General features: G+C 69.4%; 167 protein-coding genes, 1 tRNA gene, 8 pseudogenes and 1 riboswitch (1 of these 177 only partly in view). Of the genes and pseudogenes, 82 read left to right on the top strand and 94 right to left on the bottom strand.

All coding sequences use genetic code 11. The features are described from left to right. Window positions 1–4 precede the first annotated feature (4 nt). Entirely contained in the window at window positions 5–457 is a 453-nt protein-coding gene (locus AC6JA9_RS26460; protein WP_223751994.1) for a hypothetical protein, read from the top strand. A gap of 7 nt (window positions 458–464) precedes the next feature. Here the strand turns inward: AC6JA9_RS26460 and AC6JA9_RS26465 are convergent, their stop codons facing one another. From AC6JA9_RS26465 to AC6JA9_RS26475, 3 genes are read right to left on the bottom strand one after another with little or no spacing between them, the layout of a single operon-like run. Further along, a complete protein-coding gene (locus AC6JA9_RS26465) occupies window positions 465–1,529 on the bottom strand; it encodes a lysylphosphatidylglycerol synthase transmembrane domain-containing protein (RefSeq protein ID WP_223751995.1) in 1,065 nt (354 codons plus the stop codon). Between the two features lie 17 nt (window positions 1,530–1,546). Continuing rightward, window positions 1,547–2,278: a tyrosine-protein phosphatase gene (locus AC6JA9_RS26470; protein ID WP_223751996.1), complete on the bottom strand. Its 732-nt coding sequence runs from the start codon at window positions 2,276–2,278 to the stop codon at window positions 1,547–1,549. Further along, window positions 2,275–2,484, bottom strand: coding sequence for a DNA gyrase inhibitor YacG (locus AC6JA9_RS26475; RefSeq protein WP_141333120.1), 210 nt, complete (start codon window positions 2,482–2,484; stop codon window positions 2,275–2,277). The genes AC6JA9_RS26470 and AC6JA9_RS26475 overlap by 4 nt, the downstream gene beginning before the upstream one ends. Window positions 2,485–2,569: 85 nt before the next feature. Here AC6JA9_RS26475 and AC6JA9_RS26480 point away from each other — a divergent pair, with 85 nt between their 5' ends. Next, complete coding sequence (locus AC6JA9_RS26480; protein WP_223752024.1) at window positions 2,570–3,559, top strand: NAD(P)H-quinone oxidoreductase; 990 nt, start codon at window positions 2,570–2,572, stop codon at window positions 3,557–3,559. Here AC6JA9_RS26480 and AC6JA9_RS26485 read toward each other — a convergent pair. Continuing rightward, entirely contained in the window at window positions 3,556–4,089 is a 534-nt protein-coding gene (locus AC6JA9_RS26485) for a hypothetical protein (protein ID WP_223751997.1), read from the bottom strand. The two genes, AC6JA9_RS26480 and AC6JA9_RS26485, sit on opposite strands and share 4 nt — an antisense overlap. A gap of 453 nt (window positions 4,090–4,542) precedes the next feature. Between AC6JA9_RS26485 and AC6JA9_RS26490 the strand changes: the two genes are divergently transcribed. The 5 genes and pseudogenes from AC6JA9_RS26490 to speB all read left to right on the top strand — a co-directional run bounded on the left by AC6JA9_RS26490 (window position 4,543) and on the right by speB (window position 11,003). Then, the gene (locus AC6JA9_RS26490; RefSeq protein WP_473569038.1) at window positions 4,543–7,374 is read left to right on the top strand and encodes a serine/threonine protein kinase; all 2,832 of its coding nucleotides are present in this window, start codon (window positions 4,543–4,545) and stop codon (window positions 7,372–7,374) included. 13 nt (window positions 7,375–7,387) lie between these two features. Continuing rightward, window positions 7,388–8,410, top strand: a complete 1,023-nt coding sequence (locus AC6JA9_RS26495) for a tetratricopeptide repeat protein (protein ID WP_223785635.1) — start codon at window positions 7,388–7,390, stop codon at window positions 8,408–8,410. 141 nt (window positions 8,411–8,551) lie between these two features. Then, window positions 8,552–9,352 (top strand): annotated as a pseudogene (locus tag AC6JA9_RS26500) (DUF4215 domain-containing protein); the annotation flags it as partial. Between the two features lie 45 nt (window positions 9,353–9,397). Beyond that, the gene (locus tag AC6JA9_RS26505) at window positions 9,398–9,922 is read left to right on the top strand and encodes a hypothetical protein (RefSeq protein WP_223752029.1); all 525 of its coding nucleotides are present in this window, start codon (window positions 9,398–9,400) and stop codon (window positions 9,920–9,922) included. 43 nt (window positions 9,923–9,965) lie between these two features. Next, window positions 9,966–11,003: an agmatinase gene (speB, locus tag AC6JA9_RS26510; protein WP_223752000.1), complete on the top strand. Its 1,038-nt coding sequence runs from the start codon at window positions 9,966–9,968 to the stop codon at window positions 11,001–11,003. A gap of 3 nt (window positions 11,004–11,006) precedes the next feature. On the opposite strand, the gene AC6JA9_RS26515 is transcribed toward speB, so the two are convergent. Then, window positions 11,007–11,621 (bottom strand): response regulator, encoded by a 615-nt coding sequence (locus AC6JA9_RS26515; RefSeq protein ID WP_223752001.1) that lies wholly within the window; start codon window positions 11,619–11,621, stop codon window positions 11,007–11,009. 243 nt (window positions 11,622–11,864) lie between these two features. On the opposite strand from AC6JA9_RS26515, the gene AC6JA9_RS26520 reads away from it, so the two are divergent. Together AC6JA9_RS26520 and AC6JA9_RS26525 are read left to right on the top strand one after the other, a co-directional pair. Next, on the top strand, window positions 11,865–13,217 hold the full coding sequence (locus AC6JA9_RS26520) for a trypsin-like peptidase domain-containing protein (protein ID WP_141323822.1): 1,353 nt from the start codon (window positions 11,865–11,867) through the stop codon (window positions 13,215–13,217). Window positions 13,218–13,295: 78 nt separating this feature from the next. Next, window positions 13,296–15,401 (top strand): protein kinase domain-containing protein, encoded by a 2,106-nt coding sequence (locus AC6JA9_RS26525; RefSeq protein ID WP_497958019.1) that lies wholly within the window; start codon window positions 13,296–13,298, stop codon window positions 15,399–15,401. An 87-nt stretch (window positions 15,402–15,488) separates the two neighbouring features. Here the strand turns inward: AC6JA9_RS26525 and AC6JA9_RS26530 are convergent, their stop codons facing one another. The 3 genes from AC6JA9_RS26530 to AC6JA9_RS26540 all read right to left on the bottom strand — a co-directional run bounded on the left by AC6JA9_RS26530 (window position 15,489) and on the right by AC6JA9_RS26540 (window position 19,315). Then, the gene (locus AC6JA9_RS26530) at window positions 15,489–17,381 is read right to left on the bottom strand and encodes an ATP-binding response regulator (protein ID WP_497958020.1); all 1,893 of its coding nucleotides are present in this window, start codon (window positions 17,379–17,381) and stop codon (window positions 15,489–15,491) included. A 113-nt stretch (window positions 17,382–17,494) separates the two neighbouring features. Beyond that, on the bottom strand, window positions 17,495–18,874 hold the full coding sequence (locus tag AC6JA9_RS26535) for a GspE/PulE/PilB domain-containing protein (protein ID WP_223785632.1): 1,380 nt from the start codon (window positions 18,872–18,874) through the stop codon (window positions 17,495–17,497). A gap of 54 nt (window positions 18,875–18,928) precedes the next feature. Continuing rightward, the gene (locus AC6JA9_RS26540; RefSeq protein WP_141323825.1) at window positions 18,929–19,315 is read right to left on the bottom strand and encodes a VOC family protein; all 387 of its coding nucleotides are present in this window, start codon (window positions 19,313–19,315) and stop codon (window positions 18,929–18,931) included. Between the two features lie 13 nt (window positions 19,316–19,328). Here AC6JA9_RS26540 and AC6JA9_RS26545 point away from each other — a divergent pair, with 13 nt between their 5' ends. Further along, window positions 19,329–20,732: a DUF4388 domain-containing protein gene (locus tag AC6JA9_RS26545; RefSeq protein WP_473569145.1), complete on the top strand. Its 1,404-nt coding sequence runs from the start codon at window positions 19,329–19,331 to the stop codon at window positions 20,730–20,732. Between the two features lie 9 nt (window positions 20,733–20,741). Here AC6JA9_RS26545 and AC6JA9_RS26550 read toward each other — a convergent pair whose 3' ends face one another. The 7 genes from AC6JA9_RS26550 to AC6JA9_RS26580 all read right to left on the bottom strand — a co-directional run bounded on the left by AC6JA9_RS26550 (window position 20,742) and on the right by AC6JA9_RS26580 (window position 37,471). Beyond that, window positions 20,742–23,804: a hypothetical protein gene (locus tag AC6JA9_RS26550; RefSeq protein ID WP_497958021.1), complete on the bottom strand. Its 3,063-nt coding sequence runs from the start codon at window positions 23,802–23,804 to the stop codon at window positions 20,742–20,744. A 9-nt stretch (window positions 23,805–23,813) separates the two neighbouring features. Next, window positions 23,814–27,353, bottom strand: coding sequence for a flagellar motor protein (locus AC6JA9_RS26555; RefSeq protein ID WP_497960761.1), 3,540 nt, complete (start codon window positions 27,351–27,353; stop codon window positions 23,814–23,816). A gap of 68 nt (window positions 27,354–27,421) precedes the next feature. Further along, window positions 27,422–29,320 (bottom strand): hypothetical protein, encoded by a 1,899-nt coding sequence (locus AC6JA9_RS26560; protein WP_497958022.1) that lies wholly within the window; start codon window positions 29,318–29,320, stop codon window positions 27,422–27,424. Between the two features lie 52 nt (window positions 29,321–29,372). Beyond that, the gene (locus AC6JA9_RS26565; protein ID WP_497958023.1) at window positions 29,373–31,046 is read right to left on the bottom strand and encodes a TolB family protein; all 1,674 of its coding nucleotides are present in this window, start codon (window positions 31,044–31,046) and stop codon (window positions 29,373–29,375) included. Between the two features lie 93 nt (window positions 31,047–31,139). Next, window positions 31,140–31,220: riboswitch (cyclic di-GMP riboswitch) on the bottom strand. A 75-nt stretch (window positions 31,221–31,295) separates the two neighbouring features. Next, entirely contained in the window at window positions 31,296–32,264 is a 969-nt protein-coding gene (locus AC6JA9_RS26570) for a FecR domain-containing protein (RefSeq protein WP_223752009.1), read from the bottom strand. Window positions 32,265–32,300: 36 nt separating this feature from the next. Further along, window positions 32,301–34,148, bottom strand: coding sequence for a sensor histidine kinase (locus AC6JA9_RS26575; protein WP_223752010.1), 1,848 nt, complete (start codon window positions 34,146–34,148; stop codon window positions 32,301–32,303). After that, window positions 34,145–37,471: a response regulator gene (locus AC6JA9_RS26580; protein WP_223752011.1), complete on the bottom strand. Its 3,327-nt coding sequence runs from the start codon at window positions 37,469–37,471 to the stop codon at window positions 34,145–34,147. Before AC6JA9_RS26580 ends, AC6JA9_RS26575 begins: the two co-directional genes overlap by 4 nt. Window positions 37,472–37,669: 198 nt before the next feature. Here AC6JA9_RS26580 and lexA point away from each other — a divergent pair, with 198 nt between their 5' ends. Then, complete coding sequence (lexA, locus tag AC6JA9_RS26585) at window positions 37,670–38,335, top strand: transcriptional repressor LexA (protein WP_046714584.1); 666 nt, start codon at window positions 37,670–37,672, stop codon at window positions 38,333–38,335. Between the two features lie 33 nt (window positions 38,336–38,368). Here lexA and AC6JA9_RS26590 read toward each other — a convergent pair whose 3' ends face one another. The 4 genes from AC6JA9_RS26590 to surE all read right to left on the bottom strand — a co-directional run bounded on the left by AC6JA9_RS26590 (window position 38,369) and on the right by surE (window position 42,514). Further along, window positions 38,369–39,508: a tetratricopeptide repeat protein gene (locus AC6JA9_RS26590; protein ID WP_223785626.1), complete on the bottom strand. Its 1,140-nt coding sequence runs from the start codon at window positions 39,506–39,508 to the stop codon at window positions 38,369–38,371. Between the two features lie 15 nt (window positions 39,509–39,523). Continuing rightward, window positions 39,524–40,648 carry a hypothetical protein gene (locus AC6JA9_RS26595; protein ID WP_223785625.1) on the bottom strand — a complete coding sequence of 375 codons (1,125 nt, stop codon included), beginning with the start codon at window positions 40,646–40,648 and terminating at the stop codon, window positions 39,524–39,526. A 124-nt stretch (window positions 40,649–40,772) separates the two neighbouring features. Further along, on the bottom strand, window positions 40,773–41,729 hold the full coding sequence (locus tag AC6JA9_RS26600; protein WP_223752014.1) for a peptidoglycan DD-metalloendopeptidase family protein: 957 nt from the start codon (window positions 41,727–41,729) through the stop codon (window positions 40,773–40,775). A gap of 2 nt (window positions 41,730–41,731) precedes the next feature. Beyond that, a complete protein-coding gene (gene surE / locus AC6JA9_RS26605) occupies window positions 41,732–42,514 on the bottom strand; it encodes a 5'/3'-nucleotidase SurE (protein ID WP_223752015.1) in 783 nt (260 codons plus the stop codon). Between the two features lie 79 nt (window positions 42,515–42,593). Between surE and AC6JA9_RS26610 the strand changes: the two genes are divergently transcribed. Next, on the top strand, window positions 42,594–43,661 hold the full coding sequence (locus AC6JA9_RS26610) for an ADP-ribosylglycohydrolase family protein (protein ID WP_223752016.1): 1,068 nt from the start codon (window positions 42,594–42,596) through the stop codon (window positions 43,659–43,661). Window positions 43,662–43,780: 119 nt separating this feature from the next. Here AC6JA9_RS26610 and AC6JA9_RS26615 read toward each other — a convergent pair whose 3' ends face one another. The 4 genes from AC6JA9_RS26615 to AC6JA9_RS26630 all read right to left on the bottom strand — a co-directional run bounded on the left by AC6JA9_RS26615 (window position 43,781) and on the right by AC6JA9_RS26630 (window position 46,193). Continuing rightward, window positions 43,781–43,957, bottom strand: coding sequence for a hypothetical protein (locus AC6JA9_RS26615; RefSeq protein ID WP_194869062.1), 177 nt, complete (start codon window positions 43,955–43,957; stop codon window positions 43,781–43,783). 384 nt (window positions 43,958–44,341) lie between these two features. After that, complete coding sequence (locus AC6JA9_RS26620; protein ID WP_223752017.1) at window positions 44,342–44,767, bottom strand: type II toxin-antitoxin system RatA family toxin; 426 nt, start codon at window positions 44,765–44,767, stop codon at window positions 44,342–44,344. A gap of 33 nt (window positions 44,768–44,800) precedes the next feature. Next, entirely contained in the window at window positions 44,801–45,769 is a 969-nt protein-coding gene (gene glpX / locus AC6JA9_RS26625; RefSeq protein WP_223785624.1) for a class II fructose-bisphosphatase, read from the bottom strand. A 13-nt stretch (window positions 45,770–45,782) separates the two neighbouring features. Further along, complete coding sequence (locus AC6JA9_RS26630; RefSeq protein WP_223752019.1) at window positions 45,783–46,193, bottom strand: acyl-CoA thioesterase; 411 nt, start codon at window positions 46,191–46,193, stop codon at window positions 45,783–45,785. A gap of 100 nt (window positions 46,194–46,293) precedes the next feature. Between AC6JA9_RS26630 and AC6JA9_RS26635 the strand changes: the two genes are divergently transcribed. Beyond that, window positions 46,294–47,910 carry an alkaline phosphatase family protein gene (locus tag AC6JA9_RS26635; protein WP_497958024.1) on the top strand — a complete coding sequence of 539 codons (1,617 nt, stop codon included), beginning with the start codon at window positions 46,294–46,296 and terminating at the stop codon, window positions 47,908–47,910. 15 nt (window positions 47,911–47,925) lie between these two features. Here AC6JA9_RS26635 and AC6JA9_RS26640 read toward each other — a convergent pair whose 3' ends face one another. Next, window positions 47,926–48,396, bottom strand: coding sequence for a hypothetical protein (locus AC6JA9_RS26640; RefSeq protein ID WP_497958025.1), 471 nt, complete (start codon window positions 48,394–48,396; stop codon window positions 47,926–47,928). A gap of 151 nt (window positions 48,397–48,547) precedes the next feature. Further along, window positions 48,548–49,309, bottom strand: coding sequence for an alpha/beta fold hydrolase (locus AC6JA9_RS26645; RefSeq protein WP_223752022.1), 762 nt, complete (start codon window positions 49,307–49,309; stop codon window positions 48,548–48,550). A gap of 104 nt (window positions 49,310–49,413) precedes the next feature. On the opposite strand from AC6JA9_RS26645, the gene AC6JA9_RS26650 reads away from it, so the two are divergent. Then, complete coding sequence (locus tag AC6JA9_RS26650) at window positions 49,414–50,118, top strand: helix-turn-helix transcriptional regulator (protein WP_497960763.1); 705 nt, start codon at window positions 49,414–49,416, stop codon at window positions 50,116–50,118. A 3-nt stretch (window positions 50,119–50,121) separates the two neighbouring features. Here the strand turns inward: AC6JA9_RS26650 and nadC are convergent, their stop codons facing one another. The 4 genes from nadC to AC6JA9_RS26670 all read right to left on the bottom strand — a co-directional run bounded on the left by nadC (window position 50,122) and on the right by AC6JA9_RS26670 (window position 57,080). Then, window positions 50,122–51,003: a carboxylating nicotinate-nucleotide diphosphorylase gene (nadC, locus tag AC6JA9_RS26655; RefSeq protein WP_174816738.1), complete on the bottom strand. Its 882-nt coding sequence runs from the start codon at window positions 51,001–51,003 to the stop codon at window positions 50,122–50,124. An 11-nt stretch (window positions 51,004–51,014) separates the two neighbouring features. Continuing rightward, window positions 51,015–54,800 carry a valine--tRNA ligase gene (locus AC6JA9_RS26660; RefSeq protein WP_497958026.1) on the bottom strand — a complete coding sequence of 1,262 codons (3,786 nt, stop codon included), beginning with the start codon at window positions 54,798–54,800 and terminating at the stop codon, window positions 51,015–51,017. A 63-nt stretch (window positions 54,801–54,863) separates the two neighbouring features. Beyond that, entirely contained in the window at window positions 54,864–56,147 is a 1,284-nt protein-coding gene (locus AC6JA9_RS26665; RefSeq protein WP_223752111.1) for a response regulator, read from the bottom strand. 117 nt (window positions 56,148–56,264) lie between these two features. Next, on the bottom strand, window positions 56,265–57,080 hold the full coding sequence (locus AC6JA9_RS26670; protein ID WP_141323844.1) for a chemotaxis protein CheW: 816 nt from the start codon (window positions 57,078–57,080) through the stop codon (window positions 56,265–56,267). Between the two features lie 50 nt (window positions 57,081–57,130). On the opposite strand from AC6JA9_RS26670, the gene AC6JA9_RS26675 reads away from it, so the two are divergent. Then, a complete protein-coding gene (locus AC6JA9_RS26675) occupies window positions 57,131–58,507 on the top strand; it encodes a GGDEF domain-containing response regulator (protein WP_408889986.1) in 1,377 nt (458 codons plus the stop codon). 14 nt (window positions 58,508–58,521) lie between these two features. Here AC6JA9_RS26675 and AC6JA9_RS26680 read toward each other — a convergent pair whose 3' ends face one another. Beyond that, window positions 58,522–58,917, bottom strand: coding sequence for a demethoxyubiquinone hydroxylase family protein (locus AC6JA9_RS26680; RefSeq protein ID WP_497958027.1), 396 nt, complete (start codon window positions 58,915–58,917; stop codon window positions 58,522–58,524). 153 nt (window positions 58,918–59,070) lie between these two features. Here AC6JA9_RS26680 and sinK point away from each other — a divergent pair, with 153 nt between their 5' ends. Together sinK and sinM are read left to right on the top strand one after the other, a co-directional pair. Further along, complete coding sequence (gene sinK, locus AC6JA9_RS26685) at window positions 59,071–60,582, top strand: hybrid histidine protein kinase/response regulator SinK (RefSeq protein ID WP_497958028.1); 1,512 nt, start codon at window positions 59,071–59,073, stop codon at window positions 60,580–60,582. After that, window positions 60,579–61,757 carry a signal integration modulator SinM gene (gene sinM, locus AC6JA9_RS26690; protein WP_223785618.1) on the top strand — a complete coding sequence of 393 codons (1,179 nt, stop codon included), beginning with the start codon at window positions 60,579–60,581 and terminating at the stop codon, window positions 61,755–61,757. Before sinK ends, sinM begins: the two co-directional genes overlap by 4 nt. A gap of 224 nt (window positions 61,758–61,981) precedes the next feature. Here sinM and groL read toward each other — a convergent pair whose 3' ends face one another. Together groL and AC6JA9_RS26700 are read right to left on the bottom strand one after the other, a co-directional pair. Beyond that, complete coding sequence (groL, locus tag AC6JA9_RS26695) at window positions 61,982–63,625, bottom strand: chaperonin GroEL (RefSeq protein WP_141323848.1); 1,644 nt, start codon at window positions 63,623–63,625, stop codon at window positions 61,982–61,984. Between the two features lie 168 nt (window positions 63,626–63,793). Then, window positions 63,794–64,150: a response regulator gene (locus AC6JA9_RS26700; RefSeq protein WP_074955215.1), complete on the bottom strand. Its 357-nt coding sequence runs from the start codon at window positions 64,148–64,150 to the stop codon at window positions 63,794–63,796. A gap of 90 nt (window positions 64,151–64,240) precedes the next feature. Between AC6JA9_RS26700 and AC6JA9_RS26705 the strand changes: the two genes are divergently transcribed. Then, complete coding sequence (locus tag AC6JA9_RS26705; protein WP_497958029.1) at window positions 64,241–65,314, top strand: metallopeptidase family protein; 1,074 nt, start codon at window positions 64,241–64,243, stop codon at window positions 65,312–65,314. On the opposite strand, the gene AC6JA9_RS26710 is transcribed toward AC6JA9_RS26705, so the two are convergent. Then, window positions 65,268–66,272 carry an SDR family oxidoreductase gene (locus AC6JA9_RS26710; protein ID WP_497958030.1) on the bottom strand — a complete coding sequence of 335 codons (1,005 nt, stop codon included), beginning with the start codon at window positions 66,270–66,272 and terminating at the stop codon, window positions 65,268–65,270. The genes AC6JA9_RS26705 and AC6JA9_RS26710 overlap by 47 nt on opposite strands. Window positions 66,273–66,377: 105 nt before the next feature. Between AC6JA9_RS26710 and AC6JA9_RS26715 the strand changes: the two genes are divergently transcribed. From AC6JA9_RS26715 to AC6JA9_RS26730, 4 genes are all read left to right on the top strand, one after another. Then, on the top strand, window positions 66,378–67,016 hold the full coding sequence (locus AC6JA9_RS26715; protein WP_497958031.1) for a TetR/AcrR family transcriptional regulator: 639 nt from the start codon (window positions 66,378–66,380) through the stop codon (window positions 67,014–67,016). 33 nt (window positions 67,017–67,049) lie between these two features. Then, a tRNA-Sec gene (locus tag AC6JA9_RS26720) sits at window positions 67,050–67,148 on the top strand. Window positions 67,149–67,422: 274 nt separating this feature from the next. Beyond that, a complete protein-coding gene (locus tag AC6JA9_RS26725) occupies window positions 67,423–68,133 on the top strand; it encodes a hypothetical protein (protein WP_497958032.1) in 711 nt (236 codons plus the stop codon). A gap of 702 nt (window positions 68,134–68,835) precedes the next feature. Beyond that, entirely contained in the window at window positions 68,836–69,906 is a 1,071-nt protein-coding gene (locus tag AC6JA9_RS26730) for a hypothetical protein (RefSeq protein ID WP_497958033.1), read from the top strand. A 403-nt stretch (window positions 69,907–70,309) separates the two neighbouring features. Here the strand turns inward: AC6JA9_RS26730 and AC6JA9_RS26735 are convergent. After that, window positions 70,310–71,224 (bottom strand): annotated as a pseudogene (locus tag AC6JA9_RS26735) (IS3 family transposase); the annotation flags it as partial. A 59-nt stretch (window positions 71,225–71,283) separates the two neighbouring features. Here AC6JA9_RS26735 and AC6JA9_RS26740 point away from each other — a divergent pair. Beyond that, a protein-coding gene (locus tag AC6JA9_RS26740; protein WP_497958034.1) for an ISNCY family transposase occupies window positions 71,284–72,890 on the top strand; the annotation gives its coding sequence in 2 pieces (ribosomal slippage) (window positions 71,284–72,256 and window positions 72,256–72,890; 1,608 coding nt in all). Here AC6JA9_RS26740 and AC6JA9_RS26745 read toward each other — a convergent pair. Continuing rightward, window positions 72,891–73,169, bottom strand: a pseudogene (locus AC6JA9_RS26745) (transposase); the annotation flags it as partial. 225 nt (window positions 73,170–73,394) lie between these two features. Here AC6JA9_RS26745 and AC6JA9_RS26750 point away from each other — a divergent pair. The 4 genes and pseudogenes from AC6JA9_RS26750 (at window position 73,395) to AC6JA9_RS26765 (ending at window position 81,326) form a co-directional block, all read left to right on the top strand. Next, the gene (locus AC6JA9_RS26750) at window positions 73,395–73,829 is read left to right on the top strand and encodes a hypothetical protein (protein WP_497958035.1); all 435 of its coding nucleotides are present in this window, start codon (window positions 73,395–73,397) and stop codon (window positions 73,827–73,829) included. A 147-nt stretch (window positions 73,830–73,976) separates the two neighbouring features. Next, a pseudogene (locus tag AC6JA9_RS26755) lies at window positions 73,977–74,138 on the top strand (transposase domain-containing protein); the annotation flags it as partial. A gap of 877 nt (window positions 74,139–75,015) precedes the next feature. Continuing rightward, on the top strand, window positions 75,016–76,302 hold the full coding sequence (locus tag AC6JA9_RS26760; RefSeq protein ID WP_497958036.1) for a metallophosphoesterase family protein: 1,287 nt from the start codon (window positions 75,016–75,018) through the stop codon (window positions 76,300–76,302). Further along, a complete protein-coding gene (locus tag AC6JA9_RS26765; RefSeq protein ID WP_497958037.1) occupies window positions 76,299–81,326 on the top strand; it encodes a serine protease in 5,028 nt (1,675 codons plus the stop codon). Before AC6JA9_RS26760 ends, AC6JA9_RS26765 begins: the two co-directional genes overlap by 4 nt. Window positions 81,327–81,494: 168 nt before the next feature. Here the strand turns inward: AC6JA9_RS26765 and AC6JA9_RS26770 are convergent. From AC6JA9_RS26770 to AC6JA9_RS26785, 4 genes and pseudogenes are all read right to left on the bottom strand, one after another. Beyond that, window positions 81,495–81,737: pseudogene (locus tag AC6JA9_RS26770) on the bottom strand (transposase domain-containing protein); the annotation flags it as partial. Between the two features lie 10 nt (window positions 81,738–81,747). Beyond that, complete coding sequence (locus AC6JA9_RS26775) at window positions 81,748–83,850, bottom strand: recombinase family protein (protein ID WP_267697236.1); 2,103 nt, start codon at window positions 83,848–83,850, stop codon at window positions 81,748–81,750. Then, entirely contained in the window at window positions 83,837–84,025 is a 189-nt protein-coding gene (locus tag AC6JA9_RS26780) for a hypothetical protein (protein WP_267697237.1), read from the bottom strand. The genes AC6JA9_RS26775 and AC6JA9_RS26780 overlap by 14 nt, the downstream gene beginning before the upstream one ends. 118 nt (window positions 84,026–84,143) lie before the next feature. Continuing rightward, a pseudogene (locus AC6JA9_RS26785) lies at window positions 84,144–84,275 on the bottom strand (hypothetical protein); the annotation flags it as partial. Between AC6JA9_RS26785 and AC6JA9_RS26790 the strand changes: the two are divergent. From AC6JA9_RS26790 to AC6JA9_RS26805, 4 genes and pseudogenes are all read left to right on the top strand, one after another. Further along, a pseudogene (locus AC6JA9_RS26790) lies at window positions 84,263–84,586 on the top strand (transposase domain-containing protein); the annotation flags it as partial. The pseudogenes AC6JA9_RS26785 and AC6JA9_RS26790 overlap by 13 nt on opposite strands. Window positions 84,587–84,714: 128 nt before the next feature. Beyond that, on the top strand, window positions 84,715–85,053 hold the full coding sequence (locus AC6JA9_RS26795; protein ID WP_497958038.1) for a hypothetical protein: 339 nt from the start codon (window positions 84,715–84,717) through the stop codon (window positions 85,051–85,053). Beyond that, entirely contained in the window at window positions 85,041–85,805 is a 765-nt protein-coding gene (locus tag AC6JA9_RS26800) for a hypothetical protein (protein WP_497958039.1), read from the top strand. Before AC6JA9_RS26795 ends, AC6JA9_RS26800 begins: the two co-directional genes overlap by 13 nt. 267 nt (window positions 85,806–86,072) lie before the next feature. Beyond that, window positions 86,073–86,414, top strand: coding sequence for a 3'-5' exonuclease (locus tag AC6JA9_RS26805; protein WP_497958040.1), 342 nt, complete (start codon window positions 86,073–86,075; stop codon window positions 86,412–86,414). 112 nt (window positions 86,415–86,526) lie between these two features. Here AC6JA9_RS26805 and AC6JA9_RS26810 read toward each other — a convergent pair whose 3' ends face one another. Together AC6JA9_RS26810 and AC6JA9_RS26815 are read right to left on the bottom strand one after the other, a co-directional pair. Continuing rightward, entirely contained in the window at window positions 86,527–86,835 is a 309-nt protein-coding gene (locus AC6JA9_RS26810; protein WP_267700444.1) for a DUF3892 domain-containing protein, read from the bottom strand. 231 nt (window positions 86,836–87,066) lie between these two features. Continuing rightward, window positions 87,067–87,873 (bottom strand): GNAT family N-acyltransferase, encoded by an 807-nt coding sequence (locus AC6JA9_RS26815; protein WP_267700442.1) that lies wholly within the window; start codon window positions 87,871–87,873, stop codon window positions 87,067–87,069. A 262-nt stretch (window positions 87,874–88,135) separates the two neighbouring features. Here AC6JA9_RS26815 and AC6JA9_RS26820 point away from each other — a divergent pair, with 262 nt between their 5' ends. The 7 genes from AC6JA9_RS26820 to AC6JA9_RS26850 all read left to right on the top strand — a co-directional run bounded on the left by AC6JA9_RS26820 (window position 88,136) and on the right by AC6JA9_RS26850 (window position 95,784). Beyond that, complete coding sequence (locus AC6JA9_RS26820; RefSeq protein WP_497958041.1) at window positions 88,136–88,738, top strand: RNA polymerase sigma factor; 603 nt, start codon at window positions 88,136–88,138, stop codon at window positions 88,736–88,738. Window positions 88,739–88,784: 46 nt separating this feature from the next. Further along, window positions 88,785–89,093: a hypothetical protein gene (locus tag AC6JA9_RS26825; RefSeq protein ID WP_267700440.1), complete on the top strand. Its 309-nt coding sequence runs from the start codon at window positions 88,785–88,787 to the stop codon at window positions 89,091–89,093. After that, complete coding sequence (locus AC6JA9_RS26830; protein WP_426730661.1) at window positions 89,093–89,818, top strand: ImmA/IrrE family metallo-endopeptidase; 726 nt, start codon at window positions 89,093–89,095, stop codon at window positions 89,816–89,818. Before AC6JA9_RS26825 ends, AC6JA9_RS26830 begins: the two co-directional genes overlap by 1 nt. A gap of 3 nt (window positions 89,819–89,821) precedes the next feature. After that, the gene (locus tag AC6JA9_RS26835; protein ID WP_223752149.1) at window positions 89,822–91,015 is read left to right on the top strand and encodes a hypothetical protein; all 1,194 of its coding nucleotides are present in this window, start codon (window positions 89,822–89,824) and stop codon (window positions 91,013–91,015) included. A gap of 13 nt (window positions 91,016–91,028) precedes the next feature. Continuing rightward, on the top strand, window positions 91,029–93,623 hold the full coding sequence (locus AC6JA9_RS26840) for an ATP-binding protein (protein WP_473569000.1): 2,595 nt from the start codon (window positions 91,029–91,031) through the stop codon (window positions 93,621–93,623). 32 nt (window positions 93,624–93,655) lie between these two features. Continuing rightward, window positions 93,656–94,495, top strand: a complete 840-nt coding sequence (locus tag AC6JA9_RS26845) for a methyltransferase domain-containing protein (RefSeq protein ID WP_223785600.1) — start codon at window positions 93,656–93,658, stop codon at window positions 94,493–94,495. Window positions 94,496–94,620: 125 nt separating this feature from the next. Beyond that, window positions 94,621–95,784 (top strand): alkaline phosphatase PhoX, encoded by a 1,164-nt coding sequence (locus AC6JA9_RS26850; protein WP_223785599.1) that lies wholly within the window; start codon window positions 94,621–94,623, stop codon window positions 95,782–95,784. 53 nt (window positions 95,785–95,837) lie between these two features. On the opposite strand, the gene AC6JA9_RS26855 is transcribed toward AC6JA9_RS26850, so the two are convergent. Further along, window positions 95,838–96,506 carry a hypothetical protein gene (locus AC6JA9_RS26855; RefSeq protein ID WP_267700436.1) on the bottom strand — a complete coding sequence of 223 codons (669 nt, stop codon included), beginning with the start codon at window positions 96,504–96,506 and terminating at the stop codon, window positions 95,838–95,840. Between the two features lie 566 nt (window positions 96,507–97,072). Here AC6JA9_RS26855 and AC6JA9_RS26860 point away from each other — a divergent pair. Further along, complete coding sequence (locus AC6JA9_RS26860; protein ID WP_248546069.1) at window positions 97,073–97,960, top strand: bifunctional 5,10-methylenetetrahydrofolate dehydrogenase/5,10-methenyltetrahydrofolate cyclohydrolase; 888 nt, start codon at window positions 97,073–97,075, stop codon at window positions 97,958–97,960. A gap of 142 nt (window positions 97,961–98,102) precedes the next feature. Next, window positions 98,103–98,693, top strand: a complete 591-nt coding sequence (locus AC6JA9_RS26865) for a hypothetical protein (protein WP_223785596.1) — start codon at window positions 98,103–98,105, stop codon at window positions 98,691–98,693. A gap of 71 nt (window positions 98,694–98,764) precedes the next feature. Here the strand turns inward: AC6JA9_RS26865 and AC6JA9_RS26870 are convergent, their stop codons facing one another. Beyond that, complete coding sequence (locus AC6JA9_RS26870) at window positions 98,765–99,577, bottom strand: M57 family metalloprotease (RefSeq protein ID WP_497958042.1); 813 nt, start codon at window positions 99,575–99,577, stop codon at window positions 98,765–98,767. 195 nt (window positions 99,578–99,772) lie between these two features. Between AC6JA9_RS26870 and AC6JA9_RS26875 the strand changes: the two genes are divergently transcribed. Continuing rightward, the gene (locus AC6JA9_RS26875) at window positions 99,773–100,177 is read left to right on the top strand and encodes a peptidase inhibitor family I36 protein (protein WP_223785594.1); all 405 of its coding nucleotides are present in this window, start codon (window positions 99,773–99,775) and stop codon (window positions 100,175–100,177) included. Window positions 100,178–100,237: 60 nt separating this feature from the next. On the opposite strand, the gene AC6JA9_RS26880 is transcribed toward AC6JA9_RS26875, so the two are convergent. Together AC6JA9_RS26880 and AC6JA9_RS26885 are read right to left on the bottom strand one after the other, a co-directional pair. Beyond that, window positions 100,238–100,555 carry a hypothetical protein gene (locus AC6JA9_RS26880; protein ID WP_267700432.1) on the bottom strand — a complete coding sequence of 106 codons (318 nt, stop codon included), beginning with the start codon at window positions 100,553–100,555 and terminating at the stop codon, window positions 100,238–100,240. 62 nt (window positions 100,556–100,617) lie between these two features. Next, on the bottom strand, window positions 100,618–100,923 hold the full coding sequence (locus AC6JA9_RS26885) for a hypothetical protein (protein ID WP_267700431.1): 306 nt from the start codon (window positions 100,921–100,923) through the stop codon (window positions 100,618–100,620). Between the two features lie 339 nt (window positions 100,924–101,262). Between AC6JA9_RS26885 and AC6JA9_RS26890 the strand changes: the two genes are divergently transcribed. The 9 genes from AC6JA9_RS26890 to AC6JA9_RS26930 are packed head-to-tail and all read left to right on the top strand — an operon-like array spanning window position 101,263 to window position 112,748. Then, window positions 101,263–102,105 carry an enoyl-CoA hydratase-related protein gene (locus AC6JA9_RS26890; RefSeq protein ID WP_223752163.1) on the top strand — a complete coding sequence of 281 codons (843 nt, stop codon included), beginning with the start codon at window positions 101,263–101,265 and terminating at the stop codon, window positions 102,103–102,105. Continuing rightward, complete coding sequence (locus tag AC6JA9_RS26895; protein ID WP_223785590.1) at window positions 102,102–102,785, top strand: TetR/AcrR family transcriptional regulator; 684 nt, start codon at window positions 102,102–102,104, stop codon at window positions 102,783–102,785. The genes AC6JA9_RS26890 and AC6JA9_RS26895 overlap by 4 nt, the downstream gene beginning before the upstream one ends. Further along, entirely contained in the window at window positions 102,785–103,612 is an 828-nt protein-coding gene (locus tag AC6JA9_RS26900; protein ID WP_223752165.1) for an SDR family oxidoreductase, read from the top strand. Before AC6JA9_RS26895 ends, AC6JA9_RS26900 begins: the two co-directional genes overlap by 1 nt. A 57-nt stretch (window positions 103,613–103,669) precedes the next feature. Further along, window positions 103,670–105,508 carry an AMP-dependent synthetase/ligase gene (locus tag AC6JA9_RS26905; protein WP_497958043.1) on the top strand — a complete coding sequence of 613 codons (1,839 nt, stop codon included), beginning with the start codon at window positions 103,670–103,672 and terminating at the stop codon, window positions 105,506–105,508. An 11-nt stretch (window positions 105,509–105,519) separates the two neighbouring features. Then, window positions 105,520–106,665, top strand: a complete 1,146-nt coding sequence (locus AC6JA9_RS26910) for an acyl-CoA dehydrogenase family protein (RefSeq protein ID WP_141328614.1) — start codon at window positions 105,520–105,522, stop codon at window positions 106,663–106,665. 30 nt (window positions 106,666–106,695) lie between these two features. Further along, window positions 106,696–107,844: an acyl-CoA dehydrogenase family protein gene (locus AC6JA9_RS26915; RefSeq protein ID WP_223752168.1), complete on the top strand. Its 1,149-nt coding sequence runs from the start codon at window positions 106,696–106,698 to the stop codon at window positions 107,842–107,844. Window positions 107,845–107,878: 34 nt separating this feature from the next. Further along, window positions 107,879–109,090 (top strand): acetyl-CoA C-acetyltransferase, encoded by a 1,212-nt coding sequence (locus tag AC6JA9_RS26920; protein WP_223752169.1) that lies wholly within the window; start codon window positions 107,879–107,881, stop codon window positions 109,088–109,090. A 43-nt stretch (window positions 109,091–109,133) separates the two neighbouring features. Continuing rightward, a complete protein-coding gene (locus tag AC6JA9_RS26925) occupies window positions 109,134–111,311 on the top strand; it encodes a 3-hydroxyacyl-CoA dehydrogenase NAD-binding domain-containing protein (protein ID WP_497958044.1) in 2,178 nt (725 codons plus the stop codon). A gap of 30 nt (window positions 111,312–111,341) precedes the next feature. Continuing rightward, window positions 111,342–112,748: an aldehyde dehydrogenase family protein gene (locus tag AC6JA9_RS26930; RefSeq protein ID WP_497958045.1), complete on the top strand. Its 1,407-nt coding sequence runs from the start codon at window positions 111,342–111,344 to the stop codon at window positions 112,746–112,748. A gap of 102 nt (window positions 112,749–112,850) precedes the next feature. On the opposite strand, the gene roxA is transcribed toward AC6JA9_RS26930, so the two are convergent. Continuing rightward, entirely contained in the window at window positions 112,851–114,872 is a 2,022-nt protein-coding gene (roxA, locus tag AC6JA9_RS26935; RefSeq protein ID WP_497958046.1) for a rubber dioxygenase RoxA, read from the bottom strand. 311 nt (window positions 114,873–115,183) lie between these two features. On the opposite strand from roxA, the gene AC6JA9_RS26940 reads away from it, so the two are divergent. Next, window positions 115,184–116,152 (top strand): SAM-dependent methyltransferase, encoded by a 969-nt coding sequence (locus tag AC6JA9_RS26940; RefSeq protein WP_223752173.1) that lies wholly within the window; start codon window positions 115,184–115,186, stop codon window positions 116,150–116,152. A 50-nt stretch (window positions 116,153–116,202) separates the two neighbouring features. Here AC6JA9_RS26940 and AC6JA9_RS26945 read toward each other — a convergent pair whose 3' ends face one another. The 4 genes from AC6JA9_RS26945 to AC6JA9_RS26960 form a co-directional block, all read right to left on the bottom strand. Continuing rightward, window positions 116,203–117,066 (bottom strand): family 3 encapsulin nanocompartment shell protein, encoded by an 864-nt coding sequence (locus tag AC6JA9_RS26945; protein WP_223752174.1) that lies wholly within the window; start codon window positions 117,064–117,066, stop codon window positions 116,203–116,205. 13 nt (window positions 117,067–117,079) lie between these two features. Then, window positions 117,080–117,277, bottom strand: a complete 198-nt coding sequence (lysW, locus tag AC6JA9_RS26950; protein WP_046714639.1) for a lysine biosynthesis protein LysW — start codon at window positions 117,275–117,277, stop codon at window positions 117,080–117,082. Window positions 117,278–117,410: 133 nt separating this feature from the next. After that, entirely contained in the window at window positions 117,411–127,760 is a 10,350-nt protein-coding gene (locus tag AC6JA9_RS26955; protein WP_497958047.1) for a non-ribosomal peptide synthetase, read from the bottom strand. After that, entirely contained in the window at window positions 127,760–128,860 is a 1,101-nt protein-coding gene (locus tag AC6JA9_RS26960) for an ornithine cyclodeaminase family protein (RefSeq protein WP_223751655.1), read from the bottom strand. The genes AC6JA9_RS26955 and AC6JA9_RS26960 overlap by 1 nt, the downstream gene beginning before the upstream one ends. 185 nt (window positions 128,861–129,045) lie before the next feature. On the opposite strand from AC6JA9_RS26960, the gene AC6JA9_RS26965 reads away from it, so the two are divergent. After that, the gene (locus AC6JA9_RS26965) at window positions 129,046–130,077 is read left to right on the top strand and encodes a hypothetical protein (RefSeq protein ID WP_223751654.1); all 1,032 of its coding nucleotides are present in this window, start codon (window positions 129,046–129,048) and stop codon (window positions 130,075–130,077) included. A gap of 55 nt (window positions 130,078–130,132) precedes the next feature. Here the strand turns inward: AC6JA9_RS26965 and eno are convergent, their stop codons facing one another. Genes eno through AC6JA9_RS26985 form a run of 4 tightly spaced genes read right to left on the bottom strand, consistent with a single transcriptional unit; the run spans window position 130,133 to window position 136,904 of the window. Further along, window positions 130,133–131,416 carry a phosphopyruvate hydratase gene (gene eno, locus AC6JA9_RS26970; protein ID WP_497958048.1) on the bottom strand — a complete coding sequence of 428 codons (1,284 nt, stop codon included), beginning with the start codon at window positions 131,414–131,416 and terminating at the stop codon, window positions 130,133–130,135. A gap of 60 nt (window positions 131,417–131,476) precedes the next feature. After that, window positions 131,477–134,860 carry an ATP-binding protein gene (locus AC6JA9_RS26975; RefSeq protein WP_497958049.1) on the bottom strand — a complete coding sequence of 1,128 codons (3,384 nt, stop codon included), beginning with the start codon at window positions 134,858–134,860 and terminating at the stop codon, window positions 131,477–131,479. Beyond that, window positions 134,857–135,471 carry a DUF4194 domain-containing protein gene (locus AC6JA9_RS26980; RefSeq protein ID WP_497958050.1) on the bottom strand — a complete coding sequence of 205 codons (615 nt, stop codon included), beginning with the start codon at window positions 135,469–135,471 and terminating at the stop codon, window positions 134,857–134,859. The genes AC6JA9_RS26975 and AC6JA9_RS26980 overlap by 4 nt, the downstream gene beginning before the upstream one ends. Continuing rightward, entirely contained in the window at window positions 135,468–136,904 is a 1,437-nt protein-coding gene (locus AC6JA9_RS26985; protein ID WP_497958051.1) for a DUF3375 domain-containing protein, read from the bottom strand. Before AC6JA9_RS26985 ends, AC6JA9_RS26980 begins: the two co-directional genes overlap by 4 nt. 171 nt (window positions 136,905–137,075) lie before the next feature. Here AC6JA9_RS26985 and AC6JA9_RS26990 point away from each other — a divergent pair, with 171 nt between their 5' ends. Together AC6JA9_RS26990 and AC6JA9_RS26995 are read left to right on the top strand one after the other, a co-directional pair. Then, window positions 137,076–137,372, top strand: a complete 297-nt coding sequence (locus AC6JA9_RS26990; RefSeq protein WP_223785323.1) for a hypothetical protein — start codon at window positions 137,076–137,078, stop codon at window positions 137,370–137,372. A gap of 86 nt (window positions 137,373–137,458) precedes the next feature. Continuing rightward, a complete protein-coding gene (locus AC6JA9_RS26995; RefSeq protein ID WP_223785324.1) occupies window positions 137,459–138,352 on the top strand; it encodes a sulfotransferase domain-containing protein in 894 nt (297 codons plus the stop codon). Between the two features lie 13 nt (window positions 138,353–138,365). Here AC6JA9_RS26995 and AC6JA9_RS27000 read toward each other — a convergent pair whose 3' ends face one another. Then, entirely contained in the window at window positions 138,366–138,506 is a 141-nt protein-coding gene (locus AC6JA9_RS27000; RefSeq protein WP_223751647.1) for a hypothetical protein, read from the bottom strand. 298 nt (window positions 138,507–138,804) lie between these two features. Between AC6JA9_RS27000 and AC6JA9_RS27005 the strand changes: the two genes are divergently transcribed. Further along, window positions 138,805–139,767, top strand: coding sequence for an endonuclease/exonuclease/phosphatase family protein (locus AC6JA9_RS27005; protein ID WP_223751646.1), 963 nt, complete (start codon window positions 138,805–138,807; stop codon window positions 139,765–139,767). Between the two features lie 3 nt (window positions 139,768–139,770). Here the strand turns inward: AC6JA9_RS27005 and AC6JA9_RS27010 are convergent, their stop codons facing one another. Next, entirely contained in the window at window positions 139,771–140,307 is a 537-nt protein-coding gene (locus AC6JA9_RS27010) for a YceI family protein (RefSeq protein WP_223751645.1), read from the bottom strand. A 505-nt stretch (window positions 140,308–140,812) separates the two neighbouring features. On the opposite strand from AC6JA9_RS27010, the gene AC6JA9_RS27015 reads away from it, so the two are divergent. Next, window positions 140,813–142,228, top strand: a complete 1,416-nt coding sequence (locus tag AC6JA9_RS27015) for a B12-binding domain-containing radical SAM protein (protein WP_497958052.1) — start codon at window positions 140,813–140,815, stop codon at window positions 142,226–142,228. On the opposite strand, the gene AC6JA9_RS27020 is transcribed toward AC6JA9_RS27015, so the two are convergent. The 3 genes from AC6JA9_RS27020 to AC6JA9_RS27030 form a co-directional block, all read right to left on the bottom strand. Continuing rightward, a complete protein-coding gene (locus AC6JA9_RS27020; protein WP_408889961.1) occupies window positions 142,213–146,496 on the bottom strand; it encodes an AAA family ATPase in 4,284 nt (1,427 codons plus the stop codon). The two genes, AC6JA9_RS27015 and AC6JA9_RS27020, sit on opposite strands and share 16 nt — an antisense overlap. A gap of 10 nt (window positions 146,497–146,506) precedes the next feature. Beyond that, window positions 146,507–146,908: a hypothetical protein gene (locus AC6JA9_RS27025; RefSeq protein ID WP_046714650.1), complete on the bottom strand. Its 402-nt coding sequence runs from the start codon at window positions 146,906–146,908 to the stop codon at window positions 146,507–146,509. A 133-nt stretch (window positions 146,909–147,041) separates the two neighbouring features. Beyond that, window positions 147,042–147,593 (bottom strand): SLOG cluster 4 domain-containing protein, encoded by a 552-nt coding sequence (locus tag AC6JA9_RS27030; RefSeq protein WP_223751643.1) that lies wholly within the window; start codon window positions 147,591–147,593, stop codon window positions 147,042–147,044. A gap of 257 nt (window positions 147,594–147,850) precedes the next feature. On the opposite strand from AC6JA9_RS27030, the gene AC6JA9_RS27035 reads away from it, so the two are divergent. After that, a complete protein-coding gene (locus AC6JA9_RS27035; RefSeq protein WP_141324330.1) occupies window positions 147,851–148,156 on the top strand; it encodes a hypothetical protein in 306 nt (101 codons plus the stop codon). Between the two features lie 5 nt (window positions 148,157–148,161). Here AC6JA9_RS27035 and AC6JA9_RS27040 read toward each other — a convergent pair whose 3' ends face one another. Further along, entirely contained in the window at window positions 148,162–153,849 is a 5,688-nt protein-coding gene (locus AC6JA9_RS27040) for an AAA family ATPase (RefSeq protein WP_497958053.1), read from the bottom strand. 223 nt (window positions 153,850–154,072) lie between these two features. Between AC6JA9_RS27040 and AC6JA9_RS27045 the strand changes: the two genes are divergently transcribed. Next, window positions 154,073–155,650: a glycosyltransferase family 2 protein gene (locus AC6JA9_RS27045; protein ID WP_497958054.1), complete on the top strand. Its 1,578-nt coding sequence runs from the start codon at window positions 154,073–154,075 to the stop codon at window positions 155,648–155,650. A 9-nt stretch (window positions 155,651–155,659) separates the two neighbouring features. Here the strand turns inward: AC6JA9_RS27045 and AC6JA9_RS27050 are convergent, their stop codons facing one another. Continuing rightward, complete coding sequence (locus AC6JA9_RS27050) at window positions 155,660–156,715, bottom strand: hypothetical protein (protein ID WP_408889957.1); 1,056 nt, start codon at window positions 156,713–156,715, stop codon at window positions 155,660–155,662. A 383-nt stretch (window positions 156,716–157,098) separates the two neighbouring features. On the opposite strand from AC6JA9_RS27050, the gene AC6JA9_RS27055 reads away from it, so the two are divergent. Together AC6JA9_RS27055 and AC6JA9_RS27060 are read left to right on the top strand one after the other, a co-directional pair. Beyond that, entirely contained in the window at window positions 157,099–158,313 is a 1,215-nt protein-coding gene (locus tag AC6JA9_RS27055; RefSeq protein ID WP_497958055.1) for a benzoate/H(+) symporter BenE family transporter, read from the top strand. A 215-nt stretch (window positions 158,314–158,528) separates the two neighbouring features. Beyond that, window positions 158,529–160,325 (top strand): tetratricopeptide repeat protein, encoded by a 1,797-nt coding sequence (locus tag AC6JA9_RS27060; protein ID WP_223751638.1) that lies wholly within the window; start codon window positions 158,529–158,531, stop codon window positions 160,323–160,325. A gap of 12 nt (window positions 160,326–160,337) precedes the next feature. On the opposite strand, the gene AC6JA9_RS27065 is transcribed toward AC6JA9_RS27060, so the two are convergent. The 13 genes from AC6JA9_RS27065 to AC6JA9_RS27125 all read right to left on the bottom strand — a co-directional run bounded on the left by AC6JA9_RS27065 (window position 160,338) and on the right by AC6JA9_RS27125 (window position 181,736). Beyond that, the gene (locus tag AC6JA9_RS27065) at window positions 160,338–160,901 is read right to left on the bottom strand and encodes a hypothetical protein (protein ID WP_497958056.1); all 564 of its coding nucleotides are present in this window, start codon (window positions 160,899–160,901) and stop codon (window positions 160,338–160,340) included. A gap of 57 nt (window positions 160,902–160,958) precedes the next feature. After that, complete coding sequence (locus tag AC6JA9_RS27070; protein WP_248546893.1) at window positions 160,959–162,056, bottom strand: NAD(P)/FAD-dependent oxidoreductase; 1,098 nt, start codon at window positions 162,054–162,056, stop codon at window positions 160,959–160,961. A 114-nt stretch (window positions 162,057–162,170) separates the two neighbouring features. Next, complete coding sequence (locus tag AC6JA9_RS27075; RefSeq protein ID WP_223751635.1) at window positions 162,171–162,572, bottom strand: hypothetical protein; 402 nt, start codon at window positions 162,570–162,572, stop codon at window positions 162,171–162,173. A gap of 150 nt (window positions 162,573–162,722) precedes the next feature. After that, a complete protein-coding gene (locus tag AC6JA9_RS27080) occupies window positions 162,723–163,157 on the bottom strand; it encodes a hypothetical protein (RefSeq protein WP_223751634.1) in 435 nt (144 codons plus the stop codon). A 62-nt stretch (window positions 163,158–163,219) separates the two neighbouring features. Continuing rightward, window positions 163,220–165,520, bottom strand: coding sequence for a lantibiotic dehydratase (locus AC6JA9_RS27085; protein WP_497958057.1), 2,301 nt, complete (start codon window positions 165,518–165,520; stop codon window positions 163,220–163,222). Further along, a complete protein-coding gene (locus AC6JA9_RS27090; RefSeq protein ID WP_497958058.1) occupies window positions 165,517–167,151 on the bottom strand; it encodes a hypothetical protein in 1,635 nt (544 codons plus the stop codon). The genes AC6JA9_RS27085 and AC6JA9_RS27090 overlap by 4 nt, the downstream gene beginning before the upstream one ends. Beyond that, window positions 167,148–169,472, bottom strand: a complete 2,325-nt coding sequence (locus AC6JA9_RS27095; protein WP_497958059.1) for a lantibiotic dehydratase — start codon at window positions 169,470–169,472, stop codon at window positions 167,148–167,150. Before AC6JA9_RS27095 ends, AC6JA9_RS27090 begins: the two co-directional genes overlap by 4 nt. A gap of 72 nt (window positions 169,473–169,544) precedes the next feature. Continuing rightward, on the bottom strand, window positions 169,545–172,751 hold the full coding sequence (locus AC6JA9_RS27100; RefSeq protein ID WP_497958060.1) for a protein kinase domain-containing protein: 3,207 nt from the start codon (window positions 172,749–172,751) through the stop codon (window positions 169,545–169,547). Beyond that, window positions 172,744–173,613, bottom strand: coding sequence for a hypothetical protein (locus AC6JA9_RS27105; protein WP_267700411.1), 870 nt, complete (start codon window positions 173,611–173,613; stop codon window positions 172,744–172,746). The genes AC6JA9_RS27100 and AC6JA9_RS27105 overlap by 8 nt, the downstream gene beginning before the upstream one ends. 9 nt (window positions 173,614–173,622) lie before the next feature. Then, a complete protein-coding gene (locus AC6JA9_RS27110; protein ID WP_497958061.1) occupies window positions 173,623–176,271 on the bottom strand; it encodes a TonB-dependent receptor plug domain-containing protein in 2,649 nt (882 codons plus the stop codon). Between the two features lie 222 nt (window positions 176,272–176,493). Further along, the gene (locus AC6JA9_RS27115; protein WP_223751627.1) at window positions 176,494–177,411 is read right to left on the bottom strand and encodes a PhnD/SsuA/transferrin family substrate-binding protein; all 918 of its coding nucleotides are present in this window, start codon (window positions 177,409–177,411) and stop codon (window positions 176,494–176,496) included. Continuing rightward, entirely contained in the window at window positions 177,408–179,927 is a 2,520-nt protein-coding gene (locus AC6JA9_RS27120) for a tetratricopeptide repeat protein (RefSeq protein ID WP_223751626.1), read from the bottom strand. The genes AC6JA9_RS27115 and AC6JA9_RS27120 overlap by 4 nt, the downstream gene beginning before the upstream one ends. An 18-nt stretch (window positions 179,928–179,945) precedes the next feature. After that, window positions 179,946–181,736: a PP2C family protein-serine/threonine phosphatase gene (locus AC6JA9_RS27125; RefSeq protein ID WP_223785342.1), complete on the bottom strand. Its 1,791-nt coding sequence runs from the start codon at window positions 181,734–181,736 to the stop codon at window positions 179,946–179,948. Window positions 181,737–181,980: 244 nt separating this feature from the next. On the opposite strand from AC6JA9_RS27125, the gene AC6JA9_RS27130 reads away from it, so the two are divergent. The 4 genes from AC6JA9_RS27130 (at window position 181,981) to AC6JA9_RS27145 (ending at window position 185,902) form a co-directional block, all read left to right on the top strand. Further along, window positions 181,981–183,108, top strand: a complete 1,128-nt coding sequence (locus tag AC6JA9_RS27130; RefSeq protein WP_497958062.1) for a metalloprotease — start codon at window positions 181,981–181,983, stop codon at window positions 183,106–183,108. A 122-nt stretch (window positions 183,109–183,230) separates the two neighbouring features. After that, entirely contained in the window at window positions 183,231–184,238 is a 1,008-nt protein-coding gene (locus AC6JA9_RS27135) for a thiamine pyrophosphate-dependent dehydrogenase E1 component subunit alpha (RefSeq protein WP_141325736.1), read from the top strand. Between the two features lie 3 nt (window positions 184,239–184,241). Then, on the top strand, window positions 184,242–185,300 hold the full coding sequence (locus AC6JA9_RS27140) for an alpha-ketoacid dehydrogenase subunit beta (RefSeq protein WP_248546883.1): 1,059 nt from the start codon (window positions 184,242–184,244) through the stop codon (window positions 185,298–185,300). 200 nt (window positions 185,301–185,500) lie between these two features. Beyond that, a complete protein-coding gene (locus AC6JA9_RS27145; protein ID WP_223751623.1) occupies window positions 185,501–185,902 on the top strand; it encodes a GNAT family N-acetyltransferase in 402 nt (133 codons plus the stop codon). 57 nt (window positions 185,903–185,959) lie between these two features. Here the strand turns inward: AC6JA9_RS27145 and AC6JA9_RS27150 are convergent, their stop codons facing one another. Then, window positions 185,960–186,328: a TIGR02266 family protein gene (locus AC6JA9_RS27150; RefSeq protein WP_223751622.1), complete on the bottom strand. Its 369-nt coding sequence runs from the start codon at window positions 186,326–186,328 to the stop codon at window positions 185,960–185,962. A gap of 200 nt (window positions 186,329–186,528) precedes the next feature. Here AC6JA9_RS27150 and AC6JA9_RS27155 point away from each other — a divergent pair, with 200 nt between their 5' ends. Then, window positions 186,529–187,392: a hypothetical protein gene (locus tag AC6JA9_RS27155; RefSeq protein ID WP_497958063.1), complete on the top strand. Its 864-nt coding sequence runs from the start codon at window positions 186,529–186,531 to the stop codon at window positions 187,390–187,392. A 214-nt stretch (window positions 187,393–187,606) separates the two neighbouring features. Next, window positions 187,607–188,881 (top strand): SGNH/GDSL hydrolase family protein, encoded by a 1,275-nt coding sequence (locus AC6JA9_RS27160; RefSeq protein ID WP_473568933.1) that lies wholly within the window; start codon window positions 187,607–187,609, stop codon window positions 188,879–188,881. Window positions 188,882–188,893: 12 nt separating this feature from the next. On the opposite strand, the gene AC6JA9_RS27165 is transcribed toward AC6JA9_RS27160, so the two are convergent. The 3 genes from AC6JA9_RS27165 to AC6JA9_RS27175 are packed head-to-tail and all read right to left on the bottom strand — an operon-like array spanning window position 188,894 to window position 192,809. Beyond that, window positions 188,894–189,601, bottom strand: coding sequence for a hypothetical protein (locus AC6JA9_RS27165; RefSeq protein ID WP_223751619.1), 708 nt, complete (start codon window positions 189,599–189,601; stop codon window positions 188,894–188,896). Between the two features lie 60 nt (window positions 189,602–189,661). Beyond that, window positions 189,662–190,126 carry a macro domain-containing protein gene (locus AC6JA9_RS27170; protein ID WP_223751618.1) on the bottom strand — a complete coding sequence of 155 codons (465 nt, stop codon included), beginning with the start codon at window positions 190,124–190,126 and terminating at the stop codon, window positions 189,662–189,664. A gap of 10 nt (window positions 190,127–190,136) precedes the next feature. Next, complete coding sequence (locus AC6JA9_RS27175) at window positions 190,137–192,809, bottom strand: phosphoenolpyruvate carboxylase (protein ID WP_497958064.1); 2,673 nt, start codon at window positions 192,807–192,809, stop codon at window positions 190,137–190,139. A gap of 224 nt (window positions 192,810–193,033) precedes the next feature. Here AC6JA9_RS27175 and AC6JA9_RS27180 point away from each other — a divergent pair, with 224 nt between their 5' ends. Next, entirely contained in the window at window positions 193,034–194,359 is a 1,326-nt protein-coding gene (locus tag AC6JA9_RS27180; RefSeq protein ID WP_497958065.1) for an IS701 family transposase, read from the top strand. A 43-nt stretch (window positions 194,360–194,402) separates the two neighbouring features. Here the strand turns inward: AC6JA9_RS27180 and AC6JA9_RS27185 are convergent, their stop codons facing one another. Together AC6JA9_RS27185 and AC6JA9_RS27190 are read right to left on the bottom strand one after the other, a co-directional pair. After that, a complete protein-coding gene (locus AC6JA9_RS27185) occupies window positions 194,403–194,870 on the bottom strand; it encodes a hypothetical protein (protein ID WP_426745878.1) in 468 nt (155 codons plus the stop codon). A gap of 82 nt (window positions 194,871–194,952) precedes the next feature. Next, window positions 194,953–195,825: an SDR family NAD(P)-dependent oxidoreductase gene (locus AC6JA9_RS27190; RefSeq protein ID WP_497958066.1), complete on the bottom strand. Its 873-nt coding sequence runs from the start codon at window positions 195,823–195,825 to the stop codon at window positions 194,953–194,955. A 190-nt stretch (window positions 195,826–196,015) separates the two neighbouring features. Between AC6JA9_RS27190 and AC6JA9_RS27195 the strand changes: the two are divergent. The 4 genes and pseudogenes from AC6JA9_RS27195 to AC6JA9_RS27210 form a co-directional block, all read left to right on the top strand. Then, window positions 196,016–196,069, top strand: a pseudogene (locus AC6JA9_RS27195) (hypothetical protein); the annotation flags it as partial. 87 nt (window positions 196,070–196,156) lie between these two features. Next, window positions 196,157–196,846, top strand: a complete 690-nt coding sequence (locus AC6JA9_RS27200) for a LysR substrate-binding domain-containing protein (RefSeq protein ID WP_497960765.1) — start codon at window positions 196,157–196,159, stop codon at window positions 196,844–196,846. Between the two features lie 128 nt (window positions 196,847–196,974). Continuing rightward, on the top strand, window positions 196,975–199,326 hold the full coding sequence (locus AC6JA9_RS27205; protein WP_497958067.1) for a glycosyltransferase family 39 protein: 2,352 nt from the start codon (window positions 196,975–196,977) through the stop codon (window positions 199,324–199,326). A 472-nt stretch (window positions 199,327–199,798) separates the two neighbouring features. After that, a complete protein-coding gene (locus AC6JA9_RS27210) occupies window positions 199,799–200,206 on the top strand; it encodes a hypothetical protein (protein ID WP_497958068.1) in 408 nt (135 codons plus the stop codon). Window positions 200,207–200,209: 3 nt separating this feature from the next. On the opposite strand, the gene AC6JA9_RS27215 is transcribed toward AC6JA9_RS27210, so the two are convergent. Next, on the bottom strand, window positions 200,210–202,756 hold the full coding sequence (locus tag AC6JA9_RS27215; protein WP_223751611.1) for a DEAD/DEAH box helicase: 2,547 nt from the start codon (window positions 202,754–202,756) through the stop codon (window positions 200,210–200,212). Between the two features lie 215 nt (window positions 202,757–202,971). Here AC6JA9_RS27215 and AC6JA9_RS27220 point away from each other — a divergent pair, with 215 nt between their 5' ends. Beyond that, window positions 202,972–205,659, top strand: coding sequence for a galactose oxidase-like domain-containing protein (locus AC6JA9_RS27220; RefSeq protein WP_497958069.1), 2,688 nt, complete (start codon window positions 202,972–202,974; stop codon window positions 205,657–205,659). Between the two features lie 30 nt (window positions 205,660–205,689). On the opposite strand, the gene AC6JA9_RS27225 is transcribed toward AC6JA9_RS27220, so the two are convergent. The 3 genes from AC6JA9_RS27225 to AC6JA9_RS27235 all read right to left on the bottom strand — a co-directional run bounded on the left by AC6JA9_RS27225 (window position 205,690) and on the right by AC6JA9_RS27235 (window position 212,412). Then, the gene (locus AC6JA9_RS27225; RefSeq protein ID WP_267700398.1) at window positions 205,690–208,431 is read right to left on the bottom strand and encodes a bifunctional acetate--CoA ligase family protein/GNAT family N-acetyltransferase; all 2,742 of its coding nucleotides are present in this window, start codon (window positions 208,429–208,431) and stop codon (window positions 205,690–205,692) included. Between the two features lie 104 nt (window positions 208,432–208,535). Continuing rightward, window positions 208,536–209,258, bottom strand: coding sequence for a siderophore-interacting protein (locus tag AC6JA9_RS27230; RefSeq protein ID WP_497958070.1), 723 nt, complete (start codon window positions 209,256–209,258; stop codon window positions 208,536–208,538). Between the two features lie 1,480 nt (window positions 209,259–210,738). Then, window positions 210,739–212,412 (bottom strand): hypothetical protein, encoded by a 1,674-nt coding sequence (locus tag AC6JA9_RS27235; protein WP_497958071.1) that lies wholly within the window; start codon window positions 212,410–212,412, stop codon window positions 210,739–210,741. A gap of 352 nt (window positions 212,413–212,764) precedes the next feature. Between AC6JA9_RS27235 and AC6JA9_RS27240 the strand changes: the two genes are divergently transcribed. Next, window positions 212,765–213,478, top strand: coding sequence for an iron-containing redox enzyme family protein (locus AC6JA9_RS27240; protein ID WP_497958072.1), 714 nt, complete (start codon window positions 212,765–212,767; stop codon window positions 213,476–213,478). Window positions 213,479–213,542: 64 nt separating this feature from the next. Here the strand turns inward: AC6JA9_RS27240 and AC6JA9_RS27245 are convergent, their stop codons facing one another. Continuing rightward, the gene (locus tag AC6JA9_RS27245; RefSeq protein ID WP_497958073.1) at window positions 213,543–214,442 is read right to left on the bottom strand and encodes an NmrA family NAD(P)-binding protein; all 900 of its coding nucleotides are present in this window, start codon (window positions 214,440–214,442) and stop codon (window positions 213,543–213,545) included. A gap of 80 nt (window positions 214,443–214,522) precedes the next feature. On the opposite strand from AC6JA9_RS27245, the gene AC6JA9_RS27250 reads away from it, so the two are divergent. The 6 genes from AC6JA9_RS27250 to AC6JA9_RS27275 all read left to right on the top strand — a co-directional run bounded on the left by AC6JA9_RS27250 (window position 214,523) and on the right by AC6JA9_RS27275 (window position 221,451). Beyond that, complete coding sequence (locus AC6JA9_RS27250; RefSeq protein ID WP_497958074.1) at window positions 214,523–215,536, top strand: LysR family transcriptional regulator; 1,014 nt, start codon at window positions 214,523–214,525, stop codon at window positions 215,534–215,536. Window positions 215,537–215,661: 125 nt separating this feature from the next. Beyond that, window positions 215,662–216,282 (top strand): DUF2378 family protein, encoded by a 621-nt coding sequence (locus tag AC6JA9_RS27255; RefSeq protein WP_046714688.1) that lies wholly within the window; start codon window positions 215,662–215,664, stop codon window positions 216,280–216,282. A 195-nt stretch (window positions 216,283–216,477) separates the two neighbouring features. Next, window positions 216,478–217,275: a DUF3014 domain-containing protein gene (locus AC6JA9_RS27260; RefSeq protein ID WP_267700392.1), complete on the top strand. Its 798-nt coding sequence runs from the start codon at window positions 216,478–216,480 to the stop codon at window positions 217,273–217,275. Between the two features lie 113 nt (window positions 217,276–217,388). Then, window positions 217,389–219,494, top strand: coding sequence for a two-component system sensor histidine kinase NtrB (locus AC6JA9_RS27265; RefSeq protein ID WP_223751600.1), 2,106 nt, complete (start codon window positions 217,389–217,391; stop codon window positions 219,492–219,494). Then, window positions 219,484–220,845, top strand: a complete 1,362-nt coding sequence (locus AC6JA9_RS27270) for a sigma-54-dependent transcriptional regulator (protein ID WP_223751599.1) — start codon at window positions 219,484–219,486, stop codon at window positions 220,843–220,845. The genes AC6JA9_RS27265 and AC6JA9_RS27270 overlap by 11 nt, the downstream gene beginning before the upstream one ends. 96 nt (window positions 220,846–220,941) lie before the next feature. Beyond that, window positions 220,942–221,451, top strand: coding sequence for an OmpA family protein (locus AC6JA9_RS27275; protein ID WP_223785363.1), 510 nt, complete (start codon window positions 220,942–220,944; stop codon window positions 221,449–221,451). A gap of 107 nt (window positions 221,452–221,558) precedes the next feature. On the opposite strand, the gene AC6JA9_RS27280 is transcribed toward AC6JA9_RS27275, so the two are convergent. The 4 genes from AC6JA9_RS27280 to gspC all read right to left on the bottom strand — a co-directional run bounded on the left by AC6JA9_RS27280 (window position 221,559) and on the right by gspC (window position 224,090). Continuing rightward, a complete protein-coding gene (locus AC6JA9_RS27280) occupies window positions 221,559–222,155 on the bottom strand; it encodes a hypothetical protein (RefSeq protein WP_141332160.1) in 597 nt (198 codons plus the stop codon). A 71-nt stretch (window positions 222,156–222,226) separates the two neighbouring features. Then, complete coding sequence (locus AC6JA9_RS27285) at window positions 222,227–222,661, bottom strand: hypothetical protein (RefSeq protein WP_046714694.1); 435 nt, start codon at window positions 222,659–222,661, stop codon at window positions 222,227–222,229. Window positions 222,662–222,743: 82 nt separating this feature from the next. Further along, window positions 222,744–223,187, bottom strand: coding sequence for an acetyltransferase (locus tag AC6JA9_RS27290; protein ID WP_223751598.1), 444 nt, complete (start codon window positions 223,185–223,187; stop codon window positions 222,744–222,746). A gap of 39 nt (window positions 223,188–223,226) precedes the next feature. After that, entirely contained in the window at window positions 223,227–224,090 is an 864-nt protein-coding gene (gspC, locus tag AC6JA9_RS27295; protein WP_483578251.1) for a type II secretion system protein GspC, read from the bottom strand. A gap of 232 nt (window positions 224,091–224,322) precedes the next feature. Here gspC and AC6JA9_RS27300 point away from each other — a divergent pair, with 232 nt between their 5' ends. Continuing rightward, on the top strand, window positions 224,323–225,141 hold the full coding sequence (locus tag AC6JA9_RS27300) for a zinc ribbon domain-containing protein (protein WP_483578252.1): 819 nt from the start codon (window positions 224,323–224,325) through the stop codon (window positions 225,139–225,141). Here AC6JA9_RS27300 and AC6JA9_RS27305 read toward each other — a convergent pair. Then, window positions 225,138–226,001, bottom strand: a complete 864-nt coding sequence (locus AC6JA9_RS27305) for an alpha/beta fold hydrolase (protein WP_223752176.1) — start codon at window positions 225,999–226,001, stop codon at window positions 225,138–225,140. The two genes, AC6JA9_RS27300 and AC6JA9_RS27305, sit on opposite strands and share 4 nt — an antisense overlap. Window positions 226,002–226,176: 175 nt before the next feature. Here AC6JA9_RS27305 and AC6JA9_RS27310 point away from each other — a divergent pair, with 175 nt between their 5' ends. Next, window positions 226,177–226,632 carry a DUF1622 domain-containing protein gene (locus AC6JA9_RS27310; protein WP_223752177.1) on the top strand — a complete coding sequence of 152 codons (456 nt, stop codon included), beginning with the start codon at window positions 226,177–226,179 and terminating at the stop codon, window positions 226,630–226,632. Between the two features lie 8 nt (window positions 226,633–226,640). Here the strand turns inward: AC6JA9_RS27310 and AC6JA9_RS27315 are convergent, their stop codons facing one another. The 4 genes from AC6JA9_RS27315 to tgt all read right to left on the bottom strand — a co-directional run bounded on the left by AC6JA9_RS27315 (window position 226,641) and on the right by tgt (window position 229,879). Beyond that, complete coding sequence (locus AC6JA9_RS27315; RefSeq protein WP_223785368.1) at window positions 226,641–227,174, bottom strand: hypothetical protein; 534 nt, start codon at window positions 227,172–227,174, stop codon at window positions 226,641–226,643. A 42-nt stretch (window positions 227,175–227,216) separates the two neighbouring features. Beyond that, window positions 227,217–227,741: a hypothetical protein gene (locus AC6JA9_RS27320; RefSeq protein ID WP_223785369.1), complete on the bottom strand. Its 525-nt coding sequence runs from the start codon at window positions 227,739–227,741 to the stop codon at window positions 227,217–227,219. A 126-nt stretch (window positions 227,742–227,867) separates the two neighbouring features. Then, window positions 227,868–228,713 carry an MnmC family methyltransferase gene (locus AC6JA9_RS27325; protein ID WP_223785370.1) on the bottom strand — a complete coding sequence of 282 codons (846 nt, stop codon included), beginning with the start codon at window positions 228,711–228,713 and terminating at the stop codon, window positions 227,868–227,870. Continuing rightward, a complete protein-coding gene (tgt, locus tag AC6JA9_RS27330; RefSeq protein WP_497958075.1) occupies window positions 228,710–229,879 on the bottom strand; it encodes a tRNA guanosine(34) transglycosylase Tgt in 1,170 nt (389 codons plus the stop codon). Before tgt ends, AC6JA9_RS27325 begins: the two co-directional genes overlap by 4 nt. A 212-nt stretch (window positions 229,880–230,091) precedes the next feature. Between tgt and AC6JA9_RS27335 the strand changes: the two genes are divergently transcribed. After that, window positions 230,092–230,686, top strand: partial view of an ABC-F family ATP-binding cassette domain-containing protein gene (locus tag AC6JA9_RS27335; RefSeq protein ID WP_223752199.1) — the 5' end (the start) only. Its footprint extends 1,004 nt past the window's final position; 595 of the gene's 1,599 nt are visible here — the first part of the coding sequence; its start codon is at window positions 230,092–230,094; its stop codon lies beyond the right edge, outside the window.

The raw sequence follows: 230,686 nt of genomic DNA on the forward strand, positions 1-230,686 counted from the left end.
CGCCATGCGCACTGTCCTGCTCGTCGCCGCCCTCGCCGCCTCCGGCTGTGCCGGCCCCGGTGGCTTCCAGAAGCTCTACCCCGGCATGACGTCCCGGGAGGTCGTCGAGGCCATGGGCCAGGGCCCCACCCGCGCCCACGAGTTCCCCGACCGGTCCTCCGCCTGGTACTACGGCGACGACCAGTGCGTGCTGATGCGCGAGGACAAGCTCGTCGCCAAGTCGACCACGCGAGAGCGCACCGCCGTCGACACGCCCATCGTCTCCATCCGTGACACCGCGAAGGCCGTGTGCGCGCCGGAGGGCTACGCCATCGAGACACGCGACGAGCAGCGCATCGACACTCCCTTCGGCAGCTTCAAGAGCTCGCTCGGCTCGACGAAGGCGCCGAGGAAGTCGACGCCTCCGGCCGACAGCGCGCCGGGCGCCGACACGCAGCCCGACGACGCCCCGTACTGAGCCCGCGTCACGCGCTGGGGGCCGTAGCCTCGCCCTCCTTCTCCAGCTTGCCCGCGATGTCCTTGAAGGACATGTGGCCCAGCGACATGAGGATGAGGCCCAGGCCCACCGTCTGCGCCGTCTGCGCCATCCACAGCACGTTGGCGTACGCGAGCCCGCCGGCGTTCACCACGGTGGCCGGCAGGAAGAGGCTCAGGCCCACCTTGCACGCCGCCTGGAAGGTGCCGACCATGCCCGGCGCCGCCGGAATCATCACGCCCACCACGAGCACGCACAGCACCACGTACGCCTGGAAGAGCGACAGCTCCATGGGCTGGCACGCGGCGCCGGCCGCCACGCCCGAGCAGTCGAAGGCGTTGGCGAGCAGCATCATCCCGAAGCCGTTGAGGCCCCAGTAGCCCACGGTGAAGAGGAAGAAGAGCACCACCTGCCTGGCGTCCGGCAGCTGCCGCATGGCGCCCACGAAGGTGTCGACGATGTCGGCCACCTTGTCGGCGAGCCCCGGCGCGAAGCGGCCCACCGTCGCGCGCACCAGGCGCACGGTGCGCTCCTGCTGCCACAGGCCGAAGAGCAGGAAGAGCAGCCCGCCGCCGAACACCGCGAACATCAGCCACGAGCCCAGCTTGACGTAGCGCACCTCGGGCGTCTCGGTGGGCACGAAGAAGAGCAGCACCCGCATGGACGCGGCGACGAAGAGGCCGTCGACGATGCGCTCGAGCACCACGGACGTCATGGCGGCGCTGCGGCGGATGGAGCTGCGCTGGGCGATGAGGAAGGGCCGGGCGAACTCGCCCAGGCGGAAGGGCAGCACCAGCAGCATCATGAAGCCGATGGCGGAGGCCTCGTTGAGCTTGCGGAAGGGCACCCGCTCCAGGCCCGACAACAGGCTGCCCCAGCGCAGCGTGCGGAAGACGTGGATGCCCAGCAGGCAACCGAAGTACGGCAGCAACCAGATGTAGTTGGCCGACTTGAGGCTGTTGAGCTGCGTCCCCCAGTCCGTGTCCCGGAAGGCCCACCAGAGGAAGACGAGGGTAACGAGCAGGCTGGCTGCGAGCTTGACGGCGCGTTTCACGGCGGCCGGGTATACCGTCAGTCCTGGTCGGACTCCAGCGACTCTCCGGCCAGCAGTCGGGAGGGGTTGTCCCGCAGGAGCCGGACGGCCGTCTGTTCCCCCACCCGGCCGACGAGCTCCGCCAGGGAGCGCCCCAGCCAGTCCCGCGCCCCCACCGGCCCATGCAGGTCCGTGGCGGCGACGGCGTAGAGGCCCTCTTCCAGGAAGGCGCGCGCGAGCTTCTTCGGCGTGGGGCCGTAGCGGCCGATGAGCGCCCCCACGTCGAGCTGGAGCCGGGCGCCGGTGCGCACCGCCTCCGCGGCGCGCCCCTTGCGCTCGAACTCCACGCAGCGCTCCGGATGGGCGATGAGCGGCACCACGCCCTTGGTGCGGATGCGGAACAGGATGTCCGGCAGCGCGGGCACGGGCGCGGTGTAGGGCAGCTCCACCAGCGTCACCTTCCCCGCCCCCAGCATGCGCGCGGCGGGCGTGCCCAGGGCGCGCAGGAAGGCGTCGTCCAGCACGTTCTCCGCGTTGCGGCCGAGCGTCAGCGGGATGCGCTCGCGCGCCAGGGCGGCCGTCAGCTCGGCGAGGCGGGCCTCCACCACGTCCACGGGGGCGTACTCGGGCCGGGCGTGGGGGCTGGGGGCGACGGTGGAGAAGCCCAGGTCGACCAGCGCCCGCGCCATCTCCAGCGCGTCCTCCAGCGAGCGCGCGCCGTCATCCACTGCGGGCAGCAGGTGGCAGTGCAGGTCGACGTAGCCCTTCACGCATCCTCGCGCTGGCGGTCGGGATGGCTTCCGGGCGGCAGCTCGTCCTCCGTCTCATCGGACTGGCGGTCGGGCATGCGGTACTCCTCCCCCAACCACTTGCCCAGGTCCACCGCGCGGCAGCGGCGCGAGCAGAACGGGAACGAGGTGTTCTCGGGACGGGGAGGAACCGGCTTCTTGCAGATGGGACAGGAGGGCGTGCTCATGTGGGACCTGCCTTCTTAGATAAGCCTTGACGCTCTCGTGGGCCAGGACGTTTCGTGCCCGCCCGCCAGCAGGAGGAGGCCCGCCATAAAGGTCATCCGCATCACCACGCCCGGAGGCCCCGAGGTCCTCGCCGAGGACGAGCGCCCCGAGCCCATCCCCGGCCCTGGAGAGCTGCGCGTGCGCGTGCGCGCCACCGCCCTCAATCGCGCGGACCTGCTCCAGATTCGCGGGCTCTACCCCGCCCCGCCGGACGTGGCGCCGGACGTCCCCGGCCTGGAGTACGCGGGCGAGGTGGTGGCGGTGGGCCCGCGCACGCACCGCTTCAAGGTGGGAGACCGCGTGATGGGGCTGGTGGGCGGCGGCGCGTGGTCCGACCAGCTGCTGGCCCACGAGCGGGAGACGCTGCCGATGCCGGAGGGCCTGGACTTCACGGACGCCGCGGCGCTGCCGGAGGCGTACCTCACCGCGTACGACGCGCTGGTGCTCCAGGGAGGCCTGAAGCCGGGCGAGACGGTGCTCGTGCACGCGGTGGCCAGCGGCGTGGGCTCGGCGGCGGCGCTCTTGTGTCAGGCCACGGGCGCGCGCGTGGTGGGCACCGGGCGCAGCGCGGCGAAGCTGTCCCGCGCCTCCGAGTGGGGCGTGAAGCACACGCTCGTGTGCGAGTCCTCGCCGCCGCGCTTCGCGGACCCGGTCCGTGAGCTCACACAAGGTCGGGGCGCGGACCTGTGCCTGGACCTGGTGGGCGGGGACTACGTGCCCGAGTCCATGCAGGCCCTGGCGCCCAGGGGCCGGATGCTGCTCGTGGGCCTGGTGGCCGGCGCGAGCACGGAGGTCAACCTGGGGCTGTGGCTCACCCGGCGCCTGAGCATCACCGGCACCGTGCTGCGCAGCCGGCCGCTCGAGGAGAAGATGGCCCTGGTCCAGAGCGCGGAGCGACACCTGCTGCCGCTGTTCCGCTCGGGCGCGCTGCGCCCCGTGGTGGACGCGGTGCTGCCCCGGGCCGAGCTCGCGCGGGGCCTGGAGCGCATGGCGCGCAACGACTCGGTGGGCAAGCTGGTGGTGCGCTGGGACTAATCCCAGCCATACCAGAGCTTCTGGCGTGAGTCGTACGAGTACTTCCAGAAGACGATGGTGTAGCAGGTGATGCCGAACGAGCCGTCCTCCCGACGCTGATAGCCGATGTCCATGGCGAACGTGGCGGCCGGGCCCTCGGGCTCGACCCCATCACACGTGGGCACCTGGGCGATCCACTCGGGCACCAGCTCCTTCGCGGACTCGGGATAGGCGCCCTTGCTCGCGTGATAGGACTCCAGCGCCGCGATGAGCGGAGCGAAGCGGACCTCCAGCTGGTCGAAGCGCCAGGAGGTGCCGCGCGTCAGCCCCAGGTAGGACAGCACGAGGCCCGCGAGCATCCAGGCCAGGGACAGGAAGTTCACCCTCCTGCGCACCGGGAGCACCGCCAGCACCAGCGCGACGAGCACCAACCCGGCCCCCGCCAGCATCAGGAGCGGCACCGCCAGCGCCGCCGTGAACGACAGATATCCCAATCCTGTCATCAACGCCGCTCCCAGCAGCGTCAGCAGGGGCACGAGCCATTTCGCCATGTCGTGACGATAGCAGACGGATGGCCCCCGAGCGTCCTCGAACCGACAGAGCCCCTGGACTCCTGACGCGGGGCGCGCTGACGGATTGCCGACTTCGCACGCGCTGAGCAGCGCCGGGGTGGTCCAGGACCGCACGCGCAAGTGTCTGCATGGTTCCGGCCCGGCGCCCATCAAATGACAGACGCCTGCCCTCGCGTTCACATAGGCAAGCAGACGCGTCCGCTCAAGATTGGCAACGAGAGCTTTCTCCGGAAAGTCCGACTCCCGAGTCCCCCCCACGCTCTCGCCCAGGCTGGCGTCAGTCACCCCCGCGACCAGGGACGGGCCCGAGGCCCCATCCCTGGCGCGCCAGCGCTCATTTCCGCGTCCCCGATGAACGGCCCGCACCCTTCGCGGTGGCGCGGGCCGCGCGTGCTTTCCAGAGGTGTCCCCTCGCCTCGTCGAGTGCAGACCATGAAGCCAGAACCCTCGCTGTCCGCCCGCAGTGCGCCCCACCCCAGCGCTCCGCTTCCGATGGGTCTTGGAGCCTTCGGCCCCGGAGCCCGCATCCAGCATTACGAGCTCATCCGGCAGCTCGGCAGCGGAGGCATGGGCACCGTCTTCCTGGCGCGGGACACGCGCCTGGGCCGCCGGGTGGCCATCAAGCTGCTGCACTCGAAGGACGCGCAGTTCAGCCAGCGCTTCATCCTGGAGGCCCGCACCACGGCGCGGTGCAGCCACGAGAACATCGTCATCATCTACGAGGTGGGCGAGGCCCATGGCAGCCCATACATGGTGCTGGAGTACCTGCAGGGGCAGCCGATGGACCGGCTGCTCAAGAGCAGTCCGCGCCTGCCGCCGTCGCGCGCCGTGGAGCTGATGTCCCCGGTGCTGCGGGCGCTGTCGTGCGCGCACGCGCACAAAATCGTCCACCGCGACTTGAAGCCGGAGAACATCATCGTGACGGACGCGGGCACCATCAAGGTGCTCGACTTCGGCATCGCGAAGGTGCTGCAGGGGGACGAGCACGGCGCGGAGACGGACCCGCGCGTCCTGCTGGAGGGCCTGCGGCTGCTCCCCCCGCCGGGCCGGATGGACCAGTCGGTCCACCTGACGCGCCAGGGGGCGCTCTTGGGGACGCTGGCGTACATGTCCCCGGAGCAGTGGGGCAACGGCGTGGGCGTGGACCACCGCACGGACATCTGGGCGGTGGGCATCATGTTGTTCCGGATGCTCTCGGGCAGACACCCGCTGGAGCCGCTGCGGGGTCCGCAGTTGATGGTGACGGCGATGATGGACGAGCCGATGCCGCAGCTGCGCGCGGTGCTGCCGGACATCCCGGGGGAGCTGGCCTCGGTGGTGGACCGCTGCCTGCTCAAGCCCAAGGAGCAGCGCTTCCCGGATGCGCTCGCGGTGCTGCGCGCGCTGGAGCCGTTCCTGCCCGGCCGGTTCATCCCCGACGTCGGCGTGGACGAGAGCCCCTATGCGGGGCTCGGCTCGTTCCAGGAGGAGGACTCGCCGCGGTTCTTCGGGCGGGCGCGGGAGACGGCGGCGCTGGTCAACCGGCTGCAGGACCGACCGCTGCTCGCGGTCGTCGGGCCCTCGGGCGCGGGCAAGTCGTCCTTCGTGCGCGCCGGGCTGGTGCCGGTGCTCAAGCGCTCGGGCATCCCCTGGGAGTCGCTCATCATCCGCCCGGGGAGGGACCCGCTGGCCGCGCTGGCCAGCATGGTGGCGCCGCTCGTCACGTCGTCCCCCACGCTGGAGGAGGACCTGCGCAAGCAGCAGCAGATCTCCGCCCATCTGCGCCGGGAGCCCGGCTACGTGGGCGCCGTGCTGCGGGCCCGCGCGCGGCGGGAGCGCCGGCGCATCGTGCTCTTCATCGACCAGTTCGAGGAGCTGTACACGCTGGTGCCGGACGCGGCCGAGCGCCGCGCCTTCACCGCCTGCCTGTCGGGCATCGCGGACGACGCGACGTCGCCCATCCGGGTGGTGCTCTCCTTGCGCTCGGACTTCCTGGACCGGGTGTCGGAGGACGAGCGGTTCATGGCGGAGCTGTCGCCGGGGCTGTTCTTCCTCACGGCGCCGCAGCAGGACGGGCTGAGGGATGCGCTCGTGCAGCCCGCGGAGCTGGCGGGCTATCGGTTCGAGTCCCCGGAGATGGTGGACCAGATGCTCCAGCACCTGGAGACGACGCCGGGCGCGCTGCCGTTGCTCCAGTTCGCGGCCACGCGGCTGTGGGAGGCGAGAGACCCGGGCCGGCGGCTGCTGACGGAGGGCGCGTACCAGCGGATGGGGGGAATCTCGGGTGCGCTGGCGACGCATGCGGACAGCGTGCTGGCGGGGTTGTCGTCCCAGGAGCGGGCGCTGGCGCGCGCGGTGTGCCTGAGGCTGGTCACCGCGGAGCGCACGCGGGCGATCGTGTCGATGGAGGAGCTGCGGGAGCTGACGCGGGACACCGACGCGCTCCAGCGGCTCATCGATGGGTGGGTGCAGGCGCGGCTGCTGGTCATCCAGACGGGCGGGAGCTCGGGCTCGTCGGTGGAGCTGGTGCACGAGTCGCTCATCGGGAGCTGGCCCACGCTGAAGCGGTGGTTGGACGAGGGGCAGGAGGATGCGGCGTTCCTGGAGCAGTTGCGCGCGGCGGCGCGGCAGTGGCAGGCGAAGGGGCGGGACGGCGGGTTGTTGTGGCGGGGGGAGATGGCGGACGAGGCGCGGCGCTTCCAGCGTCGTTACCGGGGGGAGCTGCCGCAGTCGCAGCGGGCGTTCCTGGACGCGGTGGGGGCGCAGGCGAAGCGGCTGGCGCGGGTGAAGCGGGCGTTCATCGTGGGGGCGGTGGCGCTGGTGTCGATGCTGTTCGCGGCGGCGGCGGTGGCGCTGGTGTTCATCCGGGAGGCGCAGCAGGAGGCCGAGCACCAGGCCATCATCGCGCTGCGCGCGGAGGCGACGGCGCGCAACGCGGAGTTCCTGGCGAAGCGCTCGGAGGCGGAGGCGCAGGAGCGGCTCGCGGAGGTGCGCGCCAAGGAGGAGGACCGACGGGCGGCGCAGTCTCGCGCGGAGGAGGCCAATGAGCGGGTCGAGGCGACCAACGAGACGCTGGTGCTGCGCAACGCCGAGCTCGTCACGGCGCTGAGGCGGGCGAAGTGGGCGCGCTTCCATGCGAACGTGGCGATGCGGCGGGCCGAGCAGAGCGCGTTGAATGCGCGGCAGGCGCGCGCCGAGGCGGAGCGGCTGTTGCAGCGCGAGCAGGAGCGGACGCTGCGGATCCAGTCGACGCTCGGAAGTCCTTTCATCGAAACGTTGAAGTGACGTGAGGCACGCCATGTCGGTGATGCGAAGCTGGGGCTCGCGTGGGCGCGGGCTGGCCGTGGTGGTGGTGTCGTTGTGGGGGATGCTGGCGCAGGCGCAGCGGCTGGATTCGCCGCTGGAGGTCGGCGGGAATCGCCCGTGGGCGCAGGGGGTGCCTCGGGACGAGCAGCAGGCGGCACAGGCGCTCTTCCTGGAGGGGAACGAGCGGCTGCGGGAGTCGGTCTTCGTGGAGGCCAGCCGGAGCTATCGGCGGGCGCTGCGGCACTGGAACCATCCGGCGATTCATTACAACCTGGCGCTGGCGTTGATGAACCTGGACCAGCCCATCGAGGTGCACAAGCACCTGGAATCGGCGCTGAGTCATGGGGCGGACCCGCTGGATTCGAACCGGTACGAGCATGCGCGCTCGTACAAGGCGTTGCTCGAGAAGCAGTTGGCGTGGGTGGACGTCCGGTGTGACGAGCGGGGGGCCATCGTCACGCTGAATGGACAGCCGCTGTTCACGGGGCCGGGGAGATACCAGGGGCTCATCCGGCCCGGGATGCACAGCGTGATTGCCTTCAAGGACGGGTATCTGCCGACGGAGAAGCGTCAGGCCTTGATGCCCGGGGAGCGGACGAAGCTCGCGCTGGATTTGTATACGGAGGAGGAGGTCATCCGGTACCGACGACGGTGGTCCGCGTGGGTGCCGTGGACCGTGCTGGGCGCGGGACTGGCGGCGGCGGGCGGAGGTGGCTGGATGCACTGGAAGGCGAATGAGTCCTTCGGGAAGTTCGATGCACGCATCGAGCGTCCCCAGGGAAGCACGCTCACGCCCGAGTTGAAGAGCCTTCACAAGAAGGGCGCGAGCTTCAGGGCGGCTGCCTACAGCGGCTATGCACTGGGAGGAGCCACCGCCATCACGGGAACCGTGCTGCTCTACCTGAACCGGCAGCGGTCCTATCGGCTGACGGCGGAGGACCTCGCGCCCCCCGTGGTCATCGTCCCCGTCGTCGAATCCGAATCACAGAGCGTCGTGGCAACCATTCGCTTCTGAAGGAGGCGCTTCGTGTTCCCCAATGCTTCCCCGAGCTCAATCCCAAGCATCGTCGTGACATGCCTCGCAGTCCTCACGACCGCCGCATGCATCGAGTCCAAGAGCGTGACATGCAAGAACGGGCTCGTATGTCCTGCTGGGATGGTCTGCGCCGCCGAGGAAGACCGCTGCATCCAGGGTCTTTGTGGCGATGCAACCACCCAGAAAGACGAAGGAGAACAATGCGACGACGGCAACTCCGTGGCTGGAGATGGATGCAGCCCCGACTGCATGTTCGAACGCTGTGGAAACGGGCTGGTGGACCTGCATGAAGAATGTGATTACAACGCCGACGGCGGCGTCGGATGCAATCAATACTGCGCAAAGAGGCGCTGCGGCGATGGAGTCCTCGACCCCGGAGAGGCTTGCGACGATGGCAACGAAGCCTCGAGTGATGGATGCAATGCGACCTGCACCTCCACCGAGAGCTGCGGGAACCGATTCCTCGACCCTGGCGAACTCTGTGATGACGGGAACAGGGCGAACGGAGACAAGTGCAGCAGTGACTGCAGGTCCATGGAGGCGTGCGGGAACGGGATTCGAGACATCGACGAGGAATGTGACGACGGAAACGAGTCCAACAGCGATGACTGCCTCACCACGTGCGTGAGCGCCCGCTGCGGTGACGGCTTCACCAACACCCAGGGAGCTGACCACGAAGCCTGTGATGACGGTCCCCTTCTCGACGGTCCCTGTCGCTCCGATTGCCGCTCGCTCAAGAAGTGTGGAAATGCCCTGGTGGACCCAGGCGAGGAATGCGACGACGGCAATGACGTCGACACCGATGCGTGCCCTCGCACCTGCAAGAACGCAACTTGCGGAGACGGCTTCGTCCTCGACACGAATGAACTTCGCGAGGAATGCGATGACGGCAATACAAGCGCATGTGGTTCATGCAGTGCGACCTGCACCCATCAGCAGGAGCCTGCCCACGCCCGAGGCGTCATCATGCTCGACCTGGTGGACGGGGGAGTCCGGGATGGCGAAATCCTCATCGTCAGCGACGGTGTCGGCCGCTGCATCTTCGAGTTCGACACCGATGGCGAGGTCCTCGACACGCATGCGCAGGTGAGACCCTCTGCCCCGGGCAGCGGGATGGACGTGGCCGACCACCTCTTCTCCGCGCTCGGTGACGCTACGACCCACGAGACCAAGCAGGGCTGCGACACTCCGGACGCAGGCAGCTTCGCGCCTCCTCCTGCCCTCCGACTGAACGTCCGCCGACCCGATGGAGGGACACGTCTGGAGTTGGAGCATCGTCATCCAGGGCCCCAGGGCAATCAGCCCATCATCGAGTCGGTGGTGAACCCCGGCTTCACCGTGACGTCCCTGGGCGGAGGAACTGGCATGGACTGCCCGGCCGGCACGGGGTGCACCGATGACCGCGACTGTGACCCGGTCGATGGCCGCCATGAGTGCCTGAAGGACGACGACCAACCCGTCGGCCGGTGTGGCGTCCGACGCAGTCCGTAACGGACAGTTGCGCCCCGTCCCGGGGTCCGTATCCTCCGCCGCCATGGCCACCCACTTCGACCCCAGCGCCGCGGCGCAGCCGGGCTCCGGCGTCTTCGGACTCCCCCACTCTCCCGACGAGGCGCACGTCGTCCTCATCCCCGTGCCCTTCGAGGCCACCACCAGCTACGGCGGCGGCACCTCCGAGGGCCCCGCCGCCGTCCTCGACGCCAGCCGCCAGGTGGACCTCTTCGACGTGGAGACCGGCCGCCCCTACGAGCGCGGCATCGCCATGCTCCCCGAGCCCCAGCAGCTGCGCGACTGGAACACCCGCGCCAAGGAGCGCGCCCAGGTCGTCATCGAGGCCGGCGGCATCCACTCCGGTGAAGCCGAGCTCCTCGCCGCCGCCAAGGACGTCAACGCCCTCTGCGACCAGATGAACGAGTGGGTCTACCGCACCACCCAGCACTGGCTCGACCAGGGCAAGCGCGTCGCCGCCGTCGGCGGAGACCACTCCATCTCCTACGGCATCATCCGCGCCCACGCCGAGAAGTACCCCGGCCTCGGCGTGCTCCACCTGGACGCCCACGCCGACCTGCGCGTCGCCTACGAGGGCTTCACCTGGTCCCACGCCTCCATCATGTACAACGTCGCCGAGCGCATCCCCGGCGTGAAGACGCTCGTCCAGGTCGGCCTGCGCGACATGAGCCAGGAGGAGCACCGCTACATCGAGGACTCCAACGGCCGCGTCCACGGCTTCTTCGACGCCGCCCTCCAGAACAAGCGCTTCGACGGCGTGCCCTGGAACCGCCAGGTCGATGAGATGGTCGCCCTGCTCCCCCAGCAGGTCTACCTGTCCTTCGACATCGACGGCCTGGACCCCGTCCTCTGCCCCCACACCGGCACCCCCGTCCCCGGCGGCCTGTCCTTCCCGGAGGCCGTGGCCCTCATCGCCGGCGTCGTCCGCTCCGGACGCACCATCGTCGGCTTCGACCTGACCGAGGTGGCCCCCGACCCCGAGGGCAGCGAGTGGGACGGCAACGTCGGCGCCCGCCTGCTCTACAAGATGATTGGCTGGATGCTGAAGTCCCAGAAGGCCTGAGCGTCAGCTCACCCCGCCCTTCGGCAATCGCACGCCGAAGGGCACGCTCCGCACCACCGAGGGCTCCACACCCTGCTGGCGCGCCAGCTCCGTCGCCACCGAGGCCATCGACTCGAGCTGCGCGTGCAGCACCTCCAGCGCCGCGGCGTCCACCGACGCCCCCGCCTCCAGCCGCCGCAGCTGCCGCCGCGCCTCGTCCAGCGGCCCCTGCAGCGCCCGGGCCGCCCACGCCCCCAATGGCAGCCCCCCGCCCACCGCCGCCCCCTTCGGCGCGTCCACCAGCGACTTGTGGATGAGCGCCTCGAAGTCGGTGATTTCGAACGGCTTGTGGAGGAACGCGTCCGCCTCCGGCGCCCCCTGCGGCAACACCGCGCTCAGCAGGATGACGGGCACACCGTGCAGGTCCGGGTCGCGTTTGAGCCGGCGGCAGAGCTCCACCCCGCTCAGGCGCGGCATCATGTGGTCCGTCACCACCAGATGTGGGCGACGCGTCCGGGCCAGGGCCAGGGCCTCCTCGCCATCGCGAGCCTTCACCACATCGTGACCCAGGTCCTCGACCACCTGACTGAGGACCTCCAGCACCGCGGGCTCATCATCCGCGACCAGGACCAGACTCATGCTTCCGCTCCTCCGCACCAGCGTGGCCCCCAAGCCACGCCGCCAGGACTCGGCCTGCCCCTTGGATGAAGCGAGAATCCTCGGGGAACGGCCACCACCCGGAGATGCAATCGTTCACGGACGTGCGGAGTGGTTTATGAAAGGCGCAGCACCGCCTCCAGCGAATCGTGGGAATGACGCCGGCTTCCCGACAGTCCACCTGTCCTTCGCCGGACAATCCGCTGGAGGCCCACGGAGGGTGACATGAAGGGTGGAGTCATGAGGTGGGCAACCCTGCTGGCGGCGCTCATCGCCACGGGGAGCGCGAGCGCGGACCTGGCCCGGCGGCGTGACGCCGTCGTGGAGGTCGTCCAGAAGGTCTCGCCGGCCGTCGTGTACATCGGCACCGAGCAGGAGGTGGAGGCGCGCTTCCGCCGCCGCTCCCCGCTGGAGGAGTTCTTCGGCGGCTTCGGGGGTGAGCGCGGCGAGCGCGGGCGACAGAAGATCCAGGGCCTGGGCAGCGGCGTCATCATCGACCCGACGGGCATCATCGTCACCAACGACCACGTCATCCGGGGCGCGTCCACCATCCACGTGGTGCTCGCGGATGGGCGCTCGCTCGACGCGGAGGTCATCGGCAGCGACGCCAACAACGACCTGGCCGTGCTCAAGGTGACGACGAAGGAACCGCTGCCCATCGCGAAGCTGGGCATCAGCTCCGACCTCATGATTGGCGAGACGGTGGTCGCCATCGGCAGCCCGTTCGGCCTGAGCAAGACGGTGACGGCGGGCGTGGTGTCCGCGACGGGGCGCACCTTCCGCGCCGACAACCGCGTGTACAACGACTTCGTCCAGACGGACGCGGCCATCAACCCCGGCAACTCGGGCGGACCGCTGCTCAACGTGGACGGCGAAATCATCGGCATCAACACCGCCATCTTCGGCGGCGGCGCGCAGGGCATCGGCTTCGCCATCCCCGCCGACAAGGTCCGCCGCATCGTCGATGAGCTCACCCGCTTCGGGAAGCTGCGCCCGGCGTGGGTGGGAATGGATGCCGTGGACCTGACGCCGCGCGCGGCCCGACAGCTCGGGTGGGACCGCTCCTACGGCGCGCTGGTGACGGCCGTGGAGGACGGCAGCCCCGCGGCCCAGGCCGGCGTGCGGCGCGGGGACATCGTCGCGGAGCTGGGCGGCTCGCGCATCCAGGACGCCGAGGACTTCGACACCCGCGTGCGCGGCTACCCCGCCCGCTCCGCCTTCGCGCTGGTGCTGTTCCGTGAAGGCGCCTCGCGCACCGTCCAGGTCACCCCCTCCGAGTTCCCCGCGCGCATGGTGGAGGCGCTCGCCTGGGACAGGCTGGGACTGCGGGTGAAGGAGAGCCGGGGCGTGCTGATGTTGTCGGGCGTGAGAGGGGGTTCGGCGGCCGCGGAGGTGGGGCTGGAGCCCGGGGACACCATCCTCCGGGTGAACAACCAGCCGGTGACGACGGCGGACGCCTTCAAGGAGGCCCTGCTCACCGCGCGTCGCGGACGTAGCGTCCTGTTGCTCGTGAGACGGGGCCGCTACGGCTATCACATCACCCTGCCCTTCGAGCAGGACACGGGGCAGAGCCTGTAGGGCTGTCCTCCGACCGAGCGGGGGTTCGGGTTCCTCGGATTTCGAAGGGCGCGCATCTCGCACTAGCATGCGTGCCCCATGAGCACCGTGCGCTACCTGTCCCTTGGACCCTTGCTCGCCGGGGCGGGCTCCCGAGCCTTCCTGGGGCTCGCCCTGGAAGATGGATTGCCTCCTCGTCCTGTCGTCCTCATCTGGGCGCCCCAGGAGGTGGTCCAGAGCCCCGAGCTGACGGCGAAGCTGACGCGAGAGACGAGCCGCGCGCTCGTCTTCGAGCACCCGAACATCCTCCGCGTCCACAGCCTCGCGGCCCAGGACGGGGGACTGGCCCGCGTCACCGAGTTCGCCGACGGCGAGCCCCTGCGTCGCGTGCTGGAGGCGAGCCCGCGCCTGCCTCCGCCCCTGGCCGCGCTGGTGGCGGCCGACGCGGCCACGGGCCTGCACTACGCGCACATGGCCGGCAACGACGACGGCACGCCGCTGGTGCACGGCGACGTGCGGCCGGAGACGCTGATGGTCTCCTTCAGCGGCCTGACGAAGGTGACGGGCTACGGCGCGCTGAGCGTGGCCCCGCGCGAGCGCGACGGAAAGCGCGTGAAGAACCGCCGCGCGTACAGCGCTCCCGAGCAGCTGCTCGGCGGACGCGAGGCGGTGAACGTCCAGTCGGACGTGTTCCTGTTGGGGCTCGTGCTGCACGAGTGCCTCTCCGGGAAGATGCCCTTCAAGGACAACGCGGACCCGGACAAGGCCACGCTCACGCGCACGCTGCCGACGATGTCGCAGGACGTGCCGCTGAAGCTGGACGCGGTGGTGCGCAAGGCGACGGCGAAGCGCGCGTATGACCGGTACGCCTCCGCGCACGCCTTCCGCGAGGCCATCGTCGAGGCCGTGGGCACGCTGCCCGCGCACACGCTGCTCGCCGACTACCTGGCCAAGCTCTTCCCGCCGGAGAACGAGGCCCGCGCGGCGCGGCGCCGGGTCATCGACGCGGGCATCGCGGACGTGCTGCAGAAGACGGGCGTGCCGCCCCCGGCCGTGGCGGAGTTCCTCGCCACCGGCGCCCTGCCCGCCGCCATCATCCCGAAGGTCTGGCCGGCGATGCAGGGCCAGCTGTCCATCCTGGCCGCCGTGTCGGGGGGAAGCAGCGACGTGCAGATCGCCGAGCCCTCCTCCGCGCAGGGGGCGAAGGAGCCCGCGAGCACGGCTGCGACGAGCGCGGCCCAGGCCGTGAGCACGGAGGGCCCGGCCTCGGCTCCCGCGAGCAGCGCGTCCCCCGCCGCCGCCGAGGCCACTGGAAGCGCGCCCACGGTCAGCGCGGCCGCTGATGAAGTCACGGGCAGCACGGCCGTGGCCGCGAAGGCGGGCGAGCCCACGGGCAGCACGGCCGTGGCCACGAAGTCCCCCGAGCCCACGGCCGTGGTGACGAAGTCCTCCGAGGGCACGGGCAGCGCTCCCGTCGTCGGCGCACCTTCGCGGCAGCCGGTGGCGACGAGCACGCAGGGTTCGTCGACCCAGCCCGCGACCGCCACCGCGGCGGGCCCCGTGCCTCCGGGCGCGGCGGCGCCGAGGAAGTCCTCGCGCGGCTGGCTCGCCATCGTGGGTGTCGGCTCCGCGCTGGCGCTCGCGGGCGCGGCGGTCATCGTCCAGCGGCTGCCCACGCAGGTGGAGGCCTCGCTGGAGGACGCCGGCCCCGCCACCGTGGCGCAGGCGGCAGGGGACGGCGACGCGGGGACGGATGCGGGAACGGACGCGGGAGCCCAGGCCATCGCGATGGGCTACCTGGACCTCACCGTCGACCCGCGCGTGGACGTGTCCTATCCGGGCGGCTTCCTCGGGCGCACGCCGCTGAGCGTGTCGCTTCCGGCGGGACGGCACGTGTTCACGCTGACCAACGCGGTGCTCGGCATCCAGCTGTCTCGCACGTTCACCATCCCCGCGAACGGGCGCAACGCGCAGCAGCTCTACCTGAACAAGGCCTTCCTCAACGTGCGCGCGCCGAAGGACGCCATCGTCACCCTCGATGGACGGCTCATCGGCGCCGCGCCGGTCGAGGAGCAGGACGTCTACGAGGGCACCCACCAGCTCCTCGTCATCGCGAACGGCGCGCGCTGGCAGAAGACCTTCAAGGTCGAGCCCGGCCAGCGCATCTCGTTCGACGTCGACTTCGAGGCGCCGCCCGAGGAGTGATTCACCCGAGGTCCCCACCGAAGCCGCGCGCCGACAGCGCGGGCGCGCGGCGAACCGGTGGGGGCATCGCGACGCAGGCCACGCCGCTCACGACCTGCCGAGACGCGGCTCCAGCCTCAGCAACTCCATGATGCGGTGGGCATCCACGGGGCGGGCCACGTAGTCGCTCGCGCCGGCGGCGAGGCACCGTCCCCGCTCCTCGTCGGTCAGCTGCGACGCGACGACGACGATGGGCAGCGCTCCGAAGCGCGCGTCCTTCCGCATCGTCCGCAGGACGTCGTAGCCCGCGTCCGTCATGGGCACGAGCAGCACCACCCCATCCACCTCGGGCGAGTCCCACAGGACGCGCAGGGCCTCCCCCATGCTCTCGGCGTGGAAGCTCTCCAGCCCTCGCGACTCGAGGACGCTGATGAGCGAGAACACCTCGCGGATGTTGTCGTCCACGACGAGGACCCGGTGCCGCGTGGGCCGCTCGAGCAAGGCCTCCTGACGCATCAGCGCCTCACGCGAGTCCACCGGCTCCCACCCAGCCACCTCCGACTCCGCATCCTCCCGGGAGCCCCCGGCGAAGTCGGTCGCCGACAACTCCATCGCCTCCAGATGAAGCGGCGAGCCGACGCCCGCCTCGACCACCGCGTCGCGCCCCCCGACCTCCGCGCCCACGTAGACGTCCGGCAGATAGAGCGTGAACGTGCTGCCGCGCCCCAACTCACTCGCGACCTGCAGCTCTCCGCCCAACAGGCGCGCCAGCTCCCGGCTGATGGACAGGCCCAGCCCCGTGCCGCCGTACTTGCGGCTCGTGTCCGCCTCCGCCTGCTGGAAGGCCTCGAAGATGCGCTGCAGCTTGTCCTGCGGGATGCCGATTCCCGTGTCCGCCACGCTGAACGCCAGCACCGCCTCGGCGCGGTTGAGCACATCGCTCTCGAAGTGGAACAGCCCCTTCGCCACGGGCGCGACGCGAAGCTCCACCCGCCCCACGTCCGTGAACTTGAACGCGTTCGACAGCAGGTTCCTCAGCACCTGCCGCAGCCGCATCGAGTCGGTCCGCAGGGAGCGCGGCAGCCCACCCGACAACACCACGCCGAACCCCAACCGCTTCTGGTCCGCGACGTGCTCGAAGTCCCGCTCGACGAGCGACTTCACCTCCGCCAGCGAGACCTCCTCCGCGACGACCTCCAGCTTCCCCGCCTCCACCTTCGACAGGTCCAGCAGGTCGTTGATGAGGTCCAGCAGGTCCACGCCCGAGGCGTGAATGGTCCGGGCGTACTCCGCCTCGCGAGGCCCCAGCCGATGGTCCGAGTCCTCCGAGAGGACCTTCGCCAGGATGAGCAGGCTGTTGAGCGGCGTGCGCAGCTCGTGGCTGATGTTCGCCAGGAACTCGCTCTTGTGCCGTGACGCCACCGCGAGCTTCTCCGTGAAGCTCATGTTGTCCGTCAGGTCCTTCCACACGCCGGAGACGCCCGTGTCCGTGCTCGCCCCCTCCACGCCCACCTGCCGGGCCACCCGGTTCACCTCTCGCGCGAAGTCCGTGAGCCGCTCCACCATCGTGTTGACGAGGGTCTTCAGCTCCAGCGACTCGCCCCGGACATCCACCTCCAGCGTCTGCGTCAAATCGCCCCGCGCCACGGCGCCGCTGACGCGGATGAGGTCGCGCACCTGCACGGTGAAGCTGCTGGCGAGCACATTCACGCCGTCCACCAGCTGCCGCCACGCCCCCGACGCATCCGGCACGTCGACCAGGCTCCCCAGCCGACCCTCCACGCCCACCTCTCGGGAGACGCGGGTCACCTCGCGCGTGAGCAGGACGAAGCGCTCGGCCCCGGCGTTGAACGTCTCCGCGATGCGGTCCAGCAACGGATGCGTCCCCGACACGGGCACGCGCCGCGAGAAGTCACCCTGGTGGGCGGCCTCCATCGCGGCCAGGAGCGCGCGCAGCTGCGCCTGGTCGCTCCCCGTCTTGTGGTTGCCATCGTCTTCCAAGCCTTGCTCCCGAGACGCCGCACCCGTCATGCCGACGCGGCGCGCGCCCTCTCACGACGCCATCTCGCGGCCACCACGAACACGCGTCGCGGTCTCGCTCATCCCGAGCGACGCTACGCGCTCTTGCGACGACGCATCATCGCCTCGTACGAGCGGCCCACGCTCTGCGAGAGGATCATCAACTCGCCCACGTCCGGCGGCGTGAGCTGGTCCGGGCCGTTGTCCACGTAGAGCAGGTGCACGACCTTGCCCCGCACCAGCAGCGGGAGGATGACCGCCGTCGTCGGGAAGCCCCCGCCCAGCAGCTTGTAGAACACGGCCATCGCCGCGTCCCGGCGCACCGGGCCCACGTAGTGCGAGCGCGTGTCGCGCACCAGCCGGAACGTGCTCTGCTCCCGCAGCGCCACGCCGATGCGCCGCACCGCCGACTCGCGCACGCCGGAGCCCATCCCGTGCCAGCCCGTCACCAGGCTGCCCTGCACCGACAGCAGCAGGTTGCGCCGCCACTTGCCCATCGCGAAGCGCAGCACCGTGCGCGCCACGTCCTCGCGGTCCAGGCTGCGCGACAGCTCCGCCTGCGCCTCCGCGAAGGACAGCGGCGTCGGCGGCGGCGCGGGAGGGGGCGGCGTCGGCGGCGCCGCGGCCACGGGCGGCTGCGCCACCGGCGGCCTGGGAGACATCTGAGCCACCTGCATCGGAGGCTGCGCCACCGGCACGCCCACCTGAATCGGAGGCTGCGCTACCGGCACGCCCACCTGCGCCGGAGGCTGCGCCACGGGAGGCTGCACCATCTGCACGGGAGGCTGCGCCACGGGGCGCTGCGGCTGAGGCGGCGCCACGGGCATCGGCGGCGCCTCGAGCACCTCGACGCCGGTGATGACCTCCTCCTCGCCCACCTCGATGTCGACGTCGCCGTCCGCGCCGCCGCGCAGGGCCTGGGCGTAGAGGGACTGGAACTCCTCCTCGCTCATCAGGTCGGGCGGCTTCTCACGCGACTTCGCGAGCTCGACCTCCTCCCGCGAGCCGGGCTTGGGGCGCGGCCGCACCGCGTTCATGTCGATGGCCCGGAGGGGCCGGAACGCCTTGCTGTAGCGGCGCAGCAGCTGGTTCATCCGGAACTCGGGGATGACCACCGGCACCACGCGCTTGCCCGTCTTGAACGCAATCGCGTCCAGCGTCGTGAAGTCGTGCGGGTTGACGACCGCGACGCTCAGCCGCGTCGCGTCCACCCGCATGGGCAGCAGCTCCTTGTCGTCCGCCTGGTTGGGCGGCACCAGCTCCAGCGCCTTCGGGTCCGGCACCATCTCCCCGGAGGCGAACGCGGCGTTGTGCAGCGCGCCCAGCGTCTTCGCCAGGTCCTGCTCGGACAACAGGCCCAGCTCCACCAGGTTCGTCCCGAGCCGGCCGCCGTGCACCACCTGGGCCTCGAGCGCCTCCTCCAGTCCCTCGGCAGTGACGAGGCCTTCCTTCAGGAGCTGTTCACCCAGGCGCATGCCGGGCTTGTAGCCGTGCCCCATCCCCCTCCGCAAGCACGCCGCCGCCCTCGCCTAGTCCTCTGGATGATGACTGAGCGCGACGCGATTGCCCTCCGGGTCTCGCACGTACACCGTCCACTTCGTCTGGTGCTCCAGCGTCACGCCCGCCTGAGTAAGCTCGGACACCACACCCTCCCGCTCCGAGCGGGCGATGCGGAACGCCAGCAGGAGCAGGCCCGGGTGCTCGTGGCGGAAGGGGCGACCCTCGGGCTCGCCGCTCGACGCCTCGATGGCCAGGAAGCCGCCCCCGGGCACGCCCACCCAGATGCTCCTCAAGGTGCCGTCCGGCCTCGGATGCCGGGCGAGCTCGGGAAAGCCCAGCAAGTCTCTGTAAAACGCCGTCACCCGCTCGACGTCCCTCGCCTGGATTGCCACGTGGTGGAAGCCCTGAACGTTCATGGGGCCGGATGGTATGGTCCGCCCGCCCATGGCGCGACTGCTCATCGTCGAGGACAACCACGAGCTGGCCTCCCTCATCGTCTCCTCGGCCCAGGGCCGGGGCCATGACGCGCGCGCCGTGCACACGGGCGAGGCCGCCCTGGAGGCGCTCAGCCCGGGCACGCGCTGGGACGCGGCGCTGGTGGACCTGCTCTTGCCCGACATCCGGGGCAGCGAGGTGCTCGGCGCCCTGCGCGCCCATGGCATCCCCGCCATCGCGGTGAGCGGCGTCTACAAGGGGGACCGGTTCGCGCAGGAGGCCGTGCAGATTCACGGCGCCCGCGGCTTCTTCGAGAAGCCCTTCGAGCTCATCCAGGTCCTGGAGGCGCTGGAGAAGGCCGGCGGCTTCGAGCCCGTGCCCCGCGCCCCGCCCCCCGTGGAGGACGGGGCCGCGCAGGACGTGCTGCTCGACGACGCGGACCTCATCGTGCTGGAGGAGCTGATGCCCACCCCGGAGGACGCGGGGGAGGCGGGCTCGCCCATGCAGGCCATCCCCGACTCCGCGCCGCTGCCCGGCCTGGAGAGCGAGGAGCCCGCGCTCCCCCTGCCCTTCGCCCACCGGGGCAAGGTGTGGTCCGGCGAGCAGGCGTCCCCCACGCCCGCGCCCGCGAAGGCCCGGCGCGCCCTGCCCGAGTGGTCGCTGGCGGGGGACCTCAAGGACACGTCCGTCGCGCGGCTGCTCAACGCCTATTACGAGTCGCGCCACCACGGCGAGCTGAAGCTGCGCCAGGGCTCCGTGCTCAAGGTCGTCTACTTCGAGTCCGGCCGCATCGTGTACGCCGCCTCCAACCTGGCCCATGAGCGCTTCGGCCGCTTCTGCGTGCGCCGGGGTGTGCTCGACGAGGCGAGGCTCGCGGAGGTCGCCACCGTCGCGAAGGAGCAGGGGCTGCGCACGGGCGAGGCGATGATTCGCCTGGGCCTGTTGGACGCGGGCCGGCGCAAGCAGCTGCTCGAGGAGCAGGTGCGCGAGCTGCTCTGGTCCACCTTCCCCTGGACGGAGGGCGCGTACGGGTTCAGCGCGATGCGCCCCCAGCGCGCCGACCTGGTGAAGCTGTCCGTCTTCCCGGGGGACTTGATCCTGGAGGGCGTGGAGAAGACGGAGACGCTGGTCGCGCTGCGCCAGCGCATGTCCGCCGGACGTCGCCTCTTCCCCACCGCCGACCCGCCGTACGGCCTGCACGAGCTGAAGCTGCAGGGTCCACAGGCCCTGCTGCTCGCGTACGCCGACGGGAGCAAGACGGTGGAGGATCTGCTCGCGCTGGTGGACGTGTCGGAGCGACAGGCCCTCGCCACGCTGCGGGGCCTGGAGCTGCTCGGGGTGCTGGAGGAGCGGCCGGAGACGCCCAGCCGCCGTCATCGCATCTCCTTCGGGCTCTGAACCGCCCCGTCAGCCCTCGCGGCGACGGCGCAGCAGCCGAGCCACCGCGAGCAGGCCGAACAGCGCCGCGCCCGAGCCGCCCTGCGAGCAACCACAGGACGACGGCGGCTCACGGTCCAGGGTCCCCGACACCGGGACGCCCTTGAGGAACACCTCGCCGCTGAAGCGCGACGAGCCCAACAGCCGGGGCCGGGCCACGTACGTCAGCGTGCGCTGCGCGTGGGCCGGGAGCGACACGCCCTCCACCGAGAAGCCGCCCTCCGTCGCCTGCTCCGCGAGCGACTGTCCCTCCACGCGCACGCTGCCGGGCACCACGTCCATGCCCTCGACGTGCTCGACGTAGCGCAGGCCCGTCACGTCACACGCGGTGGTGTTGCGCAGCGCCACCACCACGCCCACCAGGCCCGTCTCCTGTCCCGCGGCGGCCTCCGTCTCATGGCGCACGTCGACGAAGGGGTCCGCGACAATCGGCACCGAGTGCACCCGGTCCGCCTGACCGCCGCCGCTCGCGCTGGCGGTGACGCGCAGGCTGAGGGACTCGCCCACCAGGTCCTGCAGCCCCGTCTCCCGCGTGCTCAGCGTGACGCTCGGGCCCGACAGGGAGTCCTGCGTGAGGGCCGGGCCGGACTCGCGCGACCACGACAGGCTGACCTCGCTGCAGGCGTCGGCGGGAATCTCCTGGGTGAGCCGCGCCGTCGCGCCCTCGCCACATCGGGCCACCAGCGCCTCACCGTCCAGTTCCCCCAGCGCGACCGGGCGCGCCTGCGCCGTGAAGGTCTCTCTCGCGCGCCCCGCCTCGACGGGCGTGGGCCCGTCCGAGAACAGCTCGCCGCGCACCGTGAAGGGCGTCACCGAGCAGACCGCCGGGAGCGTGAAGCGCCACACCCCGGGCACGGGGACGACGTCCGAGGCGATGGGCTCGCCGGACGCGGACTCCAGGAACATGCGCGCCTTGAGCGCGTGGACGCCCGGGCAGCGCAGCGACGTGCCCAGCCGCGCCTCCGCGTCCTGGCCACCCGACAGCTGCATCGACAGGTCCAGGCTCGCGGCGGAGACGTCCTCGGGCGCAGGCGCCGCCTCCACCTTCACCCACGCCTCCGGCCCCTCCAGCACCGTCCCGTCCTGCAGCGACAGGCGGTTGCGCACCGAGAACGTCAGCGAGGCGCTCGCGCAGCCCTCGGCCGACACCTGGAGCGCGCGCGCCGTCACGGGCGCGGACAGGTCGACGGCGGCGCCAGCGTCATCCCGCACCGTCAGCCCCGCAGGCACGGTGGTGCTCCCGTCCGCCAGCCGCCACACCGTCTGGACCCCGGGCAGCGCCTGCGTGCCGGCGCACGGATGCAGGAAATCCGGACGCACCTCCACGCTCTCGCCCGAGGTGAACCGGCGGACCGCGTCCGGCGCGAAGGGCGCCAAAGGACGGCCCCAGGGCTGCACGTCCACGCTGAACGTCGTGGGCGGCGAAGGCGTCTGGCCCCGGTCCCTCGCGCGGACCTCGTACGTGTAGCGCGCGCCGGAGGCCGCGCACAAAAACTCCGGCGGCACGAAGGTGGCGCTGCCACCGTTGCCCTCGGTCACCAGGACGGGCTGTCCCGGAGGCGAGCTCCACACGTAGTCCACCGACTCGCACAAGCCCGCGCCGGGGGACGCGGTGAAGACGCGCGAGGGGCCTCCCGCGCTCGTCGAGGCCTGGGCGGGCTGCACGCGCGGCGTGGCGGGCCCCGCCGTGTTCTCGACACGCACGTTCACCGTGGTCTGCCGGTCATGCGTGCCCAGGCCGTCGGCGGCGAAGACGATGAGCTGCGTGGTGGTCGGCTCGCAGACCTCGGGCGCGGTGAGCGTCAGCGTCACCGCGTCCGGACGAGGCGTGGCGCTGACGTTCAGCGTCGACTGCGCCGCGTCCACGGAGACGCGCACCGCGTCGCCGTCGGGGTCCGTGGCGGTGATGTCCAGCGTCCGCGTGGTGCGCTCGTCGATGAGGACCGGGTCCGGGAAGGAGCCGAACACCGGCGCCGCGGCGTTGGAGTAGTAGATGACGTTCGGCTCGATGTTGCTCAGCGTGAGCACGCAGAAGGTCGGGTCCACGCAGGACACCTGGTTGAACGGGGCCGACACGGGCAGCGACGCGCCCGCGAAGGCGGGATGGATGCGCCACGTCGTGCCCGAGTCCGCCGCGCTCGCGGTGGGCACCGCGCCCAGGACCACCGGCTCCCCATTGCTGTCGACGCCCACCGCCAGACCGAAGCCCGTCCCCCGGGCGCTGCCCTGCTCGGTGGTGAGGTCCACGGACGTGATGCTCACCGGCCCCGAGCCATGCAGGGTGACGCGCTGGAACGTGTCGTTCGGTGGCACGCCCGACGTGAGCTGCCCCCGGAAGAGCCCGTCCTGGTTGCCCAGCAGCGCGACGGGATGGGGACCGCTCGTGGCGAAGAGGTCCAGCGTCTGGAACGGGAGCGTCGTCAGCGCGGTGGGCACGCTGAACTCCGCCAGGCGCTGGTCGCCGCGCACGTAGATGAGGTTGGGCGGCCCGACGACCTGGAGGAGCGCGTGCGGCACCGCGCCCGCCGTGTCCGTCACCCCCATCACCGAGGTCGCCCTGAACTGGCTCGTCTGCAGGATGCGCGTGTTCCAGGGAAGCACACCGGTGCCGGACGGCGTCGCGCCCAGCACCAGGATTTCGTTCGTGTCCACGGTGATGGCCGCGTAGCTGCTCCCCGACTGCGTCTGCATCACCCGGCGAACATCGAACACGGTGGAGGTGGGAATCTCGGGGATGAACTTGGAGTCGGGCAGGCAGCTGTCGTACGCGTAGAGGGTTCCATTCGCGTGCACGCCGGCGAAGCAGCCCGTGGACGTCAGCAAGGTGCCCACCGCGGGAGACAGGAAGCGGAAGGCCACCTGCTCCTCGTTCTCGAAGAGCTCGGCGCCCGTGGAGTGCGCCAGGGCCACACGCTCATGGCCCCAGGCCCGCACGTCCCGGGGCTCTCCGGGCACGCCGGGCCCCACCTTCCATTCCGCGGAGGCGACCGCGGACACTCCCACGCAGAGACAGATGAGGATGCCGGCGCGCACGCGAGACTCCTAGTAGGCGAGCTCCGCCCGCAGGTAGAGCCGGTCCTGATTCTCCGACGACTCGGTGGCCAGACCCAAGCCGCTGAAGCCCAGCAGTGTGTACCCCACGGCCATCCGGAGTCGCTCATCCATCCGATAGGCCACTTCCGCCCGCACCGCCGTCAGCCGCTCTCCGTCCAGGGAGGCCGTCCTGCGCGCCGCCTCCGCCGCCACCTCCACGGCCCCCACCACCCGGACCGCCGGACGCACCGTGCCGGTCCACACCCACCGCGACGAGCCCCGCAGCTCACTGCGCCCCGCATGCACCCCGGCCGCGACGGAGAACCGGTCACCCAGGCGCACCGCGGGCATCAGCGAGAGGATCTGCAGCGCCCTGTCTCCGAACGCGGCCCGAGTCCCCGGCAACAGCTCTCGGGTGACACCGTAGCGCGCCACCACCAGCCACGGACCGGGCCTCCAGGCCAGCGCCGCGTAGCCCTCCAGCAGCCGGGCCTCCAGCGCGTCGTCGTTGACGGTGCGCGCGAAGTCCACACGGCCGGAGGCCGTCACGTCGCGCAGCAGCTCCGCCTCCGCCGCCAGCGCCACCACCGTCTGCAGCCGGTCCACGGCCTCGGTCGCGCCTCGCTCCGGCGTGCCCTTCTCGCGACGCAGCTCGAAGCGGCCCTCCAGTCGCAGCCGGCTCAGGAGCAGCTGGCCGAAGACGCCTCCCGCGTCGCGCCGCAGCGGCGGGTCCAGGTCCAGCAGGCTGCGCACGCCGCGCTCATAGCGCGCGCCCACGCTCAAGCCGTCGAGCACCGTCTTCTGGAAGCCCACCGCGCGAGACATGCGGAGGGTGGAGGCATCATGCAGGCCCACCTCCTCGACGAAGAGCGCCGTGCCGCTGTCGGGCAGCTCCGTGCGCGCGCCCGTGAGCGTCCGGCCCGCGCCGAAGTCCGGCCCGTCGACGTCCACCGAGTAGCCGCCGTAGTACACGTCGGCGCCACGACGCGACTCCACGTTCGCCCAGGCCCGGGGCCCCAGGTCCGGCCCCCAGCCGCCGCGCACGTCCACGCGCGTGTCGCGGCCCAGCGCCACGTCCACGCCCGCCGCGCTGAACGTGTCATCCACCCGACCGGGCCCCGCGCCATGCAGCGCCAGCTTCTGCCGGTGCGACGCCTGGAGCCACAGTCCCTCGAGCAACCGGTAGCGGCCCGCGACACCCACGGAGGTGCGGCCTCCCGTCAGCGCCTCGCCCTGCCCCACGACCTCGGCCGCCTTCAAGCGCGCGTCGCGCGCCTCCACGCTCACGCCCCAGTCGGCCTCCTCCCACCCCACGCTCGCGCCGACGGTGCTCGCGGAGAAGGGATGGTCGACGAAGGGCTCGCGCGGGTCCGCCGACTGACGTCCATCCGCGAGCAGCGACAGGCGCAGTCGGCCCAGGGGCTGACGCACCCGCAGCGCCAGTTGCTGGAAGCGCGCCGCGTCCAGGTGCGCGCCATCCGAGAAGCCCCGCGCGCGCCAGCGGTAGGACGCATCCACGGAGCCATCGCCGGAGAACCCCGGACCGCGCAGCCGCAGGCCCAGCGCCTCGCCGCCCGTCGCGACGGCGCCCGTCGGACGCAGATAGCTCAGCCCTCCGTCATCCGAGACGCCGAAGAGCCCCGCGTCCACCGCGGAGCCGCGACTGGAAGCCCCCTCCGCCTCCAGCGCGTAGCCACCGACACGCGCCGAGGCCCGGCCGGAGTAGAGCGTGTAGGGTCGGCCCTGGCCGCGCCCCTCCCGCACCGCGGCGAGCCCCACGCGGGCGCCCTTCCACTCGGCCCACAGCTCACCGCCGCCGGAGTCCTCGGTGTCCATGGAGCGCAGCGCCGCGTAGTCCGCGACGAGCACCGGCTCCGGCGCCTGCGTCACCATGTCCGTCCGGAAGAAGGTGTCGCTCGCGAGGAACGACAGCGGCCGGGACAGCAGGATGCGGCCCGCGAAGTAGTCGATGTCGTAGTCGCGACCTCGCACCAGGTGCCGCTCCGCCAACGGCAGGCCCGTGACACCGTCGCGCACCTCCACGCGCAGCAACTCCGAGCCCTCCGCCACCGACACCGCGCCCAGGTAGTAGAGGCTGCCGCCCGTGGCGCGGAGCTCCTCGTGCGCGGGGACCGCGGCGAGCCCTCGCGTCGGGTCGGTGAGGCTTCCACCGAACGCGTCCACGCCGGCCCGGAGCGCTCCGTCGCGCGCGTCGGCCGACGTCGCCAGCTCCGCGTAGGGACCGAAGAGCGGACGGTGATAGCGGCCCACCTCGCGGTCCTGCACCAGCGCGCGATAGGTGCCCAGGCCCGCGCGGCCATGCTCCGCGTGCCGGGCCTCGACGCGCAGGCGGGCCTCGGAGGCGTTCGGCGTCAGCGACACCGAGTCATCGCCCCACTCCGCCGGAGAGAAGTCCGGGTCCGCCACGCGCTCGAAGCGCTCGGGCACCCGGGGACGCAGCCAGTCCGGGAGCTCCTTGCCGCGCAGCGTGCGCGCGTCCGTGTCGCGCAGGTCCACCTCGCCCACCACGTCCACGGGCCCCAGGCGCAGCTCGGCGTGCGCGGAGCCTCGCCCTCGCAGCTGCCAGTCGCTGTCTCCCGGCGCGAACGACACCTCGACATCGAGCAGGGCCACCGCGAAGGGCCGCGCCTCCGCCTGGATGTCCAGCAGCAGCTCGCGCTCGCTCGCGCCCGGCGGGGCCAGCACCAGGGGCACGCGGTTGAGGCCCGGGGACAGCGTCACGGGGACCTCCACCCAGCCCTCCGGCCCCACGAACAGGGGCTCTTGCCCCACGCCGCGAACCAGCGTGCCCTCGCGGGCCTCGACCTTCATTCGCGCGACGCCGGTGGCCGCGCGCTCGTCACGCGCCGCCGGGAGGCGCACCGAGCCCAGGAGCTCCAGGGGCCTGGGCACCACCAGCCAGCCCTCGGCGCGCTGCACGACGTCGATGCGCTGGCGATACAGGCGCACCGAGCCATCCGGCGCCGTCGCGGTGATGGCCAGCTCGTTGGCGCCCGCGATGAGCGGCACCCGCGCGCTCCAACCGCCGCGCGCATCCACCTCCGCCTCCGCGGCCCCCACACGCACGTGGTCCCCCACGGACGCCTGCCCCGCCACCCGGAACAGCACCGCGCCCTCGCCCGACGCGACGCTCGCCACCGGCGGCGCGCGCTCGAAGGACAGCCCCAGCGACGACGCCGACGCGGGCCTCGTGCGCACCGCGAAGTCCTGGAGGACGACGGCGCCCCAGGGCACCTCCACCGTGGCGGCCTCCGGCGTCACCTGACTCGTCGCGGGCAATGAGCGCGCGTCCACCTTGAGCCGATGACGCCCCGGCCGCAGGTGCAGCCCTCGGGTGACCTCCGGCACGCGCGCGTCCACGCCGGTGAGGTGGAAGCGCCCGTGCGAATCGGTGAGCACCTCGCGTCCCGTCGCCAGCACCAGGCGCACCTGCGCGATGCCAGGCTCGTCCGCGCCACAGCGTCCGTCACCATCCGTGTCCTGGCACACGCGCCCGGCGATGGTCGACGCCAGCGACGGCACGTCCATCGACGCGCCCTGCGCCCGGGCAAGGCCCGCCCAGAACACCACCAGCAGGAGGCCCAGGCCCGAGCGTCTCACGGTCGTACCTCGGCCAGCGCCGTGACGCCGGTCTCCACGTCCGCCACGGAGACACTCACCGGCGTGGCCGCGCGAACCGTGAAGGACGTGCGACCCTCGCGGACCTGCTCGGCTTCCCGCGCGCCCTCCGACAGCGAGACATGCACCCGCCGACCCTCGAGCGTGTGTCCCTTCGCGTCCTCCAGCCAGTACGTCACGCGCGTGCCCTCCACGCGGAGCCGCACGTTGACGGGGACCTCGGGCGCCACGCGCACCGTCTGCGTCAGCGGCTCGGGCACCAGCGGCGGATCCAACGGATACGCCTGTCCGTCCTTCGTCAGGACATGGAGCGTGCGCACCAGCCCCGTCCACACGCCGTGCGCCACCACGTGCGCGCCCGGCGCCAACACGCCCAGGGACACGGTGCCATCCGGGCCTGTCGTCAGCGGATGCCCGTCCACGCGCAGCGGCTGTGAGGGCACCGGCTGGTCCGCCAGGTCGGACACGCCCGCGAACAGCTCGCCGCCGCGAGACCACACCGCGATGCGCGCGGGCTCACTGCCCAACGGCCCCCAGGCCCGCGCACGCAGCGCCACCGACTCCTCGCCACCCGAGGCCGGCGGAGACCATGTGCTCAAGAACTGCCCCGGCGAGGTCTCCCGCGCCACGGAGAACTCCCCCTCGGGCGCCTCCAGCGCCAGCATCACCCCGGGACGCGGCCTGCCGAGCGCATCCCGCGCTCCCACCGTCACGTCCACGTGGGAGCCGCGGTGCACGAGCGGGTCGGCCACGGACATCGTCAGCTCCGACGCGGGCCCCTGCGCGAGCTGGAGCGCGAGGCTCTCCTTCGAGCCCGCGCCACGCTGAGGCCACGCCGCCTCGATGCGCTCGTCATCCGCCAGCGTCTTGGGCGCGGTGTAGAGCCACTCCAGCATGCCGCCCGCCGCGCGCGTGCCATTCGACAGCGTTCCCCGCCGCGCCTGCGCCGTCACCTTCGCGTCCTCCACCGGCTTGCCCAAGGGGTCGCTCGTCGCGCACACCAGACGCGCTCGCGACACCCCATCCGCCGGCAGCCGCTGCGGCTGGAGCACACACGCCAGACCATCCGTGGGCGGCAGGTTCAGGTCGATGCTCTCCCGACGCACGTTGCCCGCCCGGTCCACCACGCTCCCCTTGCCGAAGCGATGTCCCGGCGGCACGACGATGGGCAGACGGAAGCGCCCGTCCGGCCCCGCAGTCACCGGGCCGAAGCTCTCACCGGCGATCTCGATGGAGATGCGCGCGTCCTTCTCCGTCGTGCCCGGCAGGTTCACCGACGCGGCCAGCGGCACCAGCACGCGCCCATAGGCACCGTGCACGGACTGCGGACTGGGCCACGCGGAGAACGCGACGAGGATGGCCACCTCCGGGTAGCGCGTGTCCGGCAGGATGTAGCGCGCGCGATACGTGCCCGGCTCCACCCGCTCCAGGTCCGCCACCCGTCCGGTGCTCACGCGCACCACGGGCGGCGCGCCGCTGTCATCGGCCGTGCCGTCCGGCCGCAGCAGCTTCACCGTGAGCCGAGCCTCCTTGTCGCGCCCCTTCACCGGCGCGGCGGGCTCCAGCGCCAGTTGCACCTCGGTGGCCGGCGGCCCCAACACGAAGCGCGCCTGCGCCTCCAGCCCATCCACCTTCGCGCGCACCACCACGTCCCGAGCCCCCGGCCGAGGCACGACGACGTACGTGCCCAGCGGCGGCCGTGCGTCACCTGGCCGAAGCTCCGCGCCCTCCACCGTCACCACCGGCTTGCCCACCCACGGCACGGGCGTACCCGAGGCATCCCTGCGCACCAGCGCCAGCGGGAAACCATCGGGAGTCACCGCCGATGACGGTCCAAGCAGCTCGAGCGTGTCGGCCCAGGCCGAGGCAGCGCACACGCATAGCAGCAGGAGAACTGGGGGATGAAAACGGTTCAGGACGCACGGAAGTCTACAGGCTGCTTCCCCTTCTCCGAAGTTCCTTCCGCGAAACCAACACCGGCTCGCGCCGAGGCCGCGCCAGCCACAACGCCAACATCACCAGCCCCACCGCCCCGGACGTGGTTCCGCTCGTACTGCACCCGAGGCCCCGCCCATCTTCACCCGGCTCGAAGGTCAGGGATGACACCCCACTCGTCCCGAGGGAAATCGGTGTGATGGCCTGCCCGAGCACCTGCTGCGAGCCCGCGGGCGACACCGTCGCGCCACACTCGGACGCGGTGCCGTACACGCGGATGCGGAACGAGCTTCCTGGATTTCCGGAGATCAGCGCGGCGAGCCACGTGTTTCCGCCCAGGGTGACGTCACGCGCCACGAGCGCCACGGTGGGCTTGAAACGGGACGGGTCGACGATTTCACGCCCATCCAGCCACACCCACCCGGACGTGGCGCGCTCGCCGCTGTAGCCATTGTCGACACACATCACCCCGGCGCCCTTGCCGTGGAAGCCCAGCGAGACGGCGTTGGGCTGTCCCGTGGTGCGCGCCACCTCCAGCGCGGCGAGCAGCGGCGTCTTGCCGGGCTGCTTGCACACCTCCTCCGCGCTCCGGGGCGGCGTGGGCGTGGCCGTGGGCGCGACGTCGCACGGTCCATCCCGGGGGAGCTGGAAGGTGAAGCTGTGCACGTCGAAGTCACCGTTCTTCGACACCGTCCACACGACGCGCACGGTGCCGTCGTCGGACACGCTCAGGTCGTTGAGGTTCTCGTTGTCCGGCGAGTCGGTGAGCAGATACAGCGTCTGCGTGTCGAGGTTGTACAGCGCGATGTCGAAGTCGCCCTTGGCCGGGTCCCTCCGCTCGAAGGCGATCAACGAGCCGCTGATGCTGGGGTTCGCATCCAGTCCCGGCAGCGCGAGCCGCTGCTCGGTGCCGCCGTTCACCGGCTTCCAGTAGATGTCCCGGTCCGAGACCCCGTCGACGGTGCGCGTGCTCGCGTAGACGACGAGCTCTCCGTTGGTGTCCGGCTGGGACTCCTCGCCCTCGCTGCCGGTGAGCGCCTGCGAGTAGAACGCGGCGCCCTCCCGCCGCGCGCGCCAGATGTCGCACTGCAGGCCCTCCGCGTTGCACTTGGCCCAGACCACCGTCCGGCCGTCCGGCGCCACCGCCGGCGTGCGGTCCAACATCCGGTCCTCGGTGAGCCGGGTGAGCGTGCCCTGGTCCAGGTCGTAGAGGGCGATCTCCGGCTCGAGCGTGCTGCCCGTGAAGCCGAAGTCCTGCCACGCCACGGTGCGCCCGCCGATGACCGCCGCCCTGCGGCTGCTGCCCGGCTGGGGCGCCAGCTCCCGCGCCGGCAGCCCCGCGCCCACCTGGTACGTGTAGATGGCGCTGGAGGCGCTGACGCGGGTGAAGACCACCGTGTCCCCGCTGATGTCCGAGACGAAGTCGAACGCGCCCTCGTTGGGGATGGCCGCGTCCTCGCCGGACACCAGGTCGTGGTAGCGAATCTCGCTGCGGCCTCCGGACTCGTTCGTGTACGCGACCAGCGCGCCGCTCACGTGCGGGTCCGTCTGGTCTCCGGGGCTGTCGTTCACCACCTTGGCGAAGCCGGACAGCGTTCCCACTTCGGGGGTGTCCGCGGAGGCCAAGGCAGGGAGCAGGCACGTCACGAGGGACAGAGCGCGCAGCATCGGAAACCACCTTCCCGGAAGGACGCTGGAACCACAGACCCATGCCCGCACAAGGCAGCAGTGGGCCCGGAGTCCTCCCCGGAGCTGGTTCCCCACGGCAACCACGGCCGGCCTTGCTTCGGGCCCCGCGGCTTTGCGCACCAAGGCTTTCGCCCTGGATTGCCCTTGAACAGGAATGACTTCGCGACGAAGTCTAGGGAGACCCCCTGCCAGGGGTCAAGCCGACCGCCTGCCAGGACGCTCGGGGTTTCAGGGGCTTGAATCGTTCGCCTGATTCCAGATGTCCGAGTCCGTCTTCAACGGCGGCGGGCGCGTGTCGACGATGACCTCGGCCTGCTCGCGTTGTTCGACACGACCGACGCCCACGGCCCGCACGTCCACGGTGTTGGCGCCCTCGCGCAGCTTCACCTTGCGCTCGAAGCGGCCCTCCGCGTCGGCGAGCACGCGCACGTCGTTGACCTGCACGCGGCTGCCCGGCGTCGTCTGCCCCCGCACGAGCAGCTCCTTCTCGCGGCGCGTGCGCTCGGAGGGCCAGTCCACCTTGAGCAGCAGGCTGGTGGGGACGGCCGCGGGCTCGGACGGCGCCTGTCCGGGGCGCACCACGGACTGCTGGCCCGCACGGACGATGACGACCTTGCCCTGCCCCAGCAGCGTCACCTCGCCCTCGCGCGTGCCCACGGCCACGGTGCCCTGGCCGTTGTTGCTCATCGTGAAGGCACCGGACTCGTGCAGGGTGGCCACCGCGTCGCTCTGCGCGGCCTTCACCTCGAAGGTGTGGCGCTTGCCGGGGCGCACCACGGCGGTGGCCATGCCGCTGGCGAGCAACAGGCGCGACGCGGACTTCGTCAGGTCCTCCACGGACACCTCGGTGCCCGGGTCCATGCGGAACTCCACCGCCTCGCCGCCGATGAGCACGGCGTACGAGCCGTCCTCCGTGCGCACCTTGTCGTGGCGCCTCAGCGCCATGCCCACGGACGCCTTGCGCCACGCGCCGCTGCCCTCCTTCACCTCCACCGTGCCGGTGACCTCGGTGAGCTCCAGCTCCATCGCCTTCTCCACCACCGGCGCCACCACGGGGACGACGGGCGGGGGCGGCGGCGTCGGCGGCGCGGGAGGCTGGCGCAGGAAGAGGAACCAGCCCAGGGGCAGGGCCGCGAGGATCAGCACGAGGCCGACGTAGAAGGGCGTCTGGCGCCGATGAGTGCGGGGCTCGGCCATGGAGTCCTCCTAGCTATCACAGGCCGCGTGGGATGCTCAGGCCCTCGGCAGCTCCACGGTGAAGCAGGCCCCCTGCCCCACTTCCGAGCGGACGCTGAGTGTTCCTCCCGCCTCCGTCACGACGCGCCACGACACGCTCAGGCCCAACCCCACGTTGGACCACACATCCTTCGTGGTGAAGAAGGGCTCGAAGATGCGCGGGCGGATGTCCGCGGGGATGCCCTTCCCCGTGTCCTCCACCTCCAGGAACGTGCGCCCGTCGCGCTCACCGGTGCGCAGCGTGAGCCTGCGCGTGGGGGACTTCATCATCGCGGTGCGCGCGTTGGACAACAGGGCCAGCACCACCTGCGACAGGTGGCCGGGGTCCGCGCGCACGCGGCCCATCCCGGGCGCGAGCTTCGTCTCGAGCGTCACGCCGTCGCTGAGGATCTGGTGCTCGGTGAGGCTGAGCGCATCGCGCACCACGGCATTGAGGTCCACGGGGCGCAGGTCCGGACGCTCGCGCTGCTGGGAGAAGCGCAGCAGGTTCTGGGTGATCTCCTTGCAGCGCTTGGCGCTCTGCTCGATTTTGCGCAGCGTATCCAGGTCGGGGTCCGCGGAGCCGCGGTCCAGCATGAGCAGCTGCACGTTGCCGAGGATGCCGGCCAGCGGGTTGTTGATTTCGTGCGCCACGCCCGCGCCCAGCTGTCCCACCGCCGCCAGCTTCTGCGCCTCGAGCAGCTGGGCCTGGGCGCTCTTGAGCTCACCCGTGGCCTCCTCCACGCGCACGCGCAGCTCGTCGTTCCATCGCAGCATCCGCGCGCGCGCCGCCTCCAGCTCCGCGCCCATGCGGTTGAAGGTGTTGGCCAGCTCGCTCAGCTCGTCCTGCCCCTCCACCTTCACGCGCTTGTCCAGCTCCCCCCGGCCGAAGGCCTCCGCGCCCTGGACCACGTCCTCCAGCCGCCGGTTGAGCCGCCGCGTGAAGAGCGCGCCCAGGCCCAACAGGACGAAGAGCGCGCCGCCGATGGAGAAGAGCACCGTGCGCCGCATGGCCCGCACGGGCGCCAGCGCCGCGGCCTCGTCCACCTCCACCACCACGTCGAAGCGCAGGCCTCGCGACACGCGCGCCACGCTCACCCGGCGCGGCGGGTCTTCCAGCCGGAAGCTGCGCACCACGTCCGGCTCCGGCGCCGTGGGCGCGAGCAGGTGCGCGGCGACCTCCGGCGAGAGCGTCACCATCCGCCGCTCGGGCTCGGAGCTGGCGAGCACCCGGCGCTCCTCGTCCACCAGGTCCACCCGACCCAGCGCGCCCGGAGGACGGCGGCGCAGCGCGGCCTCCAGCGGACCGAAGACCACCTCCGCCAGCGCGAACGGCGCGTCCTCGCCCTCGGCCAGCTTCACGGCGACGGCCACCGCCGCCCGGCCGCTCTCCGCGTGCACGTACGCGCCGCCGAGCGCCGCCTGCCCCTTGCCGCCGCCCCGCAGCTGCTGCACGGGCACCGAGCCCACCATCCGCTCGAGCCCCGTTTCACGGAAACCGGGGTGCCCCTCCGTATCCCGGGGGCGGAACACGGGCGCGCCCACCGGCTGGCCCCGCGCGTCCAGCTTGAGCACGGCGCTCACGGCCTGGGACTGGCCGTAGAGCAGCCGCAGGCCGCCCACCGTCTCCGCCTCCGTGGCGGCCTGCCAGTCGATGAGCTCCGCGGAGCGCGCCAGCGCGTCCACGACCTCCATGAGGGTGGAGCCCACGGCCTCCGCCGCCGCGGCGGCCTGCGTGCGCTGCTCCGCGTCGATGCGGGCGACGAGCTCCGCCTCCGCGCGCGACAGCAACAGGAAGCCGACGGCGGCCAGCGGCAGCACCGTCGCCGCGAGCATGAACAGGACCAGCTGCTGGTAGAGCCTCACCCGGCGACGGAGCGTACCACCTGCTCGCGGTCACTGCGCAGGTAGACGGAGCCCTGGATGGCCTTGGCGCGCTTCTTCATGTCGGCCGCCCGCCGGGCCAGCTCCGCGTGGTCCTGGGTGCCGTCGGTCATCACCGCGACGATGGACACGCTCATGATGGGGAAGCGCCGGCGCTCCCCGAAGCGGTCCTCCGCCTCGATGTGCCCCCGCTCCCGGTCCTGCCGGTCGTAGTAGAGCGGGATGATGCGGTCGAAGGTCTCGATGGCCGTCTGGCACACCCGGTCCACCGACTCCGGCGAGGCGATGAAGACGAAGTCGTCCCCGGCCACATGGCCCAGGAAGTCCCCGGCCACGCCCTCCTGCGCGAAGATCTCACGCATCAGGTCGCCCGTCTGACGCACGACGCCGTCCGCCTTCGCGAAGCCGTAGTAGTCGTTGTAGGCCTTGAGGTTGTCCAGGTCCAGGTAGCAGAAGGCGAAGGGGCGCCGGGCGATGAGCCGCCGCTGCACCTCGCGTTCAATCGCGGTGGAGCCCGGCAGCTGCGTCGTCGGCGAGGCCGACAGCTCCTGCTCCTTGCGGCGCAGCACGCTCTCCACCCGCGCGCCCAGCTCCAGCGCGTCGAAGGGCTTGGTGAGGTAGTCGTCGCCGCCCAGCTTCAGCGCGCGCACCTTCGAGGACGTCTCCGCGCGCGCGGAGATGAAGATGACGGAGATGTGACCGCTGGCGCGCTCGGCTTTTATCTCCTCGAGGAAGAGGAACCCGTCGCCATCCGGCAGCGTGACGTCCAGCAGGATGACGTCCGGCCTGCGCTCGCGCAGGGCGCGCCGGCCCTCCTCCAGCGAGCCCGCGACCGCCACGTCGAAGCCGATGTTCTCCAGCACCTCGCGACAGATGGCGGAGATCTTCGAGTCGTCGTCCACCACCAGCACGCGCCCGTGCGCCGGGCCCGCGCGGCCGCGCACCAGCGAGTCCACCGTGGCCAGCAGCTTGTCCGGCGTCAGCGGGCGCACCAGGAACGCGTCGGCGCCGGCGCGGAAGGCGCGCTGGCGCTCGTCGAACGCGGACGTGAGCAGCAAGGGCGCGCGCCGCGTCTCCGGGTCGTGCCGGAGGATCTCCGCCAGCCGCAGGCCGTCCACGTCCGGCAGGCGCACGGACACCAGCACCATGTCCGGGTGGTGCTTGCGCGCGCTGGACAGGCCCTCCTCGGCGTTGAACGCGAGCCGCACCTCGTAGCCGCGCGCGGACATCAGCGCCTTGGCGATGTAGCCCACCTCGTGCTCGCCCTCGATGACCAGCACCCGCCCCCGGCTCTCGCGCCGCTTGGGGGACTGGGCCTCGGCGGCGTCGTCCGACTGCCGCAGCTCCGCGGGAGGCTCGGTGGGCAGCACCGCCATGAAGCGCACGCCGTCCACGCACGGCTCGCACCAGATGCGCCCGCCGTGGGCCTCCACGATGTTGCGGCAGATGGCCAGGCCCAGGCCCGTGCCGCGCACGGTGCGGTTGGCCTTGGTGCGCGCCTGCTCGAAGCGGTCGAAGATGCGCTCCAGGCTGTCCTCGGCGATGGGGTCTCCGCTGTTCCAGCAGGAGAGCACCACGTAGCCGGGCAGGCTGGACGTGGCGTGCAGCTCCACGCGCACCTCGCCGCCCTCGGGCGTGAACTTCACCGCGTTGTTGAGCAGGTTGTTGAGGACCTGGTTGAGCCGGTTCGGGTCCGCGATGACGCGCAGCGGGTGGCGCGGCAGCCCCGGCGTCACCTTCACCCGCTTCTCGTCGAAGGCCGGGCCGTACTTCTCCACCACGCGCTGGACCAGCTCGTCCAGGTACGCGACCTCGAAGTTCATCCGCAGCCGACCCTTGGCGAACTTCGACAGGTCCAGCAGGTCGTCGACGATGGTGTTGAGCTTCTCGGTGGAGTCGCGCGCCAGCGACAGGTAGCGGCGCTGCCGCTCGTTGATGTCGCCGGCCATGAAGTTGAGCACCAGGTCCAGCGCGCCGGAGATGGACGTGAGCGGCGTGCGCAGCTCGTGGCTCACCATGGAGACGAACTCGTCCTTGCGCTCCTCCAGGCGCTTCTGGTCGGTGATGTCGCGCAGCACCACGCACACCCCGCGCAGCGTGCCGCGCGCGTCGCCCACCGGCGTGGTGGTGGTCTGCACGTGCCGGTCGAAGAGCTTCACCTCCTCGCGCAGCACCTGCGTGCCGCTGTACTCCCAGCCGCGCACCAGGTGGAACGGCTGGAAGCCCAGGCGCTCCTCCATCATCCGGCTGGTGTGCTCCGCGGGGTCGTCCCCCACGTGCAACAGCCTTCGCGCCGCCGGGTTCATCACCACGATGTCGTTCTTCTCGTCGGTGAGCACCACGCCGTCGGCCATGGACTCCACCATCCGCTCCATGCGGTGGCGGGCCTCCTCCTCGGCCGAGCGCAAGGACTGGATGGCGTCCGCCGTCTGGTTGGCGAGCACGTCCAGCAGCACGCCGTCGTCCTCGGTGAACGCGTCCGAGCGCTGGCTGAACAGCGACAGCATGCCCACCGGACGCCCGCCGGCCACCAGGTTCACCGTGAGCTGGCTGGGGTAGACCGCCGGCGCCGCCGCGTCCTGCGTCGTCGTGCCCGCCACGCGGGTGATGACGCGGTCCTCCGGAAGCAGCAGGCCGGAGCTCTTGCGGTACGCGCCGAGCATCGACTCCTTCACGCCCAGCAGCGCCTGCTCCCCCACCGTGCCGTGACAGCGCAGCCGCAAGGTCGCGCTGCGCGACTCGTCCGGGGCGATGAGCGCCGCGCCGCAGTCGTACGGCAGCACCCTGGCCACGGCGATGAGCACGCGGTCGATGATGTTGTCGTAGCTGGCCGGATCATTCGCGCTCGCGCGGCTGACCTCGTAGAGGACGAACAGGGCCTCCACGCGCTGGTGGAGCTGGCGGATGAGCCGCTCCTTGTCGCGCCGCAGCTGCGTGTACTCCACCGCGTTCTTCACGGTGATGAGCAGGTCGTTCACGTCCCAGGGCTTGGTGATGTAGCGGTACACCTGCCCCTGGTTGATGGCCGCGATGAGGTCATCGGGGTCCGTGAAGCCCGTGAGCAGGAGCGTGGTGACGTCGAAGCCCTCGGCGCGTGCCGTCGCCGCCAGCTCGATGCCCGTCATCTCCGGCATCCGCTGGTCCGTGACGAGCACGTCCACCGTCTCCCGGCGAAGCACTTCCAGCGCGGCCTGCCCGCTCAGGGCCGTGAGCACGCGATACCGGCGCTGGAACATCCGGGTGAGGATGTCCAGGACGTCGGCCTCATCGTCGACGAAGAGCAGCGTGTGGCGGAGTTCGGACAAAGCGGGCGGAATTGTACGTCGAGTTCGTCCACTACCCTCAAGAACTGAGAATGCCGAAAAGATGGGCACGCACTCCAGGTGCGCGGTGGGACACTGAACGAATTGACTCTACACGTCTGTTCAGGGAGAGTGGACACTGAAAGCCTGTTGCCTGGGCAACCGCCCTGTAGCAATCAGGCCCGCCGAGCGAGGGAGCGCATGGAAGAGCTGACGGACCGCCAGCGCGAGATTCTCAGCTTCATCGTGAAGGAGACGGAGACTCGCGGATTCCCGCCCACCATCCGGGAGATTGGCGAGCACATGGACATCCGCTCCACCAACGGGGTGAACGACCACCTCAAGGCGCTGGAGCGAAAGGGCTACCTGAACCGGGGCGAGCAGCAGAGCCGCTCGCTGGTGCCCACCAAGCGGGCCCGGCTGCTCTTGGGCCTGGGCGCCAAGCGCGATGCGGGCATGGTGGAGGTCCCCCTGCTGGGCAAGGTGGCCGCCGGCGCGCCGCTGCTCGCGCAGGAGCACATGGAGGACTCGGTCAAGATCGACAGCTTCCTTTTGGGAGGCGTCAACGGCCGGGAGGTCTTCGCCCTGCGGGTGAAGGGCCAGTCCATGATTGACGACGGCATCCACGACGGCGACTACCTCTTCGTGAAGAAGACGCCGGCCGCCCAGCCGGGCGACATCGTGGTGGCGCTCATCGAGGACGAGGCCACGGTGAAGCGCTACTACCCGGAGGGCGACCGCATCCGCTTCCAGCCGGCGAACGCGACCATGCAGCCCATCTACGTGAGCCGCACGGAGTTCCGCTCGACGATGATTCTGGGCCTGGTCGTCGGCGTGTACCGGAAGATGCAGGGCGGACGCGCGTAGCGGCCTTGCGTGCTCCTGGGCTCCCCGTGGAGCTCAGGGGCACTTCTTCTGGGCGGGGTCCGCGGCCAGCGCGCGGGCACACGCGGTCTGCTGGAGCGCGACGTCCTTCAAGTCTCGCGCGAGGCGCGCCGTGGTGAGGTGGAGCTCCGCGTCCTTCGCCATGTCCTTCTCGGCGCTCAGGTTGCCGAGGATGCGCAGCGCATCCGACTTGCGCTCCATGGTGACGAGCAGGTCCGCCAGCTCCCGCAGCTCACGCACGTCGTTGCCCTGCACGGACTCGAGCGCGGCGGCGAGTTCCTGCTCCGCGCCCTCCTTGCTCTTCATCGCGAGCTGGATGCGCGCCAGCGCCACGTGGACGATGGCGCGGTCCTTCACGCGCAGGGACTCCTTGTACGCGGCGATGGCGTCGCCCGGCTTGTCGAGCTGCAGGTGGATGGTGCCGACCAGCTCCCACAGCGTCGGGTCTCTCGGGGACTTGCTGGCGGCCTCCTGGTAGGCGGCGGCGGCCTCGGGCAGCTTCTTGGCGCGCACGAGTGAGTCCCCCAGGGTGGTGAGCACGCCCACGGTGCGCACCCCCTCGTTGGCGGACTTCTGCGCCAGCGCCAGGATTTCCGGCTCGCGCCCCTGCTTCGTCAGCACGTCGACGGCGCGAAGGATGAGCTCGGACTTCGCCTCCAGATGGGAGGCGACGTTGGCGGCGAGGATGAAGTGGCGGACGGCCTCCTCGTGCTCGCCCTTCTTGAAGTGGATTTCGCCCAGCTGCTCCAGCGCGTTGGCGTCGTTGGGGTACAGGCCGATGGCCTTGCGCAGCGAGCTCATGGCCTCGTCGGTGCGGCCCAGCTGGGCCTGGACGAAGCCCAGGCGGCTCCAGTTGGTGGAGCGCTTGGGCTCCAGCTTGAGGGCGGCCTCGAACTCGGTGGCGGCCTCGGAGATCTTCCCCATGGAGAGGTAGACCTCGCCTCGGGCGGCGGGCAGCCGGGGGTCATTGGGGGCCAGCTTCTGCATCTCGTCGAAGGACGCGAGCGCGGCGGTGAACTGGCCCTGGAGGTACTCGGCGGTGCCCTTGATGTAGAGGCCCTCCGCGTGGTCCTTGGGCGTCACCGTGGGGCGCTCGTCGCACGCGGCGGCGGCGAGCAGGGCAATCAGCGGGAAGGCGCGCAGGCGCTGGAACATGAGGGGCTCCGAATCCTAGAAGTGGTACGCGATGCCCAGGTTGAGGTCCAGATTGAGGCCATCGCCGAGCTGGGATTCCGCCAGGCCGAGCACCGCCTGGGCGACGTTGGTGCCCGCCTCCAGTTGGACGCCGACGTGGCCGGCGATGAGGTACTCCAGCCCGATGAAGCCCACGACGGTGGGCAGGGGGCCGGTGGACTGGAAGATGCCGAAGTCGCCGAAGGACAGCTGCACGCCCAGGCCGAAGCCCCAGTACGGGCGCAGGGACTTCTCCACGTTGTGGTAGTGGCGCGCGCCCACGACGCTGGGCAGGACGTTGAGGCCGCCCTTGGCGCCCTCGGTGGTGGACTGCACGTAGGAGAAGCCCACCTGGATGAAGCCGAGCCACTCGGGGTGGAACCAGTAGCCCACCTCCACGTCGGCGCCCGGGTTCAGGGTGGCGAGCTTGTCGACGAAGTTGTTGTTGATGCGCAGGCCCAGGGACAGGCCGCCGCCGCCCGTGCGAGGCGCGCCGCCAATCAGCGGTCGGGCACCGTGGTTCTCGCCGGGGTTGACGAGCTCGGCGACCAGCGCGTCGGCGATGGCGTAGACGGTGGGGAACAGCGTGTCGGCCTCGGGGGACTCGGCGCGCGGCTTCGCGAGCGTCAGCCCCGCCTCCGTGTCCACCAGTCGGGCGGTGAGCAGGTACGAGTCGCCGAAGCGGTCCACGCGGCCGGACACGACGTAGCGCGCGCCGGTGAGGGTGGCGAGCTGCTGGAGGCACGGGCCGACGTCGCATGTCTCGAGCTCGGCGAGCTGGCGGCGGCGCTCGGCGTCGAGGGACGCCTCGAGGTCGCGCTGGGAGATGACCCAGAGGCGGGGTGACTCGGCGAGGCGCGCGGTGATGAGCGAGGTGACGCCCGTCACCGAGTCCCGCGCGGAAGGATTGGAGTCGAACGCGAGCACCGCGACGCTCATCGGCGCTTCGTCTGGAGCGGGAGCGGACGGCGCGGTGACGGCGGGAGCTTCGGAGGCCGGAGGCGTTGGGGCCGAGCCCACCTGCGGAGCCTCGGGGGGCGGCACCGACGCCACGGGGGACTGTGCCCACGCGGAGGGAGCAAGGACGAGGAGGACCACGAGCTGGGCGAAGACGCGCGACACGGCGCGGGACTCTACCCTTCCCCGGCCCCCACCCGGAGGGCCTGCCCGGTCTCGATGGAACATTCTCACGGGAACCCGCCCCCAGCAGGCGACGAGGCGAGCCCCGCCCTCCCCGGCCAGGCGCTCACAGGCTGGGCATCGGCCCCAGGTAGTCGAGCGGGTCCACGGGCTTCCCATCCAGCCGCAGTTCGAAGTGCAGGTGCGGACCGGACGTCTTGCCGGACTCCCCCACCGTCGCGATGACCTGCGAGCGGCGGACCTTCTGCCCCGTGCGCACGCGCAAGTCGCGGTTGTGCGCGTACAGCGTGATGAGCCGGTTCTCGTGCTCGACGATGACGATGTTGCCGTAGCCGCGCTGCTCGCCGGCGTAGAGCACCGTGCCCTCCTGCGCCGTCTTCACCGGCGTCCCCGAGGGCGCCGCTAGGTCGATGCCGTCGTGCGGCTCGCGCCCCTTCTTCCCGAATCTCCCGTACAGGACGCCCTTGAGGGGCCAGTCGATCATCCCCTGCGTGGCCAGCCGGGGCCGCGCGCCCGGACGCGACACGGGTCGACGCGGCGGCTCCTCGCGCCGCGCCACCACCGGCCCACCGCGACGGGGCGGGGTCTCCACCGAGGTGCGCACCGGCTCCGGGTCCGCCTCCGCCGCGATCGTTTCCGGCGCATCCACCGGCACGCGCCGCTCCACGCCCGGAATCGTCAGCTCCTGGCCCACCGCCAGCGAGCGCACGTCCTTGATGCCGTTGGCGGACTTGAGCTCGTCCACCGTGAGCCCGTACGTCTTGGCGATGCGGTACACCGTCTCGCCCGCGGCCACGCGGTGGCGCACGGCCACCAGCTCCGGCTCGTCGTGCGAGGAGCGCAGCGCGAACGGGAACGCCCCCGACTTCGGCGGTGGCGCTTCGCCCGACGCGGCGGACGCACCGGCTCCGTCACCCGAGACGGCCTGCGACCTGGTCTCCTGCACCAGCGAGAGCTCCGTCCCGGAGGAAGACGCCCGGGGGCCCACGCAGCCCGTCACGACGACGGTCGACAGGAGGAACAGGAGCGCCCTGGCCGCTCGGATGCAGATGCCGGGCCTCAACGCTAGGCACCATCCGGCTCGTGTCGGGCGAAGCCCTGGAGGTTCCACCCTCCCAGGTCCTCGAGGCGACCATGGTCCGTCAGGTCCAGGTGCAGCGGCGTCACCGACACCCGCTTCGCCAGGTGCACGGCGTTGCAGTCGCTGCCCGGGATGTCCTCGTGCTGATAGTCGCTGCCGCCAATCCAGTAGTACTTCCGGCCGCGAGGGTCCTCCTTCTCCACCACGCCGTAGCCGTACGAGTGGCGCCCCAGCCGCGTGACGCTGTAGCCCTCCGGCTCCACCCCACCCGGGATGTTCACGTTGAGCAGCATCCGCTTGGGCAACGGACGCGACAGCGCCTCCGTCACCAGCGCGCGGGCGAACCGGGCCGCGGGCGCGAAGTCGAACGTGCCCCGCGCCACGAGGCTGAACGCGATGGCGGGCACCCCCAGGAGGGCCCCTTCCATCGCCGCCGCGACCGTCCCCGAGTAGGTGACGTCTTCGGCCAGATTCGAACCGTGGTTGATGCCGGACACCATGAGCGTGGGGCGATCATCCTTCAGGAGATGGACGATGGCCAGATAAGCGCAGTCGGTCGGCGTCCCGTCGATGGCGAACCACCGCTCGCGGACCTCCTTGATGCGCAGGGGCCGGTGCAGGGAGATGGCGTGGGACGCGGCGCTCTGCTCGCGGTCCGGCGCCACCACCCAGACCTCTCCCAGCGGCGTCACCGCCTCCACCAGCGCCTGGAGTCCCTCGGAGAAATAGCCGTCGTCGTTGGATACGAGAATCCGCGGTTTCCGCATGGCCGCGCGGTTGTAGAGGAGCCCTCCGGAGTGGGCAAGCACACTCGGGGACCGCGCTGCTACAGTGTCCACCCGCCGAATGCCGCCGCCCCGTCGCCGCAATGCCCCTCAGGGGCCTGATCCGCTCCTCGCCCAGCGACGCAGGGGCGCCCTGCTGGGGCTCGCCGTGGGCAACGCCCTCGCGGTGCCCACCGCGCACCGGCCCCTCCACGCGCCCGCCTTCCCCACCCTGGCGGACGGCATCTACACCGCGATGTCCGGTGGAGGACCCCAGCAGCTGCGCAAGGGCCAGGTGACGGAGGAGGTCCACCTGGCCTGCGCCCTGGGCCACAGCCTGCGGGACTTCAAGCGCTACGACGCCGCGGATGCCCTGCGCCGCTACCGCGCCTGGCAGCCCCACGCCTTCGACGTCAGCGAACCCCTCAAGGAAGTGTTCGAGGAGTGCCAGTCCGGCCTGCCACCGCTCGGCGCGGGCCGCCGCGTATGGCTCCGGGGCCACCGCAAGGCCGTGGGCGCCGGCAGCCTCGCGCGCGTCGCCCCCCTGGGCGTCTACCTGGCGAGCGACCCGAAGGCCCGCACCCAGGCCTCGCTCGAGGACTCCGCCCTCACCCACTACGACCCACGCTGCCAGCTTGCCTGCGCGAGCCTCACCGCCGCCATCGCCAAGGCCGTCACCAGCGGCGCGGAGCTCAAGCTCGAGGACGTGCTCACCGCGGCGGAGTCCGGCCTGCTGCTCGCCGGCGCGGCGCTCGGCCGCTCCGCGCCCGACTACGTCCAGGAGGTGGCCTTCGCCCAGCAGCTGCTGCGCGAGGACCTGGCGCGCGCCCGGGACGACGACCCGCGCCTGTACGGCCCGGAGCTGCACGTGCACCGCGCCCAGCACGCCATCCACGTCGCCTTCCGGCTGGCCTTCTGGGAGCTCCTGCACGCGCCCACCGCCCAGGCCGCCCTCATCGACGTCATCCACCGGGGCGGAGACACCGAGGTCCACGGCGCCGTCACCGGCGCGCTGGTGGGCGCCTTCCACGGCGAGGAGGCCCTGCCCGCCGAGTGGCGGAAGCACGTGCTGGAGGCCCTCTCCACCCAGAAGGGCCCCCTGTGGGACGTCTACCACCCCCGCCACCTGCTGGGGCTCGCGGCCACCTGAGGGCCGTCCCCGCCCGGGCCCAGGATGCACGAAGCCCGCGGTGGACCGTCCTCATCGGGACGTCCGCCGCGGGCTCCTGGCCACACGACGCGGCCATGGGGCCGCGTGAGGTTGTCTCTTCACGAGAGCATGTCGATGACCACCACGCCCCGCTGGGGCTTCTCTTCCTCGGTCTCCGTCCGCCGCCGAGGGCGGTCGTCCGGCATGGGCAGCGGCAGCTCCACCACGGGCCTGTCGTGGTCCTCGCGGCGGCGCTCGCGGCGCTTGATTTCCTCGATGATGAAGGCGTCGAGCATGGGTCTTCCGTCTCCCCTCAGCCTACGTACCCCGATGTACGCCCGCCGTCCCGCCCGAAAAGCGCTTCGACTTCCACGACACTCAGATGCAAATTAAGAACCCCGGTTCCGCACTGGGTACGCTGCCGCCATCTCGCACGGTTGCTCGTCCGCCATCCGACATCAGGGCCAGGGGAACCGTGGCATAGATGTCATGGACATCCGAAACTTCCGGTCGGGATGGTGTTGATTCTAATGCCCTCACGACGGCCCGCAAGCAGACCCTTCTCGGGCACACGTCGCCCTTCAGGGAGGTCAGCCTCCCTGCTGGAAGGGCTCGCCCGCCTGCCTGCCGCGTGACAGGCGGGGTCAACGTCCGGCAAGGGGTCCGGGTGGACCCCTGACTCAGGGCGACTCCGCGCGCTTCTTGAAGGCGTCCAGCATCTTGGGCAGCGAGGTGTCCACCAGGGCGTTGACGACGGCCTTGGGCACGAGCAGCCCCAGGGCCATCTCCACGTTGTAGGTCGCGCGCGTCTTGCCCTCGCCCTCGGCCTCCAGCAGCCAGCTGCCCTTGTTGTCCTTCATGACCTCGCCCTCGATGAAGGTCCAGGCCATGCGGCGCGGGCGCTCCTCCACCACGCGGATGGAGTAGCGGACGGTCTTCATCACGTCGACCTTGTAGTGGACGTCGACGGTGTCGCCCTTGCGGTTGGCGGTGCGGATCTCCTTCACCTCCGGGAGGAACTCCGGGTAGCGCTCGTACTGCGTGATGACATCGAACACCTTCTCGATGGGGGCGTTGATGACGATGGTCCGCGTGGCGCCAGGCATGGTGTCGGTCTCCGAAAGCGTCGAGGGGTCGGCCTAGATGGAAGCGTATCCCGGCTTCTTGTCGAACTTGTGCAGGGACTGGATGAAGCGCACGGTGCTCGTCTTGCTGCGCATCACCACCGAGTGCGTCTCGCAGCCGCCGCCGAAGAAGCGCACGCCCTTGAGGAAGTCGCCGCTGGTGACACCCGTGGCCGCGAACATCACCTCGCCCCGGGCCAGCTCCTCCGCCGCGTAGATCTTCGCCATGTCGGTGATGCCCATCTTCTTCGCGCGCTCGACTTCGCCCGCGTTGCGGGGCACCAGCCGGCCCTGCATGTCGCCGCCGGTGGCGCGGATGGCCGCCGCCGCGATGACGCCCTCGGGGGCGCCGCCGGTGCCCATCAGCACGTCCACGCCCGTGCCCTCGAAGCACGTGGCGATGGCGCCCGCCACGTCACCGTCCTCGATGAGCCGGATGCGCGCGCCCGCGGCGCGGATCTCCTTGATGAGGTCCTGGTGCCGCTCGCGGTCCAGCACCACCACGGTGAGGTCCGACACGTAGACCTTCATCTTCTCCGCGATGGTGCGCAGGTTCTCCGTGGCGCTCTTGCGCAGGTCGATGGCGCCCCGGGCCCTGGGGCCCACCGCCAGCTTCTCCATGTACGTGTCCGGCGCGTTGAGCAGCCCGCCCTTGCTGGCCATGGCCACCACGGTGATGGAGCCCGGACGGCCGTAGGCGCACAGGTTGGTGCCCTCGAGCGGGTCCAACGCGATGTCCACCGCGGGGTCACCGTCGGCGCGGCGGCCCACCTTCTCGCCGATGTAGAGCATGGGCGCCTCGTCGCGCTCGCCCTCGCCGATGACGATGGTGCCGTCGATGTGCAGCGCGTCGAAGGCGCGGCGCATCGCGTCCACGGCGGCCTGGTCCGACTCGTTCTTGTCCCCACGGCCCATCAGGCGGGCGGAGGCGATGGCCGCCATCTCGGTGACGCGCACCACCTCCATTGCCAGGTTGCGATCCATCTTCTGTGCTCCTTCAAGGTCCTGCGTTCGGATTTTCCAGCAGCCGGGCCACGGACTCCGGCAACCGCGTGGGCTTGCCGTCGCGCCCCACGCACGCGTGGAGGGTACGACCGGTGCACAGCAACGTGCGCGGCTCGCCCTCGCGAAAAAGCTCGTAGGTGAACACGACCGAGGCCCGCCGCAACTCGCTCACGCTCGCGCGGATGACGAGCATGTCGTCATAGCGCGCGGGCGCCTTGTACGCGCAGCTCGCCTCCGCCACGGGCAGCATCAACCCGGAGCCCTCCAGCTCCCGGTAGCTGCCACCGCGCGCGCGGAAGAACTCGCTCCGGGCGAACTCGAAGTAGCGGAAGTAGTTCGCGTAGTACACGACACCCATCTGATCGGTGTCGCCGTAGATGACGCGAAGTCGGGCCTCGACCATGAGGGCGCGGACCGTAGCAGGGGGTGGGCGCCTGCGTCCAAGCCGCGACGTACCTTCTGGATTGCATCCACGCGGCCGGGCAGTGCAGCTTCTCGGACGTATGATTCGCGCCCTCGTCCTGACCGCGGTGCTGGCGTCGCTCCCCGCCGCCGCGCGTCCTCCCCGACTCACCCTGCTCATCACCGTGGACGCGCTCGGCAGCGACGTCCTCTTGCGCAACCGGCCCCGGCTCCAGGGCGGCTTGGGTCAACTGCTCGACAGTGGCGCCTACTTCCCGTACGCGCGCTATGGCTACGCGAAGTGCCGCACGGCGCCGGGCCACACCACGCTGGCCACCGGCGCCAACCCGTGGCGCCACGGCATCGTCGACAACCGCTGGTGGGACCGGGCCTCGGGCAAACGGGTCTATTCGTTCGTGGACCCGGCGCACCCGGTGCTGGAGGCCGCGTCCAAGCCGGGCCAGGACGCGAGCCCCGTCAACCTGATGGCGGAGACGCTGGCGGACCGGCTGCGCATGGCCACGCAGCAGCGCGGCAAGGCGGTGTCGATGTCGCTCAAGTCCCGCTCGGCCATCGCCATGGCGGGCCGGCTGGGTCAGGCGTGGTGGTTCGACGAGGACAGCGGCAAGTTCGTCACCGGCACCTGGTACGCGAAGGAGTTCCCCCAGTGGCTCCAGCAGTTCAACGCGCGCAAGCTTCCGGACCGGTCCTTCGGCAAGACATGGGAGCTGTCGCGTCCGCGCGCCGAGTACGTGGGCGAGGATGACCTGCCCCACGAGGCGGACTCGTACGGCCTGGGCCGCGTGTTCCCCCACCCGCTCACGGGAGGGTTGAAGGCGCCGGGGACGGACTTCTACAAGGCGTTCGGCGTATCCCCGGACTCGCACGAGTTCCTCGTGGAGGCGGCCAAGGCGGCCATCGCCGGCGAGGGACTGGGCAAGGACGCGGTGCCGGACCTGCTCATGGTGAGCTTCAGCGGCACGGACAACGTGTTCCATGAGTACGGCCCGTACTCGTGGGAGATGCAGGACACGGTGCTGCGGTTGGACAAGGCCCTGGGGGAGCTCATCTCCGCGGCCGAGCGCGCGGCGGGCGGTCGCGCCAACCTGAGCATCGCGCTGGTGGCGGACCACGGCGGAGCGGCGGCGCCCGAGGAGTGGTCCGCGGCGGGACTGCCCGCGCAGCGGATGCACCCGAAGGCCATCAGCGAGGGAATCACGGCGATGGTGAAGGAGCGCTTCGGGCCGGACGTCACCGTGGCGATGGAGGAGCTGGACGTGTACCTGGGGGGCCCCGCGCTGACGTCGGGCAAGGTGGATGGAGCCCAGGTGCGGCGCGCGGTGGTGGACTGGCTGAAGAAGCAGCCCATCGTGGTGGCGGCGGTGACGCGCGAGGAGCTGTTCTCCGCGCCGGACCCGGCGGGCCACCTGGCCACGCTGCGCAAGGGCTACTACCCGGAGCGCAGCGGCGACGTGCTCTACATGCTGGCCCCCTTCCAGGTCGTCTATTACGACGCGCAGGGCAGCACGCACGGCTCGCCGTACTCGTACGACTCGCAGGTGCCCGTGGTGTTCGCGGGCAAGGGCGTCAAGCCGGGCACGTACATGACGGAGCTGGACCCGGTGGACGTGGCGCCCACGCTCGCGGCGCTGATGGAGATGGGCATGCCCGCGTCGACAGAGGGCAAGCCCCGAGCGGAGATCCTCACCGGCAAGTGACGCGAGTCCCCGGTCCTAGGGGGTCTTCGCGATGAGCATCTGGACGGCGTCGAGCTCCGCCTCCACCGACTGACGCTGGGTGGAGAGCTGCTGCAACTGGAGCTCGAACGCCTTGTCCACCTGCTGGATGTTCGCGATGCGCGACTCCAGCGTCCGTCCCTCGCGCGAGCCAGGCGGGTGCTTCGCCGCCAGGTTGGACAAAACGCCAATCAGGTGGCTGAGCTGGTTGCGCGACTGGAGGATGTGCTGGGCCTGGAGCTCCAGCTCGGACTTCTTCGTGGTCAGCACCGACAGTCGCGCCTGCGAGGCCGCGAAGCCGGTGCGGGGCACGCTGGCCGTGGGCTGGAACGCGTCCTTGGGAGACGCGCTGGCCCTCCCCGGTGTCGGCGCCAGGGGCTTCGGGTCAGGCGGACGTGCGGGGACGGACGCCTTCGGCGGAATGTCCGGCAGCCCTCGGGCCCCGGGCTTCTTGGGAAACTTGATCATGGTCGGCTGGGGGATGACGGCGCGACGCTGGCCCTACGCTTCGAATCTTCACATCACGACATTTCCCGGCAACGCCCGCACACCACGAATGCCCACCACGCGACACCCTCGCCGCCCTTCGGAACGAGGATGAGGCCGACGCGTCCGTGGATCAACTTGTGGTCGCGAGGAACCGATCCAGGACGCCATTCACCCACACAGGCGCATCGAGCTGGAGCCAGTGTCCGGTGACGGGTTCCACCTTCAGGCACGGCAGCTCGGACACCACGTGCTGGTACGCGTCCGGGCCCTGGTTGTGCGCCGTCACCACGGACAGCTTGGGCCCGGGGTAGGCCCGCAGCGCCGTCACCGGGTCGAACGTCAGCAGCGCGCCCAGTCCGGAGCGCACCGCGCGCCGCGGGGTTGCGCGCAGGCCCGCGAGCACCTGCGCCCGGACCTCCTCGCTGGACGGCGCGAGCATCGGCGCCCAGTACTCCTCCACGACGGCCAGCCACGCGTCCGAGCCCAGCACCGCCATCAACCCCTGGGCCTGCTCGGCGGGAATCTGGCGACCGTCGGAGGCGGGGTCCAACAGCAGCAAGCCCGCCACGCGCGAGGGGTTCGCCGCCGCGTACGCCGCACACACCGCTCCGCCCAGGCTGTGTCCCACGAGCACGAACCGCTCCAGCTTCAACCCATCCACCACCGCGGCCACATCCGAGGCGAAGTCCTCGACGGTGGCATCCGCGGCCTGCGTGAGCTCGGACTGGCCGTGGCCGCGCAGGTCCAACGCGAGCGCGCGACGCGACGTGCGCAGGTGCTCCAGCTGCGCGCGCCAGTGCTTCGTGCTCCCGGCGCTCGAGTGGACGAACACCACCGGAAGCCCACCCACGCCACCATCATCCACGTACAGCTCACCCGCCGTGCCCTTCATGACGACCTCCAGGAATCGAGAGCGCGTCCAGCCGCGCCATGAATCCTTGAGTACGCCCCATCCCTGTCAGAATCTGTCACCAAATGACACGAGTCAGCCGAGTGATGCGTCTGGTGGACTTCCTGCGGGGGCGCGAGGCCACCACCGTGGGGGAGATTGCCTCGGCCCTGGAGGTGAGCGAGCGCACCGTCCACCGGGACCTCGCGACGCTGCGTGAGCAGGGCCTGCCCATCGCCAGCGACACGGGCCCGGGAGGTGGCGTGCGCCTGGAAAGGGACAGGGGCGTCACCGCCGTCCACCTGTCCGTGGAGGAGGTCGTCTCGCTGTGGCTGATGGCGAGCCTGTCCTCGACGGGGAGCGCGCTGCCGTGGGGGGACGCGGCGCGCTCGGGGCTCGACAAGCTCTTCGCCAGCGTGCCGAAGGAGCGCGCACGCGGCATGCGCGAGCTCTGCCGGCGCGTGGTGGTGGGGAAGCCCGCGACGGAGCGGGTGCTGGCGGAGCTGGGGACTCCGCCCCGGGAGCTGCTCGCCGTGTTCGAGCAGGCCTTCCGTGAGCAGGTGTGCCTGTCCTTCGACTACGTGGACCGGCATGGGAAGAAGAGCCGCCGGTGCGTCGAGCCGCACGGGCTGCTCGTCGAGGCGCCCGTCTGGTACGTGCTCGCGCGCGACGTGGAGAAGTCCGCGGCGCGGATGTTCCGGATGGACCGCATCCAGCGGCCCCGCCGCGTGCCCGGGCGCCACTTCACACCCGACATGGAGGGGTTGCGGGCCCAGGCCCTCGCCCAGAAAGGCAAGGGCCCGGAGCAGTGACGCTCAGCCCTGAGTGGGCGTCGCGCGCGGACGACGCGGCTTCTTGGTGCTGGTGATCTCCAGCGACAGGTCCATGGCCCGCGCCGAGTGCGTCAGCGCGCCCATGGAGACGAAGTCCACGCCCATCTTCGCCAGCCGGGGCAGCCGGTCCAGCGTGACGCCGCCGGAGACCTCGAGAGGCACGCGGCCCCCCGCGAGCTTCACGGCCTCGCGAATCTGCGCGTCGTCCATGTTGTCGAGCATCACCACGTCCGCCCCACCCTCCAGGGCCTCCGCGAGCTGCTTGAGGTTGGTGACCTCGATTTCAATCTTGCACAGCCGCGGGCCATTGGCCTTGGCGCGCTTGAGCGCCTCGGAGATGGAGCCGCCCACCGCCGCGATGTGGTTGTCCTTGATGAGGACGCCATCGAAGAGGCCGAAGCGGTGGTTGGTGGCGCCGCCCATGCGGACGGCGTCCTTGGCCAGCACGCGCATGCCCGGCGGCGTCTTGCGCGTGTCCAGCACCTGCATCTTCGAGCCACGCACCGACGTCATCGCCTGCTGAGCCAGGGTGGCGATGCCGGCGGCGCGCTGCACGAGGTTGAGCGCGGTGCGCTCGGCGGCGAGCAGGGAGCGCAGCCGCCCGTGACATCGGGCGGCCACGACCTTGGGTTTGATCTCCTGGCCGTCCTGGCGGACCAGCTCCACCTCGACGTCCGGGTCGACCTTGTGAAAGACGCGCGTGAAGGCCTCCAGCCCCGCGAGGACCAACTGCTCCTTGGCGACCAGCTCAGCGCTTCCCTCCGCGTCGGGAGGGATGAGCGCTTGCGAGGTGACGTCTCCCGCCGCCCCCAGGTCTTCGTCGAGGGCGAGGTCGATGAGCCGATCCAGGTAATCCTGCTGCACGTCTCCTCCTGCTACCGCCGGGCCTTCGCCCGTGCCGAGGGCTTCGCCCGGGTGACCTTCTTGGCCGCCGCCTTCCGGGCGGAAGCCTTCTTCGCGGTGGCCTTGCCACCCGTCTTCTTGCCCGCCGACTTCGCGGAAGCCTTCTTCGTGGCGCCCTTCTTCGCGGCGGCCTTGCCCGCGGCCTTCTTCGTGGCGCCCTTCTTCGCGGCGGCCTTGCCCGCGGCCTTCTTCGTGGCGCCCTTCTTCGCGGCGGCCTTGCCCGCGGCCTTCTTCGTGGCGCCCTTCTTCGCGGCGGCCTTGCCCGTGGACTTCGCGCCAGCCTTCTTGGCCGGGGCCTTGCCCGCCGACTTCGCGCCGGCCTTCTTCGCCAGAGCCGAGTCCGCGGGCTTCGCGGGAGCCTTCTTCGTCGGGGCCTTCACCTCGAACTCCACGCCCGGAGGCGCCACGTCCGCGCCGGCCTTCTTCGCCGACACCCCACCCGGAGGCGTGGGCTTGGGCGCGGCGGGCTTCTTCGCCGGAGCCGCCTTGGCGACAGGGGTCGGAGCCTCCGTCGGAGGCGGGAACGTCGTCGCGCTGGGAGCCCCGTCGTCGGCCTGCGCCTTGGCCTTCTTGGGCTTCTTCTCGGCCTTGGGAGCATCGGCGGGAGCCTCGCGGCCATCGCCGCCCTCCTTCGCCTTGCCGAACTCACGCATCGCGTCGTCCACGAGCCCCATGCTCATGTACGCGACGCCCAGGTCGTGGTGGTCGGAGGGAGACAACCCCTCCTTCGTCCCCTCGCGCAGCTTCGCGAGCGCGTCCTGGACCTGGGGGTCCGTCTGGGGCACCTGGCCCTCGTCCCCTCCCATCTCACCCTTCAGCTCCTGGCCCAGGTCGACGCCGCCCGTCTCTTGCTTCGACGGGGCGACCTTCACCTGGGCCGGCTCGGAGGGGGAGGCACTCTCCTCGTCAGGACGCGTGGTGCTCTCGGACGGCAGGTTCTCGGGCATGGAGGGCTCCGGGGCAATCCGCTGCAGGTGATCTTCGAGCTTGGCCTTGCGCTCCTTCAACTCCTCCACGCGGGCGCGATCTTTCTCCACCACGTCCGGAGGCGCCTTGGCCACGAAGTTGGGGTTGTCGAGCTTGCGCAGGACGCTGGCCGCTTCCTGCTCGGCGCGGGCGATCTCCTTGCGCAGCCGGTCCCGCTCCGCGTCCAGGTCGATGAGCCCGGCCAGCGGAACGTAGATCTCCAGGTTCGTCGCCACGAAGGCCGCCGCCTGGGGAGGCTTGGCGCCCGGCGGGCCCACCTGGACGTCGGACAGGCCGGCCAGGGGCAGCAGGTAGCCTCGCCACCGCTCGAGCAGCTCGCGCGTGCGCGCATCCGGGCTCTGCACCACGGCCTTCAGCTTGGTGGCCGGCGACAGGTTGCTCTCACCGCGGATGGTGCGCAGACCCTCGATGGCCGCGATGACCGGCGCCATCTCCGACTCGGCCGCCTCGTCCACCAGCGCCGCGTCCGGCTCCGGGTAGGAGGCGATCATGATGCTCTCCGTCGGCCGGGACATCGGCAGCTTCTGCCAGATCTCCTCGGTGATGAAGGGCATGAACGGGTGCATCAGCCGCAGCACGCGGTCCAACGCATACACCAGCACCGCCCGCGTGGTGTCCTTCGCCGTCGCGTCGTCGCCGTACAGCGACGGCTTCGACAGCTCGATGTACCAGTCGCACAGCTCCGCCCAGAGGAACTGGTAGAGCGTGGAGGCGGCCTCCGCGAAGCCGTAGACCTCCAGCGACGCGCGGGCCTCCGTCGTCGCCCGCTGCAGGCGCGAGAGGATCCACCGGTCCGCCAGCGTCAGCGGCAGCTCCTTCGGCGAGCGGCCGTCGTACTGGTACCCGCCGCCCATGTTCATCAGGGCGAAGCGGCTGGCGTTCCACAGCTTGTTGCAGAACGCCTTGTAGCCGGCGAGCCGGTCCATCGACAGCTTGATGTCGCGGCCCTGCTGGGTGAGCGAGGCGAGCGTGAAGCGCAGCGCGTCCGCGCCGAACGCGGGCATGCCCTGCGGGAACTTGTTCTTCAGCGTCGCGTTGAGCTGCTCGGGCTTGGCGCCGAGGATGACGTCCAGGGGATCGATGACGTTCCCCTTCGTCTTGGACATCTTCTCGCCCTTCTCGTCGCGCACCATCGCGTGCAGGTACACGGTGCGGAAGGGCACATCGCCCATGAAGTGCAGGCCCATCATCATCATCCGGGCGACCCAGAAGAAGATGATGTCGTGGCCCGTCTCCATGACGGACGTCGGGTAGAAGGTCTTCAGCTCCGCCGTGTCACGCGGCCAGCCCAGCGTGGAGAAGGGCCAGAGCGCGGACGAGAACCAGGTGTCCAGCACGTCCGGGTCCTGGATGAAGCTCTTGCCGCCGCACTTGGGGCAAGCCTCGGGCGCGGTGCGCGCGACGATGGGCTCCGCGCGAGCGAAGTCCACGCCGCCCACCTTCACCGTCGGCGCATCCAGCGGGAGGTCGGTGTCGTCACCCTGACGAGGGCTGCACGACGTGCAGTAGTACGCGGGAATCTGGTGGCCCCACCACAGCTGGCGGCTGACGCACCAGTCGTGGATGTTGCGCATCCAGTGGAAGTACGTGTTCGTCCACGACTCGGGGACGAACTTCGTGCGGCCCTGCTCCACCGCCTCGATGGCCGGGCGCGCCAGCGGCTCGATCTTCACGAACCACTGCGGCGACAGGCGCGGCTCCACCACGGTGGTGCAGCGCTGGCAGGTGCCGACGTTCAGCTTGTGCGGCTCCTCCTTCTCCAGGAGCCCCTGCTCCTGCAGGTCCGCGAGCACCGCCTTGCGCGCCTCGAAGCGGTCCATGCCGGCGTACTTGCCGGTGTCCTTCGTCATCCGCGCCGACTCGTCCAGGATGGACAGCATCGGCAGCTTGTGCCGCAGGCCCGTCTGGTAGTCGTTGAAGTCATGCGCGGGCGTGACCTTCACCACGCCGGTGCCAAACTTCGGGTCCACCAGCTCCGCGTCCGCGACGATGGGAATCTCGCGGCCCGTCAACGGCAGCACCACCTGCTGGCCGGCGAGCCCCAGGTAGCGCTCGTCCTCCGGGTGGATGGCCACGGCCGTGTCGCCCAGCATCGTCTCCGGGCGCGTCGTCGCCACGGTGAGCGTGCGCTCGCTGTCCTTGATGGGATAGCGGATGTGCCAGATGGAGCCGTTCTTCTCCTCGTGCTCGACCTCCAGGTCGCTCAGCGCCGTGCGGCACGAGGGACACCAGTTGATGAGCTTCTGGGCCCGGTACATCAGGCCCTCTTCGTACAGGCGGACGAAGACCTCGCGCACCGCAGCCGACGACTGGTCGTCCATGGTGAAGCGCTCGCGGCTCCAGTCCAGCGACGCGCCCAGGAAGCGGTGCTGCTCGCCGATGCGGGCGCCGTACTTGCCCTTCCACGTCCAGACGCGCTCCAGGAACTTCTCGCGACCCAGGTCGTGGCGGCTCTTGCCCTCGGTCTTCTTGAGCTCCTTCTCCACCACCATCTGCGTGGCGATGCCGGCGTGGTCCGTGCCCGGCAGCCAGAGCGCGTTGAAGCCGCTCATCCGCTTCCAGCGCGTGAGGATGTCCTGGATGGTCGCGGTGAGCGCGTGGCCGATGTGCAGGCTGCCCGTGACGTTGGGCGGAGGCAGGACGATGGAGAAGGCGGGCTTGTCGGAGGTCGCCGCGGCGCGGAAGTAGTCGCGCTCGAGCCAGAAGGCATAGAGGCGAGCCTCGACCTCGGTGGGCTCGTAGGCCTTGGACAGTTCGGTCGTGTCGGTCATTGAAGACGGCCAGCCCCCCTGAGGAGGGCCGGCAAAGGTCAAGGGGTTACGGCGCGGGGCGCCTCAGTGCTGGGTCTCTCGGTCCTTGATGAGCCGCTCGAGCTCCTCACGGATGATGGTCTCCGCCAGCTGCGGTACGACCTCCCAGGCAATCTTCTCGATGACCTCGCGCGACGCCTTGGACAGCGCCTCGCGAAGCAGGGCCTCGCCCCCATCCGACGACGTCGGGCGCGCCGTGGCGGCCGGACGGGCCGCCGGAGCGGGCGCCGTCGGCGGGCCACCGATGTCGAGGGAGATCTCCTCGGCGCCGCTGGTGTCCGGCAGCGAGTCCTCGATGCTGATGGCCGGCTGGGCAGCCACCGGCGCCGCCGGAGCCCCCAGGCCGAATGGATCCCGGTTGCGAGCCGCCGGCTGCGTCGCCCCACCACCCGCGATGGGAGGCAGCGGCGTGGCACCCGGCGGACGGGGCAGCCCACCCGGCATGCCCGGCCCGGGAGCGCCCGGACGACCGGCCATGCCCGGAGCACCAGGCCCCGGAGGCATCCCCGGACGCGGCGGCATGCCCGGCGCGGGAGCCCCCGGCGGAGGCGGGACACCCGGACGACCCACGGCGCCCGGCGGCATGCCCGGCCCCGGAGGACGCGGAGCGCCAGGGCCCGGCGGCATCCCGGGGCCAGGAGGACGCGCCATGCCCGGCCCCGGCGGCATGCCCGGACCCGGAGGACGCGGAGCGCCAGGACCCGGCGGCATGCCAGGGCCAGGAGGACGCGCCATGCCCGGCGGCATGCCCGGACCCGGAGGACGCGGAGCGCCAGGGCCCGGCGGCATCCCGGGGCCAGGAGGACGCGCACCCGGCGCCGGCGGCACGCCCGGACGGGCGGCCACGGGAGGCGCGGCGGCGGGGGCCGGCTGCGGCGCGACGGGCGTGGCGGAGGGACGAATCACCTGCGTGGCGACGGAGGCCGGCAGGGTGTTGGACTTCTGGCCGACCAGCGCCTTCACCTTGTCGAGCAGCACCTGGCTCTCGAAGGGCTTGGTGATGTGGTCGTCAGCGCGGGCCGCGCGGGCGCGGTTCTCGTCGAAGGCCTCGAAGGTGCCCGCCAGCAGCATCACCGGGATGCCCTGCGTGGCCGGGTCGTTCTTCAGCGCCTCGCAGACCTCGTAGCCGCTCTTGCCCGGCATCATCACGTCGGCCAGGACGACGTCCGGACGCAGCTCGCGGCTGCGCGAGATGGCGTCCAGCCCGTTGTCGACCGCGGTCACCTGAAAGTCCTCGGTCGCGAAGATCATGCCGATCACCTTGCGGATGGTGAGCGAGTCATCGGCGACCAGCAGATTCTTGGGCATCGGTATCGGGCCTCGGGGGCGTCGGACCCCCTGAATTCGTTGAGGAATCCGGCCGTGAAAACCTGCTTCACGGCACGGTATCAAGCCTGGCAGCTTACGGTTCGCGCTCCGGGACGATCAAGAAAACATGCGCTGCAGGTCGAGGAACAGCACCGGCTCCGCCAACCCGGGCACCCGGAAGGTCCCCGCCGTCTCGTCCGGCTCGAAGCGCTGCAGCACTCCGAGCACCCGCGTGGCCGTCAGCCCCACGTGACGTCCCGCCAGCTCCGCCAGGAGGAAGAACGGCTCCGGCGCGGGGGGCGTGCCGAGCAGTGCCGGAACCGAACAGATGGGCCACAGGACCTGGGCATGCGGGAAGATACCGGCGACCGGCCCGCTCTGCACGGGCAGGACGCTGAAAGCCTCGCCCCGCTCCACCACCTGGGACACGAAGGCCAGGGGGACGCCGAACAGCCGCCCCTGTGACTCGAAGACCAGCGCCCGCTCGGGCACGGACTCGGCCCAGTGCACGGGGCGCGGGGGAGCAGGCGTCGCGCGGGGGCCCACCCGGTGCGGCAGCGCCTCCGCGATGAGCTCCAGGTACAGCCGGTCCTTGTGCAGCACCGCCCCCCGGCTCAACGGCGCCAGCGAGTCCGCCAGCCCCGGCGGCAACAGGAAGAACGGCGCGCGCGCCACGTCCGCCACCTCCACCACGGAGCGCACTCGCACCGCGAGCGTGGGGCTCACATCCAGCACCACCACCATGCCCGCGTCCGGCTCCGGCGCGCCGCCGAGCAGCGCCGCAAGGTCCTTCACTTCCAGCACGCCTCGCAGGTTGCTGCCATTGCCACCGGGCATCGCCACTTCCATGACGGATGTGGCTTCCACGGCATAGCGGGTCTCCCCGGCTTCGACGAGCAAGCAGAGACGGCGACCGCTTTCGAAGGGCGACACGGGGCGCGACCCTAGCAGCGTTCCATGGGGGGTGCTAAGCCATGCGGGAGATGGCGCGCATTCTCCTCGTCGACGACGAAAAGATCGCCCGCACCCTCTACGGCGACTACCTCACGGCCGTGGGCCACACCGTCACGGCGGTGGCCACGTTCCTGGAGGCCCGACAGGCGCTCGCCGCAGACCGGTTCGACGCGGTGGTGACGGACCTCATCCTCCCCGGTGGCGACGGCATGGAGGTCCTCCGGCACGTGCGGGAGCGGCATCCGGGCGTGGAGGTGGTGGTCATCACCGGTCTGGACAAGGTGGACCCCGCCGTGCGCGCCATCAAGAGCGGCGCGGCGGAGTACCTGGTCAAGCCCGTCGCGCCCGAAGCCCTCCAGCACGCGGTGCGCCGCGCGCTCACCACCCGCGAGCTGATGCAGGAGAACGCCTCGCTGCGCCGGCACGTCGCGCTGCTCGAGGCCGGTCAGCGCCTGGCCACCACGCTGGACCGCGAGAAGCTCGCCGTCGCCACCACCAGCGCGCTGGAGACCATGGCGCACGCCAACGGCATCGTCCTCTTGGAGCGCGACGCCAACCTGGGCCTGCGCGCCCAGGGCACGCGGGGGCTCCCCGAGGGCACCGAGGAGGCGCTGGTGGCGTGGCTGCGCGAGCAGCTCCTCCACGGCAAGGCGCCCAGCGACTCGGAGATGCTGGATGTCCCCTTCCAGCGCGTGAGCTCCTTCCCGGCCATCGAGTCGAACACGGTGCTGGGGCACGCGGTGCTCTTCTACTCGGACGCGCGCGCCACGGACGGCGGCGCCGAGGCCGCCAGCTACCTGGTGCGCAACTGGGCGCTGGCCCTGCGCAACCTGGACCGCTTCGCGGCGGTGGAGGACCTGGCGTACGTCGACGACCTGACGCGCCTGTTCAACACGCGCTACCTGCACCTGGTGCTGGACCGCGAGGTCCAGGCGTCCATCCAGACGCAGCGCCCCTTCAGCCTGCTGTTCCTGGACCTGGACCACTTCAAGTCCATCAACGACAACCACGGCCACCTGGTCGGCTCCAAGCTCCTGGTGGAGACCGCGCGCGTGGTGAAGGGCTGCGTGAGAGACCACGACGTGGTGGCGCGCTACGGCGGCGACGAGTACGTGGTGCTCCTGCGCAACACCGACTCGGGCGGCGCGCTCAAGGTGGCCGAGCGCATCCGGCGCACCATGGAGACGCACCAGTTCCTCGCGCGCGAGGGCCTGTCGCTCAAGCTGTCCACGTGTATCGGCGTCGCGAGCTTCCCGGAGCACGCACGGGACAAGGCCACGCTGCTGGATTTGTCGGACCGGGCGATGTACCGCGGCAAGCGCGGCACCCGGAACGTGGTCTACATGGCCGCGCAGGACCTGGAGGCCCCCCCGGCCGAGCGGCGCCAGGGGAGCAACGGCACCTGAGCGGCACCAGAGCTTCAGGGCCGCATGTTCCCCACGGTGAGGCGCTTGACGATGCTGGGCTCGGGGGCCTCGGCGCCGCCCTTGCCATCCTTGCCCACCGCCTCCACGGACTCATGCGGGGCACCGGAGATGATGAGCTTGAACTTCTCCACGGCCTCCTGGGCGTGCTGGGCCTGCTCCGGATCCAACCGGGCGATGAGCTGCCAGAAGAGGGCGGCGTGCTCGCGCTCCTCGTCCATGACGTGACGGAGGACGGCCTTGGCCTCCTCGTTGTCGGTGGCGTCGATGTGGGCGGCGTAGAGGTTGATGGCGTCCAGCTCCGCCTCGATGTTGAGCCGGATGGAGCGCGCCAGCTCGGAGTCGGTCATCTTCCGGGGCACGAGCGAATGGAACGGGTCGGTCTGCGGCATTGAGGCCCTCCGAGGCCTGGCGGCGGCGTCCAGTCCAGGGGAGGCTGGGGCCGCGAGGCGAACGCTCGGAGCATCCGCGTCCCCGGGGAGTCGGTCAACGGAATCCCTCCTGGTGCGTTGCGTGGAGCCGCCCGCCTCCGTCATGCTCCTCACATGGAGATACCCGCGCCGCTCGCCCAACTGCTCCAGGCCCTGGATGCGGGGGACCTGCCAGCCGCGCGCGCGGCCGCGGCGGCCTTCCAGCGCTCGGGACTCCACTCCACCCAGCTCGCCGCCGAGGTGCTGCACGAGCTGCGGCAGCCGCTGCTCGGCGTGAAGGCGTATGCCCAGCTGCTCGCCGAGGACCGTGGCCCCACGGGCCCCTTGCGGCTGCTCATGTCGCAGGTGGAGCGGATGGAGCAGATCGTCTCCGACTACATCCGCCTGGCGAGCGAGCGGCCCGCGCCGCAGCAGCGTCTGTCGCTGGCCGCGCCCATCTGGGCCGCCGCGAGGCTCTTCAGCGTCAACCCGGACTCGGCGCGAATCTCGCTGGAGGTCGAGGCGCCCGAGGACATCTTCGCGCAGGGCAACGCGCGGCTCATCGAGCAGCTCACGCTGAACCTGCTCAACAACGCGCGCGACGCAATGTCGGGGCGCGGGCGGGTGAAGGTGGTGCTCACGCGCGAGGGCTCGGCGCCGGTGCTGTACGTGGCGGACTGGGGTCCGGGCATCCCCGACGAGCTCAAGGAGCGCATCTTCGAGCCGTACGTCACCGCCAGCAAGCGGGGCACGGGGCTGGGGTTGTCGGTGTGTCGGCGCATCGCGCAGGAGCACCACGCGCGCATCGACCTGGCGCCGCAGGGCGCGATTCGGGACGTGCCGCCGCCAGCGACGGTGTTCCGGGTGCTCTTCCCCGCCACCGAGGCCGCGCCCGGGCGGCGAAAGCGACTGCTGGTGGTGGATGACGAGACCATCATCCGCATGGTGTTCCGCGACCTGATGAGCAAGGAGTGCGAGGTCATCGAGGCCGCGAGCGGAGAGGAGGCGCTGGACCTGCTGCGCGAGGCGCCGGTGGACCTCATCGTCACGGACAAGAACCTGCCGGGCCTGTCGGGGCTGGAGCTGGCGCAGCAGGCGCGGCGGCTGTCCGCGACGTCGCGGGTGATTTTGATGACGGGCTATCCGTCGCTGGTGACGACGCAACAGGCGCTGGAGCTGGGCGTGGTGGACTACCTGCTCAAGCCCTTCGACGACATCCGCGAGGTGCGCAACCTGCTGCGCGCGACGCTCGCGGCGCCGCCGGCCCAGCCTGGCGCGGCGACGCAGGTGAAGCGGGTGGACGTGCTCGAGGACAACCCCACCACGGCGGAGCAGATCGCCGAGGCGCTGGAGCTGGTGGGGCTGGAGGCGCGCATCCTCCCGACGTCGGAGCTCATCGCGTTGGAGCAGCCCGCGGGCGTGGTGGTGAGCTGGGACTTCTCGCCGGCGTATGGGCGCAAGGCGCTGGAGCTGGGCAAGGCGCTGGCGCAGGGCGCGCCCTTCGTGGTCCTCGCCGAGCACCTGACGATGGAGACGGCGCTGGAGTCGCTGCGCGCGGGGGCGGCGGCGTGCCTGCCGAAGTTGTTGTCCGACACCACGGCGCTCAGCCGTGAGCTGAGCCGCGCGTTCAAGAAAGGCGTCCCATGAGACTCGCGCTCCTGTCCGTCCTGTTGCTGGGTGTGGCGTGTTCCTCGGACAAGCCCCCGGTGCAGGGCGAACCGGACGCGAGCGGGCCCGTGGACTCGGGCTCGGATGCGGGAAGCGATGCGGGTTCCGACGACGATGGTGGAACGGGCGCCGATGACGGCGGCTCGACGGGAGACGGCGGCACCGGCTCGCCGGATGCGGGCTCTGGCGAGGAGGACGCGGGGAGCTGCGAGCCCCCTGCCTCGGTGCGCGAATCCCTGCTCGTCCCCGGGCTGAACAATCCGCGCAGGCTCGCGGTGGACGCGACCGACATCTACATCTCCGAGTCGCACTCGCTGCGTCCGAGCCAGACCGAGGGCAACGGGCAGATCCTCCGGGTCCCCAGGTCGGGAGGCGATGTGGCGACGGTGGCGAAGGGCTTCATTGCCCCCAACGCCATCGCCGTCAACGCGCAGTTCCTCTTCGTGTTGGACCAGACGGGACTGTGGCGCGTGGACAAGGCCACGGGCGCGCGCGGCACGGTGCCCATCGATGCCTCGGTGCCGGATGTCATCTCCAGCGGGACGGACGTCCTCCTCGGACGGTTGGCCGGGCGTGACTACGTCGTGGTGGCGACGGGAGCACGGCGGCTCGTGCGGGTGGACGCGACGGGGAGCGCCTCCTCGTCACTGGTGCTCTACGAGGGCCCCGCCGGCACCCAGGTCCGTGGTGCGCGCATCGACGGCACGGACGTGTGGTTCCTCGTGACGGGGAACACGGAGCCGGGTCTCTACCGCGTCCCGTTGGACCTGGAGACTCCAGCAGAGCGCGTGAATGCGAGCATCTCCTCGGGCACTTCGCTGGAGCTGACGCCCTCGCGCTTCCTCATCACCGAGGGAGGCGGCGGCACGGGCCGTGTCCTCGCGCTGCCGAGAGCCGGTGGCGAGGCACGCGTGCTCGCGGACGGGCTGCAGGGTCCCCTCTTCCCCGTCGAGCTGCACGGCGCCGTGTACTTCAAGGAGTCCGTGGCCGGTGACGCGGACTTCCTGCGCCGGGTGCGCGGATGCCCGGCGAACACCACGGATTCCGTGGGCCCCGTGGGCACGGGCCCCGGTGGACTCATCGTGGACGGAGACACGCTGCTCTTCACCTCACAGGAGAGCGGCACCGGGGGCGCGGTCGGCCGGGTGCCCTGACACGTCCAGGCCTCGCGTCGCTCCCAGCCGCCGCCGAGGCCCGGCGGACCACGAGCCCTGACGCGCGTCGGCCCCGCCCTCATCGTGAGCCCGTGGGCACCTGGACGCACGTCCCCTGCCCCACCCAAAGACAACGGCCCCGGTGCCTCACACGAGGCAACCGGGGCCGAGGCCGGCTCACCCACCGCCCCCCCGAGCGTGGAGCCCGGGGCGCGGAGCGTGGCTCAGTACTCCATGTCGTCGCCGCCGTAGTCCGGCATGCCGCCGCCAGCGCCGCCGCCCTTGGACTTGCCCTTCGGACGCTCGGCCACCATGGCCTCGGTGGTCAAGAGCAGCGAGGCGACGGAGGCGGCGTTCTGCAGCGCGGTGCGCTCCACCTTCGTCGGGTCGATGACGCCGGCCTTCTCCAGGTCCTCGTAGGTGTCCGTGCGGGCGTTGTAGCCGAACGCGCCCTTGCCCTCGCGCACCTTGTTGATGACCACGGCGCCCTCGACGCCCGCGTTGCTGGCGATCTTCCGCAGCGGCTCCTGGAGCGCGCGGCGGATGATCTCCACGCCGAAGTTCTGCTCACCGCCCGGCTTGAGCGCCTCCAGCGCCGCCAGCGTGCGCAGGTACGCCACGCCGCCGCCCGGGACGATGCCCTCCTCGACGGCCGCGCGGGTCGCGTGCAGCGCGTCCTCGACGCGGGCCTTCTTCTCCTTCATCTCCACTTCGGTCGCCGCGCCGACGTTGATGACGGCCACGCCGCCCACCAGCTTCGCCAGGCGCTCCTGGAGCTTCTCGCGGTCGTAGTCGCTCGTCACGGCCTCGATCTGCCCGCGGATGAGCTTGATGCGACCCTCGATCTCCTCCTTCTTGCCGTTGCCGTCGACGATGGTGGTGTTGTCCTTGTCCACCGTGATGCGCTTGGCGCGGCCCAGCTCGGCGAGCGTCAGCTTCTCGTACGTGTGACCCAGCTCCTCGCTCACCACCATGCCGCCCGTCAGCGTGGCGATGTCCTTGAGCATCTCCTTGCGACGGTCACCGAAGCCCGGCGCCTTCACCGCCGCCACGTTCAGCACGCCGCGGATCTTGTTGACGACGAGCGTGGCCAGCGCCTCGCCCTCGATGTCGTCCGCGATGATGAGCAGGGGCTTCCCGGAGCGCGCGACCTGCTCGAGGATGGGAATCATGTCCTGCATCGAGGAGATCTTCTTCTCGCTGATGAGGATGTAGGGGTCGTCGACCACGACCTCCATGCGCTCGCGGTTCGTCACGAAGTACGGCGAGACGTAGCCGCGGTCGAACTGCATGCCCTCCACGACGTCGAGCGTCGTCTCGAGGCCCTTGGCCTCCTCGACGGTGATGACGCCCTCCTTGCCCACCTTCTCCATCGCGTCCGCGATGATGGTGCCGATGGTCTCATCCCCGTTCGCGGAGATGGTGCCCACCTGGGCAATGGCCTTCTTGTCGGACGTGGGCTTGGAGATCTTCTTGAGCTCCTCCACCACCACCTCGACGGCCTTGTCGATGCCGCGCTTGAGGTCCATCGGGCTGTGGCCCGCGGCCACCAGCTTCAGGCCCTCCTCGTAGATGGCGCGCGCGAGCACCGTCGCCGTCGTCGTGCCGTCGCCCGCCTTGTCGGAGGTCTTCGACGCGACCTCCTTCACCATCTGCGCGCCCATGTTCTCGAACTTGTTCTCGAGATCGATCTCCTTGGCGACGGTGACGCCGTCCTTGGTGACCGTGGGCGAGCCGAAGCTCTTCTCGATGACCACGTTGCGGCCCTTGGGACCCAGCGTCACCGCGACCGCATCCGCCAGCGTACGAACGCCGCGCAGGATGGCCTCACGGGCGGACTGGTGGAAGAAAATCTCCTTCGCTGCCATCGCAACCTCCTGAAGTTACTTGGAATTTTTGTGGGTACAACGCAGGCCGTTAGCACTCGGCCCTGGCGAGCGCCAACATAAGGGGCGGGGCAACGATGTCAACCGAGAAGGGCGGACGTGTGGGCGAGCGGACGGCCCGCCGCGTCCTGGGGACAGGGGCGGCCGGGACTACTCGGCGAAGCGCACCAGGGTCAGGAGCTGACCCATGTCCAGGGGCTTGTTGAGGGTGAGGGCCACGCCCTTGCGCAGCCCCTTCTCGGTGACGTTGCCGTCGGTGCTGGCCGTCATCAGGAGCACCGGGATGGCCTGGAACCGGGGGTCGGCCTTGAGCATCTCCGTGAAGGCGATGCCGTCCAGGTGGGGCATGATGTAGTCCGTGATGACCATGCCCACCTCGTTGCGCTCCATGATGTCGAGCGCCTGGAGGGCGTCGGACGCCGAGTACACGGTGTACCCATGCATCTCCAGGAAGCGAGAGAGCAAGGTGCACAGCTCGAGATCGTCGTCGACGACAAGGATGTTCACAGGACGGAATGCCGCACCAACAGGGCGCTGAACCGTAACAGCCGCCCCTGTCGTTGACAACGCACAGCGGGCCTTCTTATGAGCCGGGCCATGGAGAAGCGGACCGGGAAGGCATCGGGGTCGGGGGACCCGAGGGTGCGGTTGGAGGCGGTGGCGGACGCCTTCGAGGCGGGCGATTTCGAGGGCGCCCTGGGACAGGTGGAGGGTCTGCTTTCGGACGCGCCGGAGCTGCCGGAGGCCCTGCACTACCGGGCCGCGGCCCTCACGGAGCTGGGGCGCCTGGAGGACGCCGGCCGCGCCTTCGGACTAGCGCTGAAGGCCGCCCCCGAGGACCTGGAAATCCTGCTGGGCGCCGCGGACTGCCTGGTGTGCCGGGCGGGTGAGGACCGCGAGGCGGTGGAGGAGGGCCTGGAGCTGTGCGCGCGGGGCAAGCGCCTGGCGCAGCGCGAGCAGGACGTGGAGATGCTCTACGAGTTCCTGCTCCTGGAGGGCATGGGGCTCAACCAGATGGGCGAGTGCGAGCAGGCCCTGGTGAGCCTGGACGCGGCGCTCGGGCACATGCCGCGCTCGGTGGACGCGAGGCTGGAGCGGGGCATCGCCCTGTTCGAGCTGTGCCGCTTCGACGACGCGCGCGGCGCCTTCGAGGCGGTGCTCAAGGACATGCCGGACGAGCCGTGGGCGCACCACTACCTGGGGCTGATGGCGGAGCGGCGCGGGGACGAGAAGGAGGCGAAGAGGCGCTTCGCGCGGGCGCAGGCGCTGGTGCCCGAGGAGTTCCCTCCCCCGGTGGCGCTGGGCGAGGCGGAGTTCGACCGCGCGGTGGAGGACGCGGTGAAGGCGCTGCCCCAGCACGCCAAGCAGTACCTGGACAACGTCACCATCGCGGTGGAGGACATCCCGTCGGACGAGGACCTGTTGGGGCAGGACCCTCCCCTGTCACCGAGCATCCTCGGCGTGTTCCGTGGGACGCCCGTGGGCGAGCGCAGCGTGACGAGCGCGTATGACCACCTCACCGCGTCCATCGTGCTCTACCAGAAGAACCTGGAGCGCTTCGCGAAGACGCGCGAGGAGCTCATCGAGCAGATTGGAATCACGGTGATGCACGAGGTCGGTCACCTCATGGGGTTGGACGAGGACGACCTGTGGCAACGGGGGCTGGACTGACGGTGGCCGTGCGCGGCGCCTTCATGGCGGCGAGCGTCTGGCGGATGCCCTCTGCGTAGGGCGTCTTGGGGACATCCCCGAGCAGGTGGCGCAGCTCCGAGTCGTCCATGAGCACGGGGGTGGTGAGCAGGTAGTGCATCTCCACCAGCTCGCGCATGAACGGGTCGAACAGGCCGATGAAGCGCAGCATCCCCTTCCCCATCGTGAGGACCTTGGCGGGGCGGCCGAGCTGTCGGTACGTCTCTTCGATCATCTGTCGCTGGGTGGTGGCGCCGGCGCCGGCGAGGTTCCAGGAGCGGCCGTAGGCGCGGGGCTCGTCCATGAGTTTGAGGACGATGGGGCCCACGTCGGGGACGAAGATGAACTCGTGGGGCCGGTCGATGGGGCCGATGAGCTGGGCGCGCTTGCCGGCGAGGGCGGCGACGAAGGCGCGGTGGAGGAAGCTACGCTCGACGTGGGGGCCGTAGAAGTCGGGCAGGCGGAGGATGGTGGCCTGGATGCAGCCGGCGGCGTGCTCGGCGAGGAGGAGGTCCTCCTGTTCCTTGCGCATGCGGCCCTTGAAGGAGTTGGGCTCGCGCGGGTGGTCGTCGCGCACGGGCGCGGTGCGAGGCAGGCCGTAGGGATAGACGGTGCCGATGAGGACCACGTGCTTGACGCCCTCGGCGATGGCGCCGTCGAGCGTCTTTCGCATGACCTGCGGATGCAGGTGGAACTGCCAGTAATTGACGCCCACCATGTAGATGAGGGTGTCCACGCCCCGGGCGGCGTCCCTGACGGAGACCGGGTCATCCGGGTTCCACGTGACGACCTCGGCGAGCGGGTCCGCACCGAACTCAGCTTCGAGTGAGCCCCTGGAGCGGCCGACCACCCGGTAGGGCCGTCCGGCGGCCTTCAACGCGTTGGCCACGCTCTGACCGATGACTCCGGACGCTCCGAACAACGCCACCTTGCCTGCCATGTCGGACCCCTTTGTGCGAACAGCGAAGATTTTGTGAACACCGTTCACTGAACGCCGTTCATTTAATGGTGGTCGTTCGGGAGGTCAAGTCCTAGGGTGGTGGGTATGGGGATTTCGGAGCGGAAGGAGCGCCAGCGGGCGGAGTTGCGGGAGCACATCCTGCGGATGGCGCGAGAGATGGTGGTGAAGGAGGGGTTCGCGGCGCTGTCGATGCGCAAGCTGGCGGACGCGGTGGAGTACGCGCCGGCGACGCTGTACCTGCACTTCGAGAACCGGGAGGCGATTGCCCGGGAGCTGTGCATCCGGGGGTTCGAGGAGTTCCTGGCCAGGTTGGAGCCCGCGGCGGCGGAGCCCGAGCCGTTGGCGAGGCTGAAGGTGATGGCCGCGGCCTATGTGGCGTTCGGATTGGAGCATCCGGAGACCTACCGGCTCATCTTCATGGAAGACCCCAGGCTGTCGGCGGAACTGTTCCAGGGCACGCCGGACGGAGCGGGGCCGCGCTCATTTGGCTTGTTGGCGAGTGTGTTCGTGGACCTGCAGGCCGCTGGGAGACTGGCCCCGGAGGCCCAGCCCGCGAGGCTCGCGGAGATGCTGTGGGCGGGGCTGCACGGGATTGTGAGCCTCAAGCTGACGTGCGCCGCGTTCAAGGAGACGACGGCGGAGATGCTGCGGGACACGCTGTTGGAGACGATTGTGCACGGACTGCCGGGGCTGAAGCCGGCGCGGGGCGCACGGACGCGTTGACGGGTGCGGGGGTGGCCGGCACTAATCGGAGACGGTAGGGCCTCCGGACCTGGTGGCCGGCCCGGTCTTCAAAACCGGTGAGGGGCCGTGAGAGCGGTCCCTGGTGAGTTCGATTCTCATGCCCTACCGCCACCCTTTCCCTCTGAAATCAGGCGGTTGCGGCCGGTCCTCGGTAAGGACTGAATCGTTCGGGCGGGTGCGCAGGCGTTCAGTCGGTTACGTCCCTTTTACGTCCCTATGGCGTCCCACAGCAGCGTTCGATCGTGACGTCGCCTCAATCCACCTCAATGTCGAAGCGGCAAGAACACTGATGGCGTCAGTGCGCGATGCCTGCACGTCGGTCTGCGCACTTGCCATCTTAGTGTACCCATGACACCATCTCACCTAGGCGCATGAAGGAGCTCCCATGATGACGATGCACCCAGTAGAGCCCCGCATCACTGACTTCGTACACGCGAAGCGCGCGTACCGAGGAATGAGCGACCAACGAGCGCCATGGTCACCACTCGAGCCTCTCTTCGCTTCGGTTGCCGACTGGGAGCGCCGGGCTCTATCGCTGCACAGCATCCAGCTCGTCTACGAGCACGTTCTCGCTCCCCTACTCAAGCAACCGCAAAAGCACGCCGTTTCGTTCTCCTGCTCACCGCGTGTCGCACGGTGCTACGCGCTGTCCAGCGAAGACCGGCTGTACTCGAAAGAGCAGGGTTTTGTCGGCATCTTCCCACTAGCACCAGTGCGCACGGCCCATAGGCTCAGCGGTGGGCCGGAGTTCCTGTACATCTGCGCCGACGATACCGTTTGGCTAGATCCACGCAGTCTGCCCCCTTCGACCCCGCACTACCTCGCAGCGCCCGCTGCATTCGAGTGCGCCCGCGACAGCTCGCGCGTGGACGACGAGTTACTGCTCGTGTTCGGAACCATCACGGCATCAAAACTCTCCCTGGTGAAGCGCGTGCCCGCGTCCACCAAGCAGCATACGCCATGGCAGCGCACGGTCGTCACCATGGCACCCCACCTGGGGCTATCAGTGCCGCAGCCCCCTACTTTCACAGAATTGATTCATCACAGCGACACGGAACGCGAGGCAGCAGCACTCGCATCAGTACTGGGCGGGTAGCTTTGGTTGATGCTCGATTCTCATGGTGGTGAGCTTCGCCCTCTATGAGGAACTTCCCCTTCGGTCAGTTCCCCCTGCCGTGCCAGTGCCCCTGATTACGAATCGGGGCTGGGCACAAGCTGCCTGGGGCTCTTCCCTCTGAAAATGGCCTGCGCTGGCCGCTTCTGGCACGTCCCGAGTGGGGGAAAAGTGGGGGAAGAATCTGCCGTGGGTATCCCACTCCACCACACCTTGCGTCGAAGCTCCTGAAGCTCGTCCTGCAACTCTCCATCCTGCTGATGGTCTTCGGGCTCGTCGATGTGCTCCCAGCCTTCGCGCCGCAGATGGCGGGGAGTCCCTCGTGCGCAGCGCCGTCGGCCAGTTCCTCGGGATCATGGCCGCCAGCGAACACACAGAGGGCGAGTTGCCTGCTGCACGCCGTTCGGCTCGCTCATCTACCTACTGCGGCACCCGAAGGACGACGCCGTGCTCCAAGGAACGGGTACGGGTCCACGTGGTCGAGGCCCTAAAGCGCTGGGAGCCGCGGATCCAAGGTCACCTCAGTGCGGCTCACCCACGAACGCCTCGATGGCGAGAACCTCCTCGTCATCCGCCTCCGCTACGGCGTAATCTCGGCGAACACGCCCGGGAACAACGTCGTCCTCGCTGGGGTCGAACAGCAGGTGATCGTGTAGGCTCGGTGGCAGAGGGGAAGGACCTTGCGTGGCTGAGTCGACGAAAATCGAAGAACTCGCAGCTCGAGCCATCGACGAAGGGTGGAACTGGGAAGCTGTAGGCAGGCGCATAGATCTAGCGATAGATGCGCTCCTCGCCTCGGCTCTAGAAGAGGTTGCGTCCTCGCTGTCCGCCGCTGATCGAACTAAGTTCTCGGGATTCGTTTCCATCGTCGAACGGCCAGGGGAACCAGAAGACACAGCCTTGGCCAGGGCGAAGCTCGCGCATCTGCTCGACGTGACGATGGAGCGCCTGAGCCTGACTCGCGCAATCGCGCAACGGATGGTGGACGCTCCGCCTTTCGACGCCTTCCCAGAGCTGCGTGGGCAGCTCGATAGCGATGATCTCCTGCCCGCGGCGACGTTCAAGCCCTTGCCTGACGCCTTCGAATACCGGGGCCACGCGTTCTCATTCAGCCCGTTCACGCCTTTCCTGCTTCGACGGAAGCTGACCTCGTTCGCTGCGCAACCAGGCGTAGAGCTGCGCTGGAGGCCCGCAGGAACGCCTCCGGTTCCGCAGGCCGAGTATCAGCAGCGTCTGGAAGAGGCGATTGAATTCGGGCTGTCATTCAAGGATGAGCTCGTCCTCAAGCGGCTCTGGTCGAAGCACCTCCCCACAGTCCTGCGCCGGGAGGCGCCTGTGAATGAAGTTGAGTCCGCATGGGACCGGCTCAATCCACTCGACCGCTTGGAGGTCTTGCGCACCGAGCGCGACGATCGAGTCTCTTTCCTGTTCGAGGAACTCCTCCCGCTCTCGGAGAGAGACATCGATTTGGGGTTCGTCTCGACGCGGATCTTCCATTGCGACTCGATCATCGGAACGGGCAGGTTCGAGCACGTCGATGCAAGCCACCTCGTCTATGACGTAGACACGTATGAGCAGCGTCTCGCGAGCCCGATGAAGGACAAGATCAAGGCACAGGCCCATATCAAGCTCTTCTGGCTAGGCTCCTGCTCCATCGCTGGGTGGAAGGATCTGCTCGCCACGACCTATCCCAGGAACGAACTGGTGGCCGAGTACCTGACTGGCGTGCGCTCCCTCCGTCCGATCTCCAGGTAACCAATCTCCTGACCAACCTTGCCGCCCTATACGGAGCATCCCGCAGGGCTCGGCTTGTGTCCCCAGCAGGTGCAGAGGAGGCGAGCCCTGTGCCTGAGGCAGCAGGGTGAGCGGAGCCGAAAAAGGAGCGTGCCTCATGATTGTGCCTACTTGCGCATGCAAGCGGGCCGTTGCGCACCACCGTCTCAGAGACGGTGTTCGCCCTTCCCTATTTCATGGGTCCTCAGAACGTTTCCTCCTGGGTCGACATCAGCGGCCAACGTAGCCCAGCTCGGCCCCCATTCAGCCAAGGCCTGGGCGAGCCCTCTCCGGGACTGCGCTCGATAGGCATCGAGGGAGCGCAGTGGATCGTCCTCGCTAGGCTTGCTCTCGTGAGCTTGCCCCGGCTTCGTGGACAGCGTGGTTATGCTGCCTGCGCCACCAGCAAGTCGTCCCGCTCATACTCCACCGGGCTCACGTAGCCCAGCGAGGAGTGGCGGCGCTGCCGGTTGTAGAAGACCTCAATGTACTCGAAGAGCGCGGAGCGGGCCTGCTCGCGCGTCGCGAAGTCCGCGTCGTGGACCAGTTCCATCTTCAAGGTGCTGAAGAAGCTCTCGGCCACGGCGTTGTCCCAGCAGTTCCCCTTGCGGCTCATGCTGCACTCGATGCCACGCAAAGCCAGGGCTCGCTGGTAGTCCTCGCTAGCGTACTGGCTGCCCCTGTCCGAGTGGTGCAGCAGCCCTCGCGGAGGCTGGCGGCCTTTGAGCGCCATGTCGAGCGCGCCCAATACCAGGTGGCGGTCGATGAACTCGCTCATGGCCCAGCCGACGACCCGCCGCGAGAAGAGGTCGAGCACCACGGCCAGGTAGAGCCAGCCTTGCCTCGTCCAGACGTAGGTGATGTCTGTCACCCAGGTGCAGTTGGGCTGGTCGGGGGAGAATTTTCGCGCGAGCACGTTGGGCGCAACCGGCTGGCTGTGACGTGAGTCTGTGGTTCGCACGAAGCGACGCTTCTTGCGCGCCGCCAAGCCCTGCTGGCCCATGAGGCGCGCGACGCGCTTGCGGCTGACGCGCCGGCCTCCGGCGCGCAGTTCCGCGTGCACTCGCGGGCTGCCGTAAGTGCCGCGACTCTTCTGGTGCACGGCCGCCACCTCCACGGCCAGAGCTCGGTCTGCCGTCTTCCGCGCGGACTCTGGTCGGCTCTGCCATGCGTAGTAGCCCGAGCGGGCCACGTCCAACTGCCGACACATCAGCTCGACGGGGAAGTGGGCCTTCTGCGCTTCGATGAACTCGAACTTCACTTCGAGCCCTCCTTCGCGAAGAAGGCTGCTGCTTTTTTTCTACACCGGCAAATATGGCCTGAGCCCCAGGTGTTGTCCTTCTGAAGGGGGATACCACCATGGCTCGAACGACTGCTCGCCCTGTTGCCACCCGTGAGGTGAGGGTCGACAGCGAGCGGCGGCGCTGCGAGGCGTGCGGCGCGCGGACGCGTGCGGACTGGCGCTCCCGCCGCTGCGTGACGACGCTCACCGGCTGCGTGGGATTGTCGGTGCAGGTGCGGGTGTGCCACCGAGAGGGGTGCCTGCTGGAGGGCGTGTCGTTGCGGGCCGAGGGGGAGGGGCGCTGGGTGCTGCCCGAGCACGAGTTCGGCCTGGACGTGCTGGCCTTCATCGGGGCGCAGCGCTACCGGGAGCACCGCAGCGTGCCGGAAATCCACGCCCTGTTACGACACAAGGGCGTCGCCGTCTCCGCGCGCACCTGCACCAACCTGCTCGACCGCTACGACGAGCTCATCAGCCTCACGTTGCTCGACTCCGGGCGGCTGCAAGCGGCGCTCAAACGCCAGGGGCGGGCAGTGCTTGCCATTGATGGGCTTGCTCCGGACGTGGGGCACGAGGTGCTCTGGGTGGTGCGCGAGTGCCTGTCGGGGCAGGTGCTGCTGGCGCGGCCCCTGCTGTCCGGAGGCGAGCAGGAACTGGTACCGCTCCTCGAAGAAGTGAAGCGCACGCTGGGGCGGGTGCCCATCGTCGGCGTGGTGTCCGATGGGCAGCGGAGCATCCGAAACGCCTTGGCCCACGCATTGCCACAGGTGCCGCACCAACTCTGCCACTTCCACTACCTGCGTGAAGCGGCGCGTCCCCTCTACGAGGCGGACCGGCACGCGAAGAAGGAATTGAAGAAGCGGGTGCGCGAGGTGAGGAAGGTCGAACGGACCGTGGAAGGCCGTCAGGATGCGGGCGCTCGCGCCACGCAAGCCTATGCGGCGGCCGTCCGCAGCGCCCTCACCGACGACCACCGCCCACCCCTCAAACCTTCCGGACTGCTACTGCGCCGACGTCTGGGCGCCATTGAGAAGAGCCTGGAGCGGGTGTCAAAAGGGGGGCCTGCCCACCAGAATTGAGCCGCCTGCACGCGGTGCTGCGCAACGCACTCAGGGCCACTGCCGCGAGTTGGCCCGCCCTTGCGCGGGCCTACCGGTGGGTGGAACGCACTGCAGCCATCCTCAAGAACGAGCCTGGCCTGGACGCCGCAGGAGTGCGACGCCGGCTCGCCGCGCTGCTGGCCGCCATGGTGCTCTGGACACGCCGACGTCATCAGGGCGTCCTGCGTCAGGCACTCGCCCACTTCCTGCTCGAAACGCGTCGCTACTGGAAGGGCCTCTTCCACTGCTACGACGTGCCGGAGCTGCCGCGCACCGACAATGACCTGGAACACCTCTTCGGCACTTGTCGCTACCACGAGCGGCGAGCCTCGGGCCGGGTGCGCGGGAGCGCCGGCCTCGTCGTGCGCGGTGGGGTCCGGCTGCCCGCCATCGCTGCAGCCCAACTGCTCCCAGCGCTCGACGGCACCCACCTGGCACCGGGAGACCTCGACGCCTGGCGGACGCTGCGCGCTCAGTTGGAACAGCGGCGCGTCCCTCGCGTCATGGGCCGGCGCTTCCGCGCAGACCCGGACAGCTACCTCCGAGGCATCGAAGAGGAGCTCAGGCCATATTTGCCGGTGTAGTTTTTTTAGGAAGTCGCGCTCCATCTGCAGCTGGCGGTTCTCCTTGCTCAGCCTCGCCAGTTCCTCGCGCTCGGCTGTCGTCAGTGCTCCGGGCTTGCCCTGGCCCCGGTCCGTCCGGGCCCGCTCCACCCAGGTGCGTAGAGCCGTCTCGGTGAGGTCCAGGTCTCGTGCCACCTGGCCCACTGTCTTGCCCTCCTCCAGCACCAGCCGGACAGCCTCCGCCTTGAACTCGGAGGTGAAGCTGCGGCGCTTCCTTCTCTGCTTCGTATCCGTGGACATCCCTGAACCCCTTCATCACATCTCGGGTGTCCACGGAACTGGGGCAGACTCACTACCTGCGAATGCTCTGGGCAACAGCTAAGCCCTTGGGGCTTCTTCGTCAAGGTCGGGTGCCTCGGGACGTGTGAGTGGATTGGGGATTCAGCAATGAGACGATCTGCTCCGAGGCAAATGCGGCAGAAGGGCCATGGCCCCTCGCGCCGTACCTCGATGGAGAGGCAAGCGGTGAACGTGAAGCTGGGAACAATGTTGAAGTGGGTGTTCGGTGTGGGGCTCGCGGCCTTTGGGGGCGGCGTCTACCTGGCCTGGACGAAACAGAAGGAGGCTCGGGAGCGGCTCCAGGCCGAGGTGCAGCGGCAGAACCAGCAGCGGTTGCAGGCCGAGAACCAGGCTGCGGCGGAGGCCCGTCAGGCGCAGCAGGCGCAGCGTCAGGCGGAAGCCGCTCGTCAGCAGGCAGAGGCGGCACGCGAACGTGAGCAGGCGATGCGCAAGCGTGCGGAGCAGGCGGAGGCGGAGGTGACGAAGCAGAAGAAGCAGGCCGAGCTCGCCGCCGCGGAGGCTGCCAAGTTGCAGCAGAAGCTCACGGTCGCAGAGGCTGCCCGCACGGCTTCCCCCGAGAAGCCCTCCGAGGACACCGGTAAGCCGGTGGCCTCAGCTTGATCAGGATGGCCCTTCTCCTCTTCCTGGAGGAGGGCCGTCCACTTCGCGAAGTAACATAGGCTCCACGGGTGAGAGCGCGCCCTCCTGGCGTTGCTCAAGTGCCGGGCGCCCGCGCTCGGCCCGCAACCTGCGCCGCCGCGTCCACGGGCCGGCCTCTACGCCCTGGTGACCACCTGCGAGGCCAACGGCGTCAACCCCGAGCAGTACTTGGCCGACGTGCTGCGGCGCGTGCAGACTCACCCCTACTCACGTATCGACGAACTGCTGCCCCACGAGTGGAAACACCGTCGCGCCGCCGACTCCTCCTGAACACCGCCGCTGAGGTCCATCACGCCTGCCCGCTCACGCCTGAGCTCGAGACCACCGTCGAGCACTGTACTCGTCCGTCTTCAAGCGGTCCGGCACAGCGTCCACCGGACGGATACGCCGGAGGGCGCCTCCGTCCAGCGGGGGTAGAGCCGAAGCCGGAAGAGACGAGCCCGCCGCCAATGGCAGCGGCAAGCCCGGAGCCGAAGAAGCGTATCCGCCCGACGAGCACCCAGCCCTCCCGAGAATAGGAAAGTCCCCAAGTCTCAGCGACTTGGAGGTTTCTTTGGAGTGCCCAGGGCAGGATTCGAACCCGACACGGGAGGATGGAAAACCCCAAGCAGGACGCGCCGTTACCCATCATCCCCTTGATTTTACTCGGGTTCGCCATCCCGCCCCGTCCCACCCTGTCCCACCTGGTTCCGCCTGATTCCGCGCCGGAGGGTCACATACGGGGCACATGCGACCCACCAGGGTAGATCCGCTCACGGACGCGAGCGCCCAGAGTTCCCCGGCTTCCTAGGGCTCACGAGAAACTCTTGGGAGGTGCTAACGGTAGCGTGTGCTCTGGCTAGGTGTGGCTGAGGAGAGTCAGGTGGAAGAGCGCGGGTTGGACGTACCGGCAGAAGAAGCCGGAAAGGACGGTGTTGACCGATGCAGTGAGGGATAACCTCGCCACGCTGTGGGTGGAGGCGCTAGGTGGGGCGTAGCCTGCTCTAGTACGTGGAGTGGGACTTTGCCAACTACCCGAAACCCTCTGACGGCTGTTTCGGCTGGTATATACCTGCGAGCCGAGGAGACTCCAATGCCTGTTACGAGGAAGTGTGCGACGCGAGCTATCATCATCTCAGACCTTCATCTTGGTGGCTCTCCTCCGTACATGATGTCTCGACCCGATCGGCTTGCCACCTTCCTCGGAGGTTTGCCCGCCTCGCTCCTCAATGACGAGACACTTGAGGTAGTAGTTGCTGGCGACTTTGTTGATTTCCTGGCTATTCCCGAGCAAGCAAGTTGGACACCCGATCCATACACGGCGAGAGACAAACTCGTGCGCACAATGACTGGCAGTTCTGTTTTCGCTCCAGTCTTCGCGGCGCTTGCCCACCTTGTCGACACTGGCCATCGCGTTACCATCCTCGTCGGTAATCACGATGTAGAACTGGCACTGCCGCAAGTCCAAGATGCGCTGCTAGCTCAACTGGGCGCCTCGCGCCATCAAGTGCTGTTTATTGATGACGGGCGTGCCTACCGCATCGGTCGTGCACTTATCGAGCACGGCAACCGCTACGACGGCGCCAATGTAAATGACTGGGCCAGCCTCCGTGTCATCGCTTCGGCACTCTCGCGCGGCGAAGCGTCTCCCGTTGCGCTGACGGTCTCCGCTGGGAGTCTCATCGTCGAGAAGGTCATCAATTCCATTAAGCCACGGTACCCCTTCATCGATCTTCTCCAACCCCAAGGTGAACTGGTCGCCCTGCTGCTTGTAGCGTTCGAGCCCGCGCTGATGTGGAGCATCGACAAGCTCGCGCGCATCCTCCGCGGCAGGCAGCTCCAGGCGGAGAACCGCGAAGGCATCCAACCTGGCAAGACACGCCATGTCGCGAGCACGCTGCCTAATGAACCCGACAAAGAGTTGATGGAGGCGTTCGGCACGACCTACCAGCAGCTCCGTCAGCCGCCTACACAGGTGGGATTCGGTGACGTGCTGTCGATCGCGTGGTCCGCGCGAGAGGACAGTCTCGCGACGCTTCTCGAGCGCGGAATGCCAGTACCGCCCCAACGACTGCGGCAGATCCAGCTGGTCATGCGCCGTCTGCTCCTCGACGACCGCTCTGATCGCTCGGATGGACCCACCGAGCAGTACGGAGCGGCCGCAAAGCGGCTCATCGACGACAGCAAAGGGGAAATCGAGACCGTAGTGATGGGCCACACCCACTTGGCGCGACAGATCGGTGACGCCGGGCGCGCGAGCTACATCAATACAGGCACATGGGCAGACGTTGTGCGCGTGCCGGCTCGAGCGATCGAGGACGAGGGGGCGCTCGAGATGTTCTTGCGTGACCTCCACGCGGATCGGCTTCGTGCTTCGCCTCGCACGTACGCTAACCTGCGCGTCGAGACCGATGGTCGGGTGACACACGCGACGTTGGAACAGGTTGCACCTTGAAAAGTTACCTACTCATAGTCCGCGCTCAAGGGGCGCGGGAAAAGCTGAAACAGGGCACGGGCTGGCTGGTGCGACCGGATATCGTAGTCACCGCCTTTCACGTCGTTGGCGTTGAAGGCTGTGACTGGTTTCATCGTGGGCCCTATGAAGACGTCACCTACCATCTCCGCATCGAATCGCGCGAGGTTGCGCTTAAGCCCTTGGTGTTCGACTCACATTCGGATGTAGCACTCCTACGCTTAAGCCAAGCAGTTCCGGAGTCGGTGGTAGCACTGGCGCCAAAGGAGCCTGAGCGCCATGCACGCTGGCATGGCATCGGGTATCCGGGTGGCATTGAGTATCCGGGCATTCACCATGGAGAACCATTCGCGCTCAGTGGGCTGGTGACAAATGCAAGCGTTGATGCAAGTGAACGGCTTCAGCTGACTATTGATCAGCGCACACAGGTTGTTTGGGAGGGTGTTTCTGGAAGTCCTGTGTGCGTTGACGAACGAGTGGTCGGAGTGTTGACAGACGTAACTGAGGGTGCAGATACCGCATGGGCAGCTCCAGTCGCAGTGGTAAAGAATCTTGCCCAACAATGCGGCGTCACAGCGGACCAACTTAACGGCCAGAGTGAGCACGCCCCTGATGTGCATGCGCTGACGCCATCGATTCCAGCAACAGCCGTACTGCGCGCCCCGAATCCGCTCGAGACCCGGGTTCGAACGGAGCTGCTGCAGCCAGAGTGGTTTCGTCATCGCTTTGCCGAAGTAAAGGCTGATCTCGACCAACGCTACAAACCTGAGCTTCATGTCGATGTTAACGTGCAACACGCGTTTGATGCGCTCGCGCGAAACTCTCATGCGTCGGAGCGATTCAAAGCGGGGATTGCAGCGCTCACTCAAGCTTGGCAGCGCAGCAACCATCGGATTGCTACGCGGCAACCCAAAGCATTTAGCGAAGCAGAATCTGCATTGCGCACGGCAGTACAAACTGCTCAAGTCCTCACCCTTGAGGGATTAAGCAATCTTAACCTTGACAAGCCTAAAAGCGCTGTCGAGGCAGGCCTTCGTGCCATTGCAACTCTGCGCTCGGATGTCTTGGAAAAACTCCGCAACACAGGGAGGGGGGATGAGCAAGAGCGCGATGATCTCGTACAGGACATACGAGGGCTGGACCGCGTTGCAAAATCTCTTGATGACCTAAAAAAGCAAGTCGACGGCCCACTGTATTTTGCTGTGGATCCATTCTTGGTGCTCACGGGCGAGGCAGGTATAGGCAAGAGCCACTTGCTGACTCACTTAACCTCCGCTCACTTAGAACTCGGGGCGCCCGCCTTGCTACTGCTTGGGCAATATTTCGTCCCGGGGAATCCTTGGCAACAGATAATCAATCACCTAGGACTAGACTGCGCTGGGGCAGACGAACTGCTCAGCATCTTGGATGCAACTGCCCAGGCAAGTGGTCACCGAGCTCTCTTGGTTATTGATGCCTTGAATGAGCATGGGCGGGATGTGCATCGAATGTGGCGCCAGAACTTGGCTGGTATGCGCGCCACTGTGCGTCGATACCCCAATGTATCCCTAGCAATTAGCGTCCGAACGTTCTTCGAGGAAGCAGTCCTACCAGAAGCGCTGCGTGTAGGGCCGCACTTGGTGAACCACCGAGGATTCGCTGGGCGAGAAACCGATGCTGTAACACGCTTCTTTGCAGCATTCCAGTTGCCCCCGCCACGCACGCCGCTACTGCTTCCAGAGTACAGCAACCCCTTGTTCCTTCTCCTCTACTGCGAAGCGATGCGTGCGCGCACCCTAGCCGGAGAGGCACCAGTCGTGCATGGCTTCATTGATGTCCTAGATGCCTGGCTGTCTGCCAAGGCAAAGCACGTCGATGACCGGCTAAACACAGACCCTTACGACCACGTCGTCCGCAATAGCGTAGAAGCATTGGCCTCCGAGTTAGCGAAGACAGGTGAATGGGCTATCCCTCATGCCCGCGCCAAAATAATCCTAACTGCCATCCACCCTGCGGTGAGTTACAACGACTCTCTCCTCAAAGCTCTCATTGATGAGGGGATCGTGGTGGAAACCATTGAAACGGAAAGCGATCGGCCGCTTGTCCGCTTTCAGTACGAACGTATTCGCGATCACTTAGTGGCGCGTGCGCTGATTCGCCAGCATCTAGATCAAGGAGGCTCAATTTCTTCGTTGGCCTCTCGCGACTGGTTGGTGCGTTCTTGGGAATATGAGCCAGGCCTCTTGCAGGCTCTATCGGTCATATTGCCTACAGAGCATGGGGTGGAGCTAATTGATATTGCACCACATGAGTTTCGCATTGTGGCTGCTGAAGAGACCCTGAATGCCTTACCTTGGAGGCCAGGCAAGAGCATTACGTCATCGCTGATCAATTTGGTGCTCAAGTCACTCGTTGACTCAGAACCGCTTGAGCGTTGGGATGTACTGAAAACCTTACTGCTCATTGCCGCCGAACCGGGCCATCCGCTAAACGCACGCCTTCTGCATAGTTGGCTGACGCCCATGAGCATGCCCGATCGCGATGCCGTGTGGTCTACCGCGCTTTTGACCCACCATAGCGAGGATGCAATTACAGATGGACTCATTCGCTGGGTCCAGACGCGGTCCAACTTCAACGACCTTGATGACGAAGTCCTTTATCTGTTGGGTTTGGCTCTTGGCTGGTTTCTGACAACTTCACAGCGTTCGCTGCGCGACCGATCCACCAAGGCATTGGTGCAATTGTTCAGCGACCGATTGGCGACTCTTGAGACTTGGCTTGCTGACCTGTCGGGGATCAATGATCTCTATGCGACTGAGAGGGTGCTGGCTGTAGCATATGGGGCGATCGTACGTTCGAAAGATCTAAGCGGTATTGGTCGCGTGGCTAGTGCAATATACGAGCGCTGGTTTGAGCCAGGCCCTCCGCCAGTGCACCTGCTTGCACGAGATTATGCACGCAATATTCTTGAGCATGCGATGCACTTGGGGGCGCCTACTGCAAAGGTCGACATGACCCGAGTTCGGCCTCCTTACAACAGCAAATGGGAAGACCCTTCCGCATCACTGGAGGAGTTGAAGCAACGCTTCGGCTCGGACTACTCGCAACTCGTGAGTTCAATGGTCGAGGGTGGAGATTTTGATCGATACATAGTGGGTTCGAACACTTGGAATTTTCCTTGGTGGAAGCTCAGCCGAACGCAACCGGCACCGCCTGCGGACAAAGAAGTGATTTCAACCTTTGAAACTGCGTTGAGTCCCGAGCAACTCAAGGCGTGGGCAAATTTCCGGAAACTGGTTGGCCATTTTCCATTTAGCCATTTTCCATCGCGCGATTTACTCAGGTTCGCGCTTAAACTTCGCGCTGATTTTGAAGTACAGGGTGAACCAGAGGCTGAACCATCCGCGAATACTGATGAATCGGCAAAAGCATCGTCGGACGAAGAAATTGACGCCCTGTGGGCCGAAATTGAAAATGCACAACAAAAAGCACGCCAGGAATTAGAGCGCCTCCTAAGCGTTTCCCAGCAACAAACCTTCAACACAGAAGTCTTGGAGGCATTGGCTGGCCGCTTTCAACGGAAGTGGGCGTTTCCTCTTGAACTCGTGCAACGGCAACTTCTTCAGAATGTATTGGAGCTCGGTTGGGACGAAGCGTTCTTAGGGGCGCTCGATCAATCCTTCACTCAATATACGCATGATGGCCGGACAGCGCACAAAGCAGAGCGCATTGGGAAGAAGTATCAATGGCTTGCCCTCCATAGACTGTTAGCTGTCGTCTCCGACAACTTTGTCTACCGGGGTGGGTTGAACGATCCCGACGGTGCGCGGGTTGTCTATGACGGACCGTGGCAAGTTCATCGGCGAGACATTGACCCGACTTGCCTCTTGTCACGCACACAATCCGATCAAGGAGACCGCACAACAACTTGGTGGTCCCCAAGCGCCTACGATATTGGGCGGAACTTAGAACCGGATGATCAACGATGGCTCGCGGATGCTCAGTCTCTGCCAGATCCTCGAAAATTGTTGGAGGTTCGTCGTTCACCTGCAAGTCCAACTTTCCTGGCGATGGACGCACATCGGGAGTGGAGAGAAGCGTTACCCAGCCTCGTCGGTGACGTTCCTTTACCGCAACGTACGATCTACTATTGGATCAGAGCTTACCTAGTGCGTGCAGAGCATGCTGAAACTGTATTCGCATGGGCCAAGCAGCAAGATTTCTTTGGCCGTTGGATGCCTGAGACACGCGAAGAGACACCACAACTGATGCTCCGAGAGCGAATTTGGTCTCCAGCGTGGCGCTGCTTCAACATCCCTTGGCACTGCCGTCCTGGGTGGAGCAACCCGCGAGACGCACGTGGTTTACCACATCCTGTGTTGCCTACCTGGGACTATTATCTAGCAGAGAGTACGACGCATGACTGCTCCATTGAGGAAGCCTACACACTCCATCTCCCCTGCCCAGAGTTAGTGGAGATGCTCAATTTGGAGCACAGTCCCAAGGACGGCCACTTCTGCAATTCCCATGGGGAGGTTGTGGCATTTGATCCCTCGATCACAGAAACTGGTCCGGGGGCGCTGCTTTTTCGTGCTGACCAACTTGATCTTCTTCGACGCAAAGGATTTGAGGTCTTGTGGACCCTATTCGGGGAGCAGCAGGTCTTCGAGGTTGTTCATGGCCTCCCCGACACACACATTGGCACAGTCGACTTGTCTGGCGCTTTTGTTCGAAGAGCCAACGGGTGGGAGGGATGCCTAAGTGTCAAGCCCCTCAATCGCGATGCGGATCGCGCCGAGGATGCGGCTTATGCCGAGGACAACTTCGATTTTGACGACGGCAAGGCACGTCAAGAATCTGCAGGACCATCAGATGTTGGCGCCTCTTCTTCATCAGGTGAACTTGCTTCGTCCGTGCGAACCGCGAACGACAACCACCAAGACTCTCAAGCAGTGGCTATTTTGAACTTCACGCCAAGCGCTGGTCGGCCTGTGTTAACTCAGTCCATGTACAAGGCGAAGAAATAAACAGGTCGGTTATTGCCCCCCAGCGGGGGCAGAGCGAAGCCACAAGAACGAGCCCTTCGCCTGAGGTAGCGGTGAAGGCGCAACGTATCCGTCCGGTCAGCGACGTGGCGTGAGCAGTTGAAGATGGACGAGGTCCGTGCCCGACGGATGCCGGGACCAGAGGGCTGTTCAGCGCGAGGGTTGGAGATGTGACTCGGGCGGACCGGTGGTCTGCCGACGCTTCCACTCGTGCGGCAACAGCTCCGCGATGCGCGCGTTGGGATGCGTCTGGACGCGGAGCAGGACGTCGGCCAGGTACGTCTCGGGGTTGACGCCGTTGGCCTCGCAGGTGGCCACCAGGGCGTAGAGGCCCGCGAGGTTCTCACCCGCAGCTTCGTGCCCGACGAAGAGAAAGTTCTTCCTGCCGAGGGCAATGGGAGTTTCATTGTGCGTCACCTCTTCGGGGCGTTGTCGACCGCTTCACGCGACGGCGGGGCTTGCTCGCGCCGCGAGGGCTCCTACGTCGCTTGTGGACGGCCTCAAGCACGTGTGTCGCTCGCAGGTCCTCCGCTCGAATCTGCCACGGAGCATCCGGCATCACCTGCTTGGCGGGGAGAAGCCCACACTGGATGAGTTTTCGAATGGCTTGGTTCGGCACGCCGAGGGCTGCGGCAGCATCCCGCATGGTGAGCCAGCCGCTGTCCTGCCGGCCAGAGGCGTAGGCTGGAATTCGGGCCGTCCGTCGGTACGCAGCGACGCGCCTATGGGTCCACGCAAGGCCGTGGCCAGTTCGGTGGCCCGCCTGGTTGAGACGTACCGCCATGGCCGCGTCCGACTGCTCGCCAGCCATCGCACGAATCATCGCATCGGCGTCGGCGGAGGCACGCTTGCGGTGCTCTCCCGTGGCGGGCTTGCGTGCTCGCACCTCTGAGTGCTGCCCACCCCGCCAGTGAATGATGAGCACCAGCTCTCGGCGAGCATCGTCGATGTCGACGACTACCTCCTCAATCAGGGTACGCACCAGTCGCTGCTTCAAGGCGGCATCCGCCCCTGAGGCGTCCCATGCTGTGCGCAGGTCGCCTGCCAAACGTAACAGCGCTTCGCGGTCCGGGACGGAGGCAGACGAAGGCTCCCGCTCACTGACGCGCTGCTCGCATGCACGCAGTTGCGTGAGTGCCGCATTCCATCGCGCTTCCAACTCGGCGGCGACGAGTCGATTGTCCGGGTCAACGGCTTCGTAGCGACGCTGTGCGAGACGCACCTCGTAGTTCGCCTGCTCCTTCTCGAGTTCGAGGGCGCGCCGCCGCTCGGCGTGTTGCTGCTGGGCAAGGTCCATGGCGGCTATTGCTGCTTCCACGGCGACGGGAGCGACGGCTCGCAGCACCTCGGCCGCAACGAGGTCGTCCGGCCGAGAGGAGCCGAAGGAGATGCAGGGCGCGGTGCCGTGGGCCTCCCGGCCCCGGTGACAGAGGTAGCGCGCGCGGCGCGGCGGACGCCCGGTGTACGCCACGAGGAGCATGCGCCCACAGCGGCGGCAACGCAGCAGGCCCGAGAGCAGGGCTCCTCCGCCTCTTGCCGACTTCGCGCTGCCAGCAGGGCGGCGGTGCGCGTTGCGCCGCAGGCGTTCCTGGTTGCGCTCGAACTCTTCCCAGCAAATGTAGCCTGCATGATGGTCTCTCAGCAGCACCGTCCATAGGTGCATGGGACGGGGGTGCCCGTAGCTCTTCGTAAGGCGCCCCTCGACAAGCTGGGTGCGCTGGGTCGACTTCCCATACGCATACACGCCTGCGTAGACAGGATTCTGTAACACGCTGATGATGTTGCGGTAGGTCGGTGGCGTCCAGCACCTGGGTGCCCCCCACCGCTTGCCATCGCTCGGCCGTGGGAACAGGTGGCGCTCACGGCACATGGACAGATGCACCTGCCGTGCGCTCTCCAGGCGCGCGAAGAGTCGGAATACCGTACGGATGGCTTCCTGCACGCGCCGGTCCGGGTCTATTTCCAAGGCAGGCCCCTGGGCCCACAGGTAACCGACCGGCACGGGAATATGGAGTTCCCCGCGCCGTGCCTTGGCCTGCGCTCCGTCGATGAGCCGGCGGCGCATCAGGGTCAGCTCGAATTCACTGATGGTCCCCTTCAGCCCGAGGAGTAGCCGGTCATTCGGCACGCTCGGGTCATAGGCACCGTCGCCGTCGACAACGCGAGCATCCACAAGGCCACACAACTCCAGGAGGTGGTGCCACTCACGACCGTTGCGCGCCAGCCGGGAAGCCTCCAGGCAGAAGACGGCTCCGACGCGGCCCTGGCAAAGTTGTGCTACCAGCGCCTCGAAGCCCGGACGGGCGATCGTCCCGCTGGCCGAGCGGCCAAGGTCTTCATCGATGGTGACGACGTCACGGAATCCGTAGGCGCGCGCCAGGTCAGCGAGCGCATACTGGCGGCGCTGACTCTCCACGTTGTCCTGAACCTGCGCGACGGTGGATTGACGGACGTAGACGATGGCGCGCCGCTGCAGGACCGTCTCCGGCAACTCAGTACGGTTCATCGCCGGCCTCCGTCGCGGCGCCGTCGCCGCGGCTTGGCGGAGGCACCGTGCTCAGCAGGAACTGCGCGAGCAGCAGTACCACTTGGTGGTGCTGCTCTTCGGTGACCCGGGGACTCGGCGCCCTTCCGAGCGGGAGCGAGAGCTGTTTCGGCTTCCTTTCCTGGTGGTTGGCCATGCGCGACCTCCACCCTCAAGCCTGAGGTGGTTGCCGACGCGTGCTCGGATGCCTGCGCGTCGAGCAACCGGCGCAAATCGCGAAGTGCCTCCAACGAAACCCGCGGAATGCCGAAAGTCAGCGTCGCGCAAGCCGCCCGCTCCAGCATCCAGGCGGGGACAACCGCTCGCGAGCCATCAAGCAGTTCGCAAATAGCGACTTGCTCTCCTTTGCGATGTTCTCGGTACAGGACTGGAACCTGCTGGCCCACCAAGGGGTGCCATTGGTATTGGACCTGGGCAACTTCCGCGATGCTTACGGCAGAATGAACGGGGCGTTGCCCTCGGCAGGAAGAACTTTCTCTTCGTCGGGCACGAAGCTGCGGGTGAGAACCTCGCGGGCCTCTACGCCCTGGTGGCCACCTGCGAGGCCAACGGCGTCAACCCTGAGGCATACCTGGCTGACGTCCTGCTCCGCGTCCAGACGCATCCCAACTCGCGCATCGCGGAGCTGCTGCCTCACGAGTGGAAGCGTCGGCAGACCACCGGCCCGCCCGAGTCACACCCCCAACCCGCTTCCTGAACACACCTCCGGCCCCGGCCTCTGTCGGGCACGGACCTCGTCCGTCTTCAACCCCTCACGCCACGTCGATGACCGGACGGATACCAAAGCTCTGTACGCGTCCTGGATCCCGACTTGGTGACGAGGGAATGGATAGCGACATTGGTGAGGACTTCAAAATCTACGCCGAAAGATGCCACTGTCTTTTTCTGTATTGCACTCAGTTTGATGCCCTGAGAAGAACCGTTGCGAAACGCGGAAGAACGACGGAAGCGGCATTTCATCAACCTGCCGATCCGTTTTCGCGCTTGTCTATTGCCCTGAAGGGCATGGCGCTCGGGGCAAATGGTCGCCAGAGGGCTCCGATTCAAGCCCTTGCTCGGGGAACACAAGCCCACTTGCTGAAAATTTGCCGCCGTGCAAGGTTTGTGGCTCAACAAGGAAGTCCATCCACAAGCAAGGAGCATTTACGAATATGCGCCACTTGATGTATGCCCTTCTGTTTGGCTTGGTCGCAACTACCTCTGGTTGTGTACGCTGGGCAATCCCCGCAGTGCCAACAGAGATCCACCGCTCAGACCTTTGCGGCAAGTCAACCAACTGCGGACTTGGAGGACAGGTTATTCAATGGGTGAATACCTCGCCCTATGTTGCTACGGAACCGGTCCAAGATCTTCTGGGGGCAACAGACGATCATTCTCAAAAGGGATGGCCTTGGGCGACCCCACTCTCGTGCCGACAAATTGCAGACAGCGATTACGATGCCATTCCAGTTACCACGGCATCGATGAATGTCACCCAGACCAACGCTCTGCGCCTTAAGGCAGACATTCAGGGGCGGCTCACAAAGGCTATTGGCTTGTTGGGGCAGGCATCCGCAACAGCAAAGCTTGACGCTGCGCTCAAGAGGGTGCTGACCACACAACTGGAGCTCGAAGCGCACGTCTACAGCATGAAGCGAAGCGCGTATTTGGAACTAAAGCAGGATAGAAACTGCCAAGACGCTTCCATAAACAAGTTCGTTCGAAAGCAGATGCTCGTTTTGCAAGTTTCTGGCACGGCGACGCAGAATATCCTCAGGAATATCAAGGGGGAACTGACTGCCGACGCGGAATTGCAAGCGGCAGTCGCGGCGGCGCAGGCAAAAATTGGCCCTGCCTTCGAATCAGAGCTTGAGAAGGAAATCAAGGCCGCGATCAACAAGAACCTGTACGTCTTGGGAATTTCATGGGATAAGTAAGCTCATGATGTGACCGTTTGCGCGACTCGCCTCCACCTCAAGTGGCTCCGTGAGGCTGAGGCATCCCCTCATTTCGGATTCTCCCTCTGAGCTCGCTTGGTCGGCTGCTCATGGGTTCTCCGAGGAGAAACGTCAAATGAGGGGATAGCTCAGGGCCGACATGGGCCTCCGCCGCAAGTCATTGCGTTGCCCAACTTGAGGGTCGAGCTGCAATACATCACCGGGCACCTGCAGCAACTCCGCTCGGAAGGCCTCCGCTGGAGTGACATGGCGGTGCTCTACCGCACCGTCGATGTCGGAGACGCGGCCATCCACCAGCTTCAGAAGTCAGGCATCCCGTCCCAGTGGGTGGGCACTCGCGCGCCTCAATCCGCGCTGAGACCCATGGAAGACAGCGTCAAGGTCATCACCTTCCATTCCAGCAAGGGCCTGGAATTTCCAGTCATCGCGATTCCCGGGGTCGGGCGGCCCTCTCGACATGTGAAAGACGCCAAGGAGAAGGCGCGCCTCCTATATGTCGCCATGACCCGGGCCGTTGACCGACTGGTGCTCACGGGAAGCCCGGAAGCGCTGCGTGTCACCCTGCCCTCCCAGCGGCCCTCGGCATAGGAGCCCGCTCCGCAACGAGTCGTGGAGCGACCAGGTCATCGACGGCTCTCGTGCATCCCTCCAGCCAGAAGCGTGACGACCTCGAAGAGCAGGGCATCGAGGTCGCCGTCACTCACGTGTATTCGGGCAGCGAGCCGAGGTTGTCTGCCCTCGTCGAATTGGTGTCAGTGCGAAGGTACTTCTCGTTGCCAACCGACACCGTACGGACATCCTCTCCCTTCTTGTTCTGATTGTCCTTCAAATACACCGTGACGAACGTCTTCTTCTGCTCGTCGATGGCGGAAACCACGTCTTGACGGCGCATCTTCCGTGCATCGCCAAAGCTCGTGCCCAGATCTGGGCGCACCTCGACCTCGACGATCTTGGTGTGGTCGTTGTCATACTTCACCCGGAAAACACCATAATCAGCCCACTTCGACATTCAATGCCTCCCTCGAACGAACAGAGGCCTGACATGCTTGTCTGGCCTGATGTCCACTTCGACGAGAAGCATGCGACCCCGCGGCTGGATTGTCTCTACCACTCCAGTGGTACGAAACATCACAACTCGCGGACGCCCATGGATGGACTGCCTGTATCGCAATGACGTGAGCAGGACCGCGACCGTCAGCCCCAAACTTGGCAAGCCGTGAAGGAACGAGTTCGACCGGGTCTAACCAGCTCGTCGCAGTCCACCATCCAACGCCCGGAAGCGCTCCAACGTGCTGGCGGGAATCTCATCGAGCGCCGCCACGAGCGGCAGCGTGAAACGGTGGAAGCTCGCGTCGTACAGCGGCTGACCCACGAACCGCGCGCCCATCTTCCTGGCGAACAGCGACGGCGCCCGGGGCATCCTCAATCCCGCCAACAACCCCTGCCCTGCCCGCTCGCGCTCCGCCGGCGTATAGAACGGGCTCCTGGGGATCGCGGGCGACTCATGAGGCACCGTCGACCTCACCCGCCAACGCGGGCTCACCCAACCCCGGTGCTCCGCCACACACGCAATCAGCCGCGCGTCCTCGTGTGAGTCCGTGTCCATGTTGGCCGCGGCAACCCAGTGCGTCACGCCGCGCCGCCGGCTCTCCGCGTAGATGCCCGCCTGCAGGTGCGCCACCGCCTCCGTGTGCCGCCACTGTTCGAGCACGCAGAAGCGCGCCGTCTCCGCGATGACCCGCCCCGGCCCCACCAGACTCGACAGGTCCAGCTTCTGCTCCATCTCCACCCCCAGTCGCCCTCCCGTCGCCAGCGCCACCTCCGGATTCGTCAACAACATCCGCAGCGTCGCCACCGGCGTCCGGTCCGCGTAGACCACCAGATGCACCGTCGTCTCCAGCGTGTCGAAGCAGCTCACCTCGCGCCGCGTCGGTGACGGCTTGCCCCCCAGCAAGCGCAGCTCTCCTCCGAAAACAGCCCAGCGGATCCGCAGCGCGTCATCCAACTCGCGCTGGGTGGTGGCGACTCGGCAGTGCATGGACGTCATGGGTCCCTCCTGAAACAGGCCGGCGACATACCGACCCCGTCCCCCTTCTTCGGCGCCCCCGCCCCGACTGCGCCCACCACCCCATGTCTCGTCCACCCTGAGCCATACCACCCGGGAGGTACAGACATTGCTTCGCTCCGCGACCAACCTTCCGCGGACGTGAACGAGACACAGGCCGTCGAACTCACCGAGCCGGTAACGAAAGGACACACAGTTCGATGTCAACCCGAGAGCGGGCACGTGTTCCCGGCGAGGAGTGGGGATGAGTCTTCCAACACCATCGGAGGAGCAGGAGCTTCACGAACGCATCCTGAAGAAGGATGAGTCATTGGCTACCGCGGAGGCCTTCGCGGTCTTCGTCGACCCAATCACTGCGCGTCTGTGCAGGAGCTTGAACCGATCCAAGGAGGAGGTCTGGGACGCGGTCGTCGACGTCATCCACTCCTATGTGGCGCGTCCTGAACGGTACCTCCCGCAGAAGGGTCGGCTGTCCACCTACCTGAGGGAGGCAGCCAAGAAGAAGCTCTTCGATCGCTACCGCTCCCAGGTAGCCCGCAGCCGCCGGGAACGGGAATTCGGGACTGTTTTCGAACTTCGCGCGAGGGCACCGAATGAAAGCCTGGAGGTCACCGTGGAAGCCAGGCTCGCCGTGAGACGAATCGACCAAGCCGGATTGTCGGAACAGGACCGGGATGCCATCGGGCTGATCCTCCAGGGAGAAGGCTCCACTCGAATCCTCGCCAAGGCCATGGGACTTCCCCCCATGCCGGAGCAGGACCGCCGTCGCGAGGTGAAGCGGAATCGAGACCGCCTCATCAAGACGTTGAGGCGCATCGGGAAGGAGGACCGAGATGACGAATCCTGAATGGCTCGAGCGAGCGGCCCGACGCGGCCGGAGCGAGCCCTGGTCAATGGCCTACACATTCGAGCAGTACAGACAAATCGAGGGCATCAACGAGGACACGCTGGCGGAGGAGCTGGGGTGCACCCAGGAGACGCTCCACTGGATGTCCCTGTGCCGCCGCCCCGAAGGCGACAGCTTCAGCGAGCAGTGCACCGCCATCGCCCAGAAGTTCGGTGTCGACCGGCTGACGCTGATGCAGGTGATTCGCCACGTCGACGTCATCAATGTCTTCTCCAACGGCACACGAACCGGGTCGACGACCCCCATCCGGATGGCGGCCCAAGACCACCTCCCGGATGAAGAAACGGACACGTGATGGAAAGCTGGCTGCAGGAAGCGGTGGAAGCCTGTGCACTGAAGGACTGTCATGCGTCCGTCCATGACCTGCTCGACTGCTTCTGCGGCCAGTTCCACATCCGGCCCGTTGCCCTCCCCAGATTCACTCCGCAGACAGCCCAGGACTGGCTGTCTCGCCGGAGCCCGGGGCAGTGGTTCACGACACAAGATCATGACCTCCATGGCTTCATGGCCTGGTGGCGCGGACACGGCATCCTCTTCTTTGACAATCAGCGAAAGGAAGCGGAGCAGCGCTTCACCATCGTCCACGAGGTCGCGCACTTCGTCCTGGAGGAGTGGCTCCCCCGCAGACGAGCACTGAGCATCTTCGGCCCTGAGATACTCCCAGTCCTCGATGGCGAGCGGGCCCCCTCTCCCGAGGAGGCCCTGACCCTGTTCTTCGAACAGGTCCCGCTGAATCTGCGCACGGACCTCATGGCCCGTGATGGCTCGGGGGGCTACGCCAGTCGAGACGTCGTGGTCGCCGAGCACCGCGCGGACCGGGTCGCGCTCGAGCTGCTGGCGCCCGTGGAGCGCGTCCTGCCGCTCGTGAAACAGCTCTCTCGGGAGGATGCCATCAACAGCTTGCGGTTCCAGTTCCACCTGCCCGTGGAGAAAGCCACCGAATACGTCGATGGGCTTCGTCGGCGGCTGCGCGTGTCCCGTTTTTCCATCGCGGAGTTCCTGGGAGTGGAGGAGGGGTAATCCATGTCGAGTGACTTGCCGCCCGAGGCGGATGAACTGAAGGAAGAGCTGTTTGGCGATGCGGACTACCGTTCGGCGTTCGGCGAGGACCTCGCCTCGACGTTGGACCTCGACCGGTGGTCCACGGGGCTCGACCTCGACAAGATCATGGAGCGGTTCCGCCGGGAGATCGCCAGCGCCGTCCACAAGGAGGGCGAGCTGCGCGCCATCGTCCGCAGCGAGCTCTTCCCCCGGCTGGCCACGCGCCCCGACGCCTTCCCGGACGCCGGTGTCTACAAGGTCACTCCAGAGGACCTGTCCCTCGTCCACGAGCGCCTGCTGTTTCGCAGCAAGGTCGACGCGGTGACCGGAACCCACGTCTCCCATGACAGCCTGCCCATCGGCATCTCCCAGATTGGCGTCGGCATCGTCAGCTACCAGGGCACCTCGGGCGCCTTCACCAAACGGCTGTTCCGCAAGGAGATGGCGTCCCAGAACACCAGCAACCCTCTCCAGGAGGCGATGGACTTCATCGACATGCGCCAGAACCGCTACCAGGGGAAGCAGGACACCCTGTCGCGCATGGCCCGCCGTGGCATCCAGGCCTATGCCGAGCGCGCCGCGCTCGTGGAGAAGGCCACCGCGGAGTGGCGCATGGGCTCCGGCAATCCGTGCGCCCACGAGCTGCTCTCCGGCTCGGGCTACATGTCACTCCTGGACCGCTCACTCACGGTGCTCGAGCGCCTCATCCACGAGCACAAGAAGTTCGTCTACGTCTCGGACTCCCTCACCGACCGGGGATTCCTCACGATGGGACTCGCGCTGGACGCTGGCGAGTATGCCCTCCTGGAGACGCTCAAGCGCGAGGGCACGCAGATCGTCCGCAACTGGGAGTACGGCGGACGGAGCAAGCACCGCGCCTGGAAGTTCGTGAGGGACTCGAGCCCCTGCGTCGTCAAAGGCATCTTCCGCGTATCGGACCACTCGGCGCCGCGCTTGTTCTACGCGCACAAAGACCACGCCCACGAGGCCGCCTGGGTGGCCATGGCCGACAGCATCCTGCGCCCCGAGCGCGGATTCCCGATGCTCCTCGATGTCGCGGCGGTGACCTGCCGCGGTGTCTTCGGGGTCGATGGTTTCCTGGGGCTCGTCGAGGACGCCTACACCCAGGCCGGAGCCAATCTGCAGTTCATGACCGAGCGCGGGATGCGCCGTTAAGGGGGGACCACGGATGTCCAATGATGGCAAGGAACCGAGGCCGCAGGGTGCAGGCAACATCAACGGGAAGTCTCCCTCCCTCCAGATAGTGAATGGCGCACGTGCCGTGCCTCCACGCAACGGCACGCCACCGCCTCATGGCGCCACGAGAACCCCACCGCCGAGCGCGCAGCGCGAGCCGGCTCCCAACGGCGCGGCCGGCCGCCCTCCGCCTCCGAATGGCTCGACCCACCGGCCCACCCCTCCACCCGTGTCCATCGGACGCGCTCCGTCATCCGCACAGGCATCGGACCGCGCCGAGCCTCCTGGAGCGCCTGGGCCCACGAGAGCTCCCTCCCCTGGCTCATCGCCTCCTGTTTCGACAACCACCGCGTCCGCCCTGAACGGCGCCTCCCGCGCCTCGGGCGGTCCTTCAACCCACTCGGGGGCCTCTGCCTCCGGTTCGGAGGGCCCACCCCGCACTTCGGGAGGCCCCTTGAACGTCTCCGGGCCTCCGACCTCGAGCGCGGAGGGTGCATCGCGCTCCATCGGAGTCCCTCCCGGCGCAGGGGTCACGTCTCGCGCATCAGGAGGCCCCTCCCCTGTCGCTGGAACCTCCGCCGACACAGGCGGAGCATCTCGCGCCCCGGGAGCCACCTCCCCTGCTTCGACGCGCGCTCCCGGCCCTCTCTCGGCGAGGGCCCCCTCGACGCCCCCCAACGGGTCAGAGAACGTCATCCGCGAGACGCCCGCCTCGGCCCGTGCCGCGCTCGAGGAGCTGAAGAACGATTCCTCGGCGACACGAGTCGACCCGGAGCTCGAGTCCGCCGCGGGCTTCACCCACTTCGACACCGCGTCGAGCGAGGACAACCTGCTCACCGTGCTGCTCACTCGCGCGGACCTGCACCTGCTCGCGTCCCAGACGCTGGTGCGGGTGAAGTCCCGAGAGGATGGCCGCGCCTACCTGGGCGTCGTCGTCAAGGGCCCCTTCGCCGAACCCAACGCGGTCCCCGCCAACTCGACGATGGCCGTCGGCGTCGTGACGCACGGCAAGAAGCTCACGTACACGTTCGACTACCACGGCCGCGCCGAGGTGGAGCTGCTGGGCGAAGAAGTGGAAGGCACCCTCAAGCCACCCCGCTTCCGTCCCCGCCCCCAGAGCCCCGTGTTCGTGCTGACGGACGAGGAGAGCGAGCGCGTGCTCGGGGTCGGTGGCGACATGTCCCTGGGTGTCGTCGTCGGCTACGAGCAGATGGAGGCTCGAATCAGTCCTAGCGACAAGTCCGTCCTCCCCCGGCACACCGGCATCATCGGGACCACGGGCGGCGGCAAGTCCACCACCGTGGCCACGCTCGTCCACCGCGCTCAGTCCCAAGGCATCGCCACCATCGTGTTCGACGTGGAGGGTGAGTACACCCACGTGGACGAACCCACGGACCATGAGCCCATGCTCGAGGCCCTCAAGCGCCGGGGCCAGCAGGCTGAGGGCGTCCGCGACCTGCACATCCACCACCTCATCGGACGCACCAGCCGCAACCCCCGACACCGCAACCTCCACCGCTTCTCCCTCAACTTCTCCAGCCTCTCGCCCTACGCCATCGCGGAAATTCTCGGCCTGTCGGATGCCCAGCAGGAGCGCTTCCTCAAGGCCTACGACGTCACCAAGCAGTTGCTGGAGGACTTCGAGGTCTTCCCGCAGACGGATGAAGAGAGGCGGCAGGCGCTCGAAGTCGACGAGATGTCCACGGGCTATCCCAAGATGACCATCCAGCACCTGCTGGACGTCGTGAACGCGTACATCTACAGCCTGGGCGACGAGAATCGCGGGGAGACGACTCGAAGCCGCTCACGCAGCCGCCGCAGGGAGACGACAGCAGAGACAGCCGAGGCCGAGGAAGAGACCGAAGAAGCGACGCCCACCGGTCCCTTCCTCCAGAGCGAGTTCAAGGCTAACCGTGGCACGGTCATGAGACGCGTCATGGCCCAGAGCAGCCGCAACGCGGTGAGCTGGAAGACGCTCTACGGAAAGCTCCACCGCCTGCGCCGGCTCAACATCTTCGACATGGGCTCGGTGCCCGGCCCCGCCTACAACTCGATGCTCGCTCCGGGCCGCGTGTCCGTCATCGACCTGTCGGACACGGACTCGCCGCAGCTCAACAACCTGGTCATCGCGGATGTCCTCCGCGGCCTCCAAGAAGCCCAGGAGGTCCGCTACGAAAAGGCCAACGCCCAGGACCAGGCCGTCCCTCCCGTGCTCATCATCATCGAGGAGGCCCACGAGTTCCTCTCCGCCAGCCGCATCAGCCAGATGCCCGTCCTCTTCGAACAGGTGGCTCGCATCGCAAAGCGCGGCCGCAAGCGCTGGCTCGGACTCGTCTTCGTCACCCAGCTCCCCCAACACCTCCCCAACGAGGTGCTCGGCCTGCTCAACAACTTCATCATCCACAAGATGACCGACAGCACCGTCATCTCCCGCATGCAACGCACCGTGGGCAGCATCGATGAGAGTCTCTGGAACCGCGTGACGAGACTCGCGCCAGGACAGGCGCTGGTCTCCTTCAGCAACTTCGCACGCCCGCTCATGGTGGCCGTCGACCCCGCGCCCGTGAAACGCCTGCTCGTCGACTGACCCCCAGGGGCGGCATGGTATGACCCACCCCCATGCCGCCCTCGGAGACCGAGTCCTACCTCCTCGACTACCACCGTCGCCTCGCCGGTGTGACGGCGCGGTGGTTCTCCCGAACGCCTGTGACTCGAGGCGACCACCGCTTCGACTCGACCTACGCGCTGCTCGCCGCCGAAGTCCCCTCGGACTCGCGCGAACACACCGTGCTCGACCTCGCCTGCGGTGATGGCTACCTGCTGGAGCTGCTCGCCCACCGCGAGCCTCCCCGCCCCCGACTCCTCGGCCTCGACATGAGCGCCGACGAGCTCGCCCACGCCCAGGCCCGACTCCAGGGCGCCGCCACGCTCCACCAGGGGCTCGCGCAGTCGCTCCCCTTCGAGGACGACAGCCTCGACGTCGTGCTCAGCCACCTGGCCCTCATGCTGATGGACGACTGCGAACAGGTCCTCTCCGAGGTCCGGCGCACACTCAAGCCCGACGGCAAGCTGTCCTGCGTCGTCGGCGGAGGCTTCGCCCCCACGGGCTCGCTGGCCGTGTTCCGCGAGCTGATGAAGCCCGCAATCGAATCCCAGCCGCGCCCCCTGCTGAGCCTGGGCGACAAGCGCTTCCGCTCCACCGAGGGACTCCAGCAGCTCTTCGGCCTCGCCTTCCAACACGTCGACGTCTTCGACCTCCTCGTCCAGGACGGTGGCTCCCCGGAGCACGTCTGGGACTCGCTCGCCCAGACCTATGACGCGGACCAGCTCTCCCCCTCCACCCGCGAGGACGTCCGCAAGGCCTTCCTCTCCGCCGTGGAGCCCCTGCGGGATTCCGCTGGAAACATCTCCTGCCACTGGAGCATGAGGCAGGTGACCGCACACGCCCCGCGACGCTGAAGGCTGCGATTGAGGTGACGAATGCGTGACCTTGTCACCCACGCGACAAGGTCACCGACTCGTGATGCGGTGGGCGCACCGCGCCGTGCGACTCAATCTCCTTCGCCCTCCTGGCGATTGGAGACATGCCCATGCAGCGCAGGAACTTCCTTCGACTCACCGCGATGAGCAGTGGAATCCTGGTCCTGGGACCCGGCTTCTGGCGCGCGGCCTATGCCGCCCCCGCCCGTCCGGGCCCCGGCCCCTATGGCGCCATCTCGGGCTCACCGGACGCCCACGGCCTGAGGCTGCCCGCGGGCTTCACCTCGCGCATCATCGCCCGGACCGGACAGAACGTCCCCGGGACGAACTACACCTGGCACCTCGCCCCCGACGGCGGCGCGTGCTTCGACACCGGTGACGGAGGCTGGGTCTACGTCTCCAACAGCGAGATTCCCCTCCTGGGCGGTGTGTCCTCCATCCGCTTCGACGGCGGCGGCAACGTGGTGGACGCCTACCGCATCCTCTCCAACACGAGCATCAACTGCGCCGGAGGTCCCACCCCGTGGGGCACCTGGCTGTCGTGCGAGGAATGGGACCTGGGCCATGTCTGGGAATGCGACCCGCGCTCCCCCTCCCAGGGCCAGCGCCGCTCGGCCCTCGGCGCCTTCACCCACGAGGCCGTGGCCGTGGACCCGGTGGGACAGCGCCTCTACCTCACCGAGGACCGCCCCGAGGGCCGCTTCTACCGCTTCACGCCCTCACAGTGGCCCTCGCTCGGCGCTGGGAGACTGGAGGCCGCGAAGCTCAACGGCAACGCCCTGGACGGCACCGCGAGCTTCAGCTGGGTGAAGGTCTCCGCGTCGCGCTCCGCCTCGCTCCAGCTCGAGCGCTTCCTCACCACCGCTTTCAATGGCGGAGAGGGCTGCTGGTACGACAGCGGCACCGTCTACTTCACCACCAAGGGCGACAACCGCGTGTGGGCCCACACCCCCGCCACCGGCCAGGTCGAAATCATCTACGACGACGACCTCTACCCGGACTCGCCGCTCCGAGGCGTGGACAACATCACCATGTCCCGCTCGGGTGACCTCTTCGTCGCCGAGGACGGCGGTGATTTGCAACTGTGCCTCATCACCCCGGGCCCCGAGCGCACCGTGGCCCCCTTCCTCCAACTCGACGGACACTCGGGCTCCGAGCTCACAGGCCCCGCCTTCAGCCCCGATGGTCGGCGGCTGTACTTCAGCTCGCAGCGCGGGACGGACGGCACCACCGGCGTCACCTTCGAGGTGAGCGGGCCGTTCCGCTGAACGGACACGACTCCCCGCGCGGTGGCCGACATCGCGCGGGGAGTCCTCACGCCTCAGGGCGAGTAGTAGAACGCGTTGCCCCAGATGAAGGCGGACTTCCCGGGCGGCGGCGTGCCCAGGTAGCAGTTGGCGCCGTCGAACCAGCCGTACTCACACACGTTGTTCGGGCCGCGCGTGACGTAATAGTTGTTGGCGTGGATGAACGGCGAGCCGTCCTGCGCGGGGACGGCGGCCACGTAGCAGTTGGCGCTGTCGAAGCCCGCCTTGATGGTGTTGCCCAGCCAGCTCACGTCACCCGGGCAGGCGTCACCGGGCACGCCCACGACGAAGCTCGAGCTGCACACCGTCTGGCCCGCCGTGTTGGCGACGTTCATCGTCACCGTCGAGTAACGACCCGGCAGGGCGCCGGCCGCCATGATGAAGCTCAGGTAGAGCGTCGTCGAAGAGCCGATGAAGCCCTTCTGCCCGTTGCTCCAGCTCACGCCCGGCGCCGCGCTGAAGGCCAGGTTGATGAGCCCCGCGCTGCCGGAGAACGACGCCGTGATGATGTACGTCCCGTAGGCCAGCCCCGAGACGTTGATGGTGTCCGCGTACGACGTCCCCGGCGTGACCGTGGTGTTGGTGGGCCAGCTCGTACACTGGGCCTCGGCGCGCACCGGCGCCCCCAGGACGAGCGCCACGGCGGCGACAGCCACCAACGAACCAAGACGAGACAGACCCATGCGTCCACCAGACGATGAAGCAGCGTGCATACGACCTCCAGGTGTGATGCACGCACTCTGCTGTGATTGATGGCTCAAAAACAAGACACAACATCAACATTTCACGATACGCCACTCCGAGCTGTGGCGCTCGATGCTACACTCCTGACAGCGACGCCCCGGATACATGGTGACACATTGAAACTGTAGCGCCCCACGCCACAGCCAGGTCACCTCTGTCAGTCTTCAGCTGTAACCCCATTCGCCACAACCGAGACACCACCACCCGGCCCTGTCTCCAGCCGACGCACCTGACGGTCTCGCGCCCGACGGGCAGGCATTGCGCGTCCACGGTTCAAAGACGCGGGCACGCCGCATCACCGACCGCCGTCCCGGCGCCACGGATGAGCACATGACTCGGCGCCGGAATCGTCCTCCACGTCACACGGGCGACGTCCGTTCCAGCAGGTCCTCTCGCTCCGGGTGTGTCCTGGGTGCGGCGGACCGTCGCCCCGAGCCGTCGACCAGGCGTCGCCCCTCCCAGAAAGGGCGCGGCGCGGGCGGGAAACTGGCGTATGGAGCGCTCCATGGCGCGGAACATCGATGGAACCGAGATCAGCCGGGTGATGCGGGCGGAGATGGCCCAGCAGGTCGCCGAGCTCCAGGCCCAGGGAATCACTCCGGGGCTCTCCGTGGTGTTGGTGGGCAACAACCCCGCCAGCCAGGCCTACGTGGCGAGCAAGACGCGCGCGTGCGAGGCGCTCGGCATGCGCGGGCAGACGCTCAACCTGCCCGAGGACGTCTCCCGGGAGGAGCTCTTCGCCGTCATCGACCGGCTCAACCAGGACCCCGCCGTCCACGGCATCCTCGTCCAGCTCCCCCTCCCTGCGCACCTTCCCTACAAGGCCGTCCTGGAGCACATCGACCCGGACAAGGACGTGGACGGCTTCCACCCGCGCAACGCGGGCCTGGCCTTCGTGGGAGATCCCCGCGCCTTCATCCCGTGCACCCCCGCGGGCATCCTCGAGATGCTGCGCCGGGAGAACGTCCCCACCCGGGGCCGGCACGTGGTCATCGTGGGCAGGAGCCTCATCGTCAGCAAGCCGCTGGCCTCGCTGCTCATGGCCCCCGGCCCCGACGCCACCGTCACCATCACCCACCGGCACACCCCGGACCTGGCCTCCTTCACCCGCCAGGCGGACATCCTCATCGTCGCGGTGGGCAAGCAGAACCTCATCACCCGCGACATGGTGAAGCCCGGCGTCGTGGTCATCGACGTGGGACAGAACCGCGTCGAGGACCCCGGCTCCGCGCGCGGCTTCCGCATGGTGGGCGACGTGGACTTCGACGGCGTCAGCCAGGTCGCCGAGGCCATCACCCCCGTCCCCGGCGGCGTGGGCCCCATGACCATCACCATGCTCCTGGCCAACACGCTCCAGGCCGCGCGCCAGTCCGCGCAGGCCCGCCGCACGTAGCCACACCGGGGAGTCCGGCGCGCCCCATCCCGGGGTGCGCGCCTGGGCGCGACGCAGTGTGAATACATCGACGCGGCTTGCGTCGAGTACCGCACGTTTGCCGGCCAGGCGGCCGGTCAGCGCCATTCCCGGACTCCCCACCATGACGAAGCATGTCCTCGCCCTCGCCGGGCTGTGCCTCTGGCTGTTCACGCCAGGCACCGCCCATGCCGCGCCCCGCCCGTTCGACTTCTCGCCGCGCCACCAGTCCAGGGCCCTGCGGCTGATGTCTTCACCTTCCGCGAGGGGTGTCATGGCGGAGGGCAACCGCCTGCGGGCCCTGCAGACCGACACGTACGAGGACGACGAGTTCATCCCCACGCATGTCTGGCTCGTCCCGCTGATTCTCACGGGCGGAGGGCTCGTCGCTGGAATCGCGGTCTGCGCGTCCGGCGCGGTGGGCGACGGGGACTGCGGCAAGGCCATCCTGGGTGGAATCGTGGTCGGCGCGACGCTTGGACTGGGCTACCTGGAGCTGCTCGCGGACCTGGATGAGTACGAGGACGACGAGGGCTACGGCGGATGCGTCGACAAGGCGTCCTGCCGGCAGGCCCAGCGCGGCGGTCCCCGCCCCACCCGGAAGGCGCAGCTCGCGTCCTCGCGCGGCCCGCAGCTCCGGCTCCCGCTGGGACTCATGCCCACGGTGGGTCGGGTCAACGACGCCGCGGTGCTCGGCCTCGGTCGCAGCTTCTGACGCCCACGGCACTCCGGGCCCCACCGACGACGGGTGCGGCCGGAGTGCCCCTCGCTTCCGAGCGCCCTGGGTCAGTACATGAAGTTCAGCGCCGCGATGTCCGTCGAGGTGAACTCCCCGTTCGTGCTCAGGGGCACGCAGGTGTTCATGATGGAGCCGCCCGGCGTCGCGCTGGAGGGTGTCCCGGGGATGAGGATGGCGCCTCCCGGGTTCGCGCCCTCGCGCACGGGCGTGCCGCCGCAGCTGATGGCGGTGTTGAAGAAGTCCGTGTGGCGAAAGCCAATCGTGTGGCCAAGCTCATGCGTGAGGACGTGCTCGATGACATCCAGCGGGTACGTGGACAGGCCCGTGCCGATCCAGATGGTCGGATAAGGCAACCCGCCGGAGGGATAGCCGCTCGCCCCGCTCGGACCACTGGGGAGCGTGGAGTTGACGACCACGTTGATGGTGGCGTGGCTGCCGGGCGGACACGCCGAGGGGTCGGCGAGGCACGGATTGGCGGTGTAGAACGTGAGGCGAAGCCCCAGCGCGTTGTAGTTGGCGACGGCCTCCGCCAGGCCCGCGGCAATCGTCGACGCAACGGGTGAAGGGAGCTGGACCGTGACCTTCCTCACCGCGCTGGAGACCAAGTTCGTCGTCCGGTAGTGCTCCGCCGTCGAGCCTCCCGTGTCGAGCATCTCCCGCGAGGCCTGGAGGCTCACGACCGCGTCGCCCCCCACCTGGACGACACCGTCAACCACGTGGATGTCTTCCGTCCGGAACCCCGCCTCCACCAGGTTCTCCACGGTCTCCCGCGTCTCGTCCGTGAGCACCGGCCCGACACCTCCACAGCCAGACATCCACGCGCAGCAAAGCCATGCAACAGCGGTCGCCTTCTTCGCCATCGACTTCTCCCGGCCAGCATTCGAGGTGGGCGTGCCATTTACAGAGGCACCGCATCAATCCAAGCCGACGGGCCACGGGAAGTCCACCAGCGGATGGACTCAATCGCAGACGCGCAGGTCGGGCCTTGCCCCAGGCAACGCCATGTCACCATGCGTCCGCGGCAAACGCCCATGGCGGGCAGAGGAGACACCTGTATGAACTGGCTCGATTTCCGTCGTCTCACGCGCGCGGGCTCCTGGAGACTCGGCGCCCTTCTCACGGTGGCGGGGCTCGCGACGGGCTCGCTGCTCTTGTCCCCGGCCGAGGCCTCGGCCGATGACACCAATCCCTGTCCCTTCTCGGACGTGCTCTGCCTGTTCGATGGAGAGGACTACACCGGCGCGGTGTGGAACGTCCGGGCCTGGCCTCCGGGCACGTCCACCTGCGTGGGCCTGCCCGAGCACGGCTGGGAGGGCCGCGCCGAGTCCGCCATCAACCGGGGCACCCAGAACGCGTACCTGTTCCCCAACGAGGACTGCTCGGGCTATCCCGTGACGCTCCTGCCAGGCGAGTGGCTGAGCCCGCTCGAGTTCGCGCCCAAGAGCGTCTTCGTCTTCTGATGCGAGGCGGGGTGCGCCGGGGAAGGCGTCACCTCCCAGGCGCACCCGCCCGCCACGGTCCTACTCCGCGGAGACGTCCTGCGCGGCGCGCTCCCAGGACGCGTCGACCTCCTCGGCGTCCTCAGAGGACAGCAGCGACTCCTCCTCGCTGCCCTCGGCCGCCAGCGAGGGCATGCACGCCGGGTTCGGGTGGTGGTACTCGGTCGCCCACCGCCCGCAGGTGATGATGCGCGTGGACCAGGGCACGGCGCACGTGGTGTCGCACGACTCGTACTCCACGCAGATGTCGTCACAGTCCGGCGGCAGCGCCAGCGCGGACAGGGGGGACAGCACGCACGCCACGAAACCCGCGAGCAACGTCTTCGACATGAGCTTCATTGAATTCTCCAGGTTGAAACGTCGAGTTGAACCCATCACGACACGTCCCAGCGGGACGGGACTCACTGCTCGGCGGCGCCCTGCTCTGAGCACTCCCAGGCCGCGTCGACCTCGTCCGCGTCCTCGGACGAGAACATCTGCTCCTCCTCCCCCGCCTGCGCCGCCGTGTCCGGCACGCACGACGCGCCCGGGTCGTAGTCCTCCACCCAGACGCCGCACGACACCACCTGCATGGTCCAGGGAATGGCGCAGACGATTCGACACGGGATGGGGGACACGCAGCGGGCATCACAGTCCGGCGGCAGCGCCAACGCCGACAGGGGGGCCAGCGCCAACGCCGCGAACAACGCCTTCGAGATGCGGTTCATGAAGCCTCCAGAACGACACATCGGATGAGGACAAGCCGCGTCACCTCACACGGCGGCGGAACTATCCTCCCCACGTCAGGAAACATCAAAGACAGTCGCGCCGGGTCGGACACCACTCCCCAGTCTTGATACAGGTCAACGACAGACGCGGCCCCGGAGGTCCCGTCCCGCCACAAGACTTCACCCACGCGGCAGCTCCCCACCCCACCCACCCAGAACAGTCACTCCGGGATGACGCAACACGTCGTCACTCTTTCGGAATCCGGCCGCGCAGACACTGTTGACACCCCGCCAACAAGCCTCCAATATCCCTTTCATCGAAGTGATGAGGCCCCCACCATGAGCTACCAACACATCCGGACCTCGGTCTCGGACCGGGTTGCCACTCTCGAGCTGAACCGTCCCGAGGCGCGAAACGGCTTCACCATCACCATGGCGGACGAGCTGGCGGACGCGCTGACCCAGGCGGACGCCAACGAGGACGTGCGCGTGGTCATCCTCACGGGGGCCGGCAAGGACTTCTGTGTGGGCGCGGACCTGAGCGGCCTGTCCTTCGAGGTCGCCAACGGAGGCCTGCCCGAGCCGGGGTGGGTGGAGCCCGCGACGCGGGTGACCCGCCGCCTGTTCTCCCTGCGCAAGCCCGTCATCGCCGCCGTGCGGGGCGCCGCGGTGGGCGTGGGCTCGACGATGCTCCTGCCCGCGGACTTCCGGCTGGCGGCCAAGGACAGCCGCTTCGGCTTCGTCTTCAGCCGCCGGGGCATCTACCCGGAGGGCGGCTCCAGCTGGTTCCTGCCCCGACTGGTCGGCATGGGCCGCGCGCTCGACTGGATGGTGAGCGGCCGGCTCATCCCCGCGGACGAGGCGCTCGGCGCGGGGCTGGTGCGCTCGCTCCATGAATCCGACGAGGTCCTCGGCGCCGCGCAGGCGCTGGCGCGCGAGCTGGTGGAGTCCACCGCGCCCGTGTCCGTGGCCGTCATCCGTCAGTCCCTCTACCGAATGAGCGCCCTGCCCAGCCCGGAGCAGGCCTTCTCCCTGGACAGCCAGCTCATCGCGAGCCTGGGACAGAACCCCGACGCCGTGGAGGGCGTGATGGCGTTCCTGCAGAAGCGGCCCCCCGCCTTCACGCGCACCGTGGAGCAGGACCAGCCGGCCTTCCTGCCGTGGCGGGAGCACAAGTCATGAGCCCCTCCCCCGCCCCCCGCTGGAAGCGCCTGGAGCCGGACGAGCGCCGCGAGCAGATCCTCGAGGTCGCGACGCGGCTGTTCGGTGAGCGTCCCTACGCGGACGTCTCCACCACGGACATCGCCAAGGAAGCGGGTGTCGCCCGCGGCCTGCTCAACCACTACTTCGGGCAGAAGCGCGACCTGTACCTCAAGGTCGTCAAGCGCATGCTCCTGATGCCCGGCCTGGAGGAGAAGGTCAGCAACACGGGCACGCTGCGCGAGCGCGTGGAGCGCAGCGTCCGGTGGTACCTGGACACGGTGGCCACCCACGGCAAGACGTACGTGGCCGTCACCGCGGTGGGCGGCATCGGCGCGGACCCGGAGGTCGAGCGCATCATCTCCGCCGCGGACGACGTGGCGGCGGCGAAGACGCTCGAGTTCCTGGGGCTCAAGGTGGAGGTGGGCAGCGACGCGCGCCACCGCGCGATGATGCGCTCCTACTCCGGCATGGTGAAGGCCACCATCCGCGAGTGGATTCGAGGCGGGACGCTCACGCGCGAGGAGGCGCACCTGCTCTTGAGCGAATCGCTCATCACGCTCGTTCGCGACGTCATCCCCCAACTGAAGAACATGCCGCCCCGCGCGGAGCCGGAAGCCACGCCCGCTCCGTCCGAGGGTCCGAGCGACAAGGAGCCCTGATGAGCCAGAAGCCGCTGTCGGGACGCACGTTGTTGATGTCCGGAGGAAGCCGCGGAATCGGCCTCGCCATTGGCGTCGCCGCGGGGAGGCTGGGCGCCAACGTGGTGCTCCTGGCCAAGACGGACACGCCCGACCCCAGGCTCCCGGGCACCGTCCACACGGCGGCCGCGGACATCGAGGCCGCCGGAGGCCAGGCGCTCGCGGTGGTGGGCGACGTGCGCGAGGAGGCGGACGTCCAGCGCGCGGTGGACCAGGCCGTCAAGCGCTTCGGCGGCATCGACTTCTGCGTGAACAACGCCAGCGCGCTGGCGCCGCTGAAGACAGACGAGCTGCCCCTCAAGCGGTTCGACCTGATGCAGCAGATCCAGGTGCGCGGCACCTTCCTGCTCACGCGCGCCGCGCTGCCGCACCTCAAGCGCTCTGCGCACGCGCACATCCTGTCGCTGTCGCCGCCCGTCAACCTGGCGCCGCACTGGCTGGGCAAGCACCCGGCGTACACGGTGGCGAAGTATGGGATGACGCTCTTGACGCTGGGCTGGGCCGCGGAGTTCGCCGAGGCGGGCATCGCCGCCAACGCGCTGTGGCCGCGCACGCTCATCGCCACCGCGGCGGTGAAGAACCTGCTCGGCGGGGATGACTCCATGCAGCGCGCGCGCACGCCGGACATCATGGCGGACGCGGCGGTGGCCATCCTCCAGCGCAAGCCGCGCGACTGCACCGGCCACACCTTCATCGACGAGGACGTGCTGCGCGCCGAGGGCGTCACCGACTTCAGCCGCTACGGGGGCGGCGACGACGTCATCCTCGACCTCTACGTCGACCCCTGAGGAGCACCCCACACGCCGCATCCGCAGTCGCCGCGAAACCAGACGCAGGAGGAGTCCATGGGTACGTCGCTCGCAGACCTGGAGGCGCAGTGCCAATCCCTGGCGAACAAGCTCACCCTGCCGCTCTTGCTCAAGCGCAACGCGGACGAACTGGCGGACGAGCCGGCGCTCACCGCCGGTGACACCACGCTCACCTGGGCCCAGATTCGCGCCCGCACCGCGGCGCTGAGCCGGGGCCTGGGCGCGCTCGGGCTCCAGCGCGGCGAGCGGATGATGATCATGATGTCGAGCCGGCCCGAGCACTGGCTCATCGACTACGCCGCGGCCCACCTGGGCGCCATCCCCTGTACCGCCTATCAAACGCTGAGCACGGAGCAAGTAGGCTACGTCGCCCAGCACAGCGCGGCCACGGTGGTGGTGCTCGAGGGCGCGGAGGAGGTGACCCGCTGGCGCCCCATCCTCAAGTCACTCTTCTCCCTCAAGCGCATCGTCGTCATCGACCCAGCGGCCGTGCCCGCCGGAGACGCGCTCTATGTCTCCTTCGCGCAGTTGGAGGCGGACGGCGCGGCGCTGCATGAGCAGGCGCCGCAGGTCTTCGAGGACACCTGGAAGCCCATCCGTCCCGAGGACCCCATCGCGATGATGTACACCTCCGGCACCACCGGAGACCCCAAGGGCGTGGTGCTCAGCCATCGCAACGCCTTCTACGAGGCCATCTGCGTGGACGCGGTGGTGCCCACGCCCATGCGCGCGCCGTCCATCGCCTACCTGCCGCTGGCGCACATCGCCGAGCGCGAGCTGGGCCTGTACCGGATGCTCTTCAAGGCGCTGCACGTGCACGTCTGCTCGGACCCGGCGGGCGTGGTGCCGCTGATGGCCAAGGTGCGCCCGCCCGCCTTCTTCGGCGTGCCCCGCGTCTGGGAGAAGCTGGCCGCGGGCCTGCGCGCGAAGCTGGGCACGCTGGAGGCGCCCCGCCGCGACGCCATCATGGGCGCGCACGCGCTCGCGCTGGAGGCCTTCCGCCTGGAGGGCTCCGGCCAGAAGGTGTCCGAGGAGCTGGCCGCCAAGGTCGCCGTGGCGGAGGAGAAGGTGCTCAAGCCCCTGCGCTCCACGCTGGGCCTGGACGCGCTCCAGTGGGCCAGCAGCGGCTCCGCGCCCATCCCCGTGGAGGTGCTGGAGTACCTGGGCGGCTTCGGCATCCGCGTGCTCGAGGTGTGGGGCATGAGCGAGACAACGGGCTGCGCCACCATCAACCTGCCCACCGACTTCCGCGTGGGCTCGGTGGGCCGCCCCGTCCCCGGGCTCGAGCTGAAGCTCGCCTCCGACGGTGAAATCTTCGTGCGCGGCCCCGTGCTGTTCATGGGCTACCTGGCGGGGGACGGGCGCATCGTCAGCGCCACGGACGAGGACGGGTGGCTGGCCACCGGTGACATCGGCACCATCGACGCCGAGGGCTTCCTCACCATCACCGACCGCAAGAAGGAGCTCATCATCACCTCGAGCGGGAAGAACATCGCCCCGTCCCGCATCGAGGGCTTGCTGCGCGCCCACCCGCTCGTGGGCCAGGCGCTCGCGATTGGCGATGGCTGGCCGTATGTCACCGCGCTCATCTGCCTGGACGCGGAGGTCGCGCCCGTCTGGGCCAAGGCCCGGGGCCTGCCGCCCATGTCCGTGGCGGAGCTGACGAAGGACCCCGCCATCCGCTCGGAGCTGGAGGCGCTGGTGGCCTCCGTCAACCAGCGGCTGTCGCGCGCCGAGCAGGTCAAGCGCTTCGAGGTCGTCAACGAGACGTGGTCGCCGGCGACGGGCGAGCTCACCCCCACGCTCAAGCTCAAGCGCCGCGTCATCCTCCAGCAGTACGCCGAGCGCATCGCCACCTTCTACGAGAACGCCTGAGCCCTGCCGCCATGCACGCCAGAACCCCCGAGCAAGCCTCGTTCGCCGCGTCCATCGATGCCTTCTGCCGCGCCAGGACGGGCACCCGCGCCCAGCGCGACGCCTTGACGCAGCACGGCGTGGAGGCGCACAACGTCGAGCTGTACGCGCAGATGGCCGAGCTGGGCTGGCTCGGCGTGGGCATCGACGCGGAGTACGGCGGCTCCGGCGGCGGCATGTCGGAGATCTGCCTGTTCGCGGAGCGCACCGCCTACGGGCTCGCGCCGGTGGGCGGCTACGTCACCACCGCCGTCGCGGCCGGGCCCTACGCGAGGTTCGGCACGCCCGCGCAGAAGCAGAAGGTGCTCACGGGAATCACGCAAGGGCGGGTGGAGGCCATCTCCATCTCGGAGCCCGGCGCGGGCTCGGACGCGGCGGCCATCACCTGCCGCGCCGAGCGCGCCTCGGGCGGCTTCGTCGTCAACGGCCAGAAGACGTGGTGCTCCAACGCGCACATCGCCGACCACCTGCTGCTGGTGGCGAGGACGCGCGGCGCGGGCCCGGGCTCGCGCCACGAGGGGCTCACCATGTTCTGCGTGCCCACGAGCACGCCGGGCGTGGAGATTCGCGGCATCCCCACGCTCAACGGCAAGGAGGTCAACGACGTCTACTTCACCGACTGCTTCCTGCCCGAGGACAGCGTGGTGGGCGTGGTGGACCAGGCGTGGCCGCAGCTGATGTCGGGGCTCAACAGCGAGCGGCTCATCCTGGCGGCGACGATGCTGGGCCGGGGCCGGCGCGCGTTCGACGACGCGGTGGCGTACGTGAAGGACCGCAAGCAGTTCGGCAAGTCGGTGGGCTCGTTCCAGGCCCTCAAGCACCGCATCGCGGACCTGGCGCTGGAGCTGGAGTGCAGCGAGCTGCTCCTGTACCGCGTGGCGCAGATGGCGGACGAGGCCCCGGAGAAGATGCTCCCGCGCGAGGCCTCCATGGCCAAGCTGAAGGCCACCGAGACGGCCAAGCGCGTGGCGCTGGAGGGCGTGCAGATGATGGGGGGCTACGGCTACGCCACCGAGTTCGATATGGAATCGCATCTGCGTGCCACGGTGATTTCCACCGTCTATGGTGGCACCAGCGAAATCCAGCGGGACATCATCGGCAAGACGTTCGGACTCTAGACAGCAGTCACGACAGCGCGGAGACAGACTATGACGGCACGTCCTCGGTGGAGCTCCGACGAGCTCGAGCAGGTGCGCGGCCTCGCGGCCACCTATTTCACGAAGGAGGTCCTCCCCAACGTGCCCAAGCACGTGGCCCAGGGCTTCCCGGACAAGGCGCTCTACCGCCGGGCGGGCGAGCTGGGCCTGCTGTGCATGTCCATCCCGGAGGCGTACGGCGGCGGCGGCGGCACGTTCGCCCACGAGGCCATCCTCCTGGAGGAGCAGGTGCGCGCCGGGGACCCGACGATGGGCTTCGCGGTGCACTCCACCATCGTCGCGCACTACGTGCTCGCGTACGCCTCCGAGGCCCAGAAGCTCAAGTGGCTGCCCAAGCTCGCCAGCGGCGAGTGGGTGGGCGCCATCGCCATGACGGAGCCGGGCACGGGCTCGGATCTGCAGGCCATCTCCACCCGCGCGGTGCGCGACGGCGACTTCTACAAGGTGAGCGGGTCCAAGACCTTCATCTCCAACGGCCGCGTCTGTGACTTCCTCATCATCGCGGTGCGCACCAGCGACGTGAAGGGCCATGCGGGCATCTCCCTGTTGTGTGCCGAGGTCTCCGACACCACGCCCGGCTTCGAGCGGGGCCGCATCCTGGAGAAGCTGGGCGGCCACGGTCAGGACACCACGGAGCTGTTCTTCGACGAGCTCCGGATTCCGGCCGTCAACGTGCTGGGCGGCGAGGAGGGCTCGGGCTTCATCCAGCTGATGCAGCAGCTGCCCCAGGAGCGGCTGGCCACGGCGGTGCTCGCGCAGGCGAGCATCGAGCGGGCCGTGGCGCTCACGGTCGACTACACCAAGCAGCGCCAGGTGTTCGGCAAGCCGCTTTTCGCTCTGCAGAACACGCGCTTCGAGCTGGCGGAATGCGCGACGCTGGGCCGGGTTGGACGGGCGTTCCTCGACGAGTGCGTGGAGAAGCACCTGGCGGGGGAGCTGGACGTGGCGTCCGCGGCCATGGCCAAGTACTGGCTGACGGACCAGGCGAGCAGCGTCGCGGACCGTTGCCTCCAGCTTTTCGGAGGGTATGGGTACATGAAGGAATACCCCATCGCTCACCTGTTCGCGGATACTCGCGTCATGCGCATCTTCGCCGGCGCCAACGAGGTCATGAAGGAACTCGTCGCCCGTTCGCTGTAGACCACTCCCACACCGAATCCCAAGGAGGCTCCCGGTGAGCCAGGAAGCATTCATCTTCGACGCCGTCCGTACACCTCGCGGCAAGGGCAAGAAGGGCGCGCTGCACGGCATCAAGCCCATCTCCCTGCTGGTCGGCCTGGTGGACGCCCTCAAGAAGCGCCACCCCGGCCTGGACCCCCAGCAGATCGACGACATCGTGCTGGGCATCGTGTCGCCGGTGGGCGACCAGGGCGCGGACATCGCGCGCACGCTGGTGCTGGCGGCGGGCCTGCCGGAGACGGTGGGCGGCGTGCAGCTCAACCGCTTCTGTGCCTCCGGCCTGACGGCGGTGAACATGGCCGCGCAGCAGGTGCGCTCGGGCTGGGAGCACCTGGTCATCGCGGGCGGCGTGGAGAGCATGTCGCGCGTGCCCATGGGCTCCGACGGCGGCGCGTGGGCCATGGACCCGGCCACCAACTACGACACGTACTTCGTGCCGCAGGGCATCTCCGCGGACCTCATCGCGACGATGGAGGGCTTCACCCGCGAGGACGTGGACACCTACGCCGCGCAGTCGCAGGCGCGCGCCGCGAAGTCCTGGGCGGAGGGCTACTTCAAGAACTCCGTCATCCCCGTGGTGGACCAGAACGGCCTGGTCGTCCTGGAGCGCGACGAGCACCCGCGCAAGGACACCACCGTGGCGTCGCTGGGGCAGCTGAGCCCGTCGTTCGCCGCCATGGGTGAGATGGGCGGCTTCGACGCGGTGGCGCTGCAGAAGTACCACATGGTGGAGCGCATCGAGCACGTGCACACCCCGGGCAACTCGTCGGGCATCGTGGACGGCGCGGCGCTGGTGCTCATCGGCTCGGAGAAGGTGGGCAAGTCGCTGGGGCTGACGCCGCGCGCGCGCATCGCCGCGGTGGCCACGTCCGGCTCGGACCCGACCATCATGCTGACGGGGCCCATCCCCGCCACGCGCAAGCTGCTCGACATGACGGGCCTGTCGGTGAAGGACATCGACCTGTTCGAGCTCAACGAGGCCTTCGCCTCCGTGGTGCTCAAGTACCAGAAGGACCTGGGCATCCCGAACGAGAAGATCAACGTCAACGGCGGCGCCATCGCCATGGGGCACCCGCTGGGCGCCACGGGCGCGATGATCCTGGGCACCATGGTGGACGAGCTGGAGCGGCGCAAGGCGCGCCGGGCCGTCATCACCCTGTGCGTCGGCGGTGGCATGGGCGTGGCCACCCTCATCGAGCGCGTCTGACCTTTCTGCGCATCCCCTTTCGACCAAGATTCGAGCAAACCCCATGAGCGAGCAGAGCACCATCCGCTGGGACAAGGATGCCGACGGCATCGTCACCTTGACGCTGGATGACCCCAACCAGTCCGCCAACACCATGAACGCCGCGTACATCCAGTCGATGCGCGCGACGGTGGAGCGGCTGGTCAAGGAGAAGGCGGACATCAAGGGCGTCGTCATCACCTCCGCGAAGAAGACCTTCTTCGCCGGCGGCGACCTGAATGACCTGTTGAAGATCCGCAAGGAGAACGCGAAGCAGGCGTTCGAGCTGGGCCAGGAGCTCAAGGCGCAGCTGCGCGCGCTGGAGACCCTGGGCAAGCCCGTGGTCGCCGCCATCAACGGCGCGGCGCTGGGCGGCGGCCTGGAGATTGCGCTCGCCTGTCACCGCCGCATCGTCGCGGACGTGAAGGGCGCGCAGATTGGCCTGCCGGAAGTCACCCTGGGCCTGCTGCCCGGCGCGGGCGGCGTGGTGCGCACGGTGCGGATGCTGGGCATCGTGGACGCGCTGATGAAGGTGCTCCTGCAGGGCCAGCGCTACCGTCCCCAGGAGGCCAAGGAGGTGGGCCTGGTGCACGAGGTGGTGGACTCGGTGGAGGCGCTCATCCCCGCGGCCAAGGCGTGGGTGAAGGCGAACCCGAGCTCGCAGCAGCCGTGGGACCAGAAGGGCTACAAGATTCCGGGCGGCACGCCGACGTCCCCCGGGCTCGCGGCGAACCTGCCGGCCTTCCCCGCCAACCTGCGCAAGCAGCTCAAGGGCGCGAACATGCCCGCCCCCCGCGCCATCATGGCGGTGGCGGTGGAGAGCACGCAGGTGGACGTGGACACCGCGTTCACCGTCGAGTCGCGCTACTTCACGGAGCTGGCGACGGGTCAGGTCGCGAAGAACATGATTCAAGCGTTCTTCTTCGACATGCAGCACATCAACTCCGGTGGCGGCCGGCCCAAGGGCTATCCGCAGCACACGGCGAAGAAGGTGGGCATCCTGGGCGCCGGCATGATGGGCGCGGGCATCGCCTACGTGTGCGCCAAGGCGGGCATCGAGGTGGTGCTCAAGGACGTGAGCGTCGCCGCCGCGGAGAAGGGCAAGCAGTACTCCGTGAAGCTCGTGGAGAAGGCGCTGGAGAAGGGCAAGACGACGAAGGAGAAGGGCGACGCGCTGCTCGCGCGCATCACCCCCACCCAGGACGCCGCGGCGCTCAAGGGCTGCGACCTGGTCATCGAGGCCGTGTTCGAGGGCGTGGAGCTCAAGCACAAGGTCTTCCAGGAGGTCCAGGACGTGGTGGCGCCCGACGCGGTGCTGGCGTCCAACACGTCCACGCTGCCCATCACCCTGCTCGCGGAGGGCGTGAAGCGCTCCGAGGACTTCGTGGGCATGCACTTCTTCTCCCCCGTGGACAAGATGCCGCTGTTGGAGCTCATCGCCGGCAAGAAGACGAGCGACGCGACGCTGGCGAAGGCCATCGACATCGCGGTGCAGATCGGCAAGACGCCCATCGTCGTCAACGACAGCCGCGGCTTCTTCACCAGCCGCGTCATCGGCACGTTCCTCAACGAGGCCATCGCCATGGTGGGCGAGGGCATCTCCCCGGCGTCCATCGAGCAGGCGGGCCTGCAGGCGGGCTACCCCGCGGCGCCCCTGGCGCTGATGGACGAGCTGACGCTGACCCTGCCGCGCAAGATTCGCGAGGAGACGAAGGCCGCCGCGGTGGCCGAGGGCAAGCCGTGGGCGGACCACGGCAGCTACGCCGTCGTCGACTCGCTCATCGACCAGCACGGGCGCAAGGGCCGCTCCACGGGGGCGGGCTTCTACGACTACGTGGACGGCAAGCGCGCGGGCCTGTGGTCGGGGCTGGCGAAGCACTACACCAGGCCGGGCACGACCATCCCCTTCGAGGACATGAAGGACCGGATGCTGTTCGCGGAGGCCATCGACACGGTGCGCTGCTTCGACGAGGGCGTGCTGCGCTCGGCGGCGGACGCCAACATCGGCTCCATCCTGGGCATCGGCTTCCCGGCGTGGACGGGCGGCGTGGCCCAGTTCATCAACGGCTACGAGGGGTCCACGGGCACGGGCCTGAGGGGCTTCATCGCCCGCGCGAACGAGCTGGCGAAGCGCTACGGCAAGCACTTCGAGCCGCCCGCGTCGCTCATCCAGAAAGCGGAGCGAGGTGAGCTCCTGAAGTAGCCGCGCATCGCCTTTCGCAAGGAGAAGTCCATGGTCCAGAGCTCCAGTCGCCTCGCCGCCGTACCGCCTCCGCTCGACGCGGGGGCGCTCGTCGAAAAGCAGCGCGCCTATTTCGAGTCTCGCGTGACGCTCCCGCTCGAGTGGCGGCGGGCGCGGCTGGAAGCCCTGGACCGGGTGGTGCGCAAGTACGAGGCGGAGATCCTCGCCGCCCTCAAGGCCGACCTCTCGAAGAGCGCCGAGGAGGCGTATCTGACGGAGGTCGGCAGCATCTATGGAGAGATAAAAGGTGCGCTCAAGCACCTGAAGTCGTGGATGAAGCCGCGCCGGGGCTCGGCGCCCATCGTCATCCAGCCGGCGCGGGCGTACCAATACTCGGACCCGCTGGGCGTGACGCTCATCATCGCGCCGTGGAACTACCCGTATCAGCTGTCCATCGCGCCGCTCATCGGGGCGCTCGCGGCCGGGTGCACCGCGGTGCTCAAGCCCAGCGAGCTGGCGCCGGCGACGTCGGCGGTGCTGGCGAAGCTCCTGGGTGAGGCCTTCTCCCCGGAGGTCGTCGCCGTGGTGGAGGGCGACGCGGACGCCAGCCGCGAGCTCCTGGCGCAGCGCTGGGACCTCATCTTCTTCACCGGCGGCACCCAGGTGGGCCGCGTGGTGGCCGAGGCCGCCGCCAAGCACCTGACGCCCACGGTGCTGGAATTGGGCGGCAAGAGCCCCTGCATCGTCGACCGGAGCGCGGACCTGGAGGTCACCGCCCGGCGCATCGCCTGGGGCAAGTACCTCAACGCGGGCCAGACGTGCATCGCCCCGGACTACGTGCTGATTCCCCCCGAGCTGAAGGCGCCCTTCACGGAGCTGGTGAAGAAGGCCGTCACCCAGTTCTACGGCCAGGACGCGCGCCAGAGCAGCGACTACGGCCGCATCATCAGCCCCCGGCACTTCGAGCGCGTCCGCGCGCTGGCCGGGCACGGCAAGGTGGCCTTCGGCGGCGAGCACGACGCGGCCAGCCGCTTCTTCGCCCCCACCGTCATCACCGACGCGCCCCTGTCCAGCCCGCTGATGCAGGATGAAATCTTCGGTCCCCTCCTCCCGCTGGTGGACTGCCCGAGCATCGACGAGGCCATCCGCTTCGTGCGCTCGCGCCCCAAGCCGCTCGCGCTCTACAGCTTCTCCAAGGACGCGGCCGTCAACGAGCGGGGGCTGACGGAGACATCCAGCGGCGGCGCGGTGGTCAACGACGTGTGCGTGCACTTCGCGGCGGAGGGGCTGCCCTTCGGCGGCGTGGGCGAGTCCGGCGTGGGCGGCTACCACGGCCAGGCCAGCTTCGATGCCTTCAGCCACAAGAAGAGCGTGGTGAAGCGGCCCTTCCTGCTGGACCTGGCGATGCGCTACCCGCCGTACGTGGGCAAGCTGGGCCTCTTCAAGCGCCTGATGTAGCCCGACACGACGAGGCCGCCGGGACGCTGCTCCCGACGGCCCGGTTTCCTCCAGGCCTCTCGCGGACGGGCACCCTGCCCCGCCCGCGGGAGGCCTTCGTCGTCACAGCGTCTTCAGGTACTCGATGATGGCCCAGCGCTCGCTGTCGGTGAGCGACTGGGTGAAGTCGTGGCCCTCGTTGCCGAGCCCGTACAGGTGCGAGTTGAAGATCATGCGCGAGCGGATCTGCTTCTGGGTGATGGGCGGCGGCGACTGGTAGGCCAGCGAGTTGTAGTTGGCGACGGTGTTGGCGATGTTCGCGAACAGGACGTCGAGCGTGGCCATCTCCTGGCTGCAGGGGATGAAGGGGTCATTGGCCGGGCGGTCTCCGCAGGCCAGGGCCTGCACCTTCCAGCCGAGCTTGTTGAAGTCGTACGCGGCGAAGCTCATGTCGTAGCCGGCGTTGGAGCCCAGCGCGTTGCCGGAGACCTGCTGGCGCTTCCAGACCTTGGGGCGGTCCGAGGGCTTGAGCACGTCCCAGAGGGTGGGCACGCTGGAGTTGTGGAAGTACGGCGCGGAGGCCCAGGCGCCGTAGAGCGGCGTGGCGATGTAGCCAAAGGGCTTGATCCAGATGTTCGGCCCCTCCGGCGAGTAGATGGGCCCGGTGCCCCGGTCATACGCGGCGCGCGGCACGCGGCGCAGGGCGCTGGTGATGGGGTCGTCATAGAAGGGTCCGTGGTCCGGGTGCTGGTCGTTGTAGGCCAGGAAGGACGTGTTCCAGGCGCGGCGCTTGCGCTCGTCCGCCATCAGGTCCTTGCGGGCCGGGTCCGTGCGAATGGTCTCAATCGGGGTGATGACGCCGGAGATGCCCTTGAGGCGCGGGTCCGGGAGGAAGGCGGGGTTGGCGGCGTGGCGCGGCGAGTAGACGCCGTGGCAACTCGCGCAGGAGCCGTTGCCAGCCTGCTTGGGAATGTTGGCGTTGGCGCCGTTGGCCCACAGGTCGCGCTCGTGGAAGAGGATGGCGCCCTGCTCCGCCAGGGCCGTGTTGATGGGCTTGGGATAGGTGGGCGGCGACAGGGAGACGAAGAAGTTGTCGTTGTCCTCGAACTCGGCGGTGAGGGCGCGACGTTCGGGGGCGGAGCGGGTGATGTTGGCGATGCCGAACGCCATCTCCGAGCGGACGTTGTCGGACGTGAGCGCGCCGTCCCAGAACTGGCGCGTCTTGAAGGCGCGGTACCACCAGTTGGGGGCGCGCGACATGCCACCCGCGTGGGTGGGGAAGTACTCGAGCAGGCTGGGCGCCAGCGACATGGCATCCATGTCGAAGAGCGCGGGCAGCAGGTCCACGATGCCAATGGCGTCGCTCATGCCGCGCCCGACGCTCCACGGCACCGGGACAATCTGGAAGATGTTGCCCACCACGGTGGAGCGGAACATGTCGGACTGGATGAGGCCCGCGTCGATGGCGTCACTGGAGCGGCCCCACAGGAAGGACGACTCCGAGTCGCCCCCCAGCTTCGAGTCATGGCAACCCGAGCAGGAGGAGGCGATGGCGCCCGTCCAGCGGCCGTTGGCGTCGCGCTCCTGGACCATGCCGAGGGGCAGCTGCCCGCTCCCGCCGTTGGTGAGGTTGGGGTTCTCCCAGGGGTACGGATAGGGATTGCGGAAGGGGGCCTTCGCCAGGCCGAAGCGCTTGATGATCTGCTCGTCGAAGTCCGACGGGCGCAGCGGGTAACCCCACAGCGTGTACATGAAGTAGTACGCGGACGCCGTGGTGAACGGCTGGAAGTAGGCCCGCGTCTCGATGTTCTTCTTGCCGCGGGCGACGCTGGCCCGGAACTCGCCACATGTCTTGGGGTTGGGCGGCAGGTTGGAGATGAACGGCGGCGGCGGGGTGTGCAGGTCCACCCAGAAGGCGTTGAACTGCACCGCCGCGCCCGGCTTGTTGACGCCCGGGACGACGAGCGTGCGCGGGTCCACGGGTAGCAGCGTGGAGTCCGGCTTCCCCTCACAGGCCGCCGCGAACGGCGCTCGCAAGGGGGTGCTGTCCAACAACGGCAACTCCGCGGCCGCGGCCTGGGTCACTCCCAGGGCCGCGACGAAGACACTCGACAAAGCCAACGAACCACTGCGGTGCAGTCGCATGAGCGGGCCCTCCTCCGCTTATTAGCAGGGTGACAACAAGACACTTTCTATGCCTGTCAGTGAAGCGTCTCAATACGCGTCGCGTCACCCCGTGACTGCCAATTGCCAATAAGGCCTCCTCGCCGGCCGAGCGGGTCCCGGAGGCAATCACAACCAAAACAACGACACGGCAAAGAGAGACTCCACCTGAAAGACAGCCACTTCTGTCCATCAGCCGACAGGGCCTGGGCGGACGGCTGGCGCCTCAGGACAGCTCCTCAATTCGTGCATTCCAGGTCATAATGAGAGGACCGCCACGAAGGAGGCTCGCGATGTTCGACGTCATGCAGGTCGCAAGGCAGCTCAAGAGCGCGGTGCTGGCGGACCCCGAGCGTTTCTACTCGAACGAGACGGGTGCATGGGTGGCAGGGCTGCCCAGACCACAAGAGATTCGCGTCGTCACGGGGCGGGAGCCCTTCTGGATCAACCTGGGCTACTGGCGTGACGTGGAGCGCGTGGACGAGACGAACTGCGAGCGCGTCGGGGATTTGTTCAAAGCCGCACAAGCGCAGATGGCCCATCTGCTCGCGCGCACGGCGCGGCTGGGCGAGCGGGACGTGGTGCTCGACTGCGGGTTCGGCTACGCCGACCAGGACATCCTCTGGGCGGAGGAGTACCGCCCCGCCCGAATCGTGGGCATCAATGTCACCCCCAATCAGGTCCGCGTGGGCAAGGAGCGCGTGAAGCTGACGGGATTGGAGGACCGGGTGCGGCTGGAGGTCGGCTCGGCGACGCAGATTCCCTTCGGTGATGGCGAGTTCGACGTCGTCTTCGCGCTGGAGTCCGCGATGCACTTCCGCACGCGCGGCGACTTCCTGCGTGAGGCCTTCCGGGTGCTCAAGCCCGGCGGGCGCCTGGTGATGGCGGACATGTGTCAGAAGACGGACCGCGAGTCCGGCGCGGGCCTGCGCCGACGGCTGAGGCACCGGTACTGGCGCGGACGGATTGCGTTTCCGGAGGCCAACGTCTGGACGACGCAGCGCTATCTCACGGAGCTGAACGCGGCCGGCTTCCACCAGGGGAAGCTGGAGTCCATCGCGTCGGACGTCTACCCGGCCGTCAACACCGCGCTGGCCGCGCTCCGGGGGATGACGGCCGCGGAGCGTCAGCCCGGCAGCGTCACCGTGGCGAAGGTGCGCGAGGACGTGCGGCGCGCCCGCCAGATGGAGTTCGAGCAGCTCCAGTGGCTGACGCTGTTCAACTGCGACGAGTACGCGGTGGTCAGCGCCGAGAAGCCCTGACGCCCACTCGCCCGGAAGTCGCTGGAGGACTTCCGGGCGGGCACCCCGCCTCAGGCGAGCGAGGCGACGTAGAAGTGCGTCGGCAGGTGGACGACGAGCGCCTCGTGAATCTCTCCGCAGACGGCCAGGCCGTCGCGCGGGAAGATGCCGGGAGGCGGCGTGGCGAAGCGGATGGAGGAGCGGCCGCTGTCGAAGATGGTGGCCGCCGCGGTGAAGTCCCCGACGATGACCTGCCCGGGGTCCACCATGCGCGCGCGGGCGATGCGCACGCCCATGCTCGTCAGGTCCGACAACAGCCCGCCCTTGCCCACGAAGTAGCGGTAGTAGTCCGCCGGGTTGACGAGGATGCCGTCCGCGCTGCCGCCCATCTGCTCCACCCTGTCACACGCCGCCAGCAGCGAGGACACGGGGTCCGAGCGCGCCGGCAGCCGCGTGATTCCCGGCGTCTCCAGCAGGCCCCGCACGCGGTCTCCACCCCGCCCCCTGGCGAGCGCCTGGTTCTCCGCGGTGCACAGCCGCACGAGCAGCCGGAAGTCGATGAACGTCGCCAGCGTCTCCGGGTCGTCCAGGAGCGCGGGCGGGACTTGAATCCACGCCGTGGTGGGCTTGAGCGTCGCGAGGTCCGTGTGGAACTCGAACGCGGCCTCGGGGCGCAGGCCCACGTCCTCCACCTGCACGGTGGGCGGCGACTGGGGCGGCGTCTCGTGCCAGTACTTCACCTTGCCGCCCTCCGCCTTCACCACCTTGAACAGGCCGCGCACCGCGATGCGCGGGCGCCGCTTGAAGCCCGGGAAGGCCTCCGTGATGGTGTGCGAGAACTCCACCGAGGCCTTCGCGCCCTGCGTGGCGACGGCCTGGGCGAAGACCCTTCCGGGTGAGAGGAGCGGCTGCTCCGGGGATTCGTTCGTGCTCATGGCGCTCCCGGGCCTACTCGCCCCAGTCCTCCTCGACCTCGGGCGCTTCCTCGAGCCGGAGCGGATTGAGGCCGACCACCTCGAGCTCTCCGTCACAGCCCGAGCACGTCAACACCTCGCCCTGCACGCGGCCCTCGGCCTCGATGGGCTCCGAACACGTGGGACAGCGGGCCTGCCCGGTCGATTCCGACTGCTTCGTCAGTGCATGCATGCCCTTGCTCCTCTTTTGCTGAATCGGCGCAGTGTGTGAGTCTTCATTCCAGTCGTCAAGACAAGCCCTGAAACACAAGTGAGTGCAGCAAGGCCACATTTCTCAGGTATTTCGGCACGGCGTATCGACGTGCTCACGCGGACACACTCCGTGGGAGTGTCCGGGCGTGGGAACGTTCCAGCGCGTCACGCAGGAGCGTGACGAGGGTGTGAACTCCCGGGGCGCGCAGCAACGCGTAGTGGTCACCGGGCAGCGTGTGGACGGCCGCGCCTCCCCTGGCGAGCAGCTCCCATTCGTGCGCGCGAGGTGACTCGGCGGATTCGATGGAGACCAGCGCTCCCGGGTAGGGCCTGGGCACGTAGCGCCAGGCGGCGCGGAGGTTGGCTTCGAACACGGCGCGCAGCGCGGCGAGCCCTGTTTCAGGGAGCGCCGAGACACGGTGCGCCGCGTCCTCCAGCACGCCCAGCGACTCCTCGGGGGCAAGGCTCGCGAGGACGTCTTCGGAGCACGGCAGCCAGGCTCCCGCCGAGCGCAGCACGTCCCGGAAGAAGAGCGCGCCCAACCGCGCGGGTTCGAGCCAGGACGGGTCCACCGCTCCTCCCGCGTGGGCCCGCGCATAGGTGTCGATGAGCACCAGCAGGTCCACCGACTCTCCGCGCGCCTGGAGCTGCTGGGCCATCTCGAACGCGAGCGTCCCGCCCAGGGACCAGCCCCCGAGCAGGTAGGGGCCCTGTGGCTGCACCGCGCGAATCGCGTGCAGGTAGCGCTCCGCCAGGGCCTCCACGCTGTCGAGCGGCGCGGTCTCCCCATCGAGGCCGGGCGCCTGGAGGCCGAAGAAGGGCTGGTCCGCGCCCAGCAGGTGCGCGAGCTCCGCGTACGCGAGCACGGTGCCACCCACGGGATGGACGCAGAAGAAGGGGCGCTTCGTCCCGCCGCGCAGTTGGACCAGGGGCGAGCTGGCCGCAGGCGCGCGACTCGATACCAGGGCCGCGATGCGCTCCACCGTCGCGCCCTGGAAGAGCGCGGCCACGGGGAGGGCTCGGCCCGTGAGCTCACGAATCCGCGCGAGCAGGCGCATGGCCAGCAACGAGTGGCCACCCAGCTCGAAGAAGTCATCGCGGATGCCCACCGGGTGCACGCCGAGCGTCTCCTCCCAGGCCCGGACGAGCTGGAGCTCCAGTGAGGTCCTCGGAGGAACCCGGGGCGCCGTGTCCCGTCGGGTGACGTCCGCGTCCGGCGTGGGCAAGGCCCGGCGATTCACCTTGCCGCTGGGAGACAGGGGCAGCGAGTCCAACATCACGAAGTGGCCTGGAACCATGTGGTCCGGCAGCCGCTCCTGGAGGAAGGCGCGCAGGGCGCTCGACTCGGGCTCCGCGCCGTCCGTGCCCACGACATAGGCCACCAGCCGCGACAGCCCCGAGCCATCCGCGCGCGCCTCCACCACGCAGTCCTTCACCGAGGGATGGTGTGCGAGCGCGGCTTCCACCTCCGCGAGCTCGATGCGGTAGCCGCGCACCTTCACCTGTGCGTCGCGTCGGCCGAGGAACTCGAGGGTGCCGTCGGAGAGGTAGCGCGCGAAGTCTCCCGTCCGGTACACCCGTGAGCCTGGAGCAAGGCCCACCGGGTCCGCGACGAAGCGCTCCATCGTCAGGTCCGGACGGTGGAGGTAGCCGCGCGCCAGCGCCGCGCCGCCGAGATACAGCTCGCCGGGGACACCCGGAGGAACCGGAGTGCCTCGCGCATCGAGCACGTGCACACGCGCATTCGAGATGGAACGACCGATGGGCGGCAGGTCCGGCCAGGACGCGGGGTCGCCCTCCAACGTGTGGGCCGTCACCACGTGGGACTCCGTGGGCCCGTAGTGGTTGTGCAACACGCAGCCCGGCAGGCGGCCGATGAAGCGCCGCAGCGCGGGTGTCACTCGGAGCTGCTCTCCGGCCGTGATGATTTCGCGCAGTCGACCCGGCGCCAGCCCGTCCCGGTCCGCCACCTCGGCGAGGTTCTGGAGCGCGACGAAGGGGAGGAACAGCCGCTCGACGCCATGCTGCTCCAGGTGCTCCAGCAGGGCACGTGCGTCCAGCCGCAGCTCCTCGGGGATGAGCACCAGCTCCCCGCCGGCCGCCCAGGTGGAGAACAGCTCCTGGAAGCAGACGTCGAAGCTCAGCGCGGAGAACTGGAGCGTGCGCCCCTGTGGCAGGCGCGAGGCGCCGAGCTGCCACTGCACCAGGTTGAGCAGGGGCCCATGGGGCATGGCCACGCCCTTCGGGTCTCCCGTCGAACCCGAGGTGTAGATGACATAGGCGAGCGACTCCGGCCCCGCCAGTGGCGGGAGGTCCTCCGGGTCCTCGTCCTCGAAGCGCGCCGCCTCCGTGTCGAGCAGCAGCAGCTGTGCCGCCCCATCCGGCACGAGGTCTGCGAGGGAGGACTGCGTGAGCAACCACGGCGCCCTGGAGAAGCGGAGCATCCACGCCAGTCGCTCGCGCGGATAGGACGGGTCCAACGGGACGTACGCGCCACCCGCCTTGAGGATGGCGAGCACACCGACCGCGAGGTCCAGGGAGCGACGGACGCACAGCCCCACCGGCACATCGGGGCCCACGCCTTCCCTGCGAAGGAGTCTCGCCAGTCGATTCGCGCGCTGGTTCAGCTCGCCGTAGGTGAGCACGTGCTCCCCGAAGCGGACCGCCACCGCGTCGGGAGTGCACTCGGCCTGCTCCTCGAAGAGCGCGTTCACCCGGCTCACGGAGGCAAGTGGCGCCTCGGTGGCGTTCCACTCCACCAGCAGCCGGTGCCGCTCGGACTCGGCGAGCAGCGGCAGCGTCTCCACGTCCTGCGCGGGCTGGGCGAGCGCGGACTGGAGCAACCGGAGGTAGTGCCCCGCCATCCGCGACACCGTCTCCTCGTCGAACAGGTCCGTGTTGTATTCCCAGGACGTCACCAGCGACTGGGGCTGTTCCTGGACGAACAGCGTGAGGTCGAACTTCGACATGCCCGGCTCGAAGGCGAGGCTCTCGACGCCGAGCCCCTGGAGCGACACCGGCACCGTGGGGCCCGGCATGACGAACATGACCTGGAAGAGCGGTGAGCGGCTCAAATCCCGGCTCGGCTGCAGCGCGTCCACCACCTGCTCGAAGGGCAGGTCCTGGTGCGCGAACGCCCCCAGACACGCCTTCCTCACCCTCCTCAGCAACTCCCTGAAGCTCGCACCTCCCGTCTCCACCCTCACCACCAACGTGTTCACGAAGAAGCCGACCAGCTCCTCCACCTGCCTCCAGTTCCTCCCCGATATCGGCGTCCCCACCACCACGTCGCCCTGCCCGCTGTAGCGCCCCAGCAGCACCTGGAACGCCGCCAGCAGCGTCATGTACAGCGTCACCCCTTCCTTCCGGCTCAGCTCCCGCAGCGCGCCCGCCAGCTCGGGAGGAATCCGGAGCGACAGGTGCGCTCCGTTGAAGGACTGCACCGCGGGACGCGGTCTGTCGGTGGGCAGCTCCAACACCGGCGGCGCTCCCGCCAGCTGCTCCTTCCACCACCCCAGCTGCTTCTCCAGCACCTCCCCCTTCAGCCACTCCCGCTGCCATCTCGCGTAGTCCGCGTACCGCACGTCCAACGGTGTGCGCTCCACCGACTCCCCTCGCACCCTCGCCCCGTACCCCTCTCCCAGCTCCTTCTCCAGCAGCCCCACCGACCACCCGTCGAACACGATGTGATGCACCACCCACACCAGCACGTGTTCTTCATCCCCCACCTTCAACACCTTCGCCCTCAGCAGCGGCCCTCTCTCCAGGTCGAACGGGCGCTGGGCTTCCTCCTCCACCCTTTCCAGCACTTCCGCCGCGGCCACGGGCTCCACCTTCAGCGACAGCTCCACGTCCTCGTGGATTCGCTGCACCGGTTTCCCGTCCACCTCACCGAAGGTCGTCCGCAAGGACTCGTGCCTTCTCACCACGTCACGGAACGCGCCCTCCAGCGCGCCCACGTCCAGCCGACCCGAGAGCCGCACCGCGAAGGGCATGTTGTACGAGAAGCCCTCCGCATCGAGCTGCGAGAGGAACCACAGTCGCTGCTGCGCGAAGGACTGCTCCACCACGCCGTTGTGCGGTCTCCAGGTCAGCGCGGGCGGAGGTGCACCCCTCGCTTCCTCGAGGACATCCTCCAGGTGCTCGGCGAGCTGCGCCACCGTGGGCGATTCGAAGAGCACACGGACGGGGAGGTCTCGCCCCACCACGTCCTTCAAGCGGGACACCGCCTGGGTCGCGAGCAGCGAGTGCCCCCCCAGCTCGAAGAAGTGTGCCTCCACGCCCACGCGCTCCAAGCCGAGCAGCGGACCGAACACCTCCGCGACGACCCGCTCCATCGCCGTGCGTGGCGCCACGTCGCCACCGCGTGACTCCTCCACGCGCGGCACCGGCAACGCCTTGCGGTCCACCTTCCCCGTCGGGGCAATCGGCAACGCGGGGAGCGCGACGAAGGCCGAGGGCACCATGTACTCGGGCACCTTCGCCTGCAGGTGCGCGCGCAGCTCCGCCGGGGTCAGCGTGTGACCGTCCTGGAACACGACGTAGCCCACCAGGCGCCGGTCTCCCGGCACGTCCTCGCGCACCACCGCCACCGCGTCCCGCACACCGGGCAGCGCTCGCAGCACCACCTCCACCTCGCCCAGCTCGATGCGGAAGCCCCGCAGCTTCACCTGTCCATCCAGGCGCCCGAGGAACTCCAGGTTCCCGTCCGCCATCCACCGCGCCCGGTCTCCCGTGCGGTAGTAGCGCTCACCCGACGTGCCCTCGAGCGTGTCCGGGAGGAACCGGTCCGCGGTCAAATCGGGGCGGCCATGGTAGCCGTGCGCCAGACTCGCGCCCGCGACGCCCACTTCACCCGGGACACCGATGGGGCAGGGCTCGCCGTTCGCGTCCAACACGTACAGGCGCACGTTGGTGATGGGCACGCCCACCGGCGGAAGCGCGGGCCACGAGGAAGGAGGTCCCGAGGCCCGCCACGCGGTGACGACATGCGCCTCCGAGGGCCCGTACTGGTTCTCCAGCACGCATCCCGGGAGCCGCTCGAAGAAGGCCACGAGCGCGGGCGTCACCTGGAGCTGCTCTCCCGCCGTCACCACCTCCGTCAAGGGAGGCAGCACCTCCTCGGACGCAGCGGCGTCGCAGACCGCCTGGAGCGCGACGAAGGGGAGGTAGAGCCGCTCGACCTGGTGACGCACCATGTACCGGAGCATCGCGCCAGGATCCTGTCGCAGCGCCGGGGTGATGAGCAGGACGCGGCCACCCAGACACCAGGTGCCGAACATCTCCTGGAAGGAGACGTCGAAGTTGAGCGAGGCGAACTGGAGCGTCGTCGCGTCCGGCTTCACCGTCCGCTTCAGCAACCACCAGAGCATGTTGCCCACCGCGCGGTGGGACATGACGATGCCCTTCGGTCGCCCCGTGCTCCCGGACGTGTAGACGAAGTAGCAGTTCGTCTCCACGGAGAGGTCCACGCAAGGCGCGCTCGTGGGGCGGCGCGAGATGGCGGCGGCCTCGTCCTCCAGGCTCAACACCCGCGCCGACGTCCCCGAGGGCAGCGCGGAGACCAGGTGCGCCTGCGCCACCACCACCGGCGCCTCCGTGTCCTCCAACATCAGCCGCAGTCGCTCGGTGGGCCAGGTCGGGTCCAGGGGAAGGAAGGCCGCTCCGGCCTTGAGGGTGGCCAGCACCGCCACGGGCATCTCGAGGCTGCTCCGGTCCAGGCACAGCCCCACCGAGCCGTTGGGCGGCACCCCCAACGCCACCAGGTGATTCGCGAGCTGGTTCGCGCGGGCGTCCAGCTCCGCGTACGTCAACGAGCGCGTGCCGTCCGTCACCGCCTCCGCGTGAGGCGTCCGCGCCACCTGGGCCTCCACCCATTGGTGCATCAGGCCCGGCACATAGGTCGCGTCGCGACGCGCGCCCCACTCCACCAGCAGGTGCCGACGCTCCGTCGCATCGAGCAACGGGAGCGCGGAGATGGGCTGCTCCGAGGACTCCACCACCGCGTCGAGCAAGCGTCCGTAGTGGCCCGCCATCCGCGACACCGTCTCTTCGTCGAACAGGTCCGTGTTGTATTCCCAGAACGTCACCAGCCCGCGCGGCGTCTCCCACGCGAACAGCGTGAGGTCGAACTTCGACACGCCCGGCTCGAAGTCGAGTTCCTCCGACGTGACTCCTTCGAGCGCCAGGGGCGCCAGTTCGCCGGGCATGACGAACATGACCTGGAAGAGCGGTGAGCGGCTCAAATCCCGGCTCGGCTGCAGCGCGTCCACCACCTGCTCGAAGGGCAGGTCCTGGTGCGCGAACGCCCCCAGACACGCCTTCCTCACCCTCCTCAGCAACTCCCTGAAGCTCGCACCTCCCGTCTCCACCCTCACCACCAACGTGTTCACGAAGAAGCCGACCAGCTCCTCCACCTGCCTCCAGTTCCTCCCCGATATCGGCGTCCCCACCACCACGTCGCCCTGCCCGCTGTAGCGCCCCAGCAGCACCTGGAACGCCGCCAGCAGCGTCATGTACAGCGTCACCCCTTCCTTCCGGCTCAGCTCCCGCAGCCTCTCTTCCAGACCGTGCGAGAGCGTCACGCGCTTGAGTGCACCGCGATAGGTGCGCACCGCGGGACGCGGCCTGTCGGTGGGCAGCTCCAACACCGGCGGCGCTCCCGCCAGCTGCTCCTTCCACCACCCCAGCTGCTTCTCCAGCACCTCCCCCTTCAGCCACTCCCGCTGCCATCTCGCGTAGTCCGCGTACTGCACCTCCAGTCTCGCGGCCTCCACCGCCTCCCCTCTCACCCTCGCCCCGTACCCCTCTCCCAGCTCCTTCTCCAGCAACCCCACCGACCACCCGTCGAACACGATGTGATGCACCACCCACACCAGCACGTGCTCTTCATCCCCCACCCTCAGCACCTTCGCCCTCAGCAGCGGCCCTCGCTCCAGGTCGAACGGACGCCGAGCCTCCTCCTCCACCTTCGGCAGCACCTCCGCCGCGGACACCGACTCCACCGTCAGCGACAGCTCCACGTCCTCGTGGATCCGCTGCACCGGCTTCCCGTCCACCTCACCGAAGGTCGTCCTCAGGGACTCGTGCCTTCGCACCACGTCACGGAACGCCCCCTCCAACGCCCTCACATCCAGCCGGCCTGTGAGTCGTCGGGCGAACGGGACGTTGTAGGAGATGCCTCCCGTGTCGAGCTGTGACGTGAGCCACAGTCGCTGCTGCGCGAAGGACTGCGGCACCACGCCACCGTGCGGCTGGTGCGTGAGGGGACTGCGCTGGGCTTCGTGGTCCTCCTCCAACCGCTCCGCGAGCCGGGACACCGTCGAAGACTCGAACAGGACGCGCACGGGCAGCTCACGTCCCACCACTTCGCGCAGCCGCGACATGGCCCTCGTGGCCAGCAACGAGTGTCCGCCCAGCTCGAAGAAGTCGTCCTCCACGCCCATCCGCGCCAGGCCCAGCAGCGGGGCCAGGACCTCCGCCACCACCTGCTCCATCGCCGTGCGAGGCGCCACGTACTCACGCCGCGAGCCCTCGACCCCGGGGGAAGGCAGCGCCCTCCGGTCGAGCTTCCCGTTCGGCGTGAGAGGCAGGCCCGGCAACATGACGATGGCCGAGGGCACCATGTACTCGGGCAGCCGCGCACGCACCCACGCGCGCAGCTCCTGGGACTTCGGGAGCGCCCCCTCCGAGGGAACACAGTACGCGACGAGCCACCGTCCTCCGGGGCCATCCTCGCGCGCCACCACCGCCACCTCGCGCACGTCCGGGTGGCTCGCGAGCACGGACTCCACCTCGCCCGACTCGATGCGGAAGCCGCGCAGCTTCACCTGTCCGTCCAACCGCCCCGCGAACTCGAGCGTCCCATCCCGCCGCCACCGCGCCCGGTCTCCCGTGCGGTACAGCCGCGCCCCGGGCTCCGCGCTGAACGGATTCGGGACGAACCGCTCGGCGGTCAGCTCCGGACGACGGAGGTATCCCCACGCCAGCCCATCGCCGCCCGTATACAGCTCGCCCCAGACACCCACGGGGACGAGCGACATCGCCGCGTCCACCACATGGACCTGGGTGTTCGAGATGGGTCGACCAATCGGCACGGCGCCGTCCACCCGCGAGCCCGCCGTCAACGGATGGCACGTGGTGAACGTGGTGTTCTCCGTGGGCCCATACCCGTTGATGACGACTCCCCCTCGCGCCAGACGCGCGCGAACGGCGGAGGGCGACACCACGTCGCCGCCCGTGAGGAGCTGACGCACCCCGGACAGCGCCTCGGGACGCGTGGCCATCACCTGCTCGAACAGCGCGGAGGTCAGCCACAGCGTGGTGACGCCACTTCGCGCCAGCCCCGCCTCCAGCTCCTCCACCGAGGGTGTCCTCGGCGCGAAGACCACCAGCCTCGCGCCATTGAGCAGCGGCCCCCACAGCTCCAGCGTCGCGGCATCGAACGAGATGGGCGCGAGCTGGAGGAAGACCTCCTCCGGTCCCAGCTCCGCGAAGCGGCTCCCCTTCACCAACCTCACCACCGCGCGGTGCGGAACGCAGACGCCCTTCGGCCGCCCCGTCGAGCCGGAGGTGTACATGACGTAGGCGAGCGACTCCGGCGGCAAGGGCAACGCCAGGTCGACCTCGGGCTCGTGAGCGAACGCCGCCCCCGTGGGCTCCAAGGGAACGAGCTTCACCGAACCCGAGACGAGCCACGGACAGGCCGCGTCCGGTGCCAGCAAGGCCGCGAGCTCCGAGTCCTCACACATGAAGGACAGCCGCTCGTCCGGATACGACGGGTCCAATGGAACGTACGCGGCCCCGGCCTTGAGGATGCCGAGCGTCGCCACCACCATCTCCAACGAGCGTCGCGCGAAGAGCCCCACCCGACTCCCGGGCTCGATCCCCAGTCGACACAGGTGGTGCGCGAGCTGATTGGCGCGCCGGTTCAGCTCCGCGTACGTCAGGCGCTCGCCCTCGAACTCCACCGCGACGGCGTCCGGAGTGCGGGACACCTGTGCCTCGAACAGCGCGGGGATGCTCGCGTCGCGCGGATACTCCGTCCGCGTCGCGTTCCACTCCGTCAGGAGCAGCCCACGCTCGGCCGCGCTCACGAGCGGGAGCTCGAAGACGCTCGACGAGGGGCGCTCCACCACCGCCTCCAGCAACGCGACGTAGCGCTCCGCCAGTCGCGTCACCGTCTCCTCGTCGAAGAGGTCCGTGTTGTATTCCCAGTACGTCACCAGCCCGCGGCTCGTCTCGCGCGCGAACAGCGTGAGGTCGAACTTGGAGACGCCCGGCTCCAGCGGGATGTCCGTCGCGACGAGCCCCGGCAGGCTGAGCGCCGCGGACGGCTCTCCCTGGAGCACGAAGGCCACCTGGAAGAGCGGCGAGCGGCTCGGGTCCCGCTCCAGCTGCAGTGCCTCGACCAGCTGTTCGAGGGGCACGTCCTGCCTTGCGAAGGCCTCCAGGCACGTCTTGCGGACCTGACGCAGCAGCATCTGGAACGGGACGTCCTCGACCTGGGCCCTCAGGGCCAGCATGTTGGCGAAGAACCCGACCACGCCCTCCAGCTCACGCTGCCCGCGCCCCGCGAAGGGCGAGCCCACGACGATGTCCCGCTGCCCGCTGTGACGCGCCAGCAGCACCTGGAACGCCGCCAGCAGCGTCATGTACAGCGTCACCCCTTCCTTCCGGCCCAGCTCCCGCAGCCTCTCTTCCAGGGCCGGCAGGGGCGGCATCCACTTCAGGGCGCCCGGATAGGTCTGCACGGCGGGACGCGGTCTGTCGGTGGGCAGCTCCAACACCGGCGGCGCTCCCGCCAGCTGCTCCTTCCACCACCCCAGCTGCTTCTCCAGCACCTCCCCCTTCAGCCACTCCCGCTGCCATCTCGCGTAGTCCGCGTACTGCACCTCCAGTCTCGCGGCCTCCACCGCCTCCCCTCTCACCCTCGCCCCGTACCCCTCTCCCACCTCCTTCTCCAGCAAGCGCACCGACCACCCATCGAACACGATGTGATGCACCACCCACACCAGCACGTGCTCTTCCGCGCCCACCCTCAGCACCTTCGCCCTCAGCAGCGGCCCTCGCTCCAGGTCGAACGGACGCCGGGCCTCCTCCTCCACCCTTGGAAGCACGTCCGCGGCCGCCACCTCCTCCACCTCCAGCCACAGCTCCACCTCGTCGTGGATCCGCTGCACCGGCTTCCCATCCACCTCGCCGAAGGTCGTCCTCAGTGACTCGTGCCTTCGCACCACGTCACGCAGCGCGCCCTCCAGCGCTCCCACGTCCAGCCGGCCCGTGAGCCGCACCGCGAAGGGCGCGTTGTAGGACGTTCCGCCCGCGTCGAGCTGCGAGAGGAACCACAGCCGCTGCTGCGCGAAGGACTGCTCCGCCACGCCGCCATGCGGCTGGTGCGTCAGCGGAGGCCGACGGCTCGTCCGCTCCGGCTTCGTGGCGATGGACGGCGCGCTCCGCATCATCACGCCACTCGAATCGTGGGCCGAGGCCCCTCTGGCGCCCCCTGCCCGGGCTGCCCCTGAGGCTCCGGCAAGAGCAGGTCGTACGGATTCATCGCGTCACCGGCCAGGCACTCCAGCTCCACGTCCAGCCCCAAGCCGTGGCGTCGCGCCAGCTCGATGAGCACGCCCGTCACCGCCTCGTCCTCCAACGAGAACCCCGTGGAGTCAAACACCGTGGACCGCTCCCGCCACTCCCCGAAGCGCTCGGGATGCTGGACGACCTCGATGATGCCCGGGCCAATCTGCTCGGGCCGCAGCTGCTGACACTCTCCTTCCACCAGCGCCTGCGGCAGGAAGTCCGGACACACCAGGCTGCGCTCCAGCAGCGAGCGCGGCAGCTCCAGCTTCCCCGGCAGGTCCGAGCCCACCGCGTTGACGTGCACCCACGGCTTGAGCCGCCCGTCTTCCAACACCGGCCCCTCTCCCACGCCCACCGACGTCACCGTGCACACGATGTCCGCCTCCGCCTCCACCGTCTCCAACGGCGCCGCGCGGACATCCAATCCCAGGAACGCCGCCCGCCCCGCGAACGAGCGCTGCGCCACCGGGTCCACGTCAAAGACAAGCACCCTCTCAATGGAAAACAACCGCGACAGTGCATGCAGCTGGGTCACCGCCTGGGCGCCGGCGCCGACCAGCCCCACCACCCGGCTCTCCGGATGTGCCAGGTGCCGGCTGGCGATGGCGGACGCCGCCCCCGTGCGCAGCGCCGTCGCAAGCACCCCGTCCACCAGCGCCGTCAGGTGGCCCGTTGCACAGTCATAGACACTGTTCGTCGCGATGATGGTGGGAACCCCATAGTGTCTGGGATTCATCGGATTGTAGCCGACAACTTTGATGGTGATGGATTCACCCTGCCGCATCACCGGCATCCACTCGAGCACGCCTGTCCGGGCGTTGCGCAGCGTGAAGCCCTCGCGCTGCCGCAGCTCCGTGCGCGCGAGGTCGAACGTTCGGAAAGCCGTCTCCACCGACTCGATGACCCGGTCCATCAGGACATCGATTCCCACTTCGTGCACGAGCCTGCGCAGGTCCGCCTGGGTGACGAGGAGTGTCTTCACGGGCGCTCCCTCAGCCTGGAGATGCGCGCACTCTGCATCAATCCGTGTCACCTGAGAAGACAATCAAAACATTCCGACATCTCTTTACGCGCCCAGAAGAATAATCATCCCTGATTGCCCATGACCACACTTGCCGACATTGCACGTTTTACATGAACTACGAACAAGCCCTATCATCGCGAGCCGTGAGCACACGAACGGACGCCGCGACGCTGTCCTGGGGTTGGGTTCGCAATCCCAGGTTCGACCTCTTCTTCATCCTCGGAACGGCGGGCCTGGGGCTCGCGTTCTCATTGGCGGCGCTGGCGCGGCCGTCGCTGTTCCCCGTGCTGTTGATGGTGGACGTGTGGCTGCTCGGCTACCACCACGTGGTGTCGACCTTCACGCGGCTGGGGTTCGACGCGGAGAGCCGGCGTCAGCACCGCTTCCATCTGTGGGTGCTGCCGGGGCTCGTCTTCGCGGCGACGTTCGCCGTGTACCAGTCGGGCGGCGTCTGGCCGCTGATGTCCATCTACTTCTACTGGCAGGGGTGGCACTACCTCAGGCAGAGCTACGGCGTCAGCCGCATCCTGGACCGCGCCTCGAAGCGGCCGGCGGCGGAGAACCCCGCCACCGCGTGGATGCTCTACCTGCTGCCGCTCGCGGGGCTGCTCTACCGCTCCGCGCAGGGCTCCACCACCTTCCTCAAGCTGGAGGTGCGGATGCTGCCGGTGCCCTGGGAGGCGGCGTGGGCGGCGGCGGCGTGCGCGCTGGTGGCCTTCGCGGCGTGGGCGGTGCTCCAGGCGCGGGCGCTGCGCTCGGGCGCGGGCAGCCCCGCCCAGACGCTCTACCTGGCCACACACGCGGGCATGTTCGCCGTGGGCTACTTCGTCATCCCGAGCCTGGAGACGGGCTGGCTGGGCCTCAACGTGTGGCACAACGCCCAGTACATCCTCATCGTCTGGCTGTTCCACAACCGGCGCTTCAAGGAGCAGGTCAGCCCCGAGCACCGCTTCCTGTCCACGCTGAGCCAGAGCCGGCGGATGCTCCAGTACCTGGTGGTGTGCGTGGCGCTGTCCGCGCTGCTCTACACGTTCATCCTGCGCGGACTGTCGTGGATTCCAGCGGCCAGCCTGCTCATCGTGCAGACGCTCAACTTCCACCACTACATCGTCGACAGCCTCATCTGGAAGGTGAGGCAGCCGGCGGTGCGGCGAAACCTGGGGCTCGCCGCGTGAGGCCCGGGCCAGGAGGGCCGCGAGGGCTTTCGCCCCGCGGCCCCTGGCGTCGGGCTCAGCCGCGAACGCGCAGCACGGAGCGGCCGCCGTAGCGGGCCTGCTTGCCCAGCTCCTGCTCGATGCGGATGAGCTGGTTGTACTTGGCGGTGCGGTCCGCGCGCGACAGCGAGCCGGTCTTGATCTGCCCGCAGTTGGTGGCGACAGCCAGGTCCGCGATGGTCGCGTCCTCCGTCTCACCGGAGCGGTGCGACATGACGGCCGTGTAGCCCGCCTTGTGCGCCATCTCCACCGCGGCCATGACCTCCGACAGCGTGCCAATCTGGTTGACCTTCACCAGGATGGAGTTGGCGATGCCGTTCTTGATGCCGTCCGACAGGCGCTTGACGTTGGTGACGAACAGGTCGTCGCCGACAATCTGCACCTTCGAGCCGATGCGGTCCGTGAGCAGCTTCCAGCCGGCCATGTCGTCCTCGGCCAGGCCGTCCTCGATGGAGACGATGGGGTACTTCGCCACCAGGCTCTCCAGGTACTTCACGTGCTCTTCCACGGAGCGCTTCTTGCCCTCACCCTCGTAGTCGTAGACGCCGTCCTTGTAGAACTCGCTGGCGGCGCAGTCGAGCGCCAGGGCGATGTCCTCGTTCGGCTTGTAGCCGGCCTTCTCGATGGACTTCATGATGAAGTCCAGCGCGGCCTCGGCGGACGTCAGGTTGGGGGCGAAGCCGCCCTCGTCACCGACGTTGGTGCCGAAGCCCGCTTCCGACAGGCCCTTCTTCAGCGTGTGGAAGACCTCGGCGCCCATGCGCACCGCCTCGGCGAGCGACTTCGCGCCGACGGGCATGATCATGAACTCCTGGAAGTCGATGGCGTTGTCCGCGTGCGCGCCGCCGTTGATGATGTTCATCATCGGCACGGGCAGGAGGCTGGCGGAGACGCCGCCCACGTAGCGGTAGAGCGGCAGCCCGCGCGCGGCGGCGGCGGCCTTGGCCACGGCCAGCGACACGCCGAGGATGGCGTTCGCCCCCAGCTTGGCCTTGTTGGGCGTGCCGTCGAGCGCAATCATCGTCTCGTCGATTTCGAGCTGCGACTCCGCGTTGAGGCCGCGGACCGCCTTGAACAGCTCGTTGTTCACCGCCGCGACGGCCTTCTGCACGCCCTTGCCGAGGTAGCGGCGCTTGTCGCCATCCCGCAGCTCCACGGCCTCGTGCGTACCGACGGAGGCGCCGGAGGGAACGGCGGCGCGACCGCGGATGCCGTTCTCCAGGATGACGTCGACTTCGACAGTGGGATTGCCGCGACTGTCGATTATCTCACGGCCTACGACACCGACGATTGTAGTCATCGCGCCTTCGTAGCGAAGGGTCCCCAGTGCGTCAAGGAGACAGGGCCCCGAGCGTCCGCCTCAGGCGCTCCGGGCCTCGCGCTCCGCGTGGTACTGCTCGATGGAGAGGTTGCGCACGCGGGAGCGACGTCCCTCCTCGTTGTGCACGTAGCCCACGCTGGCCACGTACGGCTCGATGACGCGAAGCTTCTGCAGCGGCGTCACGATGAGCAGCTGCAGGTCCAGCCGGCGGAACAGCTCCAGGCCGTACGCCGCGGACTCGTCCGAGCCCCGGCCGAAGGCCTCGTCGATGACCACGAAGCGGAACGAGCGCGAGCGCGTCTCGCCCCACTGCAGACCGAACTGGTAGGCGAGGCTCGCGGCCAGCACCGTGTACGCGAGCTTCTCCTTCTGTCCGCCCGACTTGCCGCCCGAGTCCGCGTAGTGCTCGTGCTCCTGGTCGTCCGCGCGCCAGCGCTCGGAGGCGGAGAAGCTGAACCAGTTGCGCACGTCCGTGACGCGCCCGGTCCACTTCGCGTCCGCGTCCGCGGAGCCTTCACGGCCCCGGAAGCGCTCGATGATGCGCTTGACGTCCAGGAACTTCTGCTCGGAGTAGGCGTCCTCCTCCGCGCCGCCGAGCGTGCCCTCGATGCAGGCGCGCAGGTCCTGCTGGAACTCGCGGATGTCCGCGTCCTGGGTGGGCGACAGCTCCAGGACGATGTAGCGGTCCGGGTTGTAGTCGATGGCCCTCAGCGAGCGGTTGATGGTGTCCACCCGCTCGCGGATGCCGTGCCGCTCCCGGTGCAGCTGCGCCTGGAAGTTGGCCACCTCACGGATGGTGTTCTCGTTGAGCAGGCGCTTGAAGCGCTCCTCGAAGCGAGGCAGGTCGTCCGCGCGCAGCGAGTGGAGCAGCGCCACGTACTCCCCGGCCGCCTCCAGGCTCGCGCCCAGCTCCTGCGTCTCCACCGGGAACTCCGCGCGGTAGGCCTGCATCGCGGACAACAGCGCGTCGCGCACCCGCTCCAGCTTGCGCGCCTCGCCGTCGATGCGCGACTGGAGCCGCTCGCGCACCTGACGCTCGCGCTCGTCGCACGCCTCCGCTTCCAGCAGGAGCTCGCCCTGCCCCTCCGCGCACAGCTCGGCCACGCGCGGGAAGCAGGCCCGGATGGGCTCGGGGGTCTCGCTCGCCGTGCGCTGACACGTCGCCAGCGTCCGCCGAGCCGCCTCCTCCTTCTCATCCTGCCGTCCCTGACGCTTCTCCACCGCCTTCAGCGCGGTGTCCGTCGCCGCCAGCTCCTTCTCGATGGCGGCGAGCTGACGCTCGAAGCCCCGCAGCACGTCGGACTCGCCCTCCAGCTCGCCCAGCCGCGCCTCCCGGCGCTGGATGTCGCTGGCCACCGAGCGCCAGTCCAGCTCCCGGAAGTTGTCGAACACCGCGAGCTGCCCCAGTTGCTCGGCCCGCTGACTCAGCCGCGCGTGGCGCTGCTCCTGGGCCTCCCACTTCGCCGAGGCCGCCTGGAGGCGCGTCTCCAGGGCCTTGCCCTCCGACTCCAGCGACTGGCGCTTGGAGTCGTTCGTCCAGCCGAGCACCCACTGCGAGCGGTCATCGATGCGCCGCCGGTCGTCCTTCAGGTGTCGCTCGCCGCCCGTCTTCACCTGCCCCGAGCGGGACAGGGCCTGACGCGCGCGCTGGAACTGCTCCGGCGTTTCGCAGCACGTGTAGTCGAACTGCCGCGCGAGCTGCGCCAAGAGCCATCCGCCCATGTGCGAGCCGGGCTTGATGAGCAGCTTGCCGGGGAGCGAATCGGGGCGAGGCTCCTGGGGCCTCGCGAGCCCGTCCTCACGGACGCGGTAGTAGACGAGCCGCTCGTTCAAGTGGGTGCGCTCCACCCACTGGCTCACGCGGGGATGGTCCGCGTCCGCCACCAGCAGCGAGGTGCCCAGCGAGTACAGCACGCGCTCGATGGCGCCCGTCCAATCGCGCGCCTCGTCACGCACGCGCAGCAGCTCGCCGGCGAACGGGAGCGCCTCCTCGGACAGCCCCAGGTCCGCGCACAGCCGGGCGCGCAGGTGGAGGAAGCGCGCGGGGATGTTCGAGCGCTGACGGCGCAGCGACTCCAGCTCCACTGCCACGGCCTCGTGCGACTTCTTCAAATCGCGCAGCGCCATGCCCAGCTCGGTGCGCGACTCCTGCACCTCGGCCAGCTCGCGCGCCGCCGCCTCGCGCTGGAGCTGGATGGCGCGGGTGTTGGACAGGAAGAGGTCCAGGTCCGTGGCCGCGGGCAACCCCACCGACTGGGCCATCCGCGCGTAGCGGTCCGACTTCAGCGCGCGCTCGTCCCGCTCGCGGCGCCGCTGGGTCAGCTCCGCCTTCTCCGTCTCCAGCCGGTCTCCCCCGTTGGAGGAGATGGCCTGCCGCAGCCCGTCGCGCTCCGTGCCCTGCCGCTCGCGCTGCTCGCGAAGCGCTTCCGCCTCCGCGCGCAGCTTCTCGCGCTCGTCGCGCACGCTGGCCAGCCGCTCCTCGAACAGCCGCGCCTTCTGCTCGGAGAACCAGGGTCGGAGCGCCTCCCGACACAGCCGGAGCGCTTCGAGCTCCCGCGCCAGGACCGCGTGGCGCTCGTGGTCCGCCACCAGCGGCTCCAGCCGGCTCACCCTCCGCTTCGCCTGGAGCACGGCCTCGTGCGCGCGGTGCAAATCGTCGAAGTGGCCGATGAGCGCCGACAGCCGCGTCTCCACGTCGAAGGGCGGCAGCATGTGGTGGCGCACGAAGTCCGTCAGGTTGCCCACCGACTTCATCGACACCGTCTGGAGGAACAGGTCCAGCGCCTGCTCGTTCTCCAGGCCGAAGCGCCGGCGGAACGCGGCCTGATACGGCGGGAAGGTCTCATGCACCTCGCGCGCGAGCGACTTGAGGCGCTTCTTCAGCGCGTTCAGGTCCGAGCCGATGCGCGAGAAGTGCTCGGCGATGGAGAGCTTCCCGTCCGCCACGACATAAAGCCGCACCGGCTGGCCCTCCGGCTCCCGCATCCACATCACCTGCACGAGCGTGACGTCCTGCCCGTAGCCCTCGTTGTGGAAGTGCGCCAGCAGCACCGAGTACGTCGGCGCGTCACGCAGGTAGACGGGCCGCGCGACCTGCCCCGCGTCGCCGCGCTCGGACTTGTACTGGCCGCGCACGTACGAGCGCAGGTTGCGCTCCTTCGCCTCCGCGCCCGCCGCCTTGTTGTAGGCCAGCTTCTGCGGCGGGACGAAGAGCGTCACCAGCCCGTCCACCAGCGTCGACTTGCCCGAGCCGATGTCTCCCGTGAGCAGCCCGCTCTCCCCATGCAGGTCCAGGTGCCAGACGTGCTGGTGGAAGGTGCCCCAGTTGTAGACCTCGAAGCGGTGGAGCCGGAACCCCGCGCGCTCGTTGGGCGCGCCGATGTCCAGCAGGTCCGCCTGGGTGAGGGTTCGCACCGTGCTCATTCCGTGCCTCCTTGTTCCTCGACGAGCCGGACGCGGTACGCCTCCAGCCGCCGTTCGAAGTCCTCCAACCACTGCGCGTCGATGAACGCCTTGAGGATGCGACGCACCTCGAAGGTGTCCTCCTCCTCGCCCAGCCGGCGCACGAAGCCCATGCCCACCGCGCGCTCCAGGTCCTGGTTCACGCGCTCCGCCCAGCGCACCTCGTTGGTGCCCTCCGGGAGGAACAGCCGCACCAGCTCGTGCACCTCGTGGCGCCGCAGCACCAGCCGCGTGCCCCCCGCCGCCGCGTCCACGTCCGCCAGCTTCTTGCGCAGCAGCGCGAGCAACAGGCTCAGCCCGTAGCCCAGCTGCCTTCTCGCCACGAGCCGGGGCAGCTCCACGCCGCCCTCCGACTCCGAGCGCTGGCGCAGGAACGCGTAGCCCTCCGGCTCGTCGAGCACGAGCTTCAAGCCCAGCACGGCCAATTGCTCGCGCACCTTCGGCTGGAGCTGGAGCAGGGCCTGCCACACCCCCGCGTGCTCGTCGCGGTACACCGCGCCCTTCAGGAGCGAGACGAGCACGAGGGACAGGGTGTCGGCGGCATCGGCGGTACGAATCGCGGGGGTCATCATCGGACGAAGAGCACCAGGGGAAGGGAGGCGCGGCGAGTGGCGCCGCTCGCATCGGTCCAGAAGAGGTCCTGCGTGCGCGCGTCGTCGACCGAGGCCTTCCGGTCCTCCGACGCGAGGCTCAGGTACGTGACGAGCTCGGCCAGCCCGTGCTGGAGCGGATGCTCGCGCACCAGCTCCGCGAGCGAGACCTGCTCGCGCGCCTGCAGCGCCTCATGCACGTTGAGCCGCAGCCGCGCCTTGTCGATGAACGCGAGGTTGAACAGCGCCTCCGACGGCACGTCGTCGGTCGCCTCCTTCACCTCCTCGTCCGCCATCCGCGCGCGGGCGGGCGGCCCATACAAGGGCCGCTCCAGGGGGAGCTCGAGCGTGGGCGCCAGCTCCTCCAACGACATGAAGCCCTCGCCCGGAGGACGCGAGCGCACCGCCAGCGCGTTGCGTTCGATTCCGCGCAGCACCTGGAGGATGCGGCGGTTCTCCAACCACACACGGTCATCCAGGAAGCGGCGCAGCTGTCCGGACAGTCGCGCCACGGTGCGCTGGGTGTGCTCGCCGGCCTCCAGCCAGTCGAAGTGGATGCGCGGCAGGCGCGCGTCCGGCTGGAGGGATTGAATCGCCGGATGCGACAGCACGCGCTCCAGGTTGCGGGTGAGCGCCTCCTTGCGCTCGGGCGACATGAGGAAGTCCCAGAACGCGCGGAAGCTGCGCCCCTGGTCCGAGCCGTTGATGGCGTCGCGCTCCCCCAGCACCGTCTCCAACAGCTCGCCACGCGTCCCCTCCCATGTGGCGATGCGCTCGCGCACCCGACGGTCCAGCGCGTGGAAGCCGTCCTCCAGCGCGCGGAAGTCGGACATCAGGCCGCGCGCCGTGTCGGACATCTGCTGGAAGCGGTCCTTGAGCGCGGACTCGTCCATCAACTCCAGATGGCCCTCGCGCACGCGGGCTATCTCCTCCTCGAGCTCCGCCTTGCGCTTCTCCAGCTCCGCGAGCCGCGCCTTCGGGTCCACCTCGGTGCCCTCGGTCATCTCCTGGAGCAGGTGGAAGACGGTGAGCAGCCGCGACTCGGTCCCCACGAAGGGCTGCTCGGTGAGCTGGACGAGCCACCGGATGGCGCGCTCCGCCGCGGGCGTCAAATCGAAGTGCGGCTCGTCCATCTCCGGTGGATAGAACTTGCGAAGCCAGCCGGTGCCGTCGGCCGCCCACTCATCGAGATAGGCGCTCGCCGAGCGCGGGAACGCGGCCGCGCCCCGCTGCTCGCGCAGGGCGTGCAGATGGTCCTCCAGCCGCAGCACCAGCTCCCGCTGGGCGATGGCGCGTGCGTTGGATGCGACGAACACCCGGTGCAGGAAGCCGACGATGAGCGGCGCGTGGTCCGCGACGAGCAACCGCCAGCCGGGGTGTTTCAGACGCAAGGTCTCGAGCGTCGTGAAGTCCATGACGCATCATCCATACACCCCACCTCTGACATGCCCGGGTGACGTCAGGGGATGGCTGGATTGAGGGCTCGCGCGTGCCCTGCCTGGTTGGCTGCTCGCGTGCAGTCGGCGCGATGACAGACGCCACAGATTCGTCGCGCGCCAGGCGCTCAAGCTGTCAGGATGGCGACCATGAACAAGCTCGCGACGACAGGCTGGCTGCTGGGCGCGCTGCTGTGGGGCGCGTGTGGTTCGGACGACGTGAAGCGGGAGCCGTGCGTCGAGCGCACCGTCTTCGCGCGCTCGCCGACGGGCGACTGCACGGCCTACGCGTCCAGCTGCGACATCCCCGCGGGCTACCGCGAGTGCTGCGGCGGCTTCCTGGGTGGCTGCGTCGCCTCTGGAGAGGATGCGCGCTGCGTCGACGACCCCACCGACTCCTGCACTCCCGGCGCGGGCGGCGCGGACTGTCCGGGCGTCTGCGAATAACCCTGGCCTCGACCGGGACAGACTCCAGATTTCCACGCGTTTCCAGCATTGGTTGTCTCCGCGCGATTGGGCATAGTGGCCGACGCATGTCGGCCCTCGCTCCCTCCGCGCGCCCTCGCCGTCCGTGGCTTCGCTTCCTGCTGCGTCAGACCATCATCGGGCTGACCCGATTGTCCGGAGTGCTCGCCGGCGCCGCCGAGCGGCTGCGCTGGGTGCGCCTGCGCCACACGTGGCTCAAGCCCAGGCCGGGCGACATCTACATCGCCACCAGCCCCAAGGCGGGGACGACGTGGATGCAGATGATCGTCTACCAGCTCGTCACGCAGGGGCGCGGTGAGTTCGAGCACATCAACCAGATCTCACCCTTCCTGGAGCAGCTGGTCCGCGACGCGAAGGCGGAGGCGCTGCTGGACGGGCTGCCGTCGCCGCGCATCATCAAGACGCACCTGCCCTACTCGCAGCTCAAGCCGCCCCGGGACAGCCGCATCCTGTACGTGACGCGCAACGCGGCCGACTCGCTCAAGTCGCTCTACCACCACCACTACCTAGTGGAGGACACGCCGCTCGACTTCAACCGCTTCTTCCGCGTGGTGATGGACCTGGATGACCCGTGGCTCACGCATCTGGAGTCCTGGTGGCCGCACCGCGCGGACCCCAACGTGCTCCACGTGCGCTACGAGGACCTGGTCCAGGACCTGGAGGGGGGCGTGCGGCGCGTGGCCGCCTTCTGCGGGCTGCCCATCGATGAGTCCCGGATGGGCGACATCCTGGAGCACTGCGGCATCGCCTACATGAAGCAGCACACCCAGCGCTTCGACAACCTGGGCCCCCGGGCCGCGGCGCTGGCGCGGGGCACGTTCATCCACCAGGGGGGCGTGGGCCAGGGACGCGCGATGCTCGACGAGGCGCAGCGCGCCGAGCTGGACGCGCGGGTGGATTCGGCCCGTCAGCGCCTGGGCATGCGGGGCACCGGGCCCTGACGCGGGTGGTCGCCTACACGTCCGGCTTGGACGGCTCCTTGCCCTTCTGCTTGTTGTTCTTCCAGCCCCACGTGGAGCTCCACATCCCCGGCCCCGTGAAGAGCACCGTGACGAGCGTCATCACCGCCGCGCCGATGAGGATTTCCCAGATCATGTCCTCGCCTCCTTCCACTTCCACAACCTGACGCCTCGCGCCCGGGTCGGCACGGCGGAGGTCCGGTTCCACCCCTCGCCGCTTCGTGAGCCGAGTCGCCCCGTGAGCCCGCTGCCCCGGAGACCGGGCAGGCACGCGGTTTCCTGGAACACCTCGCGTGACGCGGCAAACTAGCAGCTCGCGTCACGAGTGCAATCGTGCACGGACAGCGTCCGCGCGGGCGCGGAGTGGTAGTGTGCACGGCCGCATGCCTCACCTGTCCACTCGCGGTGCACGGCCCCTGGCGTACGTCGGGGCGTTGGGTCCTTCCTTCCTCCGCGCACGGCTGGTGTGGGGACTGTTCGTCGGACTGCTCGGTTGTGACGGGCGCCCGCCTCCGGACCTCCCGGGCGCCGAGTGCCCCTCGGGGCCGTGCGGCAACGGCGATGGGGAGGCCATCCGCCCCGAGGGCAGCGTGCGCATCGCGGCGTACAACGTCCATCGCCTGTTCGACACCGTCTGCGACTCGGGTCGGTGTGGGGGCACGGAGTACGAGGAGCTGCCCACGCGCGACGAGTTCGACGCGCAGGTGGCCCGGCTCTCCGGCGCCATCGGGCTGCTGGACGCGGACGTGGTGCTGCTGGCGGAGGTGGAGACGCAGGCGGGGCTGGACGCGCTCCAGGCGCGGCTGCCGGAGTTCCCGCACGCGGTGCTGGGTGAGATTCACGAGCCGGCCAGCGTGGACGTGGGGGTGCTCTCCGCGTTCCCCATCACCTCGGTCGTCACGCACCGGCACCGCGCGCTGACGCGGCCGGACGGCTCGTCCACGCGCTTCGCTCGTGAGTTCCTGGAGGTGCACCTGGACGTGAACGGCAAGGAGGTCATCGTCTTCGCGGCGCACTTCAAGGCGAAGTCGAACGATGACCCGGGCCGCCGTTACGCGGAGGCCAGCGCCGCCCGGGACATCGTCACGCAGGCGGCGGCGCGCGCGCCCCGCTCGCTGGTGGTGATGGGCGGGGACCTCAACGACACGCCGGGCTCGGCGCCCATCGACGCGCTGGAGCAGGACGGGATGCTCAAGCGCGTGGCGAAGGACCGGCCGGACGACCAGACGTGGACGTACAACTACTCCGGTCGCAAGCAGGCCATCGACCACCTGTTCGTGGCCAACAACGCGGCCGGCACGTACGTGCCGGGCTCGTTCCGCGCGGTCCGGGACGGCAGCGGCTACGGCGGCTCGGACCACGCCGCCGTGAAGGCCGACTTCATGCCGGGGCCCTGACGCTCAGCTCGCGGCGGGGATGGCCTGGATGTCGAGCTCGATGTCGACCTTCTCGCCGACGAGCCACCCGCCGTTGTCGAGCGTCTTGTTCCAGCGGATGCCGTAGTCGGAGCGGTTGATGGTGGCGCGCGCCGTGTAGATGAGGCGCGTGCTGCCCCACGGGTCCTTCGACGTGGCGGTGTGGCGCGCCTCGAAGACGACGGGCTGGGTGACGTTGCGGATGGACAGCTCGCCGGACAGGCGGAAGCTGGCGCCGCCGGTGGGCTCCACGTGGGTGCTGCGGAAGGTGAGCTTCGGCGCGGCCTCCGCGTCGAGGAAGTCCGGCGAGCGCAGGTGCGCGTCGCGCTCCGGCGCGCCCGTGTAGATGCTGGCCGTGTCCGCGGAGACTTCGACCTCGCCCCGCGTGGGCTGCTCGGGGTCCACGCGCAGCGAGCCGGAGATGCGCTCGAAGCGGCCGTGCACGCGCGCCACCACCATGTGGCGGGCGATGAAGAGCACGGTGGAATGTGCGGGGTCGATGTTCCAGGAGGTCACGGGCATGAGGGGGAGCTCGTCGGTGCGAATCGAGGGGGAGTGTCGGGTGAGCGGGTCACGGCCGACACAGCCATCCTACGCCAATCACAGCCGCTGTCAGGCCCCGCGCCGAGGAGTCGTCCACCGCGCGTCACGACGAGCACAGGCGGTGAGAATCTTCGTCGCCGGGGTGTCTGGCCGTACGGGTCCGACACGCAACCAAGCCCTACTAACGGTCCCAAGGTAGCAACCTCCGGGAAACCGGTGACGCGAAGCAGCCCGTGTCTCCCCGAGAGACGTGCCGCGTGCCCACTGCCGCGAGTCCCGCGGTAAGAGCGACCGTAAAGCCAAGCAAGGCCCGTCCACTCGGACACCCCGGCGACGTCATGAAACACCCGGAGAACGGCGCTGGCATTTTGCCAAGCCGCCTTCCCGGAGGGATTCTGGAAACACGGTCTCGTGAGGGGGAGACCCGACCGCCGGCTGGCGGCTCCTCACGCGCGTCCGCTTCTTCCAGGAGCCACAGTCCCGCATGCGGATCGCCGTCATCTCCACGTACACGCACCCCACCCGTCTGCGCATCAAGGAACCCTCCATCATGCAGTCGGCCGTGCCGGAGCTCATCGCCGGCCTGTGCCCCGAGCATGCCGAGGTGGAGATCTTCAACGAGAAGGAGGTGGACCTCCCCATGGACCGTCACTGGGACCTGGTCTTCTTCTCGTACCTGCACTCCTACTACGAGCACACCAAGGTGCTCTCCACGCTCTTCCGTCAACGGGGCATCACCACCGTCGCGGGAGGCCGGCACGCCAATCACTTCCCCGATGACGCGCAGGAACACTTCGACGCCGTCATCACCGGCGAGCCGGAGTCCAACGTCCCCGCCCTCATCGCGGACTTCGAGCAGGGCCGGCTCCAGAAGCGCTACGCCCTGCCCTCCTCGGGCCCCACCGCCATCCGCCCGTATCGCTACGAGCTCATCGACTTCGAGCACAACAAGGTCCGCCTGCCCGGCATCGAGGCGTCCCGCGGCTGCCCGTTCCGCTGCAACTTCTGCGTCCTCACCGGCCACGAGCGCTACCGCTACCGCCCCGTCGCCCAGGTCCTCGACGAAATCCAGACACGCATGCGCTGGAACCCCAACTACCTGGGATTGATGAAGGACGCCTTCATCTTCCTCGACAACAACCTGGGCGGCTCCCCCAAGTACCTGCGCGAGCTGTGCGAGGCGCTCATCCCCCTGAAGAAGACCTGGGGCTGCGCCCTCACCTTCAACGTCCTCAAGGACGAGTCGCTGGTCAAGCTGATGGCCAAGGCCGGCTGCCGCTACGTCTACACCGGCCTGGAGTCCCTCAACCCCGAGTCCATCAAGGCGATGAACAAGGGCCAGAACACGCTCTCCGAAGTGGACGCCGTCATCCGCCGCGTCTTCTCCTCCGGAATCCTCCTGTCCTTCGGCCTCATCGTCGGCTCCGACGGCGACACCAACGAGTACCTGGAGAAGCTGCCCATGTACCTCTCGGACCTGGGCTACTTCTCCGTCACCTTCCTCGGCATCGTCTGCCCCTATCCGGAGACGCCCTTCTTCCGCGAGCTCCAGGCCGAGAACCGCCTGCTGCCGGGCACCGTCAGCCGCGACTACGACGGCTACACCCTCTGCCACCGGCCGAAGAACCTGCACCCCTCCGAGGTCATCGAGCACTTCCACCGGCTCTGCGGCCAGCTGGGCAGCCTGCCCAACATCGCGAGGCACTACTGGTCCAAGCTGACCTTGAGCAACCTGCCCCGCTACAAGCAGGTCATCACCTTCTCCGGCCCCGAAATCCTCAGCATCCGCAACCCGCTGAAGAACCCCGCCCGGCGCTACATCGCGGGGCTCGACGCACTCGAGGACTGGGACACGCGGCAGATGGCGGCGCTGGGCCTGAAGCCTCAGCAGCTCACCTGACGCCCGCCCGCCGGGGGTGACGCCTCCACCACGGGCGCCATCCCCAGTTCGGCCTCCAGCCGGTCCAGCCGGCGCAGCTCCGCCTTCGCGCCAATGGACTCGAAGATGGCGCGCGCCCGGGCCAGGAACTCGGCGCGCCGGTGCGGCAGCGCCACCGCCGCGTCGTGGTACGCCACGCCCGTCTCCCACCGGTTCGGCGTGTCCTCCAGCGTCTTGATGGCGCGCAGGAACAGCGACTCGGCCGCCTTGCCGCCCTTCTTCAGCGCCAGCGCGCGGGCCGACACGCGCAAGGCCGGGCCCTTCATGTACGGATAGCGCCACGCGAGCAGCCGCGCCTTGAACAGACACCGGCGGACGATGGCCCACAGCGTCTGGCGCGGCACCGCCTGCGCCCCCTGCTCCAGCGCGAACAGCGCACCCTCCGCCGCGTCCACGAGGCCAATCTGGAGGAACGGCACGAGCACGTGGTAGCGCCACAGCGCCTCGTCCGCGCGCACCGCCATCAGCCCCGCCTCCTCCACCTGGTGCTCTCGCACCGTCACGTTGACCAGGTGGTTGAGGCTGGCGCACTGGTTGGCCAGGTCCTGCACCTCGATGCTGATGCGCAGCCCCTGCTCCAGCTCCGCGCACAGCTCGCCCACCTCGCCCTCGCCGCGCAGGTAGCGGCACATGGGCACCCACGAGTGCGCCCAGCCCTGGTGCATGAGCGCGTGCAGCTCCTCGCCCATCTTCCCCATCTCGACGTACGCGGCCTCCGCGCCCTCGAACCGCGAGGCGAGGAACTGGCTGGAGCCCAGCATCATCAGCCCCGTCTGCACCTCCCACATGTCGCGCACCTGGCGCAAGAGCGCCATGGACTGCTCGGCGTACTGCGTGGCCTCCGCCTGCTTGTTGCTGAAGATGGACAGCGTGGCCAGGCGCGACAGCGCGATGCCCTCCGCCGAAGGGTCCCTCGCCTGCCGCGCGTAGCTCAGCGCCCGCTGACACCAGCGCTTCGACAACCCGAGGAAGCCCGAGCCGAACAGCAGCGAGCCGTAGTAGCTGCTCGCCAGGCTCAGCCCCCGCTCCCCCTTCGAGCGCTCCGCCATGATGGTGGCCACCATGGTCGCCCACGTGAGCTTCGCCAGGTCCTTGAAGTAGTAGATCTTGATGAGCGAGACGAGCGTGGACAGCTGCTTGAGGTACAGCGGCAGCCGAGGCCCCAGCGGCCGGGCGAGGAAGGGGAACAGGCCGTAGAGCAGGTGCAGCCCGAAGGCCAGGAGCGTGCGCAGCGCCAGTGAGAACAGGTTGCGCGGCATGGGACGCCCCATCAAGTCCATGGCGCGCTCCAGCTCCTGGATGGCGCGCTTGGACTCGCCCTTCTCCTGGTGGGCGCGGCCCAGGCCCAGGTGCAGCTCCGCGCGGCGCGGGTCCTGGTCCTCGTCCGCCAGGCACTGCTCGAACATGTGGATGGCGCCCGCGTAGTTGCCCGCCTGCAAGAGCGTCTCCGCCAGCTCCTGCATCACCCGGCGCGTCTTGAGCAGCACCTCGTCCGGGTCCAACGCCTGGGTGATGGCGAGGATCTCGATGGCCTTGTTGTAGTGGTGGACGGCGTCGTCGTTCGCGTACTGCGAGCGAGCGCCGCGCGCCGCCATCAGCGTGTACTCCAGGCCCTTCACCTCGTCGTTCCCGGCGAGGAAGTGGAACGCCAGGATGCCCGCGGACGGCGCGGTGTTCTCCCCCGCGCGCGCCTCCAGGAAGAGCGCCAGGCGCCGGTGCAGGTCCTCGCGCGAGGACACCATCAGCGTGTTGTACGCGGCGTCGCGGATGACGATGTGCTTGAAGATGCACGTGAAGGGCTCCTCCACCTCCAGGAGGATGAGCCCCAGGTGCGTCAGCGTGTCGATGGCCTCGCGGATGCGCTGGCGAGGCACCGAGCCGGGGGCCAGCGCCGCCACGGCGTCCAGCGTGAAGATGCGGCCGATGACGGACGCGACCTTCACCACCAGCTTCTCCGTCTCGCTGAGCAGGTCGATGCGCCCGAGCACCACGTCCTGGATGGAGTCCGGCAGCACCAGCGTCTGCAGGCCGCGCTTGAGCTCGCGCCGCGCCGCGCCCGGCGACACCGGCCCCAGGTAGCCGCCCTCCACCATGCCCTGGACGATGGACTCCGCGAAGAACGGGTTGCCCTGCACCTTGGAGAGCAGCAGGTCCTCCAGCGCGGTGTCCGGCGGCTCCATGCGCAGGTGCACGCGCAAGAGCGCCCGCGTGTCCTCGTCATCCAGGCTGGAGACGTCGAGCTTGCGCAGGTACGGCAGGTGCTCCAGGCCGCGCAGCTGCTCTCCGGGCCGCATCGTCACCAGCAGCGTCAGGCGCAGGGGCGCGAGCCGGGCGGCGACGTACTCGATGAGGTCGACGGAGATGTTGTCCGCCCAGTGCAGGTCCTCGAAGAAGAGCAGGAGCGGCGTCTTGCGCGCGTGCTTCTCCAGGAGCTGGAAGATGATGTGGAAGACCTTCTGGTTCTTGTGGCGCGCGTCCAGCCCCGAGGTGGCCGCGTCCTCCGCCACGCTCAGGCCCAGGATGTGCGCCATCACCGGCGTCCACTCCGGCCCCACGTCCTCCAGGCTGTCGAGCCCCTGCCGCACCCGGAGCAGCTGCGCGTCCACGTCATCGCCCTCGTGCAGGCCGAACAGCTGCACGAGCACCTCCTTCCAGGGGAAGAAGGGCGTGAACATCTCGTACGAGTAGCAGATGCCGTACAGGCTGCGCGCGCCGCGCGACTCGGCCTCCTCCACCACCCGGGCGCCCAGGCGCGACTTGCCGATGCCCGCCTCGCCGGACACCACGCACAGGCGCCCCGCGCCCTGGAGCGACTCCTCCACCGCGGCCTGCAGCTGCCCCAGCTCGCGCCGCCGGCCGACGATGCCGCCCCGCCCCTTCACGAAGAGGCTGCGGCGCACCTCGCCCTTGAGCCGGAAGATGGGCACCGCGCGGGTGACGCCCTTGAGCGTGGCGTCCTCGACGAACTCCGTGGCGAAGCCGCCCTGCTGCAGCTTGCGCTCCGTCTGCGCGTCGATGTGGATGCCCACCCCGTCCGCGTACGTCATCAGCCGCGCGGCCAGGTTCACCACCTCGCCCAGCGCCGAGTAGCCCTTGCGCCAGGGCGAGCCCATGTCGCCGAAGTACGCGTGCCCCGTGGCGATGCCAATCTGCAGCTCGCGCACGTAGGGGTAGGCCTCGCGCTCGCGCACCAGCTTGCACGCGAGCCGGCTGGCCAGCACCTCCTTGTTCTGCTGGGCGGTGGGCGCGCCGAACAGGACGTAGAGCACGTTGCCCTTGTCCGTGAAGTCCGTCATCAGGAGCACGCCGCCGTGGTGCGCGCTCTCGCGCTGGACGTACTCGTAGAAGGCGTTCAGCTCGCGGGTGAAGGCCTCCACCTCAGAGGGCCCGTGGTCCGTCTTGAAGCGCAGGAAGAAGCAGGTGAGATCGCGGAAGTCACCGCCCAGCTCCTGGTGCGCGGTGGTGATGCGCGTGAAGAGCACCGGGTGGAGCAGGAGCGCGCAGCGGCCCACCAGCTCCTCGCCGCCCGGCGCGTCGAACACCGGCGGAGGCCGCGCCTCCAGCGGCACCGAGGGCTCCAGGCGGTAGGCGCCGTCGCACTCCTCGCCCACGCGCGCCAGGTCCGGCAGGAGCGCCCAGGCCTCGGGGCTCAGCAACACCTCACCCACCCGGGCCCGCTTCTCCGCGGTCACCGCCTGCTCCAGCGGACGGCCGACGAGCGCCGGGTGCATCCACATGCCCGTCGTCCCCAGGACGATGCGGTGCGACTCGCCCACGCCGATGCCGATGCGCGAGGACACGCCGAAGCGCTGCCCCAGCAGCTCCAGTCGCGAGAAGGGCGCGAGCCTGCGCTGCACGTCCAGCGCACACCGCGCCGCGCGCGCCACCGCCTCCGCGTCGCCCTCGTCGGAGGCGGGCTCGAAGCAGGCGAGGATGGAGTCTCCGGCGAACTGGTAGATGTCGCCGCCGTGCGCCTTCACGACGTCGATCATCTCCGTGTAGTAGCCGCGCAAGAGGCGCTGGAGCGCGTCGATACCGCGAGGGCCTTCGCCGCTCAGGCGCACGACGATGGGCGTGAAGCCCGCGATGTCCAGCACCAGGATGGCGCCGCGCACCGACTCCACCGGCGGCAGCGCGTGCGCCTCCGTGCCCTCCAGCCTGCGAATCAGCGCGCCAGGGATGTAGGGCCGGAGCGAGGACAGCACCAGGTCGATGTCGGCCGACGACATGCTGGCGCCCTCAGCCCAACGTCCTGAAGCGAATCCACATCGCCGCCACGCCCACCCCGGCGTAGAGGAACGTCTCCAGCGTCTCCGACAACGGCTGCGCCTTCCTCAACGCCCCCCACGCGTGCACCACCACCATGGCCGCGCACACCCAGCCGATGAGCTCGAAGAGCGCCGGCTGGCTTCGCGGGTCCGGGATGTAGCGCATCACCGTGAGGATGATGGCCAGCGCCACCCCGCCCAGGCACCGACCGAAGTACACCGTCAGGTCCGTGTTGCCCTGCATGGGCGCCCAGCCCAACCAGCGAGACCAACGCAGCGGCATCAGGAGGAGCGGCAGGGCGAACACCAACAGGAAGAACGTCGTCGAGACGGCCAGGAACCAACTTGCCAGCGGGTATTCGGCACTGATCATGTCGACGCACGAGGAACGACGCGGAAACCGGTCTTCAGCGTGGAGCGGCAGTGCCCCCGGCTCCCCATCCTAGTCGGTTTTCACCCGGCTTCGAGCACCCTCGAAACAGACGAGGATTCCTGGCTTTCCAAGCTCAGGGAGCAGGAGGGCGGGCGGGCTCGAGGACGGCGGCGCGGAGGAACTCGGCGACGCGCTCCAGGGAGTCGGTGCGCTCCAGGCCGGAGGGGAAGCGGCGGAACTCATCGGGCGAGCCGAAGAGGATGATGGGCTTGTCGTAGCGGACGCACAGCACGGCCTCGGCCGCGGTGCCGGCGCCTCCGGGCAGGGCCACCAGGGCGTGGGGGGTGAGGACGTTGATGTGGTTGCGGCTGAGAGGATCCGTCCCCTGCTCACCGCTCAAGGGCAGGTGGGTGTAGATGGCGAGCTCGACGCGCGGGTTGGGGTAGCCCTGGCGCGGGACGTATTCGCCGTCCTTCACCGTGCCGGGGACGATGCCGATGGAGATGCCCCGCCGGCCCACCACCTGGACGAACGCGTCCGCCGCCGCGCGCATGACGCCGCTGCCCGCGCCGGTGAGCAGGTCGAACCCCGCCTCGGCGATCCACCGCGCCAACGGGATGACGCGCTCCAGGTGCTCCTGCCGCCCCGAGCCGAACACGCCGATGATCCGCCGTTCCTTTCTCATGACTGGTTTGCTCCTTCCCGCGGATGTGACCGGCCCGCCCCCCAGCTTCTTCCATGTGCGTCCCACGCATCCGGCGCAACCGTTCAGTGCGGCACAGAGTCCGCGTCCGCCGTTCACCGATGGAAGGATCCACCCTCCGACAGAGCCCGAAATGACGCTTGCAGGACGCGGCGCGCCCAGGGGTACTCCGCGCCCCAGGCGCCCTGGCCTGTCAGACCCCCTCCGTAACCTGCTTCACGTCAAGCCTGGAGGTGGCCGTGTTCGACACCTGTGGTGGATGTGAGCGACGTGGTGGCCCCGGTGAAATCTTCGACTGGTGCGCCAACTGTGAGCTGTCCCTGTGCCCGCGATGCATGGAGCGAGGGTGCTGTGACGAGTACCCCGCGGAGTCGGGGCGTGGCGCGCCGCGGTTGTTGCCGGACCCGCCGGAGGACGACGCCCTTCCCCTGCCCGAGCACTTCGGTGGGCGGTGCTGCTCCAGTGCCCGCGCGGTGGCGTGCTCGTGCGCGTTCCATTGGGTCTGCGAGCGGCACGGCGACCAGCACATCGGCACGCACGACTGAGGGTGTCAGGGGTTGCTGGCGCGGAGGTCCACGGGGCCCTCGCTCGGCAGCTCGACGGTGAAGCGGGCGCCCTCGCCCTGGATGCTCTGTGCGTGGACCTGTCCGCCGAGCGCCGCGACGATTTCGCGGACGATGAAGAGGCCCAGGCCCAGGCCCCCGTATTCGCGTGACGACACGGCGCGCTCGAAGCGGCCGAAGATGTGAGGCAGTCGCTCGGCGGGGATGCCGATGCCCTGGTCGATGACGTCCAGGTGGACGCGGCCCTCGGCGTGCGCCAGTCGCACCTCAATGGGGCTGCCGGCGCCGAACTTGAGGGCGTTGGACAACAGGTTCGTCACCACCTGCTCCAGGCGGACGCGGTCCCATCGGCCGATGCAGTCCGGGGACAGGCTCAAGGAGATGGGCGACCGGGAGCGCTGGATGGCGTCCCGCATGCCTTCGGTCACGTCGCGCACCACGGAGGCCAGGTCCACCGGCTCCAGCGTCAGGTGGAGGCGGCCCGTCTGGATTCGGGAGACATCGAGCAGCTCGTCGACCAGGTGCGCCAGTCGCCGGGTCTGCGCCTGGGTCGTCCTGGAGGCGCGCTGGACGGCGTCGCGCGTGGGCACCTCGCTCCGGGCGAGTCCCTGCACGGAGAGCTGGAGCGCGGTGATGGGGGTGTAGAGCTCGTGCGCGGCGATGGAGAGGAACTCGTCGCGCAGGCGGATGGCGTCCTGGGACTCGTGGTACAGCCGCGCGTTGTCCAGGGCGATGGCCGCGCGGCGCGCCAGGTCCTGCGCGAGCTCCACGTCCGGGGGCCCGTAGCGTTTGCCCGGCACCGAGGACACGAGCGAGATGACGCCCAGCATCCGCCCCCGGGCGATGAGCGGCACCGCGAGGAAGGAGCGGGCCTTCAGCGCGCGGATGAGCGCGACATGCGCCTCGTCGCGGCACAACCGCTCCAGGACTTCGTCGGTGATGACGGGGATGAGCAGCGGCTCGCGACTCTTCAGCACGGCGATGGCGGGCTGGGACGAGTCCCAGTCGGGTGTGTAGAACGACTGCAGGTCGCGAGCGATGCGCTCGTGTCCCGGGTCGGCGTGCGCGGTGGAGAGCCGGCGGATGGCGCCCGAGGGCTCCACCACGTCGATGGCGCAGAGCGTGGAGAGCGAGGACACGCACAGGCGCGCCAGCCGGGACAGCGTCGCTTCGAAGTCCAGCGCCTCGGCCAGCACCACGCTGCTCTCGGCGAGGAAGCGCACGGCCTCCTCCGCGCGCCGGCGCTCCTCGAACAGGAGGCTGTTCTCCAGCGAGATGGCCATCTGCGAGGACAACAACTGGAGCACGCGCACCCGGTCCGGGGTGAAGGCGTGGGTGGCCAGGTTGTTCTCCAAATAGAGGACGCCCATGGTGCGCGCGTGGCGGCGGATGGGCACCACCAGGGCGGACTTCACGCGCTGCCGCGCCACGTAGGCATCCGACACGAAGCGCCCCTGGTGCACGGCGTCCCCGAGCACCACCGCGTCCCCGGTGCGGAAGGCGTGCGCCAGGAGCGACTCGGGCACCAGCGTCGAACCCACGAGGGGAAGCTGGGGCCGCGAGAGGGGCTCCCCCACTCCGCCCACCGCCGTGAGCACCAGCGCGCCCTGCTCGTCCAACACCAGCGCGCCGCGCTGCGCGCCCGCCACCTCCAGGCATACCGCCATCAACTTCTCGAGCAGCCGCTCCAGGGCGACCTCGCCCGACAGGGATTGCGCCGCCTTGAGGATGCTGAGCAGGTCGAGTGACGCGCCCCGGAAGTCGTCGCCCGTGGGCGTGACGGTCTGGTCCCACAGGCCGGACTCCTGCACCTGGAGGTCGGGGAACTCCTCCTGCAATGCGGACACCACGGCCTTGGCGCCCCAGCGGGCGAAGCCCTCCCGCGCGGCGCGCAGGTAGAGCGAGGCCACGCGCTTGCGGCCCAGCGCGCCGTACAGCCGCCCCGCGAGCACGTTCGCGAGCGCCTCGTCGTGGGGATGGCCGTCCTCGCGTGCTCGGTCGATGGCCTCGTCGAAGAGCTCGGCGGCCTCGGTGAAGTGGCCTTCGAGCCGGGCACGCTCGGCGCAGAGCAGCAGGTAGCGGTGGCGGAAGTTCTCCGGACAGTTCGTCGACCAGTGGCGGAACTGGCTCCAGGCGCGCTCGACGAGGGACCGACGCTCGTCGAGTGAGGCCAGGGCGCCGTTGCCCGCCGCGTGCACCAGCGCGCTGAAGAAGGCGTGCTCGGTGACGGTGAAGAGCGACGGCATGAACCGCAGGTGGGGCTCGGCGGCGCGGAGCATCTCCCGCGCGCCCGACAGGTCTCCGAGCAGATAGGACGTCTGGAGCCGGAGGATGAAGAACTGCCCGAGGATGGTGGGGTCCCCCTGGGCCTTCTCGAGGAACGCACGCGTGTCGAACGTCGAATCGTCGTAGCCCGCGCGCTCGCGGGTCCGCCCCTGGAGGCAGCGCACGGCCTGACGCAGCGCGAGCTGGAGGTCCGCCATGGCGCGCTGTCCGCTCTTCTGGTCGAACGCGAGCGCCGACTCGCTCTCCGCGTGGACGCGGTCCAGTTCGGCGCCCATCCGCAAGCGCGTGAAGCTGAGGCTCGCCAGCAAGTATGCGACGTACTGCGGCTCACCGCTCTCGAGCCCCGCGGAGATGCCCCGGCGCAGAAGCGGGATGGACGAGCGCAGGGGCTCGCGCCAGTGGCGCATGTAGAAGAGGAACGCTGCGAGCACGCGGCACTCCTCGCGCGGCTCGTCGAAGCGGCGGCTCAGCTCCATGCCCAGGTGGCTGAAGGGGTGGCCCGCGGCATAGTCGCCTCGGGACTCGCCGAAGACGAGGCCGAAGCACACGTACGCGAAGGCGGAGTACACGCTGTTGCCGTGGCGCAGCGTGAGGCCCACCATGCGCGTGTAGATGAACGAGAACATCGGCGGGTCCGAGAACCAGGCCGCGATGCCCGCGTTCATCAACAGCCGCATGCAGCCGCGCTCCAACTCCGCGTCCATGCGCGGCGCGGACAGGAGCGCCTCCTCGGAGCGGTCCTTCCACAGGGCCTCCACCTGGGGGAGCTCCGCGCGGAAGGCCTCGGTCGCATCCCCCTCCGGCAGCTCCACGCCGAACAAGCGGAGCCCCTCGCGCGCGTGCCGGAGCGCGGCTTCGTGGTCCCTGGCGAAGATGCTCGCGTTCATCCGCAGGACGTAGAGGTCCACCTTCTCCAGCGGCGTGCGCGCGTGCGCCATCGCCGCGTCGATGAGGCGCTCGGACAACAGGCGGTCTGCGGTGAGCTGCGCGCACTCGGCCGCGTCCCGGTGGAGCTGGAGCATCTGCTCGGTCCGGGTCGACCAGGCGTCCTCGGGCAGCAGGGCGCGAGCACGCATGAAGTACGCCAGCGCCGCCTCGAAGGCGGAGGCATCGCGCACCTTGCGTCCCGCGCGCAGGTTGAGCTCGGCGAGCCACGTGCGCTCGTTCGTGTCGCGCACCACGTCGCCGCCCAGGTGGTAGTGGTCCACCACCTCGCACACGCGCGACTCGTTCTCCGTGCCCCGCGCATCGGCCCAGAGATGGCGGGCGATGGCGCGATGCACGGCGGCCCGCTCGGCCTCGGACAGGAGTGAGTACGCGGCATGCCTGACGCGGTCATGCGCGAAGCGATACGTGGCTTGATTCACCGACATGAGGCTGGCCGACTGTTGGGACGGGAAGCGAGGGCCACGCCCCTCCGGGACGAGGAGCCCCGCGCGCAGGGCGCTCCAGAGCGCTCCCGCCGTGTCCTCCAGGGGCGCCTCCACCACGCGCGCCAGCAACCACAGGTCCACCTGCCCTCGCATGCACGCGGCCACCGTCAACAGTCGCTGCGTCGACGCCGGCAGTCGACGGATGGAGTCGAGCATCAGCTCCACGACATTGTCGGTGACCTCGGCTTGCGCGATCCGCTCCAGTTCCCAGTGCCACGTCCCCGACTCCAGGTCGTACGTGAGCAGCCCCGTGCGATGCAGGTGCCGCAGGAAGTGGCCCACGGAGAAGGGATTGCCAGCGGTCTTCTCGAGCACGAGCCTCGCGAGTGGCTCGACGTGCGCCGCGTCGCACTTCAGCGCGTCCGCGCACAGCGCCGTCAACGCGGGCAGGTCCAAGGGCCCCAGCTCCAGCAGGAGCGGCGAGCACCCCACGGCAGAGAGCGCCGTCCGCCAGCGCTCCAGGGGATGCGTGGGCCCCCACTCGCCCGGACGCCAGGCGCCGAGGACCAGCAGGTGGTGCAGCTCCGAGTCCGTCGACAATCGTGAGAGCAGCTCCAGCGTGGCCGCGTCCGCCCACTGGAGGTCGTCGAGGAAGAGCACCAGGGGCTGCTCGGCGGTGGCCAGGTCGCGGAGGAAGGACTGGAGCATCCGCAGGAAGCGGCTCCCGGCCTCACGCGGCCCCAGCGCGACGACGGGGGGCTGTTCGCCGATGAGTCGCTCCAGCTCGGGCACGAGCTCGGTGAGCATGCGCCCGTGGCTTCCGAGGGACTTCTGCAGGCGCAGTCGCCACGCCTCCACGCCTTCGGGCGGCAGCTCGAGGACGCTCACCACGAGCCCGCGCACGGCCTCCATCAGCGACGCATAGGGCGTCTGCCCTCGCAGCTCGGGAGACCTGCCCGCGAGGAAGTGGCCCGCGCCCACGCGCTCGCGCAGGACGTTGGCCAGGGACGACTTGCCGCTCCCGGAGGCTCCGGCGAGCAACACCCACTCGCGAGAGCCCGCGCGGGCGCGCTCCAGGGCGGCATCCAGGAGGGCCAGTTCACGCTCGCGACCGTAGAGCTTGTCGGGCAGGCCCAGCTCGCGCGCGAGGTCGTGGCGGCCCAGCTCGAAGGTGATGGGCGTCCCGGGACCGCGCCAGCGTCGCTGGATTTCCCGCAGGTCTGCGACGAGGGCCTCGGCGCTCTGGTAGCGCTCCTCGGGGGACTTCGCGAGCAGGCGGAGCACGACGTCGGAGAGGATGCTCGGGAGCGAGGGGTTCCGGTCGGCGGGAGGAATGGGAGGCTGTGCCAGGAGCGCATGCACGAGCTGCGCGGCATCGGCCGAGAGGAAGGGCGCCTCGCCCGTGAGCATCTCGTAGAAGGTCGCGCCCAGCGCATAGAGGTCCGCGCGGTGGTCCACGCGCCGGCCCATCCTCCCGGTCTGCTCGGGGGCGATGTAGCGCAGCGTGCCCTCGAAGCCGCCCGGAACACCGGCGCTGCGCACGAGGCCCTGCACGCTGGTGGCCAGGTCGAAGTCGATCATCACCAGTCGGCGACCGCTGGCCGCCACGACGAGGTTGGCGGGGTTGAGGTCACGGTGGATGACGTGCCGCCGATGCAGGGCGCCCAGGGTGGTCGCCACGTCCAGGGCCAGTTCGAGGAAGAGGTCCACCTCGAGCGGTCCTCGTCGCAGCAGGTCCCGGAGGTCAGTGGGGCCGGCATCCTCGAGGACGAGGGCCAGGTGGCCCGACAGCTCTTCGAGGCCGATGACGTCGACCACCCCGTCGAGGTCGGACAGCTCGCGCAGCATCACATGTTCGTGGCGCAGCATTCCGGCGCTGCTCTCCGCCAGCGGGCCTTCGCGGACGACCTTGAGCACCCGAGCGCCGCCGTCGGGAGTCCAGGCACGGAGCACGTCATACCGGTGGCCCCGGTAGATTCTCCGAGCGTCTTGCAAGCCGGGCAGCTCGAGCATCATGCCCCCCTCGGCGACGACCCTACTCGTAAGCTGTAACGGACGATGCGGGCGAGGACCTGTCCAGGGGGGCGGGCCTCCTCCCGCTCGGACGTCAACAGCACACACGCACGCCCTACCGGATTCGCACGGCCCCGGAGGTGGACACGTCGAGTAGTGAGCGGCGTCAGCGACCGCGGGTAAGGTGATGGGCGGTGCGGCGCCGCGTCACGCGGCAGGGGGCTCGATGCGGAACATCTTCGCGTGCCTGGTCCACGAGCGGCCCGACTGCGTCATGGACCTGGTGCGCAACCTCCACCACCTGGACCCGGACTCGCTCATCCTGCTCTACAACGGCGGGAAGCATCCGGGACTGTTCGACGGGCTCTGTTTCGAGCACTTCAACGCGGTGGTCCATCCGGCTCCGCGGCCGATGAAGTGGGGCTGGCTGCATGACTTCGCGCTCGACTGCTTCCGCTTCGCGCTGGAGAGCCATCCGTTCGAGGCGATGACCATCGTCGACTCGGACCAGCTCGGGTTGCGACCTGGGTACTCGGAGCACCTGCGGGGTTTCCTGGCGGCGAATCCTGGGGCGGGGCTCCTGGGGAATGTGCAGGCGCCACATGGACCTGGGCCGCGGGCGGCTCCGGCGGTCGAGGCTCGGCGCGAGGTGGATTTGTGGAGGCCGTTCCTCCGGAAGTTCGTGAATGGGGAGTCGCAGTTCGTCCACTGGACGTTCTGGCCGTCGACGGTGTTCACGGTGGACGCGGCTCGGGACCTGGTCGCGCTATGGGAGCGGGATGAGCAGCTCCGGGACATCCTGCGACGCTCGCGCATCTGGGCCTCGGAGGAGGTGCTGTTCCCCACGCTCGCCGCGCTCCTGGGCCACCGCGTCCTCACGAGCCCATGTGACTACGAGTGGGTGAAGTACCGGGTCGAGTACTCGACCGCGCAGCTCGACACCGCGATGGACGCGCCTCGCGCGTATTGGGCGCACCCGATTCCACGTCGGCTGGAGGACCCGCTGCGCACGCATGTGCGGGCGCGATTCGGTGGCTACGAGCGTCCGCCTGAGAAGGAGGCACCGGCGCCGGTTGTCGAGGAGCCCCAGCGGGCACCGGTCATCACGTCGCGTCCGACGGTGTCCTGCATCATGCCGACGTTCAACCGGCGGAGGCTCGTGCCGCTCGCGGTGCGTTGGTTCCTTTCCCAGGACTGGGCGGACAAGGAGCTCGTCGTCGTTGATGACGGCACCGAGCCTGTCGCGGACCTGCTTCCGGAATCACCGAACATCCGGTACGTGAGGCTGGAGGGGCGACACTCCGTGGGGGCGAAGCGGAACCTCGCCTGCGAGGCGGCGCGAGCGGAGGTCATCGTCCACTGGGATGACGATGATTGGCTCGCGCCTCGGCGGCTTCGATATCAGGTCACGTCCCTGCTCGACTCAGGCGCGGATGTGAATGGACTGACGCGTGTCTATTATCATCAGCCGTCCACGGGACAGTCCTGGCAGTATGTCTATCCCCGGGGTCATCGCCCCTGGGTTGCCGGCGGGACGATGTGTTACGTGAAGGCGTTCTGGCAGCGCAATCCGTTCGCGGACATCCAGGTCGGAGAAGACGCGCGCTTCCTCTGGGGCGCGGTGACGCCTCGGGTCCAGGTGCTCCAGGACCCGAGCTTCTATGTCGCGCGCATCCACGAGGCGAATGTGGCCCCGAAGCAGGTCCACCAGCCCTACTGGTTCCCCCACCCCACCGACACCGTGCGGATGTTGATGGGCGAGGCGTTCGACCTCTTTCGGGCGGGAGCCATCGAGGAAGCGTGACCGCCCGGTTCAGTGGAACAAGGCGGGCCACCACCGGGCGCGGCAGATGGAATACGGCCTGTGGCTCTCACTGACGTAGATGGACGGCAGGCTCTCGACGACCGTCCCGTCCCGGCCCACGCTGACCATGAAACAGGAATCCCCCATCCCCGTGCTCGGCAGGCGCACCGTGCCGCAGGACTCGCCGGAGGGCGCTGTGAGCCGGGCCTCGAACTGGCAACCCGAGGGGTCCTCATTCACCGTCCCCCACCGGAGGTAACCCCTCCCCCCCGGAAGCAGCGCGAACGGGCTCGTATCCCCATTCGAAAGCCAGCCCGGGACGGGACCCGCCGACGTCTGCAGGGAACCGAAGGAGGCCACCCACGTCTTGCCGAGATAGTTCTGGGCGCTCAGCAGCAGACCGCCCTGCAGCAGGGGCACGAGCGTGAAATGCGCGTACTGTGGTGGATTCGGCAGCGTGAGCGCGGAGAACGAAGCGCCAGGCTGCCCCGCGCTGTCCACCCAGACACCCTCCACCTCCGCCGCCCCCGAGGACGTCTGCGTGATGGACAGCACCAGCGTGTGGCCCTCCGTGTTCACGCCCACCACGTGCGGCGCGCCACTCAGGACCGTGGCCAATGACGTGCTCCAGCGAAGCTGCCCGACGTCGCTGTAGGCCCGGACGGTCTTGTCCTCCCCCATTTCATGCAGGCCTCCCACGGGGTTCTCCGCGCCCCACAGAAGCCCCGTCGACGGCTCCGAACGGACCGCGACCTGCCGGTTGACATTGTCGAGGAACATCAGCCACGAGAGGTCCTCGAACGGGTGGTAGCTCCGCCCCAGGAACCCCTGCGACTGACCGAGCAACTGCATGGTGTTCGCATTCGAGACGCCGCCGCTCCACAAATCGCTGCCGTCGGGACGCAACACCTTGAACCCCATCGACATGAGATTCTCGGGCATCTGGGTCATGATGATGTTGCCCGCACCATCCACCGCCGAGGAATCACACGAACCGTAAGTCGCTGTCGCCTGCGTCGCGTACTTCCAGGCCGCGAGCGCTTCCGGTTGGATGACCGGGACCACCTCGCACCCCTCCGCCGCCAATGCTGGGGAAGCAAATCCCATCCAGCCCACGAGAAGCCCCACGCCGAAGAACCCCTGCCCTCTGTTACCCACCTTCACGTTCGCCCCACCCTTCATCCAACTTGACTGTGAGTGCAGGTAAGAATGGGCCTCGGGAAAAACCAGTGGGGGTGGCGAGGGGCCCTCTGACTGTTGATTGCGTGAACGTGCTCCTCTGGACGAGCGACCAGCAAGGGTCCAGGCAGGACAGCTCACCCAGACATTCCAACCCGTGGCACCCAATCAAACCCTCACATCCGAGACACGCCCAGCGACGTGGCTTCTGTACTGGCTTCGGCGCCCCCTGTTCTGTACCGCTCGCGCGGGCATACGGTGGCGAGTGGATGAAACAGCACGCCGTCACACCGTCCGCTGAAGCCAGTCAACTGCTGACCGGCGGAACCGCGCCCGCATTCACGGGCTCCACGCTGTCCGCGGGCTTCGTCACGGTGCTCGTGGCCTTCTCGAGCACGGGCGCCCTCATCTTCCAGGCCGCGGAGGCCGCGGGTGCGACGCCCGCGCAGATGAGTTCCTGGATGGGCGCCCTCGGTCTCGGCATCGCCGCGACCACCATCGGCCTGTCCCTGCGCTACCGCGCGCCCGTCCTCACCGGGTGGTCCACCCCCGGCGCGGCGCTGCTCGCCACCAGCCTCGTCGGCCTGCCGATGTCCGACGCCATCGGCGTGTTCCTCTTCTGCGGCGCGCTCATCACCCTCTTCGGCGTCACCGGCTGGTTCGAGCGGGCCCTCGGCCACATCTCGCTCCCTCTCACCGCCGCGATGCTCGCCGGAATCCTCGCCCGCTTCGGCCTGGACGTCTTCGTGTCCATGAAGACGCGGCTCCTGCTCGTCGCCGTCATGCTGGGCGCCTATGTGCTCGGCAAGCGCCTGTGGCCCCGCTACGCCATCCTCGTCGTCCTCGGGCTCGGCACGTGCGTGGCCTGGGCCTCGGGATTGATGCGCTTCTCCGAGCTCCGCTTCGCCTGGGCCACGCCCGTCTTCACCGCTCCGACGTTCTCCTGGCACGCGCTGCTCGGCGTCGGCGTGCCGCTCTTCATCGTGACCATGGCGTCCCAGAACGTCCCTGGCGTCGCGGTGCTGCGCGCGTCCGGCTACACCACGCCCATCTCGCCCATCATCACCACCACGGGCCTCGCGACGATGGTGCTCGCCCCCTTCGGCTGCTTCGCGCTCAACCTCGCCGCCATCACCGCCGCCATCTGCACCGGCAAGGAAGCCCACGAGGACCCTTCCAAGCGTTATGCCGGCGGCGTCGTCTCCGGCGTCCTCTACCTCCTTGCGGGCCTGGCCGGAGCGACCTTCGTCACCCTCTTCACCGCCTTCCCCCGCGAGCTCGTCCTCGCCATCGCCGGCATGGCCCTGTTCGGCACCATCGCCAACAGCCTGTCCACGGCCATGAGCAGCGAGCGCCATCGCGAGGGCGCTGTCGTCACCTTCCTCGTCGCCCTGTCCAATGTCTCCCTGTTCGGCGTCGGCGCCGCCTTCTGGGCCCTGGTCCTGGGTCTCGCCACCTCCACCGTCGTCAACTGGCGACGCTAGGAATCCCCCGCGCGCCCGCATTCCCCGACACATGGCGCGCCGCGTGATACATCGCTGAAGACGCCTGGCCGTTCCGCCCCGGGTGAATTACGGGGACCCCGGATTGCTCGGTTGCTTGGAGAATGTGAAAGTACGCCTCGAGTCGTCCGCAGTCGTCCCCCTCTCGAGGCCCCCCCAGCGTGAGCGCCCGACCTGGTCTTGCCTTCGCAGTGTCCGTGGAACAGGGAGTTCCCTCCGCCCTCCCCTCCCGCGCCATCGAAGTCGACGTCGGCGTGGCGCTGCCCACCGCCTTCGGCGGCCTGCGCAAGGTCCTCAAGGCCTGTGAGGACGCGGCCCCTGATGTCCACCGCGCCATCGCCGCCGCCCACCCCTCCGAGTGGAACCGGCTGTTCCCGGGCACGACGCAGGGCGTCCCCGCGCTCGAGGACCTGGCGCTGTCCCCGTCCGAGCGACGGCTCCACCGTGAATCCGAACAGACGTTCTGGATTCTCACCGTGGCCGCGCGAACCCTCGTGGAGACGCTGCGCGCCAGCGGCCGCCCGCTCGTACTCCATGGCGCGGGCGAGTGTGACCTGGTCAGCCTGCGCGCCGTCATGCGCGCCGCCGAGTGGGCCCGGCTGGAGGGCCTGGACGGCACCCTCCTGCTGACCGGCTGGCGGATGCGACGTCCCCATGGCGCCGCCGCCTTCGAGTCCCGCCGGCAGGCCTATCTCGACTCGCTGTGCGACCGCATGCGCGTCCCCCACGCCTCCGGCCCGGGCCCCGTGTCCTCGCGCGAGCTGGAGCCCGCGGTGGACCTGGAGGGCCGCTACCTGCGGCTCGTGGTGGACGAGTCGGAGTCGCGCGAGGCGCGCGTCGCCGCGGCCATCCTCGCCATCCGCAGCTGCTTCTTCACCACGAACTACGAGGGCGCGCTGCTCGCCGCCGAGCACGGCCTGTCGCTGCTCGAGTCCACGTCCGAGCCGAACTTCCCCGGGCGCGTGGTCCAGGCCTGGGAGGCGCTCGATACGGGCTTCACCACGCCGGCCATCGAAATCGACCGCGCGAGCCTGGGCGACGAGGACGAGCTGAAGGCCCTGCTCCACCGGTGCATGGGCGTGGTGCATGTCTTCACCGGCTCGCACGACGAGGCCATGGCCGCGTTCGGCCGCGGGCTCGAGTGCCGACTGCCTCCCGAGCTGCGCGCGCGGCTGCACATGTTCCGCGCGTTGACGCTCACCAAGCGCTTCGGACAGCTCCCCAATGCCCGCGCGGAGGTGGAGGCGGGGCTCGCGGAGCTCGGCCGCTCCACCGCGCCGGACCGCGCGCTCCAGGAGGGATGGCTGCGCAACGTGTGCGCGCTGACCTGGTTCCAGGAGCGCAAGCTCGACAAGGCGCTGGTGGAGGAGAAGCTCGCCATGCGCTGCGTGGGTGATTTGCACGACGCGAGCGCCACGCACCTGAAGATCAACCTCATCTCCAATGCCAGCTACCTGCAGGAATCCGCGCGGCAGTTCGCGGACGCCATCGGCACGTGGCGGCGCTTCGAGGGCATCAGCGAGCGCTGGGGCGTCAACTTCTCCAAGCACCACCGCTACCGACTCGCGGGCCTGGAGTTCGCGGCGGGCCAGCGTGACGAGGCCGTGGACCACTTCCAGCAGGCATATGCCAGCGCGGAGGCCCTGCGCGACTCGTTCCACCGTCAGGTCATCGCGGCGGAGCTCGGCCGCCTGTTCCTCGACGACGGACGCATGGAGCAGGCGGTGGAGTGGTTCGCCCGCGCCGAGCAGCACGCCCGCGAGATTGGCGAGCCCCTGAAGGCGGCGGAGAGCCTGGCGGGGCTGTCGCTCGCGGCGGGACGCGAGGATTGGTCCGAGGCCCTGCGCTGCGCCCGGGCCAGCACCACCTGGCCCAAGGAGACCCAGGCCCTGGTGGACGCCCTCACGAGGTCGGACGCGAAGGCGGTGCACGCGCTGCTGCCCCGCCCTCGCACGAAGCTGAACCGACCGTTCGACTCGGTCAGCCTCTACTGAGACATCGACGCGTCACTGGCGCGTCGCCGTGAAGCGGCGCACCACGCGGCACTGCGGGTCACCTTCCACCGTGTTCACGTGGTTGGCATTGAACGTCCCGGAGAAGGAGGCCGGTGCATCGAGGCGCTCGGGGGGTTCGGCGAACACGCCTTCGATGAGATAGAGCAGCTCGGTGGGCGGGCCCTCGCGGCGACGCAGCTCCACCACCGCCCTCAGCACGAGGTGTTTGTCTTCGCCCACCTTGTAGTGCGAGCCCGTGAGCGGGACCTCGCCCAGGGTGCCCTGGATGTCCACCTCGCGTCCGTTCTGGACGACGACGACCCGCTCGGCCTCCGGCAACGACACGCCGACCTGGGCGCACTCGGCGCTCAACGGCGTGGTGTCCTGGAAGCGAAACACGTAGGCGCCGCTGATGGCGCAGCCGAACTCACACTCCTCGGGCGCGATGACGTCGACGTCGTCATCCCCGCTGTCGCAGCCCGGATTGCCCATGCCGCTGCCCATGGAGAGCACGGCCGTCACCAACAGCAACGGGACGCGCAGGTACGTCTTTCCTCGAGACACTTCGTCACGCATGTCGGATTCCCCACCCACTGCATTCCGGCCCAGAGACGGTGTTTCCCAGCAAAGACGTCAGCCGCGCCCCTCGCCCGGCACCAAGTCCCGGGCAGGCGGGAACGGCGCCTCGCGCCCCGACGCCAGCTGCTCCACCACCAGCGCCGCCGCATGGGCGCCGGTGAGAATCCCCTGCCCGCCCAACCCCGTGGCCACGAACGTGCGGCGCGTGCCTGGGTAGCGGCCCAGGTACGGACGACCATCCGGCGTCACCGCGCGAAGCCCAGCCCAGGCCCGCACGAAGCGAGCCTCGCGCAGACGCGGCGCCAGCTTCGCCACCGTGGCGCTCAGGTGAAGGAGGCCCGTGGGCGTCACGTTCTCCACGAAGCCCACGTCCTCCTCCGTGGCCCCCACCACCAGCTCTCCCGCGCGCCACGGCGCCAGGTACGTCGGCCCGGACACGACTCGCGACAGGCAGAGCCCTGGCTGGTGCACCACCATCATCTGCCCTCGCACCGGCTTGAGCGGCAGCGGAGGTAGACCCGCGAGTGTCGAGGACCAGGGCCCCGCGCTCACGAGGAGCTGGTCCGCGCGCAGCGTCCATCGGTCCGTGCGCACCACCACGGCGTCGGAGGTCTCCTCCACCGCGTGCGCCGCCTCGCCGAGCAGCAGTCGAACACCCGCGCGCGATGCCGCGCCCAGCAGCGCGTTGACGTAGCCCTCCGTGTCCACCATGTGGCCACGCGACGACTCGAAGGCCCCCAACAGCGGCGTCCCCTCCAGCGCGGGCTCCAACTCCACCAGGCGCGCGGCGTCCACCCACGTGCCCAGCTCCTCCGGATGTTTCACGGCCCGCTCGGCGAGCGCGTCACGGCCCTTCGTGTCGGCGGCGATGCGGAGGATGCCCTGTCCGCGGCGAAGCAGCGCGCCCTCGGGGAGCGAGTCCAGCTCGGCCACCAGCGCATCCCTGCCGCCGCGCGCGAAGGCCAGCATGTCCGCGTCGTCGTGGAGGCGCACGGAGGGGATCGCCACACCCGCCGCCGCGCGAGAGCCCCGGCCTCCCGGGTCCACCGCGTCCAACACCGTCACGCGCGCGCCGAGCGCCGCCAGCCGCCGCGCGGCCGACAGCCCCACCACGCCCGCGCCGAGAATCAGGACCTCCGAGCTGAAACCCATCCGTCAGACCCACCGGTGTGCAGCGAGATGTCACTCCCTGAATACACGAAGGGCGCCGCCCCTGTATCGAGGGGACGGCGCCCGGGGGGGAGGGCTACTGAATGGAAGCCCGAATCAGGACGGCGTCGCCTCGGCCATGCGCTTGGCGAACAGCTCCGCCGCGTTGCGCAGGCTCTGCTCCGACAGGCCGCCCTTCTCGTTCGCCTTCATCACGTCCGAGAGCAGGTCGGTGATCTGGTTCTTGCCGCCCATCTTGTCGAGCAGGCCGCTCACGAGGCTGTTGCCTCCCATGCCCTCGAGGAAGTTGCTGCCCGGGAACTTGTTGAGCAGGTTCTTCGCGACGCTCGCGCCGGGGAAGAGGTCCATGGCCGCGCCCAGGCCCGCCTGGAGCGGGTTCTCGCCCTTCATCAGCCCGCTGACGAAGCCCGCCGCGATGCCCAGGGCCGGGTTGATGGCCGTGAGCGCCGGCTTGAGGATGTCCAGCGCCTTGCCGAGAACGTTCTTGAAGAGCCCCATGATTGCCTCTCGCGTGCCGGCGTCGCGCAGCGTCCGCCGAAAGTAAGCCTGACAGTGGAGTTATCGGACGGGCGCCCACAAAGTTCCGTGGATCCGGAACAAATCCGGGAGAGCTCCGTCAGGCCCAGTGATTCCGAGAGGTTGCGGGACTCAGCCCTTCTTCGGGCCGCGAGGTGGGGTCGGGGCGCCCCGGGACTCGGGGGTGCCGGTGAGGACCGCGTCCGAGGCCAGCGCGGCCTTGTAGCGCTCATCGCCCTTGTCGGAGCTGAAGCCGTCGCGCTGCTGGGCGCGGCTGATGATGACCTCGCCGCTGATGAGCTTGTCGAGGTGGCCCTGGATCTCCTCGACGGTGGCGGCCTTGGGGTCCTTGGCCTTGAGCTCGTGGTCGAGGGTGATCTCCAGCGGCATCGGCTTTTCGGGGTGCAGCTTGTAGCCGATGATCTTCTCGACGTAGGCCTCCACCGGAATCTGGAGCATCCGCGCCTGCTCCTTCACGTCAGCGTCCGCGAGCAGCTCCGCGCGAATCTCCTCCACGGGGCGCTTGAGCTTCCGGGGCTCCGGAACGACGGTGTTCTCTCCAGCCATGACCTCTCCAGGGTGGTGCGCTGAACCTCGGGCGCATTCTGTTCGCGGACGCGGCTCGGATGTCAAAGCGGCGAGGCGCCTTCGCTCCAGCGGGTGAACTGCATGCGCAGCTCACAGGTGTAGCGGCCCCGCTCGTCCCGGAGCCAGAGCTGCTCGGGGGCCGGGTACATCTCCTCCACGGAGAGCCGCTCGGCCTCGCGGGCCAGGTGCGAGAGCAGGTCCAACGCGAAGGGGCTCGCGGTGTCGATGAGGTAGGGCTTGCGCTCCTTCGTGCTGCGCATGAACACGAAGCGAGGCCAGCCGCGCGCCTGGCGCTCACGCTGCACGGCGAGGAACAGCTCGAAGCCCGAGGGACGCGCGAGGTGCTCGGAGGACAACTCCCAGCGCTCGCGCTGGTACACCGCGCCGCCGATGCTCAGCCGAGGCAGGTGTTGTCCCCGCGTGCGCAGCGGCGCATGGAGCACCTGGGGATGCGCCAGCGCGGCGAAGGGCGGGTAGGAAGAGAAGTCATCCAGCGGCAGGTACAGGTGCAGCCGCTCACCCTTCCCGTCCACAAGCACGGGGCCATTGGACGTGGGCAGGACCTTCACGTCGCCCGGCGTGAGCGCGCCGTCCTCGACGTCCAGCACGTCCGACACCGAGTAGACGAGCCGCCGGCCCGGGAAGACATAGAAGCCCTTGTTGCGACGGCGGATGGACAGGCCCACGAGTCCGCGCGCGGACGGGTCCGACTCCAACCAGCGCGAGGCCACCGCCGCATAGCGCTCCTTCGACGGGAAGAACGCGCTCAGCCAACTTCGCAGGAGCAGGTGGTGATGCACTCGCGCGAGCATCACCTCGAAGCCCGCGCCGTCACCCTTCGCGGCGAGGCAGACATCCGGCAGCGCATAGCGGCCTCCCGGCGTGGACGTGCCGAGGAAGTCCACGGGCAATGTGCGCGCGCGCTCGGGCGACTCGTCCAGCAACACCGGGGGCACCGGCGAGAAGCGGCTGCCCGTCACCTGGTCCGGGCGCAAGCGCACCGCGTAGTCGAGCAGGTCCACCGGACGCTCGTCCGTGCCGAGCGCCTCGCGCACCTGCTCGCGGAAGCCCTGCTGGACGCGCTCGCCATAGGCGGCCGAGAGCTCGAGCGGGCCGCTCAGCGCGGATTCGAGCTCCTCGGTGAAGCGGCGGCCGAAGCGCAGACGGAACGGAGAGCTGGCCTCCTCGTAGAGGATGAGCCGGTCCGCGTACACTTGACCGTCACCGCGTCGGGCTGGCTTGCCGGTGGCCTCCGTGAAGCACGCCTCCAGCTCGAGGAGCAGCACCTTGCGGCGGGTCAGGTCCGCGACCTGGAACTCGGCCTTCAGTCGCGACAGCGTGTCCAGGCGCTCCAACCAACGCGAGCGCGCCTCCAGTTCGGGCAGCGCGGCGACGGCGTCCCGCACGCTCTCGAAGGTCGCGAAGTCGTTGGGGCGGAACGGCAGTCCCCAGAGCAGCAGCGCACCCTTCACCAGGGGTAGCACGGCGCGCTCGGCGTCCTCCACCGCGATGCCCAGCACCTTCGCGGCGGCGGCGGGGGTCGGATGCTCGCGGAGCACGGACAGCAGGCGTTCGGCGCTCTCGGAGAGCGGCACCTCCAGCTTCAACACCTCGCAGGCGGCGCGGCCGGGGGACACCGTGAAGAGCGGGTTGAGGCGCAACGGGAGATGGGGCCGCAGCGTGCGCTCACGGCCCACCGCGCGCGCCAGCTCCGTCACCGCCCAGAAGGAGAAGAACGTGCGTCGGCTCGTGTCACCGCTCGCGACGGTGCGCACGTCGAACCCGTCTTCGTCCGTGCGCTCGCCGTAGGAGATGGGACCGAAGAAGCTCGTGGTCTCGTTCTTGGCGCAGAAGCGCTGGAGGTACGTGTAGACCTGTCGCTCCACCCGGCGCCCGTCGGACGTGTCCCTGCGCTCACCGCCGCGCAGGTAGCGCGCCCAGACGTTGTCGAACATCGCGGGGCTGGAGAGGAACACCGCCTCCTGGATGGAGGGCTCCGCCGCGCGCTCGCGCAGCCTCGAGCGCAGCTCCGAGCGCTCCTGGGCATGGCGCTCCTGGAGGGACTTGTACCCGGCGCGCAGGCGCGACAGCGCGGCGAGGCGCTCCGAGCCCGCGGGCGCCCAACGCGGCGCCGTGTCGTTCTCGAGCAACGCCCGGAGGACGGGGGCTTTGACGGGGCTGCCTTCCGCGCTCAGCGCATCCAGGAGCGCCTGCTCGTCCGCGAACCATCGGTTCGCGTCGTCCACCAGCGCGGTGGAGAACCCGAGCGACTCCAGCCAGTCGAAGGGGAAGCCGGCATGACGGAGCACGAACACCTCGCCCAAGGTCCAGCGTCCGCTCATCCGTGCGTCCTCTCCAGGATGGACTTCGTCACCAACATCTCCACCAGCTTCGCGCGCTGCGCTTCCGGCACCTGGGGCAACGCGCTCGCCACGTCGGTGGGCGCGGTCAATCGGGCCAGCACCGGCGCGAGGCGCGCATCCATCGCGACCACCCCCCCCGTGCGCAGGTTCGCCGCGTACCAGGAAGGCTTCGGCGCCCCTTCGAGCGTGGCGGGCAGGTGCACCACCGCGCAGTCCACGTCCAGGCGGACGTGCGTGGCGCCATCGAGGCCTGGCGGTGCGAGCAGGAAGGCCGCCGCGACACGGCCTGGACTGAGCGGAGCCCGAGTCATCAGCCGGCTCGCCAGCGACGTGAGGACCCCGGGCAGACGCGCACTGGGAATCGTGCCTGGCCTCTCGACGGGGCGACTGCGCGACAAATCGCGGTCCGCCGGAGCGTCTCCGGGCTGTCCCCACCAGCGCGCCGGGTTGCGGACCCGCGCGATGCGCTCCACCGACGCATGGAACGGGCGCACGCCGGCGAGGTGGTCGAAGAAGCGTGAGCCCTCCAGCGCGGCCAGCGTAGCGTCCAGCGCCGCCTCGTCCACACCCGGCGCGCCGACCCACCACTCCGCGACGACGCGCACGCCCGCGGCCTTCAGTCGTTGGTAGCCCTGGACCAGGAGCTCCACCGGGATGAAGCCGTGGTCGGGGTCGACCACGCGACCGCTCGCGAGGCCGCAGAACCCCACCACCACCGTGTGACAGCCGCTCTCCACGAGCGCGTCCGCGGCCAGGAGCGAGCCGAGCGAGACATGCCCCGCCCACCGCGCGCCCCCTGTGTACGCGCGCACGTCGTCCAACGAGCACCGACCGAGCCAACCCTGCTCGGGTCCGGACTCCGGCCTCGCGCTGTCGGGCTCCATCACCGCCCAGTCCTGGTCATCACCCCACGGAGACGGAGCCAGGACCTCCAGCCCGAGCCCATCGGAGATCCACACGAGGTCCTCGACGCTCGTATCGCCGGACAGCGGGCGCACACGCCAACGCAACGCGGGGACCTGCTCCGGGAACGTGGCGCGCCGGAAGGCGGGCATCCGCGCCAGCACCTTGCGATGCGTCGAGGTAAAGGGCCCCGCGACCTCCAGGGCCACGTGCGCGGGGCACGCCTGCGCCAGAGACACGGCGGCCGGGAGCTGGAGGTCTCGCTCCAGCCACAGACGAACGCACCGCGCATCCTCGAACCGAGCGAGCACCGCCGCCACGTCATCCGAGAACGGCGAGGGCATCCCCGACACGCGCTGCACGTCCGCGCTCCGCTCCGTCGTCCCGGACTCCAGCTCCACGTCATCGAGCCGCAGGTGCACACCGTGCGGCGAGCCGGAGATGGCCGTCAGCACCGCGCCCAGCGCGCGCAGCTCCGACAGAGCGCCTCGTTCACGCAGGCCCTGCGCGGCCCGCAGCAGGAGCAGCTCGCGCATCGTCTGGGACGACGGTGGCGACGACTCGCGCGTCAGACACTCCGCTTCCACGGACCCGGCGGAGAAGACCCGGCGGGTGAAGTCCCTCGCCAGGTCCAACAGGTGCCACCCCTCGGGGACCTCGGGCACGAGCGTCACGTCCCGGTGTGGAGGCAGCACCAGCCACTTCATCGCTCCTCCTCCCGCGAGACGGAGGGAGCACCCGACATCAGCGTGCAGCGCAGCTCCACCGTGTGGCGGCCCGAGGGCCCTCGCAGCCAGAGCTGCTCCGGCCCGGGCAGCATCTCCGAGAGGAGGACCTCCTCCTTCTGCTCCAGCAGGTTGAGGAAGACGCGCAGCAGCGGCGGACTGCGAACATCCACCAGCACCGGTTTGCGCTCGCCCTTGAACTTCGCGAAGACACACGGAGGAAGCCCCCGCGCGTCCCACAGGCCCGCGGCGACACGCAGCCTCGCGCGGTCGTCCTTGCACGCCAGCAGCGCCTCACACGCCGCCGCGTCCAGCTTCCACTGCTCGCGCTGCACCACCACGCCACCGAGCGTCACTCGGGGCGTGTGCTCTCCCAGGGACACCTTCAAGGGGCGGATGCGAGGCAGCGAGAACGCCGTGTGCACCGCGCTCTCCAGCTCGCCGTTGTAGAGGCAGAGCTCGGAGCCCAGCCGCTTCGACACCAGCCGCGCGCTCTTGCCATCGCTCTCGACGAACAGGTCATCCAGCGGGATTCGCCACGCGGAGGCATGGGAGCTCACGCCGCCCAGCTCCACCACCGGCCCCGGGAACTCGGAGGGCAACAACCCCGTGCGCCGCGACGGCAACACGGTCACCAACGGCACGGAGCGAGACAGCGCCCCGAGCGCGCGCACCATCTCGCTCTCCACCTTCGCGCGCGACGGATGGAACTGGAGCGCCCAGCCCCACACGAGCGCGGTGTCGTGGATGTCTCCCATCACCAGCGTGTACTCGCCCCGGCCCCACGCCTCCACGTCCGTGGCGCCCACCAGCAGGTCCACGGAGGTGACGAGTGGCAGGGTCCTCCCAGCGTCCCACGAGGGGCGCTCCACTGCGCCCAGCTCGACGGACCGGGCAGCCGCGTCGGGAATGGACTTCGCGAGCAGCTCCGCCACCGTCGTGTCCAGCGGCACGGGCAGGTCCGCGGCGGCGGCCGCCACCTTCCAGAAGGGCACCGTGCGCGAGCCCACCTTGCGGGCCACCGCCTCACGGGCCGCGTCACGCGTGCGCCACGCCGCCTCCGCCATCCACGCCAGCGCCGGCTCCAGGCGCGCGCCCAGCTCCCGCGCGCGATCACCGCCGACCTCCAGCCGCAGGTCTCCGCCGCACTCCTCCCGCAGCGGGAGACGGTCCTGGTAGAAGTTGTGGGACTCGGACGCGGGGCCGCGCTCCGTCGGTGGCGCCACGCCCCACAGCTCCTTCGCCCTGCGCGCGAAGGCGTCCTGGAGCGCCATCTTCCCGCTCGCGTCGGCCGCCCCGTAGCGCCCCATCAGCTCCAGCAGCGTGCTCAGCCCCTCGACGTGACGACGCGCGCCCGCGCCCGGCAGCGCGGCGACCCGCTGGGCCAGGTCGTCCACCGGGTGATGCACGGCGGACGGGACCTCGAGCTGGTGGGTGAGCAGCGCCTTGTCACAGCCGAGCCGCAGCGCCTCGCGCGCCATGCCGGGCGCCACGCCGAGCGAGGACGCGAGCGCCGCCAGCGTGCGCGTCCCATCCGCCAGCTCCACGATTCGCGGCAGCAGCTCCTCCGCGCTCTCCGGCGCCGGCCCCGCCTTGCGCGCGGGCATCTCCGCGAAGGCCTTGCGTCGCGGCACCAGCCACGAGGCGATGTCCGGGTCGAAGGCAATCGCGCGCACCAGCCCCTGCACCAGCCACGACGCCGCGAAGGTGTTGCGCCCCACCAGCGTCTCGGGCCCGGACCAGCGCAGCGTCACGCCCGTGGGCGCCTGAGCATCCACCCGGCCGTAGTTGATGGGGCCGAAGAAGCCCATCGTCTCGTTCTTCGCGCACAGCCGCTGGAGGTAGCTCGCCACCTGCCTGCGCAGCCGCGAGCCCTCGCGCTTGGCGAGCAGGTCCCTGGCCACGGGGGGACTGGAGCTGGCCACCGCCTCCAGGAAGCGCGGCTCCTGGCACAGCGCCTCCATCTGCGTCTCCACCGCCGGCAGCTCACGCTCCAGCGCCGACGCGAGGGCGGCCTCCGCCTCCTGCGCCGCGCGGGCGCGGGTGTTCCACTCCGCGAAGCGCTCGGGGGCCTCCAGCCCCTCCGTGTCGACGGGGCGGCCCGCCTTGAGCGCGGAGAGCAGCTCCCGGGGAGGACGGTGCACGCGCGGGCCCTGGGCACGCAGCGCGTCCAAGGCGCGCCGCTCCGCCTCGAGCGCGCGCGCCCATCGCGCCGACTCCGGACACCCCAGCCGCTCCAGCCAGTCGAACGGGAAGCCTGTCGCGCGAACGACGAGGTGGGGGAAGAGGGTCCAGCCCTTCATGGATCACATGCCCTTCAACCTCGAGGGACGCCCCACAAGAGGCGTCCCGTCCCGAGGCCAGCCACTGCGACTTTAGCGAGCCGTCACGACAATCTCCTGCCCAGGCACCGCGAGCACCCACCGCGTGCTCTCGCTCCCCGCGCAGTTCACCACCACCTCCAGCTCCCTGCCCGCCTCGATGGAGGACTTCGTCACCGGCGTGCGGTGGGGCAGCACCGCGCCATCCACCTTCACCTCACACCCCGGCGAGCTGGTCGCCACGCTCAGCGCCCCACGCGTCCCGGACTGCGGCGTGGCGTCCGCCAGCGTGCGCACGTCGATGTCCTCGCGCTGCGTCGTCGTGCCGAACCGGCGCAGCTTGCCATCCACCGCCGTGGAGATGAGCAGCGAGCCGGTGGACGGCACCGCGAGCGTCTTCGTACCGGGCTCCACCCGCACACCGCCGACGAACACGTGCTCGCCCTCCGACAGGTTCACGAACACGGAGCCGGAGCCGCGCAGCATCACCAGCGCCACCACCGCGATGACCAGGAGCGCTCCACCACCGATGGCCGCCCACTTCCACGTGGAGGCATTCGAGGGCTCCTCCCCATCGGCCTCGACCTCGGGCTCGACGCGGGGAGGCGCGACCGGGACCGGATGCGCCGTCGTGGAGGGACGGGGCGAAGGAGCCGGCCTGGGCGCCACGTTCGCCGCGGGAATCCCCACGGACGACGGACGCTGCGGCGTGGGCACCGCGGTGTGTCCCGGCTGCGAGGGCCTGGGCGCGGGCGCCACGGGACGCGGAGGCGCCGCGGGAGGAGTTACCCCCGGCTGGAGCACCACCACCTCCGTCCTGTCCCCCGCGTCCAGGTCCGGGAGCATCGGCAGCTCGGGCGCGACGGGAGGCGGAGGAGGACGCACGGGCGCCACGGGAGGCGGCGTCGCGGGACGCGCGGCGACCGGCGCGGGACGCGGAGGCGGCGCGGCCACGGGAGACGGACGCGGCGGAGTCCCGGGCACGGGGGGCGCGGACACGTTGCCGCTGCCCGTCCCCGGCACGCGAGGGATGCTTCCACTGGTGGAGGCCGTCGGCTTCGGGCCACTGCCCGTCCCCGGCCTCGGCGTCTTGCCGTCCACCGGCGCGGCCATGTCGCCGCTGCCCGTGCCGCTCCCGGAGGGAACCGGGCGCGGATGGCTGCCCGTCCCCGTCGCGGACGAAGGCGCGTACTCCACCAGCCGGTCCCCGAGCGTGTCCTTGAAGAACTGCGCCACCGCCGCCGGAGACGAGTTCAGGCGGTGGTGCGCCATCACCGCTTCAATCTCCTCGCGCATCGCCGCGGCGGACGCCGTGCGACGCGCCGGGTCCTTCACCAGCGCGCGGAGGATGAGGTCGGAGACGTCCTGCGGGATGTTGGGCCGCAGCTGCGAGGGCACCGGCGCCGGCTCGCGCACGATGGCGTTGAGCGTGGCCGCGTCGTGGTCCCTGCGGAACGGCAGCTGTCCGGTGAGCAGTTCGAAGAGCACCACGCCCAGCGCGAACACGTCGTTGCGCGCGTCCAGCGTGCGCCCGGACGCGGCCTCCGGGGAGATGTACGAAATCTTCCCCTTCAGCACACCCGCCTGCGTGTGCTCCTCGCCCGCCACCTTGGCGATGCCGAAGTCGCTGAGCTTGATGGCGCCGTCCAGCGAGATGAGCACGTTGTGCGGGCTGACGTCGCGGTGCACCACCGGGTGCGGAATGCCCGCCGGGTCCACGTACGCGTGCGCGTAGTGCAGGCCCGCGGCCACCTCCGCCACGATTCGCAGCGCGTGCTCCAGGGGCAGCGCCAGCCCCTTGCGGCGCAGCTCGTTCACCAGCCGCTTCAGGTCCGGCCCGCGCACGTACTCCATCAGGATGTACGCCACCCCGTCGGACACGCCCACGTCGAAGGTCTGCACGACGTTGGGATGCGTCAGCCGCGCGTTGGCGCGCGCCTCCGCGAAGAGCATGTCCACGAACTCGGGGTTCTGCGCGAACTGCGGGAGGATCTTCTTCATCACCACGAACTTCTCGAAGCCCTTCACGCCGACCTGCTTGGCGAGGAAGACCTCCGCCATGCCGCCCTGCCCCAGCCGGCGGATGACGTTCAGCTTGGTGCTGCCCAGCGAGTTGGAGATGTCGGTGGGCGAGCCCTTGTTCGCCTGCGGGTCGATGTTGGTGGACCCGAACAGGTACTGGCTGAGCGCGCGCGGCTCCAGCACCTCGATGTCCTCGAGCGGCCGGTCCGTCAGCTGCATCCGCGCCAGGAACCCCTGCAGTTGGGGCATGTGCGGCACCTGCGCGGCGCCGCCGCAGATGGGGCACTCGTTGGACAGGCCCGTCTGCTGCGTGCGCAGCTGCGCCAGGTACGCGCTGGCCTGGATGCGCTGGTGGCTCACCTGTCCGCAGCTGCGGCACTCACACGGCAGCCACAGCGTGGCGAGCTTCGCGGGCAGCAGCTTGGCCGAGCGCGCCAGCACGGCCAGCGCCGGCGGAGGCAGCCGGCAGAGCACCACCTGCGCGCCCTGCGCGGCGGTGTCCAGCACCTGCTCCAGCTTGGGCAAGGCCTCCGGCTCCACCTTGCTCACGTGGCTGAAGTCGAACGCGACGCGCCCCTCCAGGCCCGAGGCGAGCCGGCGCACGTTGAGGTCGCCCTTGAGGGTGCTCGCCAGCGAGATGAAGGTGATGTCGTCCTGGACGATCTTCAGGTGCTGCGGAAGGTCCGGCTGCTCCTTCGGCATGCTGGCGCGCAGGTAGCGCATCACCACCGGGTCCACGGTGCCGAACTGCTGGCGGCGCGCGTAGTCGAAGAACTCGCCCGGCAGGTCCGCGAACTCCAGCGGGTTGGAGCAGACGGGGCAGGCGTGCTCGGGCGCGCGCTCCTCGGCGATGACCTGCGCCTCGTCGACCAGGTTCACCACCCGCATCCGGTCTTCGTTGCAGGTGCGGCACGTGTACGGCGCCAGCATGGAGAGCACGCGGGCGACCCCCGCGAAGCCCTCCACCATGTTGAGCTGGTCCACCACGACGGGCGGAGCGTGGACGACGTAGAGCCCCAGCGCGCCCGGGGGCAGCTTGGCGGCGAACTCGATCCACCGACGCACGCCGAAGGAGCTGATGCGCTCCACCCTCCCCAGGTCGACGACGAGAAGCCCGCTGAGCTCCGGGCTGGTCGACGTCAGGGGGAAGGTCTCGTCGATGACGCCGGCGATCCGGACGTGGGTGATGGTACCCACACGGAGCCGGCTGATGATGGCGTTGGAACCCTGGCTATCCACCGGCCCTGACCTCATGCGAACAGAAAAGCAGTGACTTGGGCTGGGTCGCGCGGCGGCGCGCGTCTCCCAGGTCCACCACGCACACGACGCGAGACTCGCGGCCGACGCACACCCGCGCGGCCACCGTGTCGCAATGCTCGAGGATGCGGCGCAACCCGAGGCCCGCTCCGCCCCCGGACGCATCCACCTTCACCTTCTGGCCCCACCCGTCCAGCGCCCGGGCGAACGGCCCCGGCCGCAGCCCGCCGAAGCGGTCCGCCACCTCCAGCCACATCCGGCCGTCCTCCACCGCGAACACCAGCTCGCAGGCGTCCTCCGGCGCCACCTCGCGCACCTCGGTGCGGCGGTGCGCGTAGCGGGGCTCGCCCTTGGCGTCCACCGGCGCATCCAGCAGCGCGTTGGCGGAGATCTCATGCACCACATCCGCCACCAGCCCCGCGGCCACCCGGCTGCCCTCGGCCGCGCCCACCGCCGCCGCGGCCGCCGTGGCCGCCTCGTGGATGTCCGCCACGCGGCGCAGCGGATGGCGCGTCACCTCCGCGCGCTCGGGCATCAGCGTCCCGGACGGCTTGAGGACCGCGCCCACCAGGAGCGCCTCCCACATGGACGGGCCGCCGTCGCGCTCGCGCGTGGCCAGCAGCAACGCCGGAGGCTCGCGCCGCAGCCACTGCGCGTGCTCGGGCTTGAGCACCCCGTCGAACAGCAGGAGGCCGCGCGAGCCCGTCGACGGGGACGTCTCCGCGGAGGCCCCCACCCCACCCTGCGTCAGCAGAGGCACCACCTGCTCGAGCGCGGCCGCGGGCAGGGAAGCATCTGCAATCAGCAGGAGGCCACTGGCCTCCAGGTGGGGTGCGGTACTCAAACGAGGTGCCTAGTAGCGTACCTTGACTTCACTGAAGAAGGACTGGGGCGCGACGGGGAAGCCGTGAGACTCCTCGTAGGCGGCGTTGAAGAGGTTGGAGCCCAGGAACGACACGGAGATGCCGTCGTAGACGTTGAAGCCCACCCGCGCGCTGGCGGTGAGGTAGCTGGGCAGCTCCACGCGGGAGCTGGGCAGGCCCGTGGCCTCGTCCACCTGGAAGCCCGGGTCGAAGCGCGAGCCCACGAAGAGGGCGTAGAGCTCCACGAAGGCCACCTTGCCGATGTTGGTGCGGCCGCGCGCGTAGATGCGGTGGGTGGGCGCGTAGTCCAGCGGCGTGCGGGCCCCGCCGTCGAAGGGCACGTTCTTGGCGTCGAGGAACTGGTAGGCCACGTCGAAGGACGAGTTGATGGACGGAATCTGCGCGGCCGCCTCCAGCTCCGCGCCGGCGATGCGCGCGTCACCCATGTTCCGGAACTGCGACACCGAGCCGAACACGAGCTGCTGATTGATGAAGTTCTTGGCCACGTTGTAGAAGCCCGTCCCCGTCAGGCGCACCCGCCGCTCGAAGGGCCAGAAGTCCACCGAGGCCTCGAAGGTGTCGAGCGTCTCCGCCCGCAGGCCCGCGTTGCCCACCAGCGTGGAGGCGTACATCTGCTGGTTGATGGCGAGCTCCGCCAGCGTGGGCGCGCGGAAGGCGCGGCCGTAGTTGGTGCGCAGCGTGAGCAGCTCCGGCACCGCGTGGAAGACGACGCTGGCGCGCGGCGAGATCTGGTCCGTGCGCTCGCGCCAGACGCGCTCGGGAATCTGGTAGCGGTCATAGCGGGCGCCCGCGCTGAGCACCACGCGCTCCAGCGGGCGGTACTCCGCGTCCACGAAGCCGCCGATGATGGTCTGCTTCGTGTCGTCCATCGTGAGCTCGGGCAGCACGTTGGGCACGTTGACCTGGTCGAACTTCACGTCGCCGCCGAACGTCACGGACACCGGGCCCGCCGAGTACAAGGCGCGCGCCTCGCCGCCCAGCCGCCGGCGCTTGCCCAGCGCGCGCGTGGGGTCGCCACCGAAGGCGTTCTCCATCACCACGTCGCGGCGCTTGAAGAAGCCGTACACCTGACCGAACAGGCGCAGGCTGTCCGTCACCTGCTGGTCCACCTGCGCGGAGGCGTTGAGGTTCTGGACGGACTCCTCGTCGTTCGGCGTGTAGTGGCAGCGGCCGCAGTTGCCCACCGTCGAAATCCCGGTGTGCGAGCCGCCCGGACGGCCGATGGTCGCGTCGGTGAAGTCCGCGTCCAGCGCCAGCGGGCCCACGCGCACCTTGCCGTTGACCTGGTGCACCATCGAGTCCTGGTTGCGGTCCACCAGGCCCGTGGCCGGATCATTGAAGAGCTGCGGGCCGTCCGAGCCGAAGCCGTAGTAGCCGAGCAGCGCCTCCACCGGGCCACCGCGCCCGGCCACGTTGCCGTGCAGCCGCCACGTCTGGTCCTGGCCGGCGAGCACGCGCGCCTCCGCGCCCACGCTGCGTCCCGGGGCGATGAGGTCCGCGGGCTGCCGCTCGATGATGTTGATGACGCCGCTGAAGGCGTTGGAGCCGTACAGCGAGGAGCCCGGGCCCCGGATGACCTCCACCTGCTTCAGGTTGACCAGGGGCGTCGTCTCGTCCGCGTAGAACTGGCCCGTCCACGGGTCCGTCAGCGGGCGGCCGTCCTTCAGGAGCAGCAGGCGGTTGGACAGGTAGTTGGAGCCCAGGCCGCGCGCGCTCACCGCCGCCTTGCGCATGGAGCCCCGGCGGCACTCCATGCCGGGGAAGTACTGGATGGCCTCGCACAGCGTGAACTGGCCGGTGCCCTCGAGTTCCTCGGCGGGAATCCACGACACCGTCAGCGGCACGTCCGCGATGCGCTGGTTGCGCTTGCCGGCCGTGGTCACCACCGCCTCGCTGAGCACGCGGTTGACGGACTCCTCCAGCGGGTCGGCGCCGCCCAGGGGATCCAACCCGGCCAGGCCCGACGGGGGCGGCATGGCCCGGTCCATGGTGGGCTCGGCGAAGGGCGCGCTGATGGGGACGTTGTCGGTGGCGACGGGCGCGGGAGGCGGGGTCTTCGTCGCGGGCAGCACGGCGCCGTGGCCCGGCGTGGAGGCGGGCGACGAGGTGAGCGGATCCGAGATGCTGGGACCGGGCTGGGCGCCCGGGCTCGCCACGGGAGCCGTGGGCAGCGGCGCGGGGGGATGCGACTCCACCGTGGGCGCCGGGGCGACGGGCACGGGGGGCTCGGCCGTCACGGACTCCGTCGTCGGGGTGGGCTCGTCCTCCAGGCCACCGCCCAGCACGGGGATCTCCGCGTCGGCGGGCGCGGCCTCGGTGCCACGAGGAGGCTTGCGCGTCTTGGGCGGCTTCTTCGCCGTCGCGCGCGGAGGCTTGGTGGCGGGCGTCTTCGTCGTCGTGGCGGCGGGCTTCGTCCCGTTCGCCACGCGCTTCTTGCGCTTCACCTTGGGCTGCGACTCGGAGGCCGCGTCGCTCTGCTGCGCCTGGGCCACCGTCGGGTGGGCCACGGCCAGCGCGCAGAGGACGGCCGACACCGTGAAGAAGGCGCGAAGGCCCCGGCGCTTCACGTGAGCACGCACCGCACCTGGCAGCGGATCACCACACACAATCGAGTGCATCGTTCTCTCATCCGCGGATGGGAGGAGCCCCCGCGGTCCTGTACGCCCCGGTTGGCGGGCGCGGCGCCAGGGCAATCGGTCTGTTGGACGAATTCGCTCACCTGCACGCTCGCGCCGTCGAAAAACAAGCTACCCCAGAGACCCCGCCGGGCCAAGCCGGTGATTCTCATTCCCTGGAAACTCAAGAGTGTTTCGGGCTGTAGCGTCCAAGGTTGCGTGAAATCAGTCGTCGGGCTGCTCGGCGGAGACGGCGAGGTCGCTGGTGAAGGACGGCAGCGAGGGCCCCAGCGCCTCGGCGCGGACGAAGACCTCGGCGTCCACGCGCGTGTCCGCCACGTCGGCGAAGACGGGCTGGCGGCGCGGGGGGCCCTGGGTGACGAGACGTCGGAAGTCCTCGAAGTCCTTGCCCTGGATGCGCGCGAAGGGCTCGAACGGCGCCACGGCGCCCACGGTGGGCAGGGCCTGCTCCAGGGCCTCCTTGTGGTTGCGCAGGTCCACCAGCACGGCGCCGGGGAGCCGGGCGCTGCGGAAGAGCACCCGCAGCTCCTTGTCCTTGGGGACGTGGGACACGGGGACGAGCGCGGCCTCCGCGCCCTTGGCCTCGAGCATCTTCAGCGCGGACTCCACGTTGGGCACGGGGGACAGCTTGAAATGGCGCTGTGCGTCCAAGTCGCCGCCGAGCACCGCGTGGGTGACGAACTTGGGGTCGGCGGGGCCGGCGCCCTTCACCAGGGCCAGGCGCTTGCCGGCGAGGTCCTTCACCGCGCCCTTGTGGGTGGAGACGATGGCCCAGCGCTGCTGGGACTCCCCCGGGCGCGAGGCCCAGGCCAGGGGCGTGGCGCGCGAGCCCAGCTGCACGGCGGCCCAGCCCTCCACCACGGCGAAGTCGACCAGGCCGTCCGCCATGGCGCGCGCGAAGTCCTCGTAGCGGCCGAAGCTCTTGGCGGCGACGGGGCGGTCCAGGACCTCGGTGAGCTTGGCGGCCAGGGCCTCCGCGTACTGGAAGCGCTCCTGACCATCACTCAAGGTGGTGGCGAGGAAGACGCCCACGGTGGCCTTCTTGGGGGCCGCGGCGACGGCGGGGGATGCGACGAGGAAGGCCAGCGCGAGGATGGCCCACGGGAAACGAGGCGTCTTCATGGGGTCTCCTCCACCACGGCGGGGCCGTTGGACGGGACGCTGCCCGCGGGCTCGGCGAGGCCGTGCAGGCTCTGCAGTCGGTCCTTCCACTCGCGCACCTGGGCCATGCGAGGCCCGGTGCCGGAGGCGAGGTAGCGGCGCCAGGCGTCCACGGCCTCGGCCGGCTCACGGCGACGCTCCTGGGCGTCGATGCCCAGGTTGAGCGAGGCCACGGACACGGTCGACTCCAGCCGCCGCCAGGTGCTCAGCGCGTCGGACGTCTTGCCCTTGCGCCAGTCGACGCAGGCCAGGTTGTGCTGGACGAGCGCGTCCTCGGGCTCGGTGGCGAGCGCGGCCTTGAGGGCCTTCTCGGCGAGCTTCATGTTGCCGGAGGCGTAGGCCAGCGAGGCCTCGCGCCGGTGGAGCGCGCCCGTCATGGACGCAATCCACTTGGGCTGCCCCGGCATGGGCTTCTTGGCCGCGGCGGTGAGCTGCTTGCGGGCGGCGGCCACCTGCCCCTTCTTGTAGAGCACGAAGGCGTCCGCCAGCGCGCGCGTGTTGGGCCAGGCCCAGGGCTGCGCGGGGGTGAGCGCCTTCTTCAGCGCGGCGGCGGCCTCGGCGTGACGACCGGCCTCCGCGCGCGTCAGGCCCCGGGCGAAGAGGGCCAGCTTCGCGAGGTCTCCCCGCTTGCCGGTGCCCAGCTTGTCCACCGCGTCGAGGTCGCGGTCCGCGCCCTCCGCATCTCCCGCCTCCAGCCGGGCGAGCGCGCGACGCACCAGCACGCGCGGCAGGTTGGCCTGGGCCACGCTCGCGGCATCTCGCGACGGGCCCACCTCGGTGAGCCGCTGCACGGCGGCGTCCACCTGCCCCAGCTCGACCTCCGCCAGCGCGGCGCCCACGGACGCCTCGGCCTGCTGGTCGGGCTCCTCCGTCTGCTTGCCGGCGAGGTTGAACGCCTCCAGCGCCGCCTGCGCGTCACCCGCGCCCAGCCGCGCATAGCCCAACAGGAGCTGGTCCCTCCACGTCGCGCCGGGCAGCGTGGCGCCCTGCTCCATCACCTTGCGCGCATCCGCGTACGTGCGCGTCTCCAACAGCGCCGCCGTCAGCCGGCGGGCCATGACCGCGCTGCGGTCCAGGTCGAACGCGCGGCGCAAATCCCGCACCGCGTCGTCCGCCCGGCCTCCACCGCTGCGATCTCTCGCGCGATGGGCCAGCGCGCGCGCCAGCCACTGCTTCGCGCCCGCGTGCTGGGGCTCCACCTGGAGCGCGTTGCCGTAGTCCTCGATGGCCTGGTCCCACTGGCCGGTGGCGAAGTGGTCCGCGCCCAGCAGCATCCATCCCAGGGCCTGCCGGGGCGCCATCTCCACCACGCGGCGGTGCACCTCCACCGCGCGCTGGAAGCGGCCGGCGCGGCGGTTGACGGAGCCGAGCGAGGCCCACAGGTCCACGCTGCTCGCGCCCGAGCGCACCGCGGCCTCCAGGAACTGGATGGCCTCCTCGTGACGACCCTGCGCCTGCAGCGCCTTGCCCACCGCCATCTGTCCCAGCACCAGGCCCGGCTGCAGCTCCAGCACCTTGCGGTAGGCCTCCTCGGCGGCCGGGGCCTGCTTGCGCGCGAGCCGCACGTCACCGAGCAGCAGGTAGGCCGCGGGCGTCGCGCCCAGCTTCACCACCGCCACCGCCTCCGACTCGGCGCGCGTCAAATCACCGGCGGACAGGTACAGCCGCGCGAGCTTCTCCCTCGGCTCGGCGACCTGCGGGAAGCGCGTGGCCACGCCCTCCAGCAGCGTGCGCGCCTCCACCCCCTTGCCCTCCAGCTCCAGCACGCTCGCGAGCCCCAACTGCACCGTGGGCGACTCGGGCCGCCCGGCCTGGGCCTGGGTGAACGACGCGCGAGCGGCCACGGTGTCCCTGCGCAGCACGTGCGCGCGGCCGAGCAGCTCGTGGATCTGGAAGTCGTTGCCGGACAGCTTCGCGGGGCGCAGCGACAGGTAGCGCTGCAGCCGCGTCACCGCCGCGTCGCCCTGCTGGGCGTAGAGGTAGTAGCTGGCCAGGTAGTAGTGGACGATGAGGTGCTCGGCCTGGTCGGCCTGGGCCACCTTCTCCAGCATCGGCACCGCCTCCGGGAAGCGGCGCAGCTTGAAGAGGGCCACGCCCAGCGGATACGCGAGCGTCAGCTCGGACGGGTTCGCCGTGTGCACGGCGGACACGCGCTCCACGGTGCGCGCCCAATCCTGCAGCGCGTTGGCGGCGGAGCCCACGCCCGCGGCGGCGGTGATGGAGGTGGGCTCGGCGGCCAGGGCCTTCTCGAAGAGGCCCAGGGCCTTCCTGTACTTCTCCTCGGCCTCCTTCTTGTCACCGGAGGCGCTCGCGGCGCTGGCGGAGACCTGGGCCTGCTCGCCCTCCTTCACCAGCCGCTGCGACTCGGACATGGGGGGCGCGCGGTACTGCGCCAGGACGGGAGGACTGGCCAGCGAGGCCAGGAGCGCGAGCGCGGGGACGAGACGTCGCTTGGGGGTGTGGGGTGTGCGGCGCATGCGGGAGTCGTCCAGGGGTCAGGCGGGGCTGAACTCGGCGACGACGACGGTGATGTCGTCGCGCTGCGGCTGTCCCGCGCTGTGGGCACGGGCGTCCGCGAGCAGCGCTTCACGCAGCGCCTCCGCGGACAGGTGGGCATTGGCCTGCACCGCGGCGGCCAGGCGCTGGGTGCCGTACATGCGCCCCCCGCCGTCGCGCGCCTCGGTGAGGCCGTCGGTGTACCAGACGACGATGTCGCCGGGGCGGAGCTGGCCGTCGCGCGAGGTGAACTGCGACGTCACGGACGCGCCCAGCAGCGGACCGCGCGCGGGCAGCGAGGCCACCTGACCGCTGTGGCGGTTGAAGACGAGGGGGCTGGGGTGCGCGCCGGCCGCGTAGTCGATGACGCCGGTGGACACGTCGATGACGGCCAGGGCGCTGGACATCTGGTGCTCGCCGCGGCCCACGTTGGCCAGCGTCACGTTGAGCGCGGTGATGAGCATCCGCGCGTTGACCTCCGAGGGCTCGCGCAGCGTCATCGCGGAGGCGAAGCCGCTGGTGGCGCTGGTGGCGACCAGCGAGGTCGACAGGCCGTGGCCCGTCACGTCGCCGATGCCGATGACCACGCGCTGCTCGTCCAGCGCCGCGCGGAACCACCAGTCGCCGCCGCACGCGTCCGCGGTGACGACGAGGCCCGCGATGCGCAGCGCGCCCACCTGCACCGCGTCGCGGCCGGGCAGGAGCGTCTCCTGGACGGTGCGCGCCAGCGACACCTCGCGCTCCAGCTGCGCCTTGGCGCGCACGTCGTCGAGCAGCACCTTGATGCGCTCGGCCATGTGGTTGAACACCACGCCCAGCGTGCGCACCTCGCGCCCCGCGCCCCGCGCCGCCTGCGTGCGCGCGCCCAAATCACCGGCGGCCAGCTGCATCACCTTGTTCGTGAGCATGCCCAGCGGGCGGGTGATGCGACGGCTCTGGAACGCGGCCACCACGCCCGCGAGCACCACGAACCCCAGCCCCAGGCCCAGCATGCGCACCGTGTTCGCGCGCACCGTTTCGCGCTTGTCCCGCTCCAGCTCCTCCAACTGCACCTGGAGCGCGCGCAGCGAGTAGCTGATGACCACCAGCCCCTTGCCGCTGCTGGAGCCGTAGTCGATGGGCTCTTGAATCTCGTACACCGGCTGGTCGCGGTAGAAGGCCTGCACCAGGCGCTGCTCGGCGACGCGGCCGGTGGGCGCATCGGACTCGGCGGCGCCCGCGGCCTTCGGCTCGCTGTCCGCCATCACCACGCCCTCCGGGTCGAGAATCTGGACGCGGAGGATGTTGGGGTTGGTGGTGACGATGGAGCCGGCCACGCCCTCCAGGAAGGCGTAGTTGTTGTCGCGCAGGTTGGTGACGGAGGTGAGCGCCAGCGTCTGCCCCACCGTGCGCCCCAGCTCGCGGGCCTGCTCCTGGATGCGCTCGGTGGAGCGGCGCGCGGTCTCCTCGAACTGGGACTGGGTGGAGGCCACCGACAGCGCCGCCAGCAGGCCCACGATGACCACGACGAGCGCCGTGGTGGTGAGCAGGAGGATCTGGTCCAGCCGGGGTCCGCGGATGGCGGCGACGTTGGGCAGCTCCCCCGCCTCCAGCGGCGCGATGAGCGTGCCCGTCTGCTCGGCGTGGGGCAGGCCCACGTTGGAGGTCAGGCGCGTGGCGGTGGACTCGCGAGAGCCCGTCAGCTCCCGGGTGCCTGTCCTCTCGGCCGGTGGTGGGGCGGCTCCCGCAGACGTGCCAGGGGACGTACCGGACTCCGGCGCGGGGTTCAGACGCGTGTTCGTGCTGGACAAGGACACACCCGGAAGGGCCACGCCCGAGGCGCGGCGGGAGCGAAAAAGAGTCGCGACTCTAGCGCACTTCTCCTGCTTCGCGAGGTCCTGCCCCCCACGACACGTCTCCGCCACCGCGCGGCGCGACGTGCCTTGACGGGTGTGGCCCGCATCCTGTTCAGCGAGGACACTTCACGTCCGGTGAGTGTCGGGCGAGGCCCTTCACCCGGCGTCCGCGCGCGGGCCCGGTTAGGCTCGCGGGAGCATGAAGCCGCTCTTCCACGTGGCGCGAACGCCCGTTCATCTCCAGCCGCTCTTCTTCCTCACCGCGCTGGCGACGGGCTGGGACTTCGCCGCGGAGCCAGGCCGTCTGGCGATGTGGCTGCCGGTGGTCTTCGTGTCCGTGCTCCTCCACGAGCTGGCCCACGCCTGGGCGCTGCGCCGCTTCGGCTCCCCGGCGAGCATCACCCTCCATGAGCTGGGCGGCACCACCCGGGGCTCGGACCGGCTCACGCACCGCCAGTCCGCGTGGGTGAGCCTCGCCGGGCCCGCCGCGAGCCTCCTGGTGGGCGGGCTGGCGTGGTGGGCCTCGGACCTCGCCTCGCCGGGAGGGCAGCCGGGCCTGGGCGGGGCGCTGCTCCAACAGCTCCTGTGGGCGAACTTGGGCTGGGGGCTCTTCAACCTGCTGCCGGTGCGCCCCCTGGATGGCGGGGACTTCGTCGCCTCGCTCGTGCGCCACCGCGCCGGCTATCGACACGAGCGGGGGCTCCAGGTCCTCGGCGTCCTCACCGCGGTGGCGCTGGTGATGGGCGCCATCGTCACGCGCACCGTCTGGATGGGCGTGCTCGCCCTGATGCTGGGGTTCAGCAACGGGCGCAGGCTGCTCCAGCGCCAGCGCGAGGCACGCCTGAAGCCCATCACCCCACCCCGCCGTCCCCTGGCGCGCGAAGGCTCGACCGAGGGCGCCATCCCGCTCGACGCGCTATTGGGACGCAAGCCCGCCGCGGCCAAGACACCCGAGCCGGGCCCCGAGCACGCGCGCGCCTCCCCGCGCACGGTGGCCAGCGACGAGGACGTCCCCCACGACGCGGGCAGCGTGGGCCAGCTCCTGCTCGACAGCGGCCTGGCGGACCTCGCGGTGCGGCCCCTCCAGGAGTCCTTCACCCGCGAGCCCTCGCCACGCGCGGCCCACGCGCTGGCCCTCGCCCTGTTGGAGGCCGGACGCACCGCGGAGCCGGAGTCGCTGCTCTCAGGCCCCCAGGCGCCGCTGGTCTCCGACGAGACGCTGGCCGCCGTCGACGCGCGGGCCCACGTCCTGGGCCACGCCACGCTAACGGACCGCGTCACGGCCCTGCGACGTGGCCGGGCTCCTAAGTCGGATGAGCGAGGCTGATTGCCGCGCCGCGCCACCGGGCCCGGCCGGGTGGTGGGAAGCCGACGCGGCATCTCTCGCTTGAGAAATGGGGGCGCATCCGGGTTATAGGGGCGTCCCCTCCAGATAGAGGAAGCCCGCGCGTGTCTCGACCCCGACTCATCAAAGAATCGTCCGCGCCGCTCCAGCTGGACAAGGAGCTGCTGGTCCGCATCCACGACCTCATGGTCAAAACGCGCGTCCTCGAGGAGCGCCTCATCCAGATGTACAAGCAGGGCCATGGGTACTTCTGGATTGGCGGTCCCGGCGAGGAGGCGTTCAACGTCCCGCTCGGCCTGCTGATGAAGAAGGGCCAGGGCCCCGAGTACGACTACCTCCACGCCCACTACCGTCAGTCCGGCACGCTGCTGGCGCTGGGCGAGGAGCCCATCGGCGCCCTCCGGCAGATGAAGAACACGGCGTCGGACCCGTACTCCGGCGGCCGCAACTTCGCGGGCCACTTCTCGCTGCGCAAGTACAACGTGGCCCCCGTCAGCTCGCCCATCGAGGTGCAGTACGCCATCGCGCCGGGCACGGCCATGGTGCAGAAGCGCGTGGGCGGCGACGGCATCACCATCGTCACCGGCGGCGACGCCGGCACGGCCGAGGGTGACTTCGCCTCCTGCCTGGTGTGGAGCAGCCGTCCCGCCAACCCGCTGCCCATCCTCATCATCGTCACCAACAACAAGTGGGGCATCTCCACGTCGGCGGAAGGCCAGCACGGCGAGCCCCGCGTGAGCGAGCGCGGCAAGGCGTTCGGCATCCGCTCGAAGACCATCAACGGCAATGATCCCGTGGAGGCCTACCAGGAGCTGAAGGAGGCCATGGAGTACGTGCGCAAGGAGCGCAAGCCGTTCCTCCTGGAGGCGAACGTGTCGCGCCTGTACGGACACTCGTCCGCGTCCGGCGCCAACTACGTCTCCGAAGAGGTGGACTGCCTGAAGAACTTCGAGGCGCGCCTGGAGCAGGACGGCGTGCTGACGCGCCAGCAGATGGACGAGCTGCGCAACCGCTACACCGAGGACATGGCCGCCGCCGCCCGCATCGCCCGGGACGAGCCGCTGCCGGGCCCCGAGACCATCTGGAAGCACATCTTCGCGGAGGACAAGTAACCCATGGCCAACATGGCACAGGCCATTCGCATGGCCCTCCACTACGCCGAGGAGAACCTGGGCGTGACGGACATCTTCGGGGAGGACGTCGGCGCCCCGCTGGGCGGCGTCTTCACCTGCACGCAGGGCCTGAAGACGACGTGGAACTCGCCTCTGGACGAGCGCGGCATCATCGGCGCGGCCATGGGCATCGCGATGGGCGGCGGCCGCCCCGTCGCCGAAATCCAGTTCTGCGACTACGTCTACAACACCATCGACCTGTTGAAGCTGGCGGGCAACACCTGCTGGTCCAGCAACGGTGACTGGAACCTGCCCATGGTGGTGCGCACGCCGGTGGGCAGCGGCATCCGCGGGTCCATCTACCACTCGCATTCCTTCGACGCGACGATGACCCACATCGCCGGGTGGAAGGTGGTGATGCCCTCCACGCCGCTGGACGCGTACGGCCTGCTCATCTCCGCGTGCAAGGAGCAGAACCCGGTCATGTTCCTGGAGCCCAAGGCGCTCTTGCGCGTCAAGGGCGAGGAGCGCATCCCCGGCGAGCCGGACGATGACCGCGCGCTGTCCAAGGCCATCGACGCGCCCCTGGGCGACCGCAGCCAGTGGAAGCCCCAGTGGCCCGAGGGGCTGGAGGCGTTCGCCATCCCCATCGGCAAGGGGAAGCTGGTGCGCGAGGGCTCGCAGGTGACGGTGGTCAGCTACGGCCGCACCCTGCCCCTGTGCGCGCGCGCCGCCGCGCTGCTCGCCGACGAGGGCATCAGCGTGGAGGTCATCGACCTGCGCTCGCTGTGGCCCTACGACTGGGAGATGATCAAGGCCTCCGTCCAGAAGACGGGCCGCGTGCTCTTCGTCAACGAGGACACCGAGGTGACGAACTTCGGCGAGCACCTGGTGCGACGCACGGTGGAGGAGCTCTTCTACTCCCTGCTCGCGCCGCCCCGGCTGCTGGCGGGCAAGTTCATCCCCGGCATCGGCCTGGCCGACACGCTGGAGATGGCCTCCGTGCCCCAGCAGAACGACATCACCGACGCCTTGCGCTCGCTCGCCGGCGAGCAGCCCTAGGCGTCGTACCCAGTGCCCCCGTGTGGGCTGTCCGCCCACGGGAAAAGTCCCAGGCCGCCGTTCCTCTTTGGAGGAGCGGCGGCCCTTTCGTTAGACTGCCAACTGCCTTGTCACAGCCAATCGTCCGGACCGTCAGCCCCGCGGGCGCAGAAGCTCCCGCCTTCCGCATCCGCCGAGCCCGTCGCGGCGACGCCGAGGCCATGGCCTTGTTGCTTCGCGAGCTGGGCTACCCCCAGGGAACGGACCAGCAGACGGTCCACTGGGTGGTGAGCCATCCGGAGATTGAAATCTTCGTGGCCGGAGACCCGCAGGACAAACCCGTGGGCATGCTCTCCTTCTCCCACCGGCCGCAGCTGCGGCTGCGCGGGCGCGTGGGCACCATCGACGAGCTGGTGGTGACCGAGTCGTGGCGCCGCCGGGGCGTGGGCCGCGCGCTCATCAAGCAGATTCTGGAGCGCTGCAAGGTGCTCAGCGCGCGCCAGCTCCAGCTGGTCTCGCCGATAACGACCACGCCGGAGGTGCGCAGCTTCTATACGGCGTGTGGCTTCTCCGAGGTCGACGCGGGCGTGTTCCGCCACCTGGAGACGGAGAAGAGCCGCTGACGCGCCGCCCGTCCCTCGCGCCCCGGGTTCTCTCCGGGGCCGAGGCGCACGGTGACGTCAGCGCTTGATGCGCTCCACCACGTTGTGCAGCCGGACGCGGTCGTCGTCGCTCACGTCCGTGAAGCGCACACCGATGGCCTCCTGCTCGTCACGCACCCACGCGATGACGCCGGTGAGGTCGAACTGCTCGCCCGCGATGTCCATGGACAGCCGCACCTGGGCGCCCACGTCGTAGGCCTTGCGCGTGCGCAGGCACAGGCCACCCGCGGACACGTTGATGGAGAACACGCGCAGCGCCCTGGCCGCGTCCTCGGCCTGGGTGAAGCGAACCGCGAACTTGGCGGCGACGCGCTCGTCCGTGCGCCGGTTCGCGTACGCGGCTGGGTCTCCCGATGACATCTCTGCTTCCGCCGCCTTGCTAGTCATGTGCACCCGCTACCCCCAGCCGTCCGCCGCTGGCGACCTAATGCCTTCCCGAGGACCGACGGGATACTGACGCGCCGAGCCACCCCTTGGGCATCGGTCATCCAGCAAGTGTCCGCTGCTTTCCAGGCTCGATTCAAGAGGGCCCCCACGAATGGGCGCCATCAGGTAAGTCCTCACACAGTTCGATTCGGGAGTTCGGGATGCGTGCGTGGCTCGCGGTGTTGACGGGGACCCTCTTCCTGGCGCTCGTCACGCCTGGGTGTGATGACGACGACAAACAGCCGGGCCCCGGCCAGGGTGACTCCGGGGTGCCCGGAGACCCGGACGGAGGCGGCGCGGGCGATGGCGGCGTGAGTCCCGACTTCGCGTGCAACGTCGCAAGACAGGAAGGCTGTGGAACCGGCCAGAGCTGTCACTTCGCGGACCTGTCGGGCGGCAAGACGGGCAGCCGGTGCTTCGCGGCGGCGTGCGACGTGGTGCTGCAGAACTGCGCGCAGGGTCAGCGCTGCACGTACGTGAGCACGGGCGCGGTGACGGAGCGCCGGTGCGTGGAGGCGGGCACCGTCGCCGAGGGCGCGCGGTGCACGCTGTCCCCCACGGACGGTGGGCCGGAGTTCGACACGTGCGCGGCGGGCCTGTTCTGCAAGGACGAGCGGCAGGACGACGGCGGCGTGGGCTTCTTCTGCCGGAAGCTGTGCCACACGAGCAGCCAGTGCACGGACTCGCGCGAGTGCAACACGGTGCTGCGGCTGGCCGGCACGTCGGAGCTGCCGCTGTTGTGCGGACCGCGTTCGCAGCCGTGCGACCCGTTCGCGCAGGGCTGCGCGGCGCCGCTCAGCTGCTACCCGTCCTCGTCGGGTCCCGTGTGCGCGGGCAGCGGGACTCGCGCGACGGGTGAGGCGTGCGACTTCAGCAACCAGTGCGCGCCGGGGAGCGCCTGTGTGAACACGGGGCAAGGGCTCAACTGCCGGCCCCTGTGCAGGCCCTCCAGTTCGCCCGCATGCACCGCCGGGACATGCCGTCCACTGAATGACAATCCTGGGGTGGGAGCCTGCATCCCATGAAGCGGGCTACCCACGTGGGACAACTTCCGCCGCCACGTGGGTGAACGCTGGACCCAAGCAAGGCCGGCGGGTTCGCGTGACAGGGAAAGCGTTGTCTCCATCTCGCCCGGAGACCAAGGGGGCGTGCGCCGCGAGCCTCGGGACTTGCGCGCATGTTCGGTGGTCGTCGCGGGAATGAGCGGTGTACATCGTGCGTCGTCGGGAGGGAGCGACGATGCGAATGTGGCGGACGTGGCTCGGTGTCCTCGCGTGCGTGGGTGGCGCGCAGTTGGCGTGCACTCCCAGCAGCCCCGAGGACCCGTTGTCGGAAGAGCCTTCTCAAGAGCAGGGTGAGTCCACGAACGCGCCGGATGCCTCCGTGGACGTGGCGCCGCCATTGGTGCTCAACGACGACGGGCACGTGAGCTCACCGCCGCCGCCCGCGCCGCAGCCGCCGTTGCCGAGCATCGGCTTCCAGCCGGGCTTCCATCAGGCGCTGCGCTGGTCTCACTACGTGGGCGGTGTCACCACGTTCCGCCTGCGGGTGCCGGTGGCGCGCGCCGGAGAGCGGCTCCAGGTGACGTTCCGCGCGGGCGACGGGAACCTCACGCTCCAGCGCGCCACGGTGGCGAAGGCGGGCGTGGACGGCTCGCTGGTGTCGGCGCCGGTGGCGCTGAGCTTCGAGGGCAAGCCGGGCTTCAACGTCGGCGCGCGCGCGCTGGTGACGTCGGACCCGGTGGTGTTCCCCGTGGGCTTCCGCGAGGACGTGGCCATCACCTTCGAGGTGCGCGGGGCGCTGGCCGCCAGCGCCATCAACGCCTTCCCGGGCAGCTTCGCGCGAGCGGGCACGCATGCGCTGGTGACGGGCGCCATCGGCGGCGAGCCCTTCGAGCGCTCCGTGGGTGTGGCCTCGGTGCACGTGGAGGGCCCCACGGGCCGCGCCTTCATCGCGCTGGGTGACAGCATCACCGAGGGCTACGTCGACCTGCGCAACGACACGCGCAACGCCTGGCCGGCGCTGGTGGAGGCGCAGCTGGGCGTGCCCGTGGTCAACGCGGGCGTCAGCGGCCAGGGCTTCTACGACGCGCTGAGGCTCTTGTCCGACGAGGTGCTCGCGGTGAAGGGCGTCACCGACTGCCTGGTGCTGCTGGGCACCAATGATTTGGGCGACGCGGGCGCGGAGGAGCAGATGGAGACGCGGATGCTCCTGCTGGTACAGCGGCTGGAGCCCTTCTGCCGCGTGTGGGTGAGCACGCTGTTGCCGAAGGAGAAGACGAACTACGGCGCCTATGACTACGTGAAGTCGCAGCGGCTGGGCTTCAACGCGTGGCTGCGCGGCGGCGGCACGAGCACGGACGTCATCGACCTGGAGTCGGTGATGCGGCAGACGAGCAACGTGCACCTCTACCTCGACGGCCTGGGCATCGACGGCATCCACCCGAGCACCGAGGGCCACCGGGTGATGGCGGCCGAGGTGGTGCGCACGCTGCGCGAGCGGGGCGAGCTGTAGCCCCGCTGTGGCTCAGCGGGGTCCGAGCACGTTGTTGAGGACGAGCAGCTCCGCCAGTGCTGGCGGAGCCAGCACCCAGTCGTTGCCCGTGGGCACCCAACGCACGGGCGCGCCCGCCTGCTCCAGCACGGCGTTCACCCGCTGGAGCAGCGGCTCGAAGGTGGTGGCGGGCGCGTCCCAGTCCCCCTCGCCCGCTTCGACCTCGTGTCCACCGGGGTCCACGACGAAGGCCTCGCGCCCCTGGAGGGGCCGCACCGCGAAGCCCGGCAGATAGGGCTGCAGCGCCGCCTCCAGTCGCTCCAGCAGCGCGCCGTCCTTGTACGGGTGGGACAGCTCCCAGTCGAAGAAGGTGGGCAGCTGCGAGGTCAGCTCGCTGCGCAGCGGGTCTTCACGGCTCTGGCGCCAGTGGTGCTCGGCGAGCTCCAGCGCGGTGGCGGGGACCTTCAGCTCCCACTGCTCCAGCTTCGCGAGCAGCTCCGCCATGCGCTCCACCAGCTCGTACGGCGGCTCCACGCGCGTCACCCACGCGACCTCCGTCACGGACTGCCCGCGACGCTGTCCCGTCACCCGGTCTCCCTTGCGCAGTTGGAAGGGAGGCGCGTCGGACTCCGGCTCCGGATAGAGCGGGGCATGGAATGGCCCCTCTCCTGAGTCCGGCCGCAAGAGCGCGAAGCCGTGCTGGGCGTTGACGTCCTCCACCGTGAATGCGTCCCTGGCCATCCCGACCTCGTCTCGAAAGCCGTTGAAGACGTCTGTATTGGAGCGCTGAAGGTTAAGTCGTCAGCGCCGGAAGCGCACCACGCGCACGTCGAGGTCCCCCGCCTCCGCGTCCAGGACCTGCCTCATCAGCTCGAGCGCGCGCGTCTCGTCGAAGCTGCCGGAGCCCGCGCCGATGATGGGGAAGGCCACGGAGTGGAGGCCCTGCTCACGGGCTCTCTCCAAGGCGTTGCGGACCGAGTCCTGGATGGAGCGCTGGGAGGCGCGCCACAGCATGTCGATGCCCGCCACGTGGATGATGGCCTTGAAGGGCAGCCGCCCCGCGGAGGTCACCACCGCCGAGCCCAGCGGCATGGGGCCCGCCCTCGCCACCTCGCGGAAGGGGCCCACGCCACCCCGTCGCTTGATGGCGCCGGACACCCCCTGCGGCAACAGCAGCCACCAGGGGATGATGTTCCGGTTCCAGGCATTGACGATGGCCTCCACCGGCTGGTCCAGCAGGTCGCCTTCGCAGACAGAGACGGGCATGGCGCGGAGTCTAACCGGTGTTGCGCATGCCGGCCGCGATGCCGTTGAGCGAGAGCAACAGCGGCCTGTCGCAGTCACAGTCGCTCTCGCGCTTGCGGCGCAACAGCTCCACCTGGAGGAAGGACATCGGGTCCACGTACGGGTTGCGCAGGGCGATGGCGCGCTGGAGCTGGGGGTTGTTGTCGAGCAGCTTCCCCTCCCCCGTCAGCCGCTTCACCTGCCGACGCGTGCGCCGGTGCTCCTGCTGGATGCGACGCCACAGGGCCTTCGTGGACGCGGGGGCGAGCGCCGCGTAGCGCCCGGCGATGGCCATGTCCGACTTGGCCAGCACCATGGTGACGTTGTCGATGACGGCCTTGAAGAAGGGCCACTGGCGGTACATGCGCTTGAGCAGCGCGGGCCCGCCCGGCTCCTTCGAGAAGGCCTCCAGCGCGGAGCCCACGCCGTACCAGCCCGGGACGATGGCCCGGTTCTGCGTCCAGGCGAACACCCAGGGAATCGCGCGCAGCGACTCGAGCCCTCCGGCCTTGCGCTTGCTGGGGCGCGAGCCGATGGGCAGCGCGGAGATCTCCTCCACGGGCGTCGCCGTGGTGAAGAACTCCAGGAAGCGAGGGTCCTCCCACACGAGCGCGCGGTAGGCCTTGCGCCCCGTCTCGGCCAGCGTGTCGAACGTGGCGCGGAAGGTCTTCTCGTCCTCCGGCGTCGGGCGAGGCTGCGCGTCGAGCAGGTGGGGCAGCACGCCGCCCAGGATGAGCTCCAGCGTGCGGCGAGCCAGCTCCGGGCGCGCGTACTTGTGGTCCAGGGCCTCGCCCTGCTCCGTCGCCTTGTAGCCACCGGCCACGGCGCCGGGAGGCAGCGCGAGAATGGCCTCCTGGGCGGGGCCACCACCGCGGGCCACGGACTCGCCGCGACCGTGGAACAGGCGAAGGGGGACACCGGACTGGGCGGCCGCCTCGGTGAGCGCGACCTGGGCACGATAGAGCGCGGCGCTGGCGGCCAGCAGCCCCACCTCCTTGCCCGAGTCGCTGTAGCCGACCATGACCTCCTGGAAGCCGCGCGCGTCGACGTGCTTGCGGTACTCGGCGTTGGCGAAGAGCGAGCGCAGCACGTCGGGCCCGCCGTCGAGCGCGCCGAGCTGCTCGAAGAGCGGGACGACGTCCACGGTGGCGCAGCCGCGCTGCTCGTCCCACAGGCCCGTGAGCTTGAGGCACTTGAAGGCCGCGAGGACGTCCTCGGCCGTGCTGGCCATGCTGAGGATGAGCGTGCGACAGGCGGGCTCGCCGGCCTCGGCCTGCGCCTCGCGCAGCTTCTCCAGCACCGCGAGCAGCCGCTTGCCGCCCTCGGACGGAGCGGGACCTCCCGCGTCCAAGGAGGCCGCCGCGCTCACCGCGTCCTCGGCGGGCACGCGCGCCTCCAGCTCGGCCAGGGAGAGCCCCAGCGCGAGGACGCGCTCGCGCATGCGGCGCACCTGGCGCAGACCGGACTTCGCGGCCTTCGCTTCCTCGAGCGAGCGGGACAGCAGGTCCAGGTCCGCGAGCAGGGCCTCGGGCGTGCGATAGGCGCTGGCCGGCATGGGGCCCGCGTCACCGGTGCGCTGGGCCAGCACGTGGCGCAGGGCCTGGTTCAGCCGCTCCTCCATGAAGCGCAGCTTGCGGCGCCAGGGCTCGCCGATGGTGCGTGGCCCCAGGCGCTGCTCGGCCTCGGGGAGCTCCTTCGCGTCGCGCTCCAGGGAGGCGATGAGCTCCGCCGACGGCTTCGCATGGCGCTCCGACTGCGAGAGCATTCCACCCAGGCGCTCCAGGCCTTGGGTCAGCAGGCGCAACCCACGTGCACGGTGGGCCCGCAGCGTGTCCGCGAAGACTTCCGGTGTCACCAGCGGGTTGCCATCCATGTCCCCGCCGACCCACGAGTGGACTCGCACGGGCGTGTCCACCTGGCCGAGGGGTTCTCCGTAGGCGCGCTCGAAGGCCCAGTCGAGCAGCTCGGGCAGCTCGGAGATCTGCTCGGCGATGACCTCCTCGACGTACCAGAGGGCGTTCTTCACCTCGTCGCCCACGGTGGGCCGCTCGCGGCGCAGTTCGTCCGTCTGCCACAGGGTGGTGATCTCCTCGCGGAGGGACTCCACGTTGGCGGCGCTCTCGCGGGGCGTCAGCTCGCACCGGTCGCGCTCCTCGAGCAGGCTGGCCATCCGGTAGAGCTTCTCGAGCAGCGTGCGGCGCACGGCCTGCGTGGGATGCGCGGTGAGCGTGAGCGTCACGTGCATCTGGCGCAGCGCCTCGCGGACGCGGGTCGCGGGGATGCCCGCGTCCTTGAGCGACAGCATCGTCGCCTCCAGCGAGCCACGCTGGGGCGTCGTGGACTCGGCGCTGGAGTGCGCGCGGGCGCGGCGGATGCGGTGGTGTTGCTCGGCGAGGTTGACGAGCTGGAAGTACACCGAGAAGGCGCGGAGCACGGGCTCGGTGCGCTCCAGAGGCAGGCGCTTGAGGATCTCCGCGAGCTCGGCCGCGGAGGCGCGCCTTCCCGCCACGGGGCCGCGTCGTCGCTGGATGGCGAGCCGACGGACCTCCTCTTCCAGGTCGAACAGGTCCTGGCCTTCCTGTTCGACGAGCACCTCTCCCAACAGTCGCCCGAGCAGGCGGACATCACGACGCAGGGGCTGATCCACGGCACGGACACGGGCCATATGCCGTGGAAGGTAACGCCTTCCGCCACGGGCCGCGCGGGCAATGTCGGCGGGCCCGTCGTTTCTCGTCCACCTCAGACTCGACTTTCGCCCTTTTGGGGTGGGATGCCCAAGCAGGGGGCCGAGAGGAGAGAGGGCTGAGGGTAGGTAAAGAGCGGCCATCGAGACCAGCTGAGAGAGGTGTCCGGCAAGACACGCCTCTTCCAGCACCTTCGAGGTCTGCGATGGCCGCTTCCCATTTGTATGCACTGCTTCGAGTCCTGCAGCTGGTTCGGCCGGCGTTCACCGAGCCCTCGTTCCTCCGCTTCCTGGTGCTGTTCGCCGGCTGGGTGTGCAGTGGAGGCACGCACGCCGTTACCGAGGCGCTGGTGGCAGCGGGAGTGTCGGGCGTGCAGCACCATGCGGCCTTCCATCGCTTCTTCTCCCGGACGCGGTGGAGTACGGACGAGGTAGGCCGACTGCTCCTGTTGAAGCTGGCGGCATTGGGACCCGTGCGGTTGGTACTCGATGACACCCTTTGCAGTCACAAGGGGCCGAAGGTTTTCGGCCTGGGCAGTCACCTGGATGCGGTTCGCTCCACCCGGGCCATGCGCGTCTTCTGCTTCGGCCACGTCTGGGTGACGCTCGCGGTGCTGGTGCACGTGCCCTTTGCTGCGCGCCCCTGGGCACTGCCCGTTCTCTTCCGGCTCTACCGCACCCAAGCCGAGTGCCAGAGGAGGGACATCCGGCACCGGAAGAAAACGCAGTTGGGCCGAGAGTTGGTTGAGCGTGTCCTCAGCTGGCTGCCAACGGGCCCTTTGGAACTGGCCGCGGACGAAGCGTACTCATGCAGCACCCTGCTCAAGGGGTTGCCGCAGCGGCTCGTCTTCGTCGGAGCCATGCGTCCAGATGCAGTGCTGACGCGCCCGCGCGTGCACCGCTGCCGCTCGCGGAAAACGGGCCGCTGGCTGACGCGTGACGTGCCGGTGCCCAAGCCCGAGGCCCTTGCCAGAGATTCAGCACTCCCCTGGATGCGGCTGACAGCCCAGCTCTACGGCCGCTCGCAGCAGGTGGACTACAAGGAGGTAGTGGCCCGGTGGAGGAGTGCTGCCGGCGAGCGGATGCTCAAGGTGGTCGTCGTGCGGATGACAAGTGGAAGCCGCCCCCTGCGAGTCTTCTTCTGCACCGCCCCCTCCCTGTCTGCCCTCGAAGTGGTGGAACGGTATGCCTTCAGGTGGAGCATCGAAGTGCTCTTCCGGGACTTGAAGCAACTGCTTGGCTTCGCCGACTCGCGGGCCCGCCGTCGCCTGGCCGTGCTTCGCACCGCTCCCTTCGCTGGCTTGAGCTACACCCTTCTCGTCCTCTGGTACCTGGAGCTCACCGCCAGCTGGCAACAGATGAGGTGGCCTCTGCGCCCCTGGTACACCACCAAGACCACGGTCAGCTTCGCGGATGTCCTCCGCCTGGCTCAATCCTCCCTGGCCCGGGCCCGCTGGCATTCGCCGCGTCGACTTCGCGCCAACTTACGTGCTGCCTCTCGCGCCCCGCCATCTCAGGAGAGCACGGAGTAGACCGTCGCGCTCTCTCCCTCGCTCTAAAATGGCGAAAGTCGAGTCAGAACCCAAGGTATTCGAGCTCGTCATCGGTCAGCTGGTGCAACGGCTGCCGGCTCAAGACCTCGCCAGTCTCCGGGTGGTTGTACAGTTCCGAGTCCGGAAGGTTGCGCAGCACCAGCTCCAGCTTTCGGATCTGCCCTCGCTCCGAGTCGATCATCTCTCCCTCTTTGATGAGGTTGGCGATGACGCCCGCGGGCACGATGGCTTCACTCGGGGCGCCGCCCTGGTTCTGATAGGAGACGAACTCGGACTTCTTGTTCTGGAACTGGATGACCAGCGCGGCCAGACGCTCGGAGTCGATCTGGTACTCCGCGCGGATGCGACGCATCCGGCCCTCGCGGTCCTCGATGCGCGCCACCAGCTCCTTGACCTTCTTCTGCATCGCCACCCGAAGGTCGGGGGTGGTCTTGGTGTTGTAGCGAACGGATTCGAACAGCTCCGACGGTCGTTGAATGCTGTAGCCCATGGGGCCGGCTCCTCGTTGGGTTCGACGCGGGTCGAGCGCGCCGACGGCGCGAACGGGCGGGAGCTGACCGGGCACTTCGCGGCTACGTCTTCGCGTCGAAGGCAGTGGAGCGCGAGAGAAGCTCCATCCGGTCGACATCGGTGGCGACGAGGGACAACTTGGCGCGAATCTGTTCCACGGCGTCACCGCCCAAGGGCAGCCGCAACGGAAGCTCCGCGCTCGGTCGCGCGATGACGTCCGCCATGACCCGGGCTGCCTTCACCGGGTCTCCGCCCTGCTTGCCGTCCGTCTGGCGCACCCAGGTGCGCAACTGCCCCACCGTTCCCTCGTAGGCGCTCATCGCGGGCATGTGCCGGAACGAAGCGCCGAACAGCGAGGTGCGGAAGGTCCCCGGCTCCACTACGAGCACGCGAATCCCCAGCGGCTTCACCTCCTGCGCGAGGCTCTCGGACATGCCTTCCAGGGCGTGCTTCGCGGCGCAGTACGCACCGAAGCCCGGCGCGGAGGAGAGCCCCGCGACGCTCGAGACCTGCACGATGGTGCCGGAGCCCCGTGCCCGCATGTGAGGCAGCACCTCGCGCGTGGTGGTGACGGCGGCGAAGAACATCAACTCCATCGTCGCGCGCAGGTCCCGGTCGCTCGTCTCCTCGATGGCGCCGAGGATGCTGAAGCCCGCGTTGTTGACCAGCACGTCGATGTGGCCGAAGCGGGAGATGGCGGTCGTCACGGCGTCGCGCACCTTCTCGGGCTGCGTCACGTCCAGTGCGGCGAGGCGCAGCCGCCCCGAGGCCGACGACGCCAGCTCCGCGAGGACCTGCGGTTGCCTCGCGGCGGCGACCACGCTGTCGCCTCGCCGCAGCACCTCCTCGACGAGCGCACGCCCCAGTCCCGAGGACGCTCCCGTGATGAACCAGACCTTGTTGGAGATGGGCGATGAAGAACCTTGGGTGCTCATGGTGGACCCCTTCGACTTCGAGTTCGTTGACGCGGTTCAAACTAGGAGTCCGGGGGCCTCGTGATTAGCGGTGGAATTGCGATGGGTTTTTAAGTTTCGCTAAAATATGCACATGCGAGACGACTACTCGGGGCTGAACGCGCTGGCGGCGGTGGCGGACAAGCGCAGCTTCACGGCCGCGGCGGCCCAGTTGAGCGTGACGCCGTCGGCACTCAGCCAGAGCATCCGAGCGCTCGAGGAGCGGGTGGGCGTGCGGCTGCTCCAGCGGACGACGAGGAGCGTGGGTCTAACGGAGGCAGGCGAGCGTTTCCTCGCACAACTCCGGCCCGCGATGGCGAGCATCCACGCCGCCTTCGAGTCCCTCGACGCGGTCCGCGGGCGTCCCTCCGGGACGTTGCGGCTCAATGTGCCCCGGCTGGCCATCGCGGCGGTGCTCGACTCCATCCTGGGGGGCTTCCTCGCGGCGAACCCGGAGCTCAAGCTCGACATCGTCGTCGACGACGGCATCACCAACATCGTGGAGCACGGCTTCGACGCGGGTATCCGACTCGGCGAGATGCTCGACAAGGACGCCGTGGCGCTGCGGCTCACCGACGACCTGCGCATGACGGTGGTCGGCTCACCCGCGTATCTGAGCGAGCGCGGACGGCCCAAGCATCCACGGGATTTGCACGCGCACGACTGCATCAACTACCGCCACCTCAGGAGTGGCACCGTGTACCGCTGGGAGTTCAGCGACAAGGGTCGGGACTTCACCGTCGCCGTGGAGGGGCGGCTCATCGTCAACGACAACGAGCTGATGGTTCGTGGAGCGCTCGATGGCGTGGGGCTCGCGTACGTCATGGAGCACACCGTCGAGCAGGAGCTGGCCGACAAGCGCCTCGTCCGGGTGCTCTCCAACTACTGTCCGCCCTTCCCCGGCCTCTTCCTCTACTACCCGAGTCGGACCCAGCTCCCCCTCAAGCTGCGCGCGCTCGTCGACTTCCTGCGGGCCCGACGCTCGGGAGCAAGGACCTCCTGACGTGAGCCTGTTGCCGAGGGGAGCCCGTTCAAGGTCGCCTGCTCGGGTCGATACCTCCCGCCCTGCACGCGTTCGAGCGGGCCCTGACGCTCCGGGCGGGCACATCCGGTAAGGTGCCCTCCGTGAGCATGAGTCGGCCCCTCCCCCGTGGGTTTGTCCCCATCGTCCTGCTGGTGTTGTGCGTCGCGCACGTCGCGCTCGGGCTCGTCCTCCTCCCCGGGGCCATGTTCGCCAAGTACCCCGACAGCGCGCGGCTGCTGACGTCGGGCCGGATGCTCCCCGAGCAGGGCGCGGACTTCAGCCCCCTGTACCTCATCCTCAACGTGGCCCTCTCCCCTACTCCGCTGCGCTGGGTCCAGAGCATCGCGGGCGCGCTCGGGCTCATCGCCGTCTATGTGCTCGGCGCCCGGCTGCTGTCGCGCCCCGTGGGACTCCTCGCCGCGACGCTCGTCGCGGTGACGACGCCTGTCCTCCTCTACGAGGCCACGCTGGAGCCGGACCTGCTGGTCATGGTCCTCAATCTGGGAGCGCTCGCGCTGCTGGCCCACGCACGGCCCCACTTCCAGAAACACTGGCTGGTCCTCGCGGGCGTGCTGCTCGGACTCTCGGGAGCGACACGTCCCACGGGCCTCGCCATCCTCGTCCTCGCGACGGGCTGGATGCTCTGGGAGCGCCGCCACGAGGCACGACGCGCGAGCCTGCTCGCCGGAGCGCTGTTGCTGGGCACGGGGATGTTCTCATCCTGGCTGCCCGCTCAAATCATCCGCGCGACCGTGGGTTCACACCTCGGCGCGACCATGAGCGCGGGCGCCGTGCTGCACATGGGCAACCGCCCCGAGGGCACGGGACTGGGCGCGCAACCGCCCACGCTCATCAAGCAGTACGAGGCGCAGCTGCGCTCCCCCGAGCGCCCCGACCACGCGCACAGCCTCTACCGACAGTTTGCCCGAGCCGAGGCGGGCGAAGACCTGTCCCCCTCCCGCACCGAGCTGTACTGGATGCGCAAGACGCTGAACTTCGCGCTGGAGGAGCCAGGAACCGTCCTCGGCTTGTTCGGCCGGAAGCTGGCGTTCTTCCTCTTCGGCCCGGAAGGCCACGACCTGGTCGAGGTGCGCCGCGCCGAAGCGCACCTCGCGGGGCTCCCTCTCCTCGATGCCCAGGTCCTGGGCTTGCTCGGCGTGGCCGGACTCGGCGCCATGCTCGCGCGACGACGAAGCGTCGGGCTCATCGTGCTCTACCTCGCCGCGAGCAGCGCGCTCGCCGTGGGCTTCTACGTCGTGAGCCGCTACCGACTGGCCGCGCTGCCCGCCTGGGCGCTGTTCGCGAGCGCGCTCGCGGTGATGGCCTTCGAGTCACGGCGCGAGCCCCGGGTCCTCGGACTGCTGACCGTCAGCCTCGCGCTCTGTCTCGCCCTGCCCACGTTCTTCCCCTTCGTGCGCGACGTGGAACGGATGCTCGCGCGGACGGAAGCCGTGGGAAGTCCGGGCGCGGCGCTCAACACCGCGCTCCAGCAGGGCCGCTACGACGAAGCGACCCAGGCCTTCGAGCAACTCCAGGCCGCGCACCCGTTCACCGCGCTCGCGAGGCCCCTGCGCGGCGTGCCGTTCGAATCGCCCGTGGTCGCCGAGCGCTCGGGAGCGATGTCCGTGGAGAAGCTGGGCCTGGAGACACCCATGGACCTCTACCTCGCCTCGGAGCTGGCACGGCGCGCCGGCCACTGCGACCAGGCCCTCCCCGCCGCACACGCGGCCCAGGACGCGGGCTATCGCGGAGCGCTCTATGACACCTCGCTGGACCCCGCCCTGGTGGTGGCGGATTGCCTGTTGTCACGTGGCGACCGCGCCGGCGCGTTGAAGGCTGCGGAGGCGTCGCTGAATGAACGAGGCGGCACGCTGGACGCCCTCGCCTTCGCGGTGGCTGGCGCGGAGTCGCTCGCCACCAATGCGGAGGAACAGCGAGCCCGCTGGGACGCGAAGCTCTTCGCCATCCACGACCTGTTGAGCGCCAGACACGCGCGAGGGCTCGCGCGCCTGCGTTGGGGGAACTTCACCGGTGCGCTGCAGGACGCGGACGCGGTCCTCGCCGCCATTCCCGACGTGGCCGTCACCCACCACCTGCGCGCCGCCGCGCTCACGGGACTCGGCCGCCATGCCGAGGCGCTTCGCGCCTATGCGCGCGCCCTCCAGCTTCTACCGGGGCACAACTTCGCGACCCGTCCGCTCGAGGACACCGTGGCAATGGCGCTCGCGGAAGCCGCCGAGGCTCCTGGGGTGCTGAGCGTGGCCACGGAGCATCACCTCCGCGCGGGACGACTGGAACTGGCTCGCGACCTCGCCGCTCGCGCCAGCAAGCTCGCCCCCGAGGACAAGAACCTCGCGCGAATCGCCCAGGAACTGGCCCAGGCCCGACCTTCCGGTGTCCCCATTCCGCCACCGCCCTCTCCGCGAGCTACTCGCTCCGCCACGCCCCCTGAACCGTGAGCGACGCGCCTTGGCTTCGTGACTCGGCGCCGCACCCGCCCTCTCCGCGAGCAACTCGCTCCGCCAGGCCTCCTGAACCGTCAGCGACGCGCCTTGGCTTCGCGGCGCGGCAGCCGCACCCGGTACGCTCTGTGCGCCAGCCATGACGCCCTCATGTACCGGGCTCGCCGTGCACGAGCGGCGCATCAGCCCCGGCACAGACGAATGGCGCGGCATCCCACCCATGACCGGCGTTGGCCTCACGCCTCGCGTGAGCACACGCCACGCCCCTGTGGCCCATCGACCGCACTCAGGCCCGGTCCGCGCCTTGCAGAACCCCTGTGCACACGACGCGGCCCACGGTGCCGCACAGGGGTGAAAGGTCATGTGGACGACAGGGTGGTGGAAGGTGGCGGTGATGTGCGGCTCGCTGGCCGCGTCCGGGGCGCTCGCGCGGTCTACGACGCTTGCTGAGCCCACCGAGCAGCCAGACATGACCACGCTGGAGCCGAGCCTCACTCCACCGTCGCCCGAGGAGCTCTTCTCCGGCGCCCCCGACGAGATGGCCCCGCCGCGCCTGCGCCACGTCGAGCCCGTCGCCTGCGCCTCCGCGCCCGAGGGCCGCCTCTGGGTCGCGTCCACCGAGGAGTGCGGCGACACCGAGTGCATCGACAAGACGACAGTGTGGGTCGGCTCCTGGACCGTCGAGGACACCACGGTCGAGGTCCAGTGCGACGCCGACCGCATCATCCTCTCCACCTTCGACTGGAAGATGGTCCTCGTCCCCGACGGCAAGGGCGACTTCGACGTCGAGGAGTCCGTCCTCGGTGACGGCGAGGTCACCCCCGTCCCCACCGAGCACGCCCAGGCCGAGCCCGTGAAGCCCGGCCCCCAGGGCTGAAGCCTACGGCCCGATGCGCCGCAGGATGAGGATGGCCCCCTCGTCCAGCCGCCGATCTCGCAAGTCAATCTCGCAGTCGATCATCCAGTCCCCATGTCCCTCGGGGTCCATGATGCGCTGCTGCACCTCCCAGAGCCGGGGGCCCGTCTCCTTCAGGAACGTGTTCGCCGGCTTGCGCGCCTGCGGCGTGAGCACCACTACCTTGTGCTCCTCGTGGTACGGCACCATCGCCTGCTCGAGCTTCGGCGCCGTCCACTCGCCCAGCGGGTTGTCCAAGAGCGTCAGCGCGTCCGTGTAGCGCTTCTGCCCCAGCGCGCGCAGCAGCCGGTGCAGCTCCTCGCGCACGCGGGCCGCGAAGGCGCGCGGGTCCTCGGTGAGCTCCTTCGGCTTGAGCTCCACCGCCGGCTTCGCCTCGACCACGGCGTCCGGGTTGCGCATGCGCTCCCACTCGTCCACCAGGCTCGAGTCCACCTGACGAATCGTCGCGCGCAGGTGGTCGATGATGTCCTCCACCTCCTCCGTGCGGAAGCGCTCCGGCACCGTCTGCGCCAGCGTCTTGTACACGTCGCTGACGTAGCGCAGCAGCACACCCTCGCTGCGCTGCAGCCCGTACTCGCGTACGTAGTCGTGGAAGGACATGAAGCGCTCGAACATGTCCCGCACCACCGCCTTGGGGCGGATGTTCTCCTCGCCCACCCACGGGTGCTTGCGCGCGAAGGCGTTGAACGTGCCGTAGATGAAGTCCCGGTTCGGCTTGGGCCACTCCAGCTTCTCCAGCTGCTCCATCCGGTCGTCGTACTCGACGCCCTGCGCCTTCATCTCTTGAATCTTCTCGCCCTTGAGCTGGTGCAATTGCGCGTAGAGCACCACCTCCGGGTTCTCCAGGATGGACTCCACCAGCGTCACCACGTCCAGCGCGTACGTCTCCGTGGTCGGGTCCAGCAGTTCCAGCGTCTCCAGCAGATACAACGACAGCGTGTGGTTGAGGCTGAAGTCGTGCTGGAGCTCCTGCGCCACCTTCACCGAGGCCCCCGAGCCGCCCTCCCCTCGCAGCACCTCCACGATTCCCGCGCCGCGCAGCGTGCGGAAGTCCCGCGCCGCCTCCTTCAGGTGCCGGCGCTTCAGGAAGTCCGAGTCGTGGCAGCGCTGGATGAGCTGCACCAGCCGGTGGTAGCCCCCCGTGCCCCGGACGTGGTCGCTCTGGAGCAGGTTCAAGATCATGCCGTGCGACACCGCGAAGCGTGACTCCAGCGGCTCGGGCATGCCCGTCTGGAGTCGATCGAAGGTGTTCTTGTCGTACTGCACGAAGTTCTTCTGCGGAGGCTTCTGCTTGGGCGCCTTCTTCTTGCCCGCCGCCTCCTTCGCCGCCTGCTTGATGTTCTCCACCACGTACTCGGGCGCCTGCGCGACGACGCTGCCCTCGTTGTCGAAGCCCTTGCGGCCCGCGCGCCCGGCGATCTGCTGGAAGTCGCGCACGCTCAGGGTCGCCAGCTTCTCGCCGTTGAACTTGAACAGCTGCGTGAAGAGCACCGTGCGGATGGGGATGTTCACGCCCACGCCCAGCGTGTCCGTGCCGCTGATGACCTTCAGGTGCCCGCCCTGCGCCAGCTTCTCCACCAGGAGCCGGTACTTCGGCAACAGCCCCGCGTGGTGCATGCCGATGCCGTGGCGCAGGAAGCGCTGGAAGTCCTTGCCGTAGGGCGTGTCGAAGGGCGCGTCCATCAGCGCCAGCCGGATGGCCTCCTTCTCCTCCTTGGTGGAGAAGTCCACGCTCATGAGGTTCTGCGCCTGCTCGGCGGCGGCGCGCTGCGTGAAGTTCACCAGGTAGATGGGGTACTTCTTGCGCGCGATGAGGTCCTCAATCGTCTCGTGCAGCGCGGACTCGCGGTAGTCGAAGTCCAGCGGCACCGGGCGCTGCGCGCTTCGCACCGTGGCCACCTCGCGGCCGGTGAGCCGCTGCAGGCTCTCCTCGATGATGTGCGTGGGGCCCAGCGTCGCCGACATCAACAGGAACGTCACCTGCGGCAGCGCGATGAGCGGAATCTGCCACGCCACGCCGCGGTCGCGGTCCGAGTAGTAGTGGAACTCGTCCATGACGACGTAGTCCACCTTCGCCCCCGCGTCTCGCAGCGCGAGGTTGGAGAGGATTTCGGCGGTGCAGCAGATGATGGGCGCGTCGCGGTTGATGCTCGCGTCGCCGGTGAGCATGCCCACGTTCTCCGCGCCGAAGGCGTCACACAGCGCGAAGAACTTCTCGTTCACCAGCGCCTTGATGGGGCACGTGTAGAAGGAGACCTTGCCCTCGGCCATGGCCTTGAAGTGCAGGGCGGTGGCGACCAGCGACTTGCCGGAGCCCGTGGGCGTCTTGAGGAACAGGTGCTTGCCCGCGAGCAGCTCCAGGATGGCTTCCTCCTGGGCGGGGTAGAGGCTGAGCCCGTTCGATGCGACATAGCCGACGAAACGGTCCAGGATGCTGTCCGGGTCGAGCGCGGGCTCTCCCTTCTTGGGGAGCAGGGCTGCGAGCGGCGCTTGGGATTCAGGGGTGGCCATCACCGCCGGACTCTAGAGCAGCCCCCGCCTCCCGTCCGCTGTGAAATCCCGGAGCGCCCCCCGTACGAGCCACGACGAGGGGCCCATGGCACGGTCCACCGCGCGTCATTGGCCACGCACGCCGGAACGATGTGGGGGCCCGAGCGCATGCCTACCGTTGCGCGACCTCCGGCCAACAAAGGGGCAGCATGATGTTCCATCGATGGCGTCTCGCCTTGCTTTCCGTCTGGGTTTCGGTCGCGGTCGCCCAGGCGCAGTCCACGGACCCGGCCGTCGTCGGCCAATGGACGCCCGTCAAGAAGTGGCCCTACTCCGCCGTCCACACCCACGTGCTTCCCACCGGGAAGGTGATGTTCTTCTCCGAGTTCGCGGATGGAGACAATCCCTACCTCTGGGACCCCGCCACCGACGCGCTCACCCCCCTGCCCAAGGCGGGCTTCAACATCTTCTGCTCGGGCCACGCCTTCATGGCGGACGGGCGGCTGTTCATCGCCGGAGGCCACATCGCGGATGACTCGGGCCTGCCGTACGCCGCCATCTTCGACCCCTTCAAGCTCACCTGGACGCGGCTGCCCAACATGAACGCGGGCCGCTGGTACCCCACCGTCACCACCCTGCCCAACGGCGACATGCTGGTGATTGGCGGCGCCAAGGAGGACCGCACCAAGAACCTCATTCCCCAGGTGTGGCAGACCTCGAAGGGTTCCTGGCGGACGCTCACCGGCGCGAGCCTGGAGCTCATGTACTACCCGTGGATGTTCGTCATGCCCTCGGGCAAGACGCTCATGTCCGGCTACTGGAGGCCCTCGCGCTATCTGGACACGGACGGCGTGGGCGCGTGGACCAGCGGCCCGCGCACGACCTACACCGCCAGCCGCAACTATGGCAGCGCGGTGATGTACGACGAGGGCAAGGTGCTCATCACCGGCGGCGACAACCCGCCCACCAACAACGTGGAGGTGCTGGACCTCAACGTCACCAAGCCCGCGTGGCGCCCCGTCGCCCCCATGCGCTACGTGCGCCGCCAGCACAACAGCACCGTGCTCCCGGACGGGACGGTGCTCGTCACCGGCGGCCACGGCGGCCCCGGCACGGACAACCCCAACTACCCCCGCCTGGAGACGGAGCTGTGGGACCCGGTCAAGGAGACCTGGTCGCTGCTCGCCCCGCTGGGGACCTATCGCGGCTATCACTCCACCACCGTGCTCCTGCCCGACGGGCGCCTGTTGTCCGCCGGCAGCCGCAACGTGAAGACGATGCAGGTCTACTCGCCGCCGTACCTCTTCAAGGGCCCGCGTCCCACCATCTCCTCCGCGCCCGCGACCATCCGCTATGGGGAGACCTTCCGCGTCAACACGCCGGACGCAGCCAACATCACCATGGCGTCCTGGGTGCGGCTGGGCTCCGTCACACACGCGTTCGACGAGAACCAGCGCTTCATGAAGCTGCGCTTCACCGCGAGCGGCGGCGGGCTCAACGTCGTCGCGCCCCCCAACCCCAACGTGGCGCCGCCCGGGCACTACATGCTGTTCCTGCTCAACGGGCGCAAGGTGCCGTCCGTCGCGAAGATCATCCGCATCGGCGGGGATGGCACCACGCCGCCGCCCACGGAGCCGCCGCCGAACACGGGCTTCACCGCCGTGGCCTTCGGCGCCGAGTGGAAGTACGACGACCGCAACATCGACCCGGGTCCGACGTGGAAGGCCGCGACGTTCAACGACAGCGCGTGGAAGAAGGGCCTGGCGCAGCTCGGCTATGGCGAGGCGGACGAGCGGACCGTGCTGACGAAGACGACGCCTGTGCATCCGACGGTGTACTTCCGCAAGAAGTTCACCCTGCACGGCATGGTGGAGCAGGCCACGCTCAAGGTGATTCACGATGACGGCGTGGCGGTGTTCCTCAACGGGACGCAGGTGTTCAACAGCCTGATTCCCAACCCCGCCCACGCGGCCTACGCCCAGGGCGCCAGCTCCGACAACCACCTGAGCCAGACGACCATCCCCGGCATGCGCTTCGCGATGGGCGAGAACACGCTGGCCGTCATGGTGAAGCAGGCGAACGCGACCTCCAGCGACTTGTCCTTTGATCTGGAGCTGAAGGTGACGACGGACGGCATGCAGCACGACGCCCTCTTCCTGGAGAGCCCCAACGGGGGCGAGACGCTGCGGCCGGGCCAGTTGCAGACGGTGCAGTGGATGACCCACGGCGCGGGCGTCGACACCGTCGACGTGCAGTTCTCCCAGGACAACGGCGCCAGCTGGAGCACCGTGGAGACGGGCGTGTCGAACATCGGCTTCTACGAGTGGAAGGTGCCGCGCACGGAGACGTCCCAGGGCGTGCTGCGCATCCAGGATGGCGCCCGGCCGGACATCGAGGACAAGACGGACCTGCCGTTCACCATCACCGCCACGCCCCGGTTCAAGGCCATCGCCTTCGGGGAGTACTGGAAGCTCGACGACCGCAACGTGAGCCCTGGCGCGCAGTGGATCTCCCTGGGCTTCAACGACAGCGCGTGGCGGCAGGGGCCCGGCCGGCTCGGCTATGGCGACGGTGACGAGCACACGGTGCTCACCAAGACGAACCCCGTGCAGCCCAGCGTGTACTTCCGCAAGAAGCTCACCCTGGACGAGGCCATCCGCACCGCGCACCTCCAGGTGCTCCATGATGACGGCGTGGCCGTCTGGGTGAACGGGCGACTCGTGTACTCGCGCTACATGGACAACGGCATGGAGCACGGCGCCTTCGCCAGCGGCGTGGTGAAGGACGCGGTCCTCAGCACCTTCAGCTTCGACGGCTCCGTCTTCGTCGAGGGGGAGAACATCATCGCGGTGATGGTGAAGCAGGCCAACGCGGAGTCGAGCGACGTGGCGTTCGACCTCGAGCTGGACCTCGAGGCCCGCTGAACCCGGGGCGTCACCGGCCCCGGATGTGAGTCACAGCACCTTCACCGCTTTGACCATGTCCGGGGCCAGCTCCTCGTGCGGCAGGATGGAGAACCCGAGCTGCTTGCTGACGTTCTGCATGGCCCGGTTGCCCGCGAGGATGTCCGCGACGATGCGCCGCACGCCCCACGCGCGGCCCACCTCCACCAGCCGGCGCAGCATCTCCGTCCCCAGCCCCTGGTGCTGCACCTCGTCGCTGATGAGGATGGCGTACTCCGCGTCCTCCGTGCCTCGCAGGCGCGTCAGGCGCCCCACCCCCAGCAGCTCTCCGCCCTTGCGCTCGGCCACCAGCGCCAGCTCCCGCGCGTAGTCGTTGAAGCAGATGCGCGCCAGGCGCTCGTGCGCCACGCGCGTGCTCAGCTGCATCAGCCCCGCGTAGCGCAGGAACACCGTCTGCTCGGAGAGCGTCTTGTGGAAGCGCGCCATCGCCGGCTCGTCCTCAGGACGGATGGGGCGCAGCATCAGCTCCTCGCCGCTCTTCATGCGGAAGGGCGCCACGTACTGCTGCGGATACGGCTCGATGACCAGCCGGGGCAGCTCGGCCTCCGTCACGGACGGGGGATGCAGCACCACGCGCGCGTCCAGCGCGAGCAGTCGCTCCGGTGAGGCAAGCAGTGGGTTGATGTCCACCTCCTTCACCCAGCGCTGCTCCACCACCAGCTGGCCGAAGCGCACGAGCAGTCGCTCCAGCTCCGCCAGGTCCACGGGCTTCGCCCCGCGCACACCCTTGAGCGCCTGGAGGATGCGCGTCTGCTCCATCATCCTGCGCGCCAGCGTGGTGTTGAGCGGCGGGAAGCCCAGCCCCCGGTCCTTGAACACCTCCACCAGCGTCCCGCCCGCGCCGAACAACAGCACCGGGCCGAACTGCGGGTCCAGGCTGCTGCCCACGATGAGCTCGTAGCCGCCGAGTCGCACCATGGGCTGCACGGTCACTCCCGCGAAGGCGTCCCCTTGTCCCAGCTCCACCAGTCGCTCTCGGATGCCCCGGAACGCCGCGCGCACGGCGTCCACGTCCCGCAGGTCCAGCCGCACGCCCCCGACGTCTGTCTTGTGCGTCACCGAGTAGGAGTGGAGCTTGAGCACCACGGGGAAGCCCAGGGACTGGGCCTCGGCCACCGCGCCGTCCTCGGTCGTGGCGAGCCGCGTCTCCACCGTGGGGATGCCGTAGGCGGCGAGCAGCTGCTTGGACTCGTACTCCGTCAGCAGCGTTCGGCCCTGGGCCCGCGCGGCGTCCACGAGCCCACGGGCCACGTCGCGACGCCCGGCGGGCTCCTCGGTGAGCGTGGGCGTCTCGTACAGGCCCGCGAGGTTGTACGCGTAGCGCCACATGTAATTGAAGATGCGCGCGGCCGTGTCGGGGTATCCGAAGGTGGGGATGCCCGCGTCGTTGAGGATGCGCTCACCGGCGGCGACCTCGGAGCCTCCCATCCAGCTCGCCAGCACGGGCTTGTGCCCGAGCTTCGCGTAGGGCTTGAGCCGGTCCGCAGTCTGTGTCGGCTCCGTCATGTCCTGCGGCGTGAGGATGACCAGCAGGCCGTCGCTGTTCGGGTCCTTGCCCGCCACCTCGAGCGCCCGTGCGTAGCGGTCCGGGTCCGCGTCTCCCAGCACGTCCACCGGGTTCGCATGACTCCACTGGGGCGGCAGGAAGGTGTTCAGCGCGGCGAGCGTGTCGTCTCCGAGCACCGCCAGCTCGCCTCCGCCGGCCACGAGCGCATCGGTGGCGAGGACTCCAGGGCCTCCCGCGTTGGTGAGCACCGTGAGGCGGCGGCCCGAGGGCCTGGGTTGCCGGGCGAGCGTCTCCGCCATGTAGAAGAGGTCGGAGATGGACTCCACGCGCAGCACGCCGGAGCGGCGGAAGGCGGCGGTGAGCACCTCGTCGCTGCCCGTGAGCGTGCCGGTGTGGGACGCGGCGGCCTGCGCGGCCTGCGCCGTGCGTCCGGCCTTGATGACGATGATGGGCTTGGTGAGCGCGACCTCGCGCGCGGCGGAGAGGAAGGCTCGCGCGTCACCGATGGACTCCATGTAGATGAGGATGGAGCGCGTCATCGGGTCATCGGCCAGGTAGTCGATGAGGTCGCCCCAGCCCACGTCCAGCATGGAGCCCACGGAGACGAAGGCGCTGAACCCCACCGACTCGCGCAGGCTCCAGTCGAGGATGGCCGTCAGGAGCGCGCCGCTCTGGCTGATGAAGGCCACGTTGCCCGGCCGGGCCATGGCGCCGGCGAAGGTGGCGTTGAAGCCCGTGGGGGGACGCATCACGCCCAGGCAGTTGGGGCCGATGATGCGGATGCCGGCGGTCCGGGCAATCTGGAGGACCTCCCGCTCCAGGGCCGCGCCCTCGGGGCCCGTCTCCTTGAAGCCCGCGGAGATGATGATGACGCCCTGGACGCCCACCTCCGCGCATTCACGGACGACGTCGGGCACGGCGGCCGCGGGCGTGACGACGACGGCCAGGTCCACCGGCTCCGGCAGCGCGCGCAGGGACGGCCAGGCGCGGATGCCCAGCACGTTGGGCCGCTTGGGATTGATGGGATAGACGGTGCCGCCGAAGGGGTTGCTGATGAGGTTCCAGAGGACGGTGCGTCCCACGCTCCCCGGACGCTCGCTGGCCCCCACCACCGCGACGCTGCGCGGCTTGAAGAGGACATCCAGGGGCTGACGTGTGCGCTGCTGCTGGTGCAGCACGTCGTAGGAAGGGTCCGACTTCCGGGAGCCTGGGGCGCGCGGGTCCATGGGTCCGGTGTCTCACGCGACGCGGGGCCCCACGCAAGGCTCTTGCGTGGAAAGCGTGTGGCACCCGTCATCCGTCTCGTTGAGAAGGGAGCCCCTTGTGAGCCTCAGTCGAGGCCGCGCTTGCCGTCGGCCCAGTAGGCCTTCACCTTCTGTCCCGCGTGGGGCGCGCCACTGTCGCGCAGCGTGGCTCGCAGGGTCTGGATGGAGCGGGCGCGGCCGGTCAGGACGAGCTGCGCGCCAGGGTGGCGTTCCAGCGCCGCGCGCACCCGCGACGCCACCTCCTTCGCGTGCGCGTCCGAAGCCTGCCTCTCCACCACCGTGGCATTGGCGAGCCCCAGCTCCGTGAGCACGGACTCCGACTCGGCGCGCGCGGAGACCTCGAACACGTGCTCGACGTCGGCCGTACTCGCCCGCAGGTTGCGCAGCGTGTGCGCGACGGCGAAGGACGTCTCGTCACCGAAGAGCACCACGGGGCCGCTCAGGGACTTCAGGTCGATGGAGCCTCGCGGCCCGAAGAACTGGCACCGGTCTCCCGGCTTGAGGGCGCGTCCCCACGCCGCGCCAGGGCCATCACCATGGAGATAGACGAGGAAGCGCGTGGCACCCAGCGCCGCGTCCCAACCCAGCGGCGTGTACGTCCGCATGCCCTCGCCCGGGAGATAGACCTGCACCTTGTCACCAGGGCTCCAGGTGACGTCCCGCAGACCGGCCCCTGCCCACTCCACCCAGCGGAAGTGCGGTGACACCTCGCGGACGCGCTCCACCGTCGCCTCCCGGAAGAACAACCGCCCCAACAATCCGCCGATGATTCCCTGCCCCGAAGCCATGACTCGCTCTCCGCGCACGACGTCTTTCCGAGAGCACATTCTCCCCCTCCGAGCCGTCTCGCGGATGAATAGAGATGACGCTCAGATGAAGAAGTGTGAAGTGTCGAGAACAGCCGGACACCTCCTTTCGCCTAGGTTCGTCAGCAGTGCTCCCTTCTGGCTCTCTGTGCCAATCCGGCGCGAGGAATGGCGCTGTGTAGACCCCGCATGCAGATCCCGCAGACAGCGGAGTCCCGCCCGAACTCACTGGCGCATTCCACCAGAGCGCCACAGCCCGATTGGCGGAGGTCTGCCGTTCGGGTTGACTCGTCTGATGAGCCCTACCACCCAATCAGCGACGGAGTGACGAACTCACAGTCAACTTTAAATGTCGAAGCTGCGTCCGACGAAAAGACATACGGGCGATTCACATTAGCGGCCATCCCAGCACAGAAAGTGTCGTCGGTGTCGACCGTAATTCTGGTCTGAGTGAAGGTCCAACTTGACGGGGGCTTCCGCTCGACAACAATCGCGGTGACGGCGTTGCATACTCCGGCGGGAGCCGGACTATTGACCCACTTGTCCTTTCCTACACGCCGCAGCGTTGCTGTGAATGAACTGGTCAGGACCCTACACACCCGTTCCTGGGCCTCCACGAGTGAACCAAACGCTTGCACGCGACAAGCGTCGTCGCGACAGAGGCATGGGGCTTCGAGAAGTTCTATCATGCGTATACGGGCAGCGTCGTTGCCCCTTGAGCCAGCAAGTTTCGCTTGCCTGCCCTTCTCGAAACTTGCCGTCCACTCCGAGCACATCTTCGCAAGTTCCTTGCGTGTTTCGGACGCATCCTTGCTGTAGTCGGCCTTGAATTTGGCGACGGCCTCGGTCACGTCTGCGACAGAGTTTTGCTCAATCCGAAGTTGAGTGAATGTGCAAATGGCCTCAGTCTTGGTGGCGCCCCAGGCACACTCCATCGTGAGCCATGCTCGCTCCTCGACTGCTGCGATGTTAATGAACCCAGGTGGCAACTCCGGGGGCGGCGTTGCAGACGCTGCTGGCATCGATGCAAGAATGGCGACGGCCGTCATTGCATTGCGCATTTCGCGAGCCTCACGCACCATGAGTGCGCCGATCAACTGCCTGGTGGGGTGTGTTCGCGTGACACACACCTCCCCATCGCTCCAGGGTGGTAGTCACAGCAGCCGGCCCTGCATCGGCCGCACAAGCAGCACTGTGGGCTCGCCCTCCAGTGGCACGTACTCGTACCTCTTCGCCGATCAGGCGATGCCCTTCGCCGTAAAGCGTGCGGAGGAGAAGGCGGGTCCTCCTGCTCGCCGGCCTTCGCCGCGAAATAGCCGCGCTCCTGGTACCCGGTGAAGGGCACCAAGTTGCCGCCCGCCCGGTACATCACCTTGGCGAAGAGGCGCTTCGCGGTTGCAATGCTCCGCGCCGAGCACGCCCCGAGTGTCCTTGACACTCGGAGCGATGGCGGCCCGGGAAGCTACGGACTCGCCAGGACGCCCACATCCGAGGACACGACGGGGCCGGACGTCGTGCCCGCGCAGCGGGAAGCGCCATCCCCGGTCGTGGGGTTGAACTCGTTCAAGAAGACGACCCGCAGCGAGTAGCCCGGGGCGGCGCCGAAGACGCCGCGAAGCCGCTGCGCATCCGTCACCGTGTCATTCACCCCGAAGCGCACCGCCGCGTTGCCGAACGTGTTGTGCGCCTTGAACGTGCAGCCCGGCGAGTACTGGTACGTCGACGTGGAGAGCACCGTCGGCCACGTGCGCGCCAGCAAGCGGGCGATGGGCTGGCCATACCAGACGGGGTTGGACGCACGGCTCAACGTCTGCGGGTTCGGCCACGTGGTGGAGCCGTAGCGCGGAACACCGCTCGGGCCCGAGTAGAGCGTCGTCTGGGGCGTCACTCCGGCGACGTAGTCATTCACACCCAGGCCACTCGCGAGCAGCGTCAGGTTCTCCCCCGAGGGGAAGAGCGTCGCGCTCCGGGTCATGTCGAACGCGTCATACGGGACGTTGATCTTGATGGAGGGCGCCGGCAGCCTGAGGTTGACGAGCAGCTCGTTGGTGCGCGTCGTCGAGCCAGCGAGGAACAGCCTCACGGAGCCCGTCTCCGGCAGCGACTCGATGATGGAGTTCTCGATGGTGGAAGACATGCTGCCCGCCGCCTCGCTCTCGATGATGTCGTAGATGAGGTTGGGGATGAGGCCGAGGATGGGAACGACCTGCACCGCGCTGCAGAGGGCCGGCCAATCGAGGCTCGCCTGGGGCGCCGTCACCCAATCCACCGAGATGCCCGTGAAGTCCGCCTTCAGCTTGAACGTGCCGTAGGCGCGAATCGTCGGGTCGCACCAGTTGTTGATGTCCGTCTTGAACTTGAACGAGAAGCCCACGCCATTCGAGGTGACGGAGAGCTGGAGGCTGCTCGGGTCGTAGTCGTAGATGCGGCGCATGGAGCCATCCGTCGACGTGATGACGGTCGAGTTCGTCTCGCGATTGAACTTCTCGTAGAGCGCCTTGCCGAACATGTTCCACAGCTCGGCCCGCGAGAACCCCATGGGCGCGGACGCGGAGCTCGCCTCGACCGTATCCACCTGCACCATCGGGAAGCTGTACGTCGCGACGCCACTGCCGAAGGTGCGCCCCACGGTGATGGTCACCTGGTTCGTGGAGCCATCTCCCTGATAGGGGAAGAAGATCCACAGGTTGTAGCCATAACGGCTGGGGTCCGCGGGCTGGTACGAGGCATCCGTGGCGGAATACCAATAGCCATCCGTATAGTCCGGCGTCACGACGCGCGTGCCGACCTTGACCTCCTTGATGTACGTGCACCGGTCGGTGATGAGTTCGAAGCGCAGGCCATTGGCGGAGACGTATTCGATGCCGCCACGGCGGATGCGGCCACTCTCCGGATTCCAGTTCGCGGGGGCACCGCCGCCCATGTTGAGGGCCGGGGGACTCATCAGCGTGTTGCTGAAGATCTGAGGCGTGGTGCCCGCGTTGCCGCACGCATTCTGGATCGTCCACCCGCCCCGGGTGGCCGCGTCCGTTCGCGCGGAGAGCGTCTCGGCTTCGGGCTCGGGGAGTCCCTCCTGACCACAACCCAAGACGAGCGACAGGAGCAGCAAAGCAGGGAGACGGCGCAACGAACGCATGGAGAGCCTCGAGTGGAGTGGATGATCCCTGGCGCCGAGCGCGGACACGGGCCAACGGTCAAAGACGGTCGCAGCGTATCTACACTTCCGCCCGCAGCGAGGCTTCCGCACGGGCGCCAGATGCTTCCGCGGCCACGCCAACCAACTCATCCCCACATGCGGGCCCACACGCTCCCCGCAGCAATCCAAGACCCGCCCCGTGAATTCAACAAACCTTCCACGCGAGGCCCGCAATCACAACCAGACGACCCCGCAACAAAGACAGTCCAAAACTCCAAGACAAGCAACTGGCCGCGCCGGAGCCCCCTGATTACCATCCCAAAGCCACACCTCACCCACAGGAGTGTCCAACATGTCTCTGGCTTCCCCCAGCGCGACACCCCAGTTGCGTCGCTACATCGCCGCGTTCAAGGAGCGCGGCAATCACATCAAGTCCAGCAAGTACCTCAACGCGCTGACCTCGGGCGACTTCGCACGCGAGGACTTCGTGGAGGCACAGGTCCACATGCGCACCGCCGTCGCGAACTTCTCGCGTCCCATGGCCCTGCTCCTGAGCCGGCTGCCGAACGTCTCCGACAGGCTCCCCCTCCTCGAGAACGTGATCGACGAGCACGGCAACGGAAAGCCCGGCGAGGCCCACGACAACGCCTTCTGCCTGCTCCTGGAGCGCCTTGGCGCGCCGCGCGCTCGGGTGGAGAAGTGTCGCCCCTGGCCGGAGATCCTCGCGTTCAACACGTCCCTGGCGGGCACGGCCTGCTTCGAGTCCGTCCACTTCGCCATGGCGGTCTTCGGGATGATCGAAGACCTGTTCGGCACCATCGCCCTCGTCACGGGTGAGAGCATCGTCAAGCACGGCTGGCTCGCGCGGGACCAGATGGTCCACTACCCGCTCCACTCCACGCTCGACGACAAGCATGCCGATGACTTCTATCGCTTCCTCGACGGCCCCTATGAATCGGACCCGAAGCTGGCGAGTGACATCGAGCAAGGGCTGGCGCTCGGCGCCCACCTCATCATGAACCTCTTCGACGACCTCTACCGGGCAAGACACCGCCGCGCGAACTGACGTGGGTACACCCCACGGGCGAGAGGAGCACCCTGGCGGTGCTCCTCCCTCGCACGCTCCATCACTACGCCGCCGCCGCGCGCGCCTGCTCCACCGCGGGCAGGAGCACTGACTTCGCCCACTGGGCCAGCGTCGTGGCCGTGGTGGTCTCCGCGCTGCGCGGCTCCGCCGGGTCCATGCGCCCCTCGCCCACTGCCTGGTACATCTCCGCCAAGAGCCCCACCAGGAAGTCGGGCAGGCCGTACCCCGCCATCGCCTTGCGGAAGTCCTCGATGGAGATCTGCACTGCGCTCACCGGCCTGCCGGACACCTCCGTGAGGATGCGCGCCACGTCCGCATACGACAGGTGCGCGGGGCCGTGCACGCCAATGATGCGCGCGCCCTTCCAGCCCGCGTCCAGCAGCACGTCCGCCGCCTTGCGCGCGATGTCCGCCACCGCCACCATGGGCAGCGCGCGCGTCAGGGAGATGGGAACGAACAACGAGCCCGCGCTCGCCAGCGTCTGCACCGACTGCAGCAGGTTCTCCATGAAGTAGCCCGGGCGCAGGATGGTGACATCCGCGACGGCGGCCTTGAACGCCTCCTCCACCGCCAGGAGCGCGCCCACCGGGCCCGTGCCCCGGCCCGTCTGCGCGCCGATGCTCGACAACACCACGACCCGCTTCACGCCGTGCTGCCTCGCCTTGCCGGCCGCCACCCGCGCCGTCGCCTCCGCCCAGTCGAGGAAGTCCGGCCGCGTCGCCGGGGGCGTCAGCCAGAACAGGGCGCTCGCTCCCGTGAGCGCCTTGTCCAGCACCGCCGCGTCATCCGTGGAGCCCTCCACCACCTTCGCGCCGCGCTTCACCAGGTCCTCCACCTTGCGCGCGTCCCGGCTGATGAGCGTGAGCTGCTCTCCCGCGTCGAGCAGCGCGTGCGCGAGGGGACGGCCAATGTTTCCGTTCGGGGTGTTGATGACGATGCTCATGGGCGGCTCCAGTGACTTCGAGATGGGCGAAAGATGCGCCCGGCCACACCATGAGGCGACCGCATGTTACTCATGTGCCCATGAGCGCCATGCATACCGCCCGCCGCAAGGCCCGCGCCCCCAGACGGCCCCGTGCCCCCCGCGCCCCCGCGCCGAGCCCGCCCGCGAAGGCCGACCTGGACCTGGCGAACATCAACCTCAACCTCGCGGTGGCGCTCGACGCGCTGCTCATCGAGGGCAACGTCACCCGCGCCGCGGCCCGCGTGGGCATCACCCAGTCCGCCATGAGCCACGCGCTCAGGCAGCTGCGTGAGCTGCTCGGGGACGCGCTCCTCATCCGGGGACGTGGCGGCATGGTGCGCACGCCTCGCGCCGAGCAGCTCGCCGCGCCCCTGCACCGGGGCCTGCTCGAGGTCCAACGCGCCCTGCGCAACGAGTCCGTCTTCGACCCCCAGGCCTCCTCGCGGCGCTTCATCCTCGCCACGACGGACTACTTCGCCTCCGCCCTGCTCCCGTCCCTGCTGGAGCTGATGGACACCGAAGCCCCCCAGGTGGACCTGGTGGTGCGCCCGCTCGTCATCCCCCAAATCGAAGCCCAGTTGGAGAGCGGCGAGCTGGACCTGGTCGTCGGCGCCTATCCGGAGCCGTCCCCCGTCCTGCGCCAGCAGAAGCTCTTCACCGAGCACTTCGTCTGCGTCGTGCGCCGCGACAACTCCGTGGTGAAGCAACGGTTGGACCTGGAAACATTCCTGCGGCTGCCGCACGTGCTGATGAGCCCGCGCGGCGAAGGTGTCGGCTCGGTGGACATCGCGCTGGAGAAGCTGGGTCGCACGCGACGCATCGGCGTGCGGCTGCCGTACTTCCTCACCGCGGCGCTGGCGGTGACGCGCACCAACCACGTGCTCACCGCCCCTCGCCGGCTCGCCGAGCTGTTCGTCGAGCCAGGCAACCTCCGCATCCTCCCTCCCCCCGTGGAGCTCGCCCCGTTCGACGTCCTCCAGGTCTGGCACGAGCGTTTTGACGACGACCCGGCCCACCGGTGGCTCCGGGGGATGATGCTCCGCGCCGCCGCCGCACCGCGTAGCAACCGCTAACCCTTCGACTCTCCAGGGCTTTTTCTCGGCGAGCAGTCGGGCTGTCGCTCGCCGACAGGGGCACTGAACGCCGATTCACCTGTGGGCGAGCATGCGACGGGCCGACCGGTGTAGGGTGCGACCCTATGACTTCTTCCGAGAAGCTGATTTTCACGCAAACCGTGGAAGCGCTCTTCCTTCGCGCTCTCGAGAACCGGCTCACGCCCGCGTGCCGCGAGCACCTGCGTCGTGCGGGGCTGGACCTCGAGCAGAAGCTGGAGCGGACCTACACGCTGGAGCAATGGAAGGAGTTCCTTCGCATCGCCGCGGGTCACGTCTACGGCGGAGTTCCCGCCGAGGCCGCGTACTACTCGCTGGGCGAGCGCTTCATGGACGCCTACTTCGGGACCTTCTTCGGTCGCGCGCTCTTGGGCGTCGTCCGGCTCGCCGGCCCCCGGAGGATGCTGCTGCGGGCGGGGATGGGCTTTCGCGCCGGCAACAACTTCAGTGTGGTCGAAATCGTCGAGCGCAGCCCCACTTTCCTGGAGCTGCGGATGAACGACGTGCTGGCGGACCTGCCCACGTTCTCCGCGGGGCTGCTGGCCCGGGCGGTGGAGCTGTGTGGTGGCTTCCGCGTGGTGGTGCTGCCAGAGGAGTTCGACGGCACGGCGTCGACGTTCCACATCCGCTGGGCGGAGGTGACGGCGGAGGCGGCCATGCCTCCCCCGGAGGATGGGTCGGCGGGCGCGTCGCGTCCTCGCGCCTGAGGTGCCCCGAGTCCCGCGCGCCCCCCTGTCGCAATCCGCCAGGGTGGCTCGCGGAACGCCATGCTCGCGCAGCTTGCGAGCGGGCGCGACGGAGGTCCCGGGGGCACGCGCTCCCGAGTGAGGCCTCGCCGCCCTCCCCCGCGTCCCCACGCTGGCATCCGCGCTGCAGTCGCTGAGTCCCGAAGTGGAGGACTCATGGACGGCAATGGCGGTGATGTGGTGGGGAAGCTCGAGCGCGGCGCGCTCTGGGGTTGGGGCCTGGTGATTCTGGTGGCGGCGGTGCTCGCGGGGGCCGGGGTGTGGCACGGCCTGCTGCATGGCGCACCGGACACGCCCGCCGCGCCGCCGCCCGTCGCCCAGGCGCCCAGGTCGTTGGACCGGGGCCCGGACGCGCCGCTGCCTCCCGCGACGGAGCTCGACGCGCTGCTGCGCTCGCGGCTGGCGGGGGCGTCGTCCCAGCGCGAGTTCGGCGTGTGGCTGCGCGAGGCGGACCTGCTGCGCCGCTTCGTCGCGGTGGTGTCGAACATGGCCAGCGGCGAGAGTCCCCGCGCGGTGGTGGGCTTCCTGGCCCCATCTGGCGACTTCCAGGTGCGCACCCACGAGGGTCGCACGCACATCGCGAAGCGGACGTACGGCCGCCATGACGCGGTGGGCCGGGTGGTGGGCAGCCTGGACTCGACGCTGCTGGTAGACACGTACCGCGAGGTGCGGCGGCTGGCCGAGCGTCTCCACCAGGAGAGCGCGCCGCCGGGCAGCTCCTTCGAGGCCACGCTCCAGCGCGCCTTCGAGCAGGTGCTCGCGGTGCCGGTGCTCGACGGTGACGTGGAGGTCCTGGCCCGGGGCGCGCTGTACGTGTACGCGGACCCGGCGCTGGAGGCGCTCACGCCCGCGCAGAAGCACCTGCTGCGGATGGGCCCGGCGAACCTGCGCCTCATCCAGGGCAAGGTCCGGGAGGTGTCGCAGAAGCTCAACCAGCAGGCCTCGAGGCCCTGAGTCCTCCGTTGCCGCCCGAGCCGGGCACCGACACGACGTCCGGGCCCCCGGAGCAGGGGCGGCCCGGCGGGCAACATCCCCCTCTTCCGCGCGGGATGTTGCTATCTGCCCCCATGCGCCTCTCCCTCCTGCCCGTCCTGTTGCTGTGCACGGCGCTCACCGGCGTCATCGGCGGAGCCGTGTATTTCATCCAGCGGGACAGGCAGGCGCTGGTGGACCAGTTCGCCCGGGAGCGTCAGGCGCAGCTGCGCGAGGCCGCGCGCGGGGTGTCCGAGGCCCTGGAGGACGTGGGTGAGGACCTGCGCTTCACCGCCGAGCTGCTCTCCCAGCCGGGCTCGCCCGAGGAGCACCGCCGGGAGCTGCGCGCGCTGCTGGAGGCCGTGGGCCAGTACAAGGCCATCGTCGTCTTCGGCCCCGAGGGTGACGAGCGCCTGCGCCTGCTGGACCGGCGCACCGGCGAGTCCATCGCCCGACAGTACCCCGCCCAGGCGCTGACCCTCACGGCGAAGAGCGCGCTCGAGGGACCCGCGGGCCACATCGCGTCCTCGCCGCCGTTGAGCGGGGATGTGTCCGGGTGGCTCAGGGCCTTCGCCACCGCGCTGCCGGAGGACTCGCCGGGGGGTGGCGGCGCGGTGGTGGTGCTGGTGGACGCCGAGCCCCTCTTCGCGCCGCTCAAGCTGCTCACCGCGGAGAGCGACACGAACCTCCTGCTCCTGGGCGCGCACGGCACGCCCACCGCGCTGAGCGCGCCGACGCTGGCGGCCCGCTACCAGCAACCCGGCACCGACACGCCGGGGCTGGCGCTCCTGGCCTCGCGCCTGCGCGAGGGTGAGGCGGGCTCGCTCGTCATCGACCGCGCCGAGGCGATGGTGCTGGGGCTGGGCGACGCGGAGGTGGTGGCGAGCTTCGCCCCGGTGGGCATGAAGAACGGCGCGCTGTGGCCGCTGGCGTCGCTGTCCTCCACGCGGGGGCTGCGCTCGCACGAGCGGAGCCTGGTGCTGCGGCTGTCGTTCGCGGCCTTCCTGTTCTCGTCGTTCCTCATCGCCTTCGGCGTGTACGTGGTGCTGGCGCGAAGCCGCGCGGTGGCGCTCCAGGAGAGCCTGCGGCACGCCAGCCGCCTGGCCCACCTGCACGACAAGACGCAGAAGATCCTCGACCACATCCCCACGGGCGTGCTGGCGCTGTCCACGTCGGGCCGCATCACCTCCGCCAACCAGGCGCTCAGCTCGCGGATGCCGAAGGACGTGGTGGGCTCCACGCTCGCCGCGGCCTTCCCCCAGGCCCACGCGCCCGTCATCCAGCGGCTGGAGGAGCTGGTCAACGCCGCGGGCCAGGACAACCGCGTGCGCAGCCTGCACGCCGAGCCGCTGCGCCTGTTCGAGTCGGAGGGACAGTACAACGTCCACGCGGTGCCGCTGGAGCCGCACCAGCCCGACGTGCGCACGCTGCTGGTGCTGGAGGACCTGAGCAACCTGCGCGCGCTGGAGGGGCAGCTCTTGCGCGCGGAGAAGCTCGCCACCGTGGGCGTGCTCGCGGCGGGCATCGCGCATGAAATCGGCACCCCGCTGGGCGTCATCCGCGGCCGGGCCGAGTACGTGCAGGACAAGCTGGGCCCGGAGCACCCGCAGTCCCCGGGCGTGGGCGCCATCGTCGAGCAGATCGACCGCGTCAGCCGCACCATCCGCCAGTTGCTGGACTTCTCCCGGCTGCAGCCCGCCGAGTCGCGCGCGGTGACGTTGGGGCCGCTCGTCCGGAGTGTGCAGGAGCTCTTGCGCGTCGAGGCGGAGCGGCGCCACGTGGACCTGCGGCTGGACGTGTCCCAGCCCCTGCCCCCGCTGGCGGCGGACGCGGACCAGCTCCAGCAGGTGCTCGTCAACCTGCTGCTCAACGCGTGCGACGCGTGCGAGCCCGGAGGCCAGGTGCGCCTCACCGCGACGCCGGGCGAGGCGGACACGTCCGGCGCCTGGGGGCGCGTGTGCATCACCATCGAGGACGACGGGTGCGGCATCGCCCCCCGGCACCTGCACCAGGTCTTCGACCCATTCTTCACCACCAAGAAGCGCGGCCTGGGCACGGGCCTGGGACTCACCATGGTGGCGCACATCGTGCGCAACCACGGTGGACGCATCGAGCTGGACAGCGCGCCCGGTCAAGGCACGCGAGTGATGCTGCAGTGGCCCGCCGCGGCCCCCGCGCGAGAGGAGCAACATGTCGGTTAGAGCCCGGGTCCTCGTCGTCGACGACCACGTCGAGATGGGGCAGATGCTGCAGGAGCCGCTGGCGGACGCCGGCTACACGGTGGACGTGGCGTCCGGGGGCGCGGAGGCCATCGCCCAGCTGCGCGCCGCCGTGTACGACGCGGTCATCTGCGACCTGCGCATGAAGGACGTGGACGGCTTCGACGTGCTGGAGGCCGCGCGCAAGCTGGACCCGGACCTGCCCGTGCTGATGATGACGGCCTTCGGCGGCGTGGAGAACGCCGTGGAGGCGATGAAGCGCGGCGCGTGGCACTACTTCGCCAAGCCCTTCCGCCTGGACGAGGTGCGGCTGTACGTGGGCCGGGCGCTGGAGCAGCGGCGCATGCGCGCCGAGCACCGCACGCTCAAGCAGCAGGCGGAGGACCGGGGCCGGCTGGGCGCCATGGTGGGCCGCAGCGGCGCGATGCGGGCCCTGTACGCGCTGGTGGAGCGTGTGGCCTGGTCCAGCGCGCCGGTGCTGGTGCGGGGTGAGAGCGGCAGCGGCAAGGAGCTGGTGGCCAGGGCGCTGCACTTCGAGGGCACCCGCCGCGCGGGCCCCTTCGTCGCCGTCAACTGCACCGCCCTGCCCCACGCCCTGCTGGAGAGCGAGCTGTTCGGACACGTGAAGGGCGCCTTCTCCGGCGCGACGAGCGCGCGGCGGGGGCTCTTCGTGGAGGCGGACGGCGGGACGCTGTTCCTGGATGAAATCGGGGACATGGCGCCGGAGCTCCAGGCGCGGCTGTTGCGCGTGCTGGCGGACGGCGAGGTGCGGGCGGTGGGCGCGGACGGCTCGCGCACGGTGGACGTGCGGGTGGTGGCCGCGACGCACCAGGACCTGGAGGCCCGGGTGAAGGAGGGCCGCTTCCGCGCGGACCTGTTCTACCGGCTCAACGTGGTGACGCTGCGGGCTCCGCCGCTGCGGGAGCGACCCGAGGACATCCCCGCCCTGGCCGAGCACTTCCTGGAGCAGGCCCGGGCGCGAAACCCGCGCTCGCCCGTGGAGCGCTTCGCCCAGGAGTCCCTCGCGGCGCTGTGCTCGCTGCGCTGGCCGGGCAACGTGCGCGAGCTGGAGAACCTGGTGGAGCGGCTGGTGGTGCTGGGGACCCGGGACGTGGTGGACCTGGAGCAGCTGCGGCCGCACCTGGCGGAGGGGGGGCCGGAGCCCCACCCGCTCCTGGAGGCCCAACGCGAGGTCATCCCCTTGCGCAAACTGGAGAGCGAGTACATCTCTTGGGCCGTCGCGCGCTGTGGCGGGAACAAGACACGGGCGGCGGAGCTGCTCGGAATCGACGTCTCCACGATTCACCGGCGCGAGCGTTCGGAGGGCAAATAGCCATGGGCGGCTTGGCGTTTCGCAACACCGGCTGAGCGTCGCCGGGGACGTCCCGGGTGGGGACACCCCGGCACGGCGCATGCTCAGCACGAGGCCATGCGCCCCTTCCTCTCGCTTCTCGTCGTCGTCCTCGGTCTGGTGGGTTGTGCCGCGAAGCAGCCCATCTCCACGGTCTCCACCGACTCCCAGCCCCCCCATGCTCCGGTGGCCACGCGTCCGGAGCCGGAGCGTCCCTCAGCGATGACCCCGAATCCCGACACGGACCTGCACCCCATCCGCCTGGAGCCCGTCTACTTCGAGCTCGACTCGACGACGCTGCGCCCGGAGTTCCGCGACACGCTGACGCAGCTGGCGGACGACCTTCGCCAGCGGCCGCAGGCGAAGGTGAGCATCACCGGGCACACGTGCGAGCTGGGGACCACGGAGTACAACCTGGCGCTCGGTCAGCGTCGGGCCTCGGTGGTGCGCGACTACCTGCGCCGGCTGGGCGTGGAGCCGTCCCGGCTGTCCACCCTGTCCTACGGCGAGGAGCGGCCGCTCTCCGCCTCCGAGCTGGAGAAGAACCGCCGCGCTGAGCTCCAGCTCTCCGGCGGATACCTGAACTGACGCGGGGCGCCCCGTCGTGACGTGGGTGGAAACGACGACGTCCGCCACGGGCAGCGGGTGCCTGGGCGGACGTCCTCAAGACTCGTGCTGGGTTTTCGTGGGGCGGGTCAGTCCAGGCCGCGCAGCAGCTTCGACTGGGCGAAGGCGGCGAGCTGCTGGGTGTTGAACTTGCCCTGCGCGATGTCGCCCACCGCGGTGGCCGCCGAGCGGACCGTGTCGACGGTGTCCGCGAGCTTGCCCACGTTGGAGGCGCCGTTGAACAGGCTGCTGACACCGGCCAGGGGGCCACCGGCCACCATGGACAGGCCGTTGTCGATGAACTTGTCCGCGAAGGGCTTGGCCAGCTGGCCCAGGCCGAACGGGAGGTTGTCGAGCGCCTTGCCGACGATGTCCTTGAGGGGGCCGGAGATGGCGCTGAGCGCCTTGTCCAGCAGGCCCGAGACGGAGCTGAGCGCCTCGGAGACCTTGCCCACCACATCACTGAGGCCCTTGGCCAGGCCGCTGAGGCCCTGCGCGAGGCCCCCCAGGCCGCTCAGGCCCTTGGACAGCCCACCGAGCGCCTTGCCCAGGCCGCCCAGCGCGTTGCTGATGCTGTTGGCCGCCTTGCTCGCCGCGTCCGCCGCCTTGCTCGCGGCGTTGCTGGCGCTGTTCGCACCGTTCGTGCCGTTGCTACCACCCGCGCCACTGGAGCCGCCGACAGACATGGGATTTCCTCGGTAGAAATGATTATCCCCATTATCGGAGGAGCTCGGAGGAAGTTGCCTCCAAGGTAGGTTCAGAGGCGATCAGGCCCCCGGGGGACGTGCTTGAGGAGGGCCTTGCGGGTCTCCTCGTCGACCTCGACCTGGGACTGGTTCTCGTCGCCGCGGAGGGAGGGCTTGCCCGCACCGGGGGCGGGCTTGGACTCGAAGCCGCTGTAGTAGGCCGGCGGAGGCCCCAGCCCCAACTCGCCCCGGGCGGCGCCCAGGAAGAACTCGCCGACCTCCTCGATGCTGGCGGGCTCGTAACCGGACTGCTTGAGGATTTCGTCGGGGACGACCTGGAGGACGGGCTCCTTCTCCGGGTGCTGGGCGTAGTCGAGGACGAGCTCGACGTAGGCGGCCAGCTCCATGCCCACGGACTTCGCGATGCGCTGGGTGTCGGGGTCCGCGAGCAGCTCGGCGCGGACGTTCTCCACGGGACGCTTGAGGCGGGGCTTGGACTCGGACATGGAATCACTCCAGGCAACGCGGGTGACTCCCGAGGTTAGACGGACCTCGGAGCAAGCTCCAGCCTGTCTGAAATTCCAGCGATTACGACGTCACGGGACGGGGCATGGCCAGGTGGAGGAGCGGATAGGGCCGGCCCTCGCCGTCGGTGGGGCTGCGGCCCGTCTGGACGAAGCCGCAGTGGAGGTAGAAGCCCACGGCGCGGGGGTTCTGCTCGTTGACGTCGACGGTGAGCGGTCCCCGCGTGGAGACGTGGGCGAGGAGTCGTCGCCCCAGTCCGCCGCCCATGACCTGGGGGTCGACGAACAGCATCTCCACGTGGTGTCCGCTCATGCCGATGAAGGCCACGGGCCGCGTGTCCTCACAGGCGACGTGCACCTCGACGGCGGGGAGATAGACGGGCCCGAGCTTGCGGTGGATGTCCTCGAAGTCCGCGTCGCTCAGGAAGTCGTGCGTCTTGCGGACCGCGCGGCTCCAGATGTCCACGAGCGCGTCGGTGTCGGAGGGCTGGAAGGGGCGGATGGTCATGGCTCGCGGGGGGACGCGACTCGCCCGGCCTCCTGACATTCAGGGCTGGACGTCGTAGACCTTGCGCACCCGCACCCCACCCCGCTCCAGTTCGACCTCCAGGCGCCGCTGGCTCTTGAGCAGCATGTACGTCTCCATGGCCTTCTCCAGCGAGTCGAGCTGCATGCCATTGATGCGCTGGAGGACGTCCCCGTTCTGGAGGCCGAGCTTCTCGTAGAGCGAGCCCTTCCGGATGGAGAGGACCTTGAAGCCTTGCGCCTTCCCGTCCTTGAACGCCGGCACCATCCGCGCGTCCGACAGCGTCGAGCCTCCCGTCCAGCGGTCGAGCTCCAGATACCGCCCCGGGACTTCGTAGGTGTGCTCGCCCACGCGTCGGATGTCCGCGGCTCCGGTCGAGGGCGGACGCGGCATCGGCGAAGCGGCGCCCGAGGGGCCTCCCCGGTCGATGACCTCCCGTCGCCCCTGGACCGTGACGATGACGCGCTCACGCTCGATGGCGACGACCTCCGAGTCCTGGAGCACATCGCCCACGCGCAGGCTGCGCACCCGCCGACTCTCCAGGTCCTCCACCGACGCGAGCGACCAGTGCGCCTCGCGTGACATCAACGTCCCCACCAGCCTCGCGCGCCGTGCGCCAGGCGGCGGGCCTGCATCTCCCCCGGGGACACCGGGCGTCGGCAGGGCCACTCCCAGCAGCCTCGACAGCGTGTCCTCACTCAGCGGTGCGCGTGCCGCCCCTGGAGTAACCCGGATGGGGCGAGCGCTCGACGCCTCCCAGCCAGGAACAGGCGCGCTGAGATGAAACTCGGTGAACACGTGGACGATGCGCGACAGCAGGAACGCGACCGCGAGGATGAATGCGCCATGCAACCACCACGAGTGCCGCTCCAACCAATGTCTCATCGGGCCCGACCTCCTCCCCTCCAGGGGTGAAGCAGGGACTGAGCAAGCACGAGGCCAGGGGCCTCCGCCGCCTGGACTTCAGAGGGACCCGCGCGGAATCACCGCGCGGCCCGGGACCTCTCGCCCGAACAGGCTGTCACGGGAGCGAGGGGTCTCCGAGACAGAGTGTCACGGTGGACGCTTGTATCAACGTCGCGGTATGGGACGGACTCCACCCCGAGCGGAGTCAGGCATGTTCATCATCTACGGAAGCTCGGCGAAGCAGCAGGAACTCGGGGAGCGTCCCGCCCTCTGCCGGGATTGCCAGCGGGAGACGCCCCACCGACTCCAGCGGCACTACAGCGTCGCCCACGTCTTCTGGTTCCCGCTCTTCTCCCTGAGGACGAAGTACGTCCTCGCCTGCTCCCGCTGCAACCTGCACTCGGAGGTGCCGGAGCAGTCCATCGGCCACGTGCCGACGAAGCCCGTGCTGCACCGCCTGGGAGGTCTCTTCCCCCTTGGCGCCCTGCTCTTCTGCTGCGTGGGCTTCCCCGTGGTCGGCGCGGTGACCTCCGCCGTCACCGGCACGCAGGACGGCACGGAGGTCCAGGAAGAGCGCCACGGCTTCGACCAGCGCTTCCACGCCCAGGCCGAGGACCTCGTCCTCCAGGAGGCGCTTCAGTCCGCGTTCGAGGATGCGGGCCACACGTCCATGTCCGTCACCGCCGCCTCCGCGGCCGTGAAGGACCAGGGCATCCGGGTCATCACCGCGCGCTCCACCCACCTCAAGAAGGTGAGCAACCCGGACCGCGTGAAGCTCCTCGAGTTGATGCAGCGGACCGCCGACCAGCGCTTCGAGAAGGACGAGGTCTTCGTCGGGCTCCAGGGCAAGCTGCTCTGGGGCGGCTACGCACACCGCCTCCCGGGTGGCGCCTGGCAGCACGTCGTCAAGAGCACCACCACCAGCCCCAAGGCCGCGGCCTTCGAGGCGCTCCTCCAGCTCGAGGCCCAGCAGCCCTCGGAGTCGCCCGACGCGCTCCCGACGCCCGTGGCGGACGACACCGCCCCCTAACGCGCCTGACGCAGCGGCTCGCCAGGAGCCTCGAGTGAGTCCAGGAACGCGAGGATGCGCCGGGCACAGTCCGCCGGGTCCTCCAGCGGGAACAGGTGCCCGCCAGGAGCCTCCTCCAGGCGGACGCCCGGGATGACCCGCCGGGCCTTGGCGAAGGCCGAGGCGGCCAACGTGCGCGTGCGTGCCCCTCGAACGATGAGCGTGGGCACGGAGATGGAGCGCAGCGACCGCCACATCCCCTTCGGCGTCGTCTCGAAGACGCGGGCCTCCCACTCGCGAGGGATGGTCAGCCGGAAGCCGCCCTCGGGCGCCTCCGTGAGCCCATACGTCACGTAGTCCTGGAAGCACGCCTCGTCGAAGGCCGCGAACAGCGGCTTCTTGCGATAGACGGTGTAGGCCAGCTCACGCGTGGGCCAGTGCGCGCGACGGCGGCGCGCCAGGCTCGCGGGAGGCACACGGCTTCGCTGTCCGAGCAGCGTCAGCACGTCCAGCACCAGCTTGCGCATCCCGGAGAACAGCACCGGGTCCAGGGTGACGACGGCGCGGAAGAGGCTCGGGTCCTTCACGGAGGCGAGCAGCGTCGCCACGCCGCCCATGCTGTGCCCCACGCCGACGATGCCCTCCAGCTTCGCGGCGCGGAGCGCGCCGATGAGGTCATCCGCCATGTCGTTCCAGTCCCGCATCGACAGCGGATCCGAGCCGGGGACGAGGCACCGCGAGCGCACCGTCACGACGTGGAAGCGAGGCTTCAGCCGCTCGATGAGCTGGCGATAGGTGCCTGGGGGAAATCCGTTGGCGTGCGCCAGGTGCAGCACGGGGCCGGTGCCGCCCCAGTCATCCAGTTGAAGGGCCTCGCTCATGCCCCTCCCGGATATCCCGAACAGCCCCGGTTGTCTGCCTCGACGACAGCTCCCCAGGGTGTCCACGAGATGCAGGCAGGCGGCGGCCCCTCGCGCGCCCGCCCGCGCATCCGGAGAAACAGGACCAGCGCCCCCTGGCGATGTCCATCTTCCAAGGCGGAGGAGCCCCGGGTCCATGGACGAGCTCATCAACGAAGCCTGGCTGCACGGCGTGGTGACGCTGCTGGTGCGACTGGTGGAGGTCGCCGCCGCGCTCGTCATCTTCACCGGCGCCGCCATCGGCTTCGTGCGCTTCATCCTGGCGGCGGTCCAGAAGGAGCGGACCGATTCCTTCACCCGAATCCGCCTCACCCTCGGCCGCTTCCTCGCGCTGGGACTGGAGTTCCAGCTCGGCGCGGACCTGCTGCGCACGGCCGTCGCGCCCACGTGGGAGCAGATCGGCCAGGTCGCCGCGGTGGCCGCCATCCGGACCGCCCTCAATTACTTCCTCGGCCGGGAGATTCGCGACGAGCAGCGACAGGACGCACTCGCGCGGGCGGCCCGCCCCTCCTCGGATGAGGTGCCCCCGCGAGAGCAGCCTCCCCTGCGGCGCCCCCCGGGAGCGGACCCCACGTCACATCCGCCCCACTGAGCCGGGCCTCAGGCGCCGGTGAGGGTGAGGACCACGGGCCCCGCCGTGGCGGTGACGCCCTCGTCCGTGAAGCATCCGGTGACCTGCGTCTGGGCCAGGACGAGCACCATGAGCACATCGGCTCCAGCGAACCGCCCGCTCGACACGGTGCCGGAGTACGTCACCACCACCTCGCCGAGCGGCCGGGCGGAGACGAGGATGCTCACGCTGACGGTGCTGGTGGTGCCGTCATTCCACGTGAGCGTCGACATGGACTGCGTCGAACCGGCCAGACAGCTCAGCTGCCCCGTTCCACCGCCCTGGAGCGACGCGGACAGGAGCGTCAGCGGTGTACCGACACAGGGGCCGAACGTCCCGCTCACACTCGTCGCGATGGTTTGCGGAGTGTTGGTCATGCCCGGCGAGTACCGCGCCTGGAGCGTACCGGGACAGGTCAACAGCACCGCCTCGGCGCGCGAAGGCGAGGCCCAGCCCAGCGCGACGACGACCCACAGCAGAGACAGACTTCCCCACGCACCACGACACCACGAACGATATGACATGCTTCCTCCCAGGACAGACGTGTTCCGGCTCCCAACGGAGCCTCAGAGCAGCCCGATGAGGGTGATGACGGCCGGACCCGCCGTGGCGGTGACCCCCTCCTCGGTGAAGCACCCCAGGAGGTCCGTCTGGAGGAGGGTCAGCGTCCCCGTCGCGGTGGCGCCCTGGAAGCGGCCCGAGGTCACCGTGCCCGCATAGACAGACACCACCTGTCCCGTCGGCCGGGTGTTGAGGGTCTGCGTCATGGAGAGCGTGCTCACGGTGCCGTCGTTCCACGTCAACGTCAGGTTCGCCGTCGTCGAGCTGGTCAGACAGCTCGTCGTCCCCTGCGCCACGCCGGAATAGTCCGCGGAGAGGATGCCGAGCGGCAATCCCACACACGGACCGAACGTGCCCGTCCCGGAGATGGTCATGAAGCGCGGGGTGTTCGTCATGCCGGGCGAGTAGTTCACCGCCATGGTGCCCGGGCAGTTGAGGGTGACGGGTTCAGCGCTCGCGGGCCCCGCATACAGGACGAGCGCCGCGAGAAGAGAGGACAACGACATCAGCCGCGCGCGAATGGCAGACATGAGGGAGCTCCCAGCCCGCGACAGGCCTGAGCGCGGGGACTCCACACCTAACCCCAATGTCCATCACAACCCATTGCACCCTCGTCCCAGGGGCCACGCTCGCACCTGGGGACCGGGCGGGCCCGCTCACCGCCACTGCGGATGTGCGAGCACGCGTGCTTCGACCTCGGGCGTCAGGCTTCCACCGTGCGGAGCCCGCGACGAGGAGCGCGTCCACCGCTCCACCCACCGCTGCCCCAGCGGCGCCACCAGCGACTCGCGCCGCGTGGAGGCCACCGTCGTCTCACCCTTCGTCCCCGTGGACGAGCCCGCACCCACGAAGAACCCCGCCAGCAGCAGCGTCACCCGCGTGGGCGTCGCCGCGCTGTACGTGAGCAACAGCGCACCCTCGCCGTCCTCGCGGCAGTGCCGACGCACCCGCGCGAGCACGCCCTCCGTCCACATGTCCGGGTTCGACGCGGGAGAGAACGGATCGAAATACACCAGGTCCGCCACCGGCAGCGCCCCGTCCAGGAACGGCACCGCGTCCCCCAGGTGCAGCCGCCAGCGAAGGCCCTCCTCCTCCCACACCCCGTCCCGCATCAGCGTCTCGACGGCCGCGCGGAACGGCTGCAGGAACGGGAAGCCCGCCGCGTCCGCCAGCGCCAGCCGCAGGGGCGCCAGGTCCACCTCGAAGCTCACCACCTCCAGCGCCCGCCTCCGCGCCGCGCCCAGTTCCCGCGCGCACGTCAGCGCCGCCACCGCGTTCGTCGCCGCGCCCAGCCCCACGTCGTGGATGACCAGCTTGGGCCCCGGCTGGGACAGCCGCTCCGCCAGCCTCGGCTGCTCGACGTAGAGCCCCAGCGCTTCCTTCCACGGGCCCACCGACGGGTGCATCACCTCGCCATGGCCCAGGTGCCGCACCGCGCGCGAGCCGTTGCGCAGCGTGACCAGCTCGAAGTCCCCGTCGCGCGGGTTGGCCTCCTGGCTCACCCGACCTCCTTGAGCGTCACGTCGCGCGCCGCCGCCTCTTCCTTCAGGTCCTTCGGCGTGGCGATGGCGGCCTTCAGCTCCCGCGCCACCTGGTCGTACGTGCCGGAGAGGATGCCCTCGCGGATGCGGCCCATCAGCTTCTGGTAGTGCCGCACGTTGTGCACCGACAGGAAGCGCGAGCCCAGGTGGTGCTTGCCGCGCATCAGGTGCTGCAGGTACCCGCGCGTGTAGCGCTTGCACACGTAGCAATCACACTCGGCGTCCAGCGGCTCGTCCGCCAGCCGGTACACGGTGCGGGTGATGCGCACCAGCCCCTGGAACGTGTACGCGTAGCCCTGCTGCGCCATCTTCGTGGGGATGATGCAGTCGAACATGTCCACGCCGCGCAGCACCGCCTCGATGAGGTCCGTCGGCGTGCCCACGCCCATCAGGTAGCGAGGCTTGTCCGCGGGCAGCGACGCGGTGGTGCGCAACGTCATCGTCTCGCGCTCCGCCTTCGTCTCGCCCACCGCCAGCCCGCCGATGGCGAACCCGTCGAACGGCAGCTGCGTCAGGAACGCCGCGCTCTCGTCGCGCAGGTGCGGGAACACGCCGCCCTGGACGATGCCGAACAGCGCCTGCCCGGTGTCCACCTGGTTCTTCGCCGCCAGGCTGCGCACCGCCCAGCGGTGGGTGCGCTCCATCGCCTCGCGCGTGCCCGCCTCGTTCGTGCGCGAGTCGATGCACACGTCCAGCACCATCATGATTTCGGAGTTGATGGACTGCTGCATCGCGATGCTGGACTCGGGGCTGAGCAGCTGCCGGCTGTTGTCGTAGAAGCTGCGGAAGTGCGCGCCCTTCTCCGTGATGAGCCGGTCCTCCGGCAGGGAGAAGATCTGGAACCCGCCCGAGTCCGTCAGCACGCCGCCATCCCACTGCATGAAGGGATGGATGCCGCCGAAGCGCTTGAAGACCTCCGTGCCGGGCCGGAGCATCAGGTGGTAGGTGTTGGCCAGGAGGATGCTGGCCCCGGTCTCCTTCACCTCTTCCATGGCCAGGTGCCGGAAGGCGGCGTGGGTGGCCACCGGCATGAACATGGGCGTGCGGAAGCTGCCGCGCCGGGTGTGGAGGATGCCGGCGCGGGCGCCGGTGGGGTCGGTGGTGACGAGCTCGAAACGGACGGCCATGGGCGGGGCCTTATACCCGCCAATCCCGCCCGACAGTCCATCCCTGTCGCCCGTTCCCCCACCTGCCGGCCGGACAGGGCCCCAAGGCCCCGCCATTCCAGGGCATTTTTCGTCACCTGGCAGGCGTTTCCTCAGGTCACCGCGAGACGGTCCGGAGGCGATTCCACGCTTCCTTGGCCGCTGCGCGTCAATTCCGCTACAACGCCGCCGCCATGTTCAACGTCATCAACGTCTCCAAGGCCTACGGGCCCAAGAAGCTGTTCGAGGAGGTCAACGTGACCTTCTCCCCGGGCCGTCGCTACGGCCTGACCGGTCCCAACGGGGCGGGCAAGTCCACGTTCATGAAGATCCTCGCCGGAGACGAGGAAGCGGACATGGGCAACGTCGTGCGCCCGCGCAAGCTGGGCATCCTGCGCCAGGACCACTTCCGCTACGAGGAGAACCGCGTCCTCGACGTCGTCCTGATGGGCAACAAGCCCCTGTGGGACGCCATGTCGGAGAAGAACCAGCTCCTGGCCAAGTCCGACATCACCGAAGAGGACGGCAACCGGCTGGGTGAGCTGGAGGGCGTCATCGCGGAGGAGGATGGCTACTCGGCGGAGAGCGACGCGGCCACGCTGCTGGCGGGCCTGGGCATCGAGGAGTCGTTCCACGAGGGCCAGATGCGCCAGCTGACGGGCGGCCTCAAGCTGCGCGTGCTGCTCGCCCAGGCGCTGTTCGGCAAGCCCGAGGGGCTGCTGCTCGACGAGCCCACGAACAACCTCGACATCGACTCCATCCGCTGGCTGGAGAACTTCCTGCACGAGT

The sequence above is a fragment of the Myxococcus sp. MH1 genome, from assembly GCF_059738865.1.

Bases quoted from the DNA above. Each gene is read 5' to 3' on its own strand.
- AC6JA9_RS26955 (WP_497958047.1), bottom strand. From the start codon at position 127,760: ATGATGCGGAGCGCGCCGTCCATCGCCACGAAGCCGGAGCGGACGAGC.
- AC6JA9_RS26680 (WP_497958027.1), bottom strand. From the start codon at position 58,917: ATGCCGCAGACCGACCCGTTCCATTCGCTCGTGCCCCGGAAGATGACC.
- AC6JA9_RS26870 (WP_497958042.1), bottom strand. From the start codon at position 99,577: ATGGCGAAGAAGGCGACCGCTGTTGCATGGCTTTGCTGCGCGTGGATG.
- AC6JA9_RS27160 (WP_473568933.1), top strand. From the start codon at position 187,607: ATGCGAATGTGGCGGACGTGGCTCGGTGTCCTCGCGTGCGTGGGTGGC.
- AC6JA9_RS26900 (WP_223752165.1), top strand. From the start codon at position 102,785: ATGAGCCAGAAGCCGCTGTCGGGACGCACGTTGTTGATGTCCGGAGGA.
- AC6JA9_RS27120 (WP_223751626.1), bottom strand. From the start codon at position 179,927: ATGCGCCGCACACCCCACACCCCCAAGCGACGTCTCGTCCCCGCGCTC.
- AC6JA9_RS26535 (WP_223785632.1), bottom strand. From the start codon at position 18,874: ATGCGCCTGGGTGAACAGCTCCTGAAGGAAGGCCTCGTCACTGCCGAG.
- AC6JA9_RS27140 (WP_248546883.1), top strand. From the start codon at position 184,242: ATGGCCAACATGGCACAGGCCATTCGCATGGCCCTCCACTACGCCGAG.
- AC6JA9_RS27010 (WP_223751645.1), bottom strand. From the start codon at position 140,307: ATGCCCGTGACCTCCTGGAACATCGACCCCGCACATTCCACCGTGCTC.
- AC6JA9_RS27275 (WP_223785363.1), top strand. From the start codon at position 220,942: ATGCGCCCCTTCCTCTCGCTTCTCGTCGTCGTCCTCGGTCTGGTGGGT.
- AC6JA9_RS27115 (WP_223751627.1), bottom strand. From the start codon at position 177,411: ATGAAGACGCCTCGTTTCCCGTGGGCCATCCTCGCGCTGGCCTTCCTC.
- AC6JA9_RS26915 (WP_223752168.1), top strand. From the start codon at position 106,696: ATGACGGCACGTCCTCGGTGGAGCTCCGACGAGCTCGAGCAGGTGCGC.
- AC6JA9_RS27155 (WP_497958063.1), top strand. From the start codon at position 186,529: ATGCGTGCGTGGCTCGCGGTGTTGACGGGGACCCTCTTCCTGGCGCTC.
- AC6JA9_RS27040 (WP_497958053.1), bottom strand. From the start codon at position 153,849: ATGATGCTCGAGCTGCCCGGCTTGCAAGACGCTCGGAGAATCTACCGG.
- AC6JA9_RS26840 (WP_473569000.1), top strand. From the start codon at position 91,029: ATGTCCAATGATGGCAAGGAACCGAGGCCGCAGGGTGCAGGCAACATC.
- AC6JA9_RS26880 (WP_267700432.1), bottom strand. From the start codon at position 100,555: ATGAAGCTCATGTCGAAGACGTTGCTCGCGGGTTTCGTGGCGTGCGTG.
- AC6JA9_RS26855 (WP_267700436.1), bottom strand. From the start codon at position 96,506: ATGGGTCTGTCTCGTCTTGGTTCGTTGGTGGCTGTCGCCGCCGTGGCG.
- AC6JA9_RS26805 (WP_497958040.1), top strand. From the start codon at position 86,073: ATGGCGGTGCTCTACCGCACCGTCGATGTCGGAGACGCGGCCATCCAC.
- AC6JA9_RS26760 (WP_497958036.1), top strand. From the start codon at position 75,016: ATGATGTCTCGACCCGATCGGCTTGCCACCTTCCTCGGAGGTTTGCCC.
- AC6JA9_RS27205 (WP_497958067.1), top strand. From the start codon at position 196,975: ATGAGTCGGCCCCTCCCCCGTGGGTTTGTCCCCATCGTCCTGCTGGTG.
- AC6JA9_RS27020 (WP_408889961.1), bottom strand. From the start codon at position 146,496: ATGTCGTCGGCCGACATCGACCTGGTGCTGTCCTCGCTCCGGCCCTAC.
- AC6JA9_RS26985 (WP_497958051.1), bottom strand. From the start codon at position 136,904: ATGGACTTCACGACGCTCGAGACCTTGCGTCTGAAACACCCCGGCTGG.
- AC6JA9_RS27095 (WP_497958059.1), bottom strand. From the start codon at position 169,472: ATGAAGGGCTGGACCCTCTTCCCCCACCTCGTCGTTCGCGCGACAGGC.
- AC6JA9_RS26830 (WP_426730661.1), top strand. From the start codon at position 89,093: ATGGAAAGCTGGCTGCAGGAAGCGGTGGAAGCCTGTGCACTGAAGGAC.
- AC6JA9_RS27175 (WP_497958064.1), bottom strand. From the start codon at position 192,809: ATGGCCCGTGTCCGTGCCGTGGATCAGCCCCTGCGTCGTGATGTCCGC.
- AC6JA9_RS26930 (WP_497958045.1), top strand. From the start codon at position 111,342: ATGGTCCAGAGCTCCAGTCGCCTCGCCGCCGTACCGCCTCCGCTCGAC.
- AC6JA9_RS26990 (WP_223785323.1), top strand. From the start codon at position 137,076: ATGAACAAGCTCGCGACGACAGGCTGGCTGCTGGGCGCGCTGCTGTGG.
- AC6JA9_RS26705 (WP_497958029.1), top strand. From the start codon at position 64,241: ATGGAGAAGCGGACCGGGAAGGCATCGGGGTCGGGGGACCCGAGGGTG.
- AC6JA9_RS26615 (WP_194869062.1), bottom strand. From the start codon at position 43,957: ATGCTCGACGCCTTCATCATCGAGGAAATCAAGCGCCGCGAGCGCCGC.
- AC6JA9_RS27080 (WP_223751634.1), bottom strand. From the start codon at position 163,157: ATGGCTGGAGAGAACACCGTCGTTCCGGAGCCCCGGAAGCTCAAGCGC.
- AC6JA9_RS27250 (WP_497958074.1), top strand. From the start codon at position 214,523: ATGAGCGCCATGCATACCGCCCGCCGCAAGGCCCGCGCCCCCAGACGG.
- tgt (WP_497958075.1), bottom strand. From the start codon at position 229,879: ATGGCCGTCCGTTTCGAGCTCGTCACCACCGACCCCACCGGCGCCCGC.
- AC6JA9_RS27260 (WP_267700392.1), top strand. From the start codon at position 216,478: ATGGACGGCAATGGCGGTGATGTGGTGGGGAAGCTCGAGCGCGGCGCG.
- AC6JA9_RS26710 (WP_497958030.1), bottom strand. From the start codon at position 66,272: ATGGCAGGCAAGGTGGCGTTGTTCGGAGCGTCCGGAGTCATCGGTCAG.
- AC6JA9_RS26630 (WP_223752019.1), bottom strand. From the start codon at position 46,193: ATGGTCGAGGCCCGACTTCGCGTCATCTACGGCGACACCGATCAGATG.
- AC6JA9_RS26650 (WP_497960763.1), top strand. From the start codon at position 49,414: ATGCGTCTGGTGGACTTCCTGCGGGGGCGCGAGGCCACCACCGTGGGG.
- AC6JA9_RS27225 (WP_267700398.1), bottom strand. From the start codon at position 208,431: ATGGACCCGCGCGCCCCAGGCTCCCGGAAGTCGGACCCTTCCTACGAC.
- AC6JA9_RS26540 (WP_141323825.1), bottom strand. From the start codon at position 19,315: ATGAACGTTCAGGGCTTCCACCACGTGGCAATCCAGGCGAGGGACGTC.
- AC6JA9_RS27210 (WP_497958068.1), top strand. From the start codon at position 199,799: ATGACCACGCTGGAGCCGAGCCTCACTCCACCGTCGCCCGAGGAGCTC.
- AC6JA9_RS26800 (WP_497958039.1), top strand. From the start codon at position 85,041: ATGCGCCACTTGATGTATGCCCTTCTGTTTGGCTTGGTCGCAACTACC.
- AC6JA9_RS26725 (WP_497958032.1), top strand. From the start codon at position 67,423: ATGATGACGATGCACCCAGTAGAGCCCCGCATCACTGACTTCGTACAC.
- AC6JA9_RS26675 (WP_408889986.1), top strand. From the start codon at position 57,131: ATGGCGCGCATTCTCCTCGTCGACGACGAAAAGATCGCCCGCACCCTC.
- AC6JA9_RS26925 (WP_497958044.1), top strand. From the start codon at position 109,134: ATGAGCGAGCAGAGCACCATCCGCTGGGACAAGGATGCCGACGGCATC.
- AC6JA9_RS27070 (WP_248546893.1), bottom strand. From the start codon at position 162,056: ATGGGTTTCAGCTCGGAGGTCCTGATTCTCGGCGCGGGCGTGGTGGGG.
- AC6JA9_RS26610 (WP_223752016.1), top strand. From the start codon at position 42,594: ATGCCGCCGCCCCGTCGCCGCAATGCCCCTCAGGGGCCTGATCCGCTC.
- AC6JA9_RS26570 (WP_223752009.1), bottom strand. From the start codon at position 32,264: ATGGCCGAGCCCCGCACTCATCGGCGCCAGACGCCCTTCTACGTCGGC.
- AC6JA9_RS27320 (WP_223785369.1), bottom strand. From the start codon at position 227,741: ATGTCTGCCATTCGCGCGCGGCTGATGTCGTTGTCCTCTCTTCTCGCG.
- AC6JA9_RS26910 (WP_141328614.1), top strand. From the start codon at position 105,520: ATGCACGCCAGAACCCCCGAGCAAGCCTCGTTCGCCGCGTCCATCGAT.
- AC6JA9_RS26975 (WP_497958049.1), bottom strand. From the start codon at position 134,860: ATGAGCACGGTGCGAACCCTCACCCAGGCGGACCTGCTGGACATCGGC.
- AC6JA9_RS27180 (WP_497958065.1), top strand. From the start codon at position 193,034: ATGGCCGCTTCCCATTTGTATGCACTGCTTCGAGTCCTGCAGCTGGTT.
- AC6JA9_RS27075 (WP_223751635.1), bottom strand. From the start codon at position 162,572: ATGGGGCTCTTCAAGAACGTTCTCGGCAAGGCGCTGGACATCCTCAAG.
- AC6JA9_RS26475 (WP_141333120.1), bottom strand. From the start codon at position 2,484: ATGAGCACGCCCTCCTGTCCCATCTGCAAGAAGCCGGTTCCTCCCCGT.
- eno (WP_497958048.1), bottom strand. From the start codon at position 131,416: ATGACTACAATCGTCGGTGTCGTAGGCCGTGAGATAATCGACAGTCGC.
- AC6JA9_RS26885 (WP_267700431.1), bottom strand. From the start codon at position 100,923: ATGAACCGCATCTCGAAGGCGTTGTTCGCGGCGTTGGCGCTGGCCCCC.
- AC6JA9_RS26660 (WP_497958026.1), bottom strand. From the start codon at position 54,800: ATGACCGACACGACCGAACTGTCCAAGGCCTACGAGCCCACCGAGGTC.
- AC6JA9_RS27025 (WP_046714650.1), bottom strand. From the start codon at position 146,908: ATGATCAGTGCCGAATACCCGCTGGCAAGTTGGTTCCTGGCCGTCTCG.
- AC6JA9_RS26545 (WP_473569145.1), top strand. From the start codon at position 19,329: ATGGTCCGCCCGCCCATGGCGCGACTGCTCATCGTCGAGGACAACCAC.
- AC6JA9_RS27165 (WP_223751619.1), bottom strand. From the start codon at position 189,601: ATGGCCAGGGACGCATTCACGGTGGAGGACGTCAACGCCCAGCACGGC.
- AC6JA9_RS26835 (WP_223752149.1), top strand. From the start codon at position 89,822: ATGTCGAGTGACTTGCCGCCCGAGGCGGATGAACTGAAGGAAGAGCTG.
- AC6JA9_RS26895 (WP_223785590.1), top strand. From the start codon at position 102,102: ATGAGCCCCTCCCCCGCCCCCCGCTGGAAGCGCCTGGAGCCGGACGAG.
- AC6JA9_RS26780 (WP_267697237.1), bottom strand. From the start codon at position 84,025: ATGGCCAACCACCAGGAAAGGAAGCCGAAACAGCTCTCGCTCCCGCTC.
- AC6JA9_RS26645 (WP_223752022.1), bottom strand. From the start codon at position 49,309: ATGAAGGGCACGGCGGGTGAGCTGTACGTGGATGATGGTGGCGTGGGT.
- speB (WP_223752000.1), top strand. From the start codon at position 9,966: ATGGCCACCCACTTCGACCCCAGCGCCGCGGCGCAGCCGGGCTCCGGC.
- AC6JA9_RS27300 (WP_483578252.1), top strand. From the start codon at position 224,323: ATGTTCATCATCTACGGAAGCTCGGCGAAGCAGCAGGAACTCGGGGAG.
- AC6JA9_RS27015 (WP_497958052.1), top strand. From the start codon at position 140,813: ATGCGGATCGCCGTCATCTCCACGTACACGCACCCCACCCGTCTGCGC.
- AC6JA9_RS26775 (WP_267697236.1), bottom strand. From the start codon at position 83,850: ATGAACCGTACTGAGTTGCCGGAGACGGTCCTGCAGCGGCGCGCCATC.
- AC6JA9_RS26590 (WP_223785626.1), bottom strand. From the start codon at position 39,508: ATGTTCCAGCGCCTGCGCGCCTTCCCGCTGATTGCCCTGCTCGCCGCC.
- AC6JA9_RS27085 (WP_497958057.1), bottom strand. From the start codon at position 165,520: ATGAGCGGACGCTGGACCTTGGGCGAGGTGTTCGTGCTCCGTCATGCC.
- glpX (WP_223785624.1), bottom strand. From the start codon at position 45,769: ATGGATCGCAACCTGGCAATGGAGGTGGTGCGCGTCACCGAGATGGCG.
- AC6JA9_RS27045 (WP_497958054.1), top strand. From the start codon at position 154,073: ATGCGGAACATCTTCGCGTGCCTGGTCCACGAGCGGCCCGACTGCGTC.
- AC6JA9_RS27190 (WP_497958066.1), bottom strand. From the start codon at position 195,825: ATGAGCACCCAAGGTTCTTCATCGCCCATCTCCAACAAGGTCTGGTTC.
- AC6JA9_RS26515 (WP_223752001.1), bottom strand. From the start codon at position 11,621: ATGAGTCTGGTCCTGGTCGCGGATGATGAGCCCGCGGTGCTGGAGGTC.
- surE (WP_223752015.1), bottom strand. From the start codon at position 42,514: ATGCGGAAACCGCGGATTCTCGTATCCAACGACGACGGCTATTTCTCC.
- AC6JA9_RS26520 (WP_141323822.1), top strand. From the start codon at position 11,865: ATGAAGGGTGGAGTCATGAGGTGGGCAACCCTGCTGGCGGCGCTCATC.
- AC6JA9_RS26995 (WP_223785324.1), top strand. From the start codon at position 137,459: ATGTCGGCCCTCGCTCCCTCCGCGCGCCCTCGCCGTCCGTGGCTTCGC.
- AC6JA9_RS27235 (WP_497958071.1), bottom strand. From the start codon at position 212,412: ATGCGTTCGTTGCGCCGTCTCCCTGCTTTGCTGCTCCTGTCGCTCGTC.
- AC6JA9_RS27030 (WP_223751643.1), bottom strand. From the start codon at position 147,593: ATGAGAAAGGAACGGCGGATCATCGGCGTGTTCGGCTCGGGGCGGCAG.
- sinK (WP_497958028.1), top strand. From the start codon at position 59,071: ATGGAGATACCCGCGCCGCTCGCCCAACTGCTCCAGGCCCTGGATGCG.
- AC6JA9_RS26905 (WP_497958043.1), top strand. From the start codon at position 103,670: ATGGGTACGTCGCTCGCAGACCTGGAGGCGCAGTGCCAATCCCTGGCG.
- AC6JA9_RS26860 (WP_248546069.1), top strand. From the start codon at position 97,073: ATGGCGCGGAACATCGATGGAACCGAGATCAGCCGGGTGATGCGGGCG.
- AC6JA9_RS26865 (WP_223785596.1), top strand. From the start codon at position 98,103: ATGACGAAGCATGTCCTCGCCCTCGCCGGGCTGTGCCTCTGGCTGTTC.
- AC6JA9_RS27255 (WP_046714688.1), top strand. From the start codon at position 215,662: ATGACTTCTTCCGAGAAGCTGATTTTCACGCAAACCGTGGAAGCGCTC.
- gspC (WP_483578251.1), bottom strand. From the start codon at position 224,090: ATGAGACATTGGTTGGAGCGGCACTCGTGGTGGTTGCATGGCGCATTC.
- AC6JA9_RS27110 (WP_497958061.1), bottom strand. From the start codon at position 176,271: ATGCACTCGATTGTGTGTGGTGATCCGCTGCCAGGTGCGGTGCGTGCT.
- AC6JA9_RS26620 (WP_223752017.1), bottom strand. From the start codon at position 44,767: ATGCCTGGCGCCACGCGGACCATCGTCATCAACGCCCCCATCGAGAAG.
- AC6JA9_RS27270 (WP_223751599.1), top strand. From the start codon at position 219,484: ATGTCGGTTAGAGCCCGGGTCCTCGTCGTCGACGACCACGTCGAGATG.
- AC6JA9_RS26665 (WP_223752111.1), bottom strand. From the start codon at position 56,147: ATGCCCAAGAATCTGCTGGTCGCCGATGACTCGCTCACCATCCGCAAG.
- AC6JA9_RS27285 (WP_046714694.1), bottom strand. From the start codon at position 222,661: ATGTCCGAGTCCAAGCCCCGCCTCAAGCGTCCCGTGGAGAACGTCCGC.
- AC6JA9_RS27090 (WP_497958058.1), bottom strand. From the start codon at position 167,151: ATGAAGTGGCTGGTGCTGCCTCCACACCGGGACGTGACGCTCGTGCCC.
- AC6JA9_RS26890 (WP_223752163.1), top strand. From the start codon at position 101,263: ATGAGCTACCAACACATCCGGACCTCGGTCTCGGACCGGGTTGCCACT.
- AC6JA9_RS26715 (WP_497958031.1), top strand. From the start codon at position 66,378: ATGGGGATTTCGGAGCGGAAGGAGCGCCAGCGGGCGGAGTTGCGGGAG.
- AC6JA9_RS27185 (WP_426745878.1), bottom strand. From the start codon at position 194,870: ATGGGCTACAGCATTCAACGACCGTCGGAGCTGTTCGAATCCGTTCGC.
- AC6JA9_RS26525 (WP_497958019.1), top strand. From the start codon at position 13,296: ATGAGCACCGTGCGCTACCTGTCCCTTGGACCCTTGCTCGCCGGGGCG.
- AC6JA9_RS26490 (WP_473569038.1), top strand. From the start codon at position 4,543: ATGAAGCCAGAACCCTCGCTGTCCGCCCGCAGTGCGCCCCACCCCAGC.
- AC6JA9_RS27145 (WP_223751623.1), top strand. From the start codon at position 185,501: ATGGCCTTGTTGCTTCGCGAGCTGGGCTACCCCCAGGGAACGGACCAG.
- AC6JA9_RS27130 (WP_497958062.1), top strand. From the start codon at position 181,981: ATGAAGCCGCTCTTCCACGTGGCGCGAACGCCCGTTCATCTCCAGCCG.
- AC6JA9_RS27215 (WP_223751611.1), bottom strand. From the start codon at position 202,756: ATGGCCACCCCTGAATCCCAAGCGCCGCTCGCAGCCCTGCTCCCCAAG.
- AC6JA9_RS27000 (WP_223751647.1), bottom strand. From the start codon at position 138,506: ATGATCTGGGAAATCCTCATCGGCGCGGCGGTGATGACGCTCGTCACG.
- lexA (WP_046714584.1), top strand. From the start codon at position 37,670: ATGGAAGAGCTGACGGACCGCCAGCGCGAGATTCTCAGCTTCATCGTG.
- AC6JA9_RS26820 (WP_497958041.1), top strand. From the start codon at position 88,136: ATGAGTCTTCCAACACCATCGGAGGAGCAGGAGCTTCACGAACGCATC.
- AC6JA9_RS26825 (WP_267700440.1), top strand. From the start codon at position 88,785: ATGGCCTACACATTCGAGCAGTACAGACAAATCGAGGGCATCAACGAG.
- AC6JA9_RS27290 (WP_223751598.1), bottom strand. From the start codon at position 223,187: ATGACCATCCGCCCCTTCCAGCCCTCCGACACCGACGCGCTCGTGGAC.
- AC6JA9_RS27200 (WP_497960765.1), top strand. From the start codon at position 196,157: ATGGCGAGCATCCACGCCGCCTTCGAGTCCCTCGACGCGGTCCGCGGG.
- AC6JA9_RS27305 (WP_223752176.1), bottom strand. From the start codon at position 226,001: ATGAGCGAGGCCCTTCAACTGGATGACTGGGGCGGCACCGGCCCCGTG.
- AC6JA9_RS27230 (WP_497958070.1), bottom strand. From the start codon at position 209,258: ATGGCTTCGGGGCAGGGAATCATCGGCGGATTGTTGGGGCGGTTGTTC.
- AC6JA9_RS26980 (WP_497958050.1), bottom strand. From the start codon at position 135,471: ATGATGACCCCCGCGATTCGTACCGCCGATGCCGCCGACACCCTGTCC.
- AC6JA9_RS26845 (WP_223785600.1), top strand. From the start codon at position 93,656: ATGCCGCCCTCGGAGACCGAGTCCTACCTCCTCGACTACCACCGTCGC.
- AC6JA9_RS26940 (WP_223752173.1), top strand. From the start codon at position 115,184: ATGTTCGACGTCATGCAGGTCGCAAGGCAGCTCAAGAGCGCGGTGCTG.
- AC6JA9_RS26485 (WP_223751997.1), bottom strand. From the start codon at position 4,089: ATGGCGAAATGGCTCGTGCCCCTGCTGACGCTGCTGGGAGCGGCGTTG.
- AC6JA9_RS26640 (WP_497958025.1), bottom strand. From the start codon at position 48,396: ATGATCAAGTTTCCCAAGAAGCCCGGGGCCCGAGGGCTGCCGGACATT.
- AC6JA9_RS27055 (WP_497958055.1), top strand. From the start codon at position 157,099: ATGAAACAGCACGCCGTCACACCGTCCGCTGAAGCCAGTCAACTGCTG.
- AC6JA9_RS26795 (WP_497958038.1), top strand. From the start codon at position 84,715: ATGGATAGCGACATTGGTGAGGACTTCAAAATCTACGCCGAAAGATGC.
- AC6JA9_RS26815 (WP_267700442.1), bottom strand. From the start codon at position 87,873: ATGACGTCCATGCACTGCCGAGTCGCCACCACCCAGCGCGAGTTGGAT.
- AC6JA9_RS26635 (WP_497958024.1), top strand. From the start codon at position 46,294: ATGATTCGCGCCCTCGTCCTGACCGCGGTGCTGGCGTCGCTCCCCGCC.
- sinM (WP_223785618.1), top strand. From the start codon at position 60,579: ATGAGACTCGCGCTCCTGTCCGTCCTGTTGCTGGGTGTGGCGTGTTCC.
- AC6JA9_RS27150 (WP_223751622.1), bottom strand. From the start codon at position 186,328: ATGACTAGCAAGGCGGCGGAAGCAGAGATGTCATCGGGAGACCCAGCC.
- AC6JA9_RS26460 (WP_223751994.1), top strand. From the start codon at position 5: ATGCGCACTGTCCTGCTCGTCGCCGCCCTCGCCGCCTCCGGCTGTGCC.
- AC6JA9_RS26555 (WP_497960761.1), bottom strand. From the start codon at position 27,353: ATGGACGTGCCGTCGCTGGCGTCGACCATCGCCGGGCGCGTGTGCCAG.
- AC6JA9_RS27065 (WP_497958056.1), bottom strand. From the start codon at position 160,901: ATGCGTGACGAAGTGTCTCGAGGAAAGACGTACCTGCGCGTCCCGTTG.
- AC6JA9_RS27265 (WP_223751600.1), top strand. From the start codon at position 217,389: ATGCGCCTCTCCCTCCTGCCCGTCCTGTTGCTGTGCACGGCGCTCACC.
- AC6JA9_RS26495 (WP_223785635.1), top strand. From the start codon at position 7,388: ATGTCGGTGATGCGAAGCTGGGGCTCGCGTGGGCGCGGGCTGGCCGTG.
- AC6JA9_RS26850 (WP_223785599.1), top strand. From the start codon at position 94,621: ATGCCCATGCAGCGCAGGAACTTCCTTCGACTCACCGCGATGAGCAGT.
- AC6JA9_RS27315 (WP_223785368.1), bottom strand. From the start codon at position 227,174: ATGTCATATCGTTCGTGGTGTCGTGGTGCGTGGGGAAGTCTGTCTCTG.
- AC6JA9_RS27240 (WP_497958072.1), top strand. From the start codon at position 212,765: ATGTCTCTGGCTTCCCCCAGCGCGACACCCCAGTTGCGTCGCTACATC.
- roxA (WP_497958046.1), bottom strand. From the start codon at position 114,872: ATGCGACTGCACCGCAGTGGTTCGTTGGCTTTGTCGAGTGTCTTCGTC.
- AC6JA9_RS26810 (WP_267700444.1), bottom strand. From the start codon at position 86,835: ATGTCGAAGTGGGCTGATTATGGTGTTTTCCGGGTGAAGTATGACAAC.
- AC6JA9_RS26565 (WP_497958023.1), bottom strand. From the start codon at position 31,046: ATGCTGCGCGCTCTGTCCCTCGTGACGTGCCTGCTCCCTGCCTTGGCC.
- AC6JA9_RS26505 (WP_223752029.1), top strand. From the start codon at position 9,398: ATGCTCGACCTGGTGGACGGGGGAGTCCGGGATGGCGAAATCCTCATC.
- AC6JA9_RS27245 (WP_497958073.1), bottom strand. From the start codon at position 214,442: ATGAGCATCGTCATCAACACCCCGAACGGAAACATTGGCCGTCCCCTC.
- AC6JA9_RS27280 (WP_141332160.1), bottom strand. From the start codon at position 222,155: ATGTCTGTCGGCGGCTCCAGTGGCGCGGGTGGTAGCAACGGCACGAAC.
- AC6JA9_RS26945 (WP_223752174.1), bottom strand. From the start codon at position 117,066: ATGAGCACGAACGAATCCCCGGAGCAGCCGCTCCTCTCACCCGGAAGG.
- AC6JA9_RS27310 (WP_223752177.1), top strand. From the start codon at position 226,177: ATGGACGAGCTCATCAACGAAGCCTGGCTGCACGGCGTGGTGACGCTG.
- lysW (WP_046714639.1), bottom strand. From the start codon at position 117,277: ATGCATGCACTGACGAAGCAGTCGGAATCGACCGGGCAGGCCCGCTGT.
- AC6JA9_RS26875 (WP_223785594.1), top strand. From the start codon at position 99,773: ATGAACTGGCTCGATTTCCGTCGTCTCACGCGCGCGGGCTCCTGGAGA.
- groL (WP_141323848.1), bottom strand. From the start codon at position 63,625: ATGGCAGCGAAGGAGATTTTCTTCCACCAGTCCGCCCGTGAGGCCATC.
- AC6JA9_RS27170 (WP_223751618.1), bottom strand. From the start codon at position 190,126: ATGCCCGTCTCTGTCTGCGAAGGCGACCTGCTGGACCAGCCGGTGGAG.